Origin of the sequence: Maribacter dokdonensis DSW-8, from assembly GCF_001447995.1 — a bacterium.
GTDB classification, from domain to species: Bacteria; Bacteroidota; Bacteroidia; order Flavobacteriales; family Flavobacteriaceae; genus Maribacter; species Maribacter dokdonensis.
In genome coordinates this window covers 749730-968200 of the sequence record NZ_LDPE01000002.1, presented here as the reverse complement: position 1 = coordinate 968200, position 218471 = coordinate 749730, and the positions used below count along the sequence as shown (strand labels likewise).

General features: G+C 36.3%; 176 protein-coding genes and 1 tRNA gene (1 of these 177 only partly in view). 89 read left to right on the top strand and 88 right to left on the bottom strand.

The features are described from left to right. Positions 1-119: 119 nt before the first annotated feature. Positions 120-1088, bottom strand: coding sequence for an IS110 family transposase (locus tag I600_RS13770; RefSeq protein ID WP_058105098.1), 969 nt, complete (start codon positions 1086-1088; stop codon positions 120-122). Positions 1089-1471: 383 nt separating this feature from the next. Here I600_RS13770 and I600_RS13765 point away from each other — a divergent pair, with 383 nt between their 5' ends. The 3 genes from I600_RS13765 (at position 1472) to I600_RS13755 (ending at position 3462) form a co-directional block, all read left to right on the top strand. Continuing rightward, positions 1472-2170 (top strand): hypothetical protein, encoded by a 699-nt coding sequence (locus I600_RS13765; RefSeq protein ID WP_058105097.1) that lies wholly within the window; start codon positions 1472-1474, stop codon positions 2168-2170. Positions 2171-2392: 222 nt separating this feature from the next. Beyond that, positions 2393-2896, top strand: coding sequence for a hypothetical protein (locus I600_RS13760; protein WP_058105096.1), 504 nt, complete (start codon positions 2393-2395; stop codon positions 2894-2896). A gap of 29 nt (positions 2897-2925) precedes the next feature. Continuing rightward, positions 2926-3462: a DinB family protein gene (locus I600_RS13755; protein WP_058105095.1), complete on the top strand. Its 537-nt coding sequence runs from the start codon at positions 2926-2928 to the stop codon at positions 3460-3462. 8 nt (positions 3463-3470) lie between these two features. Here I600_RS13755 and I600_RS19565 read toward each other — a convergent pair whose 3' ends face one another. Then, positions 3471-3599 (bottom strand): hypothetical protein, encoded by a 129-nt coding sequence (locus I600_RS19565; RefSeq protein WP_262493606.1) that lies wholly within the window; start codon positions 3597-3599, stop codon positions 3471-3473. Between the two features lie 168 nt (positions 3600-3767). On the opposite strand from I600_RS19565, the gene I600_RS13750 reads away from it, so the two are divergent. Then, positions 3768-5006 carry a DUF2130 domain-containing protein gene (locus I600_RS13750; protein WP_058105094.1) on the top strand — a complete coding sequence of 413 codons (1239 nt, stop codon included), beginning with the start codon at positions 3768-3770 and terminating at the stop codon, positions 5004-5006. An 87-nt stretch (positions 5007-5093) separates the two neighbouring features. Here the strand turns inward: I600_RS13750 and I600_RS13745 are convergent, their stop codons facing one another. The 5 genes from I600_RS13745 to I600_RS13725 all read right to left on the bottom strand — a co-directional run bounded on the left by I600_RS13745 (position 5094) and on the right by I600_RS13725 (position 10265). Continuing rightward, positions 5094-5315 carry a hypothetical protein gene (locus I600_RS13745; RefSeq protein WP_058105093.1) on the bottom strand — a complete coding sequence of 74 codons (222 nt, stop codon included), beginning with the start codon at positions 5313-5315 and terminating at the stop codon, positions 5094-5096. Between the two features lie 91 nt (positions 5316-5406). Next, positions 5407-6168, bottom strand: coding sequence for a LytR/AlgR family response regulator transcription factor (locus I600_RS13740; protein WP_058105092.1), 762 nt, complete (start codon positions 6166-6168; stop codon positions 5407-5409). Then, on the bottom strand, positions 6165-7199 hold the full coding sequence (locus tag I600_RS13735) for a sensor histidine kinase (RefSeq protein WP_058105091.1): 1035 nt from the start codon (positions 7197-7199) through the stop codon (positions 6165-6167). Before I600_RS13735 ends, I600_RS13740 begins: the two co-directional genes overlap by 4 nt. Before the next feature lie 124 nt (positions 7200-7323). Next, on the bottom strand, positions 7324-7707 hold the full coding sequence (locus I600_RS13730; RefSeq protein ID WP_058105090.1) for a hypothetical protein: 384 nt from the start codon (positions 7705-7707) through the stop codon (positions 7324-7326). A 242-nt stretch (positions 7708-7949) separates the two neighbouring features. Beyond that, positions 7950-10265, bottom strand: a complete 2316-nt coding sequence (locus I600_RS13725) for a glycoside hydrolase family 113 (protein WP_167342567.1) — start codon at positions 10263-10265, stop codon at positions 7950-7952. Between the two features lie 163 nt (positions 10266-10428). Here I600_RS13725 and I600_RS13720 point away from each other — a divergent pair, with 163 nt between their 5' ends. Next, positions 10429-11106, top strand: coding sequence for a head GIN domain-containing protein (locus I600_RS13720; protein WP_058105088.1), 678 nt, complete (start codon positions 10429-10431; stop codon positions 11104-11106). Here the strand turns inward: I600_RS13720 and I600_RS13715 are convergent, their stop codons facing one another. The 8 genes from I600_RS13715 to I600_RS13680 all read right to left on the bottom strand — a co-directional run bounded on the left by I600_RS13715 (position 11107) and on the right by I600_RS13680 (position 22217). Next, positions 11107-11289 carry a CPXCG motif-containing cysteine-rich protein gene (locus I600_RS13715; protein ID WP_058105087.1) on the bottom strand — a complete coding sequence of 61 codons (183 nt, stop codon included), beginning with the start codon at positions 11287-11289 and terminating at the stop codon, positions 11107-11109. Positions 11290-11298: 9 nt separating this feature from the next. After that, positions 11299-11967 carry a hypothetical protein gene (locus I600_RS13710; RefSeq protein ID WP_058105086.1) on the bottom strand — a complete coding sequence of 223 codons (669 nt, stop codon included), beginning with the start codon at positions 11965-11967 and terminating at the stop codon, positions 11299-11301. Positions 11968-11989: 22 nt separating this feature from the next. Next, a complete protein-coding gene (locus I600_RS13705; protein WP_058105085.1) occupies positions 11990-13354 on the bottom strand; it encodes a TolC family protein in 1365 nt (454 codons plus the stop codon). Then, on the bottom strand, positions 13354-16614 hold the full coding sequence (locus tag I600_RS13700) for an efflux RND transporter permease subunit (RefSeq protein ID WP_058105084.1): 3261 nt from the start codon (positions 16612-16614) through the stop codon (positions 13354-13356). Before I600_RS13700 ends, I600_RS13705 begins: the two co-directional genes overlap by 1 nt. Then, on the bottom strand, positions 16614-17744 hold the full coding sequence (locus I600_RS13695; RefSeq protein ID WP_058105083.1) for an efflux RND transporter periplasmic adaptor subunit: 1131 nt from the start codon (positions 17742-17744) through the stop codon (positions 16614-16616). Before I600_RS13695 ends, I600_RS13700 begins: the two co-directional genes overlap by 1 nt. A gap of 429 nt (positions 17745-18173) precedes the next feature. After that, the gene (locus I600_RS13690; RefSeq protein ID WP_058105082.1) at positions 18174-19058 is read right to left on the bottom strand and encodes a leucine-rich repeat domain-containing protein; all 885 of its coding nucleotides are present in this window, start codon (positions 19056-19058) and stop codon (positions 18174-18176) included. A 211-nt stretch (positions 19059-19269) separates the two neighbouring features. Beyond that, entirely contained in the window at positions 19270-20145 is an 876-nt protein-coding gene (locus tag I600_RS13685) for a leucine-rich repeat domain-containing protein (protein WP_058105081.1), read from the bottom strand. Positions 20146-20306: 161 nt separating this feature from the next. Beyond that, positions 20307-22217 (bottom strand): ABC-F family ATP-binding cassette domain-containing protein, encoded by a 1911-nt coding sequence (locus I600_RS13680; RefSeq protein ID WP_058105080.1) that lies wholly within the window; start codon positions 22215-22217, stop codon positions 20307-20309. Positions 22218-22352: 135 nt separating this feature from the next. Here I600_RS13680 and I600_RS13675 point away from each other — a divergent pair, with 135 nt between their 5' ends. Next, a complete protein-coding gene (locus I600_RS13675; RefSeq protein ID WP_058105079.1) occupies positions 22353-22748 on the top strand; it encodes a DUF983 domain-containing protein in 396 nt (131 codons plus the stop codon). On the opposite strand, the gene I600_RS13670 is transcribed toward I600_RS13675, so the two are convergent. The 9 genes from I600_RS13670 to I600_RS13630 all read right to left on the bottom strand — a co-directional run bounded on the left by I600_RS13670 (position 22738) and on the right by I600_RS13630 (position 34663). After that, positions 22738-23781, bottom strand: coding sequence for an NAD(P)/FAD-dependent oxidoreductase (locus tag I600_RS13670; RefSeq protein ID WP_058105078.1), 1044 nt, complete (start codon positions 23779-23781; stop codon positions 22738-22740). The two genes, I600_RS13675 and I600_RS13670, sit on opposite strands and share 11 nt — an antisense overlap. Positions 23782-23878: 97 nt before the next feature. Beyond that, positions 23879-24766, bottom strand: a complete 888-nt coding sequence (gene porN, locus I600_RS13665) for a type IX secretion system ring subunit PorN/GldN (protein WP_058105077.1) — start codon at positions 24764-24766, stop codon at positions 23879-23881. A gap of 64 nt (positions 24767-24830) precedes the next feature. Continuing rightward, entirely contained in the window at positions 24831-26390 is a 1560-nt protein-coding gene (gene porM / locus I600_RS13660; RefSeq protein WP_058105076.1) for a type IX secretion system motor protein PorM/GldM, read from the bottom strand. Positions 26391-26446: 56 nt separating this feature from the next. Next, positions 26447-27103 carry a type IX secretion system motor protein PorL/GldL gene (gene porL / locus I600_RS13655; protein WP_058105075.1) on the bottom strand — a complete coding sequence of 219 codons (657 nt, stop codon included), beginning with the start codon at positions 27101-27103 and terminating at the stop codon, positions 26447-26449. 85 nt (positions 27104-27188) lie between these two features. Then, the gene (porK, locus tag I600_RS13650; protein ID WP_058105074.1) at positions 27189-28553 is read right to left on the bottom strand and encodes a T9SS ring complex lipoprotein PorK/GldK; all 1365 of its coding nucleotides are present in this window, start codon (positions 28551-28553) and stop codon (positions 27189-27191) included. A gap of 122 nt (positions 28554-28675) precedes the next feature. After that, entirely contained in the window at positions 28676-29833 is a 1158-nt protein-coding gene (locus tag I600_RS13645) for a formimidoylglutamase (RefSeq protein ID WP_058105073.1), read from the bottom strand. Positions 29834-29892: 59 nt separating this feature from the next. After that, positions 29893-32382: a type I DNA topoisomerase gene (gene topA, locus I600_RS13640; RefSeq protein WP_058105072.1), complete on the bottom strand. Its 2490-nt coding sequence runs from the start codon at positions 32380-32382 to the stop codon at positions 29893-29895. 212 nt (positions 32383-32594) lie between these two features. Then, positions 32595-33860, bottom strand: a complete 1266-nt coding sequence (locus tag I600_RS13635) for an LVIVD repeat-containing protein (RefSeq protein WP_058105071.1) — start codon at positions 33858-33860, stop codon at positions 32595-32597. Positions 33861-33934: 74 nt separating this feature from the next. Beyond that, positions 33935-34663 carry a hypothetical protein gene (locus I600_RS13630; protein WP_058105070.1) on the bottom strand — a complete coding sequence of 243 codons (729 nt, stop codon included), beginning with the start codon at positions 34661-34663 and terminating at the stop codon, positions 33935-33937. A 150-nt stretch (positions 34664-34813) separates the two neighbouring features. Between I600_RS13630 and miaB the strand changes: the two genes are divergently transcribed. The 7 genes from miaB (at position 34814) to groL (ending at position 41769) form a co-directional block, all read left to right on the top strand. Next, the gene (gene miaB / locus I600_RS13625) at positions 34814-36259 is read left to right on the top strand and encodes a tRNA (N6-isopentenyl adenosine(37)-C2)-methylthiotransferase MiaB (protein ID WP_058105069.1); all 1446 of its coding nucleotides are present in this window, start codon (positions 34814-34816) and stop codon (positions 36257-36259) included. Between the two features lie 19 nt (positions 36260-36278). Then, positions 36279-37565, top strand: a complete 1287-nt coding sequence (locus I600_RS13620) for a sigma-54 interaction domain-containing protein (protein WP_058105068.1) — start codon at positions 36279-36281, stop codon at positions 37563-37565. 21 nt (positions 37566-37586) lie between these two features. Next, positions 37587-38108, top strand: a complete 522-nt coding sequence (locus I600_RS13615) for an LptE family protein (protein ID WP_058105067.1) — start codon at positions 37587-37589, stop codon at positions 38106-38108. 4 nt (positions 38109-38112) lie between these two features. Then, complete coding sequence (locus I600_RS13610; RefSeq protein WP_058105066.1) at positions 38113-39228, top strand: hypothetical protein; 1116 nt, start codon at positions 38113-38115, stop codon at positions 39226-39228. 6 nt (positions 39229-39234) lie between these two features. Continuing rightward, entirely contained in the window at positions 39235-39594 is a 360-nt protein-coding gene (secG, locus tag I600_RS13605) for a preprotein translocase subunit SecG (protein ID WP_058105065.1), read from the top strand. Positions 39595-39737: 143 nt separating this feature from the next. Continuing rightward, the gene (locus I600_RS13600; protein WP_036156781.1) at positions 39738-40016 is read left to right on the top strand and encodes a co-chaperone GroES; all 279 of its coding nucleotides are present in this window, start codon (positions 39738-39740) and stop codon (positions 40014-40016) included. Between the two features lie 118 nt (positions 40017-40134). Beyond that, entirely contained in the window at positions 40135-41769 is a 1635-nt protein-coding gene (groL, locus tag I600_RS13595) for a chaperonin GroEL (RefSeq protein ID WP_058105064.1), read from the top strand. Between the two features lie 401 nt (positions 41770-42170). On the opposite strand, the gene I600_RS13590 is transcribed toward groL, so the two are convergent. The 3 genes from I600_RS13590 to I600_RS13580 form a co-directional block, all read right to left on the bottom strand. Beyond that, positions 42171-42536: a heavy-metal-associated domain-containing protein gene (locus I600_RS13590; RefSeq protein WP_058105147.1), complete on the bottom strand. Its 366-nt coding sequence runs from the start codon at positions 42534-42536 to the stop codon at positions 42171-42173. Positions 42537-42558: 22 nt separating this feature from the next. After that, entirely contained in the window at positions 42559-44850 is a 2292-nt protein-coding gene (locus I600_RS13585; protein ID WP_058105146.1) for a TonB-dependent receptor, read from the bottom strand. Positions 44851-45029: 179 nt separating this feature from the next. Next, positions 45030-45443: an HYC_CC_PP family protein gene (locus I600_RS13580; RefSeq protein WP_091601643.1), complete on the bottom strand. Its 414-nt coding sequence runs from the start codon at positions 45441-45443 to the stop codon at positions 45030-45032. 183 nt (positions 45444-45626) lie between these two features. Between I600_RS13580 and I600_RS13575 the strand changes: the two genes are divergently transcribed. The 8 genes from I600_RS13575 (at position 45627) to rodA (ending at position 54629) form a co-directional block, all read left to right on the top strand. After that, positions 45627-46724 carry a hypothetical protein gene (locus I600_RS13575; RefSeq protein WP_058105062.1) on the top strand — a complete coding sequence of 366 codons (1098 nt, stop codon included), beginning with the start codon at positions 45627-45629 and terminating at the stop codon, positions 46722-46724. 111 nt (positions 46725-46835) lie between these two features. After that, complete coding sequence (locus tag I600_RS13570; protein WP_058105061.1) at positions 46836-47285, top strand: GAF domain-containing protein; 450 nt, start codon at positions 46836-46838, stop codon at positions 47283-47285. A 92-nt stretch (positions 47286-47377) separates the two neighbouring features. Then, complete coding sequence (gene purH, locus I600_RS13565) at positions 47378-48910, top strand: bifunctional phosphoribosylaminoimidazolecarboxamide formyltransferase/IMP cyclohydrolase (RefSeq protein WP_058105060.1); 1533 nt, start codon at positions 47378-47380, stop codon at positions 48908-48910. 56 nt (positions 48911-48966) lie between these two features. Next, on the top strand, positions 48967-49995 hold the full coding sequence (locus I600_RS13560; protein ID WP_027066022.1) for a rod shape-determining protein: 1029 nt from the start codon (positions 48967-48969) through the stop codon (positions 49993-49995). A 172-nt stretch (positions 49996-50167) separates the two neighbouring features. Next, positions 50168-50992 carry a rod shape-determining protein MreC gene (mreC, locus tag I600_RS13555; RefSeq protein ID WP_058105059.1) on the top strand — a complete coding sequence of 275 codons (825 nt, stop codon included), beginning with the start codon at positions 50168-50170 and terminating at the stop codon, positions 50990-50992. Next, entirely contained in the window at positions 50982-51491 is a 510-nt protein-coding gene (gene mreD / locus I600_RS13550) for a rod shape-determining protein MreD (protein WP_058105058.1), read from the top strand. The genes mreC and mreD overlap by 11 nt, the downstream gene beginning before the upstream one ends. Then, positions 51488-53356, top strand: a complete 1869-nt coding sequence (gene mrdA, locus I600_RS13545; protein WP_058105057.1) for a penicillin-binding protein 2 — start codon at positions 51488-51490, stop codon at positions 53354-53356. The genes mreD and mrdA overlap by 4 nt, the downstream gene beginning before the upstream one ends. Continuing rightward, positions 53346-54629, top strand: coding sequence for a rod shape-determining protein RodA (gene rodA, locus I600_RS13540; RefSeq protein WP_058105056.1), 1284 nt, complete (start codon positions 53346-53348; stop codon positions 54627-54629). The genes mrdA and rodA overlap by 11 nt, the downstream gene beginning before the upstream one ends. Here rodA and I600_RS13535 read toward each other — a convergent pair. Continuing rightward, complete coding sequence (locus I600_RS13535) at positions 54626-55438, bottom strand: DNA/RNA non-specific endonuclease (RefSeq protein WP_058105055.1); 813 nt, start codon at positions 55436-55438, stop codon at positions 54626-54628. The genes rodA and I600_RS13535 overlap by 4 nt on opposite strands. A gap of 92 nt (positions 55439-55530) precedes the next feature. On the opposite strand from I600_RS13535, the gene msrB reads away from it, so the two are divergent. The 3 genes from msrB to I600_RS13520 all read left to right on the top strand — a co-directional run bounded on the left by msrB (position 55531) and on the right by I600_RS13520 (position 57062). After that, positions 55531-55989, top strand: a complete 459-nt coding sequence (msrB, locus tag I600_RS13530) for a peptide-methionine (R)-S-oxide reductase MsrB (protein WP_058105054.1) — start codon at positions 55531-55533, stop codon at positions 55987-55989. Beyond that, the gene (gene msrA / locus I600_RS13525) at positions 55982-56524 is read left to right on the top strand and encodes a peptide-methionine (S)-S-oxide reductase MsrA (RefSeq protein WP_058105053.1); all 543 of its coding nucleotides are present in this window, start codon (positions 55982-55984) and stop codon (positions 56522-56524) included. Before msrB ends, msrA begins: the two co-directional genes overlap by 8 nt. Positions 56525-56654: 130 nt before the next feature. Next, on the top strand, positions 56655-57062 hold the full coding sequence (locus I600_RS13520) for a DoxX family protein (RefSeq protein ID WP_058105052.1): 408 nt from the start codon (positions 56655-56657) through the stop codon (positions 57060-57062). Between the two features lie 57 nt (positions 57063-57119). On the opposite strand, the gene I600_RS13515 is transcribed toward I600_RS13520, so the two are convergent. Continuing rightward, entirely contained in the window at positions 57120-59258 is a 2139-nt protein-coding gene (locus I600_RS13515) for a carboxy terminal-processing peptidase (RefSeq protein ID WP_058105145.1), read from the bottom strand. A gap of 190 nt (positions 59259-59448) precedes the next feature. Between I600_RS13515 and surE the strand changes: the two genes are divergently transcribed. The 5 genes from surE to I600_RS13490 all read left to right on the top strand — a co-directional run bounded on the left by surE (position 59449) and on the right by I600_RS13490 (position 64309). Next, positions 59449-60222 (top strand): 5'/3'-nucleotidase SurE, encoded by a 774-nt coding sequence (gene surE, locus I600_RS13510; protein ID WP_058105051.1) that lies wholly within the window; start codon positions 59449-59451, stop codon positions 60220-60222. Between the two features lie 30 nt (positions 60223-60252). Further along, positions 60253-60537 (top strand): hypothetical protein, encoded by a 285-nt coding sequence (locus I600_RS13505; RefSeq protein WP_058105050.1) that lies wholly within the window; start codon positions 60253-60255, stop codon positions 60535-60537. Position 60538: 1 nt separating this feature from the next. Continuing rightward, positions 60539-61660: a lipid-A-disaccharide synthase gene (gene lpxB / locus I600_RS13500; RefSeq protein WP_058105049.1), complete on the top strand. Its 1122-nt coding sequence runs from the start codon at positions 60539-60541 to the stop codon at positions 61658-61660. A gap of 68 nt (positions 61661-61728) precedes the next feature. Beyond that, complete coding sequence (locus I600_RS13495; RefSeq protein ID WP_058105048.1) at positions 61729-62295, top strand: C40 family peptidase; 567 nt, start codon at positions 61729-61731, stop codon at positions 62293-62295. A gap of 1 nt (position 62296) precedes the next feature. Continuing rightward, positions 62297-64309, top strand: coding sequence for a ComEC/Rec2 family competence protein (locus I600_RS13490; RefSeq protein WP_058105047.1), 2013 nt, complete (start codon positions 62297-62299; stop codon positions 64307-64309). Between the two features lie 6 nt (positions 64310-64315). Here I600_RS13490 and I600_RS13485 read toward each other — a convergent pair whose 3' ends face one another. Both I600_RS13485 and I600_RS13480 read right to left on the bottom strand, forming a co-directional pair. Then, the gene (locus I600_RS13485) at positions 64316-65848 is read right to left on the bottom strand and encodes a peptide MFS transporter (RefSeq protein WP_058105046.1); all 1533 of its coding nucleotides are present in this window, start codon (positions 65846-65848) and stop codon (positions 64316-64318) included. A 16-nt stretch (positions 65849-65864) separates the two neighbouring features. After that, the gene (locus I600_RS13480; RefSeq protein WP_058105045.1) at positions 65865-68030 is read right to left on the bottom strand and encodes a S9 family peptidase; all 2166 of its coding nucleotides are present in this window, start codon (positions 68028-68030) and stop codon (positions 65865-65867) included. Positions 68031-68240: 210 nt separating this feature from the next. Between I600_RS13480 and I600_RS13475 the strand changes: the two genes are divergently transcribed. Both I600_RS13475 and I600_RS13470 read left to right on the top strand, forming a co-directional pair. Further along, positions 68241-69557 carry a hydroxymethylglutaryl-CoA reductase, degradative gene (locus I600_RS13475; RefSeq protein ID WP_058105044.1) on the top strand — a complete coding sequence of 439 codons (1317 nt, stop codon included), beginning with the start codon at positions 68241-68243 and terminating at the stop codon, positions 69555-69557. Positions 69558-69568: 11 nt separating this feature from the next. Continuing rightward, on the top strand, positions 69569-70480 hold the full coding sequence (locus I600_RS13470; protein ID WP_058105043.1) for a GYDIA family GHMP kinase: 912 nt from the start codon (positions 69569-69571) through the stop codon (positions 70478-70480). A 52-nt stretch (positions 70481-70532) separates the two neighbouring features. On the opposite strand, the gene I600_RS13465 is transcribed toward I600_RS13470, so the two are convergent. From I600_RS13465 to I600_RS13435, 7 genes are all read right to left on the bottom strand, one after another. Then, positions 70533-72650 (bottom strand): peptidylprolyl isomerase, encoded by a 2118-nt coding sequence (locus I600_RS13465; protein WP_058105042.1) that lies wholly within the window; start codon positions 72648-72650, stop codon positions 70533-70535. Positions 72651-72760: 110 nt separating this feature from the next. Then, entirely contained in the window at positions 72761-73987 is a 1227-nt protein-coding gene (locus tag I600_RS13460; protein WP_058105144.1) for a hemolysin family protein, read from the bottom strand. A 59-nt stretch (positions 73988-74046) separates the two neighbouring features. Continuing rightward, positions 74047-74253 carry a hypothetical protein gene (locus I600_RS13455; RefSeq protein ID WP_058105041.1) on the bottom strand — a complete coding sequence of 69 codons (207 nt, stop codon included), beginning with the start codon at positions 74251-74253 and terminating at the stop codon, positions 74047-74049. Further along, positions 74246-74860 (bottom strand): LPS export ABC transporter periplasmic protein LptC, encoded by a 615-nt coding sequence (gene lptC / locus I600_RS13450; RefSeq protein WP_058105040.1) that lies wholly within the window; start codon positions 74858-74860, stop codon positions 74246-74248. The genes I600_RS13455 and lptC overlap by 8 nt, the downstream gene beginning before the upstream one ends. A gap of 5 nt (positions 74861-74865) precedes the next feature. Further along, positions 74866-76239 carry a hypothetical protein gene (locus I600_RS13445; RefSeq protein ID WP_058105039.1) on the bottom strand — a complete coding sequence of 458 codons (1374 nt, stop codon included), beginning with the start codon at positions 76237-76239 and terminating at the stop codon, positions 74866-74868. A gap of 39 nt (positions 76240-76278) precedes the next feature. After that, complete coding sequence (locus I600_RS13440; RefSeq protein WP_058105038.1) at positions 76279-77565, bottom strand: hypothetical protein; 1287 nt, start codon at positions 77563-77565, stop codon at positions 76279-76281. After that, positions 77566-78294 carry a type III pantothenate kinase gene (locus I600_RS13435; RefSeq protein WP_058105037.1) on the bottom strand — a complete coding sequence of 243 codons (729 nt, stop codon included), beginning with the start codon at positions 78292-78294 and terminating at the stop codon, positions 77566-77568. Between the two features lie 101 nt (positions 78295-78395). Between I600_RS13435 and I600_RS13430 the strand changes: the two genes are divergently transcribed. After that, positions 78396-78468 (top strand) — tRNA-Phe (locus tag I600_RS13430). Between the two features lie 325 nt (positions 78469-78793). Here I600_RS13430 and I600_RS19590 read toward each other — a convergent pair. After that, complete coding sequence (locus I600_RS19590; RefSeq protein WP_058105143.1) at positions 78794-80365, bottom strand: glycoside hydrolase family 32 protein; 1572 nt, start codon at positions 80363-80365, stop codon at positions 78794-78796. Between the two features lie 67 nt (positions 80366-80432). On the opposite strand from I600_RS19590, the gene I600_RS13420 reads away from it, so the two are divergent. From I600_RS13420 to I600_RS13400, 5 genes are all read left to right on the top strand, one after another. Then, positions 80433-80939, top strand: a complete 507-nt coding sequence (locus tag I600_RS13420) for a rhodanese-like domain-containing protein (protein WP_082642970.1) — start codon at positions 80433-80435, stop codon at positions 80937-80939. Positions 80940-81011: 72 nt separating this feature from the next. Continuing rightward, entirely contained in the window at positions 81012-81689 is a 678-nt protein-coding gene (locus I600_RS13415; protein ID WP_082642969.1) for a TIGR04282 family arsenosugar biosynthesis glycosyltransferase, read from the top strand. Further along, a complete protein-coding gene (locus tag I600_RS13410) occupies positions 81686-82501 on the top strand; it encodes a purine-nucleoside phosphorylase (RefSeq protein WP_058105036.1) in 816 nt (271 codons plus the stop codon). The genes I600_RS13415 and I600_RS13410 overlap by 4 nt, the downstream gene beginning before the upstream one ends. Before the next feature lie 44 nt (positions 82502-82545). Then, on the top strand, positions 82546-83250 hold the full coding sequence (locus I600_RS13405) for a TIGR04283 family arsenosugar biosynthesis glycosyltransferase (RefSeq protein ID WP_058105035.1): 705 nt from the start codon (positions 82546-82548) through the stop codon (positions 83248-83250). Between the two features lie 159 nt (positions 83251-83409). Continuing rightward, positions 83410-84969: a Kelch repeat-containing protein gene (locus I600_RS13400; RefSeq protein WP_058105034.1), complete on the top strand. Its 1560-nt coding sequence runs from the start codon at positions 83410-83412 to the stop codon at positions 84967-84969. A gap of 103 nt (positions 84970-85072) precedes the next feature. On the opposite strand, the gene I600_RS13395 is transcribed toward I600_RS13400, so the two are convergent. The 4 genes from I600_RS13395 to I600_RS13380 all read right to left on the bottom strand — a co-directional run bounded on the left by I600_RS13395 (position 85073) and on the right by I600_RS13380 (position 89229). Further along, positions 85073-86074 carry an N-acetylmuramoyl-L-alanine amidase family protein gene (locus I600_RS13395; protein ID WP_245188887.1) on the bottom strand — a complete coding sequence of 334 codons (1002 nt, stop codon included), beginning with the start codon at positions 86072-86074 and terminating at the stop codon, positions 85073-85075. A gap of 99 nt (positions 86075-86173) precedes the next feature. Continuing rightward, entirely contained in the window at positions 86174-87430 is a 1257-nt protein-coding gene (locus tag I600_RS13390; protein WP_058105139.1) for a BamA/TamA family outer membrane protein, read from the bottom strand. Between the two features lie 176 nt (positions 87431-87606). Next, positions 87607-88482: a hypothetical protein gene (locus I600_RS13385; RefSeq protein ID WP_058105033.1), complete on the bottom strand. Its 876-nt coding sequence runs from the start codon at positions 88480-88482 to the stop codon at positions 87607-87609. 30 nt (positions 88483-88512) lie between these two features. After that, entirely contained in the window at positions 88513-89229 is a 717-nt protein-coding gene (locus I600_RS13380; RefSeq protein ID WP_058105032.1) for a DUF547 domain-containing protein, read from the bottom strand. 278 nt (positions 89230-89507) lie between these two features. Here I600_RS13380 and I600_RS13375 point away from each other — a divergent pair, with 278 nt between their 5' ends. From I600_RS13375 to I600_RS13345, 7 genes are all read left to right on the top strand, one after another. Further along, the gene (locus tag I600_RS13375; RefSeq protein ID WP_058105031.1) at positions 89508-90854 is read left to right on the top strand and encodes an NAD(P)/FAD-dependent oxidoreductase; all 1347 of its coding nucleotides are present in this window, start codon (positions 89508-89510) and stop codon (positions 90852-90854) included. A gap of 30 nt (positions 90855-90884) precedes the next feature. Continuing rightward, on the top strand, positions 90885-92468 hold the full coding sequence (locus I600_RS13370; protein ID WP_058105030.1) for a 4Fe-4S binding protein: 1584 nt from the start codon (positions 90885-90887) through the stop codon (positions 92466-92468). Between the two features lie 124 nt (positions 92469-92592). Further along, positions 92593-94998, top strand: coding sequence for an alpha-L-rhamnosidase-related protein (locus tag I600_RS13365; RefSeq protein WP_082642968.1), 2406 nt, complete (start codon positions 92593-92595; stop codon positions 94996-94998). A gap of 48 nt (positions 94999-95046) precedes the next feature. Beyond that, positions 95047-95538: a toxin-antitoxin system YwqK family antitoxin gene (locus I600_RS13360; protein ID WP_245188886.1), complete on the top strand. Its 492-nt coding sequence runs from the start codon at positions 95047-95049 to the stop codon at positions 95536-95538. Further along, positions 95538-96227 carry a glycosyltransferase family 2 protein gene (locus tag I600_RS13355; RefSeq protein ID WP_058105028.1) on the top strand — a complete coding sequence of 230 codons (690 nt, stop codon included), beginning with the start codon at positions 95538-95540 and terminating at the stop codon, positions 96225-96227. The genes I600_RS13360 and I600_RS13355 overlap by 1 nt, the downstream gene beginning before the upstream one ends. A gap of 1 nt (position 96228) precedes the next feature. Beyond that, a complete protein-coding gene (locus I600_RS13350; protein WP_058105027.1) occupies positions 96229-97713 on the top strand; it encodes a cellulose synthase family protein in 1485 nt (494 codons plus the stop codon). A gap of 189 nt (positions 97714-97902) precedes the next feature. Continuing rightward, complete coding sequence (locus I600_RS13345) at positions 97903-98364, top strand: RidA family protein (protein WP_058105026.1); 462 nt, start codon at positions 97903-97905, stop codon at positions 98362-98364. A gap of 31 nt (positions 98365-98395) precedes the next feature. Here I600_RS13345 and I600_RS13340 read toward each other — a convergent pair whose 3' ends face one another. Both I600_RS13340 and I600_RS13335 read right to left on the bottom strand, forming a co-directional pair. Continuing rightward, positions 98396-99067, bottom strand: a complete 672-nt coding sequence (locus I600_RS13340; RefSeq protein ID WP_058105025.1) for a class I SAM-dependent methyltransferase — start codon at positions 99065-99067, stop codon at positions 98396-98398. Between the two features lie 166 nt (positions 99068-99233). Beyond that, complete coding sequence (locus tag I600_RS13335; RefSeq protein ID WP_058105024.1) at positions 99234-99860, bottom strand: LysE family translocator; 627 nt, start codon at positions 99858-99860, stop codon at positions 99234-99236. Positions 99861-99959: 99 nt separating this feature from the next. On the opposite strand from I600_RS13335, the gene I600_RS13330 reads away from it, so the two are divergent. Next, the gene (locus I600_RS13330) at positions 99960-100838 is read left to right on the top strand and encodes a LysR substrate-binding domain-containing protein (RefSeq protein WP_058105023.1); all 879 of its coding nucleotides are present in this window, start codon (positions 99960-99962) and stop codon (positions 100836-100838) included. Between the two features lie 9 nt (positions 100839-100847). Here I600_RS13330 and I600_RS13325 read toward each other — a convergent pair whose 3' ends face one another. Then, positions 100848-101096 carry a DUF983 domain-containing protein gene (locus I600_RS13325; RefSeq protein WP_244745288.1) on the bottom strand — a complete coding sequence of 83 codons (249 nt, stop codon included), beginning with the start codon at positions 101094-101096 and terminating at the stop codon, positions 100848-100850. 194 nt (positions 101097-101290) lie between these two features. Between I600_RS13325 and I600_RS13320 the strand changes: the two genes are divergently transcribed. The 16 genes from I600_RS13320 (at position 101291) to argH (ending at position 116543) form a co-directional block, all read left to right on the top strand. Then, complete coding sequence (locus I600_RS13320) at positions 101291-102166, top strand: helix-turn-helix domain-containing protein (protein WP_058105022.1); 876 nt, start codon at positions 101291-101293, stop codon at positions 102164-102166. A gap of 19 nt (positions 102167-102185) precedes the next feature. Then, the gene (locus I600_RS13315; RefSeq protein WP_058105136.1) at positions 102186-102590 is read left to right on the top strand and encodes a nuclear transport factor 2 family protein; all 405 of its coding nucleotides are present in this window, start codon (positions 102186-102188) and stop codon (positions 102588-102590) included. After that, positions 102583-103365: an agmatinase gene (speB, locus tag I600_RS13310; protein ID WP_058105021.1), complete on the top strand. Its 783-nt coding sequence runs from the start codon at positions 102583-102585 to the stop codon at positions 103363-103365. Before I600_RS13315 ends, speB begins: the two co-directional genes overlap by 8 nt. 80 nt (positions 103366-103445) lie before the next feature. Then, complete coding sequence (locus tag I600_RS13305) at positions 103446-104765, top strand: mannosyltransferase (RefSeq protein ID WP_317038735.1); 1320 nt, start codon at positions 103446-103448, stop codon at positions 104763-104765. Between the two features lie 237 nt (positions 104766-105002). After that, positions 105003-105617 (top strand): GNAT family N-acetyltransferase, encoded by a 615-nt coding sequence (locus I600_RS13300; protein WP_058105019.1) that lies wholly within the window; start codon positions 105003-105005, stop codon positions 105615-105617. Positions 105618-105765: 148 nt separating this feature from the next. Next, positions 105766-106953, top strand: coding sequence for an argininosuccinate synthase (locus I600_RS13295; RefSeq protein WP_058105018.1), 1188 nt, complete (start codon positions 105766-105768; stop codon positions 106951-106953). A gap of 125 nt (positions 106954-107078) precedes the next feature. After that, positions 107079-108053: an N-acetyl-gamma-glutamyl-phosphate reductase gene (gene argC, locus I600_RS13290; RefSeq protein WP_058105017.1), complete on the top strand. Its 975-nt coding sequence runs from the start codon at positions 107079-107081 to the stop codon at positions 108051-108053. 133 nt (positions 108054-108186) lie between these two features. Next, the gene (proC, locus tag I600_RS13285; RefSeq protein ID WP_058105016.1) at positions 108187-108981 is read left to right on the top strand and encodes a pyrroline-5-carboxylate reductase; all 795 of its coding nucleotides are present in this window, start codon (positions 108187-108189) and stop codon (positions 108979-108981) included. A 48-nt stretch (positions 108982-109029) separates the two neighbouring features. Next, positions 109030-110154: an aspartate aminotransferase family protein gene (locus I600_RS13280; protein WP_058105015.1), complete on the top strand. Its 1125-nt coding sequence runs from the start codon at positions 109030-109032 to the stop codon at positions 110152-110154. Continuing rightward, the gene (locus I600_RS13275; RefSeq protein ID WP_058105014.1) at positions 110151-111347 is read left to right on the top strand and encodes a glutamate-5-semialdehyde dehydrogenase; all 1197 of its coding nucleotides are present in this window, start codon (positions 110151-110153) and stop codon (positions 111345-111347) included. The genes I600_RS13280 and I600_RS13275 overlap by 4 nt, the downstream gene beginning before the upstream one ends. 131 nt (positions 111348-111478) lie before the next feature. Next, positions 111479-112246 carry a glutamate 5-kinase gene (gene proB, locus I600_RS13270; RefSeq protein ID WP_058105013.1) on the top strand — a complete coding sequence of 256 codons (768 nt, stop codon included), beginning with the start codon at positions 111479-111481 and terminating at the stop codon, positions 112244-112246. Continuing rightward, positions 112243-113184: a Rossmann-fold NAD(P)-binding domain-containing protein gene (locus tag I600_RS13265; RefSeq protein WP_058105012.1), complete on the top strand. Its 942-nt coding sequence runs from the start codon at positions 112243-112245 to the stop codon at positions 113182-113184. Before proB ends, I600_RS13265 begins: the two co-directional genes overlap by 4 nt. Beyond that, positions 113174-113356, top strand: a complete 183-nt coding sequence (locus I600_RS13260; RefSeq protein WP_058105011.1) for a hypothetical protein — start codon at positions 113174-113176, stop codon at positions 113354-113356. The genes I600_RS13265 and I600_RS13260 overlap by 11 nt, the downstream gene beginning before the upstream one ends. Beyond that, positions 113346-114125 carry an acetylglutamate kinase gene (gene argB / locus I600_RS13255; RefSeq protein WP_058105010.1) on the top strand — a complete coding sequence of 260 codons (780 nt, stop codon included), beginning with the start codon at positions 113346-113348 and terminating at the stop codon, positions 114123-114125. Before I600_RS13260 ends, argB begins: the two co-directional genes overlap by 11 nt. A gap of 1 nt (position 114126) precedes the next feature. Beyond that, positions 114127-115200: a M20 family metallo-hydrolase gene (locus I600_RS13250; RefSeq protein WP_058105009.1), complete on the top strand. Its 1074-nt coding sequence runs from the start codon at positions 114127-114129 to the stop codon at positions 115198-115200. Between the two features lie 62 nt (positions 115201-115262). Then, positions 115263-116543 carry an argininosuccinate lyase gene (argH, locus tag I600_RS13245; RefSeq protein WP_058105008.1) on the top strand — a complete coding sequence of 427 codons (1281 nt, stop codon included), beginning with the start codon at positions 115263-115265 and terminating at the stop codon, positions 116541-116543. Here argH and I600_RS13240 read toward each other — a convergent pair. The 6 genes from I600_RS13240 to I600_RS13215 form a co-directional block, all read right to left on the bottom strand. After that, positions 116536-117423 (bottom strand): YihY/virulence factor BrkB family protein, encoded by an 888-nt coding sequence (locus I600_RS13240; protein WP_058105007.1) that lies wholly within the window; start codon positions 117421-117423, stop codon positions 116536-116538. The genes argH and I600_RS13240 overlap by 8 nt on opposite strands. 102 nt (positions 117424-117525) lie before the next feature. Continuing rightward, positions 117526-118590, bottom strand: coding sequence for a zinc-binding metallopeptidase family protein (locus tag I600_RS13235; protein ID WP_058105006.1), 1065 nt, complete (start codon positions 118588-118590; stop codon positions 117526-117528). A 34-nt stretch (positions 118591-118624) separates the two neighbouring features. Then, positions 118625-119467 carry a pseudouridine synthase gene (locus I600_RS13230; RefSeq protein ID WP_058105005.1) on the bottom strand — a complete coding sequence of 281 codons (843 nt, stop codon included), beginning with the start codon at positions 119465-119467 and terminating at the stop codon, positions 118625-118627. 75 nt (positions 119468-119542) lie between these two features. Beyond that, on the bottom strand, positions 119543-120448 hold the full coding sequence (locus I600_RS13225) for a geranylgeranylglycerol-phosphate geranylgeranyltransferase (protein ID WP_058105004.1): 906 nt from the start codon (positions 120446-120448) through the stop codon (positions 119543-119545). 12 nt (positions 120449-120460) lie between these two features. Continuing rightward, positions 120461-121399: a mevalonate kinase family protein gene (locus tag I600_RS13220; protein WP_058105003.1), complete on the bottom strand. Its 939-nt coding sequence runs from the start codon at positions 121397-121399 to the stop codon at positions 120461-120463. Between the two features lie 146 nt (positions 121400-121545). Beyond that, a complete protein-coding gene (locus I600_RS13215) occupies positions 121546-122628 on the bottom strand; it encodes a diphosphomevalonate/mevalonate 3,5-bisphosphate decarboxylase family protein (RefSeq protein WP_058105002.1) in 1083 nt (360 codons plus the stop codon). A gap of 81 nt (positions 122629-122709) precedes the next feature. Between I600_RS13215 and I600_RS13210 the strand changes: the two genes are divergently transcribed. Continuing rightward, positions 122710-123183 (top strand): TspO/MBR family protein, encoded by a 474-nt coding sequence (locus I600_RS13210; RefSeq protein ID WP_058105001.1) that lies wholly within the window; start codon positions 122710-122712, stop codon positions 123181-123183. Here the strand turns inward: I600_RS13210 and I600_RS13205 are convergent. Genes I600_RS13205 through I600_RS13175 form a run of 7 tightly spaced genes read right to left on the bottom strand, consistent with a single transcriptional unit; the run spans position 123180 to position 131621 of the window. Continuing rightward, positions 123180-123719, bottom strand: a complete 540-nt coding sequence (locus I600_RS13205) for a DUF1697 domain-containing protein (RefSeq protein WP_058105000.1) — start codon at positions 123717-123719, stop codon at positions 123180-123182. The two genes, I600_RS13210 and I600_RS13205, sit on opposite strands and share 4 nt — an antisense overlap. A gap of 1 nt (position 123720) precedes the next feature. Continuing rightward, positions 123721-125001, bottom strand: coding sequence for a BaiN/RdsA family NAD(P)/FAD-dependent oxidoreductase (locus I600_RS13200; RefSeq protein ID WP_058104999.1), 1281 nt, complete (start codon positions 124999-125001; stop codon positions 123721-123723). Further along, entirely contained in the window at positions 125001-125693 is a 693-nt protein-coding gene (locus I600_RS13195; protein WP_082642966.1) for a glycerophosphodiester phosphodiesterase, read from the bottom strand. The genes I600_RS13200 and I600_RS13195 overlap by 1 nt, the downstream gene beginning before the upstream one ends. Before the next feature lie 58 nt (positions 125694-125751). Continuing rightward, the gene (locus I600_RS13190) at positions 125752-127527 is read right to left on the bottom strand and encodes an alpha-amylase family protein (RefSeq protein WP_058104997.1); all 1776 of its coding nucleotides are present in this window, start codon (positions 127525-127527) and stop codon (positions 125752-125754) included. A gap of 38 nt (positions 127528-127565) precedes the next feature. Beyond that, positions 127566-129869, bottom strand: a complete 2304-nt coding sequence (locus I600_RS13185) for a glycoside hydrolase family 65 protein (RefSeq protein WP_058104996.1) — start codon at positions 129867-129869, stop codon at positions 127566-127568. A 56-nt stretch (positions 129870-129925) separates the two neighbouring features. After that, positions 129926-130585 (bottom strand): beta-phosphoglucomutase, encoded by a 660-nt coding sequence (gene pgmB / locus I600_RS13180; protein ID WP_058104995.1) that lies wholly within the window; start codon positions 130583-130585, stop codon positions 129926-129928. Positions 130586-130598: 13 nt separating this feature from the next. Further along, positions 130599-131621 carry a LacI family DNA-binding transcriptional regulator gene (locus I600_RS13175; RefSeq protein ID WP_058104994.1) on the bottom strand — a complete coding sequence of 341 codons (1023 nt, stop codon included), beginning with the start codon at positions 131619-131621 and terminating at the stop codon, positions 130599-130601. Between the two features lie 322 nt (positions 131622-131943). Here I600_RS13175 and I600_RS13170 point away from each other — a divergent pair, with 322 nt between their 5' ends. Beyond that, positions 131944-135066 carry a SusC/RagA family TonB-linked outer membrane protein gene (locus I600_RS13170; protein WP_058104993.1) on the top strand — a complete coding sequence of 1041 codons (3123 nt, stop codon included), beginning with the start codon at positions 131944-131946 and terminating at the stop codon, positions 135064-135066. A gap of 19 nt (positions 135067-135085) precedes the next feature. Then, positions 135086-136696: a RagB/SusD family nutrient uptake outer membrane protein gene (locus I600_RS13165; protein ID WP_058104992.1), complete on the top strand. Its 1611-nt coding sequence runs from the start codon at positions 135086-135088 to the stop codon at positions 136694-136696. A gap of 505 nt (positions 136697-137201) precedes the next feature. Here the strand turns inward: I600_RS13165 and I600_RS13160 are convergent. After that, positions 137202-138854 carry a solute:sodium symporter family transporter gene (locus I600_RS13160; RefSeq protein ID WP_058104991.1) on the bottom strand — a complete coding sequence of 551 codons (1653 nt, stop codon included), beginning with the start codon at positions 138852-138854 and terminating at the stop codon, positions 137202-137204. Between the two features lie 275 nt (positions 138855-139129). Between I600_RS13160 and I600_RS13155 the strand changes: the two genes are divergently transcribed. From I600_RS13155 to I600_RS13135, 5 genes are read left to right on the top strand one after another with little or no spacing between them, the layout of a single operon-like run. Continuing rightward, complete coding sequence (locus I600_RS13155) at positions 139130-142486, top strand: VCBS repeat-containing protein (RefSeq protein WP_058104990.1); 3357 nt, start codon at positions 139130-139132, stop codon at positions 142484-142486. Further along, on the top strand, positions 142476-145727 hold the full coding sequence (locus I600_RS13150) for a VCBS repeat-containing protein (protein WP_058104989.1): 3252 nt from the start codon (positions 142476-142478) through the stop codon (positions 145725-145727). Before I600_RS13155 ends, I600_RS13150 begins: the two co-directional genes overlap by 11 nt. A 4-nt stretch (positions 145728-145731) precedes the next feature. Continuing rightward, entirely contained in the window at positions 145732-147081 is a 1350-nt protein-coding gene (locus I600_RS13145) for a vanadium-dependent haloperoxidase (protein WP_058104988.1), read from the top strand. Between the two features lie 5 nt (positions 147082-147086). Continuing rightward, on the top strand, positions 147087-147986 hold the full coding sequence (locus tag I600_RS13140) for a hypothetical protein (protein WP_058104987.1): 900 nt from the start codon (positions 147087-147089) through the stop codon (positions 147984-147986). Continuing rightward, complete coding sequence (locus tag I600_RS13135; protein WP_058104986.1) at positions 147979-148836, top strand: hypothetical protein; 858 nt, start codon at positions 147979-147981, stop codon at positions 148834-148836. The genes I600_RS13140 and I600_RS13135 overlap by 8 nt, the downstream gene beginning before the upstream one ends. 9 nt (positions 148837-148845) lie before the next feature. Here the strand turns inward: I600_RS13135 and I600_RS13130 are convergent, their stop codons facing one another. Continuing rightward, a complete protein-coding gene (locus I600_RS13130; protein ID WP_058104985.1) occupies positions 148846-152568 on the bottom strand; it encodes a metallophosphoesterase in 3723 nt (1240 codons plus the stop codon). A gap of 55 nt (positions 152569-152623) precedes the next feature. Here I600_RS13130 and I600_RS13125 point away from each other — a divergent pair, with 55 nt between their 5' ends. Further along, a complete protein-coding gene (locus I600_RS13125; protein WP_058104984.1) occupies positions 152624-153841 on the top strand; it encodes a Pycsar system effector family protein in 1218 nt (405 codons plus the stop codon). Here I600_RS13125 and I600_RS13120 read toward each other — a convergent pair. Further along, the gene (locus I600_RS13120; protein ID WP_058104983.1) at positions 153830-156202 is read right to left on the bottom strand and encodes a GAF domain-containing protein; all 2373 of its coding nucleotides are present in this window, start codon (positions 156200-156202) and stop codon (positions 153830-153832) included. The two genes, I600_RS13125 and I600_RS13120, sit on opposite strands and share 12 nt — an antisense overlap. Before the next feature lie 111 nt (positions 156203-156313). On the opposite strand from I600_RS13120, the gene I600_RS13115 reads away from it, so the two are divergent. The 9 genes from I600_RS13115 to I600_RS13075 all read left to right on the top strand — a co-directional run bounded on the left by I600_RS13115 (position 156314) and on the right by I600_RS13075 (position 165237). Continuing rightward, entirely contained in the window at positions 156314-157213 is a 900-nt protein-coding gene (locus I600_RS13115; protein ID WP_058104982.1) for a metallophosphoesterase, read from the top strand. 1 nt (position 157214) lies between these two features. Continuing rightward, the gene (locus I600_RS13110; protein WP_058104981.1) at positions 157215-158390 is read left to right on the top strand and encodes a helix-turn-helix domain-containing protein; all 1176 of its coding nucleotides are present in this window, start codon (positions 157215-157217) and stop codon (positions 158388-158390) included. Positions 158391-158465: 75 nt separating this feature from the next. Continuing rightward, entirely contained in the window at positions 158466-159587 is a 1122-nt protein-coding gene (locus tag I600_RS13105) for an acyltransferase family protein (protein WP_058104980.1), read from the top strand. 122 nt (positions 159588-159709) lie between these two features. Beyond that, positions 159710-160405, top strand: a complete 696-nt coding sequence (gene aqpZ / locus I600_RS13100; RefSeq protein ID WP_058104979.1) for an aquaporin Z — start codon at positions 159710-159712, stop codon at positions 160403-160405. A 97-nt stretch (positions 160406-160502) separates the two neighbouring features. Then, entirely contained in the window at positions 160503-161819 is a 1317-nt protein-coding gene (locus I600_RS13095) for a gluconate:H+ symporter (RefSeq protein ID WP_058104978.1), read from the top strand. A gap of 10 nt (positions 161820-161829) precedes the next feature. Continuing rightward, positions 161830-162297 carry a RidA family protein gene (locus I600_RS13090; RefSeq protein WP_058104977.1) on the top strand — a complete coding sequence of 156 codons (468 nt, stop codon included), beginning with the start codon at positions 161830-161832 and terminating at the stop codon, positions 162295-162297. A gap of 5 nt (positions 162298-162302) precedes the next feature. After that, positions 162303-163415 (top strand): D-TA family PLP-dependent enzyme, encoded by a 1113-nt coding sequence (locus I600_RS13085; RefSeq protein WP_058104976.1) that lies wholly within the window; start codon positions 162303-162305, stop codon positions 163413-163415. A gap of 2 nt (positions 163416-163417) precedes the next feature. Then, positions 163418-164482, top strand: a complete 1065-nt coding sequence (locus I600_RS13080; protein WP_058104975.1) for a dipeptidase — start codon at positions 163418-163420, stop codon at positions 164480-164482. 107 nt (positions 164483-164589) lie between these two features. Then, positions 164590-165237 (top strand): hypothetical protein, encoded by a 648-nt coding sequence (locus tag I600_RS13075; RefSeq protein WP_058104974.1) that lies wholly within the window; start codon positions 164590-164592, stop codon positions 165235-165237. A 3-nt stretch (positions 165238-165240) separates the two neighbouring features. Here the strand turns inward: I600_RS13075 and I600_RS13070 are convergent, their stop codons facing one another. The 3 genes from I600_RS13070 to I600_RS13060 are packed head-to-tail and all read right to left on the bottom strand — an operon-like array spanning position 165241 to position 168908. Further along, a complete protein-coding gene (locus tag I600_RS13070; protein WP_058104973.1) occupies positions 165241-165618 on the bottom strand; it encodes a PH domain-containing protein in 378 nt (125 codons plus the stop codon). A 20-nt stretch (positions 165619-165638) separates the two neighbouring features. Continuing rightward, positions 165639-167816 carry an acylase gene (locus I600_RS13065; protein WP_058104972.1) on the bottom strand — a complete coding sequence of 726 codons (2178 nt, stop codon included), beginning with the start codon at positions 167814-167816 and terminating at the stop codon, positions 165639-165641. A 48-nt stretch (positions 167817-167864) separates the two neighbouring features. Beyond that, the gene (locus tag I600_RS13060; RefSeq protein ID WP_058104971.1) at positions 167865-168908 is read right to left on the bottom strand and encodes a TPM domain-containing protein; all 1044 of its coding nucleotides are present in this window, start codon (positions 168906-168908) and stop codon (positions 167865-167867) included. A gap of 185 nt (positions 168909-169093) precedes the next feature. Here I600_RS13060 and I600_RS13055 point away from each other — a divergent pair, with 185 nt between their 5' ends. Then, entirely contained in the window at positions 169094-170833 is a 1740-nt protein-coding gene (locus I600_RS13055; protein ID WP_058104970.1) for an ABC transporter ATP-binding protein, read from the top strand. Between the two features lie 174 nt (positions 170834-171007). Here the strand turns inward: I600_RS13055 and I600_RS13050 are convergent, their stop codons facing one another. The 5 genes from I600_RS13050 to I600_RS13030 form a co-directional block, all read right to left on the bottom strand. Next, the gene (locus I600_RS13050; RefSeq protein WP_058104969.1) at positions 171008-171340 is read right to left on the bottom strand and encodes a 2Fe-2S iron-sulfur cluster-binding family protein; all 333 of its coding nucleotides are present in this window, start codon (positions 171338-171340) and stop codon (positions 171008-171010) included. A 40-nt stretch (positions 171341-171380) separates the two neighbouring features. Next, entirely contained in the window at positions 171381-171728 is a 348-nt protein-coding gene (locus tag I600_RS13045) for a four helix bundle protein (protein WP_058104968.1), read from the bottom strand. A gap of 51 nt (positions 171729-171779) precedes the next feature. Further along, positions 171780-172838, bottom strand: a complete 1059-nt coding sequence (locus tag I600_RS13040) for an NAD(P)/FAD-dependent oxidoreductase (protein ID WP_058104967.1) — start codon at positions 172836-172838, stop codon at positions 171780-171782. A 72-nt stretch (positions 172839-172910) separates the two neighbouring features. After that, positions 172911-173150, bottom strand: a complete 240-nt coding sequence (locus tag I600_RS13035) for a NifU family protein (protein WP_058104966.1) — start codon at positions 173148-173150, stop codon at positions 172911-172913. Positions 173151-173152: 2 nt separating this feature from the next. Beyond that, entirely contained in the window at positions 173153-174295 is a 1143-nt protein-coding gene (locus I600_RS13030; RefSeq protein ID WP_058104965.1) for an Mrp/NBP35 family ATP-binding protein, read from the bottom strand. Positions 174296-174508: 213 nt separating this feature from the next. On the opposite strand from I600_RS13030, the gene I600_RS13025 reads away from it, so the two are divergent. Further along, the gene (locus tag I600_RS13025; protein WP_058104964.1) at positions 174509-176185 is read left to right on the top strand and encodes an amidase; all 1677 of its coding nucleotides are present in this window, start codon (positions 174509-174511) and stop codon (positions 176183-176185) included. A 204-nt stretch (positions 176186-176389) separates the two neighbouring features. On the opposite strand, the gene I600_RS13020 is transcribed toward I600_RS13025, so the two are convergent. The 13 genes from I600_RS13020 to I600_RS12960 form a co-directional block, all read right to left on the bottom strand. Beyond that, positions 176390-177055, bottom strand: coding sequence for an ABC transporter ATP-binding protein (locus tag I600_RS13020; protein ID WP_058104963.1), 666 nt, complete (start codon positions 177053-177055; stop codon positions 176390-176392). Positions 177056-177122: 67 nt separating this feature from the next. Further along, positions 177123-179522: an ABC transporter permease gene (locus I600_RS13015; RefSeq protein WP_058104962.1), complete on the bottom strand. Its 2400-nt coding sequence runs from the start codon at positions 179520-179522 to the stop codon at positions 177123-177125. Then, entirely contained in the window at positions 179519-181972 is a 2454-nt protein-coding gene (locus I600_RS13010; protein ID WP_058104961.1) for an ABC transporter permease, read from the bottom strand. The genes I600_RS13015 and I600_RS13010 overlap by 4 nt, the downstream gene beginning before the upstream one ends. A 12-nt stretch (positions 181973-181984) precedes the next feature. Beyond that, positions 181985-184402, bottom strand: coding sequence for an ABC transporter permease (locus tag I600_RS13005; RefSeq protein ID WP_058104960.1), 2418 nt, complete (start codon positions 184400-184402; stop codon positions 181985-181987). 35 nt (positions 184403-184437) lie between these two features. After that, positions 184438-186837: an ABC transporter permease gene (locus tag I600_RS13000; protein ID WP_058104959.1), complete on the bottom strand. Its 2400-nt coding sequence runs from the start codon at positions 186835-186837 to the stop codon at positions 184438-184440. 251 nt (positions 186838-187088) lie between these two features. Next, the gene (locus I600_RS12995; RefSeq protein ID WP_058104958.1) at positions 187089-189518 is read right to left on the bottom strand and encodes an ABC transporter permease; all 2430 of its coding nucleotides are present in this window, start codon (positions 189516-189518) and stop codon (positions 187089-187091) included. A gap of 36 nt (positions 189519-189554) precedes the next feature. Then, on the bottom strand, positions 189555-191987 hold the full coding sequence (locus tag I600_RS12990) for an ABC transporter permease (protein ID WP_058104957.1): 2433 nt from the start codon (positions 191985-191987) through the stop codon (positions 189555-189557). Positions 191988-192139: 152 nt separating this feature from the next. Beyond that, a complete protein-coding gene (locus tag I600_RS12985) occupies positions 192140-194485 on the bottom strand; it encodes an ABC transporter permease (protein ID WP_058104956.1) in 2346 nt (781 codons plus the stop codon). A 101-nt stretch (positions 194486-194586) separates the two neighbouring features. Continuing rightward, a complete protein-coding gene (locus I600_RS12980) occupies positions 194587-197061 on the bottom strand; it encodes an ABC transporter permease (protein ID WP_058104955.1) in 2475 nt (824 codons plus the stop codon). Positions 197062-197084: 23 nt separating this feature from the next. Continuing rightward, complete coding sequence (locus I600_RS12975; protein ID WP_058104954.1) at positions 197085-199502, bottom strand: ABC transporter permease; 2418 nt, start codon at positions 199500-199502, stop codon at positions 197085-197087. A gap of 147 nt (positions 199503-199649) precedes the next feature. After that, positions 199650-200345 (bottom strand): ABC transporter ATP-binding protein, encoded by a 696-nt coding sequence (locus I600_RS12970; RefSeq protein ID WP_058104953.1) that lies wholly within the window; start codon positions 200343-200345, stop codon positions 199650-199652. A 146-nt stretch (positions 200346-200491) separates the two neighbouring features. Then, positions 200492-201742, bottom strand: coding sequence for an efflux RND transporter periplasmic adaptor subunit (locus tag I600_RS12965; RefSeq protein ID WP_058105135.1), 1251 nt, complete (start codon positions 201740-201742; stop codon positions 200492-200494). 59 nt (positions 201743-201801) lie between these two features. Next, positions 201802-203154 carry a TolC family protein gene (locus tag I600_RS12960; protein ID WP_058104952.1) on the bottom strand — a complete coding sequence of 451 codons (1353 nt, stop codon included), beginning with the start codon at positions 203152-203154 and terminating at the stop codon, positions 201802-201804. Between the two features lie 202 nt (positions 203155-203356). Here I600_RS12960 and I600_RS12955 point away from each other — a divergent pair, with 202 nt between their 5' ends. Together I600_RS12955 and I600_RS12950 are read left to right on the top strand one after the other, a co-directional pair. Beyond that, positions 203357-204721: a sigma-54-dependent transcriptional regulator gene (locus tag I600_RS12955; RefSeq protein ID WP_058104951.1), complete on the top strand. Its 1365-nt coding sequence runs from the start codon at positions 203357-203359 to the stop codon at positions 204719-204721. Beyond that, a complete protein-coding gene (locus I600_RS12950; RefSeq protein ID WP_058104950.1) occupies positions 204721-206067 on the top strand; it encodes a sensor histidine kinase in 1347 nt (448 codons plus the stop codon). Before I600_RS12955 ends, I600_RS12950 begins: the two co-directional genes overlap by 1 nt. 2 nt (positions 206068-206069) lie before the next feature. Here the strand turns inward: I600_RS12950 and I600_RS12945 are convergent, their stop codons facing one another. The 5 genes from I600_RS12945 to I600_RS12925 form a co-directional block, all read right to left on the bottom strand. Beyond that, a complete protein-coding gene (locus I600_RS12945; protein WP_058104949.1) occupies positions 206070-206414 on the bottom strand; it encodes an MGMT family protein in 345 nt (114 codons plus the stop codon). Between the two features lie 13 nt (positions 206415-206427). Then, entirely contained in the window at positions 206428-207054 is a 627-nt protein-coding gene (locus tag I600_RS12940) for a LysE family transporter (protein WP_058104948.1), read from the bottom strand. A gap of 4 nt (positions 207055-207058) precedes the next feature. Continuing rightward, entirely contained in the window at positions 207059-207727 is a 669-nt protein-coding gene (gene trmB, locus I600_RS12935) for a tRNA (guanosine(46)-N7)-methyltransferase TrmB (RefSeq protein WP_058104947.1), read from the bottom strand. A 52-nt stretch (positions 207728-207779) separates the two neighbouring features. Next, positions 207780-208718: a sensor histidine kinase gene (locus I600_RS12930; RefSeq protein WP_394364959.1), complete on the bottom strand. Its 939-nt coding sequence runs from the start codon at positions 208716-208718 to the stop codon at positions 207780-207782. Between the two features lie 132 nt (positions 208719-208850). Beyond that, on the bottom strand, positions 208851-209537 hold the full coding sequence (locus tag I600_RS12925) for a response regulator transcription factor (protein ID WP_058104945.1): 687 nt from the start codon (positions 209535-209537) through the stop codon (positions 208851-208853). Positions 209538-209767: 230 nt separating this feature from the next. On the opposite strand from I600_RS12925, the gene I600_RS12920 reads away from it, so the two are divergent. From I600_RS12920 to I600_RS12895, 6 genes are all read left to right on the top strand, one after another. Next, entirely contained in the window at positions 209768-211060 is a 1293-nt protein-coding gene (locus I600_RS12920; RefSeq protein ID WP_058104944.1) for a hypothetical protein, read from the top strand. Positions 211061-211158: 98 nt separating this feature from the next. Then, complete coding sequence (locus tag I600_RS12915; protein ID WP_058104943.1) at positions 211159-213996, top strand: TonB-dependent receptor; 2838 nt, start codon at positions 211159-211161, stop codon at positions 213994-213996. Positions 213997-214143: 147 nt separating this feature from the next. Then, positions 214144-214452, top strand: coding sequence for a T9SS type A sorting domain-containing protein (locus tag I600_RS12910; protein ID WP_058104942.1), 309 nt, complete (start codon positions 214144-214146; stop codon positions 214450-214452). Between the two features lie 178 nt (positions 214453-214630). Next, positions 214631-214954, top strand: a complete 324-nt coding sequence (locus tag I600_RS12905) for a T9SS type A sorting domain-containing protein (RefSeq protein ID WP_058104941.1) — start codon at positions 214631-214633, stop codon at positions 214952-214954. A 73-nt stretch (positions 214955-215027) separates the two neighbouring features. Next, a complete protein-coding gene (locus tag I600_RS12900) occupies positions 215028-216005 on the top strand; it encodes a LuxE/PaaK family acyltransferase (protein ID WP_058104940.1) in 978 nt (325 codons plus the stop codon). 79 nt (positions 216006-216084) lie between these two features. Beyond that, on the top strand, positions 216085-218471 hold the 5' portion of the coding sequence (locus I600_RS12895; protein WP_167342566.1) for a DUF3857 domain-containing protein. The gene runs 139 nt beyond the window's last position; 2387 of the gene's 2526 nt are visible here — the first part of the coding sequence; it begins with the start codon at positions 216085-216087; its stop codon lies off the right edge, out of view.

Sequence of the window (218471 nt, the reverse complement as noted above, 5' to 3'; positions counted from 1 at the left end):
AACAAAGAACTGAGATAAAAAACAAACAAATTCTTCTTTAATCCGAGACAATATTATTTCAGGCTCATAGATTCAATAACTTGATTCTTTGAGCTTTTTTTATTCGATCTAGCTTCTATTTATCTAGGCAATATTGAAACGTAAGTTTCATCATATGGCCTGCCAGATTTTGCAATGGCAAAAGACTGCTTTAAAAGTTTGTTGGCAACGGCTATCAGTGCCAGTTTCTTGCTCTTTCCCCTGTTCACGATCCGCTCATAAACCTCTCTGCATGCCCTATTGTGCTTACAAGCGTTAAAAGAACATAGAAATAATAGGTTGCGAAGTTTTCTATTGCCGACCTTACTTATTCGCGCACGACCTCTCACACTGCTCCCCGATTCCCGTATCGTTGGGGTTATACCTACATAGCTACAAAGCTGTGCCGCATTTTCGAACTTATTGAACCCATCGGTGACCACTATTAGGAACAATGCAGTCTTTTGACCTATACCGGGTATTGACATCAATAAAGTCAATTGCTCCTGTTGGTCCTCTTTTACCAATGACAGAATCTTTGATTCGATAGCGGCTACCTCTTTATTGAGCAGTTTCTTATTACGTATCAAGGAACGATAAACAAACTTTGAAGGTATGCCCAGAACAGCTTCTCCGTGTATCTTGTTCTTGGTCGCGGTACGTTGTTTTAAATAGATATCCAATAACCGGAACAACTGTAAGCATTCGCTCTGGATATCCGTCAAGGCATTGTAAATAGGTACCTCGTTGACCAGTGCATATTCACATATAGCCTTGGCATCGCTCTTATCCGTTTTTACTTTAGCCAGTTTCATTTGAATGAAACGTTTTACGGATAATGGGTTTACTACTGAAACTATTACCCCATTTTTGTAAAGAAACTGGGCAAGTCTATAATGATAATAACCGGTAGCTTCCATAACGACCAATGAACATTTGGGCAGTTCCTTAAGGAATTTCTTAAATCCAGTTTCATCGTTCTTATACTGGTCGTGACCTTTGTTACTACCATGTACATCAAAGACATCTTTACTGATGTCGACTCCAAAAGTTTCTTTATATTTATTCATAAGATATGTTTTACGAAAGAACCGGCTACTTCTGCTCACAACAACTTGAAAACGAGATCTAAGGTCTCACAGAACTGAACGTGATCTAAGTAGTAAAAGAGAGAGGATTATCAATGTTGTCGAAGTCTAAAGCTTCACCGTATATAGTAACCTTAATTCTCTCTTTTGTTCTTTCTAGTTATATCAACAATTTACTGAGAATCAAACTTAAGACGTATATAAAAAATAGCGATTTTGGTGCTTAAACAAAAGATAAATAATAAAATAAAGGTCAGTAATAATCCGAAAAGTTAGTGCGTGAAAATCCGCTACTTTTCATATACAAGACCGTTGTGCGTCATTTAACAGCAATATTCTGAAATTGGAAATTGATAAAAAATTAAATGAATAAAATAACGGAAATATCCGAATGGATTGAAAAACATTCAACGGAAATCATTAAGAACATTGACCAAGAAAGCGTTGATGTTTACAACTTTCTAAAAAAGGAGTTTAAAGAATCAAATGTCAATGAAAATTATTTATTCCAATTTGTTTTCAGGAGTTTTTACAGAATTGACAACGCTGGATTAACACCTGAATTTAAAAAAGAATATTTCGAGATTTTAGAAGAAAATCGGAATGAAAAACAGTTTGACTATGAAAAAGTATTACGCAGACTTTACTCATTTCCGAACAGAAAAGGACAAAACACTTTGCAATTTTCATTCGCAACGAAGATGTTTAACACAATTGACGACATAATGCCTATTTACGACAGCGAAGTTGCGAAAATGTTTTCTATGACAAGACCATATCAATCGGAATTTGAAATTAAATTAGATAAATATTTAGACCAACTTGAAAAAATTCAAAATGGTTACGAGCAAATAATTAAACAAAATTTGATACCAGAAACAATTGGACTTTTTGACGAAATTTTTACAGACAATAAGTTGTCCGAAATGAAAAAATTGGATTTTATATTTTGGTCTGCTGGAAAAATAAAAACAAGATTAACGAAAAAAGGAGATAATGGATTTCATACGATTGATGAATTGGATGAAATTGACCGAAAAATAAAAACGAACGCACAACACTGACTATAAATAATTGCTTGTTCTTGTTTACCTCTAAAAATCCTTACGGATTTTAGTTTACTGTTTACTTGCAAAATTTTGTGCTAACCTATATAACTATTAATAGACAAGACCGTCACAAATCCCACTCCAATTTTGAACAAGAAAAACTTAAAAAGAGAAGGAAAGAATTAAATTGTACCAAATGCCAAGGTGAATAATAATTAATGTAATCTATGATTCCCTATGAAAACTATCTACGCTACATATCTTTTGTTCTTATTTCACCTTACCAGCAATGCCCAAAACAGTTTCAATAAACTCCCACAGGCAGCAAAAATCAACTGTCCTCTGCTCTTGATTGACGAGCATATTATCGCCAATAAAAACATCATCACTTCAAAGGAAGACATTGAAGATATAGCAGTGATAAAGGAAAAACCTAGCCGCAAAGCGCATTTTTATAATCTTACGGCAAACGGTATTTTGTTTGCCAAACTAAAAAAGAAGATACCCTTTAAAACGCAAACACAACTCAATGCCTTTTTTAATTTGGAAGAAAATAATCCGGTGTATGTTAACGGCTATCTATTGGATCTTGATACCTATACCATTGCAACAGAAAGTATTGCGACCATAGACCTTGTAATGCCAAATGAAGAAAATGACTTAGACCAAAAAGTCATCAATGTTTGGATTCTCTCCCAAGAAGAGCGTAAAAATGGCTGTTCACTGCAACAAATGGAGTAAATTAGTTGTTCACTTCATCATCGCTCATCATGAAAAAAACAATTCTATTTATCTCTCTCATCCTATGTACCAAAACAACATTGGTTGCCCAACAAGATCAATTTCTAGAAGATAGTATGGAGCGTTTGGAGAACTCCCGCAAGTATTTGCTCTTAGTCGCAGAAATGATGCCCGAAGAAAAATATGGTTACAAAGCCACGGCAGAATCTTTGAGCTTCTCCGAGCATCTAATGCACATTGGTTTTGCGCTAGATTGGCATAGCCAGTCGCTTTTAGGTGGTCGTGAAGCCCGTGTTTACCAAACCGATACCGTTTTTAAACCTGCCCATAAGACCAAGGCGGAAATGATGGCACGTATAGACCAAACCTTTACCGAAGCCATTGCCTTATTAAAGGATTTTGACCCCAAAGCATTGGATGATCATTTGGACTATTTTGGGCTGGATCGCTCTAAAAGGCAAATATGTATGCTGTTGGCAGACCATATTACCCACCATAGAGGGCAAATGTTGGTTGCCATGCGCTTGAACGGTCTTACGCCACCACGGTACGTTTTGTATCAATAATATTACTCCTACTTCTTTTTATCGGTATTCATAATAGAAAGTACAATACCTACCAGGGCAATGCAGACACCGGCAAATACGGCAATCATCACTACACCATTGCTCCAGTTCACCAAGGGAAGATTTATTGTTATCATAGTTTGGTCATTTTAATTGCGGTAAATGTAATTTCTAACGGCTGTTTATTCTATGACAATTGTCAGTCCGCCAACAATAACATAGTGCATTTCTGATTGGATTATCGCCTAAAGATTGTATGCCTAATTTGGGTTCTGTATTTTTATAGTTACAAATGATATTTGAACATGGTAGATAAAATTAAATGTCCGAATTGTGCGCATGAGTTTGATGTTGAAGAGGCGCTTTCTGGCAAAATGCAGGCTCATTTTAAGGCTGAATACGAACGTAAAGTAGCAGAGCAGGCAGAGAAATTCAATAAAGAACGTAGAAAGCTTGAACTTGAGGTAGAAGAGTTCGAGAAAAAGAAAGAAAAAGAGAACGAGCTTTTTAAAGAGAAGCTGGCGCAACGTCTTGCCAAGGAATCTGAAAAAATACAAAAGCAGACCAACGAATCTTTTGAGCAGCAATTGCGTGCCCTACAACAAGAGAACGAGAAAAAGAAAGAGGAGAACAGAGCTTTGCGCGCCCAAGAGATCGATCTTTTAAAACGTGAGAACGAATTAAAGGAGAAAGCCGAGGAACTGAAGATGAACGTGCAAAAAGAGCTGCTAGAGAAGCAATCTATCATAGAAGAAAAAGCCAAGGCAAAAGAGCGTGAGGCCATGGCGCTGAAAGAGAAGGAATACCAAAAGCAACTGGACGATCAAAAGAAACTTATTGATGAAATGAAGCGTAAGGCCGAACAAGGTTCTATGCAAATGCAGGGCGAAATACAAGAACTTGCCTTAGAAGAGTTGCTACGTAACACCTACCCTTTTGATAATATAGACGAGGTTGGCAAGGGTATTCGCGGGGCAGATTGTATACAAACGGTCATTAACTCCCTTCAGCAGACCTGTGGTTCTATCGTATATGAGAGCAAGCGTACCAAAAACTTCAGTAATGATTGGATCAATAAGCTGAAGCAAGACCAGATCAATTGCAAGGCAGATATTGCGGTAATCGTTACTGAGACCTTTCCACCAGATATGGATCGCTTTGGGGAGAAGAACGGTGTATGGATCTGTGGGTTCAACGAGGTAAAAAGTGTATCACTGGTGCTGCGCGAGTTGCTGCTAAAAACACAATCGATCAAATCATCTGACGAGAACAAGGGCGATAAAATGGAACTTTTATATTCTTATCTTACCAGTAACGAGTTTGTACAGAACATTAATAGAATTATTGAAAACTATGATTCTATGATCAAGCAACTGAACTACGAGAAAAAAGCCGCATACAAGAATTTTGCGGTTAGGGAAAAGCAAATTTGGGGCGTTCAAGAGAATATTAACGTGCTGTTTGGTTCTATTAAAGGTATTGCCGGTAACTCATTATCTACCTCAACGATTCTTGACCTTCCGGATGCGGAGATTGATGATTAGTTGTTAGTGGGTTAGTTTATTAGTGATTTAGTGGGTTAGTGAACTAGTTTGTTGGTGAGTAAGTGCGTTTTCGCTGCGTGCTGGTCGCTAAGCTCTTTTTAGTTTGGAATTTAGCCAGGTGATCATCTTTTCAAATCTAAAAGAGATGAATATTAAATATACACAGCTCATAAAACTACCGAAATTGCTACTTGATGTATCTTTAAAATAGAACACATTTAAAAGTGTTGCCGCTAAACCTAAAATACCAACAGCAAGAATAAAGTATTTTAAAATTTTCATGGTAAGAGGCTGAATGTGTTTTTGCATGTTTTGGACGATTTTGATAATTAACTACGCCTATATGTAGCATTTTTGTGCAAATTGTTACATGTTTTGATGAAAAATAAAAATTTTACTTTCACCTACCTACCCAACTTTTAAAATCCGATGCTTTTGCCTTGCTCACTACAATACGCTCACTACACGGCGGATGGACTTCTACCAACAGCTTACTGTTAAAGTGTAGTTTTATAGTCACAATAGCTTCTCTACGTAATATAAATTGCCGGTTTGCCCTATAGAAAAGTGTTGGGTCAAGTGCCTCTTCCACTTCCTCTAACTTGATATCCAAAACATACGAACGCTCTTGCACCGTAACCGCTTTTACCACACCGGTATCTATATAAAAATAGGCAATATCCGCAGTTTTAATAGGCAACAATTGATCACCGATACCCACTAAAAATGTTTGTTTATACCTATTGGGCTTGGTCTGTATTAAATGTAAGAGACTTTGCATCTGCTGCTCGTCCATACCCTTTTTTTGATTTTGGGCATTAAAGCGATCCAAGGCATCTGAAAGCTCTTCTTGATCAATAGGCTTCAACAGATAATCAATACTATTCACTTTAAATGCCTTTAACGCATACTGGTCATAAGCGGTGGTGAATATAATAGGGATGTTAATAGTGACCTGATCAAAAATCTCAAATGAAATACCGTCTGCCAAGTGAATATCCATAAACACCAAAATACCTTCAAATGGATTACTGAAAAAATCTATGGCAGCCTTAACGGTATCTAACACCGTAACGATCTCAATATTTGGATCGATCTTGGTCAGCAGATACGCCAAGTTATCACTAGCGGCAAGTTCATCTTCTACAATTATTACTTTCATGCCGGTCGGTTTAAGGGCAATTCTACTTTAAATATATCATTTTGGGTGCTTACCTTAACTTCATTCTTTAGTAAAAGCAAATAGCGTTTCTTTAAATTGTACAAGCCCGTGCCCATACCTTCTGCCACGGTACTACGCGTACGAATAGGATTTTCCACAAACAACGATTCTTCTGTAGAATACACCTTAACGGTCAACGGGTTGGTAGATGATATCTCATTATGCTTTACAGAATTCTCCACTAACGATTGCAAAGCCAATGGTGGCACTTTACGATCTAAGAGTTTTTCATCTATATCTACCTCTATTCTTATACGATCGCGGTAACGGGTTTCCATTAAATAAATATAGCTACGTAAAAACTTAAGCTCGTCTTTAACGGGCACCAAATTGATTTCGCTACTCTGCAAAATGTAGCGGTACATGTATGAAAGCTTATTTACGAACTGCGTAGCTTTTTCATTCTCACGAATTAATGACGATAACGAGTTTAAGGAGTTGAACAGAAAGTGTGGATCTATCTGGTTTTTAAGGGCGGCAAGCTCATTCTCCAAATTTTTTTGTTTCAACTGTTCATTTTCTATTCTACTTTCTTGCTTATCCGTACTTACCCGTAATAACCTAGCTATAAAAAACAAAACAATTGATAGATTGATGAAGGTGAAATTGACCCAACCTTCTTCGTGAGATTCCAATACCCTGCCATTTACCAAAGGATAAAACGCAATAATCACCTTGACCACTACAAATAGCGATACTACATTTATGATCAGTATTAATAGCCATTTTAAAAACGGTGGCCATTTTAAACCATCATAATCTATATTGGCATTTAACTGAATGACCGACCAAGAAAAACAGAAGAAAAATAGATATCTATATAAAAAATCAGTTACCCATGACATGGAGAAATTTAAATTCCCCTCCATAATACCATTATATAGATAGATCGTTTTTGGCAACGATACCAAAATACCTATAAGTAGGGCCGTTTTTACTACTTCGCCCTGTTTAACCTTTGTCAATGCCATGTAATCTCTTTTCTAAATGGTACTTCTCAAATATACCGTAATAATAACTTTGAATTTGTAAAACGTAAAAAAGCCGGCCTTCGCAAAAGCAAAGACCAACTTACATTTAAACTACACTAACTTCTTAAAGTGCATAGGCGTCAAAATTGTTTGGCAAATATGCCGCAGTTTCAAAACCTAATTCCACTATTTCTTCCTCTTCAAAAATTTCAAAATCTATATCAGATAAATTAGCACCTGCATAGGGATCAAAATCAAGGGGCAAATATTCAAAGGTGTCAAAACCTAAGTTTACTTCTTCGGCCATCTCTACCACTTCTATTTCATTGGCGTTTAATTTGCCCATTTCTAAAGATGCTTCTAACTGCGCTTCTAGATCAATAACACAATCTTCAAAAATAGCAGTGATTTCTGCCTTATCTGCTTCCTTTTGTTTCTGTACTCCTTTAAATGATATAAAGGTGACGGCCACTATGACTACCGCCGATAAAATTTTAATGTTTTTCATGATTTTATAATTTTAAGTTTTTAGAATTGTTTTTCTATACCCCAAAGATATTGAGCAATACCGCAGGCAGATAATATTAGTGACTCAACTGTCGAATTTGCCATCTAAAACAGCTTTAGACAGTTATGAATTATTTTTGGTGGATGTAAAGCGGGAATAATTTTGAAGTACTTAGTACTTGAGCACTACCAATCTGATGCTTTTAAACAATGAGTATACTTTTGTTTTTTTGGATGCATTCACTACTTGGTGAACCACTCCCTAACCGTTTCCTCTGCCAATTTATTATTTGGGGTAAACGCATTGTTATGCTCGCCACGGTATTCTATGTAGCTAGGAAATTTCCACCATAGTATGCCCTGGCACCATGGCTCATTTTGAATTCCCTTAAATATAACCTCATAAGACCTTTGCTGTGCCTCTTCATTGATAGTTTCATCTGCCTCAGCATGCGGATTCTTCCAAGGGGTATCTATACTCCTGAATCCGATTTCGGTAAAAACTATTGGCTTTTTAAAGCGGTCATATACTTTTTTAATTTTTGTCTTCACCGTATCGAACCTTAAGCTCATTTCGGCATTGGTAGGATTGTCTTTTTTACTTAATGGATAGTAGGAGTTCAACCCAATGAAATCTAAATCGTCCCAAAACTCGATTTTCTCGAACTCATCGCCCCAATTGGCGGCATAAGTAATCTTACCTGAGTAAAGTGCACGGGTTTGTTTGATCATTTGGCGCCAAGCATCTGGTCTTGCCAAAGTGGCCTTTGTAAATTCCACACCAATACATAAGGCATCCATCCCATGAATTTCTGCCAAGAAGGCGTAATGACGAATCCATCTATAATAATAATCATGAAATTTATCCCATTGGGCATCCGTAGGCATATCTATACCACCTGGCCAGCTTCCACCTACATATATCTGTGGCTTTAGCAAAGTATACATGCCCATTTTACTTGCCATGGACACGGCATGTACCACGGCATCATCATTTTCACTACCGGCATTATCACTAAAGTGTAAAGGGGTTGGTGTATTAATATCATTAATACCCGTATAGGGTACAATGGCCATGGCATTACTGCCCATATTCTTTTGTTTTAAAAGAGATTCGGTCGCTTTTTGAGAACCGTAACCGTTGTAAATACTATAACCTTCATGTGCAAAATTAAAACCTTTTAGATAGGGTAATGTCTTTGCTTGCTTTTGGATTTTAGGATGCGCTTTTGGCAACTGCTCTAAATACTGTTGCCATTTTACGTTCAATCTATTTTTCTCAGCATCAGAAAGCGATACGTTCTTATATTGTTTCAAGTACCGATCCTTACCCCAAGTCTTGACCAGAAAATCTGTGAAAGCACCTGCCATACAATCCCTGATCAATGAAGATTCCATTTCTAAAAATGAATTGTCCAATAGCTCTGCTACGGTATACGTATTTTCAGATTCTACCAATCTTGCCGCCCAGTACTTATAGCCTTTCATTTGCCAAGTATCCGTAAAATAAATAGGTAGACCTACATTAAATATGGTTTTACTACTCTCCCCAATTAGGTTGTATAAAACCAATGCATTGTCCCTACCTATATTATTATGTGCATATATATTGTTGACAATAGTATGTACGGCATTTGTTGCGGGATCAAAAGTAGAGTGATCGGTATTGCCTGTCATTAAACCTTTCTCTTCTGTACAGGTATAAAAGTTATAGGTGATTTTTGGGACATTGCCGTTACCAACAAAATTGACCACTTTGGCCTTGGCCGCTTTGACCTCTTTTAATTTTTTAGTTACATCAGCGGTATCGATCGCTTTTTGATGGTCTATAAACTTAAACTCCTCGGTATCCAATAACACTCTTGTACCTGTGGCGAAATCAAAGAAAGTAGACCCTTCAATTCCCCAACGGGTATTAAAATCGCCCATAACCAATCGTTCTTTCTGCTCATATACCTCATATTCTAAATTCTGACGGTAAAACGACTGACCTCTTTCTGCTACCTTATCGGCAAAAAGTTCAAACACTTCTTTGGCATCGGTTCCTGTTAAATATGCGAAAGGTAATTTTGAGTCCACCGGACTTGGGTAAAAACAAACGCCTAAAATTGAATTGTTATTTGGAATGCTCTTAGTCCCTATGGTTATATCGGTTTCAGAAATTTGAAACGGCGTATTGGCCATATATTTTTTAATGAAAGGGTTTTCATTTACGGCACCCACCAAATAAACAATAGATGTCTTAAATTCTTCTTGATCAACCTCCTCTACCGATTTAAAACTCACCTTTACACTGCGTCTAGAACGAGTAAGCTCTTGTGTTGAAAGCTCTTCCAGAAGTTTTTGATATTCCTGTTGCAAGTTGGGGTCCTTTGCCCCATACACCACTAATATCTCTCTTTTATCAAAGAACGACCTGCGTAAATCCCTTCTAGTAGAAACGGAATCCAGAGCTACGGAAACACCTTCATTTTCCGATGTTGGCAGATATTGTACCCCTGCAAAACCTACAATGCCAACTATTACAAAAAGTGTGACCAAAAGATATTTCCTTTTCATGAACCAAGAGATGATTAAACTATAGTATAAGATAGCAAAACTGTAAAACCTAAAGCTGACCAAGGCGTTTTTTAACTTAAAAAAAGGAGTTTTATGATTTACTACCGCATGGTGCTTAAAATCAAATTGTATCTTAACTTTGTAATCTAATTGCCAACGCTTCATGAAATCTTTGCTGTTTTTTACTATTCTTTTCTGCACTACCCTTTTAGTTGCTCAAAACAACGCTATTATTCCTTTAGAAAACTTTACCGAGTTACAGGTGTATGATAGAATTAGCGTTACCCTGGTAAAAGGCGAGGAAAACAAGATCGAAATACCTCTTGAACACAAAAAAGACCTTAGCATTACCGAAAACGATGCACGTTTACGCTTAAAAATGTGTTCTGGGGAATCTGTATTAAATTCTACCTTAAGCCTTAAACTTTATTATACCGAAGCATTATCGATAATAGATGCCAATAAGAATTCTAGAATTATATCTACAGGATTGGTCATTGGTACAGATTTAGCGATCGAAGCACAAGATGCCAGCACCATCACCTTAAATATTGCCTATAACAATGTATCTACCAAAAGCACCAGTGGTAGTGAGATAAAACTTTCGGGTACCAGCACCAACCAAGAGGTCATGATCAATACCGGAGGCAAACTTTTTAACAAGGGGCTAAAGACTAAAAACAGTACCGTAATAGTGCTATCTGGTGGCAGTGCCGAAGTTTATGCCAGTGAGGCCGTTATTGCAAAAGTAAAAGCTGGTGGTTCCATTACAGTATATGGAAATCCAAAATCAGTGGACAAGGATGATACCTTTGGTGGCAAGATTGCCATACCCGAGTAATTACTGTTCTATACTCTGAACATTAAACGCTACAAGTTCACTTTCTTGAAATTGCGGAGTAACCTCGATCGGGTTACAGCATACTTCACAATCTTCTACATAAGTCTGTTGCGCAATAGATGGGTCTAGAAGCATGGAAACTTCTTCCCAGCAATACGGACATTGAAAATAATGCTCGAACATAGAAAATGGTTATGCTTTCAGCTCTTTTGCCAATTCTTGTAAGGTAAGAGTTTGTATAAGATTTCCGCCATTTGAAGTAAAAATGGTCTCATGACCTAATTTTATTGCCAAGATATCCTCATCCTCTTCCAAGTGAATATCGGTAGCGTTTATCTTCACTTCTTCCAACTTTACATCAAAGCGTTTTTTTAAGGTTATTGAACCGTTCGCCTTACGTAACTCAAATCCATAAAAATCGAAAAGTCGTTGTAACCCACTAAAAAAACTGAAGCCAATAAAAATTAAACCTGCCATGGCAAATTTATATGCCAAAGTAAAAACATCCAGTTCATCTCCATTTATAAAGGTGTATACCAAATTGATACAACCGTACACGCCCAAAAGAAACACCAAAAGACCAACAATAACCGCTAAAACATCTGTAAACAATGCTTTTTGAGTTCTTGTAACGGTAAATCCGTCAACGTTTCTATTTGCTTGAAAACCAAAATCCTTCAAATACTCTAAATTCTGGATCTGTGCCCTTTTATTTGCAATGGTGGTGTTTAAATCACTAAGGTCCACAACAACAGCACGTTTTTGCAACTCCTCTTGTAAACTTAATTGCGCTTCAAAAGTGAGCAATGAATGTTGGTTCATTATCTCTATGAGTTCGCTATTTGTTCTATCGCTATACATGTCTTTCGTAATTAATTGCCCCTTACAATTCTATATTCAATAACTGCCCAGTTAGCTGCAACAATTGTAGTTCTGCCAGCTTAGCATCATATTTTGCCAAATTCTTATTGGTCTGCGCATTCAATAAATTGATCTGTGCCTGTCTAAATTCTATGGACGTAATACTACCTAACTGAAACTGCTCTTTTGAACGTTCAAAGTTATTCTCATTGGTAAATACGTTCTGTTCTTGTATTTGATATATTTTCAGTAGATTCTCATATAACGCCATGGCGTTCTGCATATCACGATTTACCTCTAGCTCTACCTGCTTTCTTAACAATTCTTGATTGGCATAGGCAATTTTCGCATTCTTTACGCTTACCGTTGTACTACCGCCATCAAAAAGATTCCATGTTAAACTGGCACCCAATGCATAATTACCAACGTTAGAATTTGTACCCGGAAAAACCGCTCCCGTTAAAAATGCAGAAGGAGCATTCTGGTTTCTGTTCCATCCGTAAGAACCCGTTAGCCCAATAGTAGGCAAATACCCAGACTTATTTACTTTAATGTCATAGGCATTAATGTTCAAATTGGTCTCTGTCTGTAGTACGGCCACGTTATTGGCAATAGCCTGATCCATAAACTCCACAATCTGAAACTTAGGTATAAAGACCACTGTGGTATCTACCATATATTGTGAACTTAAATCTTGATTCAACACTACGTTTAGATCACGCTTTGCATTGGCCAATTGCTGCTCAGTGTTCAATAATGCAATGCTATCATTGGTCATATCTACCTGTGCGTTCAAAATATCCAATTTGGTGTTTTGTCCGTATTCAAAAGAATATTCCGACCTTGAGATCCTATCCCTAGAAATCTCCAAAGCTTGCTTTTGTACATTTCTATTTTCAGTTAAACGGGCAATTTCAAAATAGACCGTAAACATTTGGATCATGGTGTTCTCAATAGTCTCACGTGCCTGTAAGGTACTTAACTGATACTGCTCTTTTAGTCTTTTATAGTTATAGTACCTACCCAAACCATCAAACAAAGTGTAATTAAGGTTTAAAGCCGCACTGTATCTTTGGCTCTCTGCACCATCAATGGAAATATCATCTCTAGCACTACCATCATCATTGAACTGCCCTGGGAATTCCGTAGTGGTATTATTGTTATTATATGTAGCAGCGGCAGTACCCGTTAACGTTGGCAAATAGCCGGAGTTGAGCACACTGGCATTATTCTCGGCAATATCAACCTGACCTTTTGCAATCTCAATTCCAAAATTATTCTCCAATGCCTTAGCTACAGCTTCTTCTTTTGAGAGTGTTTTCTCTTGTGCAAAAATTGAACAAACAGGGAGAAATATCAATAATGTGATGAATCTTACTTTACTCATTATAACTTATCTAGATTCTTATGTGTTTGTGCACCATCTTCTATTGCATGTTGCGTATGGCCTTCTAAATGCGCAGCTTCCTTTCTTTCCTTGATCGCTCTTTCTACCTCTTCTTTCGTAATCTTATGACCCGAAGCGAAAGATAGATTCTGTGCTTTTAGGTTATTGCTGAACGATAAAAACAATGGCAACATCAATAAGGTAAGCACCGTAGCAATACCAATACCATAAGCAATGGAAATTGCCATTGGCTTTAAGAATTGCGCCTGTCTACTGGTCTCTAACATTAATGGAGCTAAACCGGCGATCGTGGTTACCGATGTTAAGAAAATTGCCCTAAATCTTGATTTACCGGCTTCAAAAATGGCGTTGTCAAAAGACATACCTTCCCTTAAATTAGAATTGAACTTACCTATGAGTACCAAACCATCATTTACCATAATACCGATCAATGCAATGATACCCAATATAGAAAGTACGTTTATAGGAAAATCATGAATCCAGTGACCCCAAGCAACTGCGGTAAAGCTAAATGGCACCAATAACAATAACATTAACGGCTGACTGAAACTTCTAAACGTAAATGCAATTGTGATGTATATTAAAAGGATTACCGTAAAACCAACCAGTTTTAAAGATCCTGTCAACTTCTCCAATTCTCTATTTTGCCCTTCATAAGAAGCACTTACCGTTGGATATTTAGATTGTATTTCCGGCATGTGTACGTTCTGAATCTCTGTCATGATTTCCGTAGGACTATCCTTTACATCTTTCATATCTGCGGATACCTGAATTTCCCGCCTGCCTTCTAAACGGTTGATGGCTACATCTCCACGAACAATAGTATAATCTGCAACCTCGCTTAATGGCACACGCTTACCAGACGGAGTTACAATTCTCATATCATCTAAATTGGAAATTGAAGAACGCTCTTCTCTATCATAGCGCACCCAAACCCTAATCTCATCTTGCGACCTTTGAAAACGTTGTGCCTGTACACCAAAGAAACCGGCACGAACCTGGGTCATTAAAGCTTGAAGATCCAAACCAAGTAAATAGGCATTTTCCTTTAAGGTCAATCTGATTTCTTTAATACCGGCAGGATCATTATCGGCAATATCCTTTAATCTTGGGTTTTTAGTAAGAATTTCTTTAAGCTCAACCTTTGCAGCCTTTAATTGCTCTATATTATTCCCTAATAAGGATACCGATACAGGCGATCCTCCAAAATTACCACCAGAACCATAGATCAAACTTTCTACTCCTAAAACCGGACCTACCAATTCTTCCAATCTACGGGTAACCATATCCGCAGAAATCTCATTAGGTCTTTCTTCGCCTGGTAATAGGTTAATGGTCAATACCGCAGATGAAGACCCCGGTCCCAATCTTCTGATCATATTTTCAAAAACCATTTTATCGCCTTCAGGAAAATATTTATCGGACAGTTCTTGATTTACTATGATTGCTTTCTCCTCTATAAATGAAATAATAGAATCTGTTATTTTCTCATTGGTTCCGTTTGGCATTTCTAGCTCTATACCCACACGGTCACTGGCAATTCTTGGAAAGAAAGCCGTTCTAATAATACCACCACCAACAGAACCTAACGTTAATATGAATGCCGAAGCGAAAACAGCGAACATAAATATTTTATGATTCATTGAAAATCTCAATACGGGAGTATAAAGATTATCACGCATCCATACCATTAATCTATCTCCAAACTCATTGATTACCCTAAGTTTGGCAAATGCATTTGCGAATCCGCTTTTTGGCTTGGTATCTATAGGCTGTAATGCTTTTGAATGTGCCAAGTGAGCAGGTAATATGACCAATGCCTCTACCAATGACACCACCAATGTTAAAATAACGATTACGGATACTTCACCAAAGAATTCCCCAATTCTACTATCTAAAAACAAGAAAATAGAGAATGCCAGAATAGTGGTTATAATAGCGGAAATAATTGGAGGCAATACCTCCATAGTACCGTCTACAGCTGCTTGAACAGGAGATTTACCCTTTTCATAATGCTGATAGATGTTCTCTGCAATTACAATACCATCATCTACCAGAATACCAATTACGATAATCATACCAAATAACGACAGTACATTAATGGTAACATCAAAGAATCCCGCAAAAACAAACATTCCTAAAAACGCTACCGGTAAACCAAAGGCTACCCAGAACGCCAATCTTGTATTCAAGAAAAGTGATAGGAATATCAACACCAATACCATACCCATAATGGCATTTTCGGTTAATAGTTGCGTTCTTTGATTAAGTGTGATAGATTGATCGGAAACAACATCCAATTTAATGTTATTGTACTTTTCATTGAATACATCAACATACTCATTCACCTGATCGGCCGCTACAATAAGATCTTCATTATTGGTACTTGTGATAGAGACACTAACAGATAAATTGCCATTAAAATAACTTGCATTTGGCGTTTCTGCAAAGCGATCCCTTACTACGGCCACGTCTTTTAGACGAATTACGTTACCTGATTGATCCGCCCTAACCACAAGGTTATTTAACTCACTACCATAATACGAACGGTTATTGGCACGTATTAAATACTCTTCGGCATCAGTCTTAATATTACCACCGGTCACAAGTATATTGGCATTACCAACTGCACTTGCAACTTCTGTAAATGAAAGTCCGTATGCCAAAAGGTCATTCTCGTTCACGGCTATTTCAATTTCCTCATCTGGAAAACCAGAAATCTCTATTTGAGATATACCGTCCATTGCACGTAGATCATTCTCAATTTCCCTACCTACACTTTTTAATGTTGCCAACGGAATATTTTCTCCACTTATGGCAAATGATATGGTTTGGCGAACGGTCTCTAACTTAGAAACGATCAAAGGCTCCATACCTGTTGGAAAGGTAGGCACCCTATCTACCGCATTCTTGACCTCCAACAGCATGAAATCTATATTTTCCCCTTTTTCTATCTCCACATTGATCGTACCACTATTTTCTCTTGAGGTAGAGGTTACACGATCAACGCCTTCAAGTCCTTTTAGGTTATCTTCTATCTTTAGAACAATACCTTCTTCCACCTCTTGTGGCGAAGCACCTGGATAGGTAATGGTGATAGAAATATTCTTAGAATCCGTTAGTGGAAAGTAAGAAGATTTCAATGCCTTTGCACCAACGATACCAAATAGGGCAAAGGATATTACTACGACATTTACGGCAACATGATACCGAATAAAATATTCAATCAGTTTACGCATTATCCTTTAGTATTTTCTGGTTGTTCAGCATAAATTTTAACTGCCATACCGGTATAAGCTCCGCTTATTGGCTTTGACACTATAGTAACACCATTGGGGACATTCTTAAGAACTACACGTTTATCTGAAAAATAAACGGGCTCTACATCTATGACGTCAAGTATAGAATCCCTTACTACAAAAATCTTGTTATCTTCCAATAATAGACCTCTATCCACCTCAATAGCATTCTCCTCTTTTTTAGCATCAAGATCTGCCTCTAAGTACATTCCTTCTCTTAGATTCTTATCTTCTACCTCTATATATGCATTTACGGTTTGTGTGGCTTGATCAATACTTCCATTGATTCTAGTAACCTTGCCCTTATATGTGCTGTTATCATCCAAATTTGTTAGTTCTACAGATTCGCCCACTTTCAATAGATCCGTATATCTTTTACTTATGGCAACTTCCAATTCATAAACTTCGGTATTAATGAACTCCCCTAGTTTTTGACCTGATCTTACCAAAGTACCTTCTGTAACCAAAGTCTCGGTCAGTACTCCGGAAAATGGTGCCACAATACGGTATTTGGATAATCTTTGTTCTAAATTCTTAACATTATAATAGCTGGTTAAAATACCTCTCCCAGAGATGAAGAACTTTTCTTTTTCAGTAACCATTTCCGGTAACGCCGGAGTACTTTTAGACATATCAAAATTGGTAAGATAGTCTTGCCACTTTGAGTAAATGTCCGGGTAATCTAAACGTAAATCTGGCATTACCGCCGTTAATTGATTGAAGAGATTACTTTTGGCAGACTGCACACTTGCCGCGTATTCATCTGCATCTATATTTATAATGGTCTCACCTTTACGAAAAGACTGACCTTCTTTAAACAATTTGCTCCCCTTTTTGAAGACTCCTTGAACCTCCGCATATAGCTCTACGCGTTGTTTAGCGGTTAAATTACCATTTGCCGATACTATAATTGGTACCGTACCATTTTCAACGACCTCGGTAAATACTGTTTTTACTACTTTCTCAGATTTGGGTTTGAATGTTTTCTTACTATCAATAATATAACCCGCTAAAAAAAAGGATACTACAATTAGTAAAATACCTAGTACGGTAAAAATAATTTTTCGCATTTTATTATAATTTATAAGCGTATTTCAAAAAACACAGGATCAAAAGTACTTTTTAATATCCCTTAGGATGATGATGATTAAATGAAACGACCAAATTCAAGAGTGAAACGACTTTGAAACAATCTCAGCTTAAATCAACATGCCGTTTTGTACAAAAGTTTCAAAAAAAGCACTTACTATCAACGAGTGAAATGTCTATACCTTATAGGGTAATCATCAAAATATTGTTAAAACAGAATAGCTTTTTTAAATAGACTTTAACTAGAATTTTTTGGAAATCATTTAATCATCGGCGAAACTACAAAAAAACACTTCTGGCATTGAAAGCCTTTATGGTTAAAGTAATCATAAAAAATATTGACTTTACGGTAGGTATAAAACAAAAAAGGGATGCTCTCACATCCCTTTCCCTTAGTATTTTTAAGCTATTTAATTTCGCTTTGCATCTTCATATTTGGTATCTACTATACGTGTTCTATTTATTTCGCCTGTACCAAATTTTAAATTCAAAAATTCGTCATCACTATCAAACACGGCAAGTTTAGTACTTTGCATTCTTAACAATGAGTTTAGAGACCTAAAATCATTGCCTTGCAATTGTACAAATTCTAGGTTACTCAATGTTGCCATACCACTAGGCAAATCGCCTTCAAATTTATTATAAGAAAGAATTATTTCCCTTAAGTTCACCAAACGTCCTAAATCTACTTCAATTGCTCCTGCCAACTTATTACCAAATAACTCTAAACGCTCTAATTTCTCAAGTTTTTCAAGCGACTTGGGCAAACTTCCTTCTAAATAATTACTGGAAAGGTTTAAGGTCTTTAGATTAGAAATTTCACCGATACCCTCAGGAATTTCACCTTGAAACAGATTATTGAACATAGAAAGTTCTTCCAATGCTGCCATTTTTGAAAAATCTTGGGGCAAAGTCCCTGATATTTTGTTCATTTCTAAACGCAATGAGGACAGCTTTTGTAAACTAAACAAATCTTTAGGCAGTTCACCTTCAATCACGTTAAAAGCAAGGTTCAATGATTTTAAATGAGAAAGCGCGGAAATACCATTTGGAATAGCACCAGTTAAATTGTTGCGATATAATTTTAAACCAACAACATGACCGTTTGCAACCTCAACTCCATGCCAAGTTGCTGGATCGGACTTCAAATCCCATTTACGCTGCCACTGTTCACCAACGGTGCTATTATTGAAATCTATTAAATATTGTTTCTCCTTTTCAGGTATTTGTGCATTGACCAAATAACTACAGGTCATGAAAAGCACTATGCAGGTAAAATTAATAACATTTTTCATACTGAAAATATTAAGGTTTGGGGGCTTTTTAAATACACATTTCACAGCTTAAACAAGTACAAACCTACTTTAGTGTAAAAAGTACTTTTATTATAACGTGCAAAAAATACATTTATGATATATAGCTGAACCTTTATGGTACAAAAACAAGAAAGAGATGCTGTTCAACATCTCTTTCTTTCACCAAACTAACTAAAAGTGTAAACTACTCTTACTCTTCTATATCTTCAAACTTCGTATCCGCCATTCTGGTTCTACTGAAGTTTATATCCTTAAATTCTATTTTATCGTCTTCTTTATCGTAATCAAAAACCAAATACTCTTTAGTTTCCAAAAGCTCTAAAGCTTTAAAAGAACTAAAATTGTTGTTCTGAATTTGAAATACCTCTAGGCTAGCCAGTTGTGAAAACTCGTTGGGAATATCACCTATAAGTCTATTGTTCGCCAATACCAATTCCTTTAAATTACTAAGGTTACCCATATCTCTTGGAATAGCTCCTTCTAATCTATTTTCAAAAAGACCCAAAGTCTCTAATTGAGATAACGCACCCAATGAACTTGGTATATCACCAATGAATTCATTACTAGAAAGGTTAAGCACCTTTAATCCTTTTAAATTACCAACCGTAGAAGGAATCTCCCCTGTGAAAAAATTATTGAAAGCAGAAAGTTCCTCTAGTTGTAACAAGCTACCAATACCTTCTGGTAGTTCACCATTTAGCCTGTTCATTTCTAACTTTAATATTTTTAAATTGGATAGGTTTTCAATTTCTACCGGTAACTTACCTGTTATTGAATTAAATGCAAGATTCAATACTCTTAGGTTCTCAAGGTCACCTATTTGCGAGGATAAAGACCCCATAAGATTATTATGAAACAAGTTGATTTCAACTACCTTGTCATTTTCTACCTTAACACCGTGCCATTTAGAAACTGGTGCATTCAGATCCCATTTCTTTACCCAATGCTTACCATTGGTAGTTTCGTAAAGATCAATTAATGCTTTTTTCTCTTTTTTAGATACTTCTGCAAAACAAACTGTTGTCAGAAATAATAAGCTGAAACTTAAATAGTATAGTTTTTTCATATGATGGTGGTTTGGTAAATGTATTCAACTAGGAATTATCCTACAAATTTGAACTAATAACGTTGAAAACTGAAATTTTATCGTTGATTTACCCTGCTATGTTGTGAAAGTAGCTAAATCTGTGGTGAAACTATCTAAATCTGTGGTGAGACAAAACTGAATTATGTTAACTCCTCAATATCAATAGTTAGCGTTTCCCACTTTTGCATTAACGTCTCTAATTTCTTCTTTTTGGCTTGATATCCATCAAAGAAATTAGGCTCAGCGATAGTAGCATCATAGTCTACCAACAAATTATGGTCGATCTCATTGATCTCCTTTTCTAAAGAACCAATTTTACTCTCTACAGAGCTTAATTGATTTTTTAAACTCTTTATTTTTTTCTGATCTTGAAATGATGTGGTTGCTTTTGGCTTCTCCTTTTCGGCAACAACGGTCTGTTTTTTCTCAATTGCCCTAAAATCCTCTACTTTGCGTTGCTCCAAGTAAAAATCTACATCGCCCAAATATTCTCTAATCTTTTGGTCTTTAAACTCATAGACTTTATTGGTAAGTCCTTGTAAAAAGTCTCTATCGTGAGAAACTAAAATTAAGGTGCCTTCAAAATTTAAACAGGCTTGTTTTAGTACATTTTTAGATTTGATATCCAGGTGATTGGTAGGCTCATCCATTACAAGTACGTTAAATGGCTGCAATAACATCTTTGCCAAAGCCAAACGGTTACGCTCACCACCGGACAAAACTTTAACGTATTTATCAACTTCATCTCCCCTAAACAAAAATGACCCTAAAATATCTCTAACCTTACTTCTATTCTTTTCATTGGCGGCATCTATCATGGTATCAAGTATGGTCTTATTACCATCTAAATACTCTGCCTGGTTCTGAGCAAAATATCCTATTTGCACGTTATGCCCCAATTTTAAGTGACCCTCATGTTCCAGATCACCAACTATAATTTTAGCCAGGGTAGATTTTCCTTGTCCGTTCTGCCCAACAAAAGCCGTTTTGCTGTCACGTTCAATGAGCAAATTAATATCGTTTAAAACCAAATTCTTACCGTAAGACTTAGAAAGCTCCTCTATCTCAACCACTACCTTGCCAGGGGTGACGGATACAGGAAAACGCAGACTCATAACACTGTTGTCATCTTCATCAACTTCAATACGTTCAATTTTATCAAGCTTCTTTATTAAGGATTGCGCCATAGAAGCCTTGGTAGATTTTGCCCTAAACTTCTCTATTAAACGCTCTGCTTGCTGAATCTCTTTCTCTTGATTCTTCTGTGCATTAATTTGTTGTTGTTTGATTTCATTCCTTAAAACCAAATACTGGGTGTATGGCTTATTATAATCATATATGCGACCTAAAGATATTTCTATGGTTCTATTGGTTACATTATCCAAGAACATTTTATCATGAGAAACAATTACAACAGCACCGGTATAATTATTTAAAAACTGCTCAAACCAAATAATGGATTCTATATCCAAGTGGTTGGTAGGCTCATCTAAGAGCAACACGTCATTACTTTGCAGCAGTAGTTTTGCAAGTTCTATACGCATTCGCCATCCACCGGAAAAAGTTTCGGTCTTTTTATCAAAATCCTCTCTTTTAAAACCTAAACCTTGCAGTATTTTTTCTGTCTCTCCTTGGTAGTTATATCCTCCCAAAATTTCATAATGTTGGGTAATATCACTTAAATCTACTATTAATTGATTGTACGATTCTGATTCATAATCTGTACGCTCTGCCAATTGATGGTTAATCTCATCTAACTTTAACTCTAGAGCTTTGATCTCTTCAAAAGCTTGATAAGCCTCTTCTAAAACCGACCTGCCTTGAACAAAATCTATATCCTGTCTTAAAAAACCAATTTTTATGTCTTTTTCAACCGCAATTACTCCGGTATCCAAAGCCATATCCTTATTAAGCAGTTTTAATAAGGTTGACTTACCTGCACCGTTTTTACCTACTAACCCTACTCTATTACCGGCATTTAAGCGAAATGAAATTTCTTCAAATAGATATTCTCCTCCAAAAGAGACAGATAGGTTGTGAACGTTTAACATAAATTCTAATTCTTCTTGTTAGCCTTGGATATAGATAAAAATTATCTATACATACATGCTTAATTATCTTTTCTTCAAATAGATATAAGACAAGAAAAATGCCTTAAAATCGTACCTTAGTATAAAGTTTTGCAAATGTTAAAAAAAGGAAACAAACTCTACAGTATTTTAACAGGAAGTTGCCCCAGATGCCATAAAGAAAGTATGTATGTGGACAAAAACCCATATCATATGGGCAAAATTTTTGAAATGCATGATAGATGTGGTCATTGCGACCTAAAATATAAAATTGAGCCTTCTTTCTTTTATGGCGCTATGTATGTTAGTTATGCAGTAGGTATTGCTTTTGCCGTTGCAGCTTTTGTCATTGCCAATCTTTTTCTTGGAGCTAGCCTCATCACCACTTTTATTGCGATAATTGGAACCCTGGTCGTTTTTATGCCTGTAATCATGAGAATTTCTAGAAATATTTGGATCAATATGTTCGTGAAGTATGATGCCAAGGCTACTTTACACAACACTAGTCATTAGTAAACCGGGCTATGTCCATTTCTGCCAATAGCGGTGCTTTTGTTTCAATATGATCATAAAGAGATTTGGCCGCCCACGGTGCAATGGTAATACCATGAGATCCAAAACCGTTCAGCACCCATAAGTTTTTGTGTTTAGGATGTTGCCCCACCAATGGTCTTCTATCTTTTACCGTAGGTCTCATACCTGCTACATGATCAACCACGGCATAATTACACTTTAAAAGGCCATTAAGTTTTTCTATAAGTTCATTCTTGGCTTTCTCTGTAGTAATATTGTCTTTTTGTTCTCTATTGTAGGTAGCACCCACTTTGTATAGATCATCACCAAGCGGAATTAAAAAAATAGATGATTTAATAATATTCCTCTCATTTAAATCTTTTGCCTTGATTACAATATATTCTCCTTTAGACCCCTGCATTGGCAAATAATTGAAAAACAGATTACACACCATACCGTACCCTTCGGTAAATACAATGTTTTTAGCTTTTACATTTTGATATACAACACAATTCTCTTCAATTTTCAATTGCTCATAATGAAATGTCTGTGCGTAAATTTTATCATTTTCACTTAGCCATTTCTCATAAGTATCAAATAAGAATTTAGTATCCAGTTTACCTGTTTGTAATACTTTACCAAATTGAAAAGGGATGTTAAGGGCTGCATTATCGTTTTGCGCCAAGGCAACATCCAAAAAGGGCTTTAACTTGTTTTTATCGGCAGCTTCAAACCACAAATTTTGCTCTTCAATAGAAGCGAATTTTCGGAGTACATTTAATTTTTCATCAAACCTTACATTTAAAAATTGCTCTAACCCGCTATAAAATTCCGTAGCCACAGGTAATTGCTCATCTGCCCGCCATGAGAGTGTAAACCTTTTTAAAATTATAGGATTGTACAAACCACCTGCAACCCTAGAGGATGTTTGCGAACGGTCATTAAACACTACGAAAGTCTTATTATTTCTGCGTAGGTTTTCACAAAAGGCAGTACCTGCCAAACCTAGACCAACAATCATATAATCTACCATACCACAAATGTACTTACAATGTATGAAACAGTATATAAAACAAAAGACCCGATCTGTAGATCGGGTCTTTTTTATGTGAATTGGATTTTCAGCAAGCTTAATAAGCCCACATGTCTTGTTCTTTATCTCTAATAGTTTCTTTGATTCTTTTTGCTTCCAACAATTGGAACAAAGCATTATCAGAAATGTAATCATCAATATTTCTATCTCCTTGAACGTTATCTTCTTTATAAATAACAGCATCAAACCTACGTGCATTCAACAACATGTCAAATGATATGGGTTGTGCAGAATTCTGGGAGTTAAATAGTTTAGCCTCGTGCAACATTTCACGCGCATCTGGGTACCATACCCAAAAAAGCTCAACCATATCTGGATTTTCGTCGTCCATAAAGTTAACATCCGGAGCAACAGGAGCAATACCTAAAAGACGGTACTTTAACTCTCCTTGTCTTTTATCAAAATACCAAATTCCTTTTATATGATATTCTTCAATATCCGCTGCAGAAATAGTTCTACGAGTAATATACTCTTCAGAAACAGCTTCACCTGCATTCATTTGCTCATACCCATAATCTAGGGTATCAACCATTTGCAAGGCATCTTTTAAATCTGCATAAGTTCTTTTTTGTGTAAAATAAGAATCTGTATAAGTATCTAATTTTCCACTTTTTAAATTTTTAACCAGTACGTGGTATAATGACCTTCTATCTGGTCCAATATCCATAGTATCTGTTGGGTAGTATAATGGGAAGTTTACTCTCTCATCTAAATCAATGGTCTCCCATAAAGTTTTAGACCAAAGTATATCCCTATCATCTACATAACCATATTCTAATGGAGCATCATTATCCACAGCCTTTTGAGCTTCTGTACGAATACCAACCTCACTAGGTTTCTTTGCGTTCAATACATTTGCCTGGGCCATCATTGATAAAGGTAACATTGTTACCGCTCCCATTACTAAAACATTTTTCCAATTCATGTTTGTTTCACTTTAAAATTAACCGGGCAAGACCATAGGGCTTACCCGGTATCATTCCATTTATTTAGTTTGTAATCTCCACTACTACTGGAGATACTTTCTTTAACTTGTAACTCTTATTGTTTGTGATATAAGCTTCGATATCGAATATTTGTACAACATCTCCTCTTTTAGCACGTGATAAAGCTTGTTTAGCCTTAGCATTCATTTTGTTTCCTCTAACAGAAACGGTTGGCTGACCTGGTACTTTGAATTTGAAACCGCTTACCGCTAAGTTCAAATCAAAATCGAAGTCTTCTAAACCAGCACCTATAGTAGCGATCTCAACATTTCTCTTTGGAAGTTTAAGACTACCTGTTTGCTTGCTTATGCTACCTTCTGGCCTTGGAATATCCTTAATTCTGAATTCAGACTTAGAAGATACAGACTGACCATCTGGCAATGTACCTGAAGCTGTAATAGTAACATTTCTACCAGTACCTGGTGTCATTACATACTTACTACCACTTACCGCTTTAAGACCTGGAGCAGATGCTCTAACCTTATTGTTAGGTATACCTGGTATAGAGATAGACATTGGGTTAGCAACACCTCTATAAACAACATTCATTTTATCTGCAGCGATCAAAGCAGCATTTGGCTTAGAAATCGTTGCGAAAGAGTTATTAACCTCAACAGGAATTTCTTCACCGTCTTGCTTAAAGTAGATAGTACCTTTTACTTCATGATCACCGGCAGAACCAGAACCAATCAACATTTTAACACCACCTGCCTCTAATTTATAATCAGAACCTTCAGATAATTTTCTTCCATCTAAAGTCAACTCAGCTCTTACTGGAGTAGAAGAATTATCAGTTTTGCTGATAATGATCTTACCATCGTACTTTTCACCTGCATAGTATGCAGATTTAGTAGCCGAAAGAGATGTTGCAAAGTTCTTTAAAGAAACTTGCTCGGTCAACTCACCTGCCAACATAGATTTCAAAGCTGCTTCTTCAGTTATCTTAACATCAGCTTGTAACTGTGTTAATTTAGCCAAAGATGCTACTAAAGGATACCCTTCGTAGTGGTAGTTGATCCAATCTTGCTTTGTACCGTCTCTTTTTTCAACTTTACCGTTCTCATCTCCTGTTTGGAAACGATCGATAACAGATTGCTTTAAAGCAGCTGGTACTATTGCAGCAACTTGATCTCTATAACCTGTTAGGTTACTCATGAACTTCTTACCGTCTTCCGATAAATTTTCACCTTGAAATAATTTCTGGTCTAAGTAATCGGACATATCCATACGAGCATAATCTTTAGGATCTTCGATCCCTTCCATCATACCTTTTTTAAGTCCTTCCAAATAATCATAATACTCTTGAGACATTGCTTTGATCTGCTGAGCATTTTGATATAACTTGTCATACTTTGCAGCATCTTCAGATGCTTTAGTTCCAAGACTTTCCAAGAACGCATTGTTACTTGCTGTTGTCTTTTCGTTAGAAGTCTCTAGCTTTTCATTCATTATACCGAATGCCGCTAGCACCTCTTTACTCATGTTTAACGCCAACATTGCGATGAAGATCAAATACATTAAGTTGACCATCTTCTGACGTGGTGATTGTTTTCCTCCTGCCATGGATTTTTAATTTAGATTTTTAATTAATAATTGATTCGGGTCGGTAAAAATCCAAATTAGTTTTTGCTCATTGCAGATAACATACCACCATATACACCATTCAATGAAGAAAGGTTTGTAGACAAAGATGCCATTTGATCTTTAAGTGCACTTGCATTTTGAACAACCTCTTCATTAACTGAAGCTTGTTTGCTAGCACTTTCCAATTGTACTTTATAAAGACTGTTCAAAGACTCCATTTGAGCTGCAGCTTGAACCATTTCGCTTGAATATTTCTTAGTAGACTCCATTGCATCAACAGTTGGAGCGATACCTTTAGCAGCACCTTCAAAGTTCTTGATACTAGTACCTAAGCTTTCCATAAGATTTGCATCTACACCAGCTTCTTTTAATAAGTCATCCAATTTCTTAGATAAAGATGCCTCTGCTTCTTTTACTTCTGTAGCAGCTTGTGCTTTCTTAGGAGCTTTGCTCTCACCACCAGCTAATTCTGGGTATACCAATGACCAATCTAAATCGTCATCTACTGGTTCAAATGCACTGATCGCAAAAATAAGTGCTTCTGTTATAAGACCTATCGCTAGAAGAATACCACCATTTAAAGGTCCTAACTCCCAGTGAAGAATTTTAAATAATGCACCGATAATTACAACTGATGCTCCAAGGCCGTAGGCCATGTTAAATAATTTTTTTGTGGATTTTGACTGTGCCATGATTTTAATTTAATTTAAGGTTTAATAAAAAAGATTTGGTTAAAAAATGAATTTGAATTTATTATAAAACTGTTAATATTATTATTTATTGTGTTGAGTCTTCCTCACCCATATAATCTTGTACTGTTCTGAAACCTATGTAACTACGAGCTGAATCTGCATACTCAAAGTCTCTTGTACTTACTTGTAAAAAGTATGCTACATCTTTCCAAGAACCTCCTCTAATAACTTTTCTTGTGTTAGATTGATCACCTCCGTTAGGGTTCATTGTTGAAACATAATCGTAAGCACTTGGATCGTAACTAGAGTTTGTCCACTCAGATACATTACCGGCCATATTATACATGTTATAATCATTTGGCTCGTAAGATTTAGCTTCTACCGTATATAAAGCGGCATCTGCTGCATAATCCCCACGTTGTGGTTTAAAGTTTGCCATAAAACAACCTGTATCACTAATAACGTATGGTCCACCCCAAGGATAAGTACCACCTTCGATACCACCTCTTGCCGCATATTCCCATTCTGCCTCTGTTGGAAGTCTAAATTGGTTTACGAACTGCTTTCCACGACTCTTATTATCATCATTCTTGAACTTGGTTCTCCAATTACAGAATGCTTTTGCCTGTTGCCAGCTAATACCTACTACAGGATATTCGCTATACGCATCATGCCAGAAATAATCATTGTGCATAGGCTCATTGTACGAGTATGAGAAATCTCTGATCCATACCGTAGTATCCGGATAAATTTCTACCTCTTCTGTTCTGATAAAGTCTTTACGGCTAGTATTTCCTTTTACAGATGCTCTTGCCGCAGCTTCAATATCCATCCAGCTGTACTTATATTTTAATTGCTTAACGTCAATAGTACGTTGACCATTATAAGATTCTTCTTCAGACAAATAGATAGAATCCATAATTTCGGTATAATACTCATCTGGATAGTCCGATGTGTCCCACACTAGGTCTTCATCTTTGCTCAACGCTCTACCTTCGTATCCTGTTTCGCCCATACCAGAGTAATTATCCAACATATATTTATCATATACAGATGCTCTTGTTGTATCTGCATCTTTAAATGCATAATCACCAATACCACCTTCTTCTGGACCAATACCTAATTCATCTGCTAAAATGGCCAACTTGGTTCTAACAATAGAATCTTTTACCCATTCTACAAACTGACGATACTCACTATTGGTAATTTCAGTATCATCCATGTAAAAAGAACGTACCGTAACTGTCTTAGTTGGTGCATTCAATAATTTTCCTTGGTCTTCCTCACTCTTACCCATGATAAAAGAACCCCTTGGGATAAGTTCCATTCCATATGGTTTTTCTGGATACCACTTTTTTCCCTGGACTCCGGTTAGCTCACCTTTCTGTTTAGACCCACAACTTGTGAGTAAAAAAACAAACGCTATAGAGGATAACAATAGCTTCTTCATACTTTAGGTTAAATTTCGATTATGGTTTAAACTCAGAATACAATAATTTATTCTAACAACTAAAACTAGGTTTTATATAAAATATTGTATTAAAGTCTTTTAATGCTTTAAAAAAAATTATGTTAATTAAAGCCTTTCTTATAGGCCTTGAACCACCTTTCAGGAATCTGTTGATTACATGCGTCTACATAATCCTTCTCGGTGCAAGGTAATAACGCAGGTGTATTGGCTTTAGTATGTGAAGTAAAAATAGATGGCACTTCTGTCCACCATCTTTCTGTTAATAAGCTTTTGTAGAACACCAACTCTTCATCTTCGCTAGGTACGTTATACTTAACAAAATCATCTGTTTTGGTGTATGGAGATTCTTTAATCCTAAAATTGATACCTTCTATAAAGTACCATATTATTTGTGCTATTAGCTGTTGTGATTGTACGGTATTCTCCATTTCGTACAATCCAAAAACAGACACTTTATCACTGATACCGGCATATCTGGATATTGCACATATTTCTCTACCATTAAATCCGTTTGGAGAGAAATTTGCCGACATAGAAATTTCACTTGCTTTTACAGATCGCAAGTCTAAACTTACCATGTGCGCATTTCTTAGCACAGGCTCTGCCAAAGAAATATCATTTGCAACCTCACCAAGTCTATAGGCATCAAAAAATAAACGCTCCATAAGATCTATTTCTTCCTGGGCATTAAAATAACTTTGATAACCAATATTTGAAAAATTGAAAAGGTTATTAGGTTTGTCCGTAATGATTTTACTCATGTAGGAATGCGAAGATATAAGCTCATCTTCTATACCAAAATCGAACCTGCTATCAATAGCTACCAGGTTGATCATATCCCTAATACCATCAAAAGCCCTGTATGCAGGATATGTAATATCTTGTGTAGCTCCTAAAATGATAGGAATGATATCTTCTTCAAGTAAACCGGCAACTACTTCTTTTACTACAAAATAAGTATCCTCTACAGTTGCGCCTTCTTCTATATCCCCCAGATCTACAATAGTTGCGTTCCAATTTCCTATTAAAAGTTTGTAGAACTGTAATCGTATAGCGGAAACATCTAGCTTTTCGTGTTTTTTCTCATATGCATTTCTAGACTCCCTTACCCCTAAAATGGCTACTGTGGCATTTGCCAATACCGGCAAACCATCCTTTTCAGTATGTATATAGGTGTTTTTACCAATAGATTGACTTGGTAATAACTCATTATGGGCTAAAACTTTGTCCGATACCGGAACTAAAAAATCAAAGGCCATTATTGAATAGGTTTAGAAATCATAAAAATACTACACTCTTATAAAGACTTAAAAATAGATTACTTTTTTTTCTTAGCCTTGGCTTTTGTCTTTTTCTTTGGTGTTTTTTGTTCAATTAATTTCTGAGCTTCTTCCAACGACATTTTGGTAACATCTACCGTTTTAGCCAATTCAACCTTGATCTTGCCCTTAATAACATTATGGCGCCCCCATCTGGCCTTTTCTATGCGAATACCTTCTTCTTCCCAGTTTTGAACAACCTTATCTATTTCTTTTTGTTTTTTAACTTCAATAAGCTCAACAATATCGTCATTTGATAAGTTGTCAAAATCATACTTCTTATTAACGTTGATGAACATACCGTTCCATTTTATGAACGGACCAAACCTACCAACGCCTTTGGTAACCTCTTTTTCTTCGTACATCGCAATTGGCGCGTCCGCTTTTTGCTTGGCAACTATTAATTCTATTGCTCTATCCATCTCTATTTCAAAGGCACTTTCCCCTTTGTCCATAGAAATAAATTTATCGCCGAATTTTACATAAGGTCCAAATCTACCCACGTTGGCCAATACCTCTTCTCCTTCATAAACCCCTAATTTTCTAGGAAGCTTAAACAGATCCATTGCTTCTTCATAAGTAATGGTATTCAAAGATTGCTCTGGCAATAAACTGGCGAATGTTGGCTTCTCTTCATCATCTACGGTACCAATTTGAACCATTGGCCCGAATCTACCTAAACGTACAGATACTTGTTTACCACTCTTAGGATCTTTACCTAAAATTCTTTCGCCACTTGCGCGATCCGCATTTTCTTCAACATCTACCACATTTGGATGAAAATCTTTATAAAAGTCTTTCATCATTTTCTTCCAATCTTCATCACCAGAAGCTATTTCATCGAAATCTTCTTCTACCTGTGCGGTAAAGTTGTAGTCTAATATATTGGCAAAATTACTTACCAAGAAATCGGTAACGATCATACCTATATCCGTAGGTACCATTTTTCCTTTGTCCGAACCTACATTTTCACTAAGGTTCTTTTCTTCTATTTTATTTGATGTTAAAATCAATTGTTGATACTTACGTTCTGTACCCTCAATTGTACCTTTTTCCACATAACCTCTATTAAGGATCGTAGAAATTGTTGGGGCATATGTAGATGGTCTACCAATGCCCAGCTCTTCTAGCTTTTTAACCAAAGAGGCTTCTGTAAATCTATATGGCGGTCTTGTAAAGCGTTCCGTCGCAGAGATAAAATTATTTAGCAAACGCTCACCTTCTTTCATGGCGGGCAACATACCTTCTTGTTCTTCGGCAACATCTTCATCATCTACGCCTTCCATATACACCTTTAAGAATCCGTCGAATTTTATCACCTCACCGTTCGCCGTGAATTCTTCTGAATGTTTATTGGTCTTGATCTTTACATTGGTACGCTCTAACTGTGCATCGCTCATTTGAGATGCAACCGTACGTTTCCATATTAAATCATATAACTTAGATTGATCACGTTCTAATGATGGGGACTGATTGCCCATATCAGTAGGTCTAATGGCCTCATGGGCTTCTTGCGCCCCTTTAGATTTACCGGTAAAATTTCTAGTCTCGCTATAAGATTCACCATAGTTCTTTATAATAGCTTCTTTTGCCGAAGCCAATGCTTCATTGGACAAGTTTACACTATCCGTTCTCATATAGGTAATTAAACCTGCTTCATATAAACGTTGTGCCACCTGCATGGTTCTACCCACAGAAAAATACAATTTCCTTGATGCCTCTTGCTGTAATGTTGATGTTGTAAACGGCGCTGAAGGCGATTTCTTTGCTGGTTTCTTATCTAATTTGCTTACCGAGAAATCTGCAGAAATATTCTTTTCTAAAAATGCCTTGGCCTCTTTTTCAGAAGCAAAGGTTTTATTCAGCTTGGCAGAAAACACACTACCTTCTTCAGTCTTAAATTCTGCAGCGATCTTAAATGATGCTTGTGGCTCAAACGCCTCAATATCCCTTTCTCGTTCTACGATCAACCTTACGGCTACAGATTGTACACGACCGGCAGAAAGACCTGGTTTAATTTTTTTCCAAAGTACCGGAGATAATTGATAACCTACCAAACGATCCAAAACTCGCCTAGCTTGTTGTGCATTTACAAGATTAAAGTTGATTTCTCGCGGATTCTCTATTGCCTTCTGAATTGCAGCCTTGGTTACAGAGTTAAAAACAATTCTTTTTGTTTTTTTCTTATCTAGCCCCAATTCTTCTGCCAAGTGCCATGAAATGGCTTCTCCCTCACGGTCCTCATCACTCGCAAGCCATATAGTTTCTGCTTTATCCGCAAGACCTTTAAGCTTTTTAACCAAAGCCTTCTTTTCTTTATCTACTATATATTTAGGGGTGAAATCATTCTCTACATCTACTCCCAACTCCTTAGAAGGTAAATCTGCAATGTGACCAAAGCTCGATTCTACCTTAAAATCCTTACCCAAAAACTTCTCTATAGTCTTGGCCTTTGCAGGAGACTCAACAATTACTAAATTTTTCGCCATCAACCTTGTTTATACTTACAAATGTATACTAAAAATTATACTTTGAAATTTCAGGAATTTATTTTTTCCCATATTTCAACAGAGATACGCTCGTAATTTCATGAAATTCACAGCTATAAACAAACCAATTGCTCGCCTTCAACAGCTAAAGCTTACGAAATAAAAAGGGGAGGCTATAAATGCCTCCCCTTTTTTTTAACCATTTCATAATTTTACAGCTGTAATGTACTTAACAGCCTAATATCATTGTTTACATATTCGTATTGATACAAGGTACCTTCTCCAATCATCAAAAGAGATGATGATAATGGTATAACATCATAAGCAACAATATCTTCAAAAGTGTTGATTAAAGATATATTAGGAGCATTGCTCTTGTCATACACTTTTAAACCAGCAGTACCGTCACACACAAATAAGGTATCTCCTTTTATTCCCAAACCGTTTGGACCGACCATTGGATAAATCACTTTTAATTCTGGATTTTCCAAGTTGGACACATCTACAACGTAAAGACCACTTTCCGCAGTGCCACAAAAATTACCGCCTTTTAGCGTTACATATGCATAATCACCATCAACGACTACGGGATCACAGGCAGTACCGTGCCTAAATTCTGAAATAAACTCTGGCTTTTGAGGGTTTTCAATACTATAAATATACATGCCCTGTGAACCTCCGATAAATAGTATATCACCTTGATTATAAATAGTCTCAATATCCCAAGCTACTTGCACATCATCCAACACCTTTACATTTTCTACATCGGTAATATCAAATATGTTAATATCACTATAATCTACCACGTATAGATAATTGCCAATAATCTTAAAACGAGCCAAAGAACCGCTCTGCCCTGTTGTTGGCGATTGATTATTAAAATTTTCGGCTACATCTGCAAAAACACCATCGATGCTATCAAACCTGGCCTCATACTCCTTTACAGGGCGCCTTTCCGTGTTTACTTCCCAGCCAACTACAATATCTTTATCATAATCAATATCTCCGTATTCATAAAAATCGGCTTGTGGAAATTCTGTATTGAACATCCAAACATCATTATTATATATGGCATTGACAATACGACTGGTTAAGGTGATATTATTTATATCCGAAATATCGAAAATCACCAAATCACCATAGCTATCCGCATATATCTTATCGTTTTTAATAGATATATCATTGTTGCCTTCCAATTTAATAAATGCGATAGGCTCTGGGTTTGAAGGATTTTGGTTATTTATGACATGAAAACCTTGATTTACATCATTCACAAAAATATAATCTCCGTAAGCGTATATCTTGCCCGAAGTCACAATGGGCACAGGTTCCGTAACGGCTACGGCTTCTGCCTTAAAAGAAACTGCATCTTGTAAAATTGGTCTAGCTACAAGGTAATCTTCATACGGTCCGTCATCATCACATGACACCAATACCGATGTGGCAATTACACACAATACAAAAAAGAAATTTCTCATGGTCTTTAAATTTAAACGGTTGTACCCTATAGATTAAAGCTACCGCTAATAGTTGCGTTATCAACTAGTTAAATTTACGACACCTCATTAAAACCTACACCATCCTTATACATATAGTATGCAGGTACTTTACTCAACATTACAGTAAACAATACACCAATACAACACAAAACAAAGCCCAATTGTGCCACAAACGACATGACCAATACCAGACCAAAAATAACCAGCCAATTTTTGTTGCCTAACGTAAAACTTGCCTTAACCATTTCTAGTGGTGACAGATCATTTGAGAACGCTAAAAAAGCGGGTAGTAATGACATAGGCACTATCAAATAGAACACACCTAACCCACAAGCAAGCCCACCTAAAAGTGAGAGTCCTAAAAGATATAAGGACAAAATGAATACTTTACCCAATCTACCTTCCTTAAAAAAATAAAAGTAGTCATCATTAGCTACCTCATCCATATCCTTTTGCTTACAAATCTTTAGAAAAGCCGCATTCAACGCCAACGCCATAGTGGTAATAGCCAACAGCAAAACAGGAAGCAAAATTACCATTGCAATGACCATCATTGGCGGAAGTTCATTCTGTTCCAGCGCTTCACGATCCGTAATTCCGGCAGCTATCATTGGCACGTAAAACAAAATATAAAATGGCAGTATAACTACAAATGTCAACAATAATGTAATGAAGCCTTGTAGCCACACTTTTTTAAAAAGTTCTATTGATCTGCTAAAAATGGTACCAAAATCTAGATCTGGTCTACTTTGTATGTGCTGTGCAAGGTTTTCTAAATTCATAGGAGTAAGTGGTTATTTTAAAGTTAAATCTAAATAATTAATAAGCGCAAAGCTTAAACTATACCTAAATAATCATGTCATCTTGTCATATTTTTGATTATAATAGTATCTTTGCCATCCAAATTATTTTATACGCAACGTATTACAAAAATGGAGAAAACCATAGACGAAAATGTGCAGGGCACAACTTTGGTAGTAGAAGGAAAAGAGACGAACAAACGTAATCTTTATATTGAGAGTTACGGTTGTGCCATGAACTTTTCGGACAGTGAAATTGTAGCTTCTATACTAGCGACCGAAGGTTTTAACACCACCCAAACGTTAGAAGAAGCAGATTTAGTACTTGTAAATACATGTTCTATTAGAGATAAAGCTGAACAGACTATACGTAAAAGACTTACGGAATACAATAAAGTAAAAAAATCTAGACCCCATTTAAAAGTTGGTGTTCTTGGCTGTATGGCAGAAAGATTAAAAGACAAGCTTTTAGATGAAGAAAAAATAGTGGACATGGTCGTTGGACCAGATGCCTACAAAGATCTACCCAACCTGATTAAAGAAGTAGATTCTGGCAGAGATGCCGTTAACGTCATTCTTTCCAAAGATGAAACTTATGGTGATATTGCACCGGTTAGATTAAACACCAACGGCGTAACGGCTTTTGTATCTATCACCAGAGGATGCGATAATATGTGCACCTTTTGCGTAGTCCCTTTTACCAGAGGTAGGGAAAGAAGTAGAGACCCACAGTCCATTCTTACCGAAATACAAGAGCTTTCGCAAAAGGGCTTTAAAGAAATTACATTACTTGGTCAAAATGTAGATAGTTATTTATGGTATGGCGGCGGACTTAAGAAAAATTTTGAAAATGCATCTGAAATGCAAAAAGCCACCGCTACCAATTTCTCTAAGCTTTTAGATTTGGTAGCACTTGCCTACCCTAAAATGCGTATACGTTTTTCAACATCCAACCCTCAAGATATGACCTTGGATGTTATAAAGACTATGGCGGCACATAAGAACATTTGCAACCATATTCACCTACCCGTTCAAAGTGGAAGCAATCGTATTCTTAAGGAAATGAACCGCTTACACACTATTGAAGAGTATTTTGAACTCATAGATAACATTAGAAAAATAATACCTGACTGCGCTATTTCCCAAGATATCATTAGCGGTTTTCCAACAGAAACAGAGGAAGACCATGCCGACACCTTAAAAGCGCTTGAATATGTAAAATATGACTTTGGTTATATGTACGCCTACTCTGAAAGACCAGGTACTTTAGCAGGTAGAAAAATGGAAGATGATGTTCCTGAACCTATAAAAAAAAGACGTCTTTCTGAAATTATAGCCCTACAAAGAAGCCACTGTCAATTTAGAACGGAAAAGCACGTAGGTAAAATTCAAGAAGTCCTGATCGAAGGAACCTCTAAAAAATCCGAAAATGAGTGGATGGGCAGAAACTCTCAAAGCACCGTGGTTGTTTTTCCTAAGGAAAACTACAAAATAGGGGATTTTGTAAATGTTCAAATCAATGATTGCACTTCAGCAACCTTAAAAGGTCTTGCTGTTGGGTATTCTGACAATAATTAACTTTTAGTAGCCATTTTATATGGAAAGCATACAAAGTATAAAACAACGTTTTGAAATTATTGGGCAAGACCCAAAATTGAATCGTGCTCTAGAAAAAGCAATGCAGGTTGCCGCAACAGATATTTCTGTTTTGGTTACCGGTGAAAGCGGTGTAGGTAAAGAATCGATACCAAAAATTATTCATTCGCTTTCTCACAGAAAGCATGCTAAATATATTGCGGTCAACTGTGGAGCCATACCGGAAGGCACCATAGACAGTGAACTTTTTGGTCATGAAAAAGGTGCTTTCACAGGTGCTACGCAAACCAGAAGTGGTTATTTTGAAGTTGCCGATGGCGGCACCATATTTTTAGATGAGGTTGGCGAGCTACCTTTAACCACGCAGGTTCGTTTATTACGTGTATTGGAGAACGGAGAATTTTTAAAAGTTGGCTCCTCCCAAGTTCAAAAAACAGATGTACGCATTGTTGCCGCCACAAATGTTAATATGTTCGAGGCGATTAAAAAAGAACGCTTTCGCGAGGATCTTTATTACCGACTAAGTACCGTTGAAATCAACATACCACCTTTACGTGAACGCCAAGACGATATTCATTTATTGTTCAGAAAATTTGCATCAGATTTTAGTCAGAAATACAAGATGCCCACGATCAGACTAGATGACCATGCCGTTTCTTTACTTACCAAATATAGGTGGCCGGGTAACATACGTCAGTTAAGGAATATTGCTGAACAAGTGTCTGTCCTTGAAGAAAACAGAGCCATTACAGCATCTACCCTGCACGGATATTTACCTAATAACAATACAAGCAATTTACCTGCGGTAGTTTCCAATTCTAAATCTGAAAGTGATTTCAGCAACGAAAGAGAAATCCTATACAAGGTTTTGTTCGATATGAAAGGTGACCTTAACGATCTTAAGAAGTTGACCATGGAGCTACTTAAGAACAATGATTCTCAAAAAGTTCAAAAAGAGAATGAAAACCTTATACGTAAAATCTATGGTAATGAAGATGATGAGGATGTTGATTTTGATCATGACACCCAAGATGATAATTCTTTAAACGTTCTGCACTTACCCGAACCTAAAAACGAAGAAGCATCTATTATTCAAGATTCTTACGAAGACAAATATCATTTTGCCGAAGAAATTCAAGAAGAAGAAACCCTATCTTTACAGGAGAAAGAGGTAGAATTGATTAAAAAGTCATTAGAAAGAAACAGAGGGAAAAGAAAGGCAGCCGCAACTGAGTTAGGTATTTCTGAGCGCACACTTTACCGCAAAATAAAACAATACGACCTTTAACATTAAATGAATCGCATTTCAATGAGATATCTTAAACAATCCATACTATACCTACTTCCTGTATTTTTATTTTTAAGTTGTGGTGTATACAATTTCACTGGCGGAAATGTGGGTGAAGCAAAAACCTTTAAGGTCAATTATTTTCAAAATTATGCCACTCAAAGTCCTGGTTCTACTTTTGAACCTGGTATGGATAGAGACTTCACACTTGCATTGCAAGATAGAATTCAAAACCAAACCAGCTTAGAATTGATCAGTACGGGCAATCCAGATTTACTATACGAAGGTGAAATTACAGAATATAAAATTTCACCAATGTCTGCAACTGCAGCGCAAACAGCAGCGCAAAACAGGCTTTCTATACGGGTTAAAGTCAGGTTCTACAATCAGTTGAAAGAAGATGCCGCGTTTGACCAAAGCTTTTCTTTCTTTTACGACTACCCTGCAGACACACAGTTAGCAACTATAAAAAGTGAAGCCCACGAGGTAATTTTTGAAAGACTAACCCAAGATATTTTCAACGCCTCTTTGGCAGACTGGTAATTACATGAACGTTAAGGACTTTACATATTTTCTAGAAAACCCTACCAAAGTGGTAGAACCCATTCATACCAAACATTTAGAAGATATTATAGCCGAGTATCCTTATTTTCAAGCTGCACGGGCACTTCACTTAAAAGGACTCAAAAACTTAAACAGCTACAAATACAACAAAGCTCTAAAAGCAACGGCTGCTTTTACGACAGATAGAGATGTGCTTTTTGATTTCATTACATCTAGAGACTTTTTACAATATGATACAGCTACTGCAACTATTGCCGAAATTGAGGTCAATAACGCCATTGAAGTTCAAGAAGAAAATAAAGACCTAACACTAGTTCATTCAACTGAACCTAAAGAAAACACAGATTCTCTTGACATTTCTGATGAAGTAATTACCACAAATGAAAGTAGCCCCACTGAAGAAACTGAAGATCTAAATGATCCTATTGAAGAAGCACCTACACCTTCTTTTATTACACCATCTCAAGACAACCCCCTACCACAAGACGAAAAAGATGCAGAGCAGATTTTGGACCCGGAGTTGTTTCAATCTAAAAACCCTGATAATACCGAAGAAGAAAATGCGCTAGACATTGGTAAACCTCTAACTTTTGATGCCAAAGAGAAGTATTCTTTTTCAGAGTGGTTAAGCCTTGCCTCCAAAAAACCATTAGAAAAATCAGTTGAAGAAGATTCCACTCCTTCAAAAGAGGACGACACCAAAAAGCAACAAACGGTTATTGCAGAAAACAAGGTAGAGGCAGAAAGTCAAAATACAGACAGTGTCAAAGAAAAAAAGACAACAGATAAACCTGTAAAAAAACCAAGGGTAAAAAACGAGGCCATCAAAAAGAAATATGATCGTATTGACAAGTTCATAGCTTCCAACCCTAAAATTGTACCTACGGAACAAAGTACAACCATAGACATTTCACAGTCATCTACCATTAACCAGAACGAGCTAATGACAGAGACTTTAGCAAGGGTTTACCTGGAACAAAAAAAGTATAAAAACGCTATTCAGGCCTACAAAATTTTAAGTTTGAAATATCCAGAAAAAAGTAGTTTCTTTGCAGACCGAATTAAGGCGGTAGAAAAATTACGAAAAGATAATAAATAATTTAGAATGAGTACATTTTCAATTTTCCTAATACTTATCATAGTCGTTTGCTTATTGTTGGTATTAGTGATCATGGTACAGAACCCAAAAGGTGGCGGACTTTCCTCTTCTTTTGGCGGAGGTGGAAACCAAGTAGTTGGCGGAGTAAAAAAAACAGGTGACTTTTTAGATAAGAGTACGTGGACGCTAGCTGGTTTATTAATAGTTTTAATTTTAGCATCTAACATTGCACTTAAAGGCAATTTTGGCGATGCAGATTCTAAATTATTACAAGGTGACGACATTGAAACCGTAGTTCCTGAAACATTACCTGAAGAGGTAACACCACCAGTAACAAATGAAGCTACGCCTTCAGATAGTTTATAGACTACACACTACAATATATTTTAAAATGCCAGCTTATGACAAGCTGGCATTTTTTGTTTACAATTTGTCAGTAAAAAGGCAATGGCATAATTTCTGCCTTTACATATGCACAAAACTAAAAATCAATTTAAAAATTAATAATTATGGCTAAAGTTAATATCAAACCATTGGCAGACCGAGTTCTTATTGAGCCAATGGCAGCTGAGACTAAAACTGCATCTGGACTTTACATTCCTGATACCGCAAAAGAAAAACCACAGAAAGGTAAAGTTGTTGCTGTGGGTCCTGGTACAAAAGATGACAGTGTTACCGTTAAAGTTGGAGATACAGTTCTTTACGGAAAGTACGCCGGTACCGAATTAAAATTAGAAGGTACGGACTACTTGATGATGAGAGAGAGTGATATTCTAGCTATTATCTAAAAATAGCATTTGGCTTGGGCATAAAACCTAAGACCTTTTAATTTTCACGAAATAGATAATTAATAATTTTAATGACCTAAGACATATCATTGGGTCAAAATTTAAACAACAAATAAAAATGGCAAAAGATATTAAGTTTGATATAGATGCTAGAGACGGCCTAAAAAGAGGTGTTGATGCATTGGCAAACGCAGTAAAAGTAACATTAGGACCAAAAGGTAGAAACGTTATTATCAGCAAATCATTCGGAGCTCCACAAGTAACTAAAGATGGTGTTACCGTAGCAAAAGAAATTGAATTAGAGAATCCATTAGAAAACATGGGTGCTCAAATGGTAAAAGAAGTTGCTTCTAAAACCAATGATTTAGCAGGTGACGGTACTACTACCGCTACAGTTCTTGCTCAAGCTATCGTAAAAGAAGGCTTAAAGAACGTTGCTGCAGGTGCAAACCCTATGGATTTAAAGAGAGGTATTGATAAGGCTGTTGAAGCTATCGTTGCCGATTTAGCCAAACAATCTAAAAAAGTAGGTGATTCTTCCGAGAAAATTAAACAAGTTGCCTCTATCTCTGCCAACAACGATGAAACTATTGGTGATTTGATCGCTCAAGCTTTCGGTAAAGTTGGTAAAGAAGGTGTAATTACCGTTGAAGAAGCCAAAGGAACAGATACATACGTTGATGTTGTTGAAGGTATGCAGTTTGACAGAGGATATCTTTCTCCTTACTTTGTTACCGATTCAGAAAAAATGGTTTCTGAATTAGACAGCCCATACATCTTGTTGTTCGATAAGAAAATTTCTTCAATGAAAGACTTATTACCAGTATTGGAGCCAGTAGCTCAATCTGGTAAGCCATTATTGATCATAGCTGAAGATGTCGATGGTGAAGCATTGGCTACATTGGTAGTGAACAAATTAAGAGGTTCTTTAAAAATTGCTGCTGTTAAGGCTCCAGGTTTTGGTGACAGAAGAAAGGCAATGTTAGAAGATATCGCAATTTTAACTGGTGGTACGGTTATTTCTGAAGAAAGAGGTTTCTCTTTAGACAACACTACTTTAGACATGTTAGGTACTTGCGAAAAAGTACAGATAGATAAAGACAACACTACTATTGTAAATGGTGGCGGTGTTGCAAAAGATATCAAAACTAGAGTTAACCAGATCAAATCTCAAATAGAGACAACTACCTCTGATTATGATAAGGAAAAACTTCAAGAGCGTTTGGCTAAATTAGCCGGTGGTGTTGCCGTACTTTATGTTGGTGCTGCTTCTGAAGTTGAAATGAAAGAGAAAAAAGATAGAGTTGATGATGCTTTACACGCTACAAGAGCAGCCGTTGAAGAAGGTATTGTTGCCGGTGGTGGCGTTGCATTGGTAAGAGCAAAATCTGTTCTTTCTAAAGTGTCAACCGATAATGAAGATGAGGCTACAGGTCTACAAATTGTAGCTCGTGCCATTGAAGCTCCTTTAAGAACTATCGTTTCTAACGCAGGTGGTGAAGGTTCAGTTGTTATCGCCAAAATACTTGAAGGTAAAGGTGATTACGGATACGATGCCAAGTCTGAAAAGTATGTTGAAATGATGAAAGCAGGTATTATCGATCCTAAGAAAGTAACTAGAGTAGCATTAGAAAATGCAGCTTCTGTTTCTGGAATGATCCTTACTACTGAATGTGCTTTAACAGATATTAAAGAAGATGCTCCAGCTATGCCTCCAATGGGTGGCGGTGGCGGAATGCCAGGCATGATGTAAAAGCCCCTAAATCCCCAAAGGGGACTTTAAAATTTAAACCGCTCTTGAAATATCAAGAGCGGTTTTTTTCATTTTAAATATGAGCAACAAAAAAACCACCTTCTTTATTTACAGAAGGTGGTTTTCATGTCCAAAACAGTATGCCTTCTAAAGGCAATAACTAGACTACTTCTTTCTAGGAGCAGCTTTTGGAGCAGCCTTTTTACCAGCTTTTGCCGGTGCAGGCTTTGCAGCTGGTTTCCCTGCTGATTTTGCTTGTGCCATTGGTATAGAATTTAAAAATAAATCTATAGCTAATGTATTTCAGATTTTGATCGGTGATTATTTTGTTGGCAAAAGATTAACTAAAATTTCACCCATTTTTTTTCTTTTCAAAACCTCACTCTAAACAAAGCAATTATCTAGTTACCATCATGATGTTGACCATCATCAGAATTGTCTTCCCTATATCTACAACAAGGATGTACACTATTATAAGCTTCTTCTGTGGCTTTTAATTCTTTGGTATCATGACCAACGGCAACGATAGCCGTTTTTATTTTCATTGCATCGGTTTTGCGCTCATCCATTATAATATCCAACTGGTGCGTTGGTATGCTCCAATTTGCATACTTTACCCCTTTCACATTCAGCGCAGCTTCTTCAATACGCTCTTTACACATGGCGCATTTACCATTGACATCAAATGTCATTTTCTTATTCTTCTCTTGTGCATAGGTTATCACGGCAATTAGCATCATTGCAATGGATAAAATAGTTGTTTTCATAATATGTATATTAATTGATAAATTAAATTTTAAATCTAAAGCCCGCATAGAACATTCTACCCATAATTGGCGCAAACACTATTGTAGTATCAAAATTTGGACCAAACGGATCATCTGCCCCTAAAACAGGGTTGTCTTGCTGTACATCAGAAAGATTTTCACCTCCTACATATACCTCAACACTTTTTGAGAACACCTTGGTAATTTGAGCATTCATATGGTTATAAGGCGATGAATACTCAGCCAACTGGTACGCTACAGGGTTGCTACTTGTATCCGGTAGTCTTTTCTTACCCATACTATGCAAGGTATAATCAAACTTCCACTGAGATCCGTTCTCCTTGGCTTCGGTTTCATACCCTAAATTAACAAAAAATCGATGTTGCGCCAGTAAGGGTTTTTGAAGATTTCCGCTTCTATAGTCTGTTGAAACATCATAGAATTTATATGATGTTCTTAAGTCTAACCGTGGTAATAGTTCATAATTCACCTCAACCTGAAAACTCTTGGCACTACTATCACCATCTAAATTGTAGAAAGAAACTTCCTGAGGGTTCTCCCAATCTACTACTACCTGATTCTTAAAATCAGTGATGTAATAATCTAAAGTAATATCACCTTTTTTGTTCAAGAAATTAAATCCTTGCAAAAAACTTACTCCATAATTCCATGCATCTTCCGGCTCCAAACCATAAACTTCACCATCTGTACTGGCAATATTGATGGTTCTTGCAGAGCCAAATAGCTGCTGATTCTCGGCAAAAATATTGGCTGCCCTTTTACCTCTACCAAAAGACCCCCGTAAACTTCCTTTTTCCCATGGTGTATATCTAATGTGAAACCTAGGTGTCACAAATGTTCCCAATCTATTATGATTATCTACACGTAAACCTGCGGTTAAACTCACTTTTTCTAAATTCTCATAACTGTACTCCATAAATGCACCTACAGAATTATCTACTCTAGAGTAATCTGTTGCCGACACCAATTCATCATAACCATCGTAAGCGAAAGTAATACCGGTTTTGAACTTATTTCTAGTATCACCTATAATGGAATTGAATATGAGGTTGCTATACAAACTTTCATGGGTAATATCATAGGTTCTAAATCCAAAGTAGGAATCTTGTTTATGTAAACTGTAAGAAGTTTGAAAACCTAGACTTTGAAAAGGCAATTCCGGAAAAACATAACCTAACTTAATTGACGTATCAAACCGGCGGGTATTGATTTCACTTCCCCACACTTCGGCTTCGCTCAGTGCAGGAACTTCGGCTCCGCTCTGTGACCTATTTCCACCATCTACTCTATCCGTATCTGGCTCAAAATCCACTTGCCCTACTTGTTTTTCATCATTCAAAAAACGAATATTGAAGAAACTAACCCATCCTTTTTCGGCATCTTGATATTGCCATCTGTTCATTACATTTAATTGCTTACCCAAGGGTGCATCTAAAAATCCGTCATTATTGTCATCCTCTTTTTGCGTTCTGGTATTACCATGAACATAAAGTCCTGTGCTCAACTTTTCCGTTAACTTTCTATTGAAATGGGTATTCAATTCATAACGCCCATTTTGATTTACATATCCATTTACAAATACGGCATTATCGGTTAACGGCTTTACGAGCTCTGTATTTATTTGCCCTGAAATACTTTCATAGCCATTAACAACACTACCAGCCCCTTTGGTTATTTGAATACTTTCTATCCATGTACCTGGTGTAAACGTTAAGCCATAAGCTTGCGATGCACCGCGCACCATTGGAATATTTTCTTGGGTTATCAATAAATACGGACTGGTTAAACCTAACATTTCAATTTGCTTGGTTCCCGTTAGCCCATCGGACAGGTTCACGTCAATAGCCGGATTGGTTTCAAAACTTTCCGCCAAATTACAACAGGCCGCTTTTAAAAGTTCATCGCTATTTACCGTAATCACATTCTGCGGACTAAAATAGGTTTTCTGAATAGCATCACGCTCTTGTTGCACCACCACCTCATCTAGCTCATTTGAAGGCTTTAAACTAATACGAATTGTCTTAGGTTCATTTATAACCAACGTATCACTTTCAAAACCTACATAACTAATAATTAATTTATTATGCCCTCTTAAATAAGGTATGGAAAATTTACCATCAAAATTAGTTACCACTCCCGTTTGGGAATCTTGCCAATACACATTGGCACCAGAAAGACTAAGCGCATTTGAGCCTTCTGAATCTAAGACCACACCGTCCACCTTTTCTTGTTCTTGCGAAAATATAAAAGCAGGCAGCATAGCCGTTATTAGTATTACTATATATTTATTCATTATTTTTTTTTCGAAGTATTTCATTTCATTTATTCCCTAATCTGTGCATCCTGTACACTAAGACATAAAATTTAAATATTGAGACCATGCCACCTACATGAGTTCCAGCAAGGAATATTTAACTTTTAACGGGTATCTACCATTTACGACATGGCATTAAATACCATTATCAATTGGAATCAAATTAAAAAAACTTCGTGAAGAATATGTAAATCCTCAGTGAGTATAGGAGGAGGATTCACATTACAAAGAATATCATATTCCGTTTCTACAAACAAGCCTACATAGGTCCTTGCATAAGAATACAAAAATATCTTTAAAGGGAAATCTAAATCTGTTTCATGATAAGTCAAATCATCTTGCCCTTGCATGGTAAACACTTCATTGTCACAACAAGGCTTTTTATCTTCAATTGGCTCATCACTTGTTGACAAAGCATCTAATCCCAAACAACAATCATCTGCATTTGTAAATACACCAACATCCATAACACGCCCCATACAAAGATGCTTCTCTACCGTCCACGAAATAGTGGACAACAACAACAGAAATACCATTGTCAAGGAAAACAGCTTATGAAACAAATTTTTCATGACTACAAAGTTACAGATTATAAAAAATTAAAAATCACATATTTAATGAAATTTAGTACAAGACATTAAATCCCTAGTAATTTCATTAAGAAATATTGCAAAACATATACGATAAAAACTTTTTTCAAGTTAAAAGCACTGAACACATTAACGTAATAACCAATAACTAAATTTTTAACAATTATGAAAAAACAATTAAAAACCACTTTTCTTATTTGCACTATTGCGCTTTTTATAGGCAGTTGTAGTTCAGACGACGGATCTGTTTTTGACACCCCAATACCAGATAACACTGGCGGTGATGATGGCGATGACACTGATGAACCGGAGGTAGCAACAATAGTTTTCAATGAGGCCGTACCTTCATCGAACATAACTTCTGCCTCTGCTAGCGGAGAAGCGGGCACGAATGTAACCGGTAGGGTTATTTTTACCTCAGATGCCACTACTCAACGTAGAATGTATATTACACAAAATTACTTAGGTCAAGGTGAAATGCCTTTTAGTTCTTTTGATTTGGAAAGTGATGATCTTGACAAAGCACTGAAAGCAGACGGCTCTATAGATTTAGATGGCGCCACCAAGAAAGAAATAGATTTTTCATTTCCACTTCCTGTACCAGATATTGAAAACGGTGAAATTGTTTACTCATTTTGGACCACTACAGGCAAAGGTGATTTTCGAGATAGCTCAAAAAGATTGGCATTAGGAGTAGGTCAAATTACAGTTACCGTAGGTACAGGCGCAAACCCTGTAGCTGCAGTTAGGGAATTTACAGATATTAAACTATTTGCACCTGCACAAGATGGATCAACGGAATCTTTCTTTTCCCTATTAAATGAAACTGTATATAGAATTGATGTGGGACCTGAGTTTAGAGCTTTCTGGGATTTTGGATACTACTACGGTGCTTCCGGCCCTTCTGCCGGCGACAACGCTTCTTTTGCTTCAACGGAACAATATGATGCTTCTTTTGGATTTGATGTAGAAGGGCTTAAGCCTGGCGCAGAGGAAGAGAATGCCGCTACCGAAACATTGAACCAAATGTTTTTTGCAACTTCTACAACAATAGATGTCACTGCATTTGATGCAATAGCCTTAAACAGTGAATTAAATTTTATTACAAGTTCTAGCGCCCAAAAAATCACGAACTTAAGTGTAGGCGATATTATTGAATTTGTAGATAACTACGGCAAAAAAGGTTTAATTAAAATTACAGCCATAGAACCTGGCTTCAACAATAACGACTTTATTGAATTCGATGTAAAGATTCAACCATAATCTTAAATCATAATCAAATAGTTAAAAAGAGGATGTTTAAATACATCCTCTTTTTTTGTTTTAGAGTCTATTGTTACACAATAACAATATGTATTTTTGTCAAAAAAAGGTATGTTCAATTTATTGCGCCCTCAAGTAAGCTCCATTATAGACTCAAACAAAACTCCAGATGCAAAAATGCTAGCCATTTGTGAACTTCTAAAAGCCGAAGTACCACATTATGATTGGGTAGGGTTTTATTTTAAAAACGGGGATAAGCGCGAGCTAAAACTAGGCCAATACGCCGGTGCACCAACAGACCATACCATTATTCCTTTTGGCAAAGGCATTTGCGGGCAGGTTGCAGAAAGTAATGAAAATTTTGTGGTGCCAGATGTACAGGCCCAAGACAACTATATAGCCTGCAGTATTACCGTGAAATCAGAAATAGTTATACCCTTATTTTTAAATGGTGAAAACATTGGGCAAATAGACATAGATTCCAATACTCCAGACCCATTTACAAAGGCAGATGAGACCTTTTTGGAATTCGTTAATTTTGAAGTAGCCAAAATTCTTTAAAACTTTAGGGTTTTTGTTGATAAACTACGCCATTTTGTAACCGCAAAAAAATTACTTTTGCTTGCTTATTAAAAACATTTAAGCATCATACAATGAGCAGTGTAAAAAAAGCGTCTTCAGCCTTAATTTCAGTTTTTCATAAAGACGGATTAGAGCCGATAGTAAGAAAATTTCAAGAATTAGGAATCACTATTTACTCCACTGGAGGAACCGAAAAATTCATCACTGATTTAGGAATAGACGTTGTTCCCGTAGAGGATGTAACAAGCTACCCTTCTATTTTAGGAGGAAGAGTTAAAACTTTACACCCAAAAGTATTTGGCGGTATTTTAAACAGACAGGATAACGAAAGTGATGTTGCACAGTTGGCAGAGTTTGAAATTCCGCAAATAGACATTGTTATTGTGGATCTGTATCCGTTTGAAAAAACGGTTGCCAGTGGTGCTTCTGAGCAAGATATCATTGAGAAGATAGATATAGGTGGTATTTCGCTTATACGTGCCGCAGCCAAGAACTTTAAAGATGTTACCTGCGTTTCCTCTATGGAAGATTATGCTGATTTTCTTGAAGTTATTTCTGCAGATAACGGAAACATTAGCCTAGAAGATAGAAAGCGTTTTGCTGCTAAATCTTTCAATGTTTCCTCCCACTACGATACTGCTATTTTCAATTATTTCAACCAAAACCATGATTTAGCCGCGCTTAAAGTCAGTGAAACTTCCGGTAAGGTTTTACGCTACGGAGAAAACCCTCACCAAAAAGGATTCTTCTTTGGTGATTTTGATGCAATGTTCTCCAAGCTTCACGGTAAAGAATTATCATATAACAATCTATTGGATGTTGATGCAGCTGTAAACTTAATGTTAGAGTTTAAAAATGACGCACCAACCTTTGCTATTTTGAAACATAACAATGCTTGCGGACTAGCACAAAGAGACACGTTACACCAAGCTTATGTAGACGCTTTAGCCGGTGACCCCGTATCTGCTTTTGGCGGTGTTTTAATCAGTAACAAAGAAATTGATAAGGCTACAGCAGAGGAAATACATAAATTATTCTGCGAGGTAGTTATAGCTCCAAGCTACAATGCTGAGGCATTGGAAATTTTAAAAGGAAAGAAAAACAGAATCATCTTGATCCAAAATGAAGTTGACATGCCAGAAATGCAAGTAAGAACTTGTTTAAACGGTATGCTTCTTCAAGAAAAAGATCATAAAACAGATGCCATTGCTGACCTTACGAATGCAACTACCACTAAACCTACTGATCAAGAGTTAGAAGATTTAATTTTTGCATCAAAACTTTGTAAGCATACAAAATCCAATACCATTGTTTTAGCCAAAAACAAACAACTTTGCGCAAGTGGTACCGGTCAAACCAGTAGAGTAGATGCCTTGAACCAAGCAATACACAAAGCAGAGTCTTTTAATTTTGACCTTAAAGGTGCGGTTATGGCAAGTGATGCTTTCTTCCCGTTCCCAGACTGTGTTGAAATTGCCGATAAAGCAGGAATCACCAGTGTAATACAACCAGGGGGATCCATAAAAGACCAATTAAGCATAGATTATTGCAACGAACACAAAATTTCAATGGTGATGACAGGCACACGTCATTTCAAGCATTAATTTCATTACTTTTGTCGATGAAATACACCCTTTTATCTAAAATTTAAACATCACATATGGGATTTTTTGATTTCTTGACCGAGGAAATAGCTATAGATTTAGGTACAGCGAACACCCTTATAATTCATAATGACAAGGTAGTTGTTGACAGTCCGTCAATAGTTGCTAGAGATAGAATTAGCGGTAAAATCATTGCAGTTGGTAAAGAAGCCAACATGATGCAAGGAAAGACCCATGAAAATATTAAAACTATTAGACCATTGAAAGATGGTGTAATAGCTGATTTTGACGCTTCTGAGAAAATGTTGATGATGTTTATTAAGAACATTCCGGCATTAAAGAAAAAATGGTTTCCGCCAGCATTGCGTTTAGTTATTTGTATTCCTAGTGGAATTACAGAAGTAGAAATGCGTGCCGTAAAAGAATCTGCAGAACGTGTTAACGGTAAAGAGGTGTATTTGATCCACGAACCAATGGCAGCAGCTATTGGTATAGGTTTAGACATTATGCAACCAAAAGGTAATATGATTGTTGATATAGGGGGTGGTACTACTGAAATTGCAGTAATTGCACTTGGTGGTATTGTTTGTGATAAGTCGGTTAAAATTGCAGGTGATGTATTTACCAACGACATTATTTATTACATGCGTACCCAGCATAACCTTTATGTAGGTGAAAGTACTGCAGAAGCCATTAAAATAGAAATAGGTTCGGCAACCGAAGACCTACAATCTCCACCAGATGAGAAGTCGGTTCAGGGACGCGATCTTTTAACAGGAAAGCCAAAACAAGTTCAAATTTCATATAGAGAAATAGCTAAAGCTCTTGACAAATCTATTTTACGTGTAGAAGATGCGGTAATGGAAACATTATCCCAAACTCCACCAGAATTAGCTGCCGATATTTACAATACAGGTATTTATCTTGCCGGTGGTGGTTCTATGCTACGTGGTCTGGATAGAAGGCTATCACAAAAAACCGATCTACCTGTGTATATCGCGGAAGATCCTTTACGTGCAGTTGTTCGTGGTACCGGTATTGCATTAAAAAATCTAGAACGCTATAAGAGTATATTGATCAAGTAAGAAGTTCTTTTTTTAAGAATAACTTTTTAACTTCACGATAAACAACCTTTAGTAAAGTTTAAAAATCATTTAATAGTGGTTATGATGATGTTTTACAAGTTAATACTTGTTAGAACTTAACTAACGAGAGTTAATTTCAAATCTCAATTATTGAGTAAAAATTTAGAGGTGAATGCAGCAGATCATAAATTTTTTAATTAGGAATAAGATTTTCTTACTATACCTTTTTTTGCTCTTTATATCATTCATTTTTACATTTCAATCGCATTCGTACCATCAATCTAAATTTTTAAATTCCTCCAACTATATTACTGGAAGTATATATACATTCTCAGATAATATAACTTCTTATTTTGGATTAAGGGAAGAAAACAACAGGCTGGTAGAGGAAAACAAACGACTTAGGGATAGGCTATTCAACAACGTATTACTATCGCCTTCAAGGATAGATTCTACTTCTGTTAATTATGAAATAATTAGGGGTAGGGCAATTAATAACAGCTATGCCGATCAACGTAATTATATAACTATCAATAAAGGTGAAAACGATAGTATTGCACAAGATATGGGTGTTATAACTGATAAAGGTATTCTTGGCATCGTGGAAAACACGTCAAATAATTTTTCTACCGTGCAGAGTATTTTAAGTGACAAATCTACCATAAACGCTAAAATCAAAAACTCTAACCACTTTGGATCTTTAGTTTGGGAAAACACGACCGACTATAATGTTGTTCAACTAATTGACATTCCAAGATTGGTGCCGTTAACCATTGGCGATACCATTGTAACGGGAGCCATGAGTAGCATTTTCCCGGAGAATATACCTATAGGAACCATTAAAAGTTTTGATTTGGACAATTCTAAAAGTTTCTACTTTATTAATGTAGAACTGTTCAATGACATGACCAATATTGGGACTATATACATCATTAAAAATTTAAATCGCAAAGAAGTTTTAGAACTAGAAGCAGAAACAGAGGCCAATGATCAATAGTACGACATTTTTAATTGTACTCCGATTTATTTTATTGGTACTGGTACAAGTACTAGTATTCAATAAATTGAATTTTTTTGGGTATATAAACCCACTGGTTTACATTCTCTTTCTTTACTGGTATCCTATCAAACAAAATAGAACTACCTTTATACTTCTATGTTTTTTCTTAGGTCTTTGCGTAGATATTTTCTCTGACACACTTGCCATTAACGCAGCGGCCACAGTAACCATAGCCTATTTAAGACCAACCATAATGCGTTTTGTCTTTGGTGTCAATTATGAATTTCAAAGTTTTAAGTTAAACAATAGCACTAAGGCACAACAATTTACGTTTTTAGCGTTATTGATTATAATACATCACTTGGTATACTTCACTTTAGAAATTTTCAGCTTTGCAAATAGCTTGTTAATTTTACAAAAAACAGTCGTAGTGGGTATTTCCACGTTGATATTAGGCATTTTGTTCAGTACGTTATTCAGCACTAAAAAAGAATGAGAAAAATTCTTTTATCATCTATTATCATTGTAATCGCAATTACCTTTTTGGGAAGGCTATCCTATTTGCAAATTTTTAGTTTTTCTGCAGAACAGGTTTTAGAAGACCCCGCAATTAAAGCTATTTATGATTATCCAGAACGTGGCTACATATACGATCGTAATGGTCATCTATTAGTAGGTAATGATCCTGCTTATGACGTCATGGTCATACCAAGAGAAGTAAAGGCTCTGGACACTTTAGAGTTTTGTGGGCTTTTAGGCATAGAAAAAGAGAAATTCGTTGAAAAATTAAGAAAAGCAAGAGTATACTCCCCTAGACTTCCTTCTGTACTTGTACCTCAACTATCAAAACAAGATTATGCTAAGCTCCAAGAGAAAATGCGTAAATACAAAGGTTTCTATATTCAAAAAAGATCTTTACGTTATTACGACACACCCAGTGCAGCCAATGTTCTTGGGTATATAAGCGAGGTAAACGAAGGAGATCTTGCCGTTAACAAGTATTATGTACAAGGTGAATTAAAAGGCAGAACTGGAGTAGAACGTTATTACGAAGACCTTTTAAGAGGAAGAAAGGGTGTGCAATACATACAAAAAGACAGATTCAATAGAGATATTGGTCCATATAAAAATGGGGAATTAGATACTTTACCTGAGCAAGGAAAACAAATTAGTATTACCATAGATAAAACCTTACAAGAGTATGGTGAAACCCTAATGAACGGAAAAAGAGGTGGTATTGTAGCTATAGAACCTGCTACAGGAGAAATTCTCTCCATGATTTCCGGGCCAACATACGACCCTGCATTATTGGTTGGTAGAGAACGTTCAAAAAACTATACTAAACTTTATAACGATACCATAGCGAACCCTACCTGGGACCGATCCATTCATGCACAGCAACCCCCTGGATCACCATTTAAAACGCTGAACGCACTCATCGCCCTTCAAGAAGGGGTTTTGGATGAGTCTACGACCATTCAGTGTTATCACGGTTTTTATGTGGGCAAGAAAAAAAGAGGCTGCCACTGTGGTGGAGGTTTAAGAAAACTAAATAACGGAATATCTCAATCATGCAACGCTTATTTTGCTGGTGCCTTCAGAAAAATATTCGAAAAATTCGAAACTACGGATGAAGCCATGGATGTGTGGGAAAAACACATGCGAAGCTTTGGTCTAGGCGATTATTTAGGTTACGATTTGCCATTTGGTCAAAGAGGTCGTATTCCTAGTAAAGAATATTATGACAAGTGGTATGGGGATAATAGATGGAGTTCGTCTTATATTATCTCAAATTCTATTGGGCAAGGTGAAATATTGGCAACTCCTGTACAATTAGCGAACATGACAGCTGCCATTGCCAACAGAGGGCACTATTTTACACCGCACATTTTAAAGAAAATTGAAGGCAAAGATATTACAGAACCAAAATTTACCGAAGCAAAGCACACAACGATCGACCCAAAATATTTTGAGCCGGTAGTTCAAGGTATGGCAGATGTTTATGTAAGCGGTACTGCAAGATGGTTACAGATACCAGGAATAGAAGTAGCAGGAAAAACTGGTACGGCGGAGAATTTTACCAAAATAGATGGTGTACGTACCCAATTGACGGACCATTCCGTTTTTGTGGCATTTGCACCTGTAGACGATCCTAAAATTGCCATCGCCGTTTATATTGAAAATGGCTACTTTGGCTCTAGATATGCTGGCCACATTGCCACGCTTATGATAGAGAAATACCTAAAAGGAGAAATTTCCAGAAAGGATTTGGAAAAAAGAATGTTGGAAAAAACATTGGAAGCCGAATACGCGAAACCCTACAGTGGGGAGGAGTTCAAAATAAACGAGCGTGTCTGGTAGAAGTATACTCAAAAGAATAGACTGGCTAAGTGTTTTCATCTATTTTGCACTGGTGCTCATTGGCTGGATCAATATATATTCCAGCACCTTTACAGATGACAGTAGTTCCATATTCGACATTGGTACCAGGTATGGAAAGCAACTATTTTTCATAGGGGTAAGCCTAGTGACCATTGTTATTATCTTAGCATTGGAGGTCAATTTTTACGAAAGATTTTCTAGTCTCTTCTACCTTATTTCAATGGTTTCCCTACTTGGCTTGTTCGTATTTGGTAAAACCATTGCCGGAGCAACTTCTTGGTATGATCTTGGTTTTTTCAATTTGCAACCCTCTGAGCTGGCTAAAGTGGCCACTGCTTTAGCATTAGCAAAATACTTAAGTGATATACAAACAGATATCAAAAGAAGAAAAGATCAATTTTATGCGTTGCTAATTATTATAGTACCCGCATTATTGATCATACCACAACCGGACCCTGGTAGCGCCTTGGTATTCTTTGCCTTAATTTTCGTTATCTTTAGAGAAGGCTTACCACTCTATTATTTAGTAGTGCTAGTAAGTTTAATTCTCGTATTTGTTATTACCCTAATGTATGGTACGGTTTGGCTTGTAATCGGTATGGTATTATTTACCATAATTTTATTTGCACTAAAAAAGAAAACTTTCAAAATTCCCGTTATACCACTTAGCCTAACGTATGCTGCAGTTATACTTTTCTCTCTTTCGGTAAACTTTGTATTCAACAATGTTTTTGAACAACGCCATAGAGATCGTTTTGGACTATGGTTAAGATTGGAGAAAGATCCAAAAAAATTAGAGCAAATTAGAAAGTCTATCGGATACAATACCTACCAATCTGAAAAAGCAATTGAGTCTGGAGGATTTTTTGGTAAAGGCTTTTTAGAAGGTACAAGAACAAAAGGCGACTTTGTACCTGAACAGGATACAGATTATATTTTTAGCACCGTTGGGGAAGAATGGGGCTTCTTGGGTACGGCTACCGTAATAATTCTGTTCTCGGTGTTGTTCCTAAGATTGATTTCATTGGCGGAACGTCAAAAAAATGCCTTTGCCCGTATGTACGGTTACGGTGTAATATCTATCCTTTTAATTCATTATTTCATCAACATTGGAATGGTAATAGGTATTTTACCTACTATAGGTATACCCTTGCCTTTCTTTAGTTATGGGGGATCCGGTCTTTTATTCTTTACAATTTTACTTTTTGTATTCTTAAGACTAGATACCAATAGATTAAAAGAAGGTTTTTAAAATTTCCAGCCCACCGTACTTTTACTCCCCTCAAAAGCACTTTGTTGATTTTTTGATATTTGGTTAAAAAAATCAATACCCGTAGCTTTTTCAACTTCTTCCACAGATACCACAAAATTTCTGAGTGATGCGAATTGGGGTTTATTGGGGATTAAAAAAGAAAGCGTGTATATCTTATCATCTTTTTTTCTGGCAATAATTTTATAAAAATGATCAGGAACATCAACATCCTCTTCCCCTATTTCTTCTAAACCTTTTTCCAATACGCCACCAGTAAATATATACAACGTGCCATATTGTTTTGCCCAACGTCTTGTCTGTTGCTCTAAATCGTTCCAAATACCAGCATTGAACTCCCTATTTTGCGGACTTATATTACTGGTATAAAAGGTTTCATTATAAGCTTGTAGGGAAAACCTACGATCACCAGCCGGTACCAAATGCCCGCGATCATAGCCAGACCCTTTATAATTACGCCAATCGGCAGATTTTGATGATACAAACGGGTCTTCAATAAAATATGGCCGCTTTCTATCATCATACGTCAAATGACTTTTATCCAACACATAGGCTACCCACTCTGCTTGCTCATATGGTTCATTATAAGACAGGGTAAAAAATGAATGATTTACAATTTCTCCTGTGGTGGACTCGGGTAACAACTCTTCTGGAAAATCATTGGGACCATTATCTGTATCGGTTTTTGAATACGTAGCCGGGGTATAAAAATTTTCAAACAACCAAAAACCAACTACGCAAATAAGAATTAGAACGCTATAAATAGTTCTATTTTTATTACGGTATGCCATGCGCCAAAATTACCGTAATTTTGTAAGAATCAAAGCAATTTACCGACCAATAAAGCCAGTATAATAAGTCTAAAACGAAAGGAAATATTATGATGTTAACTTGGAAAGATGTTATTCATTTTTCAGTAAATGGTAATCCTGAACCAGACCAAAGGGTTGAAAAAACCGAACTGGAATGGAAAAATGTACTTACGCCCCAACAATTTAAAATTACTCGTAAAAAAGGAACCGAAGCCCCGCATTCAGGTGCCTTATGTTCTGCGCATGAAGCAGGCAAATATGAATGTATTTGTTGTGCCACACCTTTATTCGATTCAACTATTAAGTTTGAATCTGGTACAGGATGGCCAAGCTTTACGCAACCTATTAAAGAAAACGCCATAAAATATCACAAAGACACCTCTTTTGGAATGATACGAGTTGAGGTTATGTGCAATACTTGCGATGCCCATTTAGGACATGTTTTTCCTGACGGACCAGAACCAAGCGGATTACGGTACTGCATTAATTCTGAATCTATGCAATTAGAAAAGGAGGAAGCTAATGGATAATACTAATTTTGAAGTTGCTACGGTTGGCGGTGGATGTTTTTGGTGTACAGAAGCCGTTTTTCAAGAAGTAAGAGGTGTTCATAAAGTAGTTTCAGGATATACCGGTGGCAAAGCCCCTGGAAGACCTACGTATAGAGAAATCTGTTCCGGTCTTACCGGACATGCAGAGGTTATACAGATTACTTTTGATCCAGCTGAAATAACATATGAAGATATACTGATTATCTTCATGACCACGCATGACCCTACGACCTTGAATAGACAAGGGGCAGATACCGGAACGCAATACAGATCGGTAATTTACTATCACAATGCCAGTCAACAGCAAAAAGCAAATATGGTCTTAAGTGAAATGCAGAAGGTGTATGAAAAGCCCATTGTTACCGAGTTAAGCTCGCTTGGCATATTCTATGATGCAGAAGATTATCATCAAGATTATTATAAAAATAATTCTGAACAAGGATATTGCCAAGTGGTCATTAACCCTAAATTGGCAAAATTAAGGCAGCTACATGCAGATAAGCTGCTGAAATAATACTGTTTTCTGCCTAACGATCATAAATTTCTATTTATCTATAGAAATTTTCCGCTCACCTATGAATGTCAATTTTACTTCATAGGTGAGTTTATTTTTGAGATATAGTAACCCTAAAATCTTACTTATTATGAAATCTCAAAAAACATTCTACTATATTGCCCTAGGGCTTTTTGCTATAGCGGTAATTGGCTCTATAATTAACTCCGTCATAAATTTTGACACGGTTTCAGAAACCTTCAATAAACTAGGTTATCCTATATATCTTATTTACATTTTAGGTGTTTGTCAGTTTATTGGTTTAACCATGATTTTGTTGAACAAATCTCACTGGACCTTAGAGTGGGTATACGCAGGTTTTTTCATGAACTACACCTTAGGTGCCTTAGCCCATTTAGCCGTGAAAGATGGTAACGGTGCATCTGCAGTAGTATGTATAGTGCTACTTTTTGTGACCTATATTCAAAGCAGAAAAATTCGAAATAGTAATAATGAATTAGCTGAATTTGGAAAACCACAATTCGCAAAATATATCTAACTCAAAAAAAAAGCCGCTGCATAAATATGTAGCGGCTTTAATAGCTTATTTAACTCTTTAATTCTTAACACTTGCCAATTTGCCTTGCTTAATGTTATTCATTTTTAAATCTTCTAAAACATTTACCGCTTCTTCAACGTAAACGTCTTTGGCTAGATTTTTATGCCATCTATTACGTTTTTCACGTAAAACTGAATCTTTTGTAAATAATTGTTCCTCATATCCTAGAGATTGAAAGGTAAGTTGTGAATCGTAATCCGTTAGCTTTTTAAAATAATCAGATTGTTCTTTATCCTTGTCTTTTTCTTCTTTATAGGTATCATAATTCAAAGAAATTTCCGTCTCGTCTTGTTCAGCCTTTAACCATTTGGCATTTTCTTCGATCAATTTAATTTGAGGACTGTTGGCCATACGTTTTTTACTATCGGCAATAGTTTTTTCGTAATCTATATAACCATCCCAAGCTTTATAATCCGCAGGAGTAATCTTATCCCACCCTAATGGATTGGATTGATCTCTTTCGCCTAAATCAATATAACTATATCTATCTGGAACAATGATATCACTTTTTACACCCTCTAATTGTGTAGAACCGCCGTTAATTCTGTAGAACTTTTGGGTCGTAATCTTTATAGCTCCCAAATCTCCATGTTCATTACTACGCAACATATTGTTCAGCGGTATTACATTTTGTACCGTGCCTTTACCAAATGTTTGCTTACTACCAATTACAATTGCTCTTTTGTAATCTTGCATTGCCGCAGCTAAAATTTCAGAGGCCGATGCAGACAATTCATTTACAAGAATAACCAAAGGACCATCCCATTGTATTCTTTCGTCTTTATCATCATAAACATCTTTACCCTTATCTTTAGAACGAACCTGAACAATTGGTCCATCTTTTATAAATAGACCTGCCATTTCAACAACGGTCTTTAAAGATCCACCACCATTATCACGTAAATCCAAAATAAGACCTTCCATGCCTTCATCCTTCAAACGTTCTACTTCTTTGGCTACATCTGTAGCTGCGTTTCTTTCGCTATAATCATTAAAATCAACATAGAACTTTGGTAAATTAATAATCCCAAATTTCTCTTGTCCCTTAATAATATTGGCAGATTTCGCATATGACTCTTCCAATTCTACAACATCTCTTGTCAATGAAACCACATCTAATGACCCATCTACTTTTCTTACCGTTAAATCTACAACGGTACCTTGTGCACCTTTAATTAATTTGATGGCATCATCTAAACGCATACCAACAATATTTATAGGTTCTTCACCATTTTGACCTACCTTGATAATTTCGTCACCAACTTCTAATCGTTGATCTCTCCAAACTGGTCCGCCAGAAATGATCTCTACAATCTTTGCACCTTCCGGCTTTTTCTGAAGTCTTGCCCCAATACCCTCAAATTTACCAGACATGCTGGTATCAAACTTTTCTTTTTCTTCTGGAGCGAAGTAGAAGGTATGTGGATCAAACTCATCTACAATGGTATTGATGTATTGTACAAACCAATCTTTGCGCTCTAAATCACCAACAAAATCAAAAAATTCATCCAATGTAGTTTCCGTAGATTTTCTAGATTGTTCTTCAGCTTCTTTTGGTGAATGAGCAGTATGATCATGTTCATCGGTACTTTCGATTTCCTTGTTCTCCATGTGAGAAATTTTAGAATCATAAGTTCCCAAAGTAGCATATTTCAACTGCTTTCTCCAACGTTCTTTAAGCTCTTCCCTATTTGCCGCAAAAGGCTCTTCATCATATTTTATACTGATGCTTTCGTTTTCGGAATAATCAAAAGGAGTTTCCAAAACCTCTTTATAAATACCCTTTGCATCATTCATACGTTGCATTAATCTTTCATAAACTATATTAAAGAAAGTGATGTCGGTATTTTTAATTTCATCATCAATTTGAAACTTATATTTTTCGAACTCGGCAATATCCGAAGCTAAAAAATATCTTTTGGTAGGATCTATGACATCTATGAAGTCTTCAAATACATGAACGGAAAAATCGTCGTTCAATGCTTTTGGCTCATAATGCCCCTTTTCAAGTACGTAAGTGATGAGATCCAACAATAATTTATCCTTATCGTCATTTTCAAAATTCTTATTGGTAAAACTGCATGATGCAACTGCCGCTAACATCAATAACAGTACGTAGGCTAAATTTCTTTTCATAAAATTATCTTTTACTTTCCTTTTCAATATCTCCGAATTTGAGGGTTTACAGTAGTGGTAAAAGCCACTTAAACCTCTAAGGTAAAGAAAAAACCATGCCATTTAATGGGCTTGCGATTAATTTTTTGTTAAACGGCCATCGGAACATATCATATTTAAAAACGTATTTTTACTACAGAAAGTATACGCTATGGAAAAACCATTGATTTTAGTTACCAACGATGATGGTATTACCGCACCCGGATTACGCATGCTGATCTCCATCATGAAAAAAATAGGAGATGTCGTGGTCGTTGCACCGGATAGTCCGCAATCTGGTATGGGGCATGCTATTACCTTGGACACCGCCCTATTTTCAAAAAAAATGAAAATAGACTTGGACAATGATGATATTGAAGAATATAGTTGTAGCGGAACACCTGCGGATTGTGTAAAATTGGCATTGCAAGAGTTACTGCCCAAAAAACCCGACATCTGTGTCAGTGGCATAAACCATGGTGCAAATTCTTCTATCAACGTTATTTATTCCGGTACCATGAGTGCGGCCATTGAAGCTGGTATAGAGGGCATTCCCGCTATTGGCTTCTCTCTTTGTGACTATAATTGGGATGCAGATTTTTCCCATGCACAAGATTTTATTGCTACGATCGTTACCCAAGCTTTAGAAAATGGCATTCCTAAAAGAACGGTTTTGAATGTCAATATACCTAAGCTAGAAAAGAAAAAAATAAAAGGCATTAAAGTATGTAGACAAGCAAAGGCAAATTGGAAAGAAAAATTTGACAAACGAACCAACCCCATGGGTAAAGATTATTATTGGCTAACGGGAGAGTTTGAACTTTTGGACAAAGGTGAAGATACAGATGAATGGGCATTGGCCAATGGTTACATCTCAGTAGTACCCACTCAATTTGATTTAACAGCACACCATGTTATTCAGGAATTGAATACCTGGAATTTTTAATTGATAATATTATTTAGAAGCAACACTTTAATGAACATTAAAAAAGAAATTATAATCGGTTTTATTGTAGGTATCATTGCTAATACCATTGGTACTTTATTATACATTCTTTTATTTTCTGATTTGAGTATTACCGAAACATTTCAGGCTGCCGTTACTCAAGAGCATATTGGCAGTCTTTTAGCATTGGGCGCCATTTTAAACTTAATTGCTTTTTTTGGTTTTTTAAAAATCAAAAGAGATCATAGAGCAAAAGGGGTTTTGATCGCTACCATTTTAACCGCTTTTATAATTCTCTATTATAAAATCTTTTAAAATGAAATACTACATTATTGCAGGTGAAGCCTCGGGCGACCTACATGGTTCTAATCTGATCAAAGCGATCATGGCAAAAGATGGTGATGCCCAGATCAGATGCTGGGGCGGAGATTTAATGCAACATGCTGGTGGAACATTGGTAAAACATTACAAAGAGCTTGCTTTCATGGGGTTTCTTGAGGTGCTCATGAACCTGAACGCTATTTTTAAAAATATTAAGTTCTGTAAACAAGATATTGCGGCATTTCAACCGGATGCTATAATTTTCATTGATTATTCCGGATTTAATTTACGTATTGCTAAATGGGCAAAAAAGCATAATTTCTTGACCAATTACTACATATCTCCTCAAATTTGGGCATCAAGAGAGGGGCGTATTGAAAAAATTAAAGCCACGGTAGACAACATGTATGTAATACTGCCTTTTGAAAAAGAATTTTATGAAAAGAAACATAATTTTCCTGTCAATTTTGTGGGACATCCCTTATTGGACGCCATTGCCAATAGACCAATATTAAATGAAAGTGAGTTCAGGGCACAAAATAATCTCGACCTTGAAAAACCAATTATTGCATTACTTCCCGGAAGCAGAAAACAAGAGGTTCAAAAAATGCTCAGTGTAATGCTCTCACTTACTTCTGAATTTGCAGATTATGAATTTGTTATTGCCGGCGCCCCTAGTCTTGATAAAGATTTTTATGCCTCATTTTTAAAAGATGCCAATGTAAAGTTCATTCAAAATAAAACGTATGATTTACTTACGGTTTCTAAAGCCGCCCTTGTTACCAGCGGTACGGCCACATTAGAAACTGCTCTGTTCAAAGTACCACAAGTAGTCTGCTATAAGGCAAATTGGATCTCTTACCAAATTGCCAAACGCATTATTACTTTAGAGTATATTTCTCTGGTCAATCTTATCATGCAAAAAGAAGTTGTTAAAGAACTTATACAGGATGACCTTACTAAGCAGAATTTAAAAAAAGAGCTCTCCCTTATTTTAAATGGTGAAGCAAGGACAAAACAACTATCATCTTACAATGAACTTATTAAAAAATTAGGTGGTGCCGGGGCAAGTTCCAATGCTGCTTCTTTGATCATTGAAAATGCTAAAACTGCATAGGTAGATCTATTTTAAAAAATAATTCTATAATTTTGAAGTTACACGTATTACAGTGTATTCTCTAATTTATGCGTAAACTACCCTTTTTAATAATTATTTGTTTTTTAACCAGTTGTGGTGTTAAAAAAAGTTCCAGTTCTGACAAGGAACGAAGAATCTCTGTTGCCGCCGCAAATAAAGAGCGAACGGGTAATACTGAAAAACCTTCTTATCATAAAGAACACAAGATAAACCCACCAGCACCGACCAATACAAAAGCAGACGACATTATCAATACCGCTCTTTCATTTGCGGGCACACGATATAAATTTGGTGGCACTACCAAAAAAGGGATGGATTGTTCAGGGTTATTATATGTATCTTTTGGAGAGCATGATGTGCAATTGCCACGCACTTCTTTTCATATGGCGGAAGAAGGTCATAGAATAGCCGTAAAGAATATTGAAAAAGGAGATTTACTATTTTTTAAGACCACCCGTGGATCAAAACGAATTAACCACGTAGGTATGGTGGTGGGTACTGATAATGATGAAATAACCTTTATACACGCATCTACTTCAAGAGGTGTTACCGTTTCTTCTTTAAGAGACGGTTTTTGGAACCAAGCCTTTGTAAAAGCCACAAGAATATTATAAAATGAAGCTCTTAGCGTTTATTCCCATTAGATTAACGCTATTACTTATTCTTGGAATTTTAATTGGGAAAATTTTCTCCTTTGATTTGCTCTACTTAGGTATATTTATTGGTGCTCTTTTTGTACTATTATCCGCCATATTTTTATTTGAAAAAAACACAAAATCTATATTTTTTGGAATTGTCTCTGCCTTAATTTTTGTGATTTTAGGCACATATTGTTACACTAATGCCCAACCCATAAACCACAATGACCATTACACGAAGATCACTTACACCAACAGTGATTTATGGTCCTTTAAAATTAAGGATGTATTAAAGCCCAATCCATTTTCATATCGGTACTATGCAACGGTAAAAGGTATTGGTCAACACCCTACCACTGGAACTATATTAATAAGCATTCCTAAAGATTCTTCTGGAGAACAGTTTCATATTGATGATGAATTTGTGACCCGTACAAAGTTAACCGACATATACCCTTCCTTAAACCCGCACCAATTTGATTATAAAAACTATCTCAAAAATATTGGTATTTATCATCAAATGCAGATTGAACAACATCATTTTACAATTACCTCTAGATCAAAGACCACTTTAAAAGGCATAGCTTCAAGTGTTCGAAACCATATTATTTCAAAACTTGAAAAAGAAAGTTTTGGTGAAGATGAATTCGGGGTAATTCAAGCGTTGCTATTAGGACAACGATCAGATATTTCCGAAGAGACCTACACCAACTACCAAAAAGCCGGTGCCGTTCATATTTTAGCCGTATCTGGACTACATATAGGTATTTTACTTTTATTAATTCAATTTCTATTGAGTCCGCTAAAACAAATTCCTAAAGGCAGAACTATTATCCTATTGCTATCAGTCATATTTTTATGGGCATTTGCCTTTATAGCCGGACTCTCAGCCAGCATAATACGTGCCACCACTATGTTTACGTTTGTAGCCTATGCACTGTATTTAAACAGACCTAGCAACACCTTCAACATTTTGGCATTATCCATTCTATTTATCTTATTATTCATAGATCCCAACCTACTATTTCAAGTAGGGTTTCAAATGAGCTATGCAGCGGTTTTCGCCATTCTCTGGATTTTTCCTATTCTTAGGGATTTGTGGTTTCCAAAAAATAAAGTGGTGCGTTATTTTTGGCAATTACTATGTGTAAGTATAGCCGCTCAACTAGGTGTTCTACCAATTAGTCTGTTCTATTTTCACCAATTTCCCGGTTTGTTCTTTGTTTCCAACTTAATTATCGTACCTGCATTAGGTGTTATTTTAGGCATGGGGATTTTGGTTGTTTTCCTATCTATATTCAACTGGCTTCCCGCTCAATTCGTCTGGTTATACAATAAAATTATTATGTTTATGAATAACCTTATAGCCTGGGTCGCTCGGCAAGAAAGCTTTATATTCAGTGATATTCCTTTTGATGTGGTGCAGCTGATACTCTCCTTCATAGTTTTAGTCATGGGAGTTCAATTATTTACAAGATTTAATTCTAAAAGAATACTATTGTGTCTTGGCAGTGTACTTTGTTTTCAAGGTTATACGATATATCAAGAAATCAACACAAATGAAAAGGTTGAAGCTATGGTATTGCACAAAACCAAGGAGCGCATAATTTTTAATAGAAATGGAAAAGAATTGACCGTTTTAACAGATAACAATAACCAACCAGACTATTTAATTTCAAGATATAGAACTGCTGAACGCATACATAGCGTTAGTCTTGACACCTTAAAAAACGGTTACCATATTAAAAATAATTCGTTGCTGATTATTGATAGTACCGGTGTTTATCCCCTTTCAACATCCGATAAAATTCTTTTAACACAATCACCAAAAATTAATCTGGACCGATTAATAGATAGCATACAACCTAAAGAAATTATTGCAGATGGCAGTAACTACAAAAGTTATGTTGACCGTTGGAAAATTACTTGTATTAAAAATAAAATCCCTTTCCACTACACAGGTGAAAAGGGAGCTTATTATTTTAAATAAGGAATACTAATGTACCTTACCCATTAACTTTTTAATGATCGGTGATGCTACCAGAACAATTAACCCTGCACCTATAGCATACTTGGCTATTAATAAAAAGCCATCTGTATATACCGTTAAGGTTTCAAAACCATTTACATCACCATCTGAACTTTCTATAGCCAATTGTTTACCGATGAAGCCAACAATTTGGAATGCAAAGGCAGATGATAAGAACCATACCCCCATAATAAAAGCTATTAACCTTGCAGGAGCTAAATCGGTCATTTTAGACAACCCAACAGGTGACATAAAAAGTTCACCCACAGATAGCAAGAAATACATTAGCAACAAGTATGTGAACGGTACAAAACCATTTTCATTGGCACTACCGCCACTAATAGCAAGAACGTAAAAACTGATTCCCGCAAAAAGTAATCCCAATCCAAATTTATAAGGTGTTCTAGGGTTCCAATTCTTTTTACTTAACCATGTCCACATCATTGAAATAGGAATAGCCAAAATGATAATAAACATAGAGTTCAACGAATTGGTCTGTGCAGCCGACATAATACCGTCAAGATCAATATTTCTTGCTGCGAACAACGTAATTACACTTCCGGATAGTTCATGAAAACCCCAGAAAATGGTCATAAAAAAGGTAAGTAGCACCGCGACAAACAATTCTTTTCTCTCTTTAATATTCGCTTTGAACATTTCGTAAGCCAAATATGCCAAAACCGCTATACCAATACCTGTAAATATAATATTGACAATATTCTGATCCGCAAACATACCTTCTGTAGCAACTGCCTTATAAGAAGATAATAACAACGCAATCAACGGTGCAGACAACACAGCTAAAACCGGCACAAGAATTCCTTGTTTTACACCAAGTACCTTTTTTTCCAAGACTTGCTCATTTGGAGGCAAACCTCTATCGCCAAATACATTTTTTTGAATTCCGCTCCAAAAAACGATCAACCCGGTCAACATACCTATTCCTGCCAGACCAAAACCATAGTGCCAGCCATATGTTGCGGCCAGCCATCCACATAATAATGGAGCTACCCATCCCCCAATATTAATACCCATATAAAATATGGTGAATCCAGAATCTTTTTTAGGATCTCCTTTTTCATACAGCGTACCCACAAAAGTAGAAATGTTAGGTTTAAAGAACCCGTTACCTACAATAATGAGCGACAAGGCCAAAAAGAAGGCCATATTGTTTTCTATAGCTAATACAAAATGCCCTATGGACATAAGAATACCGCCCAAAAAAATTGAGTTTCGCATTCCTAAAATCTTATCTGATAATTTGCCACCAATTACGGTAGAGGCGTATACCAATGAACCATAGGAAGAATAAACTGCCGCCGTAGCATAATCTCTTTCTGCCAAGGCTTTGAATATTACGTCTATCATGTAGAGCGTGAGCAGTGCACGCATTCCGTAAAAGCTAAAACGCTCCCATAATTCTGCAAAGAATAAGTAAAATAAACCCTGTGGGTGCCCAAAAACCTGCTTTTGGTCTGAAAATTCGGTACTTTCAGTCATATTGATGTTAGTTTGATTATAGTTTTTCTTTAATAAAATTGGTCATTTTGTTATAGAGGTGAATTCTTGTATTTCCACCATAAATACCGTGGTTTTTATCCGGATAAATTCCCCAATCGAATTGCTTATCTGCCTGTATCAAAGCCTCGATCATACGCATTGAATTCTGCACATGAACATTATCATCACCAGTACCATGAATAAGTAAGTAATCGCCTTCCAACAAGTGAGGATAGTTAAACGGCGAGTTATCATCATATCCACTTGGATTTTCCTGTGGCGTTTGCATATAACGCTCTGTATATATTGTATCATAAAAAGCCCATGAGGTAACAGGTGCTACCGCAATTGCCATTTCAAAAGTGTCGTTACCCTTTAAAATACAATTTGTGGACATAAAACCACCATAGCTCCATCCCCATATACCTATTCTACTTTCGTCAATGTATGGCAACTCGCTTAATTTCTTAGCAGCGGCTATTTGATCTTCTACTTCATATTTACCCAACTCTTTTTGGGTAACCTTCTTGAAATCCCTTCCTTTAAAACCCGTACCACGGCCATCTACACAGGCAACAATATAACCTTCCGCCACCAAACTCTGGTGCCAGTAGTCGTTCGCCCCCATCCAACTGTTAGATACATTTTGAGATCCAGGACCACTATATTGATACATAAACAATGGATATTTCTTAGTTGAATCAAAATCTTTTGGCTTGATCATATAAATGTTCAAATCATTGCCATTAATTGAAATTGTAGAAAATTCTTTAGGACTCACAGCATAACTTTCCAGTCTTTGTAATAATGGACCATTATCTTTTATATCCTTTACCTTTTTACCGTTTATTGCCTTATGCAGTGTGTATACAGGTGGTATTTCAGCACTAGAATACGTATTTATAAAATACGTGAAATCTGTACTAAATGAAGCATTGTTGGTTCCTTGGGTAACAGCTAATGCCTTTTTATCATCTCCGCCGCTACTAATATTATATACCCCACGATTTATTGATCCGTTCTCGGTAGACTGATAATAAATTTTATCTTCGTTTTGATCGTAACCATAGTATTTGGTAACCTCCCAATCTCCCTTGGTGATCTGACTCATAAGATTACCGTCTTCCCCGTATAGATATATATGATTATAACCGTCTTTCTCACTGGTCCAAATAAAACTATCATCTTCTAAAAAAGTAAGATTATCGGTGATATCGACATAAGCATCATCTTTCTCTTCCAGTAACACAGATACTTCATTCTTTTTAGCATTTACGGCATACATTGTTAAATGATCCTGATGCCTGTTCAAAGTTTGAACACTCAACATATCTTTATGGTTCATCCATTTAATTCTTGGTATGTAGTATGCGCTATTTAAATCTACCGCAGCAATATTACCACTTGCAACATCTAAAAGATGTAAGGTAACTTTTGAATTGTTCTCTCCGGCCTTTGGGTATTTAAATACGTGTGGTTGTTGATATAGCCCTGTACCGTAAACATCCATAGAAAATTCGGGCACACTTGTTTCATCAAAACGTAAAAAAGCTATCTTACTTCCATCGGCATTCCATTCGAAAGCTCGTACAAAAGAAAATTCTTCTTCATATACCCAATCTGTTACACCATTTATTATTTGATTCTTAACTCCGTCTTGGGTTATTTGTTTGGTTTCACCACTTTCAATGGTAAAAATATAGAGGTTATTATCCTTCACATAGGCTACTTGGCTACCATCTGGAGAAAACAATGGTTCTTGAATTTTTGATTCACTAACCTTTACTACCTTCTTAGATGCAATTTCATATACATAAAAAACACCCAACCTTGACCTTCTAAAAATGGGTTCTATTTCAGTTGAGAGCAATAATTTTTTTTCATCATCGCTAAAGGTATAAGCTGAAAAGGAAGGTATTTCGGCTAAATCTGCAGAAGATACTACGGTACCTACTTTTTCCAAGGTCTTATAATCATATTTATCCACCGTTGTAGATTGGCTAAACCTGTTTGTATGAAGTACGGTGTATTGAGTACCGTTATTCATGGAACGTAGAGCTTCAAGACCTTCGGTTCTAAAAGCACCTTGATAAATTTCGGAAACTGATATCTTTTTTTCCTGTGCCCAAATAATTACGCTGAACGAAAGTAAAATCAACGTAAACAAGTGTGTTTTTCGCATAAAAATTTGAATTTTGTTAAATCTCTCAAGTTTACCACTATTTCCTTAAAAAAACACGCTTTACTGAAAAAAAGAAGCTGGTTTTAACGCTTTGCTTAGATAAATTAGATTCAGGTCAATATGCTTATCTTTACCAGCGTAAAATTGGAATCTATTGGAGGTGTCCAATTCTTTACAAAACATGAACCATTAGTAGAAAGTTATACCTAAATGACCGAGCCAATAAGTGGTTTTTCCAAACTTTCCAAAGAAGAGAAAATAGATTGGATCACCACAAATTACACCCAGAATGCAGCACAATCAAGAAAAATTCTGCAAACGTATTGGAATCTAGACCAAAGCGTTCAACAGTTGCACGATGAATTTATTGAAAATACCATTACCAACCTCTACGTACCCCAGGGCATAGCTCCCAACTTTTTAATAAACGATACGCTTTATGCCATACCCATGGCCATTGAAGAGAGTTCGGTTATAGCGGCAGCGAGCAAAGCCGCAAAGTTTTGGCTAAAAAAAGGAGGATTTAAAACAACGATATTAGGAACCGAAAAAGTAGGTCAAGTTCACTTTATATACAAGGGCGATACCAATAGGTTAAATTCTTTTTTTACTTATTTAAAGCCCATTTTATTAGCTGAAAGTGCCTCTTTAACTTCCAGTATGGAAAAAAGGGGCGGTGGTATTACAGATATTGTTTTAAAAGATAAAACCAAGCAACTAGAAAACTATTACCAACTACATGCCACCTTTGAAACTAAGGATGCCATGGGTGCCAATTTTATTAACAGCTGTTTAGAGCAATTTGCAGCTACTTTAAAAAAAGAGGCCGGTAATTACGATGATTTTTCCACACAGGAAAAAGATATTGAAGTAGTAATGAGCATTCTGTCCAATTACGTCCCCAATTGTAGCGTACGTGCAGAAGTTAGTTGCCCGGTGGAAGATTTAAAACTTACAGAAGAATTAACACCACTGCATACCGCCGAAAAAATAGTACAGGCCATTAAAATTGCACACATAGAACCCTATAGAGCGGTTACGCATAACAAGGGCATCATGAACGGTATAGATGCGGTTGTTTTGGCCACTGGTAACGACTTTAGGGCCATAGAGGCAGGCGTACATGCTTATGCTTGTAGAAATGGTCAATACAGCAGCCTGACCCATGCATCCATTGAAGATGGAATCTTTACATTTTGGATAGAACTTCCCTTGGCTTTAGGCACTGTTGGCGGGCTCACAAATTTACATCCGCTGGTAAAACTAAACCTTGAAATACTACAACGACCTTCTGCTGAAGAACTCATGCAAATTATAGCGGTAGCGGGTCTAGCACAAAACTTTGCAGCAGTGAGTTCATTGGTTACTACCGGAATTCAGAAAGGACATATGAAAATGCACCTTTTGAACATTCTTAACCAGCTGGGCGCCAATGAAAACGAAAAAGCTAAATTAGTTACATATTTTAAGACCAACCCCGTAACGCACCACGGCGTGGAACTACAACTTAACGAGATAAGAAAATAAGCCTTTACCATATGCCCACATCCTTTTACAGCAACGGTAAACTATTGCTCACTGGAGAATATGCTATTCTTGACGGAGCCACAGGTCTGGCTTTGCCTACAAAATTTGGACAGTACCTGAGCTTATCCCACTCAGATTCAGAGAATTTTATTTGGAACAGTTTAGATGAAAATGATGCTGTTTGGTTCAGTTCAGAATTTTCCAAGAATAGGCTTGAAACCATTCACACTTCTGACCCGGAAGTAGCTCACAGGCTATCTCAAATTTTAGTAGCGGCTAAAAAACTTAACCCTTTATTTTCACCAACTACAGATGAAGTAAATGATGTAGAAACAAAAGTAACCTTCCCTAGAGATTGGGGCCTTGGCACTTCTTCTACCTTAATAGCAAATATAGCATCTTGGGCAGAAATAAACCCCTATGAATTACTGGAGGCTACCTTTGGCGGTAGTGGTTACGATATTGCTTGTGCTACACATAAAACGCCAATTACTTATCAAAGAAATGGCTTTAGTCCAAACATACAGGAAGTCAGTTTTAAACCTAATTTTGAAGACCGACTTTTCTTTGTTTACCTGAACGAAAAGAAAAATAGTAGAGATGCCATTACCAGTTATCGCAACTTGAATTTCAATAAAACCCAACTGCTTAGCGCAATCAACAAAATCACCGATAAAATTTTAAGCTGTACTTCTTTGAAGGAGTTTGAACACCTACTCAACCAACACGAAAAGATTTTATCTAAAACACTTCAGGTACCCACTATTAAAAGCACTCTTTTTGCAGACTATCCGCATACAATAAAAAGTCTAGGTGCCTGGGGCGGAGATTTTGTCCTTGCTATTGGAACAGAGGATGATATGGTATATTTTAAAAATAAAGGCTACCATACCATTCTGCCTTATCAAAAAATGATATTATAAAAAAAGAGCATCTAAATTAGATGCTCTTTTTTTATTTTGACAAACTAACTTTTTAGTAAAAAGTAGCTCTTTTATCTTCTATTTCCGCACCTTCTTTAAGAGCGTTATACACTGCAGTATTTACACGAGCAGCAGCTCCTGTTTTTAGTGCATTTGCATATACACTATAATTATCAAGCTTAGGTGCTTCGGTTTTCTTTACAATTTCAATTTTAAAGATTCCGGTGTTACCTTCTATTAAACCAGAAGTTGCACCTTCAGCCATACCATAAGCAGTTCCTACCACTACAGGCTCGCTACCTGCACCAGGAATTGTAGGAGACTTTACCGTAAGAGCAGAAGCATTTGATACACTTACACCATTATCAGATGCAATAGCACTCATGTCTTTACCTTTATTGGCTGCAATAATCTTTGCGGCTTTACGCTCTTTTCTAATTTTAGGCAACACTAGCACAGAAGCATCTTCAGCACTCATAACACCTTCTGCGTAAGAACCTGTAAGTTGAACTACTGCATAACCGTTATTAATATTGAATCTCTTAATGTCACCAACCTCAGTATCTCCATTGAAGGCCCATTGTACAATATTTCTTTGATTTGGCAAACCAGGAAGGTTTTCATCCAAAGCTTTAATTTTGTTTACCGGACGTACAACATAGTTACCCTCTTTTGCCAATGTTGAAAAAGCACTTTCATCATCTGTAGTTTCCATTTCAAATTTGGTCGCATTGGTAAACAACGTATTTATTGTTTCTTCTGAAGCTACTATCTCTCTTGAAACAGTTGCAATCTGAACCACATCTTCCTTATCATCAATTTTAATTACATGAAATCCAAAATCTGTTTCGACCATACCGATCGAACCTTCTGAGTTTCCAAATGCAAAGTCATTAAAAGCAGGAACCATTACCCCTCTTTGAAAGTACCCTAAATCTCCACCATTGGGAGCAGATGGACCATCTGAATTATCTCTAGCCAAGGTTGAAAAAACAACACCAGATTTTTTTGCTTCCCTTAATAGTTCTTTGGCCTTTGCCTCAGCTTCCTCTTTTGTTCTCTTTACTTCCGGGTTTGCTCTTGTAGCACCTTCATATGCTAAAAGAATATGACTTGCTTTCACCGAACCGTTTGGTTTTCTAGCAATCATTTTAGAAATCTTATAAGAATCCCCATCTTTATACGGTCCGTAAATTTGACCTATGTTCAAACTCATTAAGGTGTCCGCAACACTAGATGGTAAATTTTTCTTAGCCTTAAAAATAGTATCGAACTTGGTATCTGAATATCTATCTAAAAATGCCGCAACATCTTTTGTATTTCTAAAACCTCTGATAGTATCGTTACGGTCTGTTTGAGAATTATACTCGATCGTATCGTCTAAAAGTTTTGTGATTTCTTCTTTGATAGCAGCTTCATCAGCTTCAGAAGGCTTTTCCTGAAAAAATACATACTGTAAATCTCTTGCAGGATCCTGCTTGTACTCTTCTTTATGCTTGCTAACGTAATCTGCAATTTCGCTTTTAGTTACTGTTATTGTACTATCTGGGATAGAAGTATAAGGTACTCTTACATACTTAATATCCATTTTCTCGTTAGCCAATTTATAATCTAGCTCACCCTCTTTTAAGGTAGCACCAACGCCTGCCTTAACCATGTTAAAGTAAGTTTGCTCTTTTGCCAATTGTACGATCTCAGCTTCTGTTTGCAACCAGGCTTCATATTGCGCAGGGTTGTTCACTTTCCAATCTGCAACGGTCTGCTTAAACATATTTGCATCAAACTGACCATTTTGATCTTGAAATTGAGGATTTTGAGCATAACCTGTTGTTCTTAAAAAGTCAACGATCTGATCTTGCTCTATACCAATACCTAAATCTTCAAACTGCTCACCTAAGATGGTCTTTCTTATTTTATTTTCCCAAACCTGATTTACTACTTGCATATTAGATGCAGTAGGACCAATTCTGTTAGAAGCCACCTCAACCTCTTGTCTAAATTCATCAATAGAAATATCTTCTCCATTAATTTCGGCTACGGACGAACCTACTTTATCCCCTCCAAAATTGCTACTGGTAAATACCCCAGAAATAACAAATGCAAAAAGTGCCAACCCTATGATCAAGATCAACACTGTTGTACGTTTCCTAATATTTTCTAATACTGCCATTCTTATTAACGTTTAAAATAATCGTTTGTGGTTATTGGGTGGCAAAACTACCATTTTTAATTGAAATAATAAAAACTAAAAAGCCACCTAATTTATTGATTGATGCACTGTTATTCCTCTTCCAAAACTTCTATGGAAATCAAATCTATTTTTGTGTTGGAAACTTCCAACACGGTAAACTTATATTGCTCTATAGTAAGCTCTACCTCTTTCTCAGGTATTTCACCCAAAGTATGCACTAAAAGCCCACCAAGGGTCTCATATTCATCTGATACAGGAAGACTTAATTTATAATTTTCATTGATATCATCTACTTCTAACCTTGCAGAGAACAAATAATGACGCTCATCTACCCGCTCTTCCCTTAAATCCGTAGTATCATGCTCATCTTCGATCTCACCAAAAAGTTCTTCAACAATATCTTCTACCGTTACCAAACCAGAGGTACCGCCGTATTCATCTAAAACAACAGCTATACTTTTTCGTTTTTTGATGAGAACATTCAATATATCTTGAATAAGCATGGTCTCCGGCACAAATTCAACCGGCAGTAAAATACTTTTAATTGTCTTAGGTTTTTTAAAAAGCTCATAAGAGTGTACATAACCTATAACATTATCTACGGTATCATTATATACCAGTATTTTAGAATAGCCCGTTTCCGTAAACAATTTCGCCAAGTTTTTTGGAGTTTCGTGCATTTCTACCGCAACTATTTCAGTTCTAGGCACCATAACTTCCCTAGCCTTTACAGCTGCAAACTCTAATGCATTCTGAAAGATCTGTATTTCAGTATCTACTTCATCTTCCTCCTCTACCGTCTCCATTTGCTCGGTAATGTAATCTCCCAACTCTAACTTGCTAAATGCCAATTGGACCTCATCACCTGATGTACCAAATACGTACTTCAAAATAATATCGGACACCCAAATAATAAAGTCGGATATAAATGAAAAAAGTATATAAAATAAAAATGCAGGTATCGCCAATAATTTCAAAAGGTTATTGGCATAAATCTGAAATAGCACTTTAGGTAAAAATTCAGCGGTAATCAAAATGATGAACGTAGATATCAAAGTTTGGGTCAACAAACTAAAATCTGTAATCAACAACTGCAAAATTGCATTATCGGGCACTATTTCAGTGAACCAATTCATGAGTAATTCTCCCATGAAAAGTCCATAAATTACCAATGCAATATTGTTACCAATAAGCATGGTAGCTATAAATTTTGATGGTTTTTTAGTTAACCTTGTCAGTACAGTTGCTAAAAAGCCCTCTTGTTTTTTCTCAATTTCAATATGAATTTTGTTCGCAGAAATAAAGGCAATTTCCATTCCTGAGAAAAATGCTGAAAAAATCAAGGAAAGTATAATGATAATACCGGCTGTACCCACTATTTATTTTGATTATCACGCTTACGCTGTTCAAATTTCTTTCTATAATTTCGTCTAAACAAAAACATACCTATTGAAATTACGGCAAAAAATATAAAGAAATACGCCATACTTCGATCGGTATTCCAATCCGTTATTATTCTATAGATAGAAAAGCCCGCGACTATAACGTACAAATACTCTGTATATCTTAAAATATTAATCATTTTTTTCTTCTTTATCTTCTTCTTTGATCAACATTAAACCATAGGTTTTATGTGCATTTAAAAACTTCAGGTCTTTTTGTATATCCATACCTTCACCATCCATTACAGTACCGTCATCTGGATTGGTAAACGTAAATTTTTCTTGGGTAAAAGCCCACTCATTACCACGATCATAATATAGCTGTGATGTAGCTAGCTTTTTACCGTCATCTCCTTTTATAAGCACATTACCACGCAAATCTACAATAGAAGTCTTAGAGTACAATACTCCATAATCTGCCTCTATCGTTGTTTTTTCATTTTTCTCGTTAAAAATTTCCACCAGCAGACCTTCTGGAAAAGTTTGATACGGAAATGAAAGCTGCTCAAAATCGTTTCTGATCGGTCCGGATAATACTGCCATTACTCTAGACGAACCGTCATCTTCAGATCCTAATTTTTCAGGTGTTTCAGTATAGGTAAGTACAAAATCCTCTACTACACCCCTGGGGTAAATTTTCTTTACCGCTTCTTCACCCACTCTCTTGTAATTATCTTGACAAGATAAAAAAAGCATTGCCATGGTACATACCACGGCAATGCCTCTAAAATTATAAATCTGTTTCATTTTCTCTATAAAGAAGGTACTTTCACGCTACCACCAACCCAACAGTTGAACGTAACGGTCTTACCGGCCATACCTGAACTAAAGATCATTTCTTTAGTTGGAGCCTTAGCATTGTAACTGTTTGCCGCTTGACTAGCTGAACCTCCTAATGAAGGATCCACTCTTCCTGCCTGTCTAGCCATATCTGCAGCTTTCCAGTAAATTGCTCTCTTTTCAAACGCTGAGCTACCACAATCGTTAGCACTTGTTGCGTACAAGTTAGCAATTAAAAGATATGCACGACCATTTGACGGGTTAGCATCAATAGCTTTTTGAGCGTATTTACGTGCGGTAGACTTACTACCTTTTCTTTTGTTGATCACAGCAACTTTGTAAGCGATCTTAGATTTCTTATCGTTATCTGTTTCTAAAGACAATGCCTTATCAAAATCCGCAAGGGCACCAGAACTATCTCCGTTCTTCATTTTTAATGTACCACCATAAACATAAGCATCTGCAGAAGGATCTAGAGATAATTGTGCTTCAAATAACTTTTGGAACATTGGATCATCTGTACACTCTTTGTTGAACATAAGACCTACCGCTCTTTTTACCCAAACAACATCACCCTTTTTCTCTTCAAAACTCTTTTCATATAAAGGAATAAGGTTACTACAATCTGCTAAAGGACCTAATTTAGAATCAATACTACCAGCAATCTTACCATAAACCTCAGAGTAAGAGTTATAAGACTTTAAACGAGACTTTTCTTTTGAAGTTAAAGTACCAGCTTCTTCTTTTGGTAAAAGCTTAGCTATTTTACCTGTAAGCTTTTCATTTTCAGTTTCTATTTTTTCGGTAACTGCATCATATACATCAAAAACTTCTTGTAGATCTTTTCTACCTGCTTTGTGCTCATCAACCAAACTAGAGAAATAGATATATAAAGCCTTTGGGTTTGTAAAATTAGCTTCATCTTTTGTAAATGCCTCGCTTAACATACTGTACATCTTAGCATCATCTGCCATTTTGTTATCGTACATTACCAATGCCTTATCTACCATTGTTTCACCCGGACTAGTTTTAGATGAAAAATGTTTAAGCTTATTATCATAAAGCCCCATAAGATCGTTGGCAAACTTTTCTTTGTCCGCACCTGTAGCCTTATCTACCTTATCTTTTAGGATACGCTCACCATAAACATATATAGCATTGTTTAATTGAGGACATGTTTCATAAACCATTTTCCATGGCTCATAGGCCGCTTCATAATTTTTAACTTTTGCATGCTCGGAAAATATAGACAGGTTGGTCATACATTCAGGGTTTTGCGCCTGCGCATTGCTCACTCCCATCATCCCAAGGAACATAATTGCCGTGAAGTAAAGTTTCGATTTCATTTTTTCTCTTTTTAAAATGGTTAATGTACTAAATTTTTATTAATTGATTTTTCTTTTCTGGAACCAACGATCGTTCAATGAGAGACCTACATTAAATTTAAAATAGCTTTCTTCAATCAAATCCGCCCTAGTAGTTCCTCTTCTACCAAACTCAAAACCTAAGTTAAGGTTAGAGAAACTTCTGCCCAGTGGTAAGCCTAATCCAAAAGTTATGCCAAAGTTATTTATATCAACATCGTTCACCAACATACCCGTCTTATCTAAACGTAGACCTGCACGGTAGGTAACCCTTTTTAAATAACTTGTAAATGAATCATGATCAGGGGTTAGAAAGGCACCAAAGGCAAATGAACTTGCATCTTCATACGCCACATTAGCTGAACCCAAGAAAACATTTTCAAAAGAACTCATTTCTTGAAAACTATATTCTGCACCCACAAACCATTTATAATCTTCACCATAACCAATACCCAAAGTAGTGGTGGTCGGTATCTTTAATTCTGTATTCTCTAAATTCTGAGCAGCCAAATTCACCTCTAGCTCTTCTATGGTTACACCACTGGCTACTGAAAAAGAACCCAATTGCCTATCATTCTTGGAAACCAAATTACCTTGGGTATTCACACGAACCGATGTATGAAGTCTTTGCCTACCCTTAATTAAAGGCGTATAATTTAAGGCATAGTTGAAATCAAAACCATTTACTCTAGATGAACGCCTATCAAATGTACCAAACTGCACATCTTCTATTTGCTGCAACCTTTCACTTTCAAGTGTACCAAAATTGAAATTAACGGTTGCACCAATACTTAAGTCTTTTACAATTTCATACCCAATTGAATAAAAAGCGCGGGTTAAACCACCCTCACCCGTATAAACATTAGTCAACGACCCGCCTGTTTCGGTACGATCATCAACCAAATTATATCCTACCGAAGAATATGGCATTATACCAAACCCCATACCCAAACCTTTACCTACACTAAAACCAAGTGCCAAGTAATCTAAACTTGTAATAGAGCTTTCCTCTTCTGCTGTGAAACTTTTAAGCGTAAATTGTTTATTGGAGACCCCTGCGGTATAGGTCACCAATCCTTCCCTGTCCATAACTTCTAGACCTAACTTACCAAAAGCTGCTGGGTTTTTTAAATTGATATGAATACTATCGGCATATACACCAATACCTCCCATCATTTGATTTTCTACCGTACTGTTATTTTTTAAGTCACCTATTCCGTAAAAAGAATAAGGAGAAACAGTACCATCTTGAGCGTACAAACCAATAGTGGTTATGTATACAATTGTAATTACAATTTTTCTGATCATTTAGTGCTTGTTGTATTCCAGCAAATAATTAAGCCCTTTCAGGAGAAATTTGGAATCCGCAAATATGGTATTTTTTAATCGTTTAGACAAAAATAGTGTGTCTCCACCGGTTAAAATAACTGTTAAATTTTTAAATCTTGCTTTGTAAAGATCAATGACACCGTCTATTTCCAGTGTAATTCCATTTACCGCCCCACTATGTAGACAGTTTTCAGTGGTGTTGCCAATGTAGTCTAACAGCTCCTTTTTTTCGAGTAACGGCAATTTAGATGTTTGGTAATGCATAGCATTGTACCGCATTTGCAAGCCTGGGGAAATTGCGCCGCCTAGGTACTCATCAAAATCATTGATCATATCAAACGTAACACAGGTTCCGGCATCAATAACCAAATTATTTTGATGTGGATTATAATAATAGGCAGCCGTAGCCAAGGCCAAACGATCTACACCCAAAGTTTGTGGAGAGGCATAAGAGTTCTTAAACGGCACTTTTGACGCATGACTAAGCTCATGAAGTTCACTAAAAATAGCCAAAACCTTAATCTGGTCCTTTGAAATTGACCCTACACTAGAAATTATTGAAAATTCTATTTTAGGAAATTCCTTGAAAATTCTTTTTACTGCCTCAACAAACAAATCTACAACAACAGTCTCTAAATGAATTATTTCCGACTTTTTAAAGATCGCTAATTTGACATTTGTATTACCCGCATCAACAATTAAATTCATGTTGCAAAGATTAAAAATTAAAAAAACATTTTTCTTTTTTTACGATTTAGTTTGGAAATCATAAAATTGAAATTATATTTGCACCCGCTTACAGCAAGCATGGTGCCTTAGCTCAGTTGGTAGAGCAATGGACTGAAAATCCATGTGTCCCTGGTTCGATTCCTGGAGGCACCACAATAAATCCTTACTTAACGGTAAGGATTTTTTTGTTTACATCCCTTTCTTTTCTACACCAAAAATATACAAGGATAGCCAACCTACATACCATTACAGCTGTATTTTTCACTTTATAAGTTGTAAGCAGACAAATTGTAGAGCTTCCAGTGAAAATTTGCAAATCAAATTAGTTGCGGTACTGTTAACATCGACTAAAGACTACTTTAGCCGATATTAACACAATATAGTGAAGCAAATTCCTACCAATAGATAGAAAGTAAATAAAGATTAAATTTCAGCGTAAATTAAATAGGCGCAATTCACACACTGATTTTACAACATGTTAATCCCAAACCCGTTCTACCTTATGTTCTGTAAAATCTTCAATTTTTAATTCATTTTCTGAATTGTTCACAATGGTCAAAGCCCTAAAAAACTCATTGGGGAAAATTTGATTGGTCATCACATACTGACCCTCATTGATGAATAGCTCTAACGAAGAATGGTCTAAAAGCATCATTATTTCTATAGGTCCGTCCGGTATATTCGGAATCTTCATTTGTTGAACACCAGGAGCAAATTTCTCACTAAAGTCTACCTTACCCGATTTTCTTCGGTCAAAAGTGACAACTTTTTTGTCCCTATCAACATCTATACTCACGCTATCGCCATTTTTATTTCTAAAGTACATTTGCGCATTGGGCACGGAAAGCGTAAACTGTATTTTACTCTGGTTTCCATATTTAAGAGGCAAAATTCTTTTTCTCGTAGGCAAGATTTCCAAAACACTTTCCGGATAAGCCATTGCTACGTGCCTCTCAAAACTTTTTAACGGATAGTTGTACAACAACACGTCATCATTTACTTTCCGCAAGGTCAATTCTCTAGGCACTGTCATTGCACTTCGCCATTTATCGGTAGGTGTATCTCTTGCATAGTCCCAATTGCTCATCCATCCAATGAAAACACGTTCATCATTAGGTGCATCGTTATAGGTTACTCCTGCATAATTATCCCTACCTAAATCTATCCACTTATGCTCCACTTGGTCCGAGGTAAATGTTTCTCCATCAAAATCTCCTATAAAATATTGCGTACCACTACCCCCATTTGGTGCACCCGGATTTATACTGATCAACAATACCCATTTTATCTCATTTGTACCTTCAATCTTCAACGGAAATAAATCTGGACATTCCCAAACACCTCCATGAGCACCTTGCTCTTTACCAAACTCACTAACTTTTTCCCACTCTTTTAAATTAGGAGAGTTCCATATTTGCAAATGATCACCTGCTACCAGTAGCATTGTCCAAGTTTCTGCCTTATCGTTCCAAAACACTTTAGGATCCCTAAAATCTTTAATACCGGTATTACCGATTACGGGGTTGCCTTCATACTTGGTCCAACTATCACCATTATCTAAGCTATAGGCAATGCCCTGAGTTTGAAAATCTTTATTACCTGCCTGCTCGCCCGCCATGTCATGATAGGTAAAAATAGCCACCATTGCCGTCTGATCTTCCGTTCCAAAACCAGAAGTGTTATTATGGTCCATAACGGCACTACCAGAAAATATCAATCCATGTTCATCTGGAAAAAGTGCAACTGGTTTATGCTTCCATTTCATCATATCTTTACTTACCGCATGACCCCAATGCATAGGTCCCCAAACGGTACTATCCGGGTAATATTGATAGAACAAATGATATTCCCCATCAGTATAAACAAGTCCGTTTGGATCGTTCATCCATTTTTCTTCTGGTGTAAAATGATATTGAGATCTATAGGGTTCTACATAATATCCCGTAGGCTCCAATTCTTCATTAACAATATCCTTTTTCACCTCTTGCTTACAACTTGCCATTGAAATAACAGATAATAGAATAAACAACTGTAAGCCTTTACTTTGCATAGTTTTAACCATAAATTCACTCTTATATTGGTACTTCTTAAAACCTTATTATAGTACCTTTGTAAGGATGAAAATACTAATTTTTAAATTAATATTCAGTTTTGTAGTTCTCTTACCTTTGTCCAATAAAAGCTTAGCACAAGACAAAATTACAAAGGCTTTGAACTCTTGGAACCAAGGCACTATACCCTATGTATATTTTGATAATCTACCGATTACCGATTCTATTGCATACTTAGATACAAGGGAAAAAGAAGAATTTGAGGTGAGTCACCTAAAAAATGCCATTTGGGTAGGATACAAAACATTTGACGAGCAAAAAGTTCTAGAATCTTTACCTGACAAAACACAACCTATTATAGTATACTGTTCTATTGGTGTTCGCTCAGAAGATATTGGAGAGAAATTAAAAGAATTAGGGTATACCAAAATTCTAAATCTTTATGGAGGAATTTTTGATTGGAAAAATAAAGGCGGACAAGTTTTTAACGACAAAGAAATACCTACCGATAGTGTTCATGCTTTTAGCAAGCATTGGGGCAAACTTTTACAAGAAGGAATTAAAGTGTACTAGTTAGGAGTTAGGAGTTAGGAGTTAGGAGTTAGGAGTTAGGAGTTAGGAGTTAGGAAAATTTAAAGAATCAGATTGGGAATATTACAAAACAATAAGACGGAAAAAGACGAGAAAATTATAGATTTCACTCTCGCAAACTCAAACAACCTTTTGCTGATCTTTACCAGAAACCCAGAACTTGGTAAAGGCAAAAGGCGTTTAGCAGCAACTGTAGGTGACCAAGCAGCATTTGATATTTACAAATTCTTATTAGCGCATACGGTAGCCATTACCAAAAACCTTTATGCCGAAAAACAGGTGTATTACTCTGAAGAAATTTGGAATAACGATATTTGGGACAATTCTAAGTTTGATAAAAAAATACAAATAGGCGATGACCTTGGCATTCGCATGGCAAATGCCTTTCAAGAAGGTTTTCAAAACGAATATCAAAAAATCATTATCATTGGCAGTGATATGCTAGACCTTTCTCAAGATGATTTAGAAGATGCATTTAAGGCTTTAGAGAAAAACGATTTTGTAGTAGGTCCCGCAGAAGATGGAGGATATTATTTATTGGGCATGAAAAAATTTATGCCCGAACTTTTTAAAAATAAATCATGGGGAACGGAAACCGTTTTAAAGGACACCTTAGCGGACCTGAAAAATGAAACAACCGCCCTTTTAGAAACAAAAAACGACGTTGATTATTATGAGGATATAAAGGATATTGAAGCCTTTGCCCCTTTTTTAAAACATATGACAAAATGATGAAAGAAGAACTTTTAGAGTCTGTAGCTTACCTTAAGAACAAAGGTTTTGACAACCCAGAAATTGGTATTGTACTGGGCACAGGACTAGGAAAATTAGTAGATAGTATTGAAGATCCCATAGATGCCCATTATAACCACATTCCATTTTTCCCATTGGCCACCGTGGAATTTCATACAGGAAAATTAGTCTATGGAACCATATCCGGAAAGAAAGTTGTGGTCATGCAAGGTCGTTTTCACCTTTATGAGGGGTATGACTTTCTAGACATTACCTACCCTATTCGCGTAATGCATATGTTAGGTATTTCAAAACTGTTCATCTCTAACGCCGCTGGTGCGGTAAATTTAGATTTTAAGAAAGGAGATATGATGTTGATAGAAGATCATATTAACCTTCAAGGAGGCTCTCCATTGGCATTTAAAGGTGTAAGTGAATTTGGCGAACGTTTTGCAGATATGTCCGAACCTTACGATGTGGATATGCGCAACAAACTTACCGCCATTGCAAAAGAGCATGACATTTCATTGAAAAGCGGTGTGTATGCATCTGTTGTAGGACCTCAATTGGAAACTAGGGCAGAATACAGAATGATCAAATTGATAGGAGCAGATGCAGTAGGTATGAGTACCGTACCAGAGGTCATAGTTGCCAATCACTTATCATTACCCATAGTGGCCGTTTCTGTTTTGACCGATGAGTGCGACCCAGATAACCTAAAACCTGTTGATATAGGTGAAATTATCTCCATTGCCGAAAAAACAGAACCAAAAATGGTGAAATTATTCAAGGAATTGATCAAGCAATTGTAAGGTACTCCAGTATTTGACTACCATAAGTTAGCAAGTATTGATTTATGAGTACCCCACAGCCAACCATTAGCATTATTATACCGGTATTAAATGGAGAAAAGTACATTAAAGATGTGCTTTTCTCCATTTCTGCCAATGCACGAACCAAGTGCATTAAAGAAATATTAGTAATTGATGGCGGTAGCACGGACCAAACAATTACCAATGCTGAAGCATACGGAGCCACAGTATTAAAAAGCAAAAAAGGGCGTGCTGCACAAATGAACTTTGGTGCTACAAACGCCAACGGTGAAATTCTCTATTTTTTACATGTTGATACTTTACCCCCAGAGAGTTTTGACAAAGAGATCATTCAAGAATTCAAAAAAGGATTTGAAGTAGGATGCTTTCAAATGCGCTTTAACAGCAACAGTAGGTTTTTAAAATTCTTTTCTTGGTGCACCCGTATAAACCACCACATTTGTAGAGGTGGTGATCAATCACTTTTCATTACCCGTAAACTTTTTCACCTTCTGGATGGTTTTAATGAAAGCTATATTGTGTATGAAGACAATGAATTTATTCAGAGAGTCTATAAACTAAAACCATTTAAGGTAATTTCTTCTGCTGTAACCACTTCTGCCAGAAGGTACGAAGAACGTGGCATGATTAGACTACAGTATCATTTTGGCATAATCCACTTAAAACATCGTTTAGGTGCAAATCCAAAAGACCTATACCAATATTACCTAAAACATATAGCCGCTTAAATTATTGGCGCCTTTTTATTTCTTCACATTTTAAAAAAATTTACGACACCTATTAGTTACTATAAGTAGGTCTAAGTTTTAAAATTACCCAATAACGGGTATTGTTCTCCGGTATCTACCATTTTACATTTATAAATGTTAATTTAAAACTATACCAAAATGAAAACCAACGTATTAAAGCACTTTTTCTTTACTGTATTAACTCTTTTTATTATCAGTTGTGATAAAGACGAAACCGAGGTAACCGAAAATGAACAACAAGAACAAGAACAGATTGAAGAGCCAGAAGAGGAAGTTACAGACCCCACAGTTGTTTTAGCCGAAGAAAGGGAAACTGTCATAAACTCCCTTACAAATGGAAATCAACAAACATGGAAAATTACTGAAGCTATTTTGACCAATAATTCAGGGACTTTTAATATTTCAAATAATTTTAATGTTATTGACGACGAGCTTATTTTTATCAATGAAGTATTTGCAGGTTCTAAAACAGACTTTAACGGTACATTAGAATGGAGACCAGGAAATTTCATTGAAACCGAGGCTACAACAATAGAGGAAACCTTGGTAGATTATTATGAATCTCCTTTTAAAACATCCTTTGATTTTGTTAGTGAAAGTAGCGCTAACTTGGAAAGCCCTGGTTTTACATTTACCTATGTAGACGAAAATACAATTACAGGAACCGTTTTAGGCGAAGGTTCATCAACTATTGATATTATACTTAGCCCAAAAACAGTGGAGGACTATGTACAAGTACCTACCAAAACATTATCTTTTTCACCTGCTTTCACCTATCCATCAAATGCAGTTAGCGGGATGTCCCCAGGAATGACAGGATCAAATAGCAGCAATAGTATCTATATTGTAACCAGGGAAGATGGCATGAGAGGTTCAGATTCCATGAATCCAGAACGTGTCTCAAAATTCGATCTTGAAAACGGCAACCTCACTGATCAATTATTTTTTCAAGGAGATTTTGTTTCAAAACAACTTCATATTATAGACAATAAACTAAAAGTAGTTGGCGGGCAATATATAAATACATATGATTTAGGCTTACAGACAAATCCTACCAGTGCTTCTTATGAAGGTCAGATTGCATTATCTAGACATGGGTCTGCCGTAATAAACGACGAAATTTTTATCGTAGGCGGATCTCTTGGCGACACACAAAATGTTGGTAATGAAATTTATAAATGGGATGATCTTAATTCATCACTTTCTCTTGAAACTACCATGCCAGAAATTAGAAGTGGCGCCCGCGCAGAAACCGTCCAAAACAAACTATATGTTTTTGGCGGTACAGAAGAGTTCGTTGGTCAAAATGCAAAAAATACTATTTATATCTATGATTTTGAAACAGGGGATTTGAGCACTGAAACCATGCCATCATCTGTCCATTTTACCTTCACCGGTAAACATGAAAACTTAATAATTGTGGGAGGACAAATTAAAACATTTACAGATGATGCCGATGCAGATGGTAACCCTGACGGATTTTTAACTCAGGTTGACAATGATCCTTATTTAGGGGTGTACAATACATTAAACAATGAATTCACTGAATTGAGCACTAACCTAACAAGTTCTGAAAATGAAACCATTCATTCTATGACCGTAATCAATGGAAAAATATATATTCTATACGGTCAACAAGAAGAAGTGGCAGAAGGAGAATTTCAAAATTGGGATGTTTTAGTAGCAGATTTAAACTAGGTATCTACTAATTTAATTGCAATCTTATATATTAACCTTTACGGACATAACAACCGTAAAGGTTTTTTTTAAAGCAGAACAATTTAGACAGTTAGTAGTAGTTCTATTCCCCTTCATAATCCAGCAACACCCCTTCACTGATCCATTTTGCCAATGCCTGCCTATTATCTGGATCTACGATCCTTACTTGATCTTTTGCATTTCTAATATTTCCAATTTCGATAAAGGTCATAGCAGGGTGAGTCTTTTTTACCAAATAAAGAGAGGTTCTATCCTCAAAAGTACCAGAGTAGCTTCGGTTTGGTTGGTATTTCTTATACTTGGCTTCAAAGGTCTTATGAATACTTTGCGCCAACCTTTTACCATTTTTACTATGCTCATGGTGATAAAAAAACACATCTATGTTCTGCCCCTCACTTCTACTATCTACATGCGTAACTATCAATCTTTGATAGTTGCCTTTATTAGATTTATATAAATCATTTACAATTTCTACACGCTGCTTTAATCTCGCAACTTGATTTAAAGGTATTGTTTTGTCTAAATAAGCCACCTCATCATGATCGATCTCTAAAATAAAATCATCTCTAATACCGTCATTGGGATCTTGTATAATAATATAGACTTTTGCACCATGGGAAAGCAATTCTTTTGCCAAACGCAAGGTTATGTCATATGCGTATTCATCTTCTGCAATGGCCTTACCGGCATATATGCCCATTGCCCCGGGATCAGGACCGCCATGACCGCTCACTAAATAATATATAGTACCTTTTAATCGCTCACTTTTCTCAATGACATTTTTATGTTTCTCACCAAATATATCGTAAGAAACACTTTCCAATTCCTTAATTTCCTTAGATTGTATCTGCAGGGAATCTACAATTGCCACAGTATCTAATTTTACAGCTGGCATAATGTATGTTCTACCCGCAATAAGATGTACACTATCGCGTAAATTATCATTGTTCAACAACACAAATTCATCGAACACTTCATAGGGATCAACACCTTGCTTTCTTAACAGTGACAATATACCGTCACCAGGTTCTGCAACAATAGTTTTTAATGAATCTTGCCCAAAGCAAAAAACACTTAATAACATACATACTACTATGGTAAAATTATTGTAATTCATCTTGGTACCAAAAGCAAGGTCTATGCCATAATTTGCGGAAGACCTCTCATAAAGACACAAAGATTGCTAAAAATATTGACCAATACCAAAGACAATACCATTGTCTCCGTCTTTTGTGATTCCGTAGCCGTAATCTATTCTAAATATTGCATTGAAAATGCGCTTGTGCATAAACCTGAGCCCTACACCTGGGTAAATTCTAAGGTTTTCACTTTTCCATAAGTCATCAAACCCACCAGCCGGGTTTCTCCATGTTCCACCATCAATAAAGAAATTTCCTTGTAGCACAAATTTATTTTTTTCGATGATGGTTTGCCTGTATTCCGTATTCAGCACAATCATAGCGGTACCCCTATCTATAGTGTTGCCTACACCTCTTATATTTAAGTTATTATCTACGGTAAAAGGAGCGAACGGACTGTCCACGTTACTTGCCAAACCTAAACGCAATCTATTGGCCCAATTTCCCCGTTCTCCAATTCTTTTAAAAAAGGTGAAATCGTTAAAACCAATTAAAAATTCAGGTAAATTATCATCGGTACTACCTACGTACTGAAAATTTAGTTGACTTCTAAATCCGTCTAAATAATGATAGTAATAGTCCAACCCGTTATAATCATAAATAAATTTGAACAAATGCTTATCAACATTTAAGTTCAATGGAACATCTGCACTGGTAGCACCGTCAACATACGCATAATCTTCAGTAAAAAAACTGAAACCAAATTCCATTCTGTTGAATAAATTGAACTCATACAACGCCAACAGCTCAAATCCTGTATTACTATACCTATAATCTGCGGTATCGTTTTCAAAAAACACCGGCTCTAGTGTTGTAAAATTATTATAGTTTAATGCTAGACCTAGCTTACTGGTAACCAAGTAAGGTGCCCTTACACTTACCCCAAAAGAACTATAATTATCATACTGATAAAACGCTCCTAAAGTAATATTTTGACCAAAGGAATTAAATTCTTGCAGCCCTACCCTAAATGCGAAATTATCATTGGAAGAACTAAACAGATTGGCAAATGGTATTAAAGTAAAATTTTCCTCTACAACATACTGCACAATACATTGGTCACTAGGCAATAAATTCACCTTATAATATGCGTGAGATATTGAGGGCAGTTTTTTTAAACGGAGAATATCTTGATCCATTACTACAGAATCTAACCCCATACCTTTCTTTAAGGCAACCAGCTTTTCAATAAAAGAAATCTTAGTCCGCTTTGTACCTGAAATCTGCAGTTGACTTACCACATTGGTTTGCCCATACGCAGATGAGCATACTAAAAACAATACTACAACAACCAACAGCATACCTTTACATTTTGAGGTATTTAAGTCATTAACCATAAGGACATTTCATCTTGACTCTCAATATAGAACAAATTAAGTACGGAATCAATTTTAGTTAAAAACAACATGATTTAAACCAAAAAAGAGTCTAATTGCCCTACAACAATAGACTCTTTTAAGAAACACTCAAATAAAAATTAAAAAATACCTCTTAACCCTAGATTAAATGTTTGTCCTAAACCGGTATTACTACCGCGTACAAAATTAGTATACAGCAATTCTAGGTTCAAGGCACTTGTTAACTGATACTTTGCACCACCACCAATGGCAGTGAAATCTTGTGCAAAATTGTTACCTAAATCCAATCGTTGAGAATGTTGCGCCAAAGCTAAAACTGTGAATTTACTAGAAGGAAAATAGCTCAAGAACAAACCTGGGGTCAGGTTTAAACTATTATTGGCAAAGCTTTCTTCTTTATCACCAAAACTCAACTCTGAGTTTATTTCACTAAAAAGTTGCCATTTGTCTCCCGGAAAAGTATAGTCATAGAAAAATCTATTCTGCCATATGTAACCTTTTTGATCTAGGAAAACCCCGTTTTCAGTTTCATTATCTACCAACGGAATAAAGAAAGAACTCTGTATGGAAAAATTACTTACCGATGCTATTGGCACAAACTTTACAGATGGTGCAATGGAGGTAAGTCCAGATCTAGCCGTGTTATTTTCGCCATCAAATTTAAAAACATCAGTAGCACTTCTATCACCGATCACGTTAGATCTAAATTCTAAAATAGCACCTATATTCCATCGTTTATTGGTTCCTACACCTGTATATCCTTCTAACGTAGAGGTAAAAAAGGTTTGTCTAGGTTCAGTACCGTCTGTAAAAGTACTTTTGGTCTGTGTGTATAAATTGTTGAACCATTTTACATCATACTGACCCTTACCTACCAATTTTGAAGGTGTATACTGTTGAATATTACTTTTCTGCTGCAAACTATCTTGGGCAAAGCCCGATATTATTGAGCAAAAGAAAACTATTGAAAATATCGTTTTTGTTGAAACTCTCATCTTTGGTTTTTTTTAAAAATTCTAAATTGATTATTTGGTTTCGTTCAAAGACCAGTCATAAGGATAGTAAGATACCTTTGCCTTTTCTGGTAATTGTTCTTTTCTGTAGGTATTAATAAAATCTACGGTGCTTCCTTTTTGTTCAAAATCTCCCTTATACCACTCGAATAATTGTGAAATTTGTACCTTATTCTTATTCACTTTTATAAAATTGGGGTTGTTCAATGCCAAAACCGTTTGTTTTTGTAATTGACTGTTCAATGTAGCCGGTTTATATGCCGTATTTATAATAGGAGGGCAACCCAAACCTGCACATACCAATACAAAATGAAATCTTGCTTCAGAAGGAAATTCCGCTCTCAGCAAATTATTCTCTATACCGTTCAAGGTTATGGATTTACCGCCAACCTCATGTTTAGTTTTATCAAAAAATCCAGGAACATCCAATGGTGATTTTAATGGGTAATTGTTTACAATACCGTCTATGACCAATAAATTATAAGCATTGATCCAAAAGGCTTGGTATTGTATAGCATCAGATTTAGAAACCGAAATACCCTTTGCTATTTCCAAAACCTCATTTAAACTTTTTGTGTCATTTTTAATTGCGGCATACTTCACTTTGCCGTTCACTACATTGGCTTTAAAAAAGCTATCGCTTTTGCTAAAAAAAGTAGTTAAATCTTGTGCCGTTATACTGCTTACAGCAAAAAGGATGAACAAAAAAGGTATAATAGTTTTTTTCATGGTAATCTTAATTTAAAATTGCTTTTGAGATTGTTTAAGTCGGTCATTTTTTAAAAACCATACAAACAAAAAAATATTTTTCAACGATTTTTTCAATACTTACGTCTCAATTAATCACTGATTTTCTGGATGTTACAAAGACGTTTTAATTTCATTAAAACGCAAACTACGATTAAAAGTATCACAGAGTTATAACAAGTTTATAATCTTTCTAAATTAAAATGTAGCTGTTAAGTTATTACCTTTAATACCGACACAACCACCAACAAAATCATTTTATGGATCATATTGTAATTATAGGTAATGGCATTTCTGGGGTCACTTTAGCTAGACATATTCGTAAACTATCGGACAAAAGAATTACTATTATTTCTGCAGAAAGCGATTATTTCTTTTCGCGAACAGCCCTAATGTATGTTTACATGGGCCACATGAAATTTGAACATACCCAACCTTATGAGAACTGGTTCTGGAAAAAGAACAGAATTGATCTTATGAACGGTTTTGTTGAAAAAGTAGACACCGATTCTAAAAAATTACTTTTAAAAGGAGGTTCTACCGTTTCTTATGACAAATTGGTAATTGCAAGCGGCTCAAAACCTAACAAGTTTGGCTGGCCCGGTCAAGATTTAAAAGGTGTACAAGGACTGTATTCCAAACAAGATCTTGAAATGCTAGAAAAAAATGCCCCTAACAACAAGGTGTGTAATAGAGCGGTAATTGTTGGTGGCGGACTTATAGGTATAGAAATGGCAGAAATGTTGCGTTCTAGAGAAATACCGGTCACTTTTTTAGTTCGTGAAAAAAGTTTTTGGAACGGTGTGCTACCCGCAGGAGAATCCGCAATGATCAACGAACACATAATAGAGCACCATATAGATTTACAGTTAGACACTAATCTTGAAAAAATTATTGCCGATGATAACGGTCATGCCAAAGCTGTTGTTACAGATAAAGGTGAAACCATTGAATGTAACGTTGTTGGCCTAACTGCTGGTGTTGCCCCTAATATAGATTTTCTAAAAGATTCTGGCATAGAAATAGGCAGAGGTGTTAAAGTAAATAGATTTTTAGAAACCAACATAAAAGACGTGTACGCCATTGGCGATTGTGCAGAGCAACATGAAGGCATAGGTAGCAGAAGACCTATAGAGGCCGTATGGTATACTGGTAGAATGATGGGCGAAACCCTAGCACAGACTATTTGTGGAAACCCAAGAAAGTATAATCCCGGTCACTGGTTCAACTCTGCTAAATTTTTAGATGTGGAGTACCAAACTTACGGATGGGTGTTTAGTGAACGAGGCAAAAAAGAAACTGAACAGCATTTTCATTGGAGACACCCCGAAGAAAAAATATGTATTACCGTAGCGTTCGACAAAGACACTAATCAATTTTTAGGTATCAACACTTTTGGCATACGCATGAGACATGAGATCTTTGACCAATGGTTAACGGAGAACAAAGATATTGATCATGTAATGACTTACTTAAAAGATGCCAACTTTGATCCGGAATTCTACAAACTACATGAGGACGCAATTGTTGCCAAATACAATAGCGATTACAACAAGAACATTAATCCGAAGAAAAAAAGTTGGAAACGAATTTTCAGCATCGCCTAACTCAATTATTAAAATAAAAACACACCTACCATGGGTAATTTAAATAGAAGTATGTCACTTGCGGGAGAACCGCCAAAAGCTTTGAACACTGGCCAAAAATTGGCAGTAATAACAGGTATGACCGGTATGGGCATTCTTATTTTACAATTGTTCAATTTAAATTTAGGCAATAGTGCACTATGGCTTTCAATAGCTATTCTTGCCATTTTTGCCGGAATTATTTGGTTTTCACAAGCTGCATATGCACATAAACATAAAGGGATAAAAAATGATGGGGTTTGGTTTAAATCAATGTCCAGCAGAGGTGTACTAGCCTGGATGGCAGGTATCGCCTTAACAGGATTCTACATTGTTCTTTACTTTTATCCGCAATATTTAGGACTAGTAAAAGATGGTGACAACACTGGTTTAATTGCATTATTTGACCCGTTGAGCAAAGCTTTAAGTGGCAACCCAGCCAGCCAATGGTTTGTTTATGGTACGCTATATACCGTAGCTATTTTGGCTTTTGGAGCTAAATTTATTTGGAAATACCGTCACAATAAATACGAACAGTTAAGAACGGTAAGTGTTATGTTCTTTCAAACGGCATTTGCATTCTTTATCCCAGAAATTATGGCAAGGTTAAACGGTGATTTACCCTATTATGACCTTAAGAATATGTGGCCCTTAAATTATTATAATTTTGAGCGTTACCGTATTAACGGTTTCATAGATTCTGGCAGTGTAGGTATGACTATGTTATTCTTTGGGATCATATCCATATTTGTTATATCTCCTTTCTTAACCTATAAATATGGTAAACGTTGGTACTGCTCTTGGGTTTGTGGTTGTGGTGGCCTGGCCGAAACTGCTGGAGATTCTTTTCGTCAATTAAGTGATAAATCTAAATTCGCCTGGAAAGTTGAGCGCTGGGTAGTACACAGTGTAGTAGTATTCGTAACCTTAATGACTACTGCGGTAATCTACTCTTATTTAGGTAACGACACCAGTAAATACTGGCTAACAAAAACCATGTTTATTTCTGGCGTTGCCATTATTTTAACCGCTGTATTTGCGTGGGTAATGATTTACAAAAGAGACGAACTTGAGAAAGATGCCAAATATGGCGCTATTGGATATTTTACCATAATAGCGGTATTAATAGGCATGCACTTTTTTAGTGGCTCTGGAAACATATTCATTTTTAAAGCAGAAACCCTACGTTCTACCTATAGCTTTTTGATCGGTAGTATTTTCTCCGGGGTAATAGGAACAGGTTTCTACCCCATTTTAGGAAACCGTGTATGGTGTAGATTTGGATGCCCAATGGCCGCAATATTAGGATTTCAGCAACGTATGTTCTCTAAATTTAGAATTACTACCAATGGTGGTCAATGTATCTCTTGCGGTAACTGTTCTACCTACTGTGAAATGGGTATAGATGTACGTGCTTACGCTCAAAAAGGCGCAAACATTGTACGATCTAGTTGTGTTGGCTGTGGTATCTGTTCCGCTGTTTGCCCTAGAGGTGTATTAAAATTAGAGAACGGACCAGAAAAAGGACGTATAGACTCTAAAGAAGTTTTGTTGGGCAATGATGTTGATTTAATGGATCTTGTAAACAAAAACTAGTGGTATTCAGTAGGGTCATTTAGAAAGTGCCCAAAGTTATCATCTAGGAAAAAGAACATGAAAGATTGGTTTTAGCTAATCTTTCATGACCTTTACAACGTAATAACCACCATAGAAATTAAAAATGAATCGCTTTCTTTTTATCATAATTCTCCTCTCTTTGCATTTGCAGGGGCAAAAAGAAATTAATTATCCTGAGGTAATTTATGGTAAGGAAAATATAAGCGCCAGCTGGGTTAGCCACCCAGATATTAAAGGAGGAGAGGACACTGCAGTGTTATTTAGAAACACTTTCAATATCACCGATTCTAAAGAAGATTTCATCATTAATATTTCTGCAGACAATCATTACTTTCTATATGTAAATGGGCATTTTATTACCCACGGTCCTCAATTAAGCGACATTCAGCACTATAAATTTGAAACCTTAAACTTAAAAGACTATCTAAACAAGGGCAAAAACGTTATCGCCGTTAAGGTCATCAATTTTGGAAAAAGGAGATTCTTAGGCATGCAGTCCATATTTACTAGTGTTATGGTAAATGGCGTTACCAACAATGCAAAGATTATCAATACCACTGGAAACAATGATAATTGGCTAAGCACTATAGACCAATCGTATAAAGCCAATGAAGTGGTTTGGAGAGGTAATGGAGAAAAGGCGATCGTTGGCGGATTCTATGCAAACAACCCAACCGATATTGTTGATATGAACCACTACCCAACAAATTGGGAAACGTTGGATTATGATGATTCCAGGTGGAAAAAGGTTGATTTTTTTGAGAATGCAAGTAGCATGGGCGGTTCCATTGCCTATTTGTTAGAACCTCGTAATTTGCCTTTGCTTTCGTGGGATGAAGAACGTGTAGGTAGTATTGTAAGGTCAAGTAACCCTATTGACACCGCTTTCCCAAAATCAGGTGAACTTATAGTTGCTCCAAACAAGAATATTACTTTTTTAATCGATCGACAATATGTTACCAACGGTTTTCCTGAACTGATTTTTAGCAAAGGAAAATCAGCCAAAATCACTATTAAATATGCCGAGAATCTTTTTGGTGAAAACAATGAAAAAGGCGATCGAAACAATATTGAAAACAAACAGCTTTTAGGGTATTACGATGAAGTTATTTCTAACGGTAATGTGGCTCAAAAATTTATTCCTAATTGGATGCGCACTTTTCGTTTTATAGCATTTGAAATAGCTACCAAAGACCAAGAACTTATTTTAGAAAAGTTTGTAAATCATAGATCACGAACAACCATACCATCCATCGCAAAGTTTACATCTGACAATACCTTGTACAATGATATTTTTGATATCTGCAAACGCACTATAGATATCTGCACACAAGATTATTTTTTGAGCGATGCCTATTATGAGACCATGCAATATGTTGGCGATACCAAAATACAGGCTTTAATTTGGCAGGCATTGAGCGGTAATACGGCACATACCAAAAATGCCATTCGCCAATTTGATCATTCCAGGGATTCTGATGGCAATATAATGGGCGCCTATCCTCTGCGCTCCACATTTATATACCCTACCTATTCTTTGGTGTGGGTAGATATGATTGCCGATTATTATAAAACCTCTGGTGACAAAGCATTTATACATACTTACAAAGACGGCATCACCAATACTTTAGCTGGTTTTGAAAAGAACATGAATGAGCTTAATTTGGTAAACAAAACACCCTATCGCTATTTCGTTGATTGGTATACAGGACCCAATAATGGCAGTGGTACGGCAACAAAAAATGATGGTCTTAATTCTGCCGTTGTAAGCCTACATTATGTTCATGCACTACAGAACGCCGCACTACTTTTTAAAGAAATAGGAGATGATCATACCTATAACAGCTATAAAAATAGAGCGCAAGAAATTATAGCATCGGTCAACAAACATTGTTACGATGCCAAAAGAAAGCTCTTTGCTGAAAGACCTGACAAGACCATTTATGATCAACATACCAATATCATGGCCATATTGACCAATGCCATACCATTGTCAGAGCAAAAGGATTTATTGTCGAAAATTTTAACCGAAAAAGATTTATTACAGGCTACCTATTACTATCGCTTTTATCTTTTTGAAGCGATAAAAAAAGTAGGTGCACCAGAGCTATTCGACCTTGCACAAAAACCTTGGGAGCAAATGATCAACGATCATATGACCACTACCCTAGAACGTTTTGAAAGTACAGAAAAACCAACACGTTCAGAGGTTCATCCGTGGAGTGCATCACCAGCCTATTTTTATTTTAATTATTTGGCGGGCATCCGGTCCGTAAAAAATGATTTTGAAGAAGTTGAGATCGTTCCTGCTTTTGGTGAGCTAAATGAAATTAAAGGTTTACTCCCCACATCAAAAGGGAATATTGAATTTGAACTAGAAAAAAATAAAGAAACGTTATCCGCTGTAATAACCATTCCAAGCAATATGATCGGAAATCTGGTTTGGGGCGGCAAAAATATTGCACTAAACAAGGGAAAAAACCACTACACCATACAAAGGGACAAATAGCAAGTAAAATTGCATACCGTATGAAACCAGTGAATTAAATGAAATAATATGAAGCTATTAAAACCCACATACGCCGTATTGATCTGTTTAGGATTGTTAGCTTTTATAAAGCCCGAAGACAAACATTATAAGCGTAACTTTTATGATGACGGCACCATAGAAAGTGAAGGATGGATGCGGTATAATACAAGAACAGATTACTGGACTTTTTACCACCCTAACGGAAACAAATCTCAACAAGGATTTTATTCTTACGGTAAAAAAGACAAATATTGGTTTTTCTTTGATGAACACAGAGTTAGAACTAAAGAAGGACGGTTTAAAGATAATAGTGAAATTGGTTGGTGGCTCTTTTACGACCCACAAGGGCGTATTAACCATAAATGTCAATTAACAAAGGGAATAAAGGACGGATATTGTTTAAAATATAAAGATGCAAAACTCATATCTGCCGAAAAATATAGTAAAGGAGAAAAAATTAAAGAATGGACATCTTTTAGGGCCTTTACACATGAAAATAGTTTATCTGATTTAAAATAATGACAGACATAAAGGTAATTATACCCGCTTTTAACGAAGCAGATTCTATAGCACATGTCATCAACGAACTGCCCAAAACGGTATCTGAAATAATCGTTGTAAACAATAACTCTACAGATGACACAGTAAAAAATGCAAAAGCCGCGGGTGCAACGGTACTCACAGAAAACAAAAAAGGCTATGGCTATGCATGCTTGCACGGGTTAGATTATGTGGCAAAAAAATCTAAACAACCAGATATTATCGTATTTATTGATGGAGACTATTCTGATTATCCGGAAGAGCTAGATAAGGTAGTTGCCCCAATTTTGGAAAATGACATTGATTTTGTAGTAGGTGCCAGAGAAAAAAGTTTAAGAGAAGAGGGTTCCATGACCCCACAACAGGTTTTTGGCAACTGGTTGGCCACATTTTTAATGCGTTTGTTTTTTGGCGCAAAATTTACGGATTTAGGTCCATTTAGGGCAATTAAATACGAAAAGCTCAAAGAATTGAACATGGAAGACAAAACTTATGGGTGGACAGTTGAAATGCAACTAAAAGTTCTTAAGAAAAAAATGACATATACCGAAGTACCAGTACGTTACAAACGAAGAATTGGTATCTCAAAAGTATCAGGAACCGTAAAAGGTAGTATATTTGCTGGCATAAAAATTTTGGGGTGGATCTTCAAATACAGTATTAAATAATATGGAACTAGCTTTAGCATATTTCATCATCGTAATTTATAGTATTTCTTTACTATTAATTTTCTTTTACAGCTTGGCACAGCTAAATCTGTTGATCAATTATTTATCACAAAAGAGACAGAACCAAACGGCACCAAAATTTAACCTGTTAGACCCAAAAGAAATTCCGTTCGTAACCATACAACTTCCGGTATTTAACGAAGAGTATGTAATGGACAGGCTTTTAGAGAACATCGCAAAAATTGAATACCCAAAAAGTAAATTGGAAATTCAGGTTTTAGATGATTCTACGGATGATACCGTAATAGCTACCGCTGCAAGTATAGCTAAATTACAGGAGACCGGTCTAGATATACAACATATTACAAGAACAGACCGATCTGGTTTTAAGGCAGGTGCCTTAAAAGAAGGATTAAAAATAGCTAAAGGTGAATTCATCGCTATTTTTGATGCAGACTTTTTACCGGCTGCAGACTGGCTTAAAAAAACCGTTATCTATTTTAAAGATGAAGAAATAGGTGTGGTACAGACCCGTTGGGGCCACCTAAACCGAGACTATTCCACTTTAACTAAAATACAGGCGTTTGCTCTTGATGCCCATTTCACATTAGAGCAGGTAGGGCGTAACAGTAAAGGTCACTTCATCAACTTTAACGGTACCGCAGGTATTTGGCGTAAAGAGTGTATTCTTGATGCCGGTAACTGGGAAGGAGATACCCTCACAGAAGATTTGGACCTAAGCTACCGCGCACAGTTAAAAAACTGGAAATTTAAGTATTTAGAAGATGTAGAAACCCCGGCAGAACTACCTGTAGTTATCAGTGCCGCTCGTTCACAACAATTTCGTTGGAACAAAGGTGGGGCAGAGAACTTTAGAAAAACGGTTTGGAGCGTTATTACCGCAAAGAACATTCCATTTAAAACCAAGTTCCATGGAGTTATGCACTTGTTGAACAGTTCCATGTTCTTATGTGTGTTTTTGGTAGCTATATTAAGCATACCATCGCTTTATATTAAAAATACCTATGGTCATTTGGATTGGGTATTCTCTTTGTTAAGCTTGTTCACGATAAGCACCATTATATTGTTTGTCTGTTATTGGTTTACCTATAAGAGTATACAAGGTAGCGGCTTTGATAATTTTGTAGATTATATACGAATTTTCTTTACTTTTTTCTCGGTTGCGCTTGGGTTCTCTTTACATAACACCATTGCCGTACTTGAAGGTCATATGGGTAAAAGAAGTGAATTTGTACGTACTCCAAAATTCAACATTAGCTCATTAAAACAAAGTTGGAAGGGAAACAAATACCTAGCTAAAAAATTATCGCCCAATATGATATTGGAATTTGCATTAATGCTCTACTTCATGTTTGGTATGTACAGCGCCATACCATTAAATGATTTTGGACTGTTTCCATTCCATTTTATGTTATTTCTAGGGTTTGGGTTTGTATTCTTTAAATCTTTGACTTCAAGGGCTTAAAAACACTATAATTGCAATATTTTAAAAAGATAACTCAACTGGGTTATCTTTTTTTATTTTCAAGACATCCTAATGTAACCTGAACGCCAGAAAGACCATTTACACATTTATTTTTTCTACAATAAAGGGGAAAAAAGATTTTCACTTTATATTGTGATCACTATAGAGAATAGCATCAAAATTTAAAACATGGATCCTAAAGAAAATCTCAAAAATCTAGGACTTGAACTTCCTACAATATCAACACCAGGTGGCAATTATGTTTCTGTAAATATTAGAGATAACATAGCTTACATTGCCATTCAATTTCCTATTTTAAATGAAAAGTTCTTATACCAAGGTAGATTAGGGAATGAGATTTCAACCGAACAAGGGTATAAAGCTATGGAACTATGCGCCTTAAATGTATTGGCTCAAGCAGAAAGTAAAATTGGTTTTCATAAAATTATAGGTTTAAATCATTTTGATGCCTACTTTCAGTCAGCAGAAAACTGGGACGAATCGCCAAATGTTGTCAATGGAGCATCTAATTTGTTCGTAAAGGTTTTAAATGAAAAAGGTCAACACTCAAGAGCAATATTTGGAGTACATAAATTACCCAGAAATTTCTGCGTTGGACTAACAGCTACCTTTACCATTAAAACCGAATAAAGACCATGGAGCATAGCATGATAAAAATACATTAACTCAACTTATACGCTGTGGTTACAATGACACCGTGTTGATCAACAACCCTTAACAGCTCTTTTGACTTCACTGTTTTTAAGTTAAAAGGTGACTCCTGTAACTTTATACCGCTTTTCATTTTAAGCCTTGTACCTTGACCCGAAATAATGTCTATGTTGGCAACAAACTTTTTGTTTGGCAAGTGCTCCGTAACAATAACATAGGTGTACTGCATTAACTTACGGGTAATCTGAAGAACTTCGGTATTGGATAAATGTTGTAGTACTTGTCTTAAGATAGCGCAATCTGCAACAGGAAGGTCATCTACCGCAATATCCAAACATTGAAACTCTACGTTCTTTGATTTAAACTTTTTCTTGTTGTACGTAATTAATTCGGGTACTATATCAACGGCAACATAATTCTTGGTATAACTTACCAGTTCTTTACCTATATTAAAATCTCCACATCCTAAATCACACACGGAAATAGGGTTTTCAAATGAAGTTAAAAAAGTAGTTAATGTCTCTATATAAGGTTTTACAATTTCCGGCTTATGAGAACCTTCACCCGAATAAAAATCTTCAGTACCACTACCCCACAGATTCATTTCATACACTTGTTGCATAGCCTTTTTGGTTGGCCAAGGAATCTTATTTGGTTTAATACCCTTTTTATCAGTATTCATAAGCAACAGTGCAAAATTTCGACTTCAAAATAAGGTATAAAAATTTAAAAATCACCACCTAACCTGAGAACATAAAATTAGTTTGCGTACAAATTCCCCTATTCATGGCTTTCAGCAGGTAGTTACCCCAAACTATCAGTGGTGATTATTTAATACTTATAATCGTTTATTTAAAGAAGGCTATTTTAATACCCATTGAAATAAATGCCAAGCCTCCTATTTTATTTAACAGTTTACTTGAACTAGGGTTTTCTTTGATTTGGTTAGAAAAAACACTTGCGAACAAGGTTAAAATAATATACCAAACCACCCCTATAAACGCATAAGTTACACCTAACATTACATACGGCATTGGGTTATGTAGTTGGTTGGCGGATATAAACTGCGGAAAAAAAGCAACAAAGAATAATGCAACTTTAGGATTTAATGAATTAGTCAAAAATCCTGACCAAAAATCACTTTTCACCTTTTGACCATTAGTTGACAATTGCTCTAAACCATCAAAATCGGTTCTTTTTCTATAAGTTGCCACCCCTAAATAAATAAGGTATGCAGCACCCAAATATTTAACTGCGGCAAAGGCAAAAGCTGATTTGGCCAATAATACGGATACTCCCATTGCCGCACACAAAGTATGCGTTAATATGCCCACATTTACTCCTAATGCCGCTTGTATTCCAGATTTTCTTCCTCGTCCCAAAGACTTGTTCAGCACAAAAAAAGTGTCTAAACCAGGTGTCATTATAAACAATAATGCCGATACCATAAAGGTTACAAAGTTTTCTATACCCATAGCTCTATAATTTTAAAAATCCACAAGGCAAAGAAATGACTCTAAAGGTTTATGAAAAATACATATTTGTAGCTTTTTAATGCATAAATTGCATTAATTATGACTACACAGCAAATAAAATATTTTTTAAGCCTTGCCACGGAACTTCATTTTTGGAAAGCTGCAGAAAAATTGTTCATATCTCAATCTACCTTAAGTAGACAAATTCAATCATTGGAAGAAGAAATTGGTTATCAACTATTTAAACGAGATAAACGCAATGTAAAACTCACCGATGCGGGTATTTTCCTTAAGGACAAATGGGCAACTACCATCAATGACCTTGATCATTTTCAAAAACAGGCAAAGAAGATAGACCAAGGCACTTCTGGCCATATTTCCCTTTCTTACCCAGGCTCTATTGCCTTTAGTTATCTACCGCTTTTCTTAAGTAAAATCAACGCTAGCATACCAGATTTAAAACTAGAATTAACTGAGCCTATAGATGAAAACCATGAAAAATTGCTACTCAATTATGATACGGATATTGCTTTTAATAGAGATGCTATAAATAACACTCATATAATGTCGTATAAATTACATACTGAACCTATCTGCCTTGTTGTTTCAGAGAAACATTGGTTGACCAATACAACCTTAAAAGATTTAAAGGTGTTGCAAGATGAAAAATTCATTATTTCTGGCTTACATAGAAACACTTACTTCCCTTCACTATTAAGAAGTCTTTTTCAAAAAAACGGTTTTGAGCCAAAAACTGTTATTGAATCTGATTTTGGAGGTATGATCATTAATCTTGTAGCACAAGGCCTAGGCATTTCTATACTACCGTTATCCTATAAATTCTCAAATGCAATTGGCGTTAGGTTTATAGAGCTAGATGAGACTATTAGCTTATTTATGAACTGGAGAAAAAATGATCCTAATAGAATAACAGAAAGAGTAGTTAAACTTGCCAAAGAAATGACAAACCCTACTTAAATCAATATTTTAAAGTTTGTAGAATAAATGAATCCAAATAGATCTTGATAGCCTAAAATTAAAAGTGCTCAATAGTATAGTTACCAAAGCAATAATAGTAAATACCCGCAACGGAGACAGATCTACAAAATACCAAAACAACACAAGGCTTATTATCATTTGTGCCACAGCCAAGGCATAACTAACGAACATAGCTCCAAAAAAGAAGCCCGTTTCTTTTTCAAATTTAAAATTGCATTCGGAACACCTTTCATTCATTGTCGGCATTTTAAACAAAAGAACATTTCCTTGCCCACTAAAGACCTTACCCTCATTACAATTAGGACATTTGCATTTTACAACATTCAACACTTTACTCATGACCCCCATTTTTATACTGCAAAATTAAGACATAAAATAAAGCTTTCGGTCGTATCATAAGCGCATATATTTGTATTTTTAAGACATTTTATATGAAAATACCCGTTTTACATATTATTCAGTTTTTAAAAAACAAGCCGTTACACAGTCTTTATGTAAACTCTTTTGCAGACCATATTCAAATCAATAAGAATCTTATAAATAAACCTCATAGCCATAATTTTTATTTGTGCGTTATTTTTACCAAAGGCACCGGCACACATGAAATAGATTTTGACACCTACCCAATAGAACCCGGAAAGGTCTTCTTCTTAAAACCTGGGCAAACTCATTTTTGGAAATTTGAATCGCAACCAGAAGGTTATATTTTCTTTCACTCTCAAGAATTCTATGAACTAAAATTTTTGGATCATTCCTTAAATTCTTTTCCTTTTTACTATTCCAACCAAAACCCGCCTTTGCTTCAATTATCTAAAGAGAAACTGATACACCTAACCACTGTTTTTCAAGAACTTTTCACAGAGTACAGAGAAGAAAATTTACTTAGAGAAGCTAAAATCATTAGTCTTATACATTATATATACATAGAACTAACGCGTGCATATACTGCCGACACTATTATAGAAAAATTAGGATCTAACAGCTATGCGAATATACTTGAGCGACTGGAAAAATTAATTAACGCACACTTTTACACCGAAAAATTACCTAAATTCTATGCTGAAAAACTAAGTATTACAACCAAACACTTAAACAGAGTGGTTCAAAAGACCATCAGCAAAACTACAACTACCTTGATCTCTGAGCGCATCATGTTAGAAGCTAAACGTTTGATCGTTCATTCTAATGACAACCTAGCCAATGTTGCGGACACCTTGGGGTATTCTGACTATGCCTATTTTTCAAAATTCTTTAAATCAAATACAGGGATGACCCCAATGGAATTCAGAAAAATATATTTTCATTAAACCACTACAAGATATCATGATGAATTTAGAAACAAACAAAAGGAACGCCATCGCTTTTTACAGAACGGCATATTTAGGAAACCCAAAACTGGCCATAGAAATGTATGTTGGTAAAGAATACATTCAGCATAATCCCGCAGTTGCCAATGGTACGCAAGGTTTTATAGATTATTTTGAACGCATGCAAAAAGAATACCCTGAAAAATCTATTGAATTTGTACGTTGCATTGCAGAAGGAGATTTGGTTGCATTACACACGCACCAAGTATGGCCAGGAAATGATCAATATGTTACAATGGATTTTTTCAGGTTTGATACAAATGGAAAAATATGCGAACATTGGGATGCTATACAGCAAATACCAGAGAAATCTGAAAATCCAAATACTATGTATGAACCCATCAACTTAAAGTATTATGAATAAAATTAATATTCAAGGCATTAATTGGGATGCAAAATCATCTTTTCAAAGAGGTCCTGCAAAAGCACCTGTCCTAATCAGAAAAGCACTGTACAGTGATTCTATGAACTTATGTACGGAGCTTGGAACAACAATAGAAAATGACCTAATAACGGATAATGGTGATTTCAATATTGAAGACTATTTTGATATCGCCACTATTACCCAAAAGAATATTGAAAATGGTGAAAAGTTACTGACCTTGGGTGGCGACCACTCCATAACTTTCCCGATTATTAAGGCGTTTCATGACCATTATCCAAAACTTGACATTCTACATATTGATGCCCATGCAGATCTATACCATGACTATGAAGGCGATCCTTACTCTCACGCTTGTCCTTTTGCCAGAATTATGGAAAACGGCTATGCCGTAAAGTTAGTTCAAGTGGGTATACGTACCTTAAATCCACATCAAGCTTCACAAGCAAAAAAGTTCGATGTTGACGTTCATGAAATGCGTAACCTAGATTTGAACGCCATACCCAATTTTAAAAATCCCTTGTACATTTCTTTAGATATGGATGGTTTTGACCCTGCCTTTGCACCAGGGGTTTCTCATCATGAACCGGGCGGACTCTCTTCTCGTCAAGTTATAGATTTAATTCAGGGTATAGACGCCCAAATTGTGGGTGCCGATATTGTGGAATACAATCCTGATCGAGATTTTAATGATATGACCGCATATTTGGCTGCTAAAATGATGAAAGAGCTTTTAGGAAAATTGATGGTCCATTAAATTAAAAATCAATAAAAAACCATTAAATTGACCTGTTACTAAATTGAAAACCCCTAATGCCAACTAGCTTTAAAAACTTTTTGAAACTCCATAAAGTTTCCCTCACCTTAGCGGTATTAAGTTTTGTATTCTACTATACGTTTGCCTATCATTTACCTAGAACAGATTTCATAAAACTGCTTACCCTATTTGTTGCCCTATTCTTTTTCTGTTTTAAGCTGATACAATTTGAAAAACACAACTTTAGGTTTTTACTGGGCATAGGCATCATTTTTAGACTGGTATTTTTATTTGCAGAACCTAATCTTTCACAAGATTTTTATAGATTCATTTGGGACGGACATTTAGTAGCCAATGGCAATAACCCCTATCTAAACACTCCAGATGAGTTAATACAAAACATAGTATCAATAATACCGAATGCCAAAGAGCTGTACGACGGTATGGGTAGTTTAAGCGCAAGGCACTACAGTAATTACCCCCCTTTAAATCAACTTATTTTTGCCTTGGCCACTATTCTTGGCGGCAAGAGTCTTTTAGGATCATTATTCGCTATGCGTTCAATTATTATTCTGGCAGATATAGGTATTTTCTATTTTGGCAGAAGGTTATTAAAAAACCTTAATCGATCTCCGCATCTAATATTCTGGTATTTCATTAATCCGCTTGTAATAGTTGAACTCACCGGAAATCTTCATTTTGAAGGGGTCATGTTATTTTTCTTTATTCTATCGATGTTTTTATTGTCAATTGATAAATGGAAAACCGCCGCAATGGTTATTGCCTGCTCCATCTCCATAAAATTAGTACCTCTTTTATTCCTTCCTATTTTTCTAAAATATTTGGGTTGGAAAAAAAGCATTGTTTTCTATAGCATTATCGGCATAACGTCCATAGCTCTTTTTCTGCCTTTTAACACGCCAGAATTTATAGACAACTATAGTAGAACCCTTAAACTTTGGTTCTCTAATTTTGAATTTAACTCGAGCCTCTATAACCTTGCCAAAAAAACAGCCGTTCATTTTGACGCAAAACCTTGGGAGTTCATTAAAGAATACGGTAAAATCACCCCACTAATAACTGTTATTACTGTAGGGTTATTTACATTTTTTCCCAAGAAATACGACTTAAACAGGGTACTTTGGTCAATGATGTGGGTTTTGACCATTTATTATTTCATATCTACCACAATACACCCTTGGTATATTATATTTTTAGTGCTACTATCTATTTTTACTACATATAGATATGCCATTATTTGGTCTGCCGCCGTAGTACTTAGTTATTATGCATATTCCCAAGCAGATTTCAAAGAAAGCCTTTGGCTTTTAGGCATTGAATATATTTCAGTATTTGCCTATTTGACTTATGAAATTGTTGCACATCGTAACAAAAAGTAAACTTTTTGTAAAAATTATGTCATGCGGGATGTCAAATAAATATAATTTGTACATTTACCCCGTAATGAACGAAATAAACTACTTTTTATATAGCACCGTGAGCCCAGTGGCTCTAGCGCGCCCGTTCACATCTCGCCGTCGTCGCCCGTAAGGGTAAGATATATTTATGGAATTAGGTGAGTCCATTTCCGCACAACAAATCAAATTTATTTTTTACACTTTTAAATCTAACTGGCAATGAACTTAATTGTTGCTAACGAATCACATTTTAAATACGCTCAGGATATCTGCGATACCATAGCTGAATCTGCCAAAGTACGCGGTACCGGCATAGCAAAACGAACCCCAGAGTATATTCAAAGAAAACTTTCTAACGGTAATGCCATACTTGCATTGGACGGAGATAAATTTGCGGGTTTCTGCTATATAGAAGTATGGGGACACGAGAAATTTGTAGCAAATTCCGGACTTATAGTACACCCAGATTATAGAGGGCAAGGTCTAGCTAAAAGTATTAAAGCCAAAATCTTTGAATTAAGCAGGGAGAAATTTCCCGATGCCAAAATATTTGGAATCACCACAGGTTTAGCAGTGATGAAAATCAACTACGAACTAGGCTATAAACCTGTTACATTTTCCGAACTTACAGATGACCCTGAGTTTTGGAAAGGCTGCCAAACTTGTAAAAATTTTGACATCCTTACGAGAACTGAACAAAAAATGTGTCTCTGTACCGGTATGTTATATGACCCTACCACAAAGAAAAAAACTGAGAACACTAAAGAAATGAACGGTAAGGCATTTACAAGATTAAAAAGTATAAAAGAGAGTTTGTTTCTGAAAAAGAAATAAGAGAATAGAAGTTATGGAGCTTAAAATGACTTTTACCAATTACAGATTTAAGGATCAAAGTCCTATTTATTTCTTCTAACCTCTCAACTCAAAACCTATAGAACCAAAATAAATAATTATCCGGCTTGCCGGAATTGAACATCATACAATGAAAAAATTAGTACTAGCATACAGCGGCGGATTGGATACTTCTTATTGCGCCAAGCATTTATCAAAAGACAAAGGATTTGAAGTTCATGCAGTAAGCGTGAACACAGGAGGTTTCTCTATTGAGGAAATAAAGGAAATTGAGAAGAAAGCTATTGAACTGGGCGCTTCTTCTTATACCTCTATAGATGCCGTACAGACCTTTTATGATAAAGTAGTAAAGTATCTTATTTTTGGTAATGTACTTAAAAACAATACCTACCCACTTTCCGTAAGTGCAGAAAGAATTGTACAGGCGATTGAAATTGTAAACTACGCTAAAAAGATAGGCGCTGGTTATATTGCCCACGGTAGCACAGGCGCGGGTAACGACCAAGTACGTTTTGATATGATTTTCCAGATCATTGCCCCAGAAATTGAAATCATCACGCCTATTAGAGATAACAAATTAGCTAGGGAAGAAGAGATCGCATACTTAAAAGAAAACGGTGTAGATTATCCTTGGGAAAAAGCAAAATACTCTATTAATAGAGGACTTTGGGGTACTTCTGTTGGTGGCGAAGAGACATTAACTTCAGAAAAGCCCTTACCAGATAACGCCTACCCAAGCCAATTACAGGAAAAGAACCCTACAGAGGTAAAACTTACTTTTGAAAATGGCGAATTGGTTGCTATTGATGGTGCAAAAGACAACCCAGTTGCAAATATTGAAAAACTAGAGGCTTTGGCATCTAAATATGCCATTGGAAGGGATATTCACGTTGGCGATACTATTATAGGTACCAAAGGCAGAGTTGGGTTTGAGGCTCCTGCTTCTTTAATTATCATAAAAGCACACCACTTATTAGAGAAACATACACTTACAAAGTGGCAACAATATCAAAAGGAACAACAAGGCAATTTCTATGGTATGTTATTGCATGAAGGTAATTATCTAGATGCCGTAATGAGAAATATTGAAACATTTTTGACCGATACTCAAAAAACAGTTTCTGGTGATGTTTTTGTAGGCTTGTACCCTTTTCAGTTTAGATTACACGGTATTTCTTCCGAACATGATTTAATGACCGATGCTTTTGGTAAATATGGCGAAGTAAATAAAGGCTGGACCGCAGATGATGCTAAAGGATTCATTAAGATTCTATCGAATTCAGGAAAAATATATAACCATGTTAATGGGGATAAATAGTTATTTGGAGTTAGGAAAAATAGTATTAAGTAATGAGTACAAAGTATTAAGTAAAATTAAAAGTGTTGTTCAAGTACTTCGTACTTAATACTTATTACTTGATACTCTTTACACAAAATAAAATTATGATTAAAGCAGGTATTATTGGCGGTTCTGGTTATACGGGTGGGGAGCTTGTTCGTATTCTATTAAATCACCCAGCAACTGAAATCGATTTTGTATTCAGTACTACTAGAGCAGGAAAAAAGGTGACAACGGCTCATCCAGATCTATTGGGAGTTACCGATATAGCGTTTACGGGTAATGTAAATCTAGATGTAAACGTTGTTTTTCTATGTTTAGGCCATGGTAATTCTACCGCATTTTTAAACGAGCATCATTTTTCAAAAGATACCGTTATTATAGATCTGAGCAATGATTTTAGATTGCACACCGATGCCAATTTCAATGGTAAGGAGTTTGTGTATGGTTTACCAGAATTATTCAAATCTGAAATTGAAAATGCAAAATATATAGCTAATCCTGGTTGTTTTGCAACTGCTATCCAATTGGCATTGCTACCCTTGGCAAAAGCGGGGTTGTTGGACAATGAAGTACATATAAATGCTGTAACCGGTAGTACAGGTGCGGGTGTTAGTCCGTCTGCAACTTCTCACTTTTCATGGAGAAATAATAACGTTAGCTGGTACAAACCTTTTACGCATCAGCATTTAGGGGAAATCAACGAGAGCTTACATTCATTTCAAAAAGATACTGGCAATCTGTATTTTATGCCAAATAGAGGGAATTTTACCCGTGGTATTTTGGCAACTTCCTATACCAAATTTGAGGGTAGTTTAGAGGATGCTAAAAAAATCTTTCAGGAATTTTATAATGATGCGGTGTTCACCCAAATATCAGATGAGCCCATCAATTTAAAACAAGTGGTAAATACAAATCAATGTCACATCCACTTACATAAACATGAAGATGTGTTGTTGATCACCTCTGCCATAGATAACTTATTAAAAGGTGCGTCTGGGCAAGCAGTGCAGAACATGAACTTAATTTTCGGTTTGGAAGAAAACCTAGGACTTAATTTAAAAGCCGGGGTCTTCTAAATGATTTGATGGACTATTGAAAAACATAAGATTGAAATAAAATTAATGGGGACTAATTTTAAGTAGTGATATGAAATTTACGGTTTACTTCATACTTTTTACTTAGCACCTTTTACTTAATACTACACCAAACATGAAAACAGCCATTATAGGTACAGGTAATTTAGGACTTTCTATTGCTAAAGGCATATTGAACAGTAATGGTGCTACCAGTATGTACCTTACCAAAAGGGATACCACAGCTATAGCAGAATTTGAGAAATATGATAAGGTTACCGTTACAAATGACAATAGAATAGCCGTTGAAAATTCAGATATTTTAATTTTTGCCGTCCAGCCTATTCATTTTGCCGCCATTCTAGAAAGTATAAAAGATCTATTGACGGATAAGCATGTAATCATCTCAACTATTACCGGATTTAGCATCGAAAAAATAGAAGCGGTAATTGGTGAAGACAACTTTATCATAAGAAGTATGCCCAATACGGCTATATCCGTGGGTAAATCCATGACCTGTATCTGTAGCAACGAAAAAGGCAAAAAAAGGGTTGAATTGGCAAAAGCCATTTTTAATAGAATGGGACATTCTATGGAAATCCCCGAAGGTCAAATGCAGGCTGCAACCGTAATCTGTGCAAGTGGTGTAGCTTTTTGGATGCGCTTAATACGTGCCACTACCCAAGGAGCCATACAACTTGGTTTTGATGCCAAAGAGGCTCAAGAACTTGCCATGCATACGTGTAACGGTGCCGCAAGCCTTTTAATAGAATCCGGCAATCATCCTGAAGAAGAAATTGACCGTGTTACCACGCCTATGGGTTGTACCATAACAGGTTTAAATGAAATGGAACACCAAGGTTTAAGCTCATCATTGATACGCGGAATTATTTCCTCTTACGACAAGATTACCGAATTCAAAAACAAGTAAACAAGCTACCCAACCCATTCATTATTTTGAACTTGAAACTTTTCAACTATGAAATTATTTGACGTTTACCCTTTATATAATGTAACCCCGGTTTCCGCAAAAGGCATTGTAGTAACTGATGACCAAGGACAGGATTATTTGGATTTCTACGGCGGGCATGCCGTTATTTCCATTGGCCATACGCACCCACATTATGTAAAGCGTTTAAAAGACCAATTGGATAATATTGGGTTTTATAGCAATGCGGTACAAAACCCTTTACAGGTAGATTTGGCCAACAAATTAGGTGAAGCATCCAATTGTGAAGATTACAATCTATTCATGTGCAACTCTGGCGCAGAGGCAAATGAAAACGCATTGAAAATGGCTTCTTTTGTAACCGGAAAATCAAAGGTAATTGCCTTTAACAACGGTTTTCATGGACGTACTTCTGCTGCGGTAGCAACAACGGATAATCCATCTATTAATGCTGAAATTAACCTGCAACATGAAGTTGTTTTTCTTGACCTAAACGATAGTAAGGGTTTTGAAAGGGAAATATCAAAGAATGTTTGTGCCGTTATCATTGAATCTATTCAAGGCGTTGGTGGTTTAGATGAACCTACGACCGAATTCTTACAAAAAGTTGCTTTGTTATGTAAAGAGAATGATGCATTGTTAATTGCAGATGAAGTACAAAGCGGATTTGGCAGAAGCGGAAAATTCTTTGCATTTCAACATCATAACATTCAACCGGACATCATTAGTATTGCTAAGGGAATGGGCAACGGTTTTCCGGTAGGTGGTATTCTTATTCACGAAAGTATAAAGGCAAAATACGGAATGTTGGGCACCACTTTTGGTGGCAATCATTTGGCTTGCGCAGCCACCATGGCGGTTTTAGAAGTAATTGAAAAAGAAAACCTAATTCACAATGCTAAAGCATTAGGCGAATATTTCAACGAAAAGGCAAAAGAAATTCCGCAGGTAAAACGGGTAAAAGGAAAAGGCTTAATGTTAGGCCTTGAATTTGATTTTCAGGTTGCCGATCTCCGTAAAAAATTAATTCACGAACATTTTCTTTTTACAGGTGGCGCAAAAGATAAAACAGTGCTAAGAATTTTACCTGCCCTGAATATTACAAAACAAGATTTAGACGTGTTTTTTACAGCTCTTAAAAAAGCCCTATCATGAAGACAACCCTAAGCATATCTAAAAGGAATGCCGTACTTAAGCGTATGGCCGAATTGGTGCAGCAAGAAGAATCAATTCTAATATCTGCCAATGAAAAAGATTTAAATTCTTTTGAATCAGGCGATATTGCAATGGTTGATCGCTTAAAGGTAAACAAGACCAAGGTGACAGAAATGATTTCTTCCTTGAAAAAATTAGCTGCCTTGCCAGACCCTTTGCATGTAGAACGTTTTCAATTTACCCATGAAAATGGTTTAGAGATCAGCAACAAAACCGCACCTTTCGGTACGATCATGATTATTTATGAATCTAGGCCAGATGTTACCATTGAAGCTGCGGGCATCGCATTTAAATCAGGTAATAAAATATTGCTAAAGGGGGGCAAAGAGTCTTTAAACTCCAATTTGGTTCTAGTAAACCTATGGCACAAAGCTTTGGAGTCTTGCGATTGTGCTACGGACTGGGTAACCTACCTAAATTATTCCAGAACAGAAACTCAGCAGTTTTTAGAAAAACCAACACAAAAACTAGACTTAATTGTACCTAGAGGTGGCGAAAAACTGATCGCTTTTGTTAAGCAACATGCACAGTGCCCGGTAATAGTAAGCGGTAGAGGAAATAACTTTGTATATGTTTCGCACGAGGCAGATTTGCAAATGGCACTGGATGTTATCGTCAATGCAAAGACCACAAAAATTTCCGCTTGCAATGCCGTTGACAAAGTTATCATTTCAAGAGATTTACCACGCAAGGCAGAATTTTTAAGTCATTTGGTCAAGACCCTTAAAAAACACAATGTTGAAATTTTGACCGATGCCAAATTAGCCGGATTAGATGGCACCTCTCAAATGGAAAATGAATCTGTTTGGTTTGAAGAGTTTTTGGATTATAAAATTGTACTAGGGCAAGTGCCAGATGTAGATGAAGCCGTACAGCTCATCAATACCTATGGAGGCGGCCACTCCGCTTCTATCATCACTAAAAATGAAGAGGAAGCAGATGTTTTCATGCAATCTGTGGATACCGCTGCGGTATACCATAATGCATCTACCCGCTTTACGGATGGCGGGCAGTTTGGACTTGGAGGAGAACTAGCCATTAGTACGGATAAATTACATCAACGCGGCCCTATAGGTTTACAGCATCTAGTAACCAATAAGTGGTACGTAAAAGGAAATGGACAGGTAAGGTAGGTGATTGTGATTGGTTGTTCGTTGTTCGTTGTTCGTTGTTCGTTGTTCGTAAAATAAATAATAAGAGTGTCGGGTTGAGCGCAATAGAAACCTGAAAAAGGGCTAATAGTTAAGACTAAAAGCAAAGAAGCATGTTGAAAAAGAGAATTTTATTGAAATTAGGTTCCAATACCTTAACCAAAGACACTGATCATATTTCCCGAGGAAAAATTGAGGATATTGGTCGGCAAATTGCCGCTCTAAAAGATAAGTTCGAATTTATTATTGTGAGTTCCGGTGCCATTGCCGCAGCAAGGCAGTTTGTTAAGCTGGAACATAATGGAGAAGAAATTAATGTAAAGCAGGCATTGGCATCTATTGGTCAGCCTCATCTAATGCGCATTTTTCAAGAAAATTTTAGGGAGCTTGGGCTCTTTACATCACAATGTTTGTTATCCTATTCCGATTTTGAAAATGAGCAAACTAGAGCGAATATTAAAAACACCATTAATGTTCTTGTTGCCAACAACTTCATTCCTATCATTAATGAAAATGATACCGTTGCTACTGATGAGATCAAATTTGGTGATAATGATAAATTGGCCGGTTTAACCGCATCGCTTTTATCTGCTGACATTCTTATCATTGCTACAAATACAGATGGTATTTATACAAAATCCTCTTTAACGACTTCCACACCAAAAACAATAGAAGCCGTTTCAGACCTGACCAAATTGCTCAAAGAAATAGGGGAATCCAAATCTACCCACGGTACCGGTGGTATGCAGTCAAAAATTGATGCCGCCACCATTGCACAAAAAGCAGGTATTGAAACCTGGATCACCAATGGGCTGAACGATAACTTTATTGTTGATGCCATTGAAAATAAAAGCACATTTACAAAAATAACATCATCATGAATTACCTTTCAATAAACGATATAGACGTTTTATCCAACTGGGTAAAAGAAGCCATAACACTTAAAAAACAACCTAAAAAATTTAAGGAATTAGGTAAAGACAAAACTATTGGGTTGTTATTCTTTAACAACTCGCTTCGTACACGTTTAAGTACCCAAAAAGCAGCAATGAATTTGGGTATGGAAGTTATTGTAATGAATTTTGGTAGCGAAGGTTGGGCTTTGGAATATGCCGATGGTACCATTATGGACCAAGGAACTTCTGAACATATTAAAGAGGCCGCCCAAGTAATTTCGCAGTATTGCGATATCATTGCCATCCGTGCCTTTGCCGGTTTGGTAGATAAGGAACTAGATGAAGCGGAAGAGGTGCTCAACGGTTTTAAAACATATGCTACGGTACCTATCGTAAATATGGAAAGCTCTGTGGGGCACCCATTACAAGCATTAACCGATGCCATTACTTTAGAGGAACACAATTTTAAAAACAACCCTAAGGTTGTTCTTTCTTGGGCGCCGCACCCAAGGGCTCTACCACATGCCGTTGCCAATTCATTTGTACAAATGATGCAAAAGCAACATGCCGATTTTGTGATTACGCATCCTGAAGGTTATGAACTGGACCCTAACATCACAAAAGATTGTACCATTGAGCACAACCAAGAGAAGGCTTTAGAAAATGCCGATTTTGTTTATGTAAAGAACTGGAGTAGCTATACCGATTATGGTCAAATAAAATCGCAGGACCCAAACTGGCAAATGACACTTAAGAAATTAGGCAAGGCAAAATTTATGCACTGTCTTCCTGTACGTAGAAATGTTGTTGTTGCCGATGAAGTTTTGGATAGTGACCAGTCTTTGGTTATAGAACAGGCAAATAACAGAACCTACGCAGCACAATTGGTGTTAAAGAAAATACTGGAGAGCAATGAAAATTAATAAGTGGATCTATATTGGTATTGCGCTATTCGCCCTCATCCTTTTTGTAATGAATATGGTAGATATTGACCATAGCACCGCTCATTGGAAAGCCTATATGGGTCCGGTCAGTAATATTATTCTAATAATCGCCATGGTACTCATGTTCAAATTTGCAGATTATGAAAAATAAATTAAGTGTTGTAAAAATTGGTGGTAATGTCATAGAAGACGAAAACGCCCTAGACGTTTTTCTCACTGCCTTTTCTAAACTTGAAGGCTTAAAAATTTTGGTTCATGGCGGTGGAAAATTAGCCACTCAATTAGCAACCAAACTTGGTATTGAGTCTAAAATGATAGAAGGCAGGCGTATTACCGATGCCGAAACCGTTGATATTATAACCATGGTGTATGGTGGTTTGGCAAACAAGAAAATTGTTGCACAACTACAAGCTAAAAACACCAACGCAATTGGATTAAGCGGTGCTGACGGTGATAGCATACAGGCTCATAAACGTCCTGTCAAAGAAATTGATTACGGATTTGTAGGCGATATTGATGGTGTAAACGCTGCATTATTATCCAAGCTTTTAGCGGCAGATTTAACACCCATTTTCTGTGCCTTATCGCACGATGGTGCCGGACAGTTATTGAACACCAATGCAGATACGATTGCCTCTGAAATTGCAATAGGCATGGCACTTACCTTTGAAACTACGTTGTATTATTGTTTTGAGAAAAAAGGGGTTTTAATGGATATTGCCGATGAAAACAGCGTAGTTAAAGACATTAATACCAATACCTATAAATCACTTTTATCCGATAGTATCATTGCTGACGGAATGTTGCCAAAACTTCATAATTGCTTTCATGCCCTAAACCACAACGTAGCTAAAGTATGCCTGGGCGATGTTACCATGTTAGATAAAAACACAGAACTGTTCACGACAATAAAACTTTAAGATGAACCAAACAGAACTTACAGAAAGTGCAATTGCATTACTGAAGCAACTCATATCAATAGAATCTTTTTCTAAAGAAGAAGATAAAACAGCCGATGCAATACAGGCTTGGCTGGCAAAATATGACATACCTACGGAAAGAGACCTCAACAATATTATTGCTAAAAATAAATATTGGGACGACTCAAAACCTACATTATTACTGAATTCGCACCACGATACGGTAAAACCAAATACGGCATACACCAAAGATCCTTTTTTGCCCCACATTGAAGATGGTAAGTTGTTTGGCCTTGGTAGTAATGATGCTGGCGGACCGTTGGTTTCCCTTTTGGCTACTTATGTAAACTATTACAATGCAGAAGACCTTAATCATAATATTTTAATGGTCGCCTCTGCAGAAGAGGAGAATGCCGGTGAAAATAGCTTGCGCGGTTTATTGCCAAAACTTCCACATATAGATGTAGCCATTGTTGGTGAACCTACTTTGATGCAACTTGCTATTGCTGAAAAAGGATTGGTGGTTTTTGATGCTGTTGTTAAAGGTACTCCATCGCACGCCGCACATCCAAACAATGATAATTCCATTTACAACTCCATTAAAGTTCTGGAATGGTTCAAGAATTATTCTTTCGAAAAATCTTCTGAAGCCTTGGGCGATGTAAAAATGACGGTTACCCAAATAAATGCTGGCAAACAACATAATGTGGTACCGGCACAAGTAGATTTAGTAGTAGATGTACGTGTAAACGATGCATATAGCAATAAAGAAATTGCAGATTTATTAAAGAAGGATGCGCCATGCGAATTAAAGGAGCGATCTTTGCGTTTAAATTCATCTAAAATAGATAAAGACCATCCGTTGGTGCAATCTGGTATTGCCTTGGGCAGAACTACATATGGATCACCTACATTATCTGATCAAGCAGCGTTAAGTTGCCAATCGTTAAAATTAGGACCTGGGGACAGCACACGCTCCCACTCTGCCAACGAATTCATCTATGTACATGAAATTGAAGAAGGTATAGATTTATATATTAAATTATTAAAAGGCTTCCTTTCAATCAACAATTAACAATAACCAATTACCAATAAGCATTGTTCATTGCTTAATTGATAATTGATAACTGACAACATATGAAACTCTGGGATAAAGGATTTAGCACCGATAAAAAAATTGATCACTTTACAGTTGGCAACGATAGAGAATTGGATTTACACTTAGCAAAATACGACGTTATTGCATCTAAGGCACATGCGAAAATGCTGGGTAAAATAGGATTGATTTCCCCCAAGGAAACCGCTGAACTTGTAAAAGAACTTGATAATATTGCCGCGCGAATAGAAAAAGGCACATTTTCTATAGAAAATTCTTTTGAAGACATGCATTCTAAAATTGAATACATGCTGACACTAAGTCTAGGAGATACCGGTAAAAAAATACATACTGCACGTTCTAGAAACGACCAAGTTCTTGTAGCCATGCATTTATACCTAAAAGATGAATTGACAGAAATAAAGGCGATGACCAAATCGCTTTTCAACCTTCTTTTGGTAAAAGCACAAGAGCATAAGGATGTAATGCTACCAGGTTACACACACTTACAGATTGCCATGCCATCTTCTTTTGGGCTATGGTTTTCCGCCTATGCAGAAAGCTTAATAGATGACCTTTATTTTATTGAAGCGGCCTACAAAGTTGCAGATCAAAATCCGTTAGGAAGTGCTGCCGGTTACGGTAGTTCATTTGCTATAGACCGTAGTTTTACCACCAAAGAAATGGGTTTTGAAACCATGAAATATAATGTGGTTGCAGCACAAATGAGTAGAGGAAAAGCTGAAAAAGCTACCGCTTTTGGTATTGCCAACATTGCAGCTACCCTATCTAAAATGGCCATGGATATTTGCTTGTATATGAGTCAGAATTTCGATTTCATTTCTTTTCCAGATGAGCTTACCACGGGTTCCAGTATTATGCCACACAAGAAAAATCCCGATGTGTTTGAGTTGGTACGTGGCAAATGCAACAAACTACAGTCTATTCCTAATCAATTGACATTGGTCATCAATAATCTACCTAGTGGTTACCACAGAGATTTGCAATTGGTGAAAGAAATTATTGTTCCGGCAATTCAAGATATGAAGGCTTGTTTAGAGATTTTAACTTTTAGCCTAAAGGAAATCAGAGTGAACGATAGTATTCTAGACGACCCAAAATATGATTATTTGTTTAGTGTAGATACATTAAATGAGTTGGTACAAAGCGGTATGCCGTTTAGAGATGCTTACAAGAAAATGGGTATGGAAATCAACGCAGGTACTTTTACACCTAAAAGAGATATTCATCATACACATGAAGGAAGTTTAGGTAATTTATGCTTGAAAGAGATTCATGACAAAATGAAAAAACTTAATTAATTTTCACATACTTATCAGAATAAATCTTGGTAAACTGTGCTCCAAAAGTGACTATTAAACTAGAGTAGGACACCCAAAGCATGACCAAAATTATACTCCCGGCCGCCCCATAGGTAGAGCCGGGTTCCGCTTTTCCAAAATAGAATGCCAAAGCATATTTACCAAGTAAAAATAATACGGCAGTAAGCGCGGCACCTACTTTAACCGCTTTCCAACGAACATGAGTACTGGGCAAGTACTTGAACATAGCCCCAAATAATAAATAAATAAAACCAAGTGATAATATTAGATCCAGTACGAATCCAAGTTCTAACATACCATCTGGCAAAAGTCTGGAGAGCTGCGTTGAAAATGCCGATAATAGAGAAGTCAATACAAAACTAACCAATAATAAAAAGCCAATAATAATTATAAAACCAAAACCTTTTAAACGCATAAACAATGTAGAAATAAACTCATTTGTGTATTTAGGTTTTGCCTCCCAAATTTCATTCAATGCATTTTGTAGCTGATAAAATACTCCCGTAGCACCATAAATTAACACACCGATCCCTAAAAGGGTAGCAATCAATGAAGTTTGCTGACTACCTTGATCCTTGATCATCTCTTGAATAGATTGTGCGGTTTCTGGTCCCATGGCAGAAGAAATTTCAGCGAACAATTCTCCCTGAACAATCTCCTTGCCCCAAATACCACCAACTAATTCCAATATTAAAATAAGCAGACCTGGCAATGACAATATTGCATAATATGCTATAATAGCACTAATCTGAAATGGCTCCTTTTCCATCCAAGCATGATACGTTCTCACTAATAACTTAGGGAGATGGGTTAGTTTAAATTTGGAATTCTGTCTATTAATCTTTTCTACCTGTGCCATACGTACTGAAATGAATTCAGATAAATTTACCCGTATAACCTTTAATGCAATAATGCTATAGCATAAAATACTAACTCTTATTCTTTCAGAAAATTAATGAATTCATAAAACACCTTTTAACAATTTATGAATGAACTCCAATTTTTTCTCTACAGGTTTTGAGATTATAAACGGATAGGGATCGTCTTCTCCCAAAGAACGGTTCATACTATTAAGTGTAAATAAAAGGGGAATACCTGTTTCCATTATTCTACTAAAATCAGTAACGGTATATGGATCAAAAGCCGCATTCATTTTCAGGCTTTTCTTAGCAATTATTTTAGGATTTGATTTGAGACCGAAATTATATGCGGTTTCCAATACATCGGTTAAGTGTAAGTAATGGGACCACGTTTCTGCCCAATCTTCCCAAGGGTGGGATGATGCATATTTACTTATAAAACTTTGTTGCCAATTTGCCTTTGGACCATTATTATAATGGGTGGTCAATGCATCTGCATACGATTGAGATTCATCACCAAAAATGCTCCTAAAATCCGCTAATACCTTCGGATTATCACGAATTAGCAAATCCCAATAATAATGTCCCACCTCATGTCTAAAATGACCGAGCAAAGTTCTATACCGCTCTGCCATTTGCTGTTTTACCTGCTCGCGAACAACAGGGTCCGCTTCCGCTATCATAAGGGTAATTACACCATCTGCATGACCCGTTTTTAATCCTTTTGATTCTTCTAGAAGCTCATCTTTCTCCAAAAAATCAAAGCAAAAACCTTTATCATCATCTATTGTTTTGCTAACTACCGGTAGTCTAAAACGTAATAATTGATATACCAATCTGTGCTTGGCAACCTCAATATGTTTCCATTTTTTAAGATTATCATCATCTAAAAGATGCGGAATTGTTCTGTTCAGGGTACAGGCAAGACAGAATTTGCGACCTCTAGAAACGTCAACCAACCAGTTACAGACCGTGTGCTTATAGTTCTCACAATATTCATAGGTCTTTCCATCCAGTTCCTTAACCTGCCATGTAGCGGCACTTGGATCTAAAGAAACAATTTTATTGTAATATGATGAATAACCCAGTTTAAAACCGCAGTTTAAACATGTATTGTTTTCAAAAACAACCGTACTCTTACAATTGGTACACTGAAATAATTTCATATCCTATAGCCTTTATTAAGACAAGGAGCATGTACTATTTGATCATTTTGAAATTAATGATTTCTTGTTCTGTCAAATATCTCCAGTGCCCTCTTGGTAAATCTTTTTTGGTAAGACCACCATAAACTACCCTATCCAATTTTTGGATTTTATATCCTAAGGTTTCAAACAAACGCTCTACAATTTTATTTCTAGAACTATAAATTTCAATACCAACTTCCCTTTTGGGAGCATCTGCAATGAAACTTATATCCTGTACACGAACTACTTTTTCATCTACAACGACCCCTTCTTGAATTTTCTTTAAATCGGCACTTCGTAATTCTTGCTCAAGTACTAAATGATATATTTTACGTAGACCGTTGATAGGGCTTTTTAACGTCTTGATCATATTACCATCATTGGTAAACAAAAGTAAACCTGTATGTTCTTTTTCCAATTTATCTACAGGAAGTAATTTTGACTTAGAAGCACTTGATATTAATCCAGAAACGTGTCTTTTACCTCTTTCATCGCGAATGGTGGTAACAAAGTCTTTTGGCTTGTTAAGTAGTACGTATTCTCTTTTGACCGGATTCAATAATTGACCATCGAATTTTACCTCATCGCTTAACTTTACCTTGTAACCCATTTCGGTTACAGGCTTACCATTTACTGTTACACTACCGGCGGCAATGTATATATCGGCATCTCTCCTAGAACATACACCAGAATTGGCCACGTATTTATTTAATCGAATTGAATTAGGATCTTGTGGCTTACTTGGAGTTACATTTTTTTTAATGGGCGAATTACCACGGGCGTAGCTCTTTTTTTTAAAATTACCACCTTGCCTACCCGACGGTTTCTTACCTCTACTAGAATCATCCCTACTCATAATTGTACCAATTTTGCACAAAGGTAGCAAATTGCATTGCGGTTCAAATAGTTATATGCAACATATTACCAACAACTACAATATTCTATTTAAAACTAAGTCTATGTCAATAAGAAGAATACTGAACACCCCCATTACTATGATCAATTTGAGAATATTATGCAACCAAACATAATCTTTACGTGCCTTGGCCCTAAACAATAAGACTATAAACAACAGTAATAGAAGAACGCATAATATAAAATAGATATTCATGTGGCCTACATCAAATCTAAAAATCAATAATAACGACGGTACTAAAGTCAAAAGAATTAAAAATGAGATTACTAGTTTAGATGTTCTTGCGCCATAAATAATAGGAATGGTCCTATAATTCTGTGCTAAGTCACCAGAGATATTTTCCAAATCCTTAATTATCTCTCGAGCAAGAATAAGTAAAAAGAGAAATAGGGCATGCACAAATATTACCGTCTGTATGTTCTTATAATAAATAAACACCACAAAGAAAGGAGTAATAGCTAATGTGGCAGAAATAAAATTACCTAAAAACGGAATTCTTTTTAGCTTATGGGAGTAGATCCAGATACCAAAAATATAAGAGGAAAAAAAGAATACAGCTTTAAATGAAACATAACTGGCCGCAATTACCGCTATAAAATTCAACACAAAATAAGTAGTAAGCTTAAACCGTTGGCTTACCAAACGATCCAGCATACTTTTTCTTGGTTTATTTATGAGGTCTTTTTCAGCATCATAAAAATTATTAATGATATAACCACCCGCAATAACCAAAGCAGATGCCAATACGATAACAAAGAGATTAATATCCAATACTACTCTACGTACCGGAAGTTCAGGAGCAAGTATATAAATGGATGCCAAATATTGCGCTAGAGCTATAACTAAAATATTATATCCCCTAACTACTGAAAACAGACTCAATACTTTTAACAGTAAGAGTTTATTTTTTCTATTAAGCATTATGGAAATTACCTAAAAATTATAAACTACTTCCAGTTTATAATCTTTTAACGCAGTTTTAGCTTTTTCCAAATCTTCTGTAAACCCTAATATGTAGCCACCACCACCTGAACCACACAATTTTAGGTAATAGTCATTGGTGTCTATACCTTTTTTCCATAAATCATGGAACTTTGCCGGTATCATTGGCTTAAAATTATCCAATACTACGTGCGATAGCTGTTTTAAATTACCGAACAGGGATTTTATGTTACCATTTACAAAGTCTTCTACACAAGCATCCGTATGTTTTATAAATTGGTTTTTCAACATACTTCTAAACCCATCATTCTTCATTTGCTCCATGAAAATCTGAATCATAGGAGCGGTCTCACCAATAATACCGCTATCCAATAAAAATACAGCTCCTTTACCTTCTGCATTCTGTGATGGAATACTTGTTGATTCAATATTATCCTTAGAGTTAATGAGAATGGGCAAACTTAAATAACTGTTCAAAGGATCAAGGCCAGAGGACTTACCATGGAAAAACGACTCCATTTTACCGAATATCGTTTTTAGTTTCAACAATTTCTCTCTGGTTAAATTTTCAAGAACGGTAATTTTATGTTGAGCATACTTATCATAGATTGCTGCAACCAAAGCACCACTACTACCTACGCCATACCCCTGTGGTATTGAACTATCAAAATACATACCCGCTGCAACATCCGACTTTAAAGTATCCAAATCAAATGATACCAATTTAGGCTCATCTATGGTCAACTTTTCCAAATACAGGGCAAAAGCCTCTAAACTCTTGTTAGATTTTGTTGCCTCTTTAGAAACACTTGCGTCAGATTTTAAAGCCCCTTTATAAAAATTATAAGGAATGGATAAGCCTTTGGAATCTTTAATAATACCATACTCCCCGAAGAGAAGAATTTTTGAATAAAATAAAGGTCCTTTCATTTTTAATAACTAAGCAAGCATTGAACTTATATAAATATAGTCAAAGAAACACATAAAGTTGAACGTTTTACCCAAAAAGGTTAAACAAAGTAGTAAAACCGTTCTTTTTACAAACGTAGGTTGCATACAAATAGTGTGCAAATCATTTACAACTTCTTAGCACCCAGACCAATTCGATCACAAATATACTGCCCATTTTGACAAAAAGAAATTAACTTCTCTTTAATAAACGGAAAAACGATATCTTTTTCATTTTCGGGGTATAGCACATGTACATTTGCCCCTGCATCTAATGTAAAACAAACATGGGTATTGGATGTTTGTCTAAACTTCCAAATTTCATTTATAATAGAAAGCGTATTTGGTTTCATTAAAATAAAATAAGGATGACTAGTCATCATCATAGCATGCAAAGTAAGTGCCTCACTTTCTACTATACCAATAAAATCATTTAAGTTACCCTCTGCCAATATTGTACGCAGCTTATCTAAATTCTCATGAGCTTGTTCAAATCTTTGCGATGCAAACGGATGACCATGCATAAGCTCATGACCAACTGTACTACTTACTTGTTTCTCCCCTTTGTCTACCAACAAAATGGTATCATGAAAATTATTGAAGATATCATGTACTTTGTAGGGATATTTAACCCCAAACAAATTTGAACTACCTGCAACCGAAGAGGTTTCTCCCCACTGCACCAAAGGACCTTCAATACTTCGGCATGCACTACCAGACCCTAAGCGTGATATAAAGGATACCTTATTGTTGAAAAAATCATCAGTAATTGGTGCCGAAAAAGTCCTTTCCATTTCCATAAAACATAAAGCTAAAGCAGACATTCCACTGGCAGATGAAGCAATACCACTACTATGCGGAAATGTATTTGATGTTTTTATGACCAAATGATATTCTTTTAAGAAAGGTAGATATTTTTCTATCCTTTTTAAGAATGTTTTAATCTTTGGTTTAAACTCTTCTTTTGGCTGATCTTCAAAAAATAGATCAAAAGAGAATTCGTTATCCTTTCTTATTTTTTTCTTGTATTCTACACTGGTTTTGGTCATACAAGCGGCCAGCGTAAAACTTATAGACGGATTGGCAGGTATTTGATTCTCCCTTTTTCCCCAATATTTAACCAATGCAATATTGCTAGGTGATGTATACCCAACAATACCTTCTTCTTTCAATGTAATGTATGATGATGGAATAAAATCTTTTTCTGACATTGAATTTTCAATTTGTGCAAATATAGTTTTTAGGGCTATCAATTAAAATAAATCCTTATTTTAGAGCTAAACACCAGCCAATTGAAAAGAAAGCTTACCTACATATTTATCGGCATTGTAATATGTTCTACTATAGGTTTCTTGAGTAGTGTAGTTACGCAGAGCTCTGTAAATAGCTGGTATTTAACACTGAACAAGCCAAGTTTTAATCCACCTAATTGGATTTTTGCCCCCGTTTGGAGTGTACTCTACATTATGATGGGTATTTCTGCTGGTTGGGTCTGGGCAAAAGGTTTTCACCATAAATGGGTTAAGACCGGACTTTATCATTTTGGGTTTCAATTACTCTTAAACGGTTTGTGGAGCATTGTTTTTTTTGGACTTAAACAGCCCTTATTGGCCCTATTGATCATTGTAGCGCTATTAATTGTTCTGGCACTTACTATAAAATGGTTTAAGGTAGTCAGTAAATTTGCGGCGTATCTATTAACCCCATATTTCTTATGGGTATGCTTTGCTACTGCCCTAAATTTTAAAATATGGGAATTGAACTAATTGGACAGTTCTAACAGCTTACTCATTGTCCTGTAATTTCTAGTAGTTGCCTCAACTTTCAACTTACGCTCAACAAGATTATTATTCAATTTCGCTTTACCATAACCTGCTGTACATTTTAGATACATACAGCCATTGGTGACTAAAAAGTCTTCAGTTTTAAATGTCTCTTTGCTTAACTTATCTACAGCTTCTACGCTTGGTATTTCACTTAGCAGAACAAAGTAATTTTGCTTTAGCAAATTCTCATCATCTGTTTTAAACGGATTCCGATCTAATATTTCTTTTAATTTAGAAATGGTCATCACTATGACAGGAACGTTAAAATTAAAATGGCTGAGAATTGCCTTAGATATCAGATTTTCTAATTCTTTGGAATTTTCCAATCCACTTTTAAATACCACGTTACCACTTTGTATGTACGTTTTAACATCTTCCAATTTTTGCTTGGAGAGCAATTCTTTTAACTCGACCATTTGAATCTTATGCTTGCCACTTACATTAATACCTCTTAAAAATGCAATATAGGTGTTCATATTATTCAATATTTGTATTCAGATCGTTAACTACACCTTGGGCCGCAATATAACCTCCGGTCCACGCATTCTGAAAATTGAATCCGCCAGTAATAGCGTCCACATTTATAATTTCACCAGCAAAATAAAGATTAGTTAGTATTTTACTTTCGTAAGTCTTAAAGTTGATTTCCTTTAAATCTACACCACCTGCCGTTACAAATTCTTCTTTAAAAGTGCTTTTTCCATTTACTTGAAATATACCCGCTGTTAATTGTTCCGCCAAATTTGACAATTGTTGTTTTGAAACTTCGGGCCATGTTAAGGTATCATCTATATTAGAGGCTTTCACTAAATTAACCCACAGGCGCTTAGGTATATCCAATACCTTGGTTCTTAGAACGGTTTTCTTTTCTACCTGCTTTACCTTAAGAAATAATTCCAATAACCCATCATGATGATACTCCGGAGCCCAATTTACCTGTATTTTAAACTGATAATTGTACTGCTCTAAAATTCTTGCTCCCCAAGCGGATAATTTTAAAATAGCGGGTCCGCTCATACCCCAATGTGTTATTAACAAAGGTCCTTCTGAAGTTAAAACGGCAGTATCTGGTTTTAGTTTTCCTTTCTTTTTGCTAATATTCTTTTTAGGTATCACTTTGACCTCTGTATGTGTAGCCACACCAGGGATATCCGAAATACGCTCATCTTTAATATTAAAAGTGAATAACGAAGGAACCGGCTGAACAATACTATGCCCTAACGCTTGTACATAATTCCACATTTTTGGATTGCTCCCAGTAGCTAAAATGAGCTTTTTACAATACATATGACCATCACCAATGGCAACCTTCCATATTACCCCTTCCTCCTCTTTAATTTGCTCTATACCGGTTACAGAACAAAGTGTTTTTACCTGTATACCTAATCTATCGGCCTCTGAAAGAAAACAATCAATAATGGTTTGTGAGGAATTGGTGACCGGGAACATTCTACCATCTTCCTCAATTTTTAGGGCAACGCCGCGTTCCTCAAAAAATCCGACAGTATCTCCACTTGCGTAGGTATGAAAAGGACCCAATAACTCTTTTTGGCCCCGTGGATAGTTTTTGCTTAGATCTACAGGATTAAATTCAGCATGGGTAACATTACAACGCCCACCACCAGAGACTTTTACCTTTGTGAGTACTTCCTTACCTCGCTCTAAAATTGCAATTTTGGTTTGTGGTCTACTCTCAGCTATATGAATGGCTGCATAAAAACCGGCTGCACCGCCACCAATGACCAGAACATCATGCATTAATTTACTCGTTCAGGAAAGTTGGTAATTATGCCATCTACACCTACATTCTTCATTGCTTCAATATCTGCAGGTTCATTTACCGTCCATGTATAAATTTTAAAACCGGCATCATGTATTGCTTCGGCTTTTTCCTCATCTAATTTCTTGAAATACGGATTAATGGCCACTGCATTCAACTCTTTTGCCACTGGTATTGCTTCTAAAGGGTCTTCTTCCGTTAATACAGCAATGGCAACATTAGAATTATATTTGCGCATATCCTTCAACTCATCCCAATTAAAGCTGGAAATAATAAAATTATCGGGCGACCAATTTTTCTGCTCAATGTAATATTTCATAATATGATTTACCCTGTCTGCAGTACCAGCACCTTTTAGCTCTATGTTTAATGCCACTTTATTATCAATGAGTTTTAATACCTCTTGCAGCATGGGTATTTTATGCCCCCCATCAACAATTACCTGCATTAAATCTACTATATAATAATCTTCAATGTTGCCAGGTGCATTAGTAATTCGATCAAGCTTATCATCATGAAAAACTACTACTTCCCCACTTTTTATTTTAAAAACATCGATCTCTAACATATCAACCCCAAGATCCAGTGCCTTTTGAATGGATGGCAAGGTATTTTCAGTTTCGTGGCCCATGGCTCCTCTATGACCAATGACTAAAGGTTCTTTTTTCATATGACATGATGCTAAGGTTAAACAAATAAAAGCCAGGATAATTCTATAAAGCATGGGTTTATGATTTTAATTCAAAAATAAAGGATTCTAAAGGATTTAGGTTAATTGAAATATGACCTTCACCATTTTCTATACGTAAAGAATTCACATGACCATAAAGAGCATCGTGCAGTGGATAAATTCCTTCTTTTAATTTCCACAGATTCACCAAATCTACAGGTATTTTTAAGTCGAACGAAAAATGGTCGTTTACATCAAAATTTGAGACTATTATTAATTTTTGATTTTCCGACCAACGGACATAGGACAATACACGGTGATTATAGTTTTCGGTAATTTCTTTATTGTAGAAATGAATCTCTCTGTACGCACCCATTAAAGCCTCACTACTGATAGTGAAGTTCAACAAACGTTTGTAAAAATCTCGCAAAGCGGCTTCTTTGGGGCTAGATTGGCCGCCATCAAATTTTTTATCATTGACCCACCTTTGGTGATGCGGCACACCTATATAATCAAAAATAGAAGTTCTTGACGGACTACCAAAACCTGCATGTTCTGCTGCCGGCTCACCTACTTCTTGCCCAAAATAAATCATAGTGGGCGATGTACTTATGGTAGCGGAAACAACCATTGCCGGTCTCCCAATTTCTGCATTACCAACAAATTCTGGACTAGCAATACGCTGCTCATCATGGTTTTCTAAAAAGTGGAGCATATGATGCTCTATATCTCGTAAACCATTTTGTACAACCGGTAAGTGATCAGACCAACCATAGCCTTTCATAATATGTTTAAGTCCATCATAAAAATCCACTTTATCATATAGATAGTCCATTTTTCCCTTATGAATATATGTTCTATACAAATCTGGATTATAGACTTCTGCCATTAAAAAAGCATCGGGATTTTTCATTTTAATAGATGAATTCAAGTAACTCCAGAATTCAACAGGGACCATTTCTGCCATATCATACCTAAAACCGTCAACACCCATATTTAACCAATACAAAGCAATATCCTTAAATTTTCTCCAAGAACTCGGTACTACTTTTTTCTTCCAATACTCAAAATGTTCTTTATGGTCTTTTTCTCCATAATCGTTTGGCAGCATATCAAAATCCAGTCCGCCATCTGGTCTTACTCCATAATTGATGCGTACAGTTTCATACCAATCGTTCATATCCGGTTGCGGACTACGAGAACCATTACCGGTCCACTTTGCAGGAATCTCTTTTAATTTTGGATAGGAAAAATTTGGAGCATCACCACCTAAGGGAATATAACCATCTTGCCATTGTGGGGTTTTAAATTCCGTCCCCGGGATGTAATAAAAGTTATTGTCCTTTTGATACTCTACGGATGTATCATCTCCAAAACCAAAATCAGAAACACCCTTTGGATTAGTTTTCCCCTCATACTTTCTAGCTACATGATTAGGCACAATATCTATAATCACCTTCATGCCGGCCTTATGTGTACGCTCAATAAGTGATTTGAACTCTTTTAATCTATTTGATGGATTTTTAGCCAAATCTGGGTTAACATTGTAATAGTCCTTAACAGCATAAGGAGAACCAGCCCTGCCCTTGACTACATCTGGATCATCATTTGATATTCCTATTTCAGTATAATCATTTATTACGGCATGATGCGGTACACCGGTATACCAAATGTGGGTAACACCCAAATTCTTAATTTCCGTTAGTGCCTTTTTATTAAAATCAGCAAACTTGCCTACCCCATTCTCCTCAATAGTGCCCCAAGGCTTATTATTGGTATTCGTATTTCCGAACAACCTGGTAAATACATGGTAAATAACAATTTTATGATTCATGGGGCATTTTAATTTTTAGTACTAACTACAACAAGAAACTATACGGTGATCAACTCATCTGGAAACAACTCTACTTTTTTACCATTGACACGAATAGAAACTTCTTTGGTTCCAATTAATTGAAAAGTGGTACAATCAGCGGTTACGTTCACTTTTATGATCCGATTTCTAAAATTAACCTTAAATGAATATGCATTCCACTGATTTGGAATTTGAGGTTTAAACGATAATTTATCGTTTACCACACGCATACCACCAAAACCTTCAACAATACTCATCCAAGTACCGGCCATAGACGTAATGTGCAAACCTTCTTCTACCTCCTTATTATAATCATCTAAATCTAATCTAGATGTTCTTAAATAAAAATTATATGCTTGCTCCATTCTACCCAATTTAGCTGCCTGAATACTGTGCACACAAGGGGACAAGGAAGATTCATGAACGGTAAAAGGTTCGTAGAAATCAAAATGTCTCTCAAGGTCTTCTGTAGAGAAATCCTCTTCAAAAAAATAAAAACCTTGCAGCACATCTGCCTGTTTTATATAAGGTGATCTTAAAATACGATCCCAACTCCATTTTTGGTTAATAGGTCTTTCAGATTTTGGCAAATCATCCACCTTAACCAATTCTTTATCCAAAAAGCCATCTTGTTGCAAGAAAACACCATATTCCTTTGAATAAGGGAAATACATTTTATTGGCAACCTTCTTCCACTTTTCACATTCCCTATCGGTAAGTTTGGTTTTGCCCACCACCCTATGATAATCATCCGGATAACCGCTCTTAACCTTATCTAATTGGGTCAACGTATAGTTTATACACCATTTTGCCAAATAGTTGGTATACCAGTTATTATTGACATTATTCTCATACTCATTAGGACCCGTAACCCCTAACATTACATATTTATTCTTGTCTTTTGACAAATTAACACGCTGATGCCAAAACCTTGAAATGCCTATTAAAACCTCTAAGCCCATTTCTGGTATGTAGCTATAATCACCGGTATATCTAAAATAGTTGTGAATTGCAAAGGCTATGGCTCCATTCCTATGTATTTCTTCAAAGGTAATTTCCCATTCATTATGGCATTCCTCGCCATTCATAGTCACCATTGGATATAATGCCGCACCGTTTGAAAAGCCTAATTTCTTAGCATTTTCAATAGCCTTTTCTAAATGATTGTAGCGATACTTTAATAGTTTTCTAGCCACTTTATCATCTTTGGTGGCCATATAGAAAGGAATGCAATATGCCTCTGTATCCCAATAAGTACTACCACCATATTTTTCACCGGTAAAACCTTTAGGTCCTATATTTAAAGTAGAATCGGTCCCCAAGTACGTTTGGTTCAATTGAAAAATATTAAAACGAATTCCTTGCTGCGCTTTTATATCACCTTCAATAACAATATCGCTCATTTCCCAAATTGCCGCCCAAGCCTCTTTCTGTTTTTGCAACAGCCCTTCAAAGCCAATTTCACTTACTTCACTGAGTTTATTATGAGCAACTTGAACCAACTCCTCGTTTGGGTGATTTCGTGTAACGGTATAACCACCAAACTTTGTTAAAGTTACAGTTGCGTTAGCCTCTACCTCCTGTTCAAATTTCAATGAAACGAAATTATCCGTCTTTTCCGATGCAACACCTACAACTGTGGCACCATCATAATCTAAAGAAGCCTGCATAAAGGTGCAGGTCTTAAATTCCGTTTTCATAGTGTGCGCTTCAATAAACGCACAATTTTCTTCGATACTTACATTTGTGGTATTCCAAAATTTGTCGTCCCAATTACTGTCCTCATTGGTAATACCACTGTCAAGATATGGCTCAAACACCAAGGAAGCTTTGGTATTTAACACTTTGATTTGATATGAAATAGCACCTACTTCATCTATCTCCAAACTCAAAAATCGCTTTACCACAACTTCAATTTCCACATTATTTGAAGTTACCGCCAAAAAGCTACGTGAATACACGCCTTCTTTCATATTTAACTCACGTCTAAAGTTCGAAACTTTTTTGCAAGTGGCTAAATCTAATTCTTCACCATTTATTTTAATATTGATGCCAATCCAATTGGGTGCATTTAAAACCTTGGCAAAATACTCTGGGTAACCATTTTTCCACCAACCTACCCTGGTCTTATCTGGATAATATACCCCGGCAATATAACTACCCTGAAAAGTATCTCCTGAATAGGTTTCCTCAAAATTGGCACGTTGCCCCATGGCGCCGTTACCGATGCTAAAAATACTTTCAGAGGATTTGACATTTTCCTTATCAAATCCTTCTTCAATAATGCACCATTTATCTGGTTTTATATAATCTTGATTCATTAGTTTCTTGTTGTGTTACGATCAAAAATAAAGCAACTAGCTATAGCTATCTTTATTTATTTATTATTTAATAATAATTCCAAAAACTGATTATCTATTTCTGTGAAATCCTTAAAATTATACTGCGCTTCATTAAGAATATCTGGATCCCCAATTCCAATGCTGACCATATCTGCCGCATTAGCTGCTTGAATACCCGCTACGGCATCTTCAAAAACCACACAAAATTCCGGTTTAACTTTTAGGTTGTCCGCGGCAATTAAAAACACTTCTGGGTCTGGTTTTGCTTTGGTAACGTTGTTACCATCTACAATGCTATCAAAATATGGTAACAGACCTACTTTTTCCAATATAGGTTGCGCATTTTTACTGGCAGAACCCAAGGCAATAGGAATATTTCTTTCCTTTAAAAAATTTAATACCCTTGGTACATCTGGTAGAATTTCGCTAGCGTCCATCTTTTCAATATAGGCGAGGTAATCTACATTCTTCTCAATCATCCAAGTATCGAATTGTTTTTGTGTTGCCTTGACATTTCCTATTTCCAAAAGAATTTCCAAACACCTTTTTCTACTTACGCCCTTAAAAAGTTCATTTTGTTCTTTGGTAAATTCAAAACCCAATTCGTTTGCCAGCTTACGCCATGCCAAATAATGATATTTAGCGGTATCCACAATAACACCGTCCAAATCAAATATAAAACCTACTTTACCCATTGTATTATAACTATTAATTAATTGTTGAACCCCGTTTTACCAAAGTTGCATTAATAACTTCTGTCTTAAACGGCTCCTCTACTAATTCTACAGATTCCATTCTTTGGATCAATAGTTTGGCCGCTAGTTCTCCCATTTTCTCACCATGCTGCGCCACAGTACTTAATTGGGGCGATGAATACCTAGAGAGTATACCGTCGGTAAAACCGATTATCGAAATATCATCTGGAACGGTGTATCCTAAATGCTGAATTACACTCATGCATTGAATGGCGAATATCTCATTAACACATAATACTGCATCAACGTCATTATTCTGAAAAAATTCGGTTATTAAATTTGTATTATCCCGATCATGGGGTAGTGTTAAAATTAAACGATCATCTAATGCTATATTATTTAATTTCAAAGCTGCTAAATAACCTTCCTTTCTACTTTCACTTACGTTAAAATACTTTTCTGTGGTTATTAAAGCTATTTTTACTGCACCAGCCTTAACAAAATGTGTTACGGAATCACCGGCAGCTTCAAAATCGTTTAAAATAACTTTATCACAATCTATTTCAGTAGTTATACGATCAAAAAGTACTATTGGGATCCCTTGATCAAGCAATTCTTTTAAATGGGTAAAATCGTTCTTTTTTTGTGTTTCAGCGCTTAATGAAAGAATAAAACCATCAATACTTCCATTTGCCAACATTTCCATGTTTATGACCTCTTTATCATAAGACTCATCGGAAATGCATACTATGACATTATACCCCATAGCATTCGCATATTTCTCAATACCCCTAAAAACCGTAGTAAAAAAATGATGTACTATATCCGGAATAACAACACCAATATTTTTTGTTCTTTTATTTTTTAAACTTAGAGCTATATTATTTGGTCTATAATTGTAGAATTTTGCAAAAGCCTTTATTTTGTCCTTTGTTTCCTTACTGATTTCTTTGCTATTCTTTAACGCTTTGGAAACGGTAGAAATTGATACGTCTAATTCTCTTGCAATGTCTTTTAAAGTAATTTTTGGTTTCAAGATAGAAGGTTTAAAAATTTAAGATAAGAACTTAATCTTTTCCAAAAGCTAAAGTTTACTACGGAGATGAAAACGGTAAATATATTCAAAAATCTATTTTTTATATATTTGCAGGATAATCATATTTTCATATTAATACAGATATATAATTATGAATATAATAAAAACCCCCTTTAACATTCATTATACTCGCAAAAATTAAAAGTTATCAACACGAAACCGTTTTCGTAACTATTTAGCTTTACACTTTATATTAACAACACGCCTTTTTGCATATTTTTAACAATTGAAATTAAATTAACTCAACTTAAATTAACAATTTATGAAGATTACATTCCTAAAAAGTCTGTTGGTTCTTGGAGCATTTTTATGCTTCGGATTCTTGCAGGCACAAGAAGTATCTGGAACTGTTTCAGATGCAAGTGGACCTTTACCAGGAGCTAGTGTTCTTGTAAAGGGGACTACGAACGGTACGCAAACCGATTTTGACGGTAATTACACTTTGACCGCTGAAGAAGGTGCAGTACTTATTGTAAGTTACATTGGCTACAAGACTCAAGAAGTAGCGGTAAACGGTAGAACTTCAATCAATTTTACTTTAGAAGAAGATGCTGAAGCATTGGAAGAGGTTGTAATTATTGGTTATGGTACAACTACCGTAAAAGATGCAACCGGATCCGTAACAGCGGTTACTGCGGAAGATTTTAACGGTGGTAACATTGCTTCGCCAGAACAACTGATACAAGGTAAAACTGCAGGTGTCAACATTCAAGAAACAAGTGGTGAGCCTGGAGCCGGTATTCAAATTAACATTAGAGGTTCTAACTCTGTACGTGCCAATAACAATCCATTATTCGTGGTAGATGGTGTTCCACTGGGTGGAGGAGATACATCTCCACAAGGTGAGACCGGTTTTGGTCAAAGTGCCGTTAAAAACCCGTTGAACTTTATTAACCCAAATGACATTGAGAGCATCAGTATTTTAAAAGATGCATCGGCAACGGCAATCTACGGTTCGCGTGGTGCTAACGGTGTTGTTATTATTACTACTAAGAGTGGTAAAGGAAGTAGCCAAGGCGTGTGGGACTTCTCTAGCTCTTTAAGCATATCTAAGGCTGCCAATACTTTTGACCTTTTAGATGCATCTGAATTTTTATCTGGTGTAACTTCTGTAGGTGGTGATGCGAGTGCGGTAAATTTTGGAGCTAATACAGATTGGCAACAAGTGGTATTGAGATCAACTGCTTCTCAAAACCAAAACCTTTCTTATTCTAAAAACTACGGTAGTGGTAATGTAAGGGCTACTTTTGGATACGGCAAACAATTTGGTATCGTTGAAAATTCCGATTTAGAAAGAATTACAGGTAGATTAAATCTTAACCAAAGATTTTTAGAAGATAAATTAGTTTTAGGACTACAAATGTCTATTGCACGTATTAATGATTCTCAAGCACCAATTAGTGCACAAGCAGGTGCTGCAGGTGATGTCTTAGGTGGCGCTTATGCCGCTAACCCAACGTGGCCAGCTAGCTCAAGCTTTAATGCAGGTGGTTTAAATGTTAACCCGCAAAATGCACTTGACAATACTCAGAACATTACCAATACAAACAGATACCTTTTAAACGGTTCTGTTCAATACAATTTTACCCCTGAAATTTCTGCCAAATTAAATGCAGGTTTGGACATTTCTGAAGCTTCTAACACATCTGTTATCTCAAAAGACATTAACAACATTAATGGTGTTACGGATATAGGACGTGGAAACTATGGTGTTTTAGAAAGAAACAATAAAACTTTAGAGGCAACTGTGAACTACAACAAAGAATTTGAAAATTCTAGTTTAGAGGCATTAGTTGGTTTTGGTTACCAAGATTTCCAAACTTTTGGTTTCAATTCTGGCGGTAGAGGTTATTCTACTAGTGACTTAAATGCTATGGGAAGAGATTTAAGAAGTGCGGTTAACGACTTACAGAATGCAGTAACCGGATCTTATCAGCAAGCGTATTATGCACCCAACACTAATGGAGTTTTAATCAATAGATTATTACCAACGGTTGTAGCTCAAGAAGAATTAGGAAGAAGCCTTAACAGCGCTGTTACTTCTGTCTTTACAAATTCTTTTGACAATACCGATGAGCTACAGTCTTTCTTTGCAAGATTGAATTATACGTTGAATGATAAATATTTATTTACAGCAACAATGAGAGCTGATGGCTCTTCCAGATTTGGTCCTGAAAATCAATACGGATATTTCCCTTCCGGTGCATTTGCATGGAAAATGAACGAGGAAGATTTTGTTGGCGAAAACGTATCTACACTTAAATTACGTTTAAGTGCAGGTATCACTGGTAACCAAGATGGTTTAGGTTACGGTAACTTCGTAGCAAGACAACGTTTCTCAGATTTAACAGTTCAACAAAATCTTGAAATTAACGCAAATGGTACAGCAATTGTTGCTACAGATAGACCAGACTTAAAATGGGAATCTTCTTTTAACTTAAATGCTGGTTTGGATTTTGGGTTCAACAATGATCGTTTAAGTGGTAGTATTGATATCTATAGAACTGAAACTACAGATGTTCTATTACAGACTCCACCAGCCGCACCTGCAGTTGACCCGTTCCAGTTCCAGAATGTTGATGCCAGTATCATTAACCAAGGTATTGAATTTGCATTGGCTTACGATTTTGTAAGAACTGATGACGCTACTTTTTCCGCAGATTTTAATATTGCCTATAACGACAATGAGGTTCAAAATTTTGATGGACTTATTGACACGGGTGAAATTAACGGTCCTGGTTTAACAGGTGCATTTGCACAGCGTTTTGCTTCAGGACAATCATTGTATTCCTACTTTTTACCAATCTTCACTGGTTTTGATAGTGCAGGTACTCCAACATACCAAGACATAGATGGTAATGGTGTTGGTGATCCTTTCCAAGACAAGACCTTTGTTGGTGAAGATGCTTTACCAGATATCACTACAGGTTTAAGCTTAAACTTAAAAGTTAAGGATTTTGATGCTTCTGTATTCTTCCAAGGTCAGTTTGGATTCTCAGTATACAATAACACTGAAAACGCATACTTTACAGCCGGTGCACTTTCTAACTCTAGAAACGTAACCCAAAATGTATTGACTAGTGGTGAAGACCCAGGAGCTTCTGCAGATGCTTCTACACGTTTCTTGGAAAAAGGTGATTTTGTACGTTTCCAAAATGCTAGCATAGGTTATAACGTACCATTATCTGGCGAAGGAGCATTAAATTCTTTACGTTTTTCAATTACCGGGCAAAACCTTTTCTTGATCACTGATTATAGTGGTTTAGACCCAGAGGTTACAGCTAATACTGGTGATTTAGGTTCTGGTGTACCATCAAGAGGAATTGATTATGGTTCTTATCCAAGACCAAGAACATTCACTTTTGGTATTAATGCATCATTTTAATTAAAAAAAATTGTATATCATGAAAAATAATTTTAAAATCTTAACACTTTCTATTCTATCGTTGGTAGGGGTTTCTTCCTGTACCGATCTAGAAATAGAAGAAACAGATTCGATCATTTCAGAAGGATTTCAAGGCTTGGCCGATCCTTCTTCTACGGTTACGAATCTATATGGATCACTTGCCGGACAGTATGCTGGTCAAGACAACTATTTTGCACTACAAGAAGTAACTTCAGATGAGCATTTGATTCCTACGCGTGGAGGTGACTGGGGTGATAATGGGCTTTGGAGAGTTCTACATACACATGATTGGAACGGTCAGCACTCTTTTATTGTAAACGTTTTTCAATTATGGAATGGAAACCAATTACAAGCTTCTCAGGTTTTAGATTCAAGAAGTAACCCATCTACCACCAACATTGGAGACGCTAGCTTCATAAGAGCGTATAGCATGTGGGTTATATTGGACAACTTTGGTCAAGTTCCTTATAGAGATACCGAATTACCATCTTCTTCTGTACCTGAAGTACTTACGGGTCAAGCAGCATTGGATTTCATTCTTGCCGATATAGATACGGCTATTGCAAATGCCCCTGCTACACCTGCAGGTAGTGGCGAAGCTAACTTAAGAGCAAGTAAAGCCGCTGCAAGATATTTAAAAGCTAAAGTTCTTTTGAACAAGCATATTTATCTTGGCACAGCTCCAGAAGCTTCAGATATGGCAGAAGTAATCTCTTTAGTTGATGAAATTACAGCTGAAGGTTATGCACTGCAAGAAGGCTACTTTGACCTTTTCTTACCAGATGCAGACACTGAAACTATTTGGGCTTTAGAAGCAAATACCATTAACAAAATTGTTATGGGACTTCACTACAACAGTACAAGTATACAAGGTGGTGGCTGGAACGGTTTTAGTACACTTGCTGAGTTTTACGACCTATTTGAAGGTGATGCAGAATCAAATGAATTAGATGCAAATCAAAATCCTGTTGACGGACAAGAAGAACGTAGAGGTGGTGTACCAACTATAGGTACTCCTTTTGCAGGTCAACCATACGCATCTGATAACAACGGATTTGTGGATGGATCAAATGTTGGATATGGTTTTCTTATCAACCAACAATATGACCTAGACGGAACTCCATTACAAGATAGACAAGGAGCTCCCCTTACTTTCAAAAGAGACTTTAAAGATGGTGCGGGTAACGTAAACTTTATTAACAATGATGAAACTACAGGTATACGTATTCAGAAGTATGCTGCTAGAAATGGAGAAGCTTCTATTAGTCACCAAATCGTATTTAGATATGCTGATGCTCATTTGATGAAAGCGGAAGCTATGTTTAGAAGTGGTGGTGACCCTACGGCAATGATCAATGAATTAAGAACTATACGTAACACTCAAGAATTATTAGGTACTGTATCTGAGCAAGATATTTTAGATGAAAGAGGTAGAGAATTGTACCAAGAAGCTTGGAGACGTAATGACTTAATTCGCTTTGGTCAATTTGGTAGAGATTGGTTATTTAAAGCCGAAGGAACCATCAATAATGATGATTACAATGTGTTCCCAATACCACAAGCTCAATTGCTTGCAAACCCTAACTTAGTACAGAACCCAGGATACTAAGCAAACATAATTTTTAGTTTAAGTTGAAAAGGCCTCCAATTTCATATTGGAGGCTTTTTTTATTTATACAATACGCTATTTGAACAAATTGAGCAATAAGGTTTTTTTTAGTTAATGGTCTAATTACAAGTCAGATTGACTAAATTCAATAGAAATATTATTCACTACATCAGAACTAAATCATTCCCTATTAGCACATACAGTTATATTTGCTATTTCATAGCATTCTATCTCGACAAATTATTTCTTTCTCATACCGATAACAATGGCTCACAAGAACTTATTGCAGAGAGGACTTGAATTTAGCACCAGCCATTTGCCACAAAATATGGTACGGTTTTTAAAGTATTTTCACGTTATACTACCTATCATTTCATTTACAAGAATACTTTCTATTCTACACTAATCAAGAAATAGAATGAAACATAGGTCAGCTACCAAATAAATCAAAATAGCCACATCAAATACTTGATGTGGCTATTTAACTCATGACTTGTAAAATTCCTTACTTTGCAAAGAACACGTAGATGCCGATTACAATACAACAAATAGCTATACCTACCTGATTCACATACTTATACGGTGTAATGGATACTTGATCCGTATACTCCAAAACAAAAGGTTCCTTTCTTGGTTTAATAGCACCAATAATTAACATAATAACAATATTGGTTACAAACAATATCGCCATTATGTGTAAGAAATGAGGATACGCATCAGCCTCAATCAATTTCAATTGCATAGGGTCTGTAATACCTTTCGCATTAGCATCTGCCAATGCTGCATCTACAAATTTATTCTTCAACCAAAATTGACTAATTATATATAATGCAGAACCTGACAGAATACCTACTTTGGCAGCAATAGCCGGAACTCTTTTAGTCAAATACCCTACAACTATTATGGTGAAAATAGGAATGCTATAAATACCGTTGATTTCTTGCAAATAATTGAACAAGCTTCCTGCATTTGCTATAAGCGGAGCTATGAACATAGCCGCTAACGCCAAACATATCCCGAAAATCTTACCGTATTTTACCACCGTAGTTTCTGGTGCCTCTGGGTTAATATGTTGTTTGTAGATGTCAATACCAAATAGGGTTACAGAACTATTAAGTACACTATTAAAAGAACTTAAAATTGCACCGAACAATACAGCTGCAAAGAAGCCAACTAATGGCTTAGGTAAAACCGCCCTTACCAATTCCGGGTAAGCCAAATCACTTGAAGCTAAACCACCATCAAAATAATGATATGCGATCATGCCCGGTAAAACCAAAATTAATGGTCCCAATATTTTTAAAAATGAAGCCAACAATAATCCTTTTTGACCTTCGGCCAAGTTTTTTGCCCCTAATGCCCTTTGTATAATTTGTTGGTTGGTACCCCAATAAAACAACTGTACCAACATCATTCCTGTAAAAATAGTTGCAAAAGGTACTTCTTGACCTGGATTTCCCGTAGAATCAAATCTTTCAGGATTCGCACTTACCAATATATCAAGTCCGCCGAAAACACTTCCATCCCCAATAGCCATTAATCCGAATATCGGAATCAACAATCCACCTATCAATAAACCAACTGCGTTTATAGAATCTGAAACAGCCACAGCCTTCAATCCGCCAAAAACCGCATATACCGATCCAATTAATCCAATTCCCCATATACAAATTACCAATGCCGTACTATCAGAAACCCCCAATAAGGTGGGCACATCAAACATACCGCTAATCGCCACCGACCCTGAATACAGTATTACAGGCAACAACACTACGACATACCCCGTTAAAAACAGACCAGAGGTAATGGTCTTTGTTGTAACATCAAACCTTTTGGCCAAGAATTGCGGTATGGTTGTCAACCCACCTTTTAAATATCTTGGCAACAGAAAAATGGCTGTTACTACAATTGCGATCGCCGCTAAAGTTTCCCATGCCATTACAGATAAACCATCTGTATATGCACTACCGTTTAGCCCTACAATTTGCTCTGTAGAAAGATTGGTCAATAATAATGAACCAGCTATTACGCCTGCCGTTAAACTTCGACCCCCTAGAAAATAACCATCTGAGGTTTGCTCATCTGTTGTTCTAGTTGCTAAATATGAAATTACGGCTACCAATATGGTGAAGCCTAAGAAAGAAAATATGCCTATCATCTGTTGAGTTGTTTGTTACTTAGTCAAGGTTAAATATATTGGATTATTTTCATTACTTCTAAAAAGATGCGGCAAAATCTCATTATTCGCATTTTACTACGAACACTATAACGATTTCTTTAAATTTTAACGTCTACTTTTGGCAAATAAACCTAACAAATATTAGGTATTTGGCTATATTGCAAATCATTTTTGAATAACCTATTACACAGGTGACTAACTCAATTTTTACAGCGCATATTATTACTCAAAAATCCATTTCAAACATAAAAAGAATGAACTTCAATTTTCTTAAGCTATGCTTGCTTGGCTTATTTTTTTTACTAATACAATCCTGCGGTTCAAAAGAAGACGGTAACACTCTTGAAAATAATAGTGAACCTACACTTTTTACACTTTTAAGACCTGAAGAAACGGGTATATCTTTTGTAAATAAAGTTGCGAACTCAAAAGAATTCAACATTTTCAAATATCGCAATTTTTATAACGGAGGCGGTGTTGCCATTGGAGACATTAATAATGATGGGCTATCCGATGTTTTTTTAACAGGTAATATGGAACCCAATAAACTCTTTTTAAATAAAGGAGATTTAAAATTTGAAGACATATCGGAAAAGGCAGGTGTAAAAGGAAACAAACCTTGGTCAACGGGTGTTGTTATGGCAGATATCAATAATGATGGTTACCTAGACATTTATGTTAGTAACGCTGGTAATATGGAGGGGAACAATCATGACAATGATCTTTATATCAATAACGGTGATGGCACTTTTACAGAAAAAGCCCATGAGTATAATTTAGCGGAAACAGGTTTTTCAACCCATGCTTCTTTCTTTGATTATGATAAAGATGGTGATTTAGATGCCTATATTCTAAACAACAGTAATATACCAGTAAGTAGCTTAGGGTATGCCGAACAAAGAGAAGTAAGAGCCCAAGATTGGGAAGGTGTTCCAAAAATTTTTAGAGGTGTTGGCGATATGCTTTTAAGAAATGACAACGGAAAATTTGTAGATGTCAGTGAAGACGCCGGTATTTATGGTAGTCTAATTGGTTTCGGATTAGGTGTAATGGTAGTGGATATCAATAATGACCTATACCCAGATATTTATGTTTCCAACGATTTTTACGAAAGGGATTATTTATACATTAACAACCAAGACGGGACCTTTAGTGAGGAGATTCAAAAATGGACCAATCACCTAAGTTTATCCGCCATGGGGATTGATATGGCAGATATTAACAATGATGGTCTTACCGATATCTTTATTACAGATATGCTACCTGAACCGGATCAACGTGTAAAATCGGTGATGGAATTTGAAGGTTATAATATTTTTAAGTTAAAACAGAGCAAAGACTTCCACCAGCAATATATTCAGAACACGCTGCAGCTTAATAACGGTAATGGCTCTTTTTCTGAAATTGCATACTATAGTGGTGTAGAAGCTACAGATTGGAGCTGGTCTGGACTCATGTTCGATATGGATAATGACGGACTAAAAGATATTTACGTTACTAACGGCATTAACCATGATTTGACAGACCTTGATTTCGTGGATTTCTTTGCCAATGAAATCATTCAAAAAATGGCATTGACCGGCAGAAAGGAGTCTATTGATTCTATTATAAACAAAATGCCGGTTACCCCATTACCAAATTACGCGTACAGAAATAATGGTGATATCACGTTCAGTAATTACAATAAACAATGGGGTTTTGAACTGCCAAGTAGATCAAACGGTTCTGCTTATGGTGACCTAGATAATGATGGCGATTTAGACTTGGTAGTCAACAACGTAAACATGGAAGCCTTTGTATACCGTAACAATTCTGAAACGCAGTCTAACAACAACCATATCACTTTAAAATTCAGAGGTGCAGAGGGCAATAAGTTTGGAATAGGCACCGTGGCCCGTTTATATTACACAGATAACATTATAGAGCAAACATTAATGCCTTCTAGAGGTTTTCAATCTTCTGTAGATTACCCTATGACCATTGGTTTGGGCACTACTGAAACTATAGATTCTGTCCGTATCATATGGCCAAATGACACTACAATAAAACTTGAAAACGTAAAGGCAAACCAGACCATTACCTTTAACCAAGAAGAGGCTACAGATATTTACAAAGTCAAAAACACCAAAGCCTCTACCCTGTTGAAATCTATAGAAAACAATACTTTCTTGACCCATAAAGAAAACAATTATATGGACTTTGATAATGAAGGATTAATATCAAAATCATTGGCAGAAGAAGGTCCTGGTTTAGCGGTTGGCGATGTAAACGGAGACGGCAATGATGATATTTTTATTGGTGGTGCAAAAAACCAAACTGGCGCACTATATCTTCATAATGGCAATGGTTCACTTTCTAAACCCATAACAAATTTCTTTGTTGAAGAAGCTCAATTAGAAGATACAACAGCGTCATTTTTTGATGCCGACCAAGATGGTGACCTTGACCTTATGGTTGGTACCGGTGGTAATGAAATAGGCAATCAAGGTTCTTATGGAATTAGACTTTACATAAATGACGGCAAAGGAAATTTCTCTTTAAGCACCAACAAACTTCCAAGCATCAATAAAAATGTTGCGGTAATTTCTCCCTCAGATTTTGATGGCGATGGCGATGTAGATGTCTTTGTAGGCTCAAGAAGTATTGTAGGAACTTATGGTGTAAACCCAGACCACTTATTCTTATCAAATAACGGTGATGGAACTTTTACCGATATTACTGAACGTTCCGCATACGACCTTAAAGATGCCGGTATGGTTACGGATGCCAGCTGGGTAGATATGGACGGTGATGGTAAGGATGACCTGATTACAGTATCCGATTGGGGAAGCCCAAAAATTTATAAAAACTCTGGCAGAAGGCTTAGTAAATTTACAAGTTCGTTAGATAGTTTAAATGGATGGTGGGGAGCTGTTGAGGCCTATGATTTAGACAATGATGGCGATCAAGATTTAATTCTTGGTAATATGGGCAGCAATATCCATTACAAACCAGCTCCTGGCAAGCCTATGAAAATGTGGGTGAACGATTTTGACAATGATGGTACCATTGAGCAAATTACCACCCAAAACTATGACAATGGCGATTACCCGTTACACCAGAAAAAAGAATTGACCACACAAATATTAGCGCTGAAGAAAAAGAATATTAAAGCTTCAGAATATGCAAGGAAGACTATTCAAGAACTATTTTCAAAAGATATTCTAGATAATACCATACAAAAGCAGGTAAACATATCAGAATCTGTTATTGCTATTAACGAAGGTAATGGTAATTTCACCATTAAAATTTTACCACCACAAGTACAGTTCTCATGTATTTGTGGCATTCAATGTTTAGATGTAAATAAAGATGGAAACCTAGACCTTGTCATGGCAGGTAATAATTTTGAATTTAAGCCTCAATACTCTAGACTAGATGCCAACTATGGAAATGTCCTACTTGGTGACGGTAAATTAAATTTTAAATGGCAAAATTATTCTGACAGTGGTTTCTTTATACGTAATGAAGTAAAACAATTAAAAACCATAAAGGATAAAAACGGAAACGAATTTATTATTGCCGCAATTAATGACGACACTCCAAAACTGTATAGATTAAATGAGGAATAAGTTATTGTACATATCTGTTTTGGTTTTTGCGTTAGGATGCAAACAAAATTCCGGTGAATTATTTACAAAACGCCCTGCTAACGAGACAGGCATCACCTTTGAAAATACACTTACCGAAACCAAAGACCTAAGCATATTAGATTACCTCTACTTTTATAACGGTGGTGGTGTTGCCATTGGTGACATCAATAATGACAGTTTACCTGACATCTATTTTTCCGGAAATCAGGTAAAGAATAAGTTATACCTCAACAAAGGCAATTTACAGTTTGAAGATATTACTGAAAAGGCAGGCGTTGAGGGTAATAGTTCTTGGAATACCGGAGCCATAATGGGAGATGTAAACGGTGATGGTCTTTTGGACATTTATGTTTGTGCAGTTGTTGGTCTAAACGGATTCAATGGATACAATGAGCTGTTCATAAATCAAGGAGATGCTACCTTTAAAGAAAGCGCAGCTGAATTTGATCTTGATTTTGAATCTTATAGCTCATCTGCCGCATTTTTGGATTATGATTTAGATGGTGATTTAGATATATATCTCCTTAACCATGCCATACACACCCAAGATTCTTACGGTAATGCACAAATAAGACATAATCGTATTTACGAAACTGGCGACAAATTGCTACGAAATGACAATGGTAAATTCGTTGACGTCAGCGAAGAAGCCGGTATTTATGGTGGAGTAAATGGATACGGATTAGGAATAGCCGTTTCTGATTTTAATCAGGATGGTTACCCTGATCTTTATATTGGGAACGATTTTCATGAGGACGACTATTACTACCTAAATAATGGTGATGGTACTTTTAAAGAGAGTATTAAAGAGGCTTTTGGACATACAACACGATTTTCTATGGGAAGTGATGTGGCAGACATTAACCATGACGGTTTACCAGATTTAATTTCTTTGGATATGTTGGGCAGAGATGAAGTTGTTCTCAAATCATCCGAGGGTGATGATGATATCCAAATTCAAAAAATGAAAACCGAAACTTTTGGATACCATAATCAGTATACAAGAAATATGCTTTCTGTAAATCAACCCGATGGTAAATTCTTAGAAACCGCATTACAAAGTGGCGTTGCGGCAACAGACTGGAGCTGGAGCGCGTTATTCGGGGATTTTAACCAAGACGGTGAGCAAGATCTTTATATTAGTAATGGCATACCTAAACGACCTAATGATCTAGATTATATTAACTATATTTCTAATGATAACATTAGATCAAAAATCAATAATACCAACCTTGTAGATCAAAAGGCACTTAAAATGATGCCATCGGGTTTTATAGGGAATATGATTTTTAAAGGCTCAAAAGACCTTCAATTTATCGATGAATCAAAAAACTGGATTGCCCAAGACACTATAATAACCGGTGCTACAGCCTATAGTGACCTAGATAATGATGGCGACTTAGATTTAGTCACCAACAATCTTTATAGCCCTGCGGAAATACAAGAGAACACTACTAATGATAAAGCCCACTGGCTTAAAATTAAATTAGATTATACGCCAAAAAACAAATTTGGTATAGGCACTAAAATTTTCTCTTACGCAAACGGTGTTCAGCAATTTAAAGAAATGTATACGGTTCGTGGGTTCCAGGCTTCCTCAGAACCTATTATTCATTTTGGGTACGGTGACCTTACTACTATTGACTCCTTAAAAATCATATGGCCGGACAAAAGCTATCAGACTTTAAAAAATATAGCAGTAAATCAAACATTGAATATCAGTCCAAGTCAAAACAAACCTTTTGATTATAATAGCCTGCACTTTCAAAAGCAATTACTGTTCAAAAAAACATTGAACAACCTAGGCATTGACTATATTCATAATGAAGATGCTTATAGCGATTATTTACGTCAAAAATTGATTCCTTATCAAATGTCAGACAGAGGTCCGGCAGTAAGTGTAGGCGATTTAAACGCTGATGGTAAAGAAGATCTTTTCTTTGGTGGCTCAAAATACATTCCTTCTCAAGTTTATATTCAAGGTGACACTGTCTTTCAAAAAACGAATTATCCAGAAATAAACAAGGATAGTATTAAAGAGGATATCACTTCGATAATTGCAGATTTTAACAATGATGGAAAAAACGATTTAATTGTAGGGACAGGTGGTGCAGATTTTTACAACGAAATGAAGCCCCTTACAAATTCTTACTACGTTTCAAATAATCAAACTTATTCTAAAAAAGAATTTCCCGAAATGTTCGAGAACACATCCGTGCTCTTAAAACTTGATTACGACCATGACGATGACTTTGACCTTTTAGTCTGCAACCAATCTGTAAGTGCAGATTATGGAAATAAACCTAACAGTTATTTATTAAAAAATGAAAATGGCAATTTTAGCTTAGCCGACAATACATTTGAGAATCTAGGCATGGTTACCGATGCTTTGGTCACAGATTTCAATAATGACGGATGGGAAGATCTTTTGTTTGTTGGTGAATGGATGTCCCCTAGGTTTTTTGAAAATAATGAAGGTACTTTCAAAGAAATATATCCTTTAGAAAACGATAAGTTAAACGGTTTATGGCAGGCTGTCACCAGTTTTGATATTGATGGTGATGGCGACCAAGATTTTCTTTTAGGCAATTGGGGTTTGAATACGAAGTTCTCCACATCAGAAGAACATCCTATGAAAATGTATTATGGAGACCTTGATAAAAATGGCGCAACAGAAACCATTGTAAGCACATACAAAGACGGTAAAGATTACCCTGTAGACGGATTAAAAGAATTAGCCAGCCAAATGGTTTCGCTTCGTAAAAAATTCAACAACTACCATTCTTTCGCGGGCAAATCCATAGATAAAATACTAGGTGAGAATATGCTAGCAAATGCCGAAATTTTAGAAGTGCACACTTTAAATTCTGGCTATCTTATAAATAACAATGGTAAATTCTCTTTTGTTCCTTTTAGTTATGAACTGCAATTGGCACCTATAATGTCTTTCTTGGAGTTTGACTTTAACGGAGATCTTAAAACAGAGGTACTAGCAGCCGGAAATTATTTTGGAGTTAAACCATACCATGGCCGTTTTGATTCTTTTCCCGGGGCGTTGATAAGTAGCGACAGCAATATTACCTTAGCAAATAAAATTGGTCTCGATTTAACGGGAAAATCGATTCGTAATATGAACATAATCAATTTCAACAACAACAATTATATATTGCTCACCTTTAATGACAATGCAGCAGAGGTGTACCAAATACTCAAACCTTAGTACAATGAAAAAATATGTATTTATACTTTTAGCAGTGGTCTTATTTGCAAACTGTACAGAGAAAAAACAAGAACCAATTAAGATTTCTCCAGACGATCTACATAATTCTATTGACCATGTTATAGATATCATGATCCATGATATTTTCTCTCCGCCAGTAGCCAGTAGAATATTTGCATACCCAAACATTGCGGCATATGAGATTGTTGCTCAAACAAACCCTGACTATCAATCTTTATCTGGTCAACTAAAAGATTTAAAACCAATACCGGCGATAGATACGGCATCTGCTATTAATCCACAATTATCCGCATTAATTGCCCATATGAACATCAGTAGACAGCTCATCTTTTCTGAAGACAAGTTTGATGTACTGCAAGATAGTTTGTTCACAAAATGGAAAAATATGAACGAACCGGAATTTGAAGCCTCTAAAACCTATGGCTTAAAAGTGGCAGAACATATTAAAGAATGGATGAATAAGGACAATTACAGTCAAACCAGAACAATGCCTAAATTTACGGTCAATACAGACGACCCGGCGAGATGGCAACCTACCCCACCTGCTTATATGGATGGTATAGAACCACACTGGAATAAAATTCGCCCATTTATTATTGATTCGGCATCGCAGTTTAAACCAGTACCACCTCCCCCATTCTCATTAGAAAAAGACTCCGACTTCTATAAAGAACTTATTGAGGTTTATAATATTAGTAATGATATCACCAAAACCGGAGATGAATCTGAAGAAGTGGCCATTGCTAAATTCTGGGATTGCAACCCTTATGTTTCGGTAACTAGAGGTCATTTGATGTTCGCTACCAAAAAAATTACTCCAGGGGCACATTGGATCGGTATTACAAAAATAGCGGCAAAAAAGACCAATAGTAATTTTGATGATACGGTATTTGCATACACCAAAACTTCAATGGCCATCGCTGACGGTTTCATTAGCTGTTGGGATGAAAAATACCGAAGCAACCTTATTAGACCCGAAACATTGATCAACCAACATATAGATGAAAACTGGAAACCTATTTTACAAACTCCTCCATTTCCGGAATATACCAGTGGACACAGTGTAGTATCCGGTGCTGCCTCTACAGCATTGACCAGTATTTTTGGCGATGATTTTAGCTTTGAAGATGATACCGAAACTCCTTATGGTCTACCTATAAGAAAATTCAATTCTTTTAACGAAGCTGCCGATGAAGCTGCCATTAGTAGAATGTACGGCGGAATTCACTACCGAGCTGCGGTAGAAGTAGGTGTTGGCCAAGGTAGAAAAATTGGCGATCTTTTAAACTCTAAAATTAAAATGAAGAAAAATTCAAGTTTAGCACATAATTAATTCGCATGAAAAAAGGCTTAACTATAACCATTGCCATATTAATGGTTGCATTACTTTGGTATTTTCTTATTAAACCACAAGATTATCAAATAAGGGTTGTAGCCAAATCTAACACTGGTACTATAAATCAAGCTTTAAAAGCTTGGAACAATACCTTACCAAATGCCACTGTAAGACAGCTTAATAACTTGGGTAATTTAGAACAAAAAGTTGTTACCGGAGATTCAACCCATATCTATAATTGGAACATAACCCCCATTACGGATTCTACTTCACAATTAATCGTGAATGTAAAAGATGAAGACCATAGTATGGGCAATAAACTTGTGGTCCCATTTTACGATACCGATTTTGAAAAACAATCAAGAAAAACCGTGACCGATTTCATTGAGAGCCTCAATGCCCATAGAAAGGAATTTAAAGTTACATTTATGGGAGAAGATAACCTACCTTCTACCTACTGTGCCTGCGTTGAACACAAAACCACACAGATATCCAAGGCTTTCGGCATGATGGAGAGTTATCCTTTTCTCAATTCCGTAATAGCAAGTAATGGCATTCAGGTAAACGGTATTCCATTTATTGAAACCACAGATTGGAATATGCAAAATGATAGCATAAGCTTTAATTTTTGCTACCCCATTATTAAAAGCGATACCTTGCCTCAAATAAAAGATATTATTTATAAAGAGTTCATTGGCAAAAAATCACTTAAGGCTGTTTACAATGGTAACTACATGACCTCTGATAGAGCTTGGTACACTTTATTGGACTACGCTGAAGAAAAGAACATTGCCATAGAAAAAAAGCCAATAGAATTCTTTTTTAACAACCCAAATATGGGTGGCGATGCTTTGCGTTGGAAAGCTGAAGTATTTATGCCATTAGCTGATCAAGATGAATAAAATAGTATTAAGCATATTTTTAGTTTTATCTGTATTCACCTCGTGCTCTAATTACGGTCAATTAAAAGTAATTGCAGATTTGCCAGGCAGTTTAGATGAAAACTCTGGATTGGCTACTTACGGCGATTCTACTGTTTGGGTCATTGAAGATGGTGGCAACAAAGATGAAATATATCAAATAAACCTTAAGGGAGATATTCTTAAAAGTCTTAAAGTTAAAAATGGTGACAACCAAGATTGGGAAGATTTAACCACTGATAAAGCCGGTAATCTCTATATTGGTGATATTGGAAACAATGCGAACAAAAGAAAAGATTTGGTCATCTATAAACTACCCAACCCTACTATTGAACCAGGAGACAAAATTGACGCTGAAAAAATTAAGCTCCACTATCCGGACCAAAAAGATTTTCCACCTAAAAAAGAGGGTTTATTTTACGATTCAGAAGCTATTTTTCACCACGATGGCAAAATATTCATAGTAACCAAAAACAGGTCTAAAGCATTTACAGGAGAAGCCCATATTTACTCAGTACCAGATACCAAGGGTACTTATGAGGCAATCCTTGTAGGTTCATTTACGCCTTGCAAAGATTGGAAAATATGCCAAATCACATCCATTGACATATCTCCAAAAGGGGACAGAATTGTTGCGCTTAGCTATGGTAAGCTGTTCATTTTTACAGATTTTACTTGGGATGATTTCACAAAGGGCAACATGCAAGAAATTGATCTAGGTGCCCGTTCTCAATTAGAATCGGTTTGTTTTCTCAATGATGACACCCTACTCATTTCCGATGAAAAAGCACATAGTGAAGGTGGTAACCTATACACCTATTCTATAAAATAATTTACTTTTCTAAAAACCGAAACCTAGTCCAAAAGTAAATCTTGGTCCGTCTTCACTGGCAAATATTGCCGTATTCACCGAGATAATATCTGATGCATTTAAGAAAAAACCTCCACCGTAAGAGGTATGCCAACGACCAGAACTCATTTCAGGCATCCACACCCTTCCATAATCAAAACCACCAAAAAGCCCCATTGCAGTAGGTAGTAGTCTTGTGCGTTTTTTAGCAAGACTAAATCTAATATCCGTATTTTGATAGTAGGAAGTTTTTCCTGTAAAACGCTGATTTCTAAAACCACGAAGACCATCAATACCACCTATACTAGCAGCTTGGTAAAATTCGTATTCATCACCTAAGTTAAAATGTGCCTTCCATTTTGTAGCAAGCACCAGCCTTCCGCTTGGTATTAATTTATAATCAAAACTTAAGCTTGGTATTATGTACCCAAAACTACCTCCTTCTTTAGAAAGATTTTCTTTATACCCTGCTTCTAACGAAGTTCCCATTCCTATGGTTGGGAATGCTTCATTATCCCTGTTTTCGTAAGTATAAGTAGCATGAGCCCCAACAAAATCACTATTGGTTTCTTCTCCATTTTGTTGATAAAAAGTGTTTATGAACCTATCATTGGTTTCTTCTACACTAATGTTCTCATAGGACAACCCCAGTTTCACCTTAGCGCCCAACTGTCCTCTCCAAACCAATGATGGCAAAAAGTCTATTTGCCTAAGTTTTACCCTATTAAAATCCAACCCTAAGTCATCATCAAAATTTTCTGTATCGTTACCAAAACCAAAGAAATTCACCGCAAAATTAGGACTTGTAAAACGGGCTTTCAATTCTGCGTTCCAATTCTCAAAAACATGGGCAAATTCTCCCTGATATTTTACGTCAAAACCGCTTGTGGCAAAATAATAAGATGCACCTATGGTATGTTGTTGCGTAAAAGGATTTTGTCTAAACCCATTATAGGTGTATGTATTTAAGAAACCTATTCTAACCCCATCATCTGGATTAAAACCTATAGTAGGTATAATTTGATTGAAACTATTTCTCAATTTAAGTGGTTGATAGGTATTTAGTTCATAGTCATCTGATAATTTAACTTTTGCCCCACTTGTCTTTTCAAACGTGTTTTTCTTGCTCTTAAAATCATACAATGCCACGTTCTTACCATTATCCACTCGATATATATCATTGTTGTGCCCCCCAATAATCCTCACCTTTACTCCCGTAAAATTGGAAGGATTCTTAACCTCAAAAATATCATCGTCATCCAAACCAAACACCCAAAGTTCTTTGGTATCATCACTTGAAAAAATCTTATAATAAAAAAGACGTTTTTTCTTATCTCCTATATTTCTATAAACCTTTACCTCAGTTTCCGTATCATTAAGTCTATTGATTTCAAACCAATCATCTTTGTCGGTACCCGCTACAACGGCATACTTATTTAAAATCTTGTAGTATTCATTTGCCGTTTCTTGAATGTGGCTTAGGCGTGCCAAAAGTGTTTGCTTAATTTCATTGACCGTTTCATCCCTTACCTCTTCTGGGAAAGCTTTAAACGCCTCATCAATATCACTTTCCTTTAAATTCTCTTGCAAGTATTTTGCCTGAGCCAACCATTGACTTTTTTCTGTTTCTCCTAACAAGGTAAGATCCAAAACATAGGTCATAGGAGAAGAGTTAAAGCCCTTTACGCTTCTAATTTCTTCATTAAAACCTTCCATTAACCTTAAGCCTGGTATTATACGCGTGGCAATATTCATTAAAGCACCGTCGCCCATTTTGGAGTATACTTGGTCACGATCCCTAGGTACAGGTCTATATACTACCTTATCCTTTTTCTCGTCTTTAAACTCTGCCCATCTCCACTGATCAACATGCCTGTCCCAATCACCTAATACCATATCAAAAAGCCGAGCTCTTAAATAAAGATCCTTGTCCACTTCGTACTTTTCATCATCACGCAAGTCTTCTAGCATGCCATCAGTACTCTTTAAATCATTTGAATATCCAAAGCTTGCCAAATCGCCATGACCATCTCCAGTGTGTTCCTCAATCATATACAATTCATCTCCAAAAGAATCATTATACTCCTTTAAAGCCGGCTGTTTTGGCACATAATACAATACAGGATTTGTATGGTAAATACCAACAGCATCTGATAATCGCGCTGTGGTAAAAGGAGCATACGGGTGTGAGCCTGTATAAAAATCCTGCAAAAGTTCTTGGGTATAGGTCTCCTTTAAATCATCCAATACATACTGATCTTGAAAAGCCATGGACTGCAAGTATAGCTCGGCGCTCTTCTTTAAAGCTCGCATGACATATTCCCTACCATCCTTTGCGCGAAGACGAAGTGATTTAGATTGATGACCTCCGCCTTTCTTAACAGGTTCAAGACCACCCATAAGGGAATCTAAACGTACTGTAGGCACCTTTACCTTTGTGCCATAATACTTACGATAGCGTTCACCCCAAATTCCTTTATAAAACCTACTTTTTTCAATCTCATTATCTGTGTATACGGACGCCTCTACAGAATCTGGGAAACTGACTGTAAGTTCAGCTTCAAACGTTACTTGCGTAGGTGGCAACACTTCATTTGTAAACAAAAAATCTTCATTATTGTTTTCGCCAACACCATAAAATCTAACTCTTGACGACCCATCTTTATATACTTCTAAAGTAGCATAACCCATTTTTCCTGTACTGAACTGAGAGCCGTTCAGCAACTTTGTAAAACCTTCTTTTGCACCTGAACCACTAACAATTTGCGGCGTATTATTTTCAAGGATATACTGTAATGTGTGTTCATGTCCTGATGCGAATATTACCCGATCGGAATATTGTGCCAAGGTCGTTACCCTTTTCATCAATTCTCTATAACGCTTGTTATTGTTATCTTCAATGGATGCTCCTGAGGTACTTCTTAATACGTTGATAAAAGTTCCTAGAACAGGTACCGGCACTGCCATTTTCTTTGGATAAAATTGTTTTCTTAACGAGTAGTGCCCTCCATGCTCGCCATAACTGTTTGATGGGTGGTGCATAGCTATTACCGTGGTACGATCTCTATAATCTTTTATGGCATCTTCCAATTCCAGAAAAAACTTGTCCCTACTCTTGATCTCGCATTTATCATTAATATCGGGGCGTTTGTCCCAATTAGTTAAGTACCATTCTGTGTCTATTGTAATGATGGCAACATCTTCCCCTATTTCTATGACATCTATTGGGCACCCGTTCTCAGGTAAAAAAGGGTCTTTCTCCTTCTCCTTTAAAGCTCTTTTTATATAATTTTCTTCCCGTTCCAGACCAATTAAACCTTCAGTGTACCAATCATGATTACCAGGTATAAAAAGTGGTCTGCCCTTAAAATTCTCCAAGGTTTTAATTTGGGCATCTAAATGATTTTTTGCCTCTATGTAGGCTTGTGTAGAATCTTTTGGATCCGGTAGCCCAGCAGGATAAATATTATCTCCCAAAAATATGGCAGTACTGTTCTTATCTGCCTTATCCAACTTATTTTTGAAAATTTTGAGTGCAGGATTCATACCCCCAATAGGAGACAAACCTGCATCACCAATTAAATAAAATGTATGTGAAACTTCTTTAGAACTATCAACATCTACAGCATATTTATCATCTACATATTTTGTACTATAGGTTGCACAACTTGTAATAAATATAAAAACCGATAGATATGCATAAATCTTTTTCATAGTAGCCTTGCCCTCTTTAAATTTTCGTAATTTGGGTTATTATTATTCAATTTCCATGTCAGACATCTTAGATAACACACAACAATTTGTAACAGACTTACTAACCAATCAATTGGATCATAAGTTTTTATATCATAATCTAAGACATACACAAAGAGTCGTTAAAAGTACTAAACAATTACTTGAATCTTGTTCTCTATCGGATCAGGATCAGGAAATTTTGCTGTTAGTAGCTTGGCTACACGATACTGGTTACACAAAAGGTACTAAAAACCACGAAGAAAGTAGTTGTGAAATTGCCGAAGAGTTTCTATCAAAAGAAGGTTATGCAAAAGAATTAATAGCAAAAGTGAAGTCCTGTATTCTTGCTACTAAATGGAATGCAACCCCAAGTAATGAAATGGACATGATTATTCGCGATGCGGATTCTTCTCATTTTGCACAAAGCAGTTATCTTGAAACGTCTGACCTTTTGCGCGAAGAACTTAAATTACTTGGCTTAAAAAATTACTCTCAAAAAGAATGGTTAGACCTAAATATTCAAGTATTTAGAACTGACCATCAATTCTATACGGATTACGCCAAGGAGAATTGGCTGGAAAAAAAAGACAAGAATTTAAGAAAGCTAGTTAAGGACAAAAAGTCACAGAAAAAACTAGCAAAGAAAGAACGACTAAAAGCGCAATTTAAGAGCGAAAGTCCTGATCGTGGCATTCAAACACTCTATAGGGTTACCTTAAAAAACCATATTACCCTTAGTGATATTGCGGATACCAAAGCCAATATTTTATTATCGGTCAATGCCATAATAATTTCTTTGGCGCTCTCCAATCTAATTCCAAAATTGGATAACCCATCTAACGATTACTTAATCTACCCTACCGTAATCTTTGTATTCTTTAGTGTGGTATCTATGATTTTGGCAGTATTGGCAACAAGACCTAACGTTACTAGTGGCGAATTCACTAAAGACGATGTAAAAAACAAAAATGTAAACCTGTTATTCTTCGGTAATTTTCATAAAATGGCACTGAGCGAATATGAATGGGCCATACAAGAAATGCTAAAGGACAAAGATTACATTTATACCTCTTTGACCAAAGATCTTTACTTTCTTGGAATTGTATTAAATAGAAAATACGCTCTTTTACGATGGACATATACCATATTCATGATCGGCATGATCCTTTCGGTCATAGCATTTGCCGTTTCATTTAAATTCTTTGGTCCGGATCGTAAACTTGAGTTATTAAGCCAGGTACTATTCTTTTAAAGCATCCATTAAATCCTGGTAAGTATAGGTTTTTTCTGGTTCTTGCTCTCTTTTATATAAAATTTGAGCACGTATTGCCTTTAAACCAGACACGCCTTGAAGACCTTCTAACTCAACAATTTCTATTTGATTGGTAAAGTATCCTTTAGATTTCAAGAATTTGATATACCTCAAATATTCTAGTTCATCTTTTTTCTGTGAATACACAATTGACAATACTCCTTTTTGGGTCAATCTTTGCTCTGTACCCTTAATGTAAGATTTATCTATTCTCTTTTTAATTACCTCATAACGGGCATTGTACGTGCCATCTACATCAAATTGTTTTTCATCCATTCTAAAACGAATAGATAAAGATGTGTTATATACCAATATTAATGATGCCGCATCCAACGGTACAGGTAATTTGGGTTTTAACGAGTAATGTGTATTTTCCATTTCGCACATTACCTGTAATTGCCATAATCTTAAATTATTTAGGTATAACGGATTGTACTCTTTACTCTCTGAAATAGAAGATCCAATGTACATATTATGCTCCACACCATCTGTCTTATAACGCTCATAGTAATGTGGAAACATATTTTGGGCACTTTCCTGTCTTTTATCAATAACCGACGATAAGGTTTTATTGACCAAGGTTACGCTTTCATCGTAATTTTTTCTATGATCATAATAAGACCCGGTACCCATATCTATTTTGGACTCATATGCCAGTATATGATTTTCTATCTCCTTATCCGCTTTTTTAAGATGTTCAAAAACCGGTGAAATTTCATCTTGAACAAAATCGAAAATAGCTTGTTCACTATTGGTGTAGAGCATTTCCTTAATACTATCCAAGTGATTGTTTACCCTAAAGATCAACTCTTCATAGATAGGTAAATTCCATTTTTTCAAAGCAATATTCAATACACTATCTATTTCAGAAAGCTGTATCATCAAATCTCTTTGTATTGCCAAATTCCTTGCTTGGGAAGAATCCTTTATATCTATTTGCCCAAATAATGGGTATACATCTTTAAAAACAATTTCCTTAAAAGAAGGTGATCTACCTTCTATTTCATCTTGCATAAACCTTTTGGCCTCTTCCTGAAACCTCCAATACACCGAAGAATGAACAGAAGTACATTCATTTTGAATAATAGCATCTATTCTATTGTTCTCTTCGTTCTTGGTACGTACTACGGCAGAAACAATGAACGGCATTACATCATCTAACTTTTGTGCGTTAACGCCATTGAGCACTCCTTTTTTCTGAGAAACTATTTCTAAAATACCCAATAACTTACCTTCATATGCTATTGGCGCAAATATGGCACTTTGCACTCCTTGATCCTGTAGCCCTTTATATGGCTGCATTTCACCAGATTGCCCCACCATACGATCCATATCCGTAATGGTAAAATAAGAGTTGAAATCTATTAGTTTATGATAAGATTCCTCACACAATGCTACTTTACAGTCAATTGCATGTCTACCCCTTAAAAGAAAGCTATCAAAACCAATACCTGCAACTTCTTCAAACTGATCTTTTTTGGCATCAAAAGAAGCAAAACCTACTTTAATATTAGGTAAACGAAAGAATGATTTAAAGGTCTCCTGCAAATCATTCATAAACTTTACAGGTTGTAAAGTGTCCTTTGAGATTAATTTCGACTTAATATTTGAAATTGCCTGCTCCATGGTAACATCGAACAAATTGGCAATTACAAATCCTTTAGAAATAAAACTTTCTGGCGGAATCTTCTCCTTCCAAAGCTTAATATCAGTTGGGTTTGCCAATAACTCGTCTACATCTTCTTGGGTTACTTCCTTTGCCTTGTCCGTAGGGATAACATCAATAAAATCTGCATTATATAAAATACGATAGTGACGCATTACGCCATTGGCATCTGGAATATCATAAAAATATGGTCTACTAAAATCTAGCTTATAACCATAATAGTAATTTAATACTACCACACAGCTCATGATATAATCCATATCATCCCCAACGTTTCTTATTTGGGGTTCATAACCGTCACCGGCTTCATGAATTATACTTTGAAAACGTTTAGATGATTTTATAATAACACCTTGGTAGGGCAAGGTAGCTACCTTTATTTCGTTACTGCTCAAAGCCTCTGTAAACGTATCTTGTAAAATACGATCGATCAAGTCTTTATTTTTCTCCAATAAAGAAAAATCAGAAAAACCATTCCGTAATTCAGGAAATCCTTTTTCCACAGCCAAAATACGCTCGGCGGTAGCTGCCAAAAAAGGGTCGTCACCTTTCAAATGTTCATCGTACTTCGTAAGAAGTTTTTCAAAACTTATGAGGTGCTTAAACGGCATTTTCATTCTATCGTGCTTTCCCATGTTCTGGTTAGTCTACTAATTTTATGTAAAGTTACAAAACCAACCCTATTTTTTGACCAACTATAGCATTATGGTTAACGGGATTTTCGGATATTTAGCGAAAATTACAGTATGTCATCGGAAAACAGACTTAATAGAGCTTATGAAAACGCTAAAACTATTCCGTTTGACGACACTTCAAAATTTATTCTATTTAGCGACTGTCATAGGGGCGATAACAGTTTTGCAGACGATTTTGCAAACAATAGAAACATTTACTACCACGCCTTAAAATTCTATTATTCAGAAGGTTTTGATTACTGTGAACTAGGTGATGGAGATGAGCTTTGGGAGAACATTCATTTTGAATCTATTTTTGAAGCCCATAAAAATGTTTTTAAATTATTGAAGCAATTTCATTTAGAACAAAGACTTCACATGATTTGGGGAAACCATGATATGGTCTACAAGGATGAAGCTTATGTAAAAAAGCATTTATCTAGCTATTTTGAACCTATAGATGATAAAGATAAATCACTATTTGAAGGCATAAAGTACCATGAAGCGCTTATACTAAAACATAAAGAAACCCAACAAGAAGTTTTTCTTACCCATGGTCACCAAGCAGATTGGTGGAATTACACTTTTTGGCGTTGGGGCAGATTTTTGGTAAGGGTACTGTGGAAACCCCTACAAGTATGGGGCATAGCAGACCCTACTTCACCCGCAAAAAACTACACTGAACTCATAAAAGTAGAGCGCCGTATTAAAAGATGGATTTTAAAGAACAGATTAAAAGTTACTGTTGTAGGTCATACCCACAGACCTCGTTTTCCAGAGCCTGGAGATATACCTCTCTTTAACGATGGTAGCTGCGTTCACCCAAGAAGTATTACTGGAATAGAAATTGAAAAAGGATCTATTTCCCTAATCAAATGGCAAATTAATACCACGGATGACGGTACATTACGCGTGGTTCGCATTTTATTGGAAGGTCCACAGAAGTTGAAAGATTATTTAGATAATAAATAAGATGGATACGCTTCAAGACCTCATAGCGCAAATTCCTATTAGACATAACTTTACTTCTACCATAATGCTATTAGGAGTGGCGCAAAATCTATTTTTAAGTATCGTACTTTTTGTAAAAAGCATGAATAATAGATTACTACTCTATTTTGCATTTTTATTATTATTTGGAACACTGGTTTTTTTGGATACTTATTTGTGTTACACCGGACTCATAAAACACCTTCTTGAATGGAATGATTCTTCTGAAGTTTTTGTTTTGCTTATAGGTCCTTTTCTATACTTTACTATTTATGCATTTTTGAAAAGAAAACCTATTTCTATACGTAAAGGTTGGTGGAACTTAATTTTACCGCTAGGTTATCTTTTATCACAGATTCCGTTTTACACAGCTCCAGTTTCGGTTAAACTAAACGCTTATTTAGGTGCGTATTATAGTAATTTAGGTACCGCCTCGGTTCCAGACACATTTAACTATTCATACCATCACATTAAAGATATATTTGATTGGTTAATTTTATTTAGTTTACTGTTATATACGCTATTATCACTAAAACTAGTTAAAGAAGAACGCTATAGAAATGACACAGATAAAGCAAACCTTAAGTCTGCCAAATACATTTTTACACGTAATTCTGCCATTATACTCTGTACTTTTTTCATTCTTCTATTTGTAGTTTTCTACATATATGACGACGATGGCGGAGACCATTTTATTGCCATTTTCCAAACTTTAGTAGCATTTGCCACCACATACATTATTATTTCCAAATCTAAGTTCTTTGAAAAATCATGGGTTGCAGATAAGTATGAAACGCTTTCGAATGCAGCAGATGAAGTTACATTTAAAGAAATTGAAACATTCGTGGACAATAACTTGTTTTATACAAATAGCCAAGCCAGTTTAAAAAATCTTGCCACCCAGTTAGCTATTCATCCAAATCAAATTTCAAAAACTATAAATTCAGATTTTGGTTCTAATTTTAATCACTATATCAATAGCAAAAGAATTGATCTAGCTAAAGAGAGATTAGTAGACCCTCAATTTAGTCATCTAACCATTGAAGCTATTGGCGAGACGGTAGGATTTAAGTCAAAGTCTGCATTTTACAATGCTTTCAAGAAGATTTCGGGTATATCTCCCTCTAAATTTGCAAAGTCAATTTCTCCAAAATTGTAATTCAGGACATATGGTAATGTCCAAAATTTATCATTCCTGATTTTAAAATTCAACTTTGATGAAAATCACTAGATTATGGAAAAAAAGTTTAGAAGGTATGATATCGATTGGTTGCGAGTATTCGTTTTTTCACTCTTAATCATTTATCATTCAGGTATGTTCTTTGTGCCTTGGGGTTGGCATATAAAAAATAACAACATCTATGATTGGTTGAAGTGGCCCATGCTTTTTTTAAATCAATGGAGACTGCCAATATTATTTCTAATTTCTGGTATGGGTACGTTCTATGCCTTATCAAAAAGAAATATATGGCAATTTAATAAGGAGCGATTTTTGCGTTTAGGGATCCCCCTTGTTTTCGGTATGCTCGTTATTGTTCCTCCACAGGTATATTTTGAAAGATTGGCACAAGGTCAATTTCAAGGTTCGTATTGGAGCTACTTGAGCACTATAGCCTATGACGGCATTTACCCAGAAGGCAATTTAAGTTGGCACCACTTGTGGTTTCTTCCGTATCTACTAGTTTTTTCCGTATTGCTTTCTCCTTTTTTCCTTTATATGAAAAATAATAAAAACAGGTATATACGTTGGATTAGCAAGGTAATTCAAAAACCATACGGACTATACATTTTTACGATTCCTTTATATTTATTGGAGTCTTTGTTAGAACCTTTTTATGACATAACCCATGACCTAATTAATGATTGGTTTAATTTTTTCTCTTCCATGACTTTATTCTTCTTCGGATTTGTCATGGTCGCTTGCGGACCTATTCTTTGGAATGCAATCGAAAGGATACGCACAAAAGCTTTTTACTTAGGAATTATATGTTTCATAGGAATGCTTATTACTTGGCAATTTGAAGACGGATACACCCGTCACTTTACCGAAGCTTTTCTGAAAATCGTAAATCTTTGGTCATGGATATTAGTGCTATTAGGATATGCCGCTAAGTATCAGAACAAACCTAGTCCACTTTTGAGCTATGCCAATCGAGCTGTTTACCCATTCTACATTCTTCATCAAACCGTAACCGTAGGAATTGCATATTACATAAAAGATTTGCAATGGAGTTTGCTTTTAAAAGCTACAATTTTAATCGTAGGTACATTTTTAATATGTTGGTTAATTTATCATTTAATCATATTAAAAATAAAACCTCTGCACCCTCTATTCGGATTAAAAAAAGGTATTTAACTATATTTTATGTAAAAAATTAAATATCTAACCATTAACAGTATCAATAAAACTCATAAAAAATTGTGACTTCATTAAACTTTTGGTTTCTAAATACATACAATCAATTAAACCTTAAGAAAATGAAAAAGTTTATTGCAGAATTTATAGGTACTTTATGGCTAGTTTTAGGTGGGTGTGGTAGTGCCGTACTTGCCGCAGGATATCCAGAATTAGGAATCGGTTTTGTTGGGGTCTCCTTGGCCTTCGGTTTAACCGTGGTAACTATGGCCTACGCCATTGGTCATATTTCAGGTTGTCATTTAAACCCCGCCGTAACTATCGGTGTTTGGGTAGGTGGTCGTTTTGAGGGTAAAGACGTTTTTCCTTACATCGTAGCTCAAGTAATGGGCGGTATTGCCGGAGCAGCCATTCTATTTCTAATTGCTTCCGGCAAAGCTGGTTTTGAACTTGGTGGATTTGCTTCTAACGGGTATAATGAACATTCACCTGGAGGGTATGATTTAACATCAGCTTTTACTATAGAACTTGTGATGACCTTTATTTTCTTATTCGTCATACTGGGATCTACTTACACCAAGGCACCACGAGGTTTTGCCGGGTTGGCTATAGGCCTTTGTCTAACCTTAATTCACCTAATTAGTATTCCTGTCACCAATACATCTGTAAATCCTGCAAGAAGTACCAGTCAGGCATTATTTGTTGGTGACTGGGCGCTAGATCAACTTTGGCTATTTTGGTTGGCGCCAATGATCGGAGCCATTTTAGCAGGATTGATCTATAAGACCATCTCACCCGAGATGACTGATAAATTATAGAATTACAATGTTTAAGCTCATCATAAATAGATAATATATGATGGGCTTTTTTTTTATGGTATATTTAGATGATCAACTTAACTAACTCATTTTTAATATGCCATTATTTATTGTTATTCTAGGAATTTTACTCCTATTCATTCTCATTGCAAAATTTAAACTCAATGCTTTTATCACTTTTATTATCGTATCGCTTTTTGTGGGTATTGCCGAAGGCATGGAACCTATCAGTGTCGTAGATTCCATTCAAAAAGGTATTGGTAATATTTTAGGATTTCTAGTTATTATCTTAGGACTTGGTGCCATGTTGGGCAAATTAGTTGCCGATAGTGGTGCCGCTCAACGAATCACCACCCATTTAGTAGAAAAATTTGGTAAAAAGAACATTCAATGGGCCGTTGTCTTAACCGGCTTCATTGTAGGTATTCCCATGTTTTATTCCGTAGGTTTCGTAATCCTAGTTCCATTGGTATTCACTATTGCAGCAGCCACCGGCTTACCACTACTTTATGTAGGTCTACCCATGCTGGCATCGCTGTCTGTCACCCATGGATATTTACCTCCGCACCCTGCTCCTACTGCACTGGCGTCCATGTTCAATGCTGATATTGGCAAAACACTGTTATACGGTATTATAGTTGCCATACCTGCAATTATTGTTGCTGGCCCTATCTTTTCAAGAACTTTAAAAAACATTAATGCAACTCCCTTAAAGGAATTTCTAAACCCCATCATCCTAAAAGAGGAAGAAATGCCAAGCATGGCAAATAGTATTATCAGCGCACTTTTACCAGTAATTCTTATTGCCATTGCAGCACTAGCCCAACTTTTGCTACCGGCAGATTTCTTTCTCACCAAGATTTTGGTTTTTATGGGCAACCCCGCCATTGCCATGCTTATTGCAGTTTTGGTAGCAATCTATACTTTAGGTTTGGGTCGCGGTAAAAGTATGAAAGAAGTTATGGACTCTATTGGCAGTGCCATTACGGGTATTACCATGGTACTTTTGATTATTGCAGGTTCTGGTGCCTTAAAGCAAGTATTGATAGATAGTGGCGTAAGTAAATATATTGGCGGAATATTAGAGCAATCTTCCATTTCTCCATTAATTTTAGCTTGGCTGATCGCTACCGTAATTCGCGTTTGTGTGGGTTCTGCCACTGTCGCTGGCTTAACGGCTGCAGGTATTGTATTGCCATTGGTGCAAGGTACCGGTGTTAGCCCAGAATTAATGGTGCTAGCCATTGGATCGGGCAGTTTAATGTTGTCCCATGTAAACGATAGTGGTTTTTGGTTATTCAAAGAATACTTCAACCTATCCGTAAACGACACCCTAAAAAGCTGGACAGTTATGGAAACCACCGTAGGTGTTATGGGATTAGTAGGTGTTCTAATAATAAATATGTTCATTTAAACAATTAAATATGCAAAAGAAACCTTCAGAAAGGATTAAGGAATTAGGACTCATATTACCCCCTGCCCCACCTCCGGCAGGATTATACAAACCCGTTTTGGTGGTGGATCATTTTCTTTACATTTCAGGGCAAGGACCAATGCAAAATGATGGTTCTTTGATTGTGGGTAGAGCAGGTCATGACATGACAATGGAAGAAGCAAAAGTAGCGGCAAAGCAAGTAGCTTTAACCATGCTATCTACCATACAGACCCATTTTGGCGACATTGACAAAATAAAAAGAATCGTAAAAACCTTGGGCATGGTCAACTCTACCCCAGATTTTGGGCAACAACCTTTGGTCATTAATGGTTTCAGCGAACTTATGGCAGAGATTTTTGGACCAGATAACGGTGTGGGTGTTCGTAGTGCGGTTGGTATGATTTTACCTGGCGGTATTCCTGTAGAGATAGAGGCACATTTTGAACTACATCATTAAAAGATATGGAAGACAATAATTGGTATTCATTGACCCATCCGGAAGACGTAATTTCTCCGTCCCTATTGATTTATCCCAATAGAATTCAACATAATATTGAATTAATGATTTCTATGAGGGGCGATGTAAATTTCTTGCGTCCGCATGTAAAAACATACAAAAACGCCAATATCATTGCTATGCAAATGGATGCCGGTATTCAAAAATTTAAATGCGCTACCATTGCAGAAGCTGAATTACTTGGTAATTGCATGGCAAAAGATGTACTGTTGGCCATGCAACCGATAGGACCTAACACCAAACGTTTTGTTGAACTTATAAAAGCATACGGCAATACCAAGTTTTCCACTCTTGTTGACAACTCTAAATCTTTGCAACTTTTAGGTGACCTTGCTAAAGCCAACAACATTAAAATTCCGCTGTGGATAGATATTAATAGCGGCATGAACAGAACGGGTATAGCTCCTGATCAAAAGGCATTGGCCCTATATCGAGAGTTAAGCGAACATGAGCATTTAATTGCCGAAGGCTTACATGTGTATGATGGTCATTTACGCCATACAGATCCCACTATTCGTGAGGCAGAATGCAATACTGCATTTGAACCTGTATTGAGCTTAAAAGCTAACATTGATAAACTTGACATACCAAGTCCTAAAATAGTGGCCGGTGGCTCACCGACTTTTCCTTTTCACTGTAAACAAGATGGCGTGGAGGCCAGCCCGGGCACTACTTTACTTTGGGATGCCGGTTATGGCAGTCTCTTTCCCGAGATGCATTTTTTGCCTGCAGCTGTACTAATGACACGTATTCTGAGTAAACCAACTACGGGCATTCTTTGTTTTGACCTTGGTCATAAATCCTTAGCACCTGAAATGCCTTTTCCCAGAATAGCATTTTTAGACCTAAAGCACAGTAAGCAAATTAGTCAGTCAGAAGAGCATTTGGTCGTTGAGTATGACGACCTTACCATACCTGAGGTAGGGGATGTGCATTACGCAGTTCCTAAACATATTTGCCCTACCGTAGCCAAATACGATACCCTTACGGTTGTTAAGGATAATATAGTTATAGATCATTGGCCAGTAACTGCAAGAACCCAAAAATCTACGATATAAGTATGTTCATTTTCGATGCCCATTTAGACTTGTCCATGAACGCCATGGAATGGAACCGTGACCTTACCTGGTCTGTTGAAGATATTAGAAAAGGTGAGCAAGGTATGACCGATAAACCAGATAGAGGTAACAATACAGTATCATTAGATGCTATGCGAAAAGGTAATATCGGGCTCTGTATGGCAACGCAAATTGCCCGTTATGTCCATAAAGACAATACATTACCGGGATGGAAGTCACCTCAACAGGCTTGGGCGCAAACACAAGGGCAGTTAGCATGGTACAAAAGCATGGAAGATGCTAAAGAAATGGTTCAAATCACCAACAAAACTCAGCTTGATGCGCACCTAGAACTTTGGAAAACCGATAAAGAAAAGAAACCTATTGGGTATTTATTAAGTTTAGAAGGTGCAGATTCTATCATAGACGTTTCATACCTACAACGTTCATATGATCAAGGGTTACGTGCCATTGGACCTGCACATTACGGTCCTGGCACATACGCACATGGTACCAACTCATCTGGTGGTATTGGTGCCAAGGGAAGAAATTTATTAAAGGAAATTCAACGTTTAGGAATAATCTTAGATGTAACCCATTTATGTGATATCAGTTTTTGGGAAACCATGGTGAATTATGACGGTCCTCTTTGGGCCAGCCATAATAATTGCAGGACCCTAGTTAACCACCATAGGCAGTTCACAGATGAACAAATCAAGGAAATTATAGCACGTAAAGGTATTATAGGTGTTGTGCTTGATGCTTGGATGATGGTTCCACATTGGGAAAGAGGGGTTTCTACACCGCAATCTGCAGGCGTAAGTCTACAGCAAATGCTCGATAATATTGACCATATTTGTCAACTTGCAGGTAATGCCAATCATGTAGGTATAGGTTCTGACCTGGACGGCGGATTTGGAAAAGAACAAGGTCCTGCCGATGTAGATACCATTGCAGATTTGCAAAAATGTGTTCATTTATTGGAAAACAGAGGGTATTCACCTCAAGACATTGAGAAAATAATGAACGGAAATTTTATTTCGTTCTTAAGGGAAAATTTGAAATAGACTAGTTCGTTTATCGAAAAAACACTATCCTATACTTATTTTAACGTCGCCTTAAGTGCCCATGGCAGGGTATTTGTTATCTTTATTTCACCCAATGTAAAGATTAGATGAGAAACCTTTATTATCTTTTTATTGTTTTGTTCTCCCTTTCCATGGCACAGGTTTCTGCACAAACAGATTTACCTACTGCCAAACCATTGAAAATTGAGAAAGCAAACCCTATAAATTCTAGTGGAACCGCTAGCCCCGTTCTTAAAATGCCCTCATTGATCAAAGAACAGCCAAGTCTAGACATGAACAGCAAGAACCCTGTAAAAATGTTACCCGATGAAGAATTGGTACAAGCAGGAACCGGTATGAAAATTGACCCAAAAGTAGCTCCTGGAGAACGCTTAAATGGATCTGGTCAATATTTTCCTGATCAATATCTTGGGGATGTAAAAAGTAGCGGAAAATTTATTGGTATTGTTTGCAGAGACCATGAATATGTAGATGGAGACCGTGTTAAGATTTATATGAACGATATGGTCGTAGAACAAAACCTGCTATTAACCGGAGCGTTCAAAGGAATCAATGTAGACTTACAAGATGGTTTTAACCGCTTAGATTTTGAAGCACTTAACCATGGGTCATCTGCCCCAAATACTGCTCAGGTTGATGTATATAACGATAAAGGAGAATTGATTTACTCCAACAAATGGTTGTTGTCCGCAGGTTCTAAGGCTACATTAATCGTTACCAAAGAATCTATGTAAAAATTACATTACCTTACTTGCCAAGTACCGCTGTACTTCATAAACATCTATACTCTTATTGAACTTTTTGCTTACACTTGGTACGTTTTCACTCGATATCCAGATTTTTAATTCAGCATCTAAATCAAAAGTACCCGAAGTTTCAAGAGAAAACCTTGATATATTCTTATAAGGGAGCGATTTGTATTCAATTTTACTTCCCGTAATTCCTTGTATATCTATTAAAATTAAGCGTTTATTAGTAAACATGAAAACATCTCGCAATAAGGAAAATCCCAACTCAATTTCCTCTCCCTCTATCAATAAGCGACCATATTTTTTTAATAGCTGTTCTACAGATACCTCACTGGCATTACCTAATATTTTATTCAACAATCCCATAATCTAGTTTCTTTATCAATTTATCTTTTCCCAGGAGTATATGTTTCCCTTGCCCTTTTTAAAACATCTTTCTTATAAAAAGGTACTTCTTTCCAATCTACATTTCTATACCTCTCAATTTGGTCATTAAAATATGGAGAATTAGGATCACCACTTTGCCCACCTGCCAAAATACTTTTGGCTTTAACGGTTTCACCAAATTCAACTACTGCTGCAAAACTATTGCCCCTTGTACCGTATATCTTTTTTGCGCCTTCAGTGGTGTATCGCGCACCGTATGCCGCCAAGGCTCCCCACCTACCGGAAGCAAACCCTATTGGAATACTTGGTTTAGCATCATCAAAATGCTGCACGATATCTCCTGTAGTTCGCTGATATCTATTTACTTCTCCCCATGACATTTTCCATGTACCAAAATCTGACTCAAGTTGGTTGATTACTTCTTCAAAAATGGGCAATACGGCTTCTGTGTTGTTCCCAAAATAAATCATGCGCTCCATATCACTTATTCCTTTTGGTTGGTCTGCGTGTTTGCCTATTGCGGTACCATAAAAATGTGCCAATGTCATGGCTACTTGATCTTCTCCCGTTGTATAGTCCCACTTTTCCAGAATTTCAATCGGCTCTTTTAATTTCGGATTCTTATCGTTATGAGAATTATAAGCTTTTACCAAACCAGGTATTAAAGCTTTGAATGCCGGTAAATACGGATCATGCGCTAACCGGATAAGACTATCAATGGTGTACCCTTTTCTGTCTTTCAATAATTCTATGGCATGAACGCCTCTAAAGTTCTCTTGATCTCTAGACATGTAATACGGGTAGTCTTCTTTCTTTGGACTAAATTCCAGAGCCGATGTAAACGGGGTAGAATTACAATTCTGGATCCATCCGTTCTCTGGGTTTAATACCAAAATATTTTCATCTACCGTATGCAAACCTTGCCAATCTGTTTTCGGGTTGCTACCATCTACCGGTTTTGTATAATCAAATTGAACATCTCGTTTTGGAACGTAATTTCCATGAAAATAAGCGATGTTTCCTTCCGCATCTGCATACACCGTATTGTTACTTGAATTAGTACGAATATCCATCATTTCACGAAAACCTTTGTACCCGTTTTGTTTTGTTCGGATGAATGATTGCTCTAACGCTTTCACCGGTTCCCACATCATGGCAGATGCCGTCCATTGCCCATCTGCAACATGGGTTATTGGTCCGTGGTGGGTTCTGTATGCTGGATACTTTTTCTCTTTCAATTCCTCTCCATCCAAATATTTCAATAGTATTTCAGACGATTCTACAGGACGCAATTCTTCTCCGTATTGATAGAATAAATTATCATCGTTCTTAACTATTGTCTCCTTGAATTCATCCATAACATCGGTATAAGTGGATGTATGCATCCATCCGGTTTTTTCATTAAAACCTTGATAAACGAAAAACTGACCCCAAGTTACCGCACCATAGGCGTTTAACCCCTCCTCTGAAACTACATGGACTTCTCCCCTAAAATAAAACGAGGTATGCGGATTGATCAATAACAGCGGATTACCGGACTGTGTCAATTTACCTGAAATAGCAATACCGTTAGAACCTTGTGGTTCCTCTGCTTCTTTTTCCTTTTCTAATTGCAACAATTCCATTTCTGGTAATGCCATATCACTTTCATAGAAGGCAGCAATCTTCTTTGTTGAAATTCGCTCAATATCACCACCAATGGACCCTTCACTAAAATACATGGGCATCCATGGCTCAAAATGCGTCAACAATCTAGGTTTTACTTTTGGGTGCGTATATAGGTAGTAATTGATACCGTCGGCAAAGGCATTACACAACTCTTTTAACCAAGCGGGACTCTTTTCATAATTCGCTTTAGCCTCTTCTTCTGTCATGAACAGTTTTGCGCGCAAATCGCTATACAAAGCCTCTTCGCCATCTACTTCTGCCAGTCTACCTGTTGCCCAAATGTAGTTTTGCTCCACACGGTTAAAATCATCTTCGCATTGGGCGTACAATAACCCAAACACTGCATCGGCATCTGTCTTACCATAAATATGAGGGACTCCAAAGTCATCCCTTATTATTTCAACATTAGCAGCTTGGGCTTCCCATTTTTCAACTTCAGGGCTTTTTGGTTTTTCTGTCTTACATGATAAAACCAAGACAAATGCTAACAAGTAAATTATTCTGTTCATGGATACTATTTATTTTGAATATTTGAGATACATAAAAGTACTTGAATTTCACCAACTTCCGCTTGCTCCACCACCACCTGAGCTTCCGCCACCGCCAGAAAATGAACTACCACCACCTGAAGAGCTACTGCCCGAACCGAAAGAGTGGGAACCTGATGAAGAAAATGTTTTTCTGTAATATGTTTTATCGTTCTTTAGCCACGAAATACTGAAATCTTCGTTATCAGATAGTTTAAGCTTAAAAAAAGCGATTATGGCAGCTATGCCAAAAAACGGTAGTAATAACCACAACAGAACTTTAGGATGATCAAAAATTCGCATGGCAAGGTCTTGGTCTGTGGTATAAATACTATACCCCACAAAAAGAGGCACCACCATAAATACCATACCAAAAATAGTAGAAATAGAACCTCCTAAAAGCATAAAAACACCAGGTAATACGCCTAATTTACCCATAAATATTCCTCTAAAAACCTCTATAATATTTCTATAGCTTTTAAGAAAGAAAAAACCACCTACCCCAATAAATATTGATAGAAATACACCAAGAAAAATGTACATATAAAGTTTTTCCTTCCGTTCTTTATCTTCAATTTCTTGTTTAAACTCATCCAAGGCTTCTGGGTTATTGAGAAACACTATAAGCTGATCAGTAGCCTCATCAACACCATCAAAATATGCCTCCTCCTTAAATTTGGGAATCATCGTATTTCTAATAATTCTTGAAGCAACGGCATCTGTAATGTACGGTTCCAACCCATAACCTACCTCTATTCTTACTTCTCGGTCCAATTCTGAAAACAGAATCAGTAGTCCGTTATCCTTTCCTTCTTGACCAATTTTATTTTGATTGAACAGTCCGTTGGCATAAGACTCAATGGTATCAAAACCCAACTCATCTATCGTGACTATTACTAGTTGATTGGTAGTATTCTCCTCAAACGCTACCAAACGCTGATTTAAATCTGCTGTTTGACTTGCTGTGAAAATGCCTGCACTATCAGTTACGAAATCACGCAATTCATAGTATTGCTCTTGCGCATTCGTATAAAAAGTAACTAATAAAAAAAGAAAAATGGTTTTTTTAAGCATCGGTCGGTAATCAGGATACTCAAATATAAAAACCTTTATCCATACTCTTAGCCAATATCAAAACCTATTCTAGATTCGGTAAAACTTTAGAATTGAAGTAACTTGCAACTCATTGCCGATCGGTCTCGACTGCGCTCGAACGGACAATGGAATAATTAAACAGTAATTAGTTAGAGCAAACACCTATGGCAGAAAAAAAAGTAAGCATACTAACCGCTTTTAAAACAATTATATGGCCACGCAGAAAACTGGTTTTGTTGGGTTTATTGCTTATCGTAATCAGTAAAGCTGCTAGTTTTGTGGCACCGGTTTCTTTACGATACTTTTTAGATGATATCATCCCTAATAAAAACTATGACCTATTAAAAATATTGGTTGCCGTTGTTATTTTTGCATTTTTGATACAAGCGGTCATGTCTTTCCTACTTACCAAAGTGCTTAGCATTCAGGCACAATACATGATTTCCGAACTTCGTGCACAGGTACAAAAGCAAGTACTTTCATTACCTATTCGATTTTTTGACAACACCAAATCCGGCTCATTAGTTTCTAGAATCATGAGCGATGTGGAAGGGGTTAGAAATTTAATTGGCACCGGACTCGTACAACTTGTTGGTGGTACCATTACCGCTGTAGTGTCTCTTGTATTGTTATTGAGAATTAGCCCAATAATGACCTTATTGACTTTTGTACCCTTAATATTATTTGCATTCATTGCTCTAAAGGCATTTAAGATTATAAGACCTGTTTTTAGGGAGCGTGGTAAAATTAATGCAGAAGTAAAAGGAAGATTAACGGAAACCCTTGGTGGAATTCGCGTTATTAAAGGCTTTAACGCAGAGGTGCAAGAAAGTAAGGTTTTTGAAGAAGGGGTTGACAAACTATACCAAAATGTAAAAAAGAGTTTAACGGCTACCGCTTTTATGACCAGTGCTTCTACCTTTTTATTGGGATTGGCCACTACAGGAATTATGATGGGGTATGGTGGATACCAAATGATGCAGGGCGAATTGACTACGGGCGAGTATTTTGAGTTTACTTTTCTTCTTGCCCTAATGGTAGCGCCCATTGTACAAATGAGCAATATTGGAAGCCAGCTGACCGAAGCTTTGGCCGGTTTAGATCGTACCGAAGAATTGATGAACAAGGTTTCAGAGTCTGACGAAAAAGACCGAACTATTGTGCTTTCCCAATTAAAAGGAGATATGGCTTTTAAGGACGTAAGCTTTGCGTACGAGGAAGATAAAGATGTCTTGCACAACATTAGCTTTGAAGCTAAATCTGGTGATGTTATTGCCCTTGTGGGTAGTTCTGGATCCGGGAAGTCTACCATTGCAGGTTTAGCGGCTAGTTTTTTAAACCCTGACTCCGGTGAAATTACCATAGATGGCACGGACCTTTCAAAAGTTGACCTAACCAGTTTTAGACAATTTTTAGGCGTGGTTTTACAGGATGATTTTCTATTTGAGGGCACAATTAGAGAGAACATTCTTTTCCCTAGACCAAATGCTTCTGAAGAAGAATTACAAGCAGCGATCAAAGCAGCTTATGTTGATGAATTTACCGATAGATTTGAAGAGGGATTGAATACCGTTATAGGGGAACGTGGCGTAAAATTATCTGGTGGTCAACGCCAGCGTATTGCCATTGCCAGAGCTGTGTTGGCAAATCCAAGAATCTTGATTTTAGATGAAGCTACCTCTAACCTCGATACGGAAAGCGAAGCTTTAATTCAAAAGAGTTTGGCTGAACTAACGAAAGGAAGAACCACTTTTGTCATTGCGCACCGTTTAAGCACTATCAGAAAGGCAAATCAGATTTTAGTGATTGAAAACGGACGTATTGCTGAGCAAGGAACCCATGAAGAGCTGATTGCCAAAGAAGGTAGATACCATAATCTGTTTACGTATCAGGCTAGGATATAAGTTGGTTGTTGGTTGTTGGTTGTTGGTTGTTGGTTGTTGGTTGTTGGTTGTTGGTTGTTGGTTGTTGGAAAATTAAAATAACTGTTGTTTTTGCGCAGTGCAAAAACTTAGGAACACGAATTCAGCAGATTGCTTCGTCAATCTCGATTACATCTCGTTTTCTCGCAATGACATTTATATATCCTCTGGAGCCAACTCTACTTTGAGTCCGTCCATGTCTTCAGAAATATGCAATTGACAGCCTAAACGTGAATTATCCTTAACATTAAAAGCTTCGGACAGCATAGCTTCTTCGTCATCGCTCATTTCCGGCAATTCGTGATCAGATTCCACATAACACTGACAAGATGCACACATTGCCATACCTCCACAAATACCTATGGTTCCTTCTGGCGCCAGTTCATACGAACGTACGACTTCCATAAGGTTCATATTCATGTCTGTTGGGGCATCAATTTCATGAGATACTCCGTCACGGTCTATTATTGTAATTTTTATATCGGTCATAAATTAGTGGGTTAGTGGGTTAGTGGGTTAGTGAAAAATATTACTTCATTGATTTAATAAAGGCATATAACATTTTTGATACTTGATTAGTTTCATTTATCAATTCTAATGCCATTTCTTTTTCTACATATGCTAATCTTTGCGCAAGATAAAGCATGGATCTTAGTTCACTGTTGGAAGCTAAAGAAAAATATAAAAAGCGTTTAAAATCCGCATTAGAACTTCTTTCAAAACCTTCTGCTATGTTATTAGAAATAGATACTGAAGCCCTAGTAATCTGATCCCGAAAACCAAAATCTTTTAAATCCCTAAATTGTTTATAGATAAGAACCGCTAAATCCTGAGATTTCTGCCAAACCTTTAGGTCTTCAAATCGTTGTATAGTCATCTTTACTATTTCACTATTTCACTATTTCACTATTTCACTAATGAACTTACTTTATTCAATCTTCTTCACCACCGCTTTAGGCGCTTCTTTTTTTGTTCCATCAAAACCGCTTACTCCACCTACGGTAGTGTATTTCATTACATACTTCTTATCTGGATGAATTTTTTGAAAGGCGCTTTGGCACATTAGCGTTGCTTCATGAAAACCACATAGAATCAGTTTTAGTTTACCAGGATAGGTATTGACATCTCCAATGGCGTATATACCCGGAATATTGGTTTGGTAATCAAAGGTATCCACCTTTATGGCATTTTTTTCAATCTCCAATCCCCAATCTCCAATAGGTCCTAATTTGGGAGATAGCCCGAATAAAGGAATAAAATCATCGACCTCCAAAACAAGCTCTTCCTTAGCATCGGATATTTTTCTGATTAGTACAGATTCTAGTTTATCATCCCCATTTAAGGCAATAATTTCAGCGGGGGTAATCAGATTAAGTTTGCCTTGATTCTTCAATTCTTGAACCTTTTCTACAGAATCCAAAGCGCCCCTAAACTCATTTCTTCTGTGCACCAATGTCACCTGAGCAGCTACATCTGCCAAAAATATACTCCAGTCCAATGCCGAGTCTCCACCACCTGCAATAACCACTTTCTTATCACGATACACTTCTGGATCCTTAATCATGTAAGCAACACCGTTATCTTCAAATTTTACTAAATTATCCAACAAAGGTTTTCTAGGTTCAAAACTTCCTAACCCACCTGCAATGGCTATAACCGGGGCATTATGCTTTGTTCCCTTATTGGTAGTGACCACAAAACTGCCATCTTCTAACTTTTCAATAGTTTCGGCACGTTCGCCCAAAGTAAAACCAGGTTGAAAAGATTTAATCTGCTCCATAAGATTGTCCACCAAATCGCCCGCCAAAACTTCTGGAAAGCCCGGAATATCATAAATGGGTTTTTTTGGATAAATCTCTGCACACTGACCACCAGCCTGTGGCAAGGCATCTATCAAATGGCACTTAAGTTTTAGGAGTCCGGCTTCAAAAACGGCAAAAAGACCCGTAGGTCCCGCGCCAATTATTAATATATCGGTCTTAATCATTACTAAGATGGTTTGTAATATTTCTCAAAATTATCATTCTATTGTTTTAAATATCATGACAATTATCAAGATCTAAGCTTCTATATTAATTACATTTTGAATTTGTGGTGCGTATTTCTTAATGGTCATTTCTACACCGCTCTTTAAGGTCATTTGATTGACACTGCAACCAACACAAGCACCTTCTAAACGCACTGTAACCGTTTCTTCTTCAATAGAAATAAGACTAATGTCCCCACCATCGCTCTGTAAGAAAGGTCTAATCTCTTCCAATGCTTTTTCCACATTCACTTTTAGCTCTGTTGCAGTCATATCTATTTTTTATTAACCGGCGAACAACCCGCCATTGTAGTAATTTTTATTGCTTCTGTAGGTGGCATTGTCTTGTTTCTAGCAACCACCTCACTAACCACCTGCTTTGTCAATTCTTCAAATGCTTTTTCTACAGGTGTAGCGGTTTGCAAAGCCGCAGGCCTACCAACATCACCAGCTTCACGTATGCTCTGTATCAATGGCATTTCACCTAAGAAAGGTACATTTAAATCTTCTGCCAGGTTCTTAGCGCCTTCTTTACCAAAAATATAATATTTATTTTCTGGCAGCTCTGCAGGTGTAAAATATGCCATATTCTCCACGATTCCTAAAACAGGAACATTTATAGAATCTTGCTGAAACATGGCCACACCTTTTCTAGCATCTGCCAAGGCAACCTCTTGTGGTGTACTCACTACAACAGCGCCTGTAACTGGTAAAGATTGCATGATACTCAAATGAATATCACCGGTACCCGGTGGCAAATCGATCAGCATAAAATCCAACTCGCCCCAATGTGCATCAAAAATCATTTGGTTCAATGCTTTTGACGCCATAGGTCCTCTCCAAATAACCGCTTGGTCTCGTTGGGTAAAAAACCCAATGGACAATAATTTTACTCCGTAATTCTCTACAGGCTTCATTTTAGATTTACCCTCTACGTTTACCGCCAATGGTTTCTCATTGGCAACGTCGAACATAATAGGCATTGAAGGCCCATATATATCAGCATCTAAAAGACCTACTTTAAAGCCCATTTTTGCCAAGGTAACCGCAAGGTTGGCCGTTACCGTAGATTTACCCACACCCCCTTTACCAGAGGCTACGGCTATAATATTATTAATACCCGGTATAGGCTTGCCTTTAATTTCATTCACCTTTGGTTTTGCCGCAGGTGCTTCAACTTTAATATTGATCTTAATCTTAGCTTTTTCATACACCTCTCTGTGGATGACTTTTAAAATCTCCACTTCGGTCTTTTTGCGTGCTTGTAAACTTGGATTGGCAATGGTAATATCTACCTCTACCTCATCACCAAAAATTTGAATATTGGTTACCGCACCACTTTCTACCATGTTTTTGCCTTCCCCGGGAACCGTAATATGCTCCAAAGCCTTTAAAACATCCTTCTTATCTATCTTCATTGTATAAATTCATTCAAAACCTGCCCATTGACAAGTAGGTTACAAAGATAATCCTTAGTTATCAGATTAAGAAGCTAGCGTATTGAAAATGAAGATGCCATTATAAACAGATCCTCTTATTCATAGATATTCAATTCACATTTTTTTATGATTGGGCAATTCACATAAATTTTTCAAAAGACGTACATTAGAATCTTCTTAAAACTTTACAACATGTACCAACCTACCAAAAAAACTCTCCTTCTTTCATTTCATAGTCTACTTTTTTGCCTTTTCATTACTTCATGCTCCAGTTCTCATACTGATTTTACAAAAAAAGATGTAAAGCGCTCTCAAAAACTAATAGGGCTTGATTTTGACAAGAAATATATAGACACCTTATATCCTTATTTACAGCGAAACAAAAAAGGATTTGATTCCCTTAGAAAATACACTCTAGATTACGATGTGGTACCTGCGGTTAGATTTGACCCATTACCAATGAATTTTACGCCAAAACCACAATCTGGGTTTCCAGAATGGGAAATTCCGAATAACATTGACATACCAGAAAATAAAGCTGATCTAGCTTTTTATTCAATACCTCAACTAGCATCCCTAATTAAAAACAAAAAAATTAGCTCGCTAGAATTGACCCAATTTTTTATTGAACGCTTAAAAAAATATAACGACATCTTGCAGTGTACCATAACCATAACCGAAGAGATGGCACTGGAACAAGCTAAAACCATGGATGCCGAAATTGCCAACGGAAAATATCGTGGAATTCTTCATGGTATACCTTATGGTGTAAAAGATTTAATGGCAGTAGAAGGTTACAAAACTACGTGGGGAGCAGCACCCTACCGCGACCAACAAATTGATATGACCGCCACGGTGGTGCAAAAGTTACAGGATGCAGGTGGTATTTTAGTAGCCAAATTAGTTTCTGGATCATTGGCACGTGGTGATGTTTGGTTCGACGGTAAAACAAAAAATCCTTGGGATACCACACAAGGAGCATCAGGTTCTTCCGCGGGCTCAGGATCGGCAACCTCAGCGGGACTAGTACCTTATTCATTAGGAACTGAAACCCTTGGCTCAATATTATCACCAAGTACCAGAAACGGAATTACAGGATTACGCCCTACTTACGGTAGAGTAAGCAGACATGGTGTAATGAGTTTAAGCTGGTCTATGGACAAGGTTGGTCCTATGACCAGAAGTGCTGAGGACTGCGCAATTGTTTACAGCGTAATTACAGGCAAGGACCCTAAAGATGGTATGACGACGGATTTCCCTGACGGATTTGACCCCAACAAAGACTACAAGTCTCTTAAAGTTGCCTATTTAAAAAATGACATTGAAAAAGACTCTTCACTTAGTAAAGAAAATTTAGATAATGCCGTGAAGAAATTTGAAGATATGGGCATTTCCTTACACGCCGTAGAACTACCTAAAGATGTGCCCTACAATAGTTTTGATATCATTTTAAGAGCAGAAGCGGGTGCATTTTTCGATGATATGGTCAGAGCTGAAGAAGTGGATAAAATGGTTGAACAACACCAACGTTCAAGAGCAAATTCATTACGCCAGGCACGCTTTATTCCCGCAGTAGAATATATACAAGCCAACAGACAAAGACAGGTACTTATTGAAAAAATGCAGGCCGTTATGAAAGATTATGATGTGCTTATTTCACCAAGTTCCGGCAACAGACTTTCAATTATTACAAACCTTACCGGTCATCCGGCAATTTCCATTCCTACTGGGTTAGATAAAAAAAAGCACCCAACCAGTATCACGCTAATTAGCAACTTGTATGACGAAGCCAGTATTCTTTTATTAGCAAAAGCATTTCAAGACCAAACGGATTATGATGAAATGCATCCTGAAGGGTATACGGATTAGTGATTCGTTGATTGTTGGTTGTTGGTTGTTGGAATACTATAATTTTCAATTAAGTCGACAACTATTCGTTTTCAAAAGGTTCTCGATACACCCCTTATTCAATGAAAAATTGAATAAGGGGCACACGAACCGACATTCGCAAATTATATTAAAACCTAACGCTTCTCGACTGCGCTTGAAATGTCTTTTTATATATTTCAAAAACTAAATCTGTCTGCCGTCTAAAAGATTGATGATTCTTGAACCATATTCGGCGTTCTTTTCCGAGTGTGTTACTTGTATAATGGTGACGCCTTCTTCTTCATTAAGCTTCTTAAAAAGCTGCATGATTTCTTCGCTTTGTTGAGAGTTTAGGTTGCCTGTTGGCTCATCTGCCAATATCAGTTTTGGGTTTGCAATTAATGCTCTTGCCACACCAACCAATTGTTGCTGTCCACCACTTAACTGTGTTGGGAACAGATCTTTTTTACCTACAATATTGAACCTATCCAACATATCGGCTACCAGTGCCTTTCTTTCAGAACCTTTTATTTTCTTATACAACAAAGGCATTTCTAAATTTTCCTCTACCGTTAAATCATCTAATAAGTGATATGACTGAAACACAAAACCTATATATTCTTTATACAGATTAGAACGGTATTTTTCTTTTAAGGTATGTACAGATTCGTTCAAGAAATCATACTCTCCTTCATCAAACGTATCTAGCATACCTATGACATTCAATAATGTGGATTTCCCTGAACCGGACGGACCCATAATTGAAATGAATTCGCCTTCCTGTACTTCTAAATTAATATCCTTTAGCAAAAACACGCGTTGACCGCCTTGCTGTACCCATTTGAAAATATTTCTTAATTGTAATAACATCTTTATGTAGTGAATTAGTTGATTAGTGAAATAGCATATTAGTGGTTGATGGTTAAAATCATATTTATTATTCCGTTCTTAAGCTTTTAACAGGGTCAGCAGTAGCCGCCTTATAGCTTTGCCAGCTAACGGTTAAAAGTGTAATTAAAATAACTACCCCACCGGAAAATAAAAACATCCAAGGACTTAAGGTAATCTTATATGCAAAACTCTCCAACCATTTAGCTACGGCGAAATATGCAAGTGGTGAAGCTACAACAAAGGACACTACCAACCATTTCATAAAATTACGATTAAGTAATATTAAAATTTCAGCTCTACTAGCCCCATTAACTTTTCGGATTCCAATCTCCTTAAACCTACTTTGCGTAATCATTAGTGCTAGACCTAAGACTCCCATAGTACATACGAATATGGATATCAGGGTAAATAATAAAATTAATTTTTTCTGAATAAGCTCCGTTTTATATACATTTTTATAAATTGAATTCACCTGAACATAATCTATGGGATATTCCGGAAATAGATTTCTCCAAATATTTTCAATACTTAAAAGAGCTTCCTTTTCAAATGGAGTTCTATATGAAATTACTATACTGTTCAACCAACTATTTTCTCTTTTAAAAAGCACAAGTGGCTCTACTTTGTTTTGTAACCCTGACAAATGAAAATCTTTAACTACTCCAATAACTTTTCCCTCAGGTAGTACTACTCCAGGAACAGGAGAAAGTAAAGAGAATTGCTTGTTAACAATAGCCTGTGGATCACGAAAACCCAATTGATATAATGCACTTTCATTTATTAGATATTCTCCATTTCCAGGTTCATCAATATTAGTTTCAGTAAAATTTCTACCACCTAAAAAAGTAAGTCCAAATACTTCTGCAAAAGAGTAATCAGCTGCAAAAACTCCAATTGTATTAGTATTAGGTTCCAATTCAGGAGCACCTTGGAAAGTATAAGAAAACATGTCATGGGTTTCACTTCCGGGTGTATCCATCATGGCCGAGACAGATGAGATACTACTTTCTTTTAATAGCTCTGATTTAAAGAATTCAAAATCTTTTTGAATATCAGAATGAACCAAAGGTAGGCAAACTATATTTTCTTTCGCTCCTAAAGCTTTATTCAAGGCAAAATTCGTCTGTTCCGAAATAACTATCACTATTATTAATAAAACAATAGCAAGACTAAACTGCGTAATAAATAATGTTTTGTGTACTTTAGTTCTCTTTTCTTTTTGTAATCTTTTTTGCAGTGATATTTTCTCAAAATGCTTTTTAAATACTGGTTGTAAACCTGCAACAATCATTAAAATAGCTACAGTTACAATAGTCGATAAAATAAACAACTCATTATTTTCTAAAAGATTAAGTTGATAATTTTTATAAATCAACGTATTCACAGGGTACATTAACAGTAATATTATAGTTATAGAAGTTAATACTACCACTGTACTTTCAATTAAAAAATACCTGCTTATAAAGCGTTTGGAAGAGCCCAATATTTGATTCATGGCTAAAAACGTAGATAAGTACCCTACCATTCCTAAATTTAAACTTGCAAAGTTGCTTAATGCTATTAATAAAAGAATAATTCCAGCAATCACTAGAACCCATATATTGGTCATACTGCTATTTGGTTCAATTTCACGAAACAGTTTAGACTGCAAATGAATATCAGTTATATTCATCAAATACGCTTTCACTTCAGAATTACTAGTGGCTTTATCATCTGTAAACAGCTCTGTTAGCGCAAGAGAAATTTTATGCTCCACTATCTTAGGGTTAGCATTTTCTCTAAAAAGTAAATACTGGTAAGCCCAACCTTTAATTTTATCTTTACCTGGCATAAATAAAATATCAGGATGAAGGTGACTTTGCTGTTCAAAATCATCCATTACACCTGTTATTTGAAAATCTTCTTTTTTTGCATTAAAATGCCCTTTAGGTAATGAAATTACTTTTCCAATGGGATTTGAATTGCCAAAAACATTTTCAGCCAGTGATTTGGATATAACAACAGAATTTACATTTTGAAATACAGTATTTATATTTCCGCTTAGAAATGGAATATCAAAAAGTTTAAAAAAAGTATTATCAACCGAAAAGCCTTGGTGAATTTTATAAAATTGTTCGTCATGTTTTATTAACTTTCCTCGAATAGGGACCATACGAACTAGACTTTCGACTTCAGGAATTGATTCTGTTATTAACGGTAAATCTTGTGCCGAAAAAAAACGTGCAAAATGATTGTTATCTAGAAATCCTTGACTTGTAGCCGTTAACCGAAAGATATTTTTTGCTTTTGTAAAATGTTCATCATAAGTTAATTCGTTTTTTAGAAAAAGTGCTATAAATAAAATTCCACATAAGCCTAGAGATAGTCCGACAATTTTTATTCCGTTTAAAACGGGTCTTTTTTTAATATTTCTTAATGCGTATTTTAAAAGAATAATATTTTTCATTCCGTTCTTAGGCTTTTTATGGGATTGGTATTCGCTGAATTCAGAGTTTTAATTGTCATAATCAATAATGATATTACCACCATAAGAACTCCGCTTAAAGCAAAAACCCACCAGCTCAATTCGGTTTTGTTTGCAAATTCCTCCAACCAACTATGTAATCCATACCATGCAATTGGCGCAGCAATAACAAAAGCGATCAATACCAGTTTTAAAAAGTCTTTGGACAAAAGTATATTAAGTTGAAAAATATTGGCTCCAAGAATTTTTCGAATCCCTATTTCTTTTGTCCTACGCTCAGTGGTGTGAACAACCAACCCAAATAATCCCAAACAACTAATTAAAATTGCCAAGCCTGTTGCCCACTTTAAAAGTGTCGCTGTTTTTTGTTCGCTTTCATAAAATTGTTTTACAGTATCATCCATAAAAGCGTATTTAAAATCGGACTCAGGATAAGTTTCTTTCCATATACTTTCTATTGATGATATAGTTTCTGACCAATTAGAAACTTCATTAGAATTTAATTTAAAATGAATTGTTTTAAATTGTGTCCACTTGCCTGTATATGAACTTCCAGTAAATGCCATTGGAGATACTCCATATTTTAGCGAATGCTGATTAAAATCATCCATTACACCAACTATAGGCAAATTATCACCATCAACTACTAAATTCTTACCTATAATATCTACAGCATTTTCTACACCTACGACTTTCAGATACGATGTATTCAATACAAACTCATTAATGGAATCATTTAAAGGCATTCTACCTGCTAATAATTTTAAATTATATAAATCAAAATAGTTAGCAGTACCATACATGAGCTGCAAATCTGAATTAACTTCCTTGCTGTCATCTATAAATTTTACCCCCATACTCATAGTAGTAAATGAAGCCGGAGGATTACCTGCTAATACAGCACTTGATATACCCGGCAAATCTTGTACTCTATTAACAAACCTTGTTCTTTTTACTGCTGATGTATCTTGCCATGGAGTTTTAAAATATGCGATTGCATCTGTATTAAAACCCATATCTTTTTTCATAATATAGTTCAACTGTTTACCTACCATTAATGTAGCTATGATAAATATCTGTGCAATTACAAATTGAAATACGGTTAAATACTTTCTTAACAACCCCTTATCTGAACTGGGTGTTATTTGTTGTTTTAAAACCGAAACTGGTTTATATTTTGACAACACGAGGGCGGGATAAAATCCGGACAAAATAGTCACTGCACCAAGTAAAAGGAAGACACCCAATACTAACCAAGGACTTAAAAAAATATCAAAGCTCAACCCGGCAGGAATAAAATCTGAAAATAAAAGAAGTAACCATTTTGAAAGAAAGAATGAAACTACGGCTGCAGATAAGGTCAAAAGAAATGTTTCTCCCAAATATTGAGAAATTAATTGAAATCTTGAACTCCCTAAGGTTTTTCTAATACCTATTTCTTTCGCTCTTTTAATTGCTTGCGCCGTATTTAAATTAATGAAGTTTATACAACCTAAAATCAATAAAATTAAAGCCAACAACATTAGACTTTTTAATGCTGACATTGTTGTACGGCTATCGTTGAAATCAAAAGTACCGTAGTTAGGATTTAAGTGTAAATCATTTAATGGTTGCAAATTGAACTTACTCGTACTCCCACCTTGGTAGGTATCTTCTGGTTCATTATGATCATCTGCAATTTGAGTAAGTGTTTTTTGAACATTATCTGCACTGTTATTCTCAGAAAGTTTTATAAAAAGTTGCGAGGCAGAATTTGTATTGTTCCAATCCGCTTCATTAATCGCATTGGTCATATCTTGTGTATCCGCTGTTTTTAAAGATATAAATTCTTCAAAAACAATATCTGTACGACCATTAAACCCTGCTATAACACCAGAAACCGTAGTGTGTATACTGTCATTATAAACCAGAGTCTTACCTATAATATGCTCTATTTCTTGATTTGGAAAATATTTTCTTGCACGTTCTTGCGATAGCACTACCATATTTGGTTCTTCTAAAGCAGTTTGTGAATTTCCAGCTAACCAATTATACTCAAATGTCTGGAAATATGAAGGTTCTGTATATATTACAAATTCGGGATTTTTAAACCTATTACCGGTTGCCGAATTTTCTACATGTAAAGGATAGATCGTAAAAAATGGAGCAACGGTTTCAATTTCCTCCATTTTTAAATCTTTGAGCTCTTGTGCCAATGGAACGGCAACACCTGCGTTATGAAACACTCCAGACGCACCTTCAAACGAAGTAGTGACTCTATAAATCCTTTCACCATCTTGATGAAAATTATCGAATGTGAGGTCATAAAAAACCATTGCCCCAATTACAAATGCAGCGCTAAGACCAATAGAAAGCCCTAAAATGTTTATTATAGAAAACACCTTATTTTTCCAAACATTACGAAAAGCTATCTTTAAATAATTACGAAGCATAATAATTAAATTTTATTCCGTTCTTAAGCTTTTAACAGGGTTTGCCGCCGCTGCTTTCATAGTTCTTGCTCCTACCGTCAACAACGCAATTAAAGCTGCCAGCATTCCTGCACCAATGAAGAACCAAATACTCAATGGCACCCTAAAAGCATATTCCTGCAACCACTTATCTAAAGCAAACCATGCTATGGGCGCCCCTATTAGGAATGCCAAGCCTACCAATTTTAAAAAATCTTTGGTCAACAGTATGGTTATAGATGATGTACTTGCCCCTATAACTTTACGAACACCTATTTCTTTTGTACGTTGTGCAACGACTAATAACGACATAGCAAACAATCCTATGCAACTAAGAACAATACCAAGTACCGAGCCTGCTGTAATAATAGTTGCCATCGTTTTTTCACGTCTAAAGGTTCTGTCTATATTTTCATCTAAAAACGAGCCTAAAAATTCTGCGTTTGGCTCAACCTTTTGCCAAGCGTCTTTAATGGCATCAAAAGAATTTGCCATATCTGCCGGTGCTACTTTTACATAGGCATAATACAAATCAAAATTATCATCAAGAAATAAAGTCAATGGTTCTATACTTCTACTGATATCTTGATGATTATAGTTCTTTAATACCCCTATGACATTATAGGCTACGGAATCTTCATCAAAATATATTCTTGTTGCCAGAGGATTACCCTCTTCGTTCAGCTCTTTTACCATGGCTTCATTGATGACCATGCTTAAGCTATCCGCACTATATTCCTTACTGAACATACGCCCTTGCAACAATTGTAGATCTAAGGTTTTTGCATAATCATAGTCTACATTAAGAACATTACTTTGCACTACCCTACCTTTATGTTCAAACCCGAATTTACTGATGGACATGCTGCCGTCTTTTCCTCGCCCTAGGTTATTGTCCGACCCGGTTACACTTAAAATATTTCTATTTCCACTAAGTTCATTTCGCAACAACTCTACCACTCGGTAACTATCTTTTTTTCCGTTCAACGGTATGGACACTACCTGTTCTTTATTAAAACCAAGATTTTTGCTTCTCATAAACTCTAACTGTCCTTGAAAAACCAAAGTGCCGGTAATTAACACAATAGCAATTACGAACTGTACGACGATCAACGCATTTCTTACTCCGTTTTTGCCCAGTTCCCACTTACCTTTTAAAGCCTTCAAGGTATTTAGCTTGCTCAATAGTAATGCCGGGTACCCACCCGTAATCAATGTGACCAATAAAACCCCAAAGAAACAACCCGCTAAAATTGTAGGTGTCATCATATTTGAAAAAGTAGCCTGGGTATTAAATAAGGTCTTAAATGGGTCTATTAACACATTGGCAAGAATTAATGCCAACACAATAGCAATAGCAAATACCAACAAACTTTCTAACCAAAACTGTCCAAATAGCTGTCCTTTTACCGCACCTAACGTTTTTCTCATGCCTATTTCCTTCAGGCGTTTTTCACCCAAGGCAATGTTCATGTTCACAAAATTGGCACAAGCAATAAAAATAATTAAGAATGCTATACCCAGTACCAAATACGGAAATGTTCTTTTTACCTGTAAGGTTTCTGCATTGAAATTAGCGAAATGCATATCTGTACTAGGCAATAATTTAAGTTGCGCATAATTATCGTTGACATCCGGTTGAGCGCCATCACGTTTCATGTTATTGATCTGCTCCTCATTATGTAATAGCGTAAAATCTACCGTACTTTTTTCAAATTGCGAAGTAGTTACCCCTTCCTCTAATTGCACATACACTGGGTGATTTCTAGAATCCCAAGCATCAACATATTCTTTATAGTCCCAATGAGTGGTGAACGGTATAGCTATTTCAAAATTTATACTACTATTGTTTGGTATGTTCTTTAAAATCCCAGAAACTGTAAAAGGCTTTTCCTCTTTTCCTATTTGAAGTCTAACTATTTTACCCAAACCATTGGTAGTCCCAAATAACTTTTTAGAAACTTCTTCGGTTATGGCAACCGAATTTTGATCTGGCATAGGCTTGGCACTATCCCCTATAAGGGTTGGAAAACTGAATATGGAGAAATAGTCCGTATCAACAAATTCTGCATCTAAATTATAATCGTTCTCCCCAAAAGAAACCAATACATTTTCACTTAAAGCTCTTGTTATATGCTTTATGCCGGGCACTTCATCCTTTAGAGCCGGAGCAAAGGGAACGGGATTAGCAGTTGAAAGTTCTGACCCTTTTGGAGTTTGATCAGTATAGTACACTTGATAGACCGACTCTTTGTTCTCATGAAACTGATCATAAGATAACTCGAACAAAACGGTGATGGTCAATAATAGTGCAATCGCAAATGCTAAGGTTAAGCCCAAAATATTAGCCGTGGTAAACACGCGGTTTTTTATCAAATTTCGCCAAGCGATTTTAAAATAATTCTTTATCATGATTACAATATTTTGATTGATTGATGACGTATAAATTATTCCGTTCGTAAACTTTTCACCGGGTTTGCCCTTGCTGCCTTAATAGCTTGAAAACTTACCGTGGCAATGGTCACTAACATTGCGCCCAACATGGCTACCGCAAAAATCCACCATTTGAGTACTACTCTATACGGATACTCCTGCAACCATCCGTTCATAATGAAATAAGCTATAGGTACGGCAATAAAACAAGAGATAACCACCAGTTTTAAAAAGTCTTTGGACAACATATTCCATACATTGAAAATAGACGCTCCCAATACCTTACGCACCCCTATTTCTTTCTTTCTTTGCTCGGCTACAAATGATGTCAACCCAAATAACCCCAAACAACTAATTAAAATTGCCAGTGCCGTAAATACTCCCGAGAGTGTACCAATACGTTCTTCCGATGCAAACTTTTGACCATATTCGCTATCTATAAATTCATATTCAAAGGGAATATCCGGAAAATGCTCCTTAAACACATTCTCTACGGTGGCAATACTCTTAGATGCATTGTTATTAGGATTCAACCTTAGGTTATAATAACTGGCATTATTGAACCTATCATACACATAAACACCTTGTTTTACCGGTTCATAAGGTGATTGGGTGATCATGTCTTGAACAACACCTATAATTTTTAATGGCGGATTAGGGTCTTCTTCATCATCGTCTCGTAATAACTGCCCTACAGGATTCTCCATACCCAGATATTTCTTTGCGGTTTCATTGATCAACACCCCTAATGAATCGGTTGCAAAATCTCTTGAAAAATCGCGCCCTTCTAAAATTTTAAGATTCAATGATTTTGCGTACTCCGGTGAAACTTCTGTCCACGCTAGATCTTCTTGAAAACCTTCTGGTTTGCCTTCCCATGTAAAGCCGCCTCTATTAGACCATATTTGGGTAGTTGGACTACTGGAAGTGGACATTTCCACTACCGCTCCGGACCCTATGAATTCGGTTCGCATTAAATCATATTTCCCCACAAAATCTTGACTGAACGTCGGTATTTGGATCAATCCTTCCTTATCATACCCAACAGGTCTATTTTTTGCAAAATTGATTTGCTGCATTACAATCACCGTACCTATAATAAAAGCTACCGAGACCGTAAACTGAACTACAACCAATACCTTTCTTGGCAACCCTGCGTACTTTCCGGTCTTGAACGTACCCTTAAGCACATCTACCGGTCTAAAAGATGATAGGTATAACGCCGGATAGCTACCTGCCAACAAGGAAGTGAACACTATAAACACCAATGACACCATCCAAAACATACCATTATCCCACGGAAAGAATATTTCTTTTCTAGATAGCTCATTAAATCCGTTCAAGGAAAGTAATACCAACAATATGGCTACTACAAATGCAAAAACAACCACAAGAAACGATTCGCTCAAAAATTGATAGATCAATTGCCCTCTTTGAGAACCAATAGATTTACGTATGCCAACTTCCTTGCCCCTTTTCTCTGAACGGGCGGTACTCAAATTCATAAAATTGATGCATGCCAACAGTAATACAAAAGCTCCAATGACACCAAATAACCACACGTACTTTATGCGCCCACCTTCTTGTTTTCCATTTTCAAAACTGCTACGCAAATACCAATCTTTCATTGGGAACAAAAAGATCTGCGGATTAAATTGAGCTGTATCTTCGTTTAAATCTTTCTTTACGTTTTTAATATTATTGGTTACCTGCTCAATGGTTGTATTATCTGCCAATTGTACGAACATTTGAAATGAATTGTTGCCCCATTGATCTTCGGCATTTTTTATCCATTCGTTCACTGCCAAATACTTCTCCCAAGGAATAATATAATCGGTATCGTTAAATGAATTATTGACAGGTATATCACTGTACACCGCGCTTACATTCAACTTGTGCTCATTACTTACGGTAACCGTTTTACCAATGGGGTCTTCATTACCGAACAAGGCATCTGCCGTTGATGCTGATAACATAATGGAATTGATCTCCCGTAGCGCATCTTGCTCTCCCTTAATAATATCTAGACCAAAAAGTTCAGGTCCATTTTGTTGCATGTAATTACCTGGTCTAGATATGCTCTTTTCACCATATTTTAAGTAATGGTCATTGGTCCAAGAACACATGACCAAATGCTTAAAATTACCACCGTAACCATCTCTTAAGGCTTTCTCCAAAGGTCTTGGTATGGCAGGTCCTGTTCCTGTTTCGCCATTAAAGGTTTGCGATTGAAAAACTTGAGCTATACTTTCTTTATTCTTGAAGTAGCTATTATAGGACAGCTCATCTTGGATCCAAAGCCCAATAATTAAAGTTACCGCCATACCAAGGGCAAGTCCGCCCACATTTATAACGGTATACCCCTTATTCTTAAGTAGATTTCGCCAAGCAACTTTTAAATAGTTCTTAAACATGATCGTTCGTTTTTTGATTGATGATTAGTTGATGCTAAACATTGATTGAATGATGATATAAAATATGAAACTAATTCCGTGCCACTATAGTAAACATCTAATTATCAATTACTTAAAATGAAAGTACATTTTCGTGTGTAAAATATTTTGACAAAAGATGTACAATATATTTACAATGACTACTTAAAAATTAGAATGTTACACCATTTGTCATCAATGCAAAACCAAGTTTTGACCATACATTTCAAAAATTACTCTGAACGCAAGCTTTTTACGGGATTTGCAGCTGCTGATTTTAATGATTGCAGTCCCACGGTCAAAAATGTGATTACCATAACAAGTACACCACTTGCCAAAAACACCCACCACTTAATTTCAATACGATACGTAAAACCCTCTAACCATCTAGAGATAAAGTAATAGGCTATTGGTGATGCTAATACAAAAGCAATGAGTACCAATTTAATAAAGTCTTTAGTTAGTAATTTAACTACTGACTGTACACTTGCGCCCAACACTTTGCGCACACCTATTTCTTTTTTCTTTTGCTCCGCTACATAGGAGATAAGTCCAAATAAGCCCAAGCAGCTTATGAATATTGCTAAAATGGTAAATCCTACAGAGATAAACCCTAAACGCTTTTCTTCTTCGTATAACTTTTCTACTTCTTTATCTACAAATCTATAATCAAAAGGAATGTTACTTAACGTAGATTTCCATTGTTGTTCCAAACCTTGTAGCAACTGACCATAATTTTCTGTGTTTGCCTTAATAAACAGCCAATTAGGTTCCGTTTCCTTATGCAAGAACAAAGGCTGAATCTCTTCTTTTAAGGAAGCAAAATGATAGTTTTTTACCACACCTATAATTCGTAATTCGTCAATTTCATCGCCATAACTTTGCATCAGAGTGGCACTTAACGCGTTTTCAATATCAATATTAAAAGCCTTTAACGTAGCCTCGTTCACTATGATTTGGTCTACGGTATCGGCAGCATTGAAATCCCTACCTTTCAACAATTCTATACCCATGGTGTTAAAATAGCCATCGCTAACGCCGTTACGTTTTACCACTGTTTTATTTTCCTTATTTCCGCCTGGCAAGTAAAATCCATTATCTGCCAATATAATTTCCGACGGCGAATAATTTCCACTTGACACTTGTAATACGCCCGGTACTTTTAAAAATGATGCTTTTAAAGATTCAAACTTATTAGATGATTCTTCGGTCCCTACCCGCAATGCCAAAAGGTTATCTTTTTTATAACCTAAGTCTTTGGTTTGGGCATATTTAAACTGTTGGCCTATAATAATTACCGTACATATTAAACATATAGAAATTACAAATTGAAATACTACTAAAGCCTTTCTAAAGGTACCGCTACCAGATTGTAAAATAGCCGAACTTTTTAATGCTCTCACCGGTTTTATAGAAGATAGGACTATAGCAGGATAAACACCTGAAGCCAAACCTGTAACTACACCTACAGCCAATAATATTACCAAAATCTGCCATTGGTACAAACTTGTATAGGTCAATGATTCTTGTGTTACTTCATTTACAAATGGCAAAAGCAATATAACTATAGGAATACTAATCAACATGGCGAATATGGACAGTAACAAAGACTCGCCCAAAAATTGCCGCATTAATGCATTTTTACCTGCGCCAACTACTTTTCTAACCCCAATTTCACGCGCCCTTTTACTAGCCCTAGCCGTACTAAGATTTATAAAATTAATACATGCCACCAATTGTATAAAAAATGCCAAACTCAGTAAAAAATAAAGGTAGGTACTATTAGATACGCGATCCAGCTGATTTTTTCTGCCATTGGAGTACAAGTGAATATCAGTAACCTTTGTAAGCTCTAGTGTCTTACTGCTCATACCGGCATCTTTTAAATCTTGCGCTCCTCTATCTTCCATAAACTGGGGCAATTTCCGTTGAAGACCTAAGCCACTACCACTTGAGGTCAATTTTACATAACTGTAGGCAAAATTATTGGTGGCAAAGCTCTGGAAGTTCTGTACAAAGGTTCCCATTCCCGGGGTACTCATACTTACAATGTAACTAGGATTAAAATGCGTTTTATAAGCCTTTTCATCATAAACTCCTTTTACGGTAAGGGTTAATGCACTTTCCCCACTGCCCCAAACTACAGTTTTGTCCAAAGGACTGGTGTTGCCGAATAACTTATCGGACAAGTATGATGACAGCATTACGGTATTGGGTTCATCTAAAGCCGTTTTTACATCACCTTCAAGTATTTTAAAATTGAATACTTTGAAAAAAGTTGAATCTGCCAAATAGACCCTTGGTTCATAGTAAGCATCTTTACTATTTGTCGCTCTTATTAGTGGACTGTAAAATGCATCGGTCAATACAACTCTGGTTGCTTCTTCTACCTCGGCAAAATCTTCTTTTAATGCAAATGCTATTGGTGGTGACGAGGTGGCGGAGTCAAAAGATTCTTGACCATCACGATCTATAATTGTCTCCACCCTATAAATTGATGACGCCTGGTTATGGTGCTGATCATAACCCAACTGCGCAAATACATATAACAATATTACTAAACAGCTTACGGTACCCAGCGTAAGACCCAATAAGTTAATGATAGTTTGCTGCTTGTTCTTTATTAAATTACGCCAAGCTATTTTGATATAATTCTTTAACATGATGTTCTTTTTGATTGATGAAGTTTGATGCTTTACTTATTCTGACCGTAAACTCTTAACAGGATTTACAATTGCCGCTTTTATACTTTGGTAGCTTACCGTTAGTATTGCCACGATAATGGCGAGTACAGCCGCCAACAGGAATACCCCAACACCAATCTCAATTCTGTATGAGAAATCTTCAAGCCATTTATTCATGACAAACCAGCCTATGGGCAAAGAAATCAATATGGCTACGCCCACTAATTTTAGGAAATCTACCGTAAGTCGGTAAGAAATTTGACTTACAGTAGCTCCCAACACTTTTCTAACACCGATTTCTTTTGTTCGTTTTTCGGCATTAAAGGCAGCTAATCCAAATAATCCCAAACAAGCAATAAAAATGGACAGCATAGTAAAAATGAAAAATATCTGACTCAGTTTTTGTTCGGCTTCGTAGGTGGTGTTAAAGGCTTCATCCATAAACCGATAATCAAAAGGTTGACCAGGCGCCATGGTGTTCCACGTATTTTCTATCGCAGCAATATTATTGGCATAATTTCCACCACTCATTCTTACCGCCATGTTCTGTGCATTTGAATTCAAATGCATTCCCAAAGCGCCTATATTAGTTCTTAACGTTCTATAATGAAAGTCTTTGACCACTCCAATTATGGTATAGTAGGCAGGATTTTCTTGATCCATTTCCTCGGATATACGCATGCCTAAAGCTTCTTCTGCCGTAACATTTAAAATAGGCAGCGTAGCTTCATTGATAATAATTGCAGTAGAGTCTGATGTATAGGCGGAATTAAAATCACGACCGGCAACCAGTTCCATTTCCATAGTTTTTAGATAATCTGTATCTACATCCCACTCTTGCATTTGAATGGCACTTTCTTGATCTCTAGAACCTTCTTCAAAGAACGAAGTATCTGACCGCCAAGATGGCGTTGGATAATAATTGCTCAACGTAGCACTCTCTACAAAACCCATATTAGCAATCTGTTCTTTAAAAGCCTTGGTTTTGGACCCTAATGCACCCAATTCATTTATTAGCAATACTTGGTCCTTGGAGAAGCCCAAATCTTTATTCTGTATGTAATTCAATTGCTGAAATACTACCAAGGTGCTGATAATAAGAAATACCGAAATTGAAAATTGAAAAATTACCAAGGCATTACGTACCCTACCATTGCCCACACTTTCAGAACTGTTACCTTTTAACGTTTTAACAGGTGTAAACCTCGACATAAAAAATGCAGGATAACTTCCTGACAACAGCCCAAGTAACATAGTTGCCCCCAAAAGTGCCAACCAGAATAAGGGCCGCGTAAACGGAATTTCAATTGATTTACCTGTAAAGCCATTGAAAAACGGCAAAGCTACCAGTGTAATCAATAGTGCCGCTAACAAAGACACAAATGCAATTAATCCTGATTCGGTTAAAAATTGAAAGACCAAATTCAGTTTATTTGAGCCCAAGGTTTTTCGCACCCCTACTTCTTTAGCTCTCTTTAACGAATGAGCCGTGGACAAATTCATAAAATTAACACTTGCCAATATGATCAAGAACAGCCCAATAAAAGAAAGAATGTAGATATTCTGAATACTGCTCGTTGCACTCATTTCCGAGCTTTTATCTGAATGCAAATGAATATCGGTCAAGGGCATGGTGTGGTACCGAATGTAATTACCGGATGCCGTAAACGACTCTGCCGTCATACCTGGAAAATACTTTTGCGCCCATGGCAACATATAACGCTCTAACATACCTTGTAAGGGCTCTTGAAAATCTTCAGCCTTGGCACCGGGAATTAACTTTATAAATGTAAAATAATTATTACCGCCCCAATTATCTTCTCTTGATGCCACGTTGCCCGCCATTGCCAAAAACACACTGTAATCATTGAAATAAGAATTTTTGGGCATATCTTCTATGACACCGGTTACCGTATAGGTATCGGTATTATCCAACAATAAATTTTGACCTATAACATCAGTAGAACCAAAATGTTTTTCTGCTGCAGTTTTAGTAAGCACTAATGAATTAGTCCCCGTTAATGCTGTTTTGGCATCACCCGCAAGTAAGTCTATCCCAAAAAATTCAAAGACAGTGGAATCGGCATAGGTGATATGGTTTTCTTTGGCACTTCTGTTTCCCCCAACTTTCTTTACATAAGCACTACCTATGGTTCTAAATCGCACTGAAGCTTCTACCTGTGGATAGTCTCTTTTTAAGGTTTCCGCCATTGGTGCGGCAGATTCCCCCGCCTTAATTTCCGCTCCACCAAATTTGATATCAGAGTCTATACGATAAATCCTATCTGCATTGGCAAACATTTTATCATAACTAAGCTCATCGTAGATATAAAGCGATATAATTAATGCCCCCGCCATTCCTATGGCTAGACCGAAGGTGTTTAGAAAAGTGAAAAAGGCTTGCTTTTTTAGACTCCTCCAGGCGATTTTTAGATAGTTTTTAAACATGGTTCTCGTTTTTTGATGCTTGATTACGGAGTATCAAATTCTATTTCTATGCCAAGAATACAAGGTATTGATTTTCAATTATTTATATAAACACACAAAATACTAAGTGTCAAATATTTATACAGATTATGTCCAATATATTTACTATACCCCTACTCCGTTCTTAGACTTTTTACCGGGTTTACCCTTGCTGCATTAATAGCTTGAAAACTAATGGTCAATAACGCTATTACAATGGCTACCGCCCCGGCAATTATGAACGCCCAAGCATTAATTGAAGTTCTGTATGCAAAACCCTCTAACCAATTCTGCATTAACAACCAGGCTATTGGCGTTGCAATTACTATCGCCATACCTACCAATTTCATAAAATCTTTAGACAATAAGCCCACAATACCTGTAATACTTGAACCTAGCACCTTTCGTACGCCAATTTCCTTTCTACGTTGGTCTGCAGTAAAAGCGGACAAGCCAAAGAGTCCCAAACAAGATATTAGGATGGCCAGCAGTGCAAAAACTTGGGATAGGTTGCCTATTAATTGCTCACTTTTAAATTTGGCATCGTAAGTGTCATCCACAAATTCATATTCAAAAGGAAACGCCGGGTTAAACTTATGCAACGTTGCTTCCATTGCATTAAGTGCCAATGCTGTTTCTATTCCCGTTTTAGTTTTTACATACATAAAACGTGCTTGACTAGGGTCGTTGAAAAAAATGACAGGATCACTTGAACCATACATATCTCCGTACACATAATCTTTTACAACCCCTATCACAGGATAATCTTCTTCTATAGTTTTACCAATGGCACTGCCGCTACCCATAAGTTTTGCAAAAGATTCACTGACAATAATATTGACACTGTCCTGTGCAGGATTGTTACTAAATCCGCGTCCTTCAATAATTTTCATTCCTGTAGTGTTGAAGAAATCTACTGTAATATCTCTAACCGATACCAGTACATCTTCAGTATCTACACCGCCTTGCCAGCTTAACCCCGATGTATTATTTCCACCGGATAAAATATCAGAATTAATGAATCCGATGCTTTCTATCCTCCCCGAAGCTTTCATGTCTTCTTCAATAGGTTTGAAGTTTTTGATCATATCTCCGTTAACGGGAATTTTCACCAGATTTTCTTTATTGTAGCCTAAATCGCGTCCTTTTACATACTGTACTTGTTGATAGACGATAATGGTGCTGATGATAAATACTATGGATACAACAAACTGAGTAGCTACCAGCCCCTTTCTTATCATTGAGGCACTTCCTTTTGACCTTCTTGCTCCTTTTAAAACGTCTACAGGTTTAAAAGATGACAAATAAAATGCCGGATACCAGCCTGCAACCAAGCCACAAATCAATGTGATACCTAACAGCGTTAACAAATGCGTTGGGTTTACCAGGTTTAGCGCTAATTGTTTGCCGATCATGGTATTAAATTGCGGCACCAATAACTTTAACAAAAGCACACTTAACACGGCAGATAACCCTGCTGTGATTATCGCTTCTGCCATAAATTGAGAGATCAGTCCTTTTCTCCCAGAGCCTAAAACTTTACGCACCCCTACTTCATTTGCCCTTTTCTCGCTACGAGCAGTAGCCAAGTTCATAAAATTGATACAGGCAATTAATAAAATAATGAGTGCAATAAGACTAAACAGCCGTACATAGGTTATTTGTCCTCCTATATTTTTACCGCCTTCAAATGCCGAACGTAAATGCCAATCTTTCATGGAGAATAAAAAGGCGATGGTTTCATCGTCCTCGGTTTTCATTGGTAGTATTGCCTTTACTTTATTATTGACCACATCAAAATTTGCTTCTGGCGAAAGTTCCACAAAAGTGTCCGCGAAGTTTCTATCATATTCGTTTACCCATTCATTATCCTTTGCAAAGTGATCAAAAGGAACAACCCAATCAAAACTATAGGTTACATTGTGCGGCAAATCTTCGTAAACTCCTGAAACGATATAACTTTCTTCGTTGTTTATTTTAATTACTTTGTTAATTGCTGAAATATTCTTACCAAATAATTGTGTAGCCGTTTCTTGTGAGATAACAATGGCATCTACATCATCAAAAGCAGTTTCCAAATTGCCTTCCACAAATGAGAGGCTGAACATACTTAAAAAATCAGCATCTGCGTAACGTCCATTTTTATTGATGGCCGTTTCACCTACCTGAAATAAAAAATCTTCTTCTTTTGTTCGGGCCGCACCTACAATACCTGGTACCTCTTCCTTTAAAACTTCTGCCAACGGACCGGGAGTTGAATGAAATGTACGCCACTCACCTTCATATTGCTGATTTGTGGGTACATAATATACCACGTCTTGCTTATCAAAATTAGCATCATAACCAACCTCATCTTCTACCCAAAGCAAAATCATGGCTGCACAGGTGATACCTATTGCCAAACCAAAGATATTCAGCATACTATAGCCTTTGTTCTTCCAAAGGTTTCTCCAAGCGATTTTTAAATAGTTTTTGATCATGATTTTTGTTTTTAGCCCCCTTACTCTTTACCTAGGGGAGTAGATTTGATGAATTCTATAGTGTACCCACTTTTCTTTCAAGAGAACATATGGGATGTATTTTACTCTGTTCGCAAACTCTGAGCGGGGTTTGCAACCGCTGCCTTCACTGCTTGAAATCCCATAGTAAAAAGGGCAATGACGAGGGCCATTCCGCCAGATACTATAAACACCCACCAAGGTATTTCTATTTTATAGGCGAAATCTTGCAGCCATTTATTCATAAAATACCATGCAACCGGTGTCGCTATCAACATGGCTATTACAATTACCATTACAAAATCGCGAGCAAGCATCTGTACAATTTCACTAATGCTTGCACCCAAAACTTTCCTTATCCCAATTTCTTTTGTTTTCTGTTGGGCTATGAACGCTATTAACCCCAACAACCCCATACAGGCAATAAATATGGTCAAGAAAGAAAACACCCCAAACAAATTTGCCTGTCTTTGGTCTGATATATATGCGGTATTTAAATCATCATCCAAAAAAGAATATTCAAAAGGCACATTTGGTTGATAGTCATTCCATTTCTTTTCTATAGAAGACATCAATTTTCCAATATTTTCCGAACTCACCTTTAAAGTGATGTAGGAAACGCCAGTTTCATAACTCTCCGAGGTATTCGAAAACAATGCGAATGGTGTAATATGACTATGCAACGATTCTAAATTAAAGTCCTTTAAAACTCCCACCACTTTGTATGATTCCATTTTACCGCCAGGATACTGAATCATTCTTCCAATAGGGTTTTCCCATCCTATTTGCTTTGCTGCTGCTTCATTGATCACAACTGACAACGAATCATTGAAGTTATTATCAAACGCTCTACCTTTTATTAACTTCAAATCTAGGGTCTTCATAAAATGTTCATCAACCAGGTAAGATTGTAATATAATATCCTTAGCGACCTTATCGTCAGAATTAGATGCTTCTGGAAAGTAAAAATCACCAAAACTACCTCTGGTAAGCATACCTGAAGAAACGGCGGCATTTTTTACTTCTGATAGCGCCTCTAGTTCCGATCTAAAGGTTTTTTCGCTACCGTCCAATTTTTCTGCATTACGAATTACAAGCAAGTTTTCTTTATCATAACCTAAATCACGGTTTTGTGTATAGTTCAATTGCAGATACACAACACTAGTTGCTATAATCATGATTATGGCAACGGTAAATTGAAAAATCACTAATCCGTTTCTAATAATACCGTCTTTACTGTTAGCTACTTTAGAAACCCCTTTTAAAACATTTGCCGCTTTAAAAGAAGTTAGATAAAACGCTGGATAAATGCCCGCCAGAAGAGCGGTAAATAAACTAAGGCAAATAATAAATAACCAAATACCATTATCATATATTGAATTGAAATTAATGGTTTTACCAGCTAACTGATTAAATAACGGCAAAAACACCCATACCAACACTACAGCTAAAAACGTGGATACTACGGTATAAAAAATGGCTTCCGCCAAAAACTGTTTTATAAGTTGAATTCTGGGAGAACCCAGCACTTTTCTAATACCAATTTCCTTACTTCTCTTAGAGGCCTGCGCTGTAGCTAAATTGACAAAATTAACCGAGGCCAGTATTATAATAAAAAGCGCAATTATTGCAAAAATGTATAAATTCTTAACACTGTTCTGTTCAGTAATTGCAGATTCAATATCATTAGAATGTAGATGAATATCGGTTAGTGCCTGCAAGTGTAAATCCCATTTGTTCCCATTTTCCAAAAACTCTTCATACGGCTGCCCTATCCTGTCAAAAGCATTTGCTGCATGTAACCTAATCAATTCTGGAAACTGTGATTCTAAATGATTAATCACTTTTGGGTTTGCCGCTGCTTTTTCAGTCAATTTCACATAAGTAGCCATTTGTAACCATACCCAACTCCAATTAAATCGTTTTACATTTGAAAAATTTGAAACAGGAACTAGTATATCAAATTCTACAGAAGTTTGTAGATTGTCCATATCTTCTAAAACACCCGTAACATTCAACGGTGTTCTTTCCTTTCCATAAAAAAGAATTTTACCAAGCGGATCTGCATCTCCAAAATATTTCTCTGCAATACTATTGGTTATAACTACACTGTTCCCTTCTTGCAAACTTTTTATGGGATCACCCTTTAACATAGGATAGCTTAAAACCTCTAAAAAATTGGCATCTACCGCAAATAGGTTTTCTTCGTTGAAGATTTGTTTTTCAGAACCATTGGAATATTCAAGAACATCAACCCCGGGTCTGTATATACGAGTATAACTTTCAATTTCAGGAAAATTTGCAACCAAAGTCTCACCTGCTGGCGGAGGTGTATAACCCGCATAGAACTCATCATCGCCCATTTTACCATTTAAATTGACCCTATACACTTGGTCCGTATCATTAAAAAAACGATCATAGCTTAATTCATCGTTTATAAAAAGGGCTATCAAAATAACACAGGTTAAACCAATTGCAAGTCCAGCTATATTAATGATACTATTGCCCTTATATCTAAATGCATTTCTAAAGGCGATTTTTAAATAGATCTTGAACATGATTTTTGTTTTTTGATGATGAATTATTCTTTACGCAAGCTTTTTAAAGGCTGTATCAGCGCAGCGCCTATAGATTGATAGCTTATGGTCAAAATAGCTATGGTCAATGCAATGAATCCTGCGATAAAGAATATGCCCCAACCAATAGTGATGTGGTAGGCAAAATCCTCTAACCAACGGCTCATTAAATACCACCCTACAGGTATGGCAATGGCGATAGAAATTATAATCAGTTTCATAAAATCTACGGTAAGCAATTTATAGATGCTTTTAAACGGAGCCCCTAAAACCAAGCGGATGCTGATCTCTTTTTTACGTTGTTCTACCATAAAGGCAGATAGTGCAAACAAGCCTAAACAAGCAACTAAAATAGCGAACAGGGCAAAACTGTTGAATATTTTACCCATACGTTCCACATCATCGTGCATATGGCTGAACTCTTGATCTAAAAAACTATAATTAATGGACTGACTGGGCACATTTTTATCCCAAACCGAAGTAATTGAAGCCAAGGCTTCATTCACATTTCCTTTTTCCAACTTTAGCGATATAGACCCTAAATCTTTACCGATTACGAGCGATAGCGAAGAAATATCTTCTTTTAAGGACTTAAAATGAAAATCATCTATTACACCTATGACCTTAAACTGTTGACCGTTATTGTTTAGTTCTTTGCCAATAGCGTTTTCCAAGCCCAATTCACGTTGCATATTGGCGTTTATAATAATTGAGTTCAAAGCATCAGACGCAAATTGCTTAGAAAAATCTCTTCCTGTTTTAACCGTAATACCAAGCGTTTTAATGTAATCATAATCTACTCTCCAGATTTGGGCAGGTATACCTCTACCTTCATTTCCTTCATCTTCCCTTCTAAATGTATTACCGTTTCTACTACCACCATCTACCGGCAAATAATTAGAAATGGTAGCCGATTTCACTTGTGGCAATTGAAGTAGTTGTTCTTTAAAATTTTCAGCACTCTCCCCTAAGATTCCGGTACCTTCTAGAACAACAACCTGTTCCTTATCATACCCCAATTCTTTTTGAAGAATAAAGTCCATTTGTTTGTAAATAATCAAAGTGGCAATGATCAGCACTACCGATGTGGTAAATTGAAAAATAACGAGTCCGCTCCTTAATTTGCCACTTTTACTGCCAATACTAAGACTTCCCTTTAAAACATTTACCGGTTTAAATGCCGACAAATAAAATGCCGGATATAAGCCCGCCAAAGCACCTACTAAAAGAGCAGCAACTACTATTACCGGAACAAACCACCAAGCAGACCAAGGCATTTCTATAGTTTTAGATGCCATGTTGTTAAATGTTGGCAGTAATGCCCATGCCAATAGCACGCCTAATAGAAAAGACACAAAACTAAACATCATAGATTCGGTCAAAAATTGCGTTATCAAATTGCTTTTAAAAGCACCAATGGTTTTTCTTAAGCCAACCTCTTTAGCCCTATTGGCAGACTTTGCGGTAGAAAGATTAATAAAGTTGATTACCGCCAATAATAGCACAAAACCGGCTACAGCGGCAAAAAGCCAAACAAAACGGATATCGCCATGTTTAAGTCCGTCTGACATTTTAATATCCGAATACAGATGAATATCGGTTATGGGCTGTAGTTTGTACTTCATGGTTCTAAGCACCTCAATAAAGTCTGGAGCACGCCCTCGTTCGCGCTGTGCAGGTATAATATAGTCTTCAACAATAGAAACCATTTTTTGTTCCAATTCCTGCACGTTCGTACGGTCATCTACCAACACATAGGTAAAGTAATTCTGGTTGGTCCAGTTTGCATTGGTGTCTTCTATAGGTAAAAGAAAGTCATAGGTTAGATGTGAGTTTTTTGCAGCATCTTTCATGACCCCGGTTACCGTATACGGAGTACTCTCATCATTATCTAAAATGATGGTTTCGCCCAAAATTTTATCCCCATTAAAATACTTTGCCGCTTTGGATTCCGATATGACAATACTTTTTGGATTTGCCAATGCGGTTTTAGGATTACCTTGTTGCAACTTCACCTCCAAAAGTTCAAATGCTTCTTGATCCGCAAGCACAAAGCCGGTTTCCAAGTTATTTTGAGCTGCCCCAGCTAAGCGAATACCGCGTTTACCTGCCCCAAAAATTTCAATTGTATTTATTTTCCCTGCCTTTTTTATTTCTGGAAAATCATTTTGCAAGGCTTCTGCAAAGGGTAATTGAAAGTGAGTGCTTTTCATGACTTCACCTTTGTACATGCCTTCTAACACTACCCTATATAACTGATCTTTTTTGGTATAGTGCTGATCATAACCCACTTCATTGTGAATGAATAAGGCTATTAAAAGACAAGCCGCTATACCAACAGCAAAGCCACCAATTTTAATGGTAGCAAATAGCGTATCCTTCTTAATACTTCTCCAGGCTATTTTAAGATGGTTTCTGAACATGGCTCTCGTTTTTATTGACTGATGATTAAATAATTATCCGTGATTAAGGGATAAGTTTGGTTGGTTTGGTTTGTTGGTCGATTAGTAATCTTCACTTCGGCTCCGCTCAGTGAACAGAATTAATGATTGATTGATGAATAAACTCCCTTACATCATGGCACCTATAGCCCTATTCTGACTTTCAGTTACGATTTGACCGTCGAATAGATTTACAACTCTATGCGCGTAATGTGAGTCTCTGTCCGAGTGTGTTACCATTACTATTGTGGTTCCTTCTTGGTTCAATTCTGTCAACAAGTTCATTACTTCAATTCCGTTTTTAGAATCCAAGTTCCCAGTTGGCTCATCGGCAAGTATCAATTTCGGATTGGTAACCACCGCTCTTGATATTGCCACACGTTGCTGCTGACCACCTGATAATTGCTGGGGAAAATGTTTTTCCCTATGTGCTATTTTCATACGTTCCAGCACTTTCATTACTTTCTCCTTACGCTCTGCCTTTCCCATTTTTAAATAGATCAATGGTAGCTCTACGTTTTCAAAAACGGTAAGCTCATCTATTAAATTAAAGCTCTGAAATACAAAACCTAAATTACCCTTACGCAGTTGGGTACGCTCGCTCTCCTTTAAGCCTCCCACTTCATTACCTGCAAAATTGTAGCTACCCTCCGTTGGGTTGTCCAACATACCAATGATGTTCAATAATGTAGATTTACCACAGCCAGATGGTCCCATAATGGCAACAAACTCGCCATCTTCTACTTTTAGGTTGACACTGTTCAATGCCAAGGTTTCTACTTCTTCTGTTCTAAAACTCTTTTTTAGGTTTGTAATGGTTATCATGTTTCTTTCTTTTTGATTGTTATAATGACATCGAAAATTCTCTGATGTGACAGTTTTATTTTAAGATAATTCTTTCCTACTTTCTACCCTTCGACTACGCTCAGGGTTCGAAACCAAACACTTAAGGTAGCTGAGCGGAGCCGAAGCTATTTTAGTACAATTCTTTCCGCTTCCCCGAAATTATCGTAGTTACTAGTTATTACTTTTTCCCCTGGTTCCAAGCCTTCCAATACTTCATAGTATCTAGAATTCTGTTTTCCTATTCTTATATTTCTTTTTATGGCTTCTCCGCCATCTGGATTTAGTACAAATATCCATTGACCGCCGGTACTCTGAAAAAAGCTTCCTTTTGGTAATAAAAGCGCATCATTAGATTCTCCCAATTGTAATTTAATATTGTAGCTCTGTCCTGAACGTATGGTTTCTGGCTTATTATCCGTAAATACCAAATCTACCTTGAACCTACCATTTCGAACTTCTGGATATACTTTTCTTAATCGTAATGGAAATTCTGCGCCATTACGCTCTAAAACCGCAGTAAGGTCTCTTTTTACGCGATCAATATAATGCTCATCTATATCTGCTTCTATTTTATAATCTGTTAACACGTTGATTTGCCCAATACGCTGCCCTTGAGCAATACTCTGACCAATTTCAGCATCTAAAAATCCTAATTGACCATCTGCAGGAGCGCGAACATTTAAATGATCCAGCCTTTGGTACACCATACCCAATGTTTTTTGCATACGAGCCAAATCTGTATCCAGACCTCTTAATGAAGTTTCGCGTAACTCATCATCCTGCTCGGTCTGTAGCTTTACAATTTCATGCTGCTTTTGAGAAAGTTCATAGTTTTCTTTTGATAGTTGATAGGCTTCCCTAGATATTAATTCCTCATCGAACAACGCTTTGTTCTGTTCGTAATTTCTCTTTAACCGCTGTAGATCTGTACTTGCCGTTGCCAATGACTTTCTACCTTCTACTTGTCTAGAATCGAAATTCAATTTTGTGGATCTTAAATCGTTTTGCTTTAATGCCAGGTTACTTTCACTCGCCAAAATCTGTTCGTACAGATTCATGTTTTCCAGCTTTAAGATGATATCGCCTTTTTTGACCATAGCACCTTCTTCTATTAACTTTTCGCTTACACGACCACCTTCATAGGCATCCATATAAATAGTTGCAATAGGCGCAACGTTACCATTAATGGTAATATAATCATCGAATTTTCCTGCAGACACCTCAGCAACCGAAAGTTTATCTTTCTCGGTTCTAAATGTGGATACCGAACTGGCAAATAACAGTTGGTAACCTACAAATAGTAGCAATACACCCAGAGCAATGTAACCGTAGTGTTTTGGTTTTAATCCTTTTTTCTTTTCTAATTTTATATCCATGGTAATCATTTGTTCGTTTGTTCGTTGTTCGTTTTTGGTTGCTGGTTCCAAATAAAAATTTAGTTGGCTTCAATATTAAATACTGGTAGTCCTCGGTAAAAGTCCAATGTGCTTTTATTGATCTCTGAACGTAATTTTACCTGTAAATTCTCATTTTGTGCACTAGCATATAAATTTTTGGCAGTAAAAAGCTCTAAAGCATTTATCAGTCCTTTTTCATATCTTTTTTGAGCAATGGTAAAGGCTAAATTCTGCGCTTCCATTTTTTGGTTGCTCTGCACCAATTCTACCAATAATGAATTATAATCTTGCACTAATTGCTGAATGGTTTGAAACAACTCTTGCTCTTGTGTCTTTAAATTATTCTCTGCACGAAGCTTTTCTATTTTAGATTGCTTCACCTGTGATCGTGCAGACCAACCGTTACTAATGGGCACACTTAAATTTACCCCAATATACTGCGAAGTATTGTCCCTAAATTGTTGCCTAAACGGTAAGGTTTTGCCAAGCGTGTCTCTCGTAGTTTCAAAATACCCAGTACCAATTCCTGCAAAGAAAGAAAGTGACGGATACAATCTTCCCCTGGAGACCGCAACCTGTTTTCTTGCTGCTTTAGCTCTTAATTCCTGTGCCTTTATCAATGGTAAAAACTCGCGAGCTTCGGTGTAAACAGCATCAGATTTTATTTCGTTAACCATTGCACCTGTTACCACTTGCGGCAATTCTTTTGTAATTTCAATTTCAGAGGTATTCTCCAAGTTCATTTCTTGGATCAAGGTTAATTTTGCCGTCGCCAGTTGATTGGCACTTTGTGTTACGTTCAATTTATCGGTCAATAGTAACGACTCTGCCTCATAAAGATCGGCACCGGCTTTTAAGCCTAATTCTACCTGCTTTTCTACCAAGTTGTAATTGGTTTGCGAGACCATTAATTGTTCTTTTGAGATTGCTACCAATCCTTCAAAAAACTGAATATCATAGAACGCTTGCATTACCCTAAATGCCAGTAAATATTTTTGTTGCAATACATCTTCTTTGGTTGCTTTGAACAACAATTTAGATGCTTTAATGGCATTTATTTTTTGAAATCCCTGAAACAAATCAATGGAGGACTCCAATGAATAATTATTAGAGTAGAAATCCTGATTTACAAATGTTCCCGTATTAGGATCTTCTGCCCTACCATAATTAACAAGATAACTAGATGATGCATTTACCGATGGCAACAAGTTACGAACTGATTGTCTATAGGTTTCTTTATTAGATTGATTGGTATACTTAAAATCATTCAACTGTAAATTATGCGCTAAGGCATATGAAACACATTCATCTAATGTCCAACTTTCTTGAGCAAATACAGATGCCCAAATGGTCAGCAGTAAAAGTGTCGTTATTTTAAATTTCTTGTTCATTTCTTTATTGGTATGCCATTCTCTATACTATATGCGTGCCATAATTTTAAATTATTGATTTGCAGGCATTTAACTTGTAATAAAATTTGACAATATTTTATCAGTGTAAAAATGTTGTACAGATATTGTCAAAATTTTTTACAGTGATATGAAAATACAAACTTCTATGTGTAGATTTAAATGAGTTAAAAAGAATGTAATCATGATCGATGCCAAGATTCTTGTAATAGATGATACCAAAAGCGTGCTCAGCGCATTAGAAATACTATTACAGTTTGAATATAAAAGTGTACAAACCATTTCTAACCCTAATTTACTTTCATCTTTTCCCAACCTTAAGGAAATAGATATCATATTATTGGATATGAATTTTTCTGCCGGAGTGAATACCGGTAACGAAGGATTGTATTGGCTGCGAGAAATTAAGAAAAAGGCTCCGCACATATCAGTTATTATGATGACGGCTTATGGTGCCGTTGAGCTTGCAGTAGAAGCCATTAAAGAAGGGGCAACAGATTTTGTATTGAAACCTTGGAATAACGAACGACTTTTAACTACGGTTAAATCTGCCTACGAGCTTAGAAAATCACAGAAAGAAGTACAACACTTAAAACAGAAAGAAAGCAACCTTAAGCAGGTCATCAATCAGAATTCCAATTACATCATTGGTAATTCAAAAGCACTTAATAGTGTACTGAGCCTTGTGCAGAAAGTTGCCAAAACCGATGTAAATATTTTAGTAACCGGGGAGAACGGTACTGGAAAGGAACTTATAGCCAGAGAACTTCATAAATCATCTGCCCGAAATAATGAGGTTTTTATTTCTGTGGATATGGGGTCTATTTCCGAAAATTTATTTGAGAGCGAACTTTTTGGCCACGTAAAAGGCTCCTTTACAGATGCCAAAGATGACCGTGCCGGTAAGTTTGAAGCTGCTAATGGAGGTACTTTGTTCTTAGATGAAATAGGGAATCTTTCTTTGCAGATGCAAGCCAAATTATTATCGGTCATACAAAACAGAGTGGTGGTACGGGTAGGATCAAACAAACCCATACCTGTAGATATAAGATTGGTATGTGCAACCAATTGTAATTTAGAACAAATGGTGGCAGACGGACTTTTTAGAGAAGATCTGTTATATAGAATAAATACCATTCAAGTACAGGTGCCTGCATTGCGCGATCGTGATAATGACGTTTTGGTTTTGGCAGATTATTTTCTAAAAAAATATGCCCACAAATATGGTAAACCAAGTTTAAAAATAAACCAAACTGCACAAGAAAAACTAATAACCTACCCATGGCCAGGAAACGTAAGAGAACTTCTACACACTATGGAACGTGCCGTAATCTTATCTGAAGGAAATGTACTAAAACCAACAGATTTTTTATTGGACGCAAAACCAGCCGTTGCAATGGAAGCCGGACCAAAAACCCTTGAAGAAATGGAATTATTGATGATAACCAAAGCCCTTAACGACAATGACGGTAATTACAGTGCCGCAGCGGACCAATTGGGTATTTCCAGACAAACACTTTACAATAAACTTAAAAAATCAGGGAAATAATGGTCAGCAAAAGCATATACTACCAACTTGTATTTCGCATTGTTCTCATTGCTATTTGTGCACTTTGTACCGCTTTTCTTTTTTCTAAAGAACAGTATTTACTCGGTGTTATTTTAACCTTTGTATTAATAGGGTTAGTGTACGCTCTTATACATTACGTAAACCAGACGAATAGAAAAATAGCCTATTTTTTTGATGCTATAAAAAATGAGGATTTCACCCTACGATTTCCCGAAAAACTAAGCGTAAAGTCTATTGAAGAATTGAACCATAGTTTGAATATGTTAAACAATATGATTCAAGATATTCACCTTAAAAAACAGGCGCAAGAACAATACTACCAAGAGATTTTACGACAAGCGGATATAGGCATTTTTACCGTCAATAATAAAGGACACATTCTCTACGCCAACCCTACGGTGCAAGATTTGCTCAATTACAGACCTTTAAACCACGTAAAACAATTAAAGCAGATAGACCCTGGTCTTTATGGCTTGTTTGAAAATCTACAACCGTTTGAAAGTACCATACATTCGTTGGGCAATGAACGAGGAAAAAAAGAGCTAACGTTAAAATGCACCCCAATTTCCATTGAAGGACAGCAATTACTATTAGTCGTAGTTCATGATATACAAAAAGAATTGGATGACAGAGAAACAGATTCTTGGGCAAAACTTATACGTGTACTTACACATGAAATCATGAATACCATTACACCAATAACCTCTATTTCTGAATCTATTTTAAAATACTTTAAGAAAGGAAATGAACTGACTACCCCAGAAGAATTTGGAGAACTACAAATAAAGAATTCCGCCAAAGGTCTAGAGGTCATTAAAGAACAGGGCAATGACCTTATGAGTTTTGTACAGTCTTACCGTACTTTTTTAAGTGTACCTGAACCTGATAGGGAACTAATACCAGCGACCAAAATTTTAGAAAAAGTACGCCTCCTACTACAAGAATATACCAATGCGCACGACATCACTCTTGAGGTAATCGCAGAACCTGAAGATCTAGAACTGTATATTGATGAAAAACAACTTACCCAAATACTCCTAAATCTGGGAAAAAATGCACAACAAGCGTTAGAAGGTCAAGAAGAAGGAAAAATAGTGATCACGGCAGGTGAATCTCCACAAGGCAAGAAATATATTACCGTAACGGATAATGGTCCTGGTATTTCTCCTGAAATGTTAGATGAAGTTTTTGTTCCTTTTTTTACGACCAAAAGTACTGGTACCGGAATAGGGCTTAGTTTAAGCAAACAGATTATGCGTTTACATGGGGGATCAATACGTGTAACATCAAATGAAACAACGACGTTTACGTTAACCTTTCAATAGCATTACAATTCTGCTTTAAGCTCAGTAAACGGATCCCAGAAATGTTTATCCAAATCCACTATTTGCAGATCTTTAATTTGAACACCTTCTGCCTCTAACAATTGTTGCATAAGGTTGGTGCCGTCAAAATGGTGTTTTCCGGTTAATATCCCAGCCTTATTGACGACCCTATGTGCAGGTATATCATCCATAGTGTGAGATGCGTTCATTGCCCAACCTACCATTCTTGCACTACGTGCCGCACCTAAATATTTGGCAATGGCACCATAGGAAGTTACCCTACCTTCAGGAATTAACCGTGCCACCTGATATACTCTTTCAAAAAAATTCTCATTTTCAGGTTTCATGGCATCTTATCGTTTAATTAAACAATCGAAAAGCAGTAATGATAAATAGCAATACCATTAATCCGCTTAAAATATAATTACTGTTCTTAGAGAATGAAGCCGCTCTATGCTCCCATCTATTGAAATAAATAACATATAAATACATTGCCAAAAAAGTACCACTACCCGTTGCCAATAAAAATAGCACCTCATCAATAATTTCATAGGTCATAATACCCTGAGAGTGAAACACAGTATTAAGTCCGCTGTAATAAGGTATGGCCAGTAAGTTAATGAGTGCCAAGAACACCCCTTTTGAAAAACTGTTTCGTTTTTTGGTCTCCACCAACATTAAGGGTTTACTTTTCTGATTTCTCCCTTTGATAAAAAACACGATCGCCAATATAAAAAAGATACCCAATGCCAATTGGAGCAACACCTCTATAACATGTTGATTTCTTGATATTAGTTTGGCAATACGTACAGCAATATAGGTCTGTAGCATTACGGCCAGTGCTACTCCTAATCCAAAAATAATCCCATTTACCTTACCTTTCTCCACACTGGTCTTGGCTGCATTCAAGTTGAGCAGGCCTGGTGGCAATGATGCAATAAAAGCTGCACCAAAAGTAAAAACAAACAAGGTTGGTAGTTGTTGCATTGATTTAGTTTACCCTGAACCTAACAAAGGTTATAGGCTTTCCCTTTTCAAGATACTGATTTTCATAGAAAGTCTGTATTTCTAAAACCTCTTTAGGACTGCCTTCATTTTTGTATACATCATGGTTAGCATACAGTACCTCTAAACCAAGACCATGCAATAAGCCCAAAGTATACCCGTGCATAAACTCGCTATCTGTTTTCAGATTTACGGTACCTTCTGGTTTTAGTACTTGTTTGTAGCGTTCTAAAAATACCGCATTGGTCATACGGTGCTTTGTACGCTTATATTTTATTTGCGGATCAGGAAAGGTAATCCAGATTTCAGAAACTTCGGCCGCACCAAAAATATGATCGATCAGTTCTATTTGTGTTCGTATAAAGCAAACATTGGGTAGGTCACCTTCAATAGCTTCTTTGGCTCCTTTCCAAAAACGGGCACCTTTGATATCAATACCAATAAAATTCTTGTTTGGAAATTTCTTTGCCAAGCCAACGGTATACTCGCCCTTACCACAACCCAATTCCAAAACAATAGGATTGTCATTTTTAAAGTGTGTATTCCATTTTCCCTTTAATGGAAAACCACCTACCACCTCTTCTCTGGTTGGCTGAATTACATTTGAAAACGTCTCGTTTTCCTGAAATCTTTTTAACTTATTCTTACTTCCCACAATGATTACATCTAAACTGGGGCAAATCTAAGAAAAAAGCAAGGGTTAGCGATTATTGTACTTCCTCTATTTGAACGATACTTTTCTCTAATGTAAAAGAAAACTCGGATCCTACCTCTACGGCACTTTCCACATAAATTTTTTCACCATGTGCCTCAATAACATGTTTTACTATGGCAAGCCCCAAGCCAGAACCGCCTTCACGACGGCTACCACTTTGATCTACCCTGTAAAAACGTTCAAAAAGTCTTGGTATATGTACTGCCGGAATACCTTCTCCATTATCGGTCACCCTTACAATAACCTTGTTCTTGACAAGATTTTCTACGCTCACTTCTGTAGTTCCGTTAAAGTTGCCGTATTTAATGGAATTCACTAACAAATTGGTAAGTACCTGTTGAATTTTTTCTTTATCGGCAAAGACAAATATGGGATCAATATATTCCATATCAAAAGTAAGGGTAATGTTCTTCTTTGCCGCTTTCATTTCCAATAGATCAAAAACACTCTGTATTAAATCTATAATATCAAATGAACGTTTATCAAGATTAAGATCTCCCACTTCTAACTTTGTAATAAGGTCTAGATCTTTTACGATATAAATTAAACGATCTACTGCTTTATTTGCCCTTATCAAATATTTCTTGCGTACGTTCTTATCATCAATGGCACCATCTAACAAGGTCTCTATATAACCTTGCACCGTAAATAATGGTGTTTTTAGCTCGTGGGAAACATTGCCCAAAAAATCTTTACGGTATTCTTCACGAATCTTTAAGGTATCAATTTCAATTCTTTTGTCCTTGGCAAACTTTTCTATTTCTGCGGTTAGGGTTCTCATATCCGTTGTTACAGGATACGAGGGTATGGTACTGGACTCTAACAATTCAACATCATCATATATTTTCTTAATACGTTTATAAATGAATTTTTCTATCCTTAACTGCAATGTTATAAAGGAGATAACAAAGAAAAACAGTGCCGCAAACATCAAAATACCCCAGTTTATGGCACTAAACCTCCATTGTAATACGGCCAATACAGAAATGCCGATTATTACAATATAGAGCGATGATCGAAATGCAAAGCGATATGATTTTTTTGAACGTAAAGGCGCTGCCATTTAGAGTACAAACTTATATCCTACTCCCTTTACGGTTTTAAAATGGTCTTCACCTATTTTCTCACGGAGCTTTCTAATGTGTACGTCTATTGTTCTACCACCAACAACCACTTCATTACCCCAAACTTTATCTAGAATGACTTCTCGTTTAAACACTTTACTAGGTTTAGACGTTAACAAGGCCAACAATTCAAATTCTTTTCTTGGCAAAATAATCTCTTTACCTTTTTTAATGATCTTATATTCTTCCCTGTTAATGACAATATCACCTACCTTGGTAATATCTTCTTGAACGTTCTCCTCATTTTTAATTCTTCGAAGAAGTGCGTTTACCTTACTTACCAAAACTTTAGGCTTAATAGGCTTGGTAATGTAATCATCTGCCCCGGCATCAAAACCGGCTACTTGAGAATAATCTTCTCCCCTAGCGGTCAAAAAGGTTATTATGGTACTTTCCATACCCGGTGTTCTTCTTAAGATTTCACAGGCCTCTATACCGTCCATCTCTGGCATCATTACATCTAACATAATAAGATGTGGCAGTTTTTTCTTAGCCTTCGCAACACCGTCCGTACCGTTCTTAGCAGTATAAACGTCGTATCCTTCTGCGGATAGATTATAACCTATAATCTCTAGGATGTCTGGTTCATCGTCAACTAAAAGTATCCTAATATCCTTCTTTTTCATGGTTTTTAAAATGGATTGATTCGCTCAAAAGTAAAGATAATACTATTACTGATAAGGTAGTTAACATTCATTTAATGTAGTAACATTTAGATAACATTATCAAAATAAATGTTTAACATGGATCTAACCCGAACATTACAACCCATCTCTTTCTTTGCCGTGCAATTAAATTTTATGTGCTTAGAACACAATTGCCAACCTAATTAAATTAATAAATTTAAAAAGAAACGATGAAAAAAATTATTTGGTCACTTGCTACAGTTACCGCTATTATTGCTGCAGCATCTTGTGAAAAAGAAACTGTTGTAGAAGTTGAAAAAGAAGTAATTGTGGTTGATACGGTTACTACTGAAACTGAAGTAGAAACTTCCATTACCGTAACTGATGACATTACAACCGATGTTACATGGACAGCCGACAAAATAGTGAACTTAGATGGTAGAGTTTTCGTTACCGAAGGGGCTACCCTTACTATTGAGGCGGGTACAATTATAAAAGCTAATGCTGGTTCTGGTGCTAACGCTTCTGTACTAGTAGTTACAAGAGGTAGTAAAATTGAAGCTGTAGGTACTGCTACTCAACCTATTGTATTCACTTCTGCTGCTGACAATATAGAAATTGGTGAAACTGCCGGAACAAACCTTGACCAAAATGATCGCGGTCTTTGGGGTGGTTTAATCGTGTTAGGTAATGCACCTGCATCTTTTGATGGTGATGCCGAATCTGCACAAATTGAAGGAATTCCTACTGATACTGATGGTGACAAGGGATTATATGGTGGTAGTGATGCTGCAGATGATTCTGGTACATTACAGTACATTTCAATTCGTCACGGTGGTGCTTTAATAGGTGAAGGAAATGAAATCAACGGACTTACTTTAGGTGCTGTAGGTACAGGAACGACTGTAGATAACATCGAAGTTGTTGGTAATGTTGATGATGGCGTAGAATTCTTCGGTGGTACAGTAAACGCAACCAACCTATTCGTATGGGCACAAGGTGATGATGGTCTTGATATTGACCAAGCTTACTCCGGTACTATTGACAATGCAGTAGTTGTACAAGGTGGTATTTCTGACCATGCATTAGAAATTGATGGTCCAGAAGGCTCTTTACAAGGTGCATACACATTAACAAATGCCACTTTGATAGGACTTGACGATAATGTTGCTGGAGGTGAAATCGCTGATTTCAGATCAAATGCACAAGGTACTAACAACAATATCTTAGTAACTGGTTTTACGGGTGTAGGTACCGATTTAGTACTTTCCGATGTTGAATTGGATAACGAAGGTGTTGCTGCAAACTATACTGCCGGTACATTAGTATTGACAAACTGGGAAATAGTTTTACCAACAGGTGTTACCAGCTCTTCTGAAGTATTTAACGATACTACTGACAGCACTACTTTTGAAGCTGATGCCGCTACTTTTTCATCTGCTGTTACAGAAGGAACTGTTGGTGCTGAAACATCGGCATTTTCTTGGACTTATGCTAACTCTAAAGCTAGCTTAGGTTTCTAAACCAAACATTAATAATAGTTACACATAATAATTGCTCGCCTTAAGGATATCTGTAGGCGAGCAATTTATTTCTTTTTAACATTTTCAATTCATTACTTATGAAACTCAAGTTATTATTAATTTTACTGACCATCTTTTCCGCTCAAATTATATCTGCACAAGAAGGTATAATATCAGGAACTGTGAATGACGGTGAATTTAATGACGTCTTACCTTTTGCCAATATTCTTATTAAAGGAACAACAAAAGGAACTACATCAGATTTTGATGGAAAATATGTTCTAGATGTAGAGCCAGGCACCTATACCGTTACTTTTTCTTATCTAGGTTACGAAACCAAGGAGGTAGCAGAGGTTATAGTTAAACCCGGTGCCGAACAAATTATAGATATTACATTGAATCCACTTGCAAACGCATTGGATGAGGTTGTTGTTACTACAACCGTTAGTAAGAATACAGAAGCTTCCGTTTTAAATCTACAAAAGAATTCGGTAGCACTTTTAGATGGCTTATCCATTCAAAGTATTAAAAAATCTGGTGCAGGTGATATTGCCAGTGCCATAAAAGCAGTACCTGGCGTTTCTGTTCAAGGAGGTAAATTTGTTTACGTACGTGGATTGGGCGACCGTTACACCAAATCTATTTTGAACGGTGTTGATGTTCCTGGTCTTGATCCAGATAGAAACACATTGCAATTAGATATCTTCCCAACTAATATTCTTGATAATATTATTGTTGTTAAATCGGCAACTGCTGACCAACCTGCAGATTTCACAGGTGGTGTAGTTGATATCGTCACTAAAGATTTTCCATCTAGAGCAGAGTATAGTTTTTCTGCAGGCTTGGGCTATAACTCTAGCATGCATTTTAAAAACAACTATTTAAAATATGATGGTAGCCCAACAGATGCATTAGGTTTTGATAATGGTCAAAGAGATTTGGCAATACCACAACATATTGAAACCCCTTTACCTGTTACAGACGGTAATAGATCAGCTGCATTGACAAGATTATTGGAGCCTAACCTAAAGGCACTTGAAGAACAGAGCGGCATGGACTTCAACTTAGGCTTTACTGCTGGCAATCAATACAACCTTAATGAAGATGGTAGTAAAAAATTAGGCTACTTAGCTTCACTAACCTATAAAAACAATACCGAATTTTACGAGGACATTGTTAGTGGACAGGTTTTTAGAAAACAAGATCAAGATAAATCTGTACTTGAATTGACCGATGATAGAACACAGTCAGGAAACTTAGGTGTTAATAATGTACTAATCAGTGGTCTTGCAGGAATTTCATTAAAAAGCCTACAATCTAAATACAAATTAAACGTACTTCATATTCAAAATGGAGAATCTAGCGCTTCTTACCTTAGGCAAGATAACTTTAATGTTAACTCTAATACCATTTTCAAAGATGTATTAACTTATACTCAACGATCTATCACCAATATTTTATTAAATGGTGAGCACACAAATGAAGACGGTTCTTGGAAAGTATCTTGGAAGGTATCACCAACTTTTTCAAAAATTTACGATAAGGATCTTAGGACTACACCTTTTAGATTTGATCCTGAAACGGGTAGTTATACCATTTCACCAAGTGAATCTGGAGACCCAAGTAGAATTTGGAGAGATCTAGAAGAATACAATGTTGCCAGTAAGTTAGACTTAACCCGAAAGCATCAATTATTTGGTAGAGATGCAAAGCTTAAATTTGGTGGTGCATATACTATTAAAGAAAGAGATTTTGTAGTTAACCAATTTTCCACCCCAATTCAATCGCAATCAGGTAATTACAGCCTTAACTTTGGAGGTAATGCAGATTTAGTTTTAGCTCCTGAGAATATTTATAACCCTGAAACAAGAGAAGGAACATATGTTAGACGTGATTCTAACATTTCCGACTCTTTCAACTCACAGATTACAGTTGGGGCAGGGTATGTTGGTGACGAATTTAAATTTTCCGACCGTTTCAACGCTATTGTCGGTGTAAGGTTTGAAAAATTCGACCTTAATTACACAGGTGAAAATCAAGATGGTGAAGTTTTTGATAATGTAAATATTCTAGACAAAGCTGACTTTTTTCCTTCTGCTAATTTCATATACGAATTAAACGAAGAGGCAAATAAGAAAATTAGAGCATCTTTCTCTAGTACTACAGCAAGACCTTCCTTTAAAGAAGCTTCAAATGCCCAAATCTTTGACCCGGTTTCAAGTACATTCTTTATCGGTAATATTGATATTCAACCAACTTATATCAATAACTATGATATTAGATTTGAAGCTTACGGTGAAGGAACAAACTTTTTTGCCATTAGTGGTTTTGCCAAAACTTTTGACGACCCTATTGAACTAACTTTTATCAGGGAGGCAAGAGGTCAGTTTATTCCCTTAAACTTAGGTGATGCAAAAGTATTTGGTGCCGAAGTTGAGTTCAGAAGAAATATGGGCTTTATACCGGGATGGGAAGATTTTTCTTTTAATGCTAACATTTCGGTTATTGAATCACAACAATCGTATAGCGAAGATGAAGAGGCAGCAAGACGTGACAACCTTAGAACTGGCGAAACACTGGATGATTATAGACAATTACAAGGACAATCTCCCCTTTTATTAAATGTAGGCTTCAGCTATGACAATAACGACAATGGCTGGCAAGGTGGTCTTGTCTATAATGTTCAAGGTAAAACATTAGAAATTGTTGGTAACGGTGATATCCCAGATGTGTACACATTACCATTTCACAATTTAAAATTTAATTTAAGCAAAGAATTTGGCAAGGACAACAGCAGCAAAATATCATTGAAGTTCGAAAATATTTTAAATGATAAATTTGAAAGTGTTTATCAGTCATTTGGCGCCCAAGATCAAATATTTTCTTCAAGATATCCTGGTCAAGCGATATCTTTAGGTTACAGCTACCAATTCTAAAACATAATAAGAGTAAAATTAAAAAGCCCGCAAATTGCGGGCTTTTTTGCATTTCATCGAAAAATTTAGAAGAAAGGGTCTACCACATTGACATTCAGTCATCAATATTTATATATTTGTGGTATACAATTTGTATTGTAGTAGCGTATGAAGCACCTTTACCTAATCATCTTTTTTATATTCACTTCCTTCTGCTATGGGCAAAGTACCCAAAGCAATGGTGATATAGGTGGTTTTACCATGTACCCAAACCCGGTTACCACAGGTAAAGTTTACATTTCTACCAATCTCAACGCTCCAAAAGAAATTTTCATATATGACGTTTTTGGAACCTTGTTATTAAAAACGACCATCCTAGGCAAGGAGTTAAATCTATCTGATTTAGATGCGGGCGTTTATGTATTACGTGTTCTTGAAAAGGACAAAATGTGTACACGTAAGTTGATCGTAAAGTAAACTTAGCCCCTACTATCCACAACTTTTCTAACAAATCACCATCGGTTAAATACACATATTTACGATGAAATGCAAAGGCTATTTCATTGACCTACATAAAATTAGCTTTCACAACATTTTCAGTGTACCAGTTACACTTCTATCTACATTTGTAGTGTTGATCCCAAATCAATACAAAATGAAGAAAATCTACTTAATGCTATTTATGGTAGTCTCCGTTGGTTTATATGCCCAAGACACCATAGACATCAACAACTTGGACAATGATGAAATTACCGGATTCAAATTATACCCAAATCCGGCAATTGCAGATGTTGTTTATGTTACTACGCAACAGAACTCTTTAAAGGAAATTAGAGTATATGATGTTTTTGGCGAATTAGTTTTGACCGATAAACTATCTGCCAAAGCATTGAATATTTCAAGACTTTCACCAGGCGTATATGTTGTTCAAGTGACCGAAAACAACAAATCTATTACCCGTAAACTCGTGGTGAAATAAAAGCTTACTTAATTACGGTACAAATACATAAAAATAATTTGGTTCAGTACCTTTGTCCCCATAGGCAAGAACCATGGAACACAATGCTATTTTTGACATACGCACGGCAGATGATTTTTTACATCATGCATTGCGTATTTTTAAGTTTCAATACACGAATAACCCAGTGTACAAAGCTTTTTGCTCCTATTTAAATACAGACCCCAATGCTGTTCAAACTTTAGAACAGATTCCGTTTTTGCCCATTGAGTTTTTCAAATCTAAAAGTGTTCTCAGCTCAACTGATGCTGCAGAAATAACCTTTACCAGTAGTGGTACTACAGGAAGTGAAACAAGTAAACATCATGTTACCGATCTTAGTCTATATGAAGAAAGCTATTTAAAGGCATTCAATCATTTTTATGGTGATATTGAAGATTATTGTGTGCTTGCCCTTTTACCTTCTTATTTGGAACGTACTGGATCTTCACTGATCTATATGGCAGATGATTTGATCAAAAAATCAAAGCACCCAAAAAGTGGCTTTTTTCTAAATGAATATGAACAGCTTTATAAGCTACTAGTAGAACTACAAAAAACAGATACCAAAATATTGATCATAGGGGTATCTTTTGCTTTACTGGAGTTTACAGAGCAGTATCAATTAGACTTAAAGAATGCAGTAGTAATGGAAACCGGAGGCATGAAAGGTCGCCGAAAAGAAATTGTGAGACAAGAATTACATGAACTACTTTCTAAAGGTTTTGGTGTACCACACATACATTCTGAATATGGAATGACAGAACTACTTTCTCAAGCCTACTCTAAAGGTAACGGTGTTTTTGATTGCCCTTCTTGGATGAAAATTTTGGTAAGGGACACTGAAGACCCGCTTACGTATTTAAAGAACGGTAAATCTGGCGGAATCAATGTTATTGACCTTGCCAATATCAATTCTTGCTCGTTCATTGCCACACAAGACCTTGGAAAAATCAATCATGATGGTACTTTTGAAATAATCGGTAGGTTTGATAATAGTGATGTACGTGGCTGTAACCTTATGGTGCTTTAATTGTTCAAATAATTTTTAATTATACGTTTTATAAAACCCAAACGTTGTGTATTAACATATTTACGGTAAATAAATGTTAATGCGCCTTTATACTTATCTCTTCATACATCTAATATTCAGCATTACTATTAATGCACAAAAAGTAAAAAAAACACCTCTTCCAAATTGGGTAACCCCAATTATATACCAAGAAGAAAAAGAACCTAATAATGAGGGTGCTTACAAATATCTGGTTTTAGATTATCAGGATAATCTAGTTCAAAAAGAGCAATTTATACATTATGCGGTTAAAATTTTAAACAATGAAGGCATTCAAGAAATGTCTGACATAAATGCTGTTTTTGACCCTGCATATCAAACTATAGCTTTTCACAAAATACAAGTTATTCGTAATGGTGAAAAAATAGATAAGCTACAAAACGCAACTATTAATACTTTCCAAAGAGAGACCAATTTAGAGCGCTCATTATATGATGGTTCCTTAACTGCGGTAATTAATCTATCGGACATAAGAGTTGGTGATATCGTTGAATATGCTTACACCTTAAAAGGTTACAACCCTATTAACAAAGGAAATTACGCTAATTTAGTTTACGAGGAATACACTATACCCGTCAATAAAATATACAGTAAGATCTTAACAGATAAAAACAACCCAATATTTTATAAATTATTAAATGGGGCCAATGAGCCTAAAATTGAACATACCAGTTTTGGGACAGAATATTCCTGGGAAAACAATAGCAATGAATTTGTAATTTACGATAGCAATACCCCGTATTGGTATAACGTGCAAAAAAGAATTTCCATTTCAACTTTTAATAGCTGGAAAGATGTTTCTGAATTGCTAACACCGCATTACCAAATACCAAGGACGCCATTAAAACTGCCTATTACAATTGACAAAAACTTAGATTCTAAACAAGATGTCATTGTAAAGCTAATCAGGTTTGTACAAGATGAGATTAGATATTTAGGTTTTGAGGCCGGTGTAGGTGCATTTAAACCGCACAAACCATATGATGTATTGAACCGCAGGTACGGTGATTGTAAAGACAAATCAATACTATTATCTACATTACTGCAACAACAAGGAGTGGACGCTTATCCAATCTTAGTTGACAGTGGATCAAATGAACATTTAAATGAATATGCTCCTAACCACTTTATTTTTGATCATTGTATCGTCTATTTTGAACACGATGACAAAGAGTATTTTGTAGACCCTACAATAGCAAACCAAGGCGGAGACCTTTATCGACTTTCCACGCCTAATTATAAATTTGGATTGGTATTAAAAGAAGGTAGTAACCAACTTAAAGAAATACCTAATTCTACGAAACCAAAGATCCATATAGTAGAAGATATTACATTGGATTCTATAGGCGGCAATGCAAAATTTGATGTTAAAACTGAATATTTTGGTAGTAAAGCCGACGAGATAAGATCATACTTTAAAAATAATACCGAACAAAACATCAATAAAGAATACTTAAGTTTTTATAGTAACCTTTACCCTAATATAAGTTCTAGCGGCAAGGTGAGCATATTAGACGAAACAAGACCTTATGAAAATATAGTTACAACAAATGAGCATTATTCCATTGAAAAATTATGGAACACAATTGAGGGAGAAGAAACCATTTATTTCGACACCAATTCTTTGGTGTTAGATGGTTTAGTTAGTTACAACAATTCATTAAAGAGAAATATGCCCTACAATGCCGGCATACCATTTAGCTTTACCCAAGTAACCCGTATTTTAATGCCAGAACCTTGGTACATAGATTTAAAAGACATTGTAATAGATAATGATTTTTATAGCTTTAAGAAAAGTATTAATGTTAACGGTAATATGGTCACTATAGATTATAGTTATGAACTAAAAACAGATATAGTACCCGCAAAAGAAACCGAGACATTTTTGAAAGGCCTTGACAAGGTAAGAGAAGATATTGGCACTCAATTAACCTATACCTATAACACTGCCACATCTGGCATTAGCTGGCTTTCAGTTTTCATAGCAATTTCGGCTATTGCAATAAGCATGTTTTTTGCATTTAAAATTTTCAAAAATTTCAACCCAAATAATGAAATTGCAGCTTTACCTGCACAACCATTTGGCGGGTGGTTAATTTTGCCCATTATCGGTATAGTTCTTACTCCAATTCTCATCTTAGCTCAAATATTTGACACCGGATATTTTAACAATAGTATCTGGGAAGGCTTTGAATATGCTGGTTATGACAATGTAGGCTTTTTAAAGTTGTATTTAGGTATGGAACTTTTTTACAACTTTACATTTTTAGTATTCGTAATCCTTACTATAATTCTGCTATTTAAAAAACGAACCTGTACACCAATTATGATGAGGATTTTCTACGGTTGCAACCTAGTTATCATTTTATTGGAAAGTTTTTTATTGAATCAATTTGGTATACCGGACCCAACTGTTGGTTCTGATAT

Excerpts from the sequence above, each read along its gene's own strand:
- I600_RS13715 (WP_058105087.1), bottom strand. The coding sequence starts at position 11,289 with ATGTTCGAGCATTATTTTCAATGTCCGTATTGCTGGGAAGAAGTTTCC.
- porN (WP_058105077.1), bottom strand. The coding sequence starts at position 24,766 with ATGAATTGGAAAAATGTTTTAGTAATGGGAGCGGTAACAATGTTACCT.
- I600_RS13215 (WP_058105002.1), bottom strand. The coding sequence starts at position 122,628 with ATGTCAGAAAAAGATTTTATTCCATCATCATACATTACATTGAAAGAA.
- I600_RS13520 (WP_058105052.1), top strand. The coding sequence starts at position 56,655 with ATGAAATCTCAAAAAACATTCTACTATATTGCCCTAGGGCTTTTTGCT.
- argC (WP_058105017.1), top strand. The coding sequence starts at position 107,079 with ATGATTAAAGCAGGTATTATTGGCGGTTCTGGTTATACGGGTGGGGAG.
- I600_RS13330 (WP_058105023.1), top strand. The coding sequence starts at position 99,960 with ATGACTACACAGCAAATAAAATATTTTTTAAGCCTTGCCACGGAACTT.
- I600_RS13465 (WP_058105042.1), bottom strand. The coding sequence starts at position 72,650 with ATGGCAGTATTAGAAAATATTAGGAAACGTACAACAGTGTTGATCTTG.
- I600_RS19565 (WP_262493606.1), bottom strand. The coding sequence starts at position 3,599 with ATGATAACAATAAATCTTCCCTTGGTGAACTGGAGCAATGGTGTAGTG.
- I600_RS13360 (WP_245188886.1), top strand. The coding sequence starts at position 95,047 with ATGAAGCTATTAAAACCCACATACGCCGTATTGATCTGTTTAGGATTG.
- I600_RS13440 (WP_058105038.1), bottom strand. The coding sequence starts at position 77,565 with ATGATCAGAAAAATTGTAATTACAATTGTATACATAACCACTATTGGT.
- I600_RS13675 (WP_058105079.1), top strand. The coding sequence starts at position 22,353 with ATGTTAAAAAAAGGAAACAAACTCTACAGTATTTTAACAGGAAGTTGC.
- I600_RS13110 (WP_058104981.1), top strand. The coding sequence starts at position 157,215 with ATGGATACGCTTCAAGACCTCATAGCGCAAATTCCTATTAGACATAAC.
- I600_RS13165 (WP_058104992.1), top strand. The coding sequence starts at position 135,086 with ATGAAAAATAATTTTAAAATCTTAACACTTTCTATTCTATCGTTGGTA.
- I600_RS13355 (WP_058105028.1), top strand. The coding sequence starts at position 95,538 with ATGACAGACATAAAGGTAATTATACCCGCTTTTAACGAAGCAGATTCT.
- I600_RS13535 (WP_058105055.1), bottom strand. The coding sequence starts at position 55,438 with ATGGCATACCGTAATAAAAATAGAACTATTTATAGCGTTCTAATTCTT.
- I600_RS13375 (WP_058105031.1), top strand. The coding sequence starts at position 89,508 with ATGGATCATATTGTAATTATAGGTAATGGCATTTCTGGGGTCACTTTA.
- I600_RS13770 (WP_058105098.1), bottom strand. The coding sequence starts at position 1,088 with ATGAATAAATATAAAGAAACTTTTGGAGTCGACATCAGTAAAGATGTC.
- I600_RS12975 (WP_058104954.1), bottom strand. The coding sequence starts at position 199,502 with ATGTTCAGAAACCATCTTAAAATAGCCTGGAGAAGTATTAAGAAGGAT.
- I600_RS13225 (WP_058105004.1), bottom strand. The coding sequence starts at position 120,448 with ATGCTTAATAGAAAAAATAAACTCTTACTGTTAAAAGTATTGAGTCTG.
- porM (WP_058105076.1), bottom strand. The coding sequence starts at position 26,390 with ATGGCAGGAGGAAAACAATCACCACGTCAGAAGATGGTCAACTTAATG.
- I600_RS12900 (WP_058104940.1), top strand. The coding sequence starts at position 215,028 with ATGGAACACAATGCTATTTTTGACATACGCACGGCAGATGATTTTTTA.
- I600_RS13105 (WP_058104980.1), top strand. The coding sequence starts at position 158,466 with ATGGAAAAAAAGTTTAGAAGGTATGATATCGATTGGTTGCGAGTATTC.
- pgmB (WP_058104995.1), bottom strand. The coding sequence starts at position 130,585 with ATGGGTAAAGTAGGTTTTATATTTGATTTGGACGGTGTTATTGTGGAT.
- lptC (WP_058105040.1), bottom strand. The coding sequence starts at position 74,860 with ATGAAACAGATTTATAATTTTAGAGGCATTGCCGTGGTATGTACCATG.
- I600_RS13760 (WP_058105096.1), top strand. The coding sequence starts at position 2,393 with ATGAAAACTATCTACGCTACATATCTTTTGTTCTTATTTCACCTTACC.
- I600_RS13020 (WP_058104963.1), bottom strand. The coding sequence starts at position 177,055 with ATGTTATTACAATTAAGAAATATTTTCAAATGGGTACAGCAAGGCGGT.
- aqpZ (WP_058104979.1), top strand. The coding sequence starts at position 159,710 with ATGAAAAAGTTTATTGCAGAATTTATAGGTACTTTATGGCTAGTTTTA.
- I600_RS13010 (WP_058104961.1), bottom strand. The coding sequence starts at position 181,972 with ATGCTTCGTAATTATTTAAAGATAGCTTTTCGTAATGTTTGGAAAAAT.
- I600_RS12955 (WP_058104951.1), top strand. The coding sequence starts at position 203,357 with ATGATCGATGCCAAGATTCTTGTAATAGATGATACCAAAAGCGTGCTC.
- I600_RS13070 (WP_058104973.1), bottom strand. The coding sequence starts at position 165,618 with ATGGGATTGTTGAATAAAATATTAGGTAATGCCAGTGAGGTATCTGTA.
- I600_RS13160 (WP_058104991.1), bottom strand. The coding sequence starts at position 138,854 with ATGATAGGCATATTTTCTTTCTTAGGCTTCACCATATTGGTAGCCGTA.
- I600_RS13115 (WP_058104982.1), top strand. The coding sequence starts at position 156,314 with ATGTCATCGGAAAACAGACTTAATAGAGCTTATGAAAACGCTAAAACT.
- surE (WP_058105051.1), top strand. The coding sequence starts at position 59,449 with ATGGAAAAACCATTGATTTTAGTTACCAACGATGATGGTATTACCGCA.
- I600_RS13170 (WP_058104993.1), top strand. The coding sequence starts at position 131,944 with ATGAAGATTACATTCCTAAAAAGTCTGTTGGTTCTTGGAGCATTTTTA.
- I600_RS13390 (WP_058105139.1), bottom strand. The coding sequence starts at position 87,430 with ATGCTGTTGGTTGTTGTAGTATTGTTTTTAGTATGCTCATCTGCGTAT.
- I600_RS13645 (WP_058105073.1), bottom strand. The coding sequence starts at position 29,833 with ATGGCCTTTGATTTTTTAGTTCCGGTATCGGACAAAGTTTTAGCCCAT.
- I600_RS13250 (WP_058105009.1), top strand. The coding sequence starts at position 114,127 with ATGAACCAAACAGAACTTACAGAAAGTGCAATTGCATTACTGAAGCAA.
- proC (WP_058105016.1), top strand. The coding sequence starts at position 108,187 with ATGAAAACAGCCATTATAGGTACAGGTAATTTAGGACTTTCTATTGCT.
- argB (WP_058105010.1), top strand. The coding sequence starts at position 113,346 with ATGAAAAATAAATTAAGTGTTGTAAAAATTGGTGGTAATGTCATAGAA.
- I600_RS13055 (WP_058104970.1), top strand. The coding sequence starts at position 169,094 with ATGGCAGAAAAAAAAGTAAGCATACTAACCGCTTTTAAAACAATTATA.
- I600_RS13445 (WP_058105039.1), bottom strand. The coding sequence starts at position 76,239 with ATGAAATCGAAACTTTACTTCACGGCAATTATGTTCCTTGGGATGATG.
- purH (WP_058105060.1), top strand. The coding sequence starts at position 47,378 with ATGAGCAGTGTAAAAAAAGCGTCTTCAGCCTTAATTTCAGTTTTTCAT.
- I600_RS13095 (WP_058104978.1), top strand. The coding sequence starts at position 160,503 with ATGCCATTATTTATTGTTATTCTAGGAATTTTACTCCTATTCATTCTC.
- I600_RS13365 (WP_082642968.1), top strand. The coding sequence starts at position 92,593 with ATGAATCGCTTTCTTTTTATCATAATTCTCCTCTCTTTGCATTTGCAG.
- I600_RS12995 (WP_058104958.1), bottom strand. The coding sequence starts at position 189,518 with ATGTTAAAGAATTATATCAAAATAGCTTGGCGTAATTTAATAAAGAAC.
- I600_RS13300 (WP_058105019.1), top strand. The coding sequence starts at position 105,003 with ATGAACTTAATTGTTGCTAACGAATCACATTTTAAATACGCTCAGGAT.
- I600_RS13335 (WP_058105024.1), bottom strand. The coding sequence starts at position 99,860 with ATGGGTATAGAAAACTTTGTAACCTTTATGGTATCGGCATTATTGTTT.
- I600_RS13685 (WP_058105081.1), bottom strand. The coding sequence starts at position 20,145 with ATGAAAAAACTATACTATTTAAGTTTCAGCTTATTATTTCTGACAACA.
- porK (WP_058105074.1), bottom strand. The coding sequence starts at position 28,553 with ATGAAGAAGCTATTGTTATCCTCTATAGCGTTTGTTTTTTTACTCACA.
- I600_RS13065 (WP_058104972.1), bottom strand. The coding sequence starts at position 167,816 with ATGAACAGAATAATTTACTTGTTAGCATTTGTCTTGGTTTTATCATGT.
- I600_RS13740 (WP_058105092.1), bottom strand. The coding sequence starts at position 6,168 with ATGAAAGTAATAATTGTAGAAGATGAACTTGCCGCTAGTGATAACTTG.
- mreC (WP_058105059.1), top strand. The coding sequence starts at position 50,168 with ATGCAGCAGATCATAAATTTTTTAATTAGGAATAAGATTTTCTTACTA.
- I600_RS12960 (WP_058104952.1), bottom strand. The coding sequence starts at position 203,154 with ATGAACAAGAAATTTAAAATAACGACACTTTTACTGCTGACCATTTGG.
- I600_RS13005 (WP_058104960.1), bottom strand. The coding sequence starts at position 184,402 with ATGATAAAGAATTATTTTAAAATCGCTTGGCGAAATTTGATAAAAAAC.
- I600_RS12910 (WP_058104942.1), top strand. The coding sequence starts at position 214,144 with ATGAAGCACCTTTACCTAATCATCTTTTTTATATTCACTTCCTTCTGC.
- I600_RS13620 (WP_058105068.1), top strand. The coding sequence starts at position 36,279 with ATGGAAAGCATACAAAGTATAAAACAACGTTTTGAAATTATTGGGCAA.
- I600_RS12925 (WP_058104945.1), bottom strand. The coding sequence starts at position 209,537 with ATGAAAAAGAAGGATATTAGGATACTTTTAGTTGACGATGAACCAGAC.
- I600_RS12970 (WP_058104953.1), bottom strand. The coding sequence starts at position 200,345 with ATGATAACCATTACAAACCTAAAAAAGAGTTTTAGAACAGAAGAAGTA.
- I600_RS13085 (WP_058104976.1), top strand. The coding sequence starts at position 162,303 with ATGGAAGACAATAATTGGTATTCATTGACCCATCCGGAAGACGTAATT.
- I600_RS13050 (WP_058104969.1), bottom strand. The coding sequence starts at position 171,340 with ATGACCGATATAAAAATTACAATAATAGACCGTGACGGAGTATCTCAT.
- groL (WP_058105064.1), top strand. The coding sequence starts at position 40,135 with ATGGCAAAAGATATTAAGTTTGATATAGATGCTAGAGACGGCCTAAAA.
- I600_RS13135 (WP_058104986.1), top strand. The coding sequence starts at position 147,979 with ATGAATAAAATAGTATTAAGCATATTTTTAGTTTTATCTGTATTCACC.
- mreD (WP_058105058.1), top strand. The coding sequence starts at position 50,982 with ATGATCAATAGTACGACATTTTTAATTGTACTCCGATTTATTTTATTG.
- I600_RS13615 (WP_058105067.1), top strand. The coding sequence starts at position 37,587 with ATGAGATATCTTAAACAATCCATACTATACCTACTTCCTGTATTTTTA.
- I600_RS12985 (WP_058104956.1), bottom strand. The coding sequence starts at position 194,485 with ATGATCAAAAACTATTTAAAAATCGCTTGGAGAAACCTTTGGAAGAAC.
- argH (WP_058105008.1), top strand. The coding sequence starts at position 115,263 with ATGAAACTCTGGGATAAAGGATTTAGCACCGATAAAAAAATTGATCAC.
- I600_RS13590 (WP_058105147.1), bottom strand. The coding sequence starts at position 42,536 with ATGAAAACAACTATTTTATCCATTGCAATGATGCTAATTGCCGTGATA.
- I600_RS13690 (WP_058105082.1), bottom strand. The coding sequence starts at position 19,058 with ATGAAAAATGTTATTAATTTTACCTGCATAGTGCTTTTCATGACCTGT.
- I600_RS13730 (WP_058105090.1), bottom strand. The coding sequence starts at position 7,707 with ATGAAAAACATTAAAATTTTATCGGCGGTAGTCATAGTGGCCGTCACC.
- I600_RS13395 (WP_245188887.1), bottom strand. The coding sequence starts at position 86,074 with ATGTTATTAAGTGTTTTTTGCTTTGGGCAAGATTCATTAAAAACTATT.
- I600_RS13580 (WP_091601643.1), bottom strand. The coding sequence starts at position 45,443 with ATGAAAAATTTGTTTCATAAGCTGTTTTCCTTGACAATGGTATTTCTG.
- I600_RS13090 (WP_058104977.1), top strand. The coding sequence starts at position 161,830 with ATGCAAAAGAAACCTTCAGAAAGGATTAAGGAATTAGGACTCATATTA.
- I600_RS13185 (WP_058104996.1), bottom strand. The coding sequence starts at position 129,869 with ATGAATCAAGATTATATAAAACCAGATAAATGGTGCATTATTGAAGAA.
- I600_RS13155 (WP_058104990.1), top strand. The coding sequence starts at position 139,130 with ATGAACTTCAATTTTCTTAAGCTATGCTTGCTTGGCTTATTTTTTTTA.
- msrB (WP_058105054.1), top strand. The coding sequence starts at position 55,531 with ATGTTAACTTGGAAAGATGTTATTCATTTTTCAGTAAATGGTAATCCT.
- I600_RS13515 (WP_058105145.1), bottom strand. The coding sequence starts at position 59,258 with ATGAAAAGAAATTTAGCCTACGTACTGTTATTGATGTTAGCGGCAGTT.
- I600_RS13480 (WP_058105045.1), bottom strand. The coding sequence starts at position 68,030 with ATGCGAAAAACACACTTGTTTACGTTGATTTTACTTTCGTTCAGCGTA.
- I600_RS12940 (WP_058104948.1), bottom strand. The coding sequence starts at position 207,054 with ATGCAACAACTACCAACCTTGTTTGTTTTTACTTTTGGTGCAGCTTTT.
- I600_RS13420 (WP_082642970.1), top strand. The coding sequence starts at position 80,433 with ATGAAAATACTAATTTTTAAATTAATATTCAGTTTTGTAGTTCTCTTA.
- I600_RS13295 (WP_058105018.1), top strand. The coding sequence starts at position 105,766 with ATGAAAAAATTAGTACTAGCATACAGCGGCGGATTGGATACTTCTTAT.
- I600_RS13265 (WP_058105012.1), top strand. The coding sequence starts at position 112,243 with ATGAATTACCTTTCAATAAACGATATAGACGTTTTATCCAACTGGGTA.
- I600_RS13140 (WP_058104987.1), top strand. The coding sequence starts at position 147,087 with ATGAAAAAAGGCTTAACTATAACCATTGCCATATTAATGGTTGCATTA.
- I600_RS13075 (WP_058104974.1), top strand. The coding sequence starts at position 164,590 with ATGAGAAACCTTTATTATCTTTTTATTGTTTTGTTCTCCCTTTCCATG.
- I600_RS13190 (WP_058104997.1), bottom strand. The coding sequence starts at position 127,527 with ATGAATCATAAAATTGTTATTTACCATGTATTTACCAGGTTGTTCGGA.
- I600_RS13340 (WP_058105025.1), bottom strand. The coding sequence starts at position 99,067 with ATGAATACTGATAAAAAGGGTATTAAACCAAATAAGATTCCTTGGCCA.
- I600_RS13570 (WP_058105061.1), top strand. The coding sequence starts at position 46,836 with ATGTTCAATTTATTGCGCCCTCAAGTAAGCTCCATTATAGACTCAAAC.
- I600_RS13200 (WP_058104999.1), bottom strand. The coding sequence starts at position 125,001 with ATGCATGATGTTCTGGTCATTGGTGGCGGTGCAGCCGGTTTTTATGCA.
- I600_RS13710 (WP_058105086.1), bottom strand. The coding sequence starts at position 11,967 with ATGTATAGCGATAGAACAAATAGCGAACTCATAGAGATAATGAACCAA.
- I600_RS13610 (WP_058105066.1), top strand. The coding sequence starts at position 38,113 with ATGAACGTTAAGGACTTTACATATTTTCTAGAAAACCCTACCAAAGTG.
- I600_RS13220 (WP_058105003.1), bottom strand. The coding sequence starts at position 121,399 with ATGAAAGGACCTTTATTTTATTCAAAAATTCTTCTCTTCGGGGAGTAT.
- I600_RS12950 (WP_058104950.1), top strand. The coding sequence starts at position 204,721 with ATGGTCAGCAAAAGCATATACTACCAACTTGTATTTCGCATTGTTCTC.
- I600_RS12920 (WP_058104944.1), top strand. The coding sequence starts at position 209,768 with ATGAAAAAAATTATTTGGTCACTTGCTACAGTTACCGCTATTATTGCT.
- I600_RS13015 (WP_058104962.1), bottom strand. The coding sequence starts at position 179,522 with ATGAAAAATATTATTCTTTTAAAATACGCATTAAGAAATATTAAAAAA.
- I600_RS13670 (WP_058105078.1), bottom strand. The coding sequence starts at position 23,781 with ATGGTAGATTATATGATTGTTGGTCTAGGTTTGGCAGGTACTGCCTTT.
- I600_RS13720 (WP_058105088.1), top strand. The coding sequence starts at position 10,429 with ATGAAATCTTTGCTGTTTTTTACTATTCTTTTCTGCACTACCCTTTTA.
- I600_RS13240 (WP_058105007.1), bottom strand. The coding sequence starts at position 117,423 with ATGGCACAGGTAGAAAAGATTAATAGACAGAATTCCAAATTTAAACTA.
- I600_RS13080 (WP_058104975.1), top strand. The coding sequence starts at position 163,418 with ATGTTCATTTTCGATGCCCATTTAGACTTGTCCATGAACGCCATGGAA.
- I600_RS13560 (WP_027066022.1), top strand. The coding sequence starts at position 48,967 with ATGGGATTTTTTGATTTCTTGACCGAGGAAATAGCTATAGATTTAGGT.
- speB (WP_058105021.1), top strand. The coding sequence starts at position 102,583 with ATGAATAAAATTAATATTCAAGGCATTAATTGGGATGCAAAATCATCT.
- I600_RS13040 (WP_058104967.1), bottom strand. The coding sequence starts at position 172,838 with ATGATTAAGACCGATATATTAATAATTGGCGCGGGACCTACGGGTCTT.
- I600_RS13495 (WP_058105048.1), top strand. The coding sequence starts at position 61,729 with ATGCGTAAACTACCCTTTTTAATAATTATTTGTTTTTTAACCAGTTGT.
- I600_RS12930 (WP_394364959.1), bottom strand. The coding sequence starts at position 208,718 with ATGTTTGCGGCACTGTTTTTCTTTGTTATCTCCTTTATAACATTGCAG.
- I600_RS13460 (WP_058105144.1), bottom strand. The coding sequence starts at position 73,987 with ATGGAAATTGCCTTTATTTCTGCGAACAAAATTCATATTGAAATTGAG.
- porL (WP_058105075.1), bottom strand. The coding sequence starts at position 27,103 with ATGGCACAGTCAAAATCCACAAAAAAATTATTTAACATGGCCTACGGC.
- I600_RS13125 (WP_058104984.1), top strand. The coding sequence starts at position 152,624 with ATGTCAGACATCTTAGATAACACACAACAATTTGTAACAGACTTACTA.
- I600_RS13045 (WP_058104968.1), bottom strand. The coding sequence starts at position 171,728 with ATGACTATACAACGATTTGAAGACCTAAAGGTTTGGCAGAAATCTCAG.
- I600_RS13345 (WP_058105026.1), top strand. The coding sequence starts at position 97,903 with ATGGATCCTAAAGAAAATCTCAAAAATCTAGGACTTGAACTTCCTACA.
- I600_RS12915 (WP_058104943.1), top strand. The coding sequence starts at position 211,159 with ATGAAACTCAAGTTATTATTAATTTTACTGACCATCTTTTCCGCTCAA.
- I600_RS13120 (WP_058104983.1), bottom strand. The coding sequence starts at position 156,202 with ATGGGAAAGCACGATAGAATGAAAATGCCGTTTAAGCACCTCATAAGT.
- msrA (WP_058105053.1), top strand. The coding sequence starts at position 55,982 with ATGGATAATACTAATTTTGAAGTTGCTACGGTTGGCGGTGGATGTTTT.
- I600_RS13275 (WP_058105014.1), top strand. The coding sequence starts at position 110,151 with ATGAAGACAACCCTAAGCATATCTAAAAGGAATGCCGTACTTAAGCGT.
- I600_RS13410 (WP_058105036.1), top strand. The coding sequence starts at position 81,686 with ATGATGAAAGAAGAACTTTTAGAGTCTGTAGCTTACCTTAAGAACAAA.
- I600_RS13630 (WP_058105070.1), bottom strand. The coding sequence starts at position 34,663 with ATGAATTTAGAAAACCTTGCACAGCACATACAAAGTAGACCAGATCTA.
- I600_RS13745 (WP_058105093.1), bottom strand. The coding sequence starts at position 5,315 with ATGCAAAAACACATTCAGCCTCTTACCATGAAAATTTTAAAATACTTT.
- I600_RS13000 (WP_058104959.1), bottom strand. The coding sequence starts at position 186,837 with ATGTTTAAGAACTATTTAAAAGTTGCTTGGCGAAATCTACTTAAGAAT.
- topA (WP_058105072.1), bottom strand. The coding sequence starts at position 32,382 with ATGGCGAAAAATTTAGTAATTGTTGAGTCTCCTGCAAAGGCCAAGACT.
- mrdA (WP_058105057.1), top strand. The coding sequence starts at position 51,488 with ATGAGAAAAATTCTTTTATCATCTATTATCATTGTAATCGCAATTACC.
- I600_RS13765 (WP_058105097.1), top strand. The coding sequence starts at position 1,472 with ATGAATAAAATAACGGAAATATCCGAATGGATTGAAAAACATTCAACG.
- I600_RS13370 (WP_058105030.1), top strand. The coding sequence starts at position 90,885 with ATGGGTAATTTAAATAGAAGTATGTCACTTGCGGGAGAACCGCCAAAA.
- proB (WP_058105013.1), top strand. The coding sequence starts at position 111,479 with ATGTTGAAAAAGAGAATTTTATTGAAATTAGGTTCCAATACCTTAACC.
- I600_RS13385 (WP_058105033.1), bottom strand. The coding sequence starts at position 88,482 with ATGAGAGTTTCAACAAAAACGATATTTTCAATAGTTTTCTTTTGCTCA.
- I600_RS13585 (WP_058105146.1), bottom strand. The coding sequence starts at position 44,850 with ATGAATAAATATATAGTAATACTAATAACGGCTATGCTGCCTGCTTTT.
- I600_RS13235 (WP_058105006.1), bottom strand. The coding sequence starts at position 118,590 with ATGAAATTATTTCAGTGTACCAATTGTAAGAGTACGGTTGTTTTTGAA.
- I600_RS13025 (WP_058104964.1), top strand. The coding sequence starts at position 174,509 with ATGTACCAACCTACCAAAAAAACTCTCCTTCTTTCATTTCATAGTCTA.
- I600_RS12980 (WP_058104955.1), bottom strand. The coding sequence starts at position 197,061 with ATGTTCAAGATCTATTTAAAAATCGCCTTTAGAAATGCATTTAGATAT.
- I600_RS13145 (WP_058104988.1), top strand. The coding sequence starts at position 145,732 with ATGAAAAAATATGTATTTATACTTTTAGCAGTGGTCTTATTTGCAAAC.
- secG (WP_058105065.1), top strand. The coding sequence starts at position 39,235 with ATGAGTACATTTTCAATTTTCCTAATACTTATCATAGTCGTTTGCTTA.
- I600_RS13680 (WP_058105080.1), bottom strand. The coding sequence starts at position 22,217 with ATGTTAAACGTTCACAACCTATCTGTCTCTTTTGGAGGAGAATATCTA.
- I600_RS13705 (WP_058105085.1), bottom strand. The coding sequence starts at position 13,354 with ATGAGTAAAGTAAGATTCATCACATTATTGATATTTCTCCCTGTTTGT.
- I600_RS13750 (WP_058105094.1), top strand. The coding sequence starts at position 3,768 with ATGGTAGATAAAATTAAATGTCCGAATTGTGCGCATGAGTTTGATGTT.
- I600_RS13725 (WP_167342567.1), bottom strand. The coding sequence starts at position 10,265 with ATGAAAAGGAAATATCTTTTGGTCACACTTTTTGTAATAGTTGGCATT.
- I600_RS12965 (WP_058105135.1), bottom strand. The coding sequence starts at position 201,742 with ATGGATATAAAATTAGAAAAGAAAAAAGGATTAAAACCAAAACACTAC.
- I600_RS13205 (WP_058105000.1), bottom strand. The coding sequence starts at position 123,719 with ATGAACACCTATATTGCATTTTTAAGAGGTATTAATGTAAGTGGCAAG.
- I600_RS13505 (WP_058105050.1), top strand. The coding sequence starts at position 60,253 with ATGAACATTAAAAAAGAAATTATAATCGGTTTTATTGTAGGTATCATT.
- I600_RS13485 (WP_058105046.1), bottom strand. The coding sequence starts at position 65,848 with ATGACTGAAAGTACCGAATTTTCAGACCAAAAGCAGGTTTTTGGGCAC.
- I600_RS13280 (WP_058105015.1), top strand. The coding sequence starts at position 109,030 with ATGAAATTATTTGACGTTTACCCTTTATATAATGTAACCCCGGTTTCC.
- I600_RS13695 (WP_058105083.1), bottom strand. The coding sequence starts at position 17,744 with ATGCGAAAAATTATTTTTACCGTACTAGGTATTTTACTAATTGTAGTA.
- I600_RS13380 (WP_058105032.1), bottom strand. The coding sequence starts at position 89,229 with ATGAAAAAAACTATTATACCTTTTTTGTTCATCCTTTTTGCTGTAAGC.
- I600_RS12905 (WP_058104941.1), top strand. The coding sequence starts at position 214,631 with ATGAAGAAAATCTACTTAATGCTATTTATGGTAGTCTCCGTTGGTTTA.
- I600_RS13600 (WP_036156781.1), top strand. The coding sequence starts at position 39,738 with ATGGCTAAAGTTAATATCAAACCATTGGCAGACCGAGTTCTTATTGAG.
- I600_RS12945 (WP_058104949.1), bottom strand. The coding sequence starts at position 206,414 with ATGAAACCTGAAAATGAGAATTTTTTTGAAAGAGTATATCAGGTGGCA.
- I600_RS13230 (WP_058105005.1), bottom strand. The coding sequence starts at position 119,467 with ATGAGTAGGGATGATTCTAGTAGAGGTAAGAAACCGTCGGGTAGGCAA.
- I600_RS13755 (WP_058105095.1), top strand. The coding sequence starts at position 2,926 with ATGAAAAAAACAATTCTATTTATCTCTCTCATCCTATGTACCAAAACA.
- I600_RS13490 (WP_058105047.1), top strand. The coding sequence starts at position 62,297 with ATGAAGCTCTTAGCGTTTATTCCCATTAGATTAACGCTATTACTTATT.
- I600_RS13150 (WP_058104989.1), top strand. The coding sequence starts at position 142,476 with ATGAGGAATAAGTTATTGTACATATCTGTTTTGGTTTTTGCGTTAGGA.
- I600_RS13060 (WP_058104971.1), bottom strand. The coding sequence starts at position 168,908 with ATGCTTAAAAAAACCATTTTTCTTTTTTTATTAGTTACTTTTTATACG.
- I600_RS13700 (WP_058105084.1), bottom strand. The coding sequence starts at position 16,614 with ATGCGTAAACTGATTGAATATTTTATTCGGTATCATGTTGCCGTAAAT.
- I600_RS13320 (WP_058105022.1), top strand. The coding sequence starts at position 101,291 with ATGAAAATACCCGTTTTACATATTATTCAGTTTTTAAAAAACAAGCCG.
- I600_RS13400 (WP_058105034.1), top strand. The coding sequence starts at position 83,410 with ATGAAAACCAACGTATTAAAGCACTTTTTCTTTACTGTATTAACTCTT.
- I600_RS13325 (WP_244745288.1), bottom strand. The coding sequence starts at position 101,096 with ATGAATGAAAGGTGTTCCGAATGCAATTTTAAATTTGAAAAAGAAACG.
- I600_RS13030 (WP_058104965.1), bottom strand. The coding sequence starts at position 174,295 with ATGAAGATAGATAAGAAGGATGTTTTAAAGGCTTTGGAGCATATTACG.
- I600_RS13735 (WP_058105091.1), bottom strand. The coding sequence starts at position 7,199 with ATGGCATTGACAAAGGTTAAACAGGGCGAAGTAGTAAAAACGGCCCTA.
- I600_RS13195 (WP_082642966.1), bottom strand. The coding sequence starts at position 125,693 with ATGAAAAAAGAACCTTTAGTCATTGGTCATAGAGGAGCCATGGGCCAC.
- I600_RS13575 (WP_058105062.1), top strand. The coding sequence starts at position 45,627 with ATGAAAAAACAATTAAAAACCACTTTTCTTATTTGCACTATTGCGCTT.
- I600_RS13475 (WP_058105044.1), top strand. The coding sequence starts at position 68,241 with ATGACCGAGCCAATAAGTGGTTTTTCCAAACTTTCCAAAGAAGAGAAA.
- I600_RS19590 (WP_058105143.1), bottom strand. The coding sequence starts at position 80,365 with ATGCAAAGTAAAGGCTTACAGTTGTTTATTCTATTATCTGTTATTTCA.
- I600_RS13455 (WP_058105041.1), bottom strand. The coding sequence starts at position 74,253 with ATGATTAATATTTTAAGATATACAGAGTATTTGTACGTTATAGTCGCG.
- I600_RS13350 (WP_058105027.1), top strand. The coding sequence starts at position 96,229 with ATGGAACTAGCTTTAGCATATTTCATCATCGTAATTTATAGTATTTCT.
- I600_RS13130 (WP_058104985.1), bottom strand. The coding sequence starts at position 152,568 with ATGAAAAAGATTTATGCATATCTATCGGTTTTTATATTTATTACAAGT.
- I600_RS12990 (WP_058104957.1), bottom strand. The coding sequence starts at position 191,987 with ATGTTTAAAAACTATCTAAAAATCGCCTGGAGGAGTCTAAAAAAGCAA.
- miaB (WP_058105069.1), top strand. The coding sequence starts at position 34,814 with ATGGAGAAAACCATAGACGAAAATGTGCAGGGCACAACTTTGGTAGTA.
- I600_RS13435 (WP_058105037.1), bottom strand. The coding sequence starts at position 78,294 with ATGAATTTAATTGTTGATGCGGGTAATACAAATGTCAAATTAGCGATC.
- I600_RS13315 (WP_058105136.1), top strand. The coding sequence starts at position 102,186 with ATGAATTTAGAAACAAACAAAAGGAACGCCATCGCTTTTTACAGAACG.
- I600_RS13635 (WP_058105071.1), bottom strand. The coding sequence starts at position 33,860 with ATGAGAAATTTCTTTTTTGTATTGTGTGTAATTGCCACATCGGTATTG.
- I600_RS13260 (WP_058105011.1), top strand. The coding sequence starts at position 113,174 with ATGAAAATTAATAAGTGGATCTATATTGGTATTGCGCTATTCGCCCTC.
- lpxB (WP_058105049.1), top strand. The coding sequence starts at position 60,539 with ATGAAATACTACATTATTGCAGGTGAAGCCTCGGGCGACCTACATGGT.
- I600_RS13035 (WP_058104966.1), bottom strand. The coding sequence starts at position 173,150 with ATGACTGCAACAGAGCTAAAAGTGAATGTGGAAAAAGCATTGGAAGAG.
- I600_RS13470 (WP_058105043.1), top strand. The coding sequence starts at position 69,569 with ATGCCCACATCCTTTTACAGCAACGGTAAACTATTGCTCACTGGAGAA.
- I600_RS13405 (WP_058105035.1), top strand. The coding sequence starts at position 82,546 with ATGAGTACCCCACAGCCAACCATTAGCATTATTATACCGGTATTAAAT.